This window comes from Aestuariibacter sp. A3R04 (genome assembly GCF_018860805.1).
Lineage (GTDB): Bacteria > Pseudomonadota > Gammaproteobacteria > Enterobacterales > Alteromonadaceae > Alteromonas.
This window is the reverse complement of sequence record NZ_JAHKQR010000001.1, coordinates 345,158-575,843: the sequence shown is the minus strand read 5'-3', so window position 1 is coordinate 575,843 and position 230,686 is coordinate 345,158. Positions and strand designations below refer to the sequence as shown.

202 protein-coding genes, 1 tRNA gene and 2 pseudogenes (1 of these 205 only partly in view) are annotated in these 230,686 nt (G+C 47.9%); 57 read left to right on the top strand and 148 right to left on the bottom strand.

Features of this window, described 5'->3' with window-relative positions; translation table 11 throughout:
* Both KO518_RS02465 and KO518_RS02460 read right to left on the bottom strand, forming a co-directional pair.
* Window positions 1-483, bottom strand: the 5' portion of a protein-coding gene (locus tag KO518_RS02465) for a phosphoesterase (protein ID WP_216024213.1). The gene continues 1,029 nt to the left of window position 1, outside the view; 483 of the gene's 1,512 nt are visible here — the first part of the coding sequence; the start codon lies at window positions 481-483; its stop codon lies beyond the left edge, outside the window.
* Between the two features lie 59 nt (window positions 484-542).
* Window positions 543-3,221 (bottom strand): TonB-dependent receptor, encoded by a 2,679-nt coding sequence (locus KO518_RS02460; protein ID WP_216024212.1) that lies wholly within the window; start codon window positions 3,219-3,221, stop codon window positions 543-545.
* A 302-nt stretch (window positions 3,222-3,523) separates the two neighbouring features.
* On the opposite strand from KO518_RS02460, the gene KO518_RS02455 reads away from it, so the two are divergent.
* Window positions 3,524-3,766 carry a hypothetical protein gene (locus tag KO518_RS02455; RefSeq protein ID WP_216024211.1) on the top strand — a complete coding sequence of 81 codons (243 nt, stop codon included), beginning with the start codon at window positions 3,524-3,526 and terminating at the stop codon, window positions 3,764-3,766.
* A gap of 58 nt (window positions 3,767-3,824) precedes the next feature.
* Here KO518_RS02455 and KO518_RS02450 read toward each other — a convergent pair.
* Together KO518_RS02450 and KO518_RS02445 are read right to left on the bottom strand one after the other, a co-directional pair.
* Window positions 3,825-4,806, bottom strand: a protein-coding gene (locus KO518_RS02450; protein WP_252735748.1) for an IS5 family transposase whose coding sequence is annotated in 2 segments (ribosomal slippage) — window positions 3,825-4,175 and window positions 4,177-4,806 — 981 coding nt in all. Because the reading frame shifts where the segments join, the coding sequence is not laid out codon by codon here.
* 66 nt (window positions 4,807-4,872) lie between these two features.
* Window positions 4,873-5,484, bottom strand: a complete 612-nt coding sequence (locus KO518_RS02445) for a hypothetical protein (RefSeq protein WP_216024210.1) — start codon at window positions 5,482-5,484, stop codon at window positions 4,873-4,875.
* A gap of 347 nt (window positions 5,485-5,831) precedes the next feature.
* Here KO518_RS02445 and KO518_RS02440 point away from each other — a divergent pair.
* Window positions 5,832-6,714, top strand: a pseudogene (locus KO518_RS02440) (IS110 family transposase); the annotation flags it as partial.
* 51 nt (window positions 6,715-6,765) lie between these two features.
* Here KO518_RS02440 and KO518_RS02435 read toward each other — a convergent pair.
* Window positions 6,766-7,221 (bottom strand): hypothetical protein, encoded by a 456-nt coding sequence (locus KO518_RS02435; protein WP_216024209.1) that lies wholly within the window; start codon window positions 7,219-7,221, stop codon window positions 6,766-6,768.
* A 159-nt stretch (window positions 7,222-7,380) separates the two neighbouring features.
* Between KO518_RS02435 and KO518_RS02430 the strand changes: the two genes are divergently transcribed.
* Window positions 7,381-8,586: an IS4 family transposase gene (locus KO518_RS02430; protein ID WP_216024208.1), complete on the top strand. Its 1,206-nt coding sequence runs from the start codon at window positions 7,381-7,383 to the stop codon at window positions 8,584-8,586.
* Window positions 8,587-8,676: 90 nt separating this feature from the next.
* Here the strand turns inward: KO518_RS02430 and KO518_RS02425 are convergent, their stop codons facing one another.
* The 6 genes from KO518_RS02425 to mutY all read right to left on the bottom strand — a co-directional run bounded on the left by KO518_RS02425 (window position 8,677) and on the right by mutY (window position 12,685).
* Window positions 8,677-9,315: a hypothetical protein gene (locus KO518_RS02425; protein ID WP_216024207.1), complete on the bottom strand. Its 639-nt coding sequence runs from the start codon at window positions 9,313-9,315 to the stop codon at window positions 8,677-8,679.
* An 82-nt stretch (window positions 9,316-9,397) separates the two neighbouring features.
* Complete coding sequence (locus KO518_RS02420) at window positions 9,398-10,114, bottom strand: hypothetical protein (RefSeq protein ID WP_216024206.1); 717 nt, start codon at window positions 10,112-10,114, stop codon at window positions 9,398-9,400.
* 139 nt (window positions 10,115-10,253) lie between these two features.
* On the bottom strand, window positions 10,254-10,655 hold the full coding sequence (locus tag KO518_RS02415; RefSeq protein ID WP_216024205.1) for a hypothetical protein: 402 nt from the start codon (window positions 10,653-10,655) through the stop codon (window positions 10,254-10,256).
* Between the two features lie 408 nt (window positions 10,656-11,063).
* Window positions 11,064-11,139 (bottom strand) — tRNA-Phe (locus KO518_RS02410).
* Between the two features lie 204 nt (window positions 11,140-11,343).
* Window positions 11,344-11,616 (bottom strand): oxidative damage protection protein, encoded by a 273-nt coding sequence (locus tag KO518_RS02405; protein ID WP_216024204.1) that lies wholly within the window; start codon window positions 11,614-11,616, stop codon window positions 11,344-11,346.
* A 28-nt stretch (window positions 11,617-11,644) separates the two neighbouring features.
* Window positions 11,645-12,685 carry an A/G-specific adenine glycosylase gene (gene mutY, locus KO518_RS02400; protein ID WP_216024203.1) on the bottom strand — a complete coding sequence of 347 codons (1,041 nt, stop codon included), beginning with the start codon at window positions 12,683-12,685 and terminating at the stop codon, window positions 11,645-11,647.
* A gap of 38 nt (window positions 12,686-12,723) precedes the next feature.
* On the opposite strand from mutY, the gene KO518_RS02395 reads away from it, so the two are divergent.
* From KO518_RS02395 to arcA, 6 genes are all read left to right on the top strand, one after another.
* Window positions 12,724-13,464 (top strand): alpha/beta fold hydrolase, encoded by a 741-nt coding sequence (locus KO518_RS02395; protein ID WP_216024202.1) that lies wholly within the window; start codon window positions 12,724-12,726, stop codon window positions 13,462-13,464.
* Window positions 13,465-13,594: 130 nt separating this feature from the next.
* The gene (gene trmB / locus KO518_RS02390) at window positions 13,595-14,314 is read left to right on the top strand and encodes a tRNA (guanosine(46)-N7)-methyltransferase TrmB (protein ID WP_216024201.1); all 720 of its coding nucleotides are present in this window, start codon (window positions 13,595-13,597) and stop codon (window positions 14,312-14,314) included.
* A gap of 17 nt (window positions 14,315-14,331) precedes the next feature.
* Entirely contained in the window at window positions 14,332-15,420 is a 1,089-nt protein-coding gene (locus tag KO518_RS02385; protein WP_216024200.1) for a methyltransferase, read from the top strand.
* Between the two features lie 74 nt (window positions 15,421-15,494).
* A complete protein-coding gene (gene glgA, locus KO518_RS02380; RefSeq protein WP_216024199.1) occupies window positions 15,495-16,922 on the top strand; it encodes a glycogen synthase GlgA in 1,428 nt (475 codons plus the stop codon).
* 84 nt (window positions 16,923-17,006) lie between these two features.
* Entirely contained in the window at window positions 17,007-18,668 is a 1,662-nt protein-coding gene (locus KO518_RS02375; RefSeq protein ID WP_216024198.1) for a sensor histidine kinase, read from the top strand.
* Between the two features lie 127 nt (window positions 18,669-18,795).
* Window positions 18,796-19,503, top strand: coding sequence for a two-component system response regulator ArcA (gene arcA, locus KO518_RS02370; protein WP_216024197.1), 708 nt, complete (start codon window positions 18,796-18,798; stop codon window positions 19,501-19,503).
* 74 nt (window positions 19,504-19,577) lie between these two features.
* On the opposite strand, the gene pmbA is transcribed toward arcA, so the two are convergent.
* On the bottom strand, window positions 19,578-20,909 hold the full coding sequence (pmbA, locus tag KO518_RS02365) for a metalloprotease PmbA (protein WP_216024196.1): 1,332 nt from the start codon (window positions 20,907-20,909) through the stop codon (window positions 19,578-19,580).
* A gap of 72 nt (window positions 20,910-20,981) precedes the next feature.
* On the opposite strand from pmbA, the gene yjgA reads away from it, so the two are divergent.
* Complete coding sequence (gene yjgA, locus KO518_RS02360) at window positions 20,982-21,533, top strand: ribosome biogenesis factor YjgA (RefSeq protein WP_216024195.1); 552 nt, start codon at window positions 20,982-20,984, stop codon at window positions 21,531-21,533.
* A gap of 82 nt (window positions 21,534-21,615) precedes the next feature.
* Here the strand turns inward: yjgA and tldD are convergent, their stop codons facing one another.
* The 25 genes and pseudogenes from tldD to KO518_RS02235 form a co-directional block, all read right to left on the bottom strand.
* Complete coding sequence (gene tldD / locus KO518_RS02355) at window positions 21,616-23,058, bottom strand: metalloprotease TldD (protein WP_216024194.1); 1,443 nt, start codon at window positions 23,056-23,058, stop codon at window positions 21,616-21,618.
* Entirely contained in the window at window positions 23,051-23,875 is an 825-nt protein-coding gene (locus KO518_RS02350; RefSeq protein ID WP_216024193.1) for a carbon-nitrogen hydrolase family protein, read from the bottom strand. The genes tldD and KO518_RS02350 overlap by 8 nt, the downstream gene beginning before the upstream one ends.
* On the bottom strand, window positions 23,868-27,725 hold the full coding sequence (locus tag KO518_RS02345; RefSeq protein ID WP_371742219.1) for a YhdP family protein: 3,858 nt from the start codon (window positions 27,723-27,725) through the stop codon (window positions 23,868-23,870). Before KO518_RS02345 ends, KO518_RS02350 begins: the two co-directional genes overlap by 8 nt.
* Window positions 27,726-27,740: 15 nt before the next feature.
* Window positions 27,741-29,207, bottom strand: coding sequence for a ribonuclease G (gene rng / locus KO518_RS02340; RefSeq protein WP_216024192.1), 1,467 nt, complete (start codon window positions 29,205-29,207; stop codon window positions 27,741-27,743).
* Window positions 29,204-29,785, bottom strand: coding sequence for a nucleoside triphosphate pyrophosphatase (locus KO518_RS02335; protein WP_216024191.1), 582 nt, complete (start codon window positions 29,783-29,785; stop codon window positions 29,204-29,206). Before KO518_RS02335 ends, rng begins: the two co-directional genes overlap by 4 nt.
* Window positions 29,786-29,793: 8 nt before the next feature.
* Complete coding sequence (mreD, locus tag KO518_RS02330) at window positions 29,794-30,273, bottom strand: rod shape-determining protein MreD (RefSeq protein WP_252735744.1); 480 nt, start codon at window positions 30,271-30,273, stop codon at window positions 29,794-29,796.
* Window positions 30,266-31,132, bottom strand: a complete 867-nt coding sequence (gene mreC / locus KO518_RS02325) for a rod shape-determining protein MreC (RefSeq protein ID WP_216024190.1) — start codon at window positions 31,130-31,132, stop codon at window positions 30,266-30,268. Before mreC ends, mreD begins: the two co-directional genes overlap by 8 nt.
* A gap of 40 nt (window positions 31,133-31,172) precedes the next feature.
* Window positions 31,173-32,216, bottom strand: coding sequence for a rod shape-determining protein (locus tag KO518_RS02320; protein ID WP_216024189.1), 1,044 nt, complete (start codon window positions 32,214-32,216; stop codon window positions 31,173-31,175).
* Window positions 32,217-32,539: 323 nt separating this feature from the next.
* Window positions 32,540-32,977 (bottom strand): type II secretory pathway component, encoded by a 438-nt coding sequence (locus KO518_RS02315; RefSeq protein WP_216024188.1) that lies wholly within the window; start codon window positions 32,975-32,977, stop codon window positions 32,540-32,542.
* Window positions 32,964-33,809 carry a PilW family protein gene (locus KO518_RS02310; protein ID WP_216024187.1) on the bottom strand — a complete coding sequence of 282 codons (846 nt, stop codon included), beginning with the start codon at window positions 33,807-33,809 and terminating at the stop codon, window positions 32,964-32,966. Before KO518_RS02310 ends, KO518_RS02315 begins: the two co-directional genes overlap by 14 nt.
* Complete coding sequence (locus KO518_RS02305; protein ID WP_216024186.1) at window positions 33,806-34,387, bottom strand: prepilin-type N-terminal cleavage/methylation domain-containing protein; 582 nt, start codon at window positions 34,385-34,387, stop codon at window positions 33,806-33,808. Before KO518_RS02305 ends, KO518_RS02310 begins: the two co-directional genes overlap by 4 nt.
* Complete coding sequence (locus KO518_RS02300; RefSeq protein WP_216024185.1) at window positions 34,377-34,946, bottom strand: type II secretion system protein; 570 nt, start codon at window positions 34,944-34,946, stop codon at window positions 34,377-34,379. Before KO518_RS02300 ends, KO518_RS02305 begins: the two co-directional genes overlap by 11 nt.
* Before the next feature lie 414 nt (window positions 34,947-35,360).
* Window positions 35,361-35,454 (bottom strand): annotated as a pseudogene (locus KO518_RS20155) (type IV pilin protein); the annotation flags it as partial.
* A 56-nt stretch (window positions 35,455-35,510) separates the two neighbouring features.
* Window positions 35,511-36,158, bottom strand: a complete 648-nt coding sequence (locus tag KO518_RS02290; protein WP_216024183.1) for a Tfp pilus assembly protein FimT/FimU — start codon at window positions 36,156-36,158, stop codon at window positions 35,511-35,513.
* Between the two features lie 19 nt (window positions 36,159-36,177).
* Window positions 36,178-36,687 carry a hypothetical protein gene (locus tag KO518_RS02285; protein ID WP_216024182.1) on the bottom strand — a complete coding sequence of 170 codons (510 nt, stop codon included), beginning with the start codon at window positions 36,685-36,687 and terminating at the stop codon, window positions 36,178-36,180.
* Window positions 36,687-37,922, bottom strand: coding sequence for a type II secretion system F family protein (locus KO518_RS02280; protein ID WP_216024181.1), 1,236 nt, complete (start codon window positions 37,920-37,922; stop codon window positions 36,687-36,689). Before KO518_RS02280 ends, KO518_RS02285 begins: the two co-directional genes overlap by 1 nt.
* Entirely contained in the window at window positions 37,915-39,657 is a 1,743-nt protein-coding gene (locus KO518_RS02275; RefSeq protein WP_216024180.1) for a GspE/PulE family protein, read from the bottom strand. The genes KO518_RS02280 and KO518_RS02275 overlap by 8 nt, the downstream gene beginning before the upstream one ends.
* A complete protein-coding gene (locus KO518_RS02270) occupies window positions 39,654-40,775 on the bottom strand; it encodes a lipopolysaccharide assembly protein LapB (protein WP_216024179.1) in 1,122 nt (373 codons plus the stop codon). The genes KO518_RS02275 and KO518_RS02270 overlap by 4 nt, the downstream gene beginning before the upstream one ends.
* Complete coding sequence (locus KO518_RS02265; protein ID WP_216024178.1) at window positions 40,772-41,686, bottom strand: ExeA family protein; 915 nt, start codon at window positions 41,684-41,686, stop codon at window positions 40,772-40,774. Before KO518_RS02265 ends, KO518_RS02270 begins: the two co-directional genes overlap by 4 nt.
* Window positions 41,687-41,688: 2 nt before the next feature.
* Entirely contained in the window at window positions 41,689-43,344 is a 1,656-nt protein-coding gene (gene mshL / locus KO518_RS02260) for a pilus (MSHA type) biogenesis protein MshL (protein WP_216024177.1), read from the bottom strand.
* A 10-nt stretch (window positions 43,345-43,354) separates the two neighbouring features.
* Complete coding sequence (locus KO518_RS20060; protein ID WP_216024176.1) at window positions 43,355-43,708, bottom strand: general secretion pathway protein GspB; 354 nt, start codon at window positions 43,706-43,708, stop codon at window positions 43,355-43,357.
* Window positions 43,698-44,357 (bottom strand): hypothetical protein, encoded by a 660-nt coding sequence (locus KO518_RS02250; RefSeq protein ID WP_216024175.1) that lies wholly within the window; start codon window positions 44,355-44,357, stop codon window positions 43,698-43,700. The genes KO518_RS20060 and KO518_RS02250 overlap by 11 nt, the downstream gene beginning before the upstream one ends.
* Window positions 44,354-44,962, bottom strand: coding sequence for a PilN domain-containing protein (locus KO518_RS02245; RefSeq protein ID WP_216024174.1), 609 nt, complete (start codon window positions 44,960-44,962; stop codon window positions 44,354-44,356). The genes KO518_RS02250 and KO518_RS02245 overlap by 4 nt, the downstream gene beginning before the upstream one ends.
* A complete protein-coding gene (locus tag KO518_RS02240; RefSeq protein ID WP_216024173.1) occupies window positions 44,959-45,834 on the bottom strand; it encodes an MSHA biogenesis protein MshI in 876 nt (291 codons plus the stop codon). The genes KO518_RS02245 and KO518_RS02240 overlap by 4 nt, the downstream gene beginning before the upstream one ends.
* Window positions 45,835-45,939: 105 nt before the next feature.
* Complete coding sequence (locus KO518_RS02235; protein WP_216024172.1) at window positions 45,940-46,488, bottom strand: histidine phosphatase family protein; 549 nt, start codon at window positions 46,486-46,488, stop codon at window positions 45,940-45,942.
* A 75-nt stretch (window positions 46,489-46,563) separates the two neighbouring features.
* Between KO518_RS02235 and KO518_RS02230 the strand changes: the two genes are divergently transcribed.
* The 4 genes from KO518_RS02230 (at window position 46,564) to KO518_RS02215 (ending at window position 48,193) form a co-directional block, all read left to right on the top strand.
* Window positions 46,564-47,097 carry a DapH/DapD/GlmU-related protein gene (locus tag KO518_RS02230; protein WP_216024171.1) on the top strand — a complete coding sequence of 178 codons (534 nt, stop codon included), beginning with the start codon at window positions 46,564-46,566 and terminating at the stop codon, window positions 47,095-47,097.
* Between the two features lie 89 nt (window positions 47,098-47,186).
* Window positions 47,187-47,441 (top strand): type II toxin-antitoxin system Phd/YefM family antitoxin, encoded by a 255-nt coding sequence (locus KO518_RS02225; protein WP_216024170.1) that lies wholly within the window; start codon window positions 47,187-47,189, stop codon window positions 47,439-47,441.
* Window positions 47,434-47,697 carry a Txe/YoeB family addiction module toxin gene (locus KO518_RS02220; protein WP_216024169.1) on the top strand — a complete coding sequence of 88 codons (264 nt, stop codon included), beginning with the start codon at window positions 47,434-47,436 and terminating at the stop codon, window positions 47,695-47,697. Before KO518_RS02225 ends, KO518_RS02220 begins: the two co-directional genes overlap by 8 nt.
* 127 nt (window positions 47,698-47,824) lie before the next feature.
* Entirely contained in the window at window positions 47,825-48,193 is a 369-nt protein-coding gene (locus KO518_RS02215; protein ID WP_216024168.1) for a hypothetical protein, read from the top strand.
* A 314-nt stretch (window positions 48,194-48,507) separates the two neighbouring features.
* Here KO518_RS02215 and KO518_RS02210 read toward each other — a convergent pair whose 3' ends face one another.
* From KO518_RS02210 to KO518_RS02195, 4 genes are all read right to left on the bottom strand, one after another.
* Window positions 48,508-49,059, bottom strand: a complete 552-nt coding sequence (locus KO518_RS02210) for a single-stranded DNA-binding protein (protein ID WP_216024167.1) — start codon at window positions 49,057-49,059, stop codon at window positions 48,508-48,510.
* 300 nt (window positions 49,060-49,359) lie between these two features.
* Window positions 49,360-50,499, bottom strand: coding sequence for a galactokinase (gene galK / locus KO518_RS02205; protein WP_216024166.1), 1,140 nt, complete (start codon window positions 50,497-50,499; stop codon window positions 49,360-49,362).
* Window positions 50,492-51,547: a UDP-glucose--hexose-1-phosphate uridylyltransferase gene (locus KO518_RS02200; RefSeq protein ID WP_216024402.1), complete on the bottom strand. Its 1,056-nt coding sequence runs from the start codon at window positions 51,545-51,547 to the stop codon at window positions 50,492-50,494. Before KO518_RS02200 ends, galK begins: the two co-directional genes overlap by 8 nt.
* A 137-nt stretch (window positions 51,548-51,684) precedes the next feature.
* A complete protein-coding gene (locus KO518_RS02195) occupies window positions 51,685-52,707 on the bottom strand; it encodes an aldose epimerase family protein (protein ID WP_216024165.1) in 1,023 nt (340 codons plus the stop codon).
* Window positions 52,708-52,953: 246 nt separating this feature from the next.
* Between KO518_RS02195 and KO518_RS02190 the strand changes: the two genes are divergently transcribed.
* Window positions 52,954-53,955 (top strand): LacI family DNA-binding transcriptional regulator, encoded by a 1,002-nt coding sequence (locus KO518_RS02190; RefSeq protein ID WP_216024164.1) that lies wholly within the window; start codon window positions 52,954-52,956, stop codon window positions 53,953-53,955.
* A 97-nt stretch (window positions 53,956-54,052) separates the two neighbouring features.
* Here KO518_RS02190 and KO518_RS02185 read toward each other — a convergent pair whose 3' ends face one another.
* A complete protein-coding gene (locus tag KO518_RS02185) occupies window positions 54,053-57,148 on the bottom strand; it encodes a beta-galactosidase (RefSeq protein WP_216024163.1) in 3,096 nt (1,031 codons plus the stop codon).
* A gap of 111 nt (window positions 57,149-57,259) precedes the next feature.
* Here KO518_RS02185 and KO518_RS02180 point away from each other — a divergent pair, with 111 nt between their 5' ends.
* Window positions 57,260-58,084, top strand: coding sequence for an AraC family transcriptional regulator (locus tag KO518_RS02180; RefSeq protein ID WP_216024162.1), 825 nt, complete (start codon window positions 57,260-57,262; stop codon window positions 58,082-58,084).
* Here KO518_RS02180 and glpD read toward each other — a convergent pair.
* Window positions 58,068-59,621 carry a glycerol-3-phosphate dehydrogenase gene (glpD, locus tag KO518_RS02175; RefSeq protein WP_216024161.1) on the bottom strand — a complete coding sequence of 518 codons (1,554 nt, stop codon included), beginning with the start codon at window positions 59,619-59,621 and terminating at the stop codon, window positions 58,068-58,070. The genes KO518_RS02180 and glpD overlap by 17 nt on opposite strands.
* Before the next feature lie 240 nt (window positions 59,622-59,861).
* Window positions 59,862-60,620, bottom strand: a complete 759-nt coding sequence (locus KO518_RS02170; RefSeq protein ID WP_216024160.1) for a DeoR/GlpR family transcriptional regulator — start codon at window positions 60,618-60,620, stop codon at window positions 59,862-59,864.
* A 161-nt stretch (window positions 60,621-60,781) separates the two neighbouring features.
* Between KO518_RS02170 and glpK the strand changes: the two genes are divergently transcribed.
* The 6 genes from glpK to KO518_RS02140 all read left to right on the top strand — a co-directional run bounded on the left by glpK (window position 60,782) and on the right by KO518_RS02140 (window position 71,478).
* Window positions 60,782-62,266 carry a glycerol kinase GlpK gene (gene glpK, locus KO518_RS02165; RefSeq protein WP_216024159.1) on the top strand — a complete coding sequence of 495 codons (1,485 nt, stop codon included), beginning with the start codon at window positions 60,782-60,784 and terminating at the stop codon, window positions 62,264-62,266.
* Window positions 62,267-62,570: 304 nt separating this feature from the next.
* Window positions 62,571-65,375: a TonB-dependent receptor gene (locus KO518_RS02160; RefSeq protein ID WP_371742216.1), complete on the top strand. Its 2,805-nt coding sequence runs from the start codon at window positions 62,571-62,573 to the stop codon at window positions 65,373-65,375.
* Window positions 65,376-65,482: 107 nt separating this feature from the next.
* Window positions 65,483-67,015, top strand: a complete 1,533-nt coding sequence (locus KO518_RS02155; protein WP_216024157.1) for a tryptophan halogenase family protein — start codon at window positions 65,483-65,485, stop codon at window positions 67,013-67,015.
* A gap of 9 nt (window positions 67,016-67,024) precedes the next feature.
* Window positions 67,025-67,774, top strand: coding sequence for a SapC family protein (locus tag KO518_RS02150; RefSeq protein WP_216024156.1), 750 nt, complete (start codon window positions 67,025-67,027; stop codon window positions 67,772-67,774).
* Window positions 67,775-67,795: 21 nt separating this feature from the next.
* Window positions 67,796-69,262 carry an SLC5 family protein gene (locus tag KO518_RS02145; protein WP_216024155.1) on the top strand — a complete coding sequence of 489 codons (1,467 nt, stop codon included), beginning with the start codon at window positions 67,796-67,798 and terminating at the stop codon, window positions 69,260-69,262.
* 86 nt (window positions 69,263-69,348) lie between these two features.
* The gene (locus tag KO518_RS02140; RefSeq protein WP_216024154.1) at window positions 69,349-71,478 is read left to right on the top strand and encodes an alpha-galactosidase; all 2,130 of its coding nucleotides are present in this window, start codon (window positions 69,349-69,351) and stop codon (window positions 71,476-71,478) included.
* 43 nt (window positions 71,479-71,521) lie between these two features.
* On the opposite strand, the gene KO518_RS02135 is transcribed toward KO518_RS02140, so the two are convergent.
* Window positions 71,522-72,805: an alpha/beta hydrolase family protein gene (locus KO518_RS02135; protein ID WP_371742232.1), complete on the bottom strand. Its 1,284-nt coding sequence runs from the start codon at window positions 72,803-72,805 to the stop codon at window positions 71,522-71,524.
* A 210-nt stretch (window positions 72,806-73,015) separates the two neighbouring features.
* Here KO518_RS02135 and KO518_RS02130 point away from each other — a divergent pair, with 210 nt between their 5' ends.
* A complete protein-coding gene (locus KO518_RS02130; RefSeq protein ID WP_216024152.1) occupies window positions 73,016-73,678 on the top strand; it encodes an RDD family protein in 663 nt (220 codons plus the stop codon).
* Between the two features lies 1 nt (window position 73,679).
* Here KO518_RS02130 and KO518_RS02125 read toward each other — a convergent pair whose 3' ends face one another.
* On the bottom strand, window positions 73,680-74,489 hold the full coding sequence (locus KO518_RS02125; RefSeq protein ID WP_216024151.1) for an alpha/beta hydrolase: 810 nt from the start codon (window positions 74,487-74,489) through the stop codon (window positions 73,680-73,682).
* A 176-nt stretch (window positions 74,490-74,665) separates the two neighbouring features.
* Here KO518_RS02125 and KO518_RS02120 point away from each other — a divergent pair, with 176 nt between their 5' ends.
* Window positions 74,666-75,277 carry a hypothetical protein gene (locus tag KO518_RS02120; RefSeq protein WP_216024150.1) on the top strand — a complete coding sequence of 204 codons (612 nt, stop codon included), beginning with the start codon at window positions 74,666-74,668 and terminating at the stop codon, window positions 75,275-75,277.
* Here KO518_RS02120 and KO518_RS02115 read toward each other — a convergent pair.
* On the bottom strand, window positions 75,271-75,855 hold the full coding sequence (locus KO518_RS02115; RefSeq protein ID WP_216024149.1) for a beta-phosphoglucomutase family hydrolase: 585 nt from the start codon (window positions 75,853-75,855) through the stop codon (window positions 75,271-75,273). The two genes, KO518_RS02120 and KO518_RS02115, sit on opposite strands and share 7 nt — an antisense overlap.
* Window positions 75,856-75,989: 134 nt before the next feature.
* Complete coding sequence (locus KO518_RS02110) at window positions 75,990-77,333, bottom strand: MFS transporter (RefSeq protein ID WP_216024401.1); 1,344 nt, start codon at window positions 77,331-77,333, stop codon at window positions 75,990-75,992.
* A gap of 166 nt (window positions 77,334-77,499) precedes the next feature.
* On the opposite strand from KO518_RS02110, the gene uvrA reads away from it, so the two are divergent.
* Window positions 77,500-80,322 carry an excinuclease ABC subunit UvrA gene (gene uvrA / locus KO518_RS02105; protein WP_216024148.1) on the top strand — a complete coding sequence of 941 codons (2,823 nt, stop codon included), beginning with the start codon at window positions 77,500-77,502 and terminating at the stop codon, window positions 80,320-80,322.
* A 120-nt stretch (window positions 80,323-80,442) separates the two neighbouring features.
* Window positions 80,443-80,898, top strand: coding sequence for a DUF3299 domain-containing protein (locus KO518_RS02100; RefSeq protein WP_371742231.1), 456 nt, complete (start codon window positions 80,443-80,445; stop codon window positions 80,896-80,898).
* A gap of 38 nt (window positions 80,899-80,936) precedes the next feature.
* Here KO518_RS02100 and KO518_RS02095 read toward each other — a convergent pair whose 3' ends face one another.
* The 7 genes from KO518_RS02095 to KO518_RS02065 all read right to left on the bottom strand — a co-directional run bounded on the left by KO518_RS02095 (window position 80,937) and on the right by KO518_RS02065 (window position 88,113).
* Window positions 80,937-81,647 carry a 2OG-Fe(II) oxygenase gene (locus KO518_RS02095; protein WP_216024146.1) on the bottom strand — a complete coding sequence of 237 codons (711 nt, stop codon included), beginning with the start codon at window positions 81,645-81,647 and terminating at the stop codon, window positions 80,937-80,939.
* Entirely contained in the window at window positions 81,647-82,057 is a 411-nt protein-coding gene (locus tag KO518_RS02090; protein ID WP_216024145.1) for a thioesterase family protein, read from the bottom strand. The genes KO518_RS02095 and KO518_RS02090 overlap by 1 nt, the downstream gene beginning before the upstream one ends.
* Before the next feature lie 105 nt (window positions 82,058-82,162).
* Window positions 82,163-83,668, bottom strand: coding sequence for an ATP-binding cassette domain-containing protein (locus KO518_RS02085; protein ID WP_216024144.1), 1,506 nt, complete (start codon window positions 83,666-83,668; stop codon window positions 82,163-82,165).
* Window positions 83,665-85,275, bottom strand: coding sequence for an ATP-binding cassette domain-containing protein (locus tag KO518_RS02080; RefSeq protein ID WP_216024143.1), 1,611 nt, complete (start codon window positions 85,273-85,275; stop codon window positions 83,665-83,667). The genes KO518_RS02085 and KO518_RS02080 overlap by 4 nt, the downstream gene beginning before the upstream one ends.
* Window positions 85,276-85,283: 8 nt before the next feature.
* A complete protein-coding gene (gene cydX, locus KO518_RS02075) occupies window positions 85,284-85,397 on the bottom strand; it encodes a cytochrome bd-I oxidase subunit CydX (protein WP_216024142.1) in 114 nt (37 codons plus the stop codon).
* Between the two features lie 8 nt (window positions 85,398-85,405).
* A complete protein-coding gene (gene cydB, locus KO518_RS02070) occupies window positions 85,406-86,542 on the bottom strand; it encodes a cytochrome d ubiquinol oxidase subunit II (RefSeq protein WP_216024141.1) in 1,137 nt (378 codons plus the stop codon).
* Window positions 86,539-88,113 carry a cytochrome ubiquinol oxidase subunit I gene (locus tag KO518_RS02065; protein WP_216024140.1) on the bottom strand — a complete coding sequence of 525 codons (1,575 nt, stop codon included), beginning with the start codon at window positions 88,111-88,113 and terminating at the stop codon, window positions 86,539-86,541. The genes cydB and KO518_RS02065 overlap by 4 nt, the downstream gene beginning before the upstream one ends.
* A gap of 255 nt (window positions 88,114-88,368) precedes the next feature.
* On the opposite strand from KO518_RS02065, the gene KO518_RS02060 reads away from it, so the two are divergent.
* Window positions 88,369-89,547 (top strand): cupin domain-containing protein, encoded by a 1,179-nt coding sequence (locus KO518_RS02060; RefSeq protein ID WP_216024139.1) that lies wholly within the window; start codon window positions 88,369-88,371, stop codon window positions 89,545-89,547.
* A gap of 23 nt (window positions 89,548-89,570) precedes the next feature.
* Here the strand turns inward: KO518_RS02060 and KO518_RS02055 are convergent, their stop codons facing one another.
* From KO518_RS02055 to KO518_RS02035, 5 genes are read right to left on the bottom strand one after another with little or no spacing between them, the layout of a single operon-like run.
* Window positions 89,571-90,704, bottom strand: a complete 1,134-nt coding sequence (locus tag KO518_RS02055) for a hypothetical protein (protein WP_216024138.1) — start codon at window positions 90,702-90,704, stop codon at window positions 89,571-89,573.
* 58 nt (window positions 90,705-90,762) lie between these two features.
* Window positions 90,763-90,981, bottom strand: a complete 219-nt coding sequence (locus tag KO518_RS02050) for a DUF2892 domain-containing protein (protein ID WP_216024137.1) — start codon at window positions 90,979-90,981, stop codon at window positions 90,763-90,765.
* 3 nt (window positions 90,982-90,984) lie between these two features.
* Entirely contained in the window at window positions 90,985-92,316 is a 1,332-nt protein-coding gene (locus KO518_RS02045; protein WP_216024136.1) for a hypothetical protein, read from the bottom strand.
* 1 nt (window position 92,317) lies between these two features.
* Entirely contained in the window at window positions 92,318-93,115 is a 798-nt protein-coding gene (locus KO518_RS02040) for an outer membrane lipoprotein-sorting protein (RefSeq protein ID WP_216024135.1), read from the bottom strand.
* Window positions 93,116-93,135: 20 nt separating this feature from the next.
* A complete protein-coding gene (locus KO518_RS02035; RefSeq protein ID WP_216024134.1) occupies window positions 93,136-95,688 on the bottom strand; it encodes an RND family transporter in 2,553 nt (850 codons plus the stop codon).
* A gap of 506 nt (window positions 95,689-96,194) precedes the next feature.
* On the opposite strand from KO518_RS02035, the gene KO518_RS02030 reads away from it, so the two are divergent.
* Both KO518_RS02030 and KO518_RS02025 read left to right on the top strand, forming a co-directional pair.
* A complete protein-coding gene (locus KO518_RS02030; protein WP_216024133.1) occupies window positions 96,195-96,533 on the top strand; it encodes a BON domain-containing protein in 339 nt (112 codons plus the stop codon).
* A 487-nt stretch (window positions 96,534-97,020) separates the two neighbouring features.
* Window positions 97,021-97,815 carry a siderophore-interacting protein gene (locus tag KO518_RS02025; RefSeq protein WP_216024132.1) on the top strand — a complete coding sequence of 265 codons (795 nt, stop codon included), beginning with the start codon at window positions 97,021-97,023 and terminating at the stop codon, window positions 97,813-97,815.
* A gap of 186 nt (window positions 97,816-98,001) precedes the next feature.
* On the opposite strand, the gene KO518_RS02020 is transcribed toward KO518_RS02025, so the two are convergent.
* Window positions 98,002-98,562 carry a CBS domain-containing protein gene (locus KO518_RS02020; RefSeq protein WP_216024131.1) on the bottom strand — a complete coding sequence of 187 codons (561 nt, stop codon included), beginning with the start codon at window positions 98,560-98,562 and terminating at the stop codon, window positions 98,002-98,004.
* Between the two features lie 51 nt (window positions 98,563-98,613).
* The gene (locus KO518_RS02015; protein WP_216024130.1) at window positions 98,614-98,913 is read right to left on the bottom strand and encodes a hypothetical protein; all 300 of its coding nucleotides are present in this window, start codon (window positions 98,911-98,913) and stop codon (window positions 98,614-98,616) included.
* A 450-nt stretch (window positions 98,914-99,363) separates the two neighbouring features.
* Between KO518_RS02015 and KO518_RS02010 the strand changes: the two genes are divergently transcribed.
* Both KO518_RS02010 and arfB read left to right on the top strand, forming a co-directional pair.
* The gene (locus tag KO518_RS02010; protein ID WP_216024129.1) at window positions 99,364-100,194 is read left to right on the top strand and encodes a DUF2608 domain-containing protein; all 831 of its coding nucleotides are present in this window, start codon (window positions 99,364-99,366) and stop codon (window positions 100,192-100,194) included.
* Between the two features lie 4 nt (window positions 100,195-100,198).
* Window positions 100,199-100,612 carry an alternative ribosome rescue aminoacyl-tRNA hydrolase ArfB gene (arfB, locus tag KO518_RS02005; RefSeq protein WP_216024128.1) on the top strand — a complete coding sequence of 138 codons (414 nt, stop codon included), beginning with the start codon at window positions 100,199-100,201 and terminating at the stop codon, window positions 100,610-100,612.
* Window positions 100,613-100,634: 22 nt separating this feature from the next.
* On the opposite strand, the gene KO518_RS02000 is transcribed toward arfB, so the two are convergent.
* The 4 genes from KO518_RS02000 to KO518_RS01985 all read right to left on the bottom strand — a co-directional run bounded on the left by KO518_RS02000 (window position 100,635) and on the right by KO518_RS01985 (window position 106,602).
* The gene (locus KO518_RS02000) at window positions 100,635-101,315 is read right to left on the bottom strand and encodes a hypothetical protein (protein ID WP_216024127.1); all 681 of its coding nucleotides are present in this window, start codon (window positions 101,313-101,315) and stop codon (window positions 100,635-100,637) included.
* A gap of 33 nt (window positions 101,316-101,348) precedes the next feature.
* Entirely contained in the window at window positions 101,349-102,641 is a 1,293-nt protein-coding gene (locus KO518_RS01995) for an NAD(P)/FAD-dependent oxidoreductase (protein WP_216024126.1), read from the bottom strand.
* Window positions 102,642-102,758: 117 nt separating this feature from the next.
* On the bottom strand, window positions 102,759-104,822 hold the full coding sequence (locus KO518_RS01990; protein WP_216024125.1) for a TonB-dependent receptor: 2,064 nt from the start codon (window positions 104,820-104,822) through the stop codon (window positions 102,759-102,761).
* A complete protein-coding gene (locus tag KO518_RS01985) occupies window positions 104,815-106,602 on the bottom strand; it encodes a metallophosphoesterase (protein WP_216024124.1) in 1,788 nt (595 codons plus the stop codon). Before KO518_RS01985 ends, KO518_RS01990 begins: the two co-directional genes overlap by 8 nt.
* A gap of 252 nt (window positions 106,603-106,854) precedes the next feature.
* On the opposite strand from KO518_RS01985, the gene KO518_RS01980 reads away from it, so the two are divergent.
* A complete protein-coding gene (locus KO518_RS01980) occupies window positions 106,855-107,910 on the top strand; it encodes a Ca2+-dependent phosphoinositide-specific phospholipase C (protein ID WP_216024123.1) in 1,056 nt (351 codons plus the stop codon).
* Between the two features lie 25 nt (window positions 107,911-107,935).
* Entirely contained in the window at window positions 107,936-110,698 is a 2,763-nt protein-coding gene (locus tag KO518_RS01975; protein ID WP_216024122.1) for a TonB-dependent receptor, read from the top strand.
* A gap of 42 nt (window positions 110,699-110,740) precedes the next feature.
* Here the strand turns inward: KO518_RS01975 and KO518_RS01970 are convergent, their stop codons facing one another.
* The 3 genes from KO518_RS01970 to KO518_RS01960 form a co-directional block, all read right to left on the bottom strand.
* Window positions 110,741-113,728 (bottom strand): TonB-dependent receptor, encoded by a 2,988-nt coding sequence (locus tag KO518_RS01970; RefSeq protein WP_252735826.1) that lies wholly within the window; start codon window positions 113,726-113,728, stop codon window positions 110,741-110,743.
* Between the two features lie 18 nt (window positions 113,729-113,746).
* On the bottom strand, window positions 113,747-114,718 hold the full coding sequence (locus tag KO518_RS01965; RefSeq protein ID WP_216024120.1) for a FecR domain-containing protein: 972 nt from the start codon (window positions 114,716-114,718) through the stop codon (window positions 113,747-113,749).
* A gap of 73 nt (window positions 114,719-114,791) precedes the next feature.
* Window positions 114,792-115,325 carry an RNA polymerase sigma factor gene (locus KO518_RS01960; RefSeq protein ID WP_216024119.1) on the bottom strand — a complete coding sequence of 178 codons (534 nt, stop codon included), beginning with the start codon at window positions 115,323-115,325 and terminating at the stop codon, window positions 114,792-114,794.
* A gap of 312 nt (window positions 115,326-115,637) precedes the next feature.
* On the opposite strand from KO518_RS01960, the gene KO518_RS01955 reads away from it, so the two are divergent.
* A complete protein-coding gene (locus KO518_RS01955) occupies window positions 115,638-116,369 on the top strand; it encodes a FadR/GntR family transcriptional regulator (RefSeq protein WP_216024118.1) in 732 nt (243 codons plus the stop codon).
* Window positions 116,370-116,463: 94 nt separating this feature from the next.
* Here the strand turns inward: KO518_RS01955 and eda are convergent, their stop codons facing one another.
* The 11 genes from eda to KO518_RS01900 form a co-directional block, all read right to left on the bottom strand.
* Complete coding sequence (gene eda / locus KO518_RS01950; protein ID WP_216024117.1) at window positions 116,464-117,081, bottom strand: bifunctional 4-hydroxy-2-oxoglutarate aldolase/2-dehydro-3-deoxy-phosphogluconate aldolase; 618 nt, start codon at window positions 117,079-117,081, stop codon at window positions 116,464-116,466.
* Window positions 117,082-117,132: 51 nt separating this feature from the next.
* Window positions 117,133-118,068, bottom strand: a complete 936-nt coding sequence (locus KO518_RS01945) for a sugar kinase (protein ID WP_216024116.1) — start codon at window positions 118,066-118,068, stop codon at window positions 117,133-117,135.
* Window positions 118,069-118,137: 69 nt separating this feature from the next.
* On the bottom strand, window positions 118,138-119,448 hold the full coding sequence (locus KO518_RS01940) for an MFS transporter (protein WP_216024115.1): 1,311 nt from the start codon (window positions 119,446-119,448) through the stop codon (window positions 118,138-118,140).
* Window positions 119,445-119,795: a cupin domain-containing protein gene (locus KO518_RS01935; RefSeq protein WP_216024114.1), complete on the bottom strand. Its 351-nt coding sequence runs from the start codon at window positions 119,793-119,795 to the stop codon at window positions 119,445-119,447. The genes KO518_RS01940 and KO518_RS01935 overlap by 4 nt, the downstream gene beginning before the upstream one ends.
* 5 nt (window positions 119,796-119,800) lie before the next feature.
* Window positions 119,801-122,014 carry a heparinase II/III family protein gene (locus tag KO518_RS01930; protein ID WP_216024113.1) on the bottom strand — a complete coding sequence of 738 codons (2,214 nt, stop codon included), beginning with the start codon at window positions 122,012-122,014 and terminating at the stop codon, window positions 119,801-119,803.
* Window positions 122,015-122,018: 4 nt separating this feature from the next.
* Entirely contained in the window at window positions 122,019-124,265 is a 2,247-nt protein-coding gene (locus KO518_RS01925; protein WP_252735738.1) for a polysaccharide lyase 6 family protein, read from the bottom strand.
* 154 nt (window positions 124,266-124,419) lie between these two features.
* A complete protein-coding gene (locus KO518_RS01920) occupies window positions 124,420-125,298 on the bottom strand; it encodes an NAD(P)-dependent oxidoreductase (RefSeq protein ID WP_216024111.1) in 879 nt (292 codons plus the stop codon).
* A gap of 562 nt (window positions 125,299-125,860) precedes the next feature.
* Window positions 125,861-127,093: a response regulator gene (locus KO518_RS01915; RefSeq protein WP_216024110.1), complete on the bottom strand. Its 1,233-nt coding sequence runs from the start codon at window positions 127,091-127,093 to the stop codon at window positions 125,861-125,863.
* Window positions 127,094-127,262: 169 nt separating this feature from the next.
* Window positions 127,263-128,693, bottom strand: a complete 1,431-nt coding sequence (locus KO518_RS01910; RefSeq protein WP_216024109.1) for a TolC family protein — start codon at window positions 128,691-128,693, stop codon at window positions 127,263-127,265.
* Window positions 128,683-129,720 (bottom strand): efflux RND transporter periplasmic adaptor subunit, encoded by a 1,038-nt coding sequence (locus KO518_RS01905; protein WP_216024108.1) that lies wholly within the window; start codon window positions 129,718-129,720, stop codon window positions 128,683-128,685. Before KO518_RS01905 ends, KO518_RS01910 begins: the two co-directional genes overlap by 11 nt.
* Window positions 129,710-131,398 carry an ABC transporter transmembrane domain-containing protein gene (locus KO518_RS01900; protein WP_216024107.1) on the bottom strand — a complete coding sequence of 563 codons (1,689 nt, stop codon included), beginning with the start codon at window positions 131,396-131,398 and terminating at the stop codon, window positions 129,710-129,712. The genes KO518_RS01905 and KO518_RS01900 overlap by 11 nt, the downstream gene beginning before the upstream one ends.
* Window positions 131,399-131,499: 101 nt before the next feature.
* Between KO518_RS01900 and KO518_RS01895 the strand changes: the two genes are divergently transcribed.
* A complete protein-coding gene (locus tag KO518_RS01895) occupies window positions 131,500-132,399 on the top strand; it encodes a LysR family transcriptional regulator (RefSeq protein ID WP_216024106.1) in 900 nt (299 codons plus the stop codon).
* 8 nt (window positions 132,400-132,407) lie between these two features.
* Here the strand turns inward: KO518_RS01895 and KO518_RS01890 are convergent, their stop codons facing one another.
* From KO518_RS01890 to KO518_RS01880, 3 genes are all read right to left on the bottom strand, one after another.
* Window positions 132,408-133,445 carry a 5'-methylthioadenosine/S-adenosylhomocysteine nucleosidase gene (locus KO518_RS01890; RefSeq protein ID WP_216024105.1) on the bottom strand — a complete coding sequence of 346 codons (1,038 nt, stop codon included), beginning with the start codon at window positions 133,443-133,445 and terminating at the stop codon, window positions 132,408-132,410.
* A gap of 144 nt (window positions 133,446-133,589) precedes the next feature.
* Window positions 133,590-134,417, bottom strand: coding sequence for a DUF4198 domain-containing protein (locus KO518_RS01885; protein ID WP_216024104.1), 828 nt, complete (start codon window positions 134,415-134,417; stop codon window positions 133,590-133,592).
* Window positions 134,417-134,950: a DUF2271 domain-containing protein gene (locus KO518_RS01880; protein WP_216024103.1), complete on the bottom strand. Its 534-nt coding sequence runs from the start codon at window positions 134,948-134,950 to the stop codon at window positions 134,417-134,419. The genes KO518_RS01885 and KO518_RS01880 overlap by 1 nt, the downstream gene beginning before the upstream one ends.
* Window positions 134,951-135,210: 260 nt before the next feature.
* Between KO518_RS01880 and KO518_RS01875 the strand changes: the two genes are divergently transcribed.
* The 3 genes from KO518_RS01875 (at window position 135,211) to gpmA (ending at window position 137,420) form a co-directional block, all read left to right on the top strand.
* On the top strand, window positions 135,211-136,092 hold the full coding sequence (locus KO518_RS01875; protein ID WP_216024102.1) for a LysR family transcriptional regulator: 882 nt from the start codon (window positions 135,211-135,213) through the stop codon (window positions 136,090-136,092).
* A 274-nt stretch (window positions 136,093-136,366) separates the two neighbouring features.
* The gene (locus KO518_RS01870) at window positions 136,367-136,570 is read left to right on the top strand and encodes a hypothetical protein (protein WP_216024101.1); all 204 of its coding nucleotides are present in this window, start codon (window positions 136,367-136,369) and stop codon (window positions 136,568-136,570) included.
* Window positions 136,571-136,673: 103 nt separating this feature from the next.
* Window positions 136,674-137,420 carry a 2,3-diphosphoglycerate-dependent phosphoglycerate mutase gene (gpmA, locus tag KO518_RS01865; protein WP_216024100.1) on the top strand — a complete coding sequence of 249 codons (747 nt, stop codon included), beginning with the start codon at window positions 136,674-136,676 and terminating at the stop codon, window positions 137,418-137,420.
* A gap of 20 nt (window positions 137,421-137,440) precedes the next feature.
* Here gpmA and KO518_RS01860 read toward each other — a convergent pair whose 3' ends face one another.
* The 3 genes from KO518_RS01860 to KO518_RS01850 form a co-directional block, all read right to left on the bottom strand.
* Window positions 137,441-139,024, bottom strand: a complete 1,584-nt coding sequence (locus tag KO518_RS01860; protein WP_216024099.1) for a serine hydrolase — start codon at window positions 139,022-139,024, stop codon at window positions 137,441-137,443.
* Window positions 139,014-140,894, bottom strand: coding sequence for a glycoside hydrolase family 3 protein (locus KO518_RS01855; protein ID WP_216024098.1), 1,881 nt, complete (start codon window positions 140,892-140,894; stop codon window positions 139,014-139,016). The genes KO518_RS01860 and KO518_RS01855 overlap by 11 nt, the downstream gene beginning before the upstream one ends.
* Before the next feature lie 194 nt (window positions 140,895-141,088).
* Window positions 141,089-143,800 carry a TonB-dependent receptor domain-containing protein gene (locus tag KO518_RS01850; RefSeq protein ID WP_216024097.1) on the bottom strand — a complete coding sequence of 904 codons (2,712 nt, stop codon included), beginning with the start codon at window positions 143,798-143,800 and terminating at the stop codon, window positions 141,089-141,091.
* 248 nt (window positions 143,801-144,048) lie between these two features.
* Here KO518_RS01850 and KO518_RS01845 point away from each other — a divergent pair, with 248 nt between their 5' ends.
* Both KO518_RS01845 and KO518_RS20115 read left to right on the top strand, forming a co-directional pair.
* The gene (locus tag KO518_RS01845; RefSeq protein WP_216024096.1) at window positions 144,049-145,248 is read left to right on the top strand and encodes an anhydro-N-acetylmuramic acid kinase; all 1,200 of its coding nucleotides are present in this window, start codon (window positions 144,049-144,051) and stop codon (window positions 145,246-145,248) included.
* Window positions 145,249-145,337: 89 nt separating this feature from the next.
* Window positions 145,338-146,645, top strand: coding sequence for a PAS domain-containing methyl-accepting chemotaxis protein (locus KO518_RS20115; RefSeq protein WP_216024095.1), 1,308 nt, complete (start codon window positions 145,338-145,340; stop codon window positions 146,643-146,645).
* Window positions 146,646-146,698: 53 nt separating this feature from the next.
* Here the strand turns inward: KO518_RS20115 and KO518_RS01835 are convergent, their stop codons facing one another.
* Window positions 146,699-147,823: an S-(hydroxymethyl)glutathione dehydrogenase/class III alcohol dehydrogenase gene (locus KO518_RS01835; protein ID WP_252735736.1), complete on the bottom strand. Its 1,125-nt coding sequence runs from the start codon at window positions 147,821-147,823 to the stop codon at window positions 146,699-146,701.
* Window positions 147,824-147,936: 113 nt separating this feature from the next.
* On the opposite strand from KO518_RS01835, the gene KO518_RS01830 reads away from it, so the two are divergent.
* Complete coding sequence (locus tag KO518_RS01830; RefSeq protein ID WP_216024094.1) at window positions 147,937-148,800, top strand: LysR substrate-binding domain-containing protein; 864 nt, start codon at window positions 147,937-147,939, stop codon at window positions 148,798-148,800.
* Window positions 148,801-149,055: 255 nt separating this feature from the next.
* Here the strand turns inward: KO518_RS01830 and KO518_RS01825 are convergent, their stop codons facing one another.
* Window positions 149,056-149,712 carry a DUF642 domain-containing protein gene (locus tag KO518_RS01825; RefSeq protein WP_216024093.1) on the bottom strand — a complete coding sequence of 219 codons (657 nt, stop codon included), beginning with the start codon at window positions 149,710-149,712 and terminating at the stop codon, window positions 149,056-149,058.
* A gap of 253 nt (window positions 149,713-149,965) precedes the next feature.
* Here KO518_RS01825 and KO518_RS01820 point away from each other — a divergent pair, with 253 nt between their 5' ends.
* The gene (locus KO518_RS01820; RefSeq protein ID WP_216024092.1) at window positions 149,966-150,805 is read left to right on the top strand and encodes a polyphosphate kinase 2 family protein; all 840 of its coding nucleotides are present in this window, start codon (window positions 149,966-149,968) and stop codon (window positions 150,803-150,805) included.
* A 32-nt stretch (window positions 150,806-150,837) separates the two neighbouring features.
* Here the strand turns inward: KO518_RS01820 and KO518_RS01815 are convergent, their stop codons facing one another.
* From KO518_RS01815 to KO518_RS01805, 3 genes are all read right to left on the bottom strand, one after another.
* A complete protein-coding gene (locus KO518_RS01815; protein WP_216024091.1) occupies window positions 150,838-151,554 on the bottom strand; it encodes a sulfotransferase in 717 nt (238 codons plus the stop codon).
* A gap of 11 nt (window positions 151,555-151,565) precedes the next feature.
* A complete protein-coding gene (locus tag KO518_RS01810; protein WP_216024090.1) occupies window positions 151,566-152,474 on the bottom strand; it encodes a D-amino acid aminotransferase in 909 nt (302 codons plus the stop codon).
* A gap of 80 nt (window positions 152,475-152,554) precedes the next feature.
* On the bottom strand, window positions 152,555-153,331 hold the full coding sequence (locus tag KO518_RS01805) for a hypothetical protein (protein ID WP_216024089.1): 777 nt from the start codon (window positions 153,329-153,331) through the stop codon (window positions 152,555-152,557).
* Between the two features lie 204 nt (window positions 153,332-153,535).
* On the opposite strand from KO518_RS01805, the gene KO518_RS01800 reads away from it, so the two are divergent.
* The 3 genes from KO518_RS01800 to KO518_RS01790 all read left to right on the top strand — a co-directional run bounded on the left by KO518_RS01800 (window position 153,536) and on the right by KO518_RS01790 (window position 156,905).
* Window positions 153,536-155,434: a M1 family metallopeptidase gene (locus KO518_RS01800; RefSeq protein ID WP_216024088.1), complete on the top strand. Its 1,899-nt coding sequence runs from the start codon at window positions 153,536-153,538 to the stop codon at window positions 155,432-155,434.
* 298 nt (window positions 155,435-155,732) lie between these two features.
* Window positions 155,733-156,194 (top strand): hypothetical protein, encoded by a 462-nt coding sequence (locus tag KO518_RS01795; protein ID WP_216024087.1) that lies wholly within the window; start codon window positions 155,733-155,735, stop codon window positions 156,192-156,194.
* A 99-nt stretch (window positions 156,195-156,293) separates the two neighbouring features.
* Window positions 156,294-156,905, top strand: coding sequence for a Yip1 family protein (locus tag KO518_RS01790; protein WP_216024086.1), 612 nt, complete (start codon window positions 156,294-156,296; stop codon window positions 156,903-156,905).
* 74 nt (window positions 156,906-156,979) lie between these two features.
* On the opposite strand, the gene KO518_RS01785 is transcribed toward KO518_RS01790, so the two are convergent.
* Genes KO518_RS01785 through KO518_RS01755 form a run of 7 tightly spaced genes read right to left on the bottom strand, consistent with a single transcriptional unit; the run spans window position 156,980 to window position 167,937 of the window.
* Window positions 156,980-159,220, bottom strand: a complete 2,241-nt coding sequence (locus tag KO518_RS01785) for a GH92 family glycosyl hydrolase (protein ID WP_216024085.1) — start codon at window positions 159,218-159,220, stop codon at window positions 156,980-156,982.
* 9 nt (window positions 159,221-159,229) lie between these two features.
* A complete protein-coding gene (locus KO518_RS01780; RefSeq protein ID WP_216024084.1) occupies window positions 159,230-161,020 on the bottom strand; it encodes a sodium:solute symporter family protein in 1,791 nt (596 codons plus the stop codon).
* Window positions 161,021-161,024: 4 nt separating this feature from the next.
* Window positions 161,025-163,571, bottom strand: coding sequence for a glycoside hydrolase family 2 protein (locus tag KO518_RS01775; protein WP_371742214.1), 2,547 nt, complete (start codon window positions 163,569-163,571; stop codon window positions 161,025-161,027).
* A gap of 4 nt (window positions 163,572-163,575) precedes the next feature.
* Window positions 163,576-164,337, bottom strand: coding sequence for a copper homeostasis protein CutC (locus KO518_RS01770; protein ID WP_216024083.1), 762 nt, complete (start codon window positions 164,335-164,337; stop codon window positions 163,576-163,578).
* The gene (locus tag KO518_RS01765; RefSeq protein ID WP_216024082.1) at window positions 164,334-166,088 is read right to left on the bottom strand and encodes an endo-beta-N-acetylglucosaminidase; all 1,755 of its coding nucleotides are present in this window, start codon (window positions 166,086-166,088) and stop codon (window positions 164,334-164,336) included. Before KO518_RS01765 ends, KO518_RS01770 begins: the two co-directional genes overlap by 4 nt.
* Window positions 166,089-166,091: 3 nt before the next feature.
* The gene (locus KO518_RS01760) at window positions 166,092-167,057 is read right to left on the bottom strand and encodes a N(4)-(beta-N-acetylglucosaminyl)-L-asparaginase (protein WP_216024081.1); all 966 of its coding nucleotides are present in this window, start codon (window positions 167,055-167,057) and stop codon (window positions 166,092-166,094) included.
* A 13-nt stretch (window positions 167,058-167,070) separates the two neighbouring features.
* Window positions 167,071-167,937: a BadF/BadG/BcrA/BcrD ATPase family protein gene (locus tag KO518_RS01755; protein ID WP_216024080.1), complete on the bottom strand. Its 867-nt coding sequence runs from the start codon at window positions 167,935-167,937 to the stop codon at window positions 167,071-167,073.
* Between the two features lie 770 nt (window positions 167,938-168,707).
* Between KO518_RS01755 and KO518_RS01750 the strand changes: the two genes are divergently transcribed.
* The 4 genes from KO518_RS01750 (at window position 168,708) to KO518_RS01735 (ending at window position 176,753) form a co-directional block, all read left to right on the top strand.
* Window positions 168,708-171,026, top strand: coding sequence for a GH92 family glycosyl hydrolase (locus KO518_RS01750; protein WP_216024079.1), 2,319 nt, complete (start codon window positions 168,708-168,710; stop codon window positions 171,024-171,026).
* A 62-nt stretch (window positions 171,027-171,088) separates the two neighbouring features.
* Complete coding sequence (locus tag KO518_RS01745; RefSeq protein WP_216024078.1) at window positions 171,089-172,333, top strand: sugar MFS transporter; 1,245 nt, start codon at window positions 171,089-171,091, stop codon at window positions 172,331-172,333.
* On the top strand, window positions 172,333-174,549 hold the full coding sequence (locus tag KO518_RS01740; protein WP_216024077.1) for a GH92 family glycosyl hydrolase: 2,217 nt from the start codon (window positions 172,333-172,335) through the stop codon (window positions 174,547-174,549). The genes KO518_RS01745 and KO518_RS01740 overlap by 1 nt, the downstream gene beginning before the upstream one ends.
* On the top strand, window positions 174,546-176,753 hold the full coding sequence (locus KO518_RS01735) for a GH92 family glycosyl hydrolase (RefSeq protein WP_216024076.1): 2,208 nt from the start codon (window positions 174,546-174,548) through the stop codon (window positions 176,751-176,753). The genes KO518_RS01740 and KO518_RS01735 overlap by 4 nt, the downstream gene beginning before the upstream one ends.
* A 151-nt stretch (window positions 176,754-176,904) precedes the next feature.
* On the opposite strand, the gene glf is transcribed toward KO518_RS01735, so the two are convergent.
* Complete coding sequence (gene glf, locus KO518_RS01730) at window positions 176,905-178,020, bottom strand: UDP-galactopyranose mutase (RefSeq protein WP_216024075.1); 1,116 nt, start codon at window positions 178,018-178,020, stop codon at window positions 176,905-176,907.
* A 136-nt stretch (window positions 178,021-178,156) separates the two neighbouring features.
* Entirely contained in the window at window positions 178,157-179,032 is an 876-nt protein-coding gene (locus tag KO518_RS01725) for a LysR family transcriptional regulator (RefSeq protein WP_216024074.1), read from the bottom strand.
* A gap of 153 nt (window positions 179,033-179,185) precedes the next feature.
* Between KO518_RS01725 and KO518_RS01720 the strand changes: the two genes are divergently transcribed.
* Complete coding sequence (locus KO518_RS01720; RefSeq protein WP_252735821.1) at window positions 179,186-179,911, top strand: haloacid dehalogenase type II; 726 nt, start codon at window positions 179,186-179,188, stop codon at window positions 179,909-179,911.
* 9 nt (window positions 179,912-179,920) lie between these two features.
* On the opposite strand, the gene KO518_RS01715 is transcribed toward KO518_RS01720, so the two are convergent.
* The 13 genes from KO518_RS01715 to KO518_RS01655 all read right to left on the bottom strand — a co-directional run bounded on the left by KO518_RS01715 (window position 179,921) and on the right by KO518_RS01655 (window position 191,501).
* Window positions 179,921-181,204 (bottom strand): hypothetical protein, encoded by a 1,284-nt coding sequence (locus KO518_RS01715; RefSeq protein ID WP_216024072.1) that lies wholly within the window; start codon window positions 181,202-181,204, stop codon window positions 179,921-179,923.
* 16 nt (window positions 181,205-181,220) lie between these two features.
* Window positions 181,221-181,763, bottom strand: coding sequence for a hypothetical protein (locus KO518_RS01710; protein ID WP_216024071.1), 543 nt, complete (start codon window positions 181,761-181,763; stop codon window positions 181,221-181,223).
* Entirely contained in the window at window positions 181,750-183,399 is a 1,650-nt protein-coding gene (locus KO518_RS01705; protein WP_216024070.1) for a hypothetical protein, read from the bottom strand. Before KO518_RS01705 ends, KO518_RS01710 begins: the two co-directional genes overlap by 14 nt.
* Before the next feature lie 40 nt (window positions 183,400-183,439).
* Window positions 183,440-184,219 (bottom strand): lytic transglycosylase domain-containing protein, encoded by a 780-nt coding sequence (locus KO518_RS01700; RefSeq protein ID WP_216024069.1) that lies wholly within the window; start codon window positions 184,217-184,219, stop codon window positions 183,440-183,442.
* Window positions 184,216-184,674 (bottom strand): hypothetical protein, encoded by a 459-nt coding sequence (locus KO518_RS01695; RefSeq protein WP_216024068.1) that lies wholly within the window; start codon window positions 184,672-184,674, stop codon window positions 184,216-184,218. Before KO518_RS01695 ends, KO518_RS01700 begins: the two co-directional genes overlap by 4 nt.
* A gap of 75 nt (window positions 184,675-184,749) precedes the next feature.
* Window positions 184,750-186,918, bottom strand: coding sequence for a bifunctional serine/threonine-protein kinase/formylglycine-generating enzyme family protein (locus KO518_RS01690; protein WP_216024067.1), 2,169 nt, complete (start codon window positions 186,916-186,918; stop codon window positions 184,750-184,752).
* Window positions 186,919-187,060: 142 nt separating this feature from the next.
* Window positions 187,061-188,029, bottom strand: a complete 969-nt coding sequence (locus tag KO518_RS01685) for a hypothetical protein (RefSeq protein ID WP_216024066.1) — start codon at window positions 188,027-188,029, stop codon at window positions 187,061-187,063.
* Window positions 188,029-188,499 (bottom strand): hypothetical protein, encoded by a 471-nt coding sequence (locus KO518_RS01680; RefSeq protein ID WP_216024065.1) that lies wholly within the window; start codon window positions 188,497-188,499, stop codon window positions 188,029-188,031. Before KO518_RS01680 ends, KO518_RS01685 begins: the two co-directional genes overlap by 1 nt.
* The gene (locus KO518_RS01675; protein ID WP_252735734.1) at window positions 188,496-189,002 is read right to left on the bottom strand and encodes a hypothetical protein; all 507 of its coding nucleotides are present in this window, start codon (window positions 189,000-189,002) and stop codon (window positions 188,496-188,498) included. Before KO518_RS01675 ends, KO518_RS01680 begins: the two co-directional genes overlap by 4 nt.
* Window positions 189,002-189,418, bottom strand: coding sequence for a hypothetical protein (locus KO518_RS01670; protein ID WP_252735733.1), 417 nt, complete (start codon window positions 189,416-189,418; stop codon window positions 189,002-189,004). Before KO518_RS01670 ends, KO518_RS01675 begins: the two co-directional genes overlap by 1 nt.
* A gap of 11 nt (window positions 189,419-189,429) precedes the next feature.
* Window positions 189,430-190,302 (bottom strand): hypothetical protein, encoded by an 873-nt coding sequence (locus KO518_RS01665; RefSeq protein ID WP_252735732.1) that lies wholly within the window; start codon window positions 190,300-190,302, stop codon window positions 189,430-189,432.
* A gap of 11 nt (window positions 190,303-190,313) precedes the next feature.
* Window positions 190,314-190,847: a hypothetical protein gene (locus tag KO518_RS01660; protein ID WP_216024064.1), complete on the bottom strand. Its 534-nt coding sequence runs from the start codon at window positions 190,845-190,847 to the stop codon at window positions 190,314-190,316.
* A 60-nt stretch (window positions 190,848-190,907) separates the two neighbouring features.
* Window positions 190,908-191,501 (bottom strand): hypothetical protein, encoded by a 594-nt coding sequence (locus KO518_RS01655; RefSeq protein WP_216024063.1) that lies wholly within the window; start codon window positions 191,499-191,501, stop codon window positions 190,908-190,910.
* Window positions 191,502-191,698: 197 nt separating this feature from the next.
* Between KO518_RS01655 and KO518_RS01650 the strand changes: the two genes are divergently transcribed.
* Window positions 191,699-192,250, top strand: coding sequence for a YaeQ family protein (locus KO518_RS01650; protein WP_216024062.1), 552 nt, complete (start codon window positions 191,699-191,701; stop codon window positions 192,248-192,250).
* A complete protein-coding gene (locus tag KO518_RS01645) occupies window positions 192,247-192,555 on the top strand; it encodes a hypothetical protein (RefSeq protein WP_216024061.1) in 309 nt (102 codons plus the stop codon). The genes KO518_RS01650 and KO518_RS01645 overlap by 4 nt, the downstream gene beginning before the upstream one ends.
* Window positions 192,556-192,704: 149 nt before the next feature.
* On the opposite strand, the gene KO518_RS01640 is transcribed toward KO518_RS01645, so the two are convergent.
* The 14 genes from KO518_RS01640 to KO518_RS01575 all read right to left on the bottom strand — a co-directional run bounded on the left by KO518_RS01640 (window position 192,705) and on the right by KO518_RS01575 (window position 206,397).
* Complete coding sequence (locus KO518_RS01640; protein WP_216024060.1) at window positions 192,705-193,601, bottom strand: hypothetical protein; 897 nt, start codon at window positions 193,599-193,601, stop codon at window positions 192,705-192,707.
* Window positions 193,602-193,654: 53 nt separating this feature from the next.
* Window positions 193,655-194,230, bottom strand: coding sequence for an OmpA family protein (locus tag KO518_RS01635; protein WP_216024059.1), 576 nt, complete (start codon window positions 194,228-194,230; stop codon window positions 193,655-193,657).
* 15 nt (window positions 194,231-194,245) lie between these two features.
* On the bottom strand, window positions 194,246-195,160 hold the full coding sequence (locus KO518_RS01630; protein WP_216024058.1) for a hypothetical protein: 915 nt from the start codon (window positions 195,158-195,160) through the stop codon (window positions 194,246-194,248).
* A gap of 165 nt (window positions 195,161-195,325) precedes the next feature.
* Entirely contained in the window at window positions 195,326-196,081 is a 756-nt protein-coding gene (locus KO518_RS01625; protein WP_216024057.1) for a protein phosphatase 2C domain-containing protein, read from the bottom strand.
* Between the two features lie 2 nt (window positions 196,082-196,083).
* Window positions 196,084-198,354: an FHA domain-containing protein gene (locus KO518_RS01620; protein ID WP_216024056.1), complete on the bottom strand. Its 2,271-nt coding sequence runs from the start codon at window positions 198,352-198,354 to the stop codon at window positions 196,084-196,086.
* Between the two features lie 118 nt (window positions 198,355-198,472).
* Complete coding sequence (locus KO518_RS01615) at window positions 198,473-199,546, bottom strand: serine protease (RefSeq protein ID WP_216024055.1); 1,074 nt, start codon at window positions 199,544-199,546, stop codon at window positions 198,473-198,475.
* 16 nt (window positions 199,547-199,562) lie between these two features.
* Window positions 199,563-200,039: a hypothetical protein gene (locus tag KO518_RS01610; RefSeq protein WP_216024054.1), complete on the bottom strand. Its 477-nt coding sequence runs from the start codon at window positions 200,037-200,039 to the stop codon at window positions 199,563-199,565.
* Window positions 200,040-200,052: 13 nt separating this feature from the next.
* The gene (locus KO518_RS01605) at window positions 200,053-200,382 is read right to left on the bottom strand and encodes a hypothetical protein (protein WP_216024053.1); all 330 of its coding nucleotides are present in this window, start codon (window positions 200,380-200,382) and stop codon (window positions 200,053-200,055) included.
* A complete protein-coding gene (locus KO518_RS01600) occupies window positions 200,376-201,821 on the bottom strand; it encodes a S8 family serine peptidase (RefSeq protein ID WP_216024052.1) in 1,446 nt (481 codons plus the stop codon). The genes KO518_RS01605 and KO518_RS01600 overlap by 7 nt, the downstream gene beginning before the upstream one ends.
* 72 nt (window positions 201,822-201,893) lie before the next feature.
* Window positions 201,894-202,760 carry a hypothetical protein gene (locus KO518_RS01595; RefSeq protein ID WP_216024051.1) on the bottom strand — a complete coding sequence of 289 codons (867 nt, stop codon included), beginning with the start codon at window positions 202,758-202,760 and terminating at the stop codon, window positions 201,894-201,896.
* A gap of 18 nt (window positions 202,761-202,778) precedes the next feature.
* The gene (locus KO518_RS01590) at window positions 202,779-203,495 is read right to left on the bottom strand and encodes a hypothetical protein (RefSeq protein ID WP_216024050.1); all 717 of its coding nucleotides are present in this window, start codon (window positions 203,493-203,495) and stop codon (window positions 202,779-202,781) included.
* Between the two features lie 16 nt (window positions 203,496-203,511).
* The gene (locus KO518_RS01585; RefSeq protein WP_216024049.1) at window positions 203,512-204,399 is read right to left on the bottom strand and encodes a hypothetical protein; all 888 of its coding nucleotides are present in this window, start codon (window positions 204,397-204,399) and stop codon (window positions 203,512-203,514) included.
* Window positions 204,387-205,673: a hypothetical protein gene (locus KO518_RS01580; RefSeq protein WP_216024048.1), complete on the bottom strand. Its 1,287-nt coding sequence runs from the start codon at window positions 205,671-205,673 to the stop codon at window positions 204,387-204,389. The genes KO518_RS01585 and KO518_RS01580 overlap by 13 nt, the downstream gene beginning before the upstream one ends.
* A gap of 259 nt (window positions 205,674-205,932) precedes the next feature.
* Window positions 205,933-206,397 carry a hypothetical protein gene (locus tag KO518_RS01575; protein ID WP_216024047.1) on the bottom strand — a complete coding sequence of 155 codons (465 nt, stop codon included), beginning with the start codon at window positions 206,395-206,397 and terminating at the stop codon, window positions 205,933-205,935.
* A gap of 222 nt (window positions 206,398-206,619) precedes the next feature.
* Here KO518_RS01575 and KO518_RS01570 point away from each other — a divergent pair, with 222 nt between their 5' ends.
* Window positions 206,620-206,829: a hypothetical protein gene (locus KO518_RS01570; protein ID WP_216024046.1), complete on the top strand. Its 210-nt coding sequence runs from the start codon at window positions 206,620-206,622 to the stop codon at window positions 206,827-206,829.
* Here KO518_RS01570 and KO518_RS01565 read toward each other — a convergent pair.
* The 9 genes from KO518_RS01565 to KO518_RS01525 all read right to left on the bottom strand — a co-directional run bounded on the left by KO518_RS01565 (window position 206,826) and on the right by KO518_RS01525 (window position 214,737).
* Window positions 206,826-207,497, bottom strand: a complete 672-nt coding sequence (locus KO518_RS01565) for an HAD-IA family hydrolase (protein WP_216024045.1) — start codon at window positions 207,495-207,497, stop codon at window positions 206,826-206,828. The genes KO518_RS01570 and KO518_RS01565 overlap by 4 nt on opposite strands.
* Window positions 207,498-207,687: 190 nt before the next feature.
* The gene (locus KO518_RS01560; protein ID WP_216024044.1) at window positions 207,688-208,500 is read right to left on the bottom strand and encodes a hypothetical protein; all 813 of its coding nucleotides are present in this window, start codon (window positions 208,498-208,500) and stop codon (window positions 207,688-207,690) included.
* A 40-nt stretch (window positions 208,501-208,540) separates the two neighbouring features.
* Window positions 208,541-209,272, bottom strand: coding sequence for a 3-oxoacyl-ACP reductase FabG (gene fabG / locus KO518_RS01555; protein WP_216024043.1), 732 nt, complete (start codon window positions 209,270-209,272; stop codon window positions 208,541-208,543).
* Complete coding sequence (locus tag KO518_RS01550) at window positions 209,265-211,571, bottom strand: MMPL family transporter (protein ID WP_216024042.1); 2,307 nt, start codon at window positions 211,569-211,571, stop codon at window positions 209,265-209,267. The genes fabG and KO518_RS01550 overlap by 8 nt, the downstream gene beginning before the upstream one ends.
* Before the next feature lie 6 nt (window positions 211,572-211,577).
* Window positions 211,578-212,276, bottom strand: a complete 699-nt coding sequence (locus tag KO518_RS01545; protein WP_216024041.1) for an outer membrane lipoprotein carrier protein LolA — start codon at window positions 212,274-212,276, stop codon at window positions 211,578-211,580.
* On the bottom strand, window positions 212,276-212,689 hold the full coding sequence (locus tag KO518_RS01540; protein ID WP_216024040.1) for a thioesterase family protein: 414 nt from the start codon (window positions 212,687-212,689) through the stop codon (window positions 212,276-212,278). The genes KO518_RS01545 and KO518_RS01540 overlap by 1 nt, the downstream gene beginning before the upstream one ends.
* Window positions 212,690-212,695: 6 nt before the next feature.
* Complete coding sequence (locus tag KO518_RS01535; protein WP_216024039.1) at window positions 212,696-212,950, bottom strand: acyl carrier protein; 255 nt, start codon at window positions 212,948-212,950, stop codon at window positions 212,696-212,698.
* 10 nt (window positions 212,951-212,960) lie between these two features.
* On the bottom strand, window positions 212,961-213,770 hold the full coding sequence (locus KO518_RS01530) for a 1-acyl-sn-glycerol-3-phosphate acyltransferase (protein WP_216024038.1): 810 nt from the start codon (window positions 213,768-213,770) through the stop codon (window positions 212,961-212,963).
* A 28-nt stretch (window positions 213,771-213,798) separates the two neighbouring features.
* Window positions 213,799-214,737 (bottom strand): hypothetical protein, encoded by a 939-nt coding sequence (locus KO518_RS01525; RefSeq protein ID WP_216024037.1) that lies wholly within the window; start codon window positions 214,735-214,737, stop codon window positions 213,799-213,801.
* 264 nt (window positions 214,738-215,001) lie between these two features.
* Here KO518_RS01525 and KO518_RS01520 point away from each other — a divergent pair, with 264 nt between their 5' ends.
* Window positions 215,002-216,372, top strand: coding sequence for an AMP-binding protein (locus KO518_RS01520; protein ID WP_216024036.1), 1,371 nt, complete (start codon window positions 215,002-215,004; stop codon window positions 216,370-216,372).
* Window positions 216,373-216,431: 59 nt separating this feature from the next.
* On the opposite strand, the gene KO518_RS01515 is transcribed toward KO518_RS01520, so the two are convergent.
* From KO518_RS01515 to KO518_RS01470, 10 genes are all read right to left on the bottom strand, one after another.
* A complete protein-coding gene (locus tag KO518_RS01515) occupies window positions 216,432-217,667 on the bottom strand; it encodes a beta-ketoacyl-ACP synthase (protein ID WP_216024035.1) in 1,236 nt (411 codons plus the stop codon).
* An 8-nt stretch (window positions 217,668-217,675) separates the two neighbouring features.
* Window positions 217,676-218,134, bottom strand: coding sequence for a hypothetical protein (locus KO518_RS01510; protein ID WP_216024034.1), 459 nt, complete (start codon window positions 218,132-218,134; stop codon window positions 217,676-217,678).
* A gap of 2 nt (window positions 218,135-218,136) precedes the next feature.
* Window positions 218,137-219,144 (bottom strand): acyltransferase, encoded by a 1,008-nt coding sequence (locus KO518_RS01505; protein WP_216024033.1) that lies wholly within the window; start codon window positions 219,142-219,144, stop codon window positions 218,137-218,139.
* Window positions 219,145-219,146: 2 nt separating this feature from the next.
* Window positions 219,147-219,890, bottom strand: coding sequence for a glycosyltransferase family 2 protein (locus tag KO518_RS01500; protein WP_216024032.1), 744 nt, complete (start codon window positions 219,888-219,890; stop codon window positions 219,147-219,149).
* Window positions 219,887-220,273, bottom strand: a complete 387-nt coding sequence (locus KO518_RS01495; protein ID WP_216024031.1) for a hypothetical protein — start codon at window positions 220,271-220,273, stop codon at window positions 219,887-219,889. The genes KO518_RS01500 and KO518_RS01495 overlap by 4 nt, the downstream gene beginning before the upstream one ends.
* Window positions 220,266-220,856 carry a hypothetical protein gene (locus KO518_RS01490; protein ID WP_216024030.1) on the bottom strand — a complete coding sequence of 197 codons (591 nt, stop codon included), beginning with the start codon at window positions 220,854-220,856 and terminating at the stop codon, window positions 220,266-220,268. Before KO518_RS01490 ends, KO518_RS01495 begins: the two co-directional genes overlap by 8 nt.
* Entirely contained in the window at window positions 220,856-222,427 is a 1,572-nt protein-coding gene (locus KO518_RS01485; RefSeq protein WP_216024029.1) for an NAD(P)/FAD-dependent oxidoreductase, read from the bottom strand. The genes KO518_RS01490 and KO518_RS01485 overlap by 1 nt, the downstream gene beginning before the upstream one ends.
* Window positions 222,428-222,434: 7 nt before the next feature.
* Window positions 222,435-223,250 (bottom strand): beta-ketoacyl synthase chain length factor, encoded by an 816-nt coding sequence (locus KO518_RS01480; RefSeq protein WP_216024028.1) that lies wholly within the window; start codon window positions 223,248-223,250, stop codon window positions 222,435-222,437.
* 1 nt (window position 223,251) lies between these two features.
* On the bottom strand, window positions 223,252-224,430 hold the full coding sequence (locus KO518_RS01475; RefSeq protein ID WP_216024027.1) for a beta-ketoacyl-ACP synthase: 1,179 nt from the start codon (window positions 224,428-224,430) through the stop codon (window positions 223,252-223,254).
* An 83-nt stretch (window positions 224,431-224,513) separates the two neighbouring features.
* Window positions 224,514-224,777: a phosphopantetheine-binding protein gene (locus KO518_RS01470; RefSeq protein ID WP_216024026.1), complete on the bottom strand. Its 264-nt coding sequence runs from the start codon at window positions 224,775-224,777 to the stop codon at window positions 224,514-224,516.
* A 258-nt stretch (window positions 224,778-225,035) separates the two neighbouring features.
* Here KO518_RS01470 and KO518_RS20150 point away from each other — a divergent pair, with 258 nt between their 5' ends.
* A complete protein-coding gene (locus KO518_RS20150) occupies window positions 225,036-225,932 on the top strand; it encodes a MaoC/PaaZ C-terminal domain-containing protein (protein WP_216024025.1) in 897 nt (298 codons plus the stop codon).
* 48 nt (window positions 225,933-225,980) lie between these two features.
* On the opposite strand, the gene KO518_RS01460 is transcribed toward KO518_RS20150, so the two are convergent.
* On the bottom strand, window positions 225,981-226,355 hold the full coding sequence (locus tag KO518_RS01460) for a VOC family protein (RefSeq protein WP_216024024.1): 375 nt from the start codon (window positions 226,353-226,355) through the stop codon (window positions 225,981-225,983).
* Between the two features lie 386 nt (window positions 226,356-226,741).
* Between KO518_RS01460 and KO518_RS01455 the strand changes: the two genes are divergently transcribed.
* A complete protein-coding gene (locus tag KO518_RS01455) occupies window positions 226,742-228,553 on the top strand; it encodes an arylsulfatase (RefSeq protein WP_216024023.1) in 1,812 nt (603 codons plus the stop codon).
* Window positions 228,554-228,828: 275 nt separating this feature from the next.
* The gene (locus KO518_RS01450; protein WP_216024022.1) at window positions 228,829-229,173 is read left to right on the top strand and encodes a hypothetical protein; all 345 of its coding nucleotides are present in this window, start codon (window positions 228,829-228,831) and stop codon (window positions 229,171-229,173) included.
* A 13-nt stretch (window positions 229,174-229,186) separates the two neighbouring features.
* Here KO518_RS01450 and KO518_RS01445 read toward each other — a convergent pair.
* A partial coding sequence (locus tag KO518_RS01445; RefSeq protein WP_216024021.1) for a hypothetical protein occupies window positions 229,187-230,686 on the bottom strand: 1,500 nt, incomplete at its 5' end.

The following is a 230,686-nucleotide window of genomic DNA, read 5'->3' as shown; positions in this document are numbered from 1 at the left end:
CTCTGATTCATGTTCAGAATGAGGCAAGATCAAGCTGCTGTGTCTTGCTCCTGGCGTGTCAAATTCCATGCCATAAAACTGCAATATGTTGGGGTAGGCAATACGTGTTTTAAGCAGATCTGGATACGCTTGTTCAAGATTTACTTTACTATGATTCGGCCCTCCATGATCGGTTATTACCATCCAATCCAAACCATACAATTCGGCTTTCTTGGCATTGAATTCTGCCGAATAGCGCGCATCGCCACCTAAAATTGGAGAAGGAGGGTTTGTTGAGTAGTCCCATTTTACGCTAAATCGACTATGAATATGATGGTCGCCAGCCAACCATTGTTTTGTTTGTGGTTCCGAGTTTCCTTTTACCTTGTCATTCAACGTCAACTCGTGAGCTATACCGCTTCCGTGGGATGCTGCAGTCACCGGAACTAACATGGACAGGTAAAGAAAAACGTCAATAAGTTTTTTCTTACGAAATTTAATCATATATGTACTGTTATCTGCGAGTCGCGCATCGCACAGCAATGCGCGACTCAATAGTGCTGCTAGAACTGTACCGTAGCACCTAACATGAAAGTGCGCCCACTGGTGGTCGTATTATAGGCTCTGTCGCTGGAGTCACTGTAAAGTTCCTCTCTGACATCGGTTAAGTTAATACCCTCAAAGTTCACCTTTACATTCTCACTCACCCAATAGTAGGCAGAGAGATCCACAAAAGTGGACGCGTGGAAACCGCGTTCGTCTTCATCCCCAAGACCAGCCTCTACTCTGGTGATATAATCACTGCGATAGGCGGCGGCAATCCTGCCTCCCCATTGTTCTGCCTCATAGTACAAGGTGAAGTTGTAACTGGTATCTGACAATCCAGGAAAGCTCTTAGATTGAGCCAAGCCTGTTCCCTGAACATTTCGATATAATGTTGAGCCATCAGCCCAGGTAACGTTTGCTATGACGCCCAGGTGATTAAAGGGGGCCGGCAGAAAGTCTAGGTCTCGCTGCACTGACAATTCTGCACCTTTTATCTCGGTTTCATCTGAATTCTGAGGAGAGGTGACATTAAAAATGTCGTCTACAGTTTTTCCTTCAGGCAATAGATTTGCAGGCAATCCCAGTTCACTGTAGGTGATTTGATCAGTTTCGGTCACAATGAAATTCTTAATGTCTTTGTAAAAAACAGCAACAGACACTACCCCAACTTCTCCAAAATACCATTCCAAAGAGGTGTCAAAGTTAGTGGATTCAAATGGGTTCAGATTTGGATTCCCAACACCAATAACACCAATATCCCCTTCATCTAAGGAAGTTTGGCTGACGTTTGCAGAGAAAGAAAGAGCGCTAAGTGACGGGCGGGTAACATTATTGCTTGCGCCAAATCGCCACAGTAAGTCATCGTTTAATTCCAGTACCATATTTACACTTGGCAGTACATCTGAGTACTCTTTAGTCAGACTTGTGGGGGTGCCTTGGGAGAGTCCTTCAGAGGTCAACTCTGTTTCATAGTATCGAAGCCCGAATTCAGCTCGTAATGGCATGTCACCAATATTCATTTCCAATGAGTATTTGGAGTAGGCGGCTATGGTTTCTTCTACAACTTTGTACTTGCTGTTTTCATTGATAAATTCATCACCCAATTGGAAGCCATCTAGGCCGTAGTGTCGCTGGGTAGCATCGAGGTTGGCTATGATCCAACTTCTATCCTCGTGCCCTGAAAATATTTCTACCATGCCCGGTGTTAAGGTAACGTCATCTTCTTTCAAAGGTGATAAGCCATTTTTTGGGAAGCCATTTTTCTCGAGATTAAACCCAGAATTAGTGAATTTTTTATAGTTGATACCAAAACTCACCGTATCATCATTGTCTAAGAAATAGTCAAAGTCGGCTTTAGCATTGTCAAAGTCAGAATAGATATAATTTTCCTCAAAACGCAGCTCTCTTACTTCAAAACCATCAATTGAATTCACGTCGAAATTTGGCGAATAACTGACCCCATAAAACCGATCGCCTCTAAAGTCAGTAATGATGTCAGCTTGTTTTCTGGCGTGAATGTAAGCTCTGTGAACTTTGGGTTGTTCGTAGTCTGATGAGCTGGAACCAATCAGTGCTTTCATAACCAAGCTTGGCGTCAATGTCCAATCTATAGACAGAGTCAATTGTTCCAAAAGGCTCTCGTTGTAATCGTTACGAGTTTCATTTCGCCAAGTTGCATCCTGATAGCTGGCATAAATGACTTCTTTGTCACCATTGTTGTCAATCCATTCCAACTCATTCACAATCTTGTTGTCTTTAACGGCGTTGTGATGCTCGGCAAGGTCATTTTCAAGGTGACCTCTTAGATAATCCAGAGACAAGCTAAAATCGTTTGATGGTTTATATTGAGCAGACAGCGTTATGCCTAATCGTTTTTGGTCATTTTCCCAGACGGAGTAACGATGCCCTCTGGGAAACCAAAGTTCATTTGAATCTAATGCAGCTTGTAATTCAATGTCATTGGGATCTGCGGCAGTTTTTCCACCTTCGCGGCGCCAGCGAGTGGTATTGGTTCCTTGTTCATTGGTTTCTCTACTACTGTAAGCAATTGAACCGAGTAATCCAAAATCAGACCAAGTGTTTGAAACCATAACTGCAAAGCGAGGATCTGTACTATCTGTTTGGGAATTTGTTCCAAGCTGTGCAGATGTTGCCGCTTTGAAGCCGTCATAGTCAAAAGGCCTGGCGGTTTGCAAGTTAATGGTTCCCGCGATTCCGCCTTCTTCCTGATCGGCTGAGTAGGATTTTCTTATGTCAATCTGATTAAACAATTCAGAGGCGAAAATATTGAAGTCAAAGGCTCTTGAACGACCCACGGCACCACGTGCGTCCATCGGTGATGAAGAGGTACCAAGAGCTTCCATATTGTTTACTTGCACTCGGGTAAAATCAGGACCCAGACCGCGTAATGACACTTGGCGTCCTTCACCACCTTCGCGAGTAATCGCAATTCCAGGAACTCGTTGCAAGGCATCAGCAAGGTTGAGGTCTGGAAAGTCAGCAATATCCTGAGCAACGATAGAATCTTGGGCGATCATGGCACTTTGTTTAATGTCTCTGGCGCGTATTACAGAGCTACGAAATCCTGATACTTCTATCTTTTCGATTTCATATGCATCTTCTTGGGCGTTAACCTCAGCAGCGAACGCTGGTGACAAAGCCGACGATACAAGCACTGCAATCAACGAGTGTTTCATTCCATTCTCCTGGTATATTTGTTGTAAATATTTTTGAATTTAGTCAAAGACTTTTCTGGCCATATAGAGAAGAGCAGCGGACATGACATTGAAGACAATTTAAAGTATTAAAGTTTTATTACACCTCTGATAAAGGGTTGTTTAAACAAGTCAAAAATAGATGGTAATGATAAATTTAAAGCAGAGAGTGCACTGAATTTAAAACGAAAAGTAGCGCCCAAGGCGCATAGACAAGTTTCAAAAAATGAGTTTTCAAGAAATGAAGTTTCAATATCTCTGTCCCTTTGATACTTTGATGTCTTATGAATAAAGCACATAGAAAAAATCTGTTCCTCTTTGGCTTCGTTGCGCTTATCGCCATTGGTGTTTGGACATCTTATGCCCCTCAAAAGTCGGCAACGGTAAACACGTCTAAATTTGTAAGCGACTGGTCTGAGTCATCATCAAAAGGCGGTTTAAATCAGGAACAGAGCTATTTTGCGGTATCCGCACGAACCCACCCCGTCCATCAATTAGGGAAACTGCGAACAGGTCCTACAATTTAGGTCAATATACTGGCGTTTTAGGCCGGATTTCGACCCTAGTCCGGGTTATTCCCGGATTTCAGACAGATCTCGGCTGTCGTCGTAACATTTGATCTACTTTAAACAGGTTCGCTAAGGTGAATAGCACGGCTAACTGTGAGTCATTTTTCATCAGCCCTTTGTACCGTGCTTTGATAAAACCAAACTGGCATTTAATGATGCGAAACGGATGCTCCACCTTAGCTGGAATGCTGGCTTTCAGATATTCAATTTTGATGGCCATTTTGTTTTTGCTGGGATGTTTTTTCAGGGCCCGGACTTTACCGGGGCGTTCGGCAATAAGCCATTCTGCATTCGTATCTTTAAGCTCTTCCCGCTTCTCTGCGCCCTGATAATCAGCATCGCCAGAGATGAATTCCTCGTCGCCGTTGCAACAGGTTTTTCAACTGATTCAGGTCATGTTCGTTGGCGGCAGTGGTTACAAGCGTATGCGTCAGGCCACTTTGGGCATCCACTCCGATATGGGCTTTCATACCAAAATGCCATTCATTGCCCTTCTTTGTCTGATGCATATCCGGGTCACGCTCATTCTTTTTATTTTTAGTAGAACTTGGCGCTTCAATAATCGTGGCATCCACCAGTGTTCCCTGCGTCATCATCACACCGCTGTCCGTCAGCCATTGGTTAACCGTTTTGAATATTTTGTGAGTAAGCTTGTGTTTTTCCAGCAAGTGCCGAAAGTTCATAATGGTGGTGCGGTCAGGAATGGCTTTATCCAGTGACAGTTGCGCAAACTGACGCATTGAAGCAATCTCGTACAGCGCGTCTTCCATGGCTTCATCACCAAGGCTATACCATTGCTGCATACAATGAATGCGGAACATGGTTTCCAGTGGATACGGGCGGCGACCATTGCCAACTTTAGGATAAAAGGGGTCAATCACTTCCAGCAGTTGAGGCCACGGCAGCAGGTTATCCATTCTGGATAAGAATATCTCTTTACGGGTCTGGCGGCGCTTGCTGGAAAACTCGCTGTCGGCAAAAGTTAACTGTTGGCTCATGGGCGGCAATGGCTGTGATTTACTATGCAGCTATGATCTCACATCGGGGACTTATTCGCATCTTCCCTAGGTATTCTCTTGCATAGGCTCAAAGCAAGTAAAAGATGGCGGTTCATTAATTGCCCCCATTTGAAACAAGTACAAATTTTTATCTCCAACGAAATGAACCTCGTGGGAATTTAAAAGATTTATTATTTTTTGACGCCAAATAGGTATGTTTTTTTTATAAAATTCTAAGCTTACCTTTGAGCCAAATGGGTTACGTGCATGAAGAATAGCTCCACATTTTTTATAAACTTTAACAAATTCCACTGGGTTTAAATAAGTGTCATCACTTTTTATATTAAATTGGGATTTTACACCTTTGACATCACTCTTATCTTGGGAAATTGGTATAGGAAAGTATTTTGGATTTACTTTAGCCATATCTTTTAGCAAATATTCAGCATTCCAAAATTTTTCGAATTTTGCATACTCTTGAGAATATAATTTAACATTTGAAACTAAAGATCCAAAAGCTATTTGCTCCAATATTTTTCTAAGCTGTAAACAAGCTGATTCTAAGACTGTGATTTCAAGGTTGACTCCCGATGCATCAGAAAATAAACGATCAATAACGGATGTTCTATATTTGATATCTTTAAGGATACCTAGGTAAAGCTCATGATTTTCTTTCATTTGTGCTCCGTGCGATGAATTATGATGAACACCTAACTTTAAGCTAACGGGCAGTGACGTAGCGCGAAAATGGCGAAGCCGCGCTGCGTTACTGTCCCAGTGAACGAGTTAAGCGCTTTGTATGGATAATTCTTCCCTAAATTCCCCACAACTTTTTCAAAGATGGGTAAAGTGAGGCCCAGACTTTGGCTGCAACCAAAGTTGGCTGCGTGGCAGTTCGATTATGCGATGGCTCCTCAGTTGAGAGACCGTTAACAAACATGAACACCACACAGTGCTCCAAGCAACATACTCGAATAGTCGACTGGGCCCCGAGCTCGCATTTAGCAAACCAGAGTTAGCTTATTATGAATAGATCAGCAGCGCAAAAAATTAACGTTGGCGTAGACACAGGCAAACAATTCTTGGACATCCATGTTCGTCCGTCACATGAATATTTTCAGGTCAGTAACGATACAAAAGGCATATCTGAGGTAATTAAACGGGCTGAAAAAATTAAGCCCTGAACGCATTGTGATTGAATCCACCGGCCGTTACGAAGCTGCATTTATTACAGCATGTGCGAAAGCCAATTTACCGTTCAATATGGTAAACCCGATACACGTAAAACGCTTCGCCGGCGCAATTGGCAGAAAAGCGAAAACAGATAAGCTGGATGCTGAGCTTATCGCACATTACAGCGAGGCCATTCAACCTGCCCTGTCGTCCCTGAAGCCCGAAACTATGAGGCTTATGGCAGATTTGGTGTCACGGCGGAACCAGTTGTTAGACATGCAGACAAGTGAAAAAAACAGACTTCAAATCATGCCCAAAGCTACGCAGGCAAGTATTAAATCTGTACTCCTGGCCATCAAAAAGCAAATAGAAAAAATGGATGATGAACTGGGCAAGCTGATAGAAAGCTGTCCGGAGTACAAAGCCAAAAGTGACCTTGTGCAAAGCATGCCGGGGATCGGAAAAGTATCGGCTGCTACGCTCATTAGTTACCTGCCGGAACTCGGCTTGCTGAACAGTAAAGAAATTGCTGCACTGGTTGGTGTAGCACCAATGAACAGAGAAAGTGGCAAGTACAAAGGCAAACAGGTTATCCAGGGTGGCCGCAGTCAGGTTCGCACACTACTGTTCATGGCGATGATGTCAGCGATGCAGTGTAATCCTGTTTTTAAACGCACTTATACTCGGCTAGTCGAAGCAGGCAAACCTAAGAAAGTTGCCATTATTGCCTGCGTCATGTGGGAAGAAAAAGCTGCTTAAATTCAGGGTTGACGCCATAGTCGTTTGTTATGTTTTTGCGTACTTCAATAAGCGATCTACATTTATTTTTAACTGTTTTTTAGGGTCGGTATATTCACCGTTTATTGTGAAACCCATATATTGATGGTATTCCTGAATTGTATCCTTATGTGTAGGGTTATCTCCAACACGGTATAATTTCCACGCCTTCCGAAACCCGATTCTTTTATACCAAGGTAACGCAACTTCAAAAGCAGCAACAGCTGATTGGATGCTAGCAAATTTGTTCTCTAGGTAAATGCTGGCATGTTCAGGCCAATTTGTGGGAATAGGATACACCTCTGATAGCTCACTCCTGATAACTGATTCAAAAGCCTTAGCTTTATCTGAAAAATTTGCTTTCTTCGCTCTTGAGCCAGCAAGCCTATGAACAGCTACGATCCCAAACAGTGATATAACGATAGTAATAGTTAAAGAAATGTTGTCAGAAAATATATTGTCCATATAAACTCCTTTTCATAACTTTTAACTCAAACCTAAGAAAAACATAACGCCACCTTCTAACGAATCCCCTCATAAATTAAAGCAGATTCAATAATATAGACACGCATGGTGCAATTTGATCTAATTCATTTCGCCAAAAACATACCAGAACAACACACCATGCGTGATATATCTATCTTACATGATTTACTTAAAAATCAATGCCCGAATTTACATCAAAAACGTCTATCGTCTTTAATGGTTGCTGTGCAGTCGTTGCTTGATGGACAGCAACTCTCGCTTACCGAATTGGGCCGCAATATCACCGGGACGGTTGCCGCTAAGCACAACATTAAACGGATTGACCGGCTGCTTGGTAATCACGCTTTGCACAACGAGAGATTCGATATTTATCGCTGGCATGCAAGGCTTCTCTGCGGGGCGAATCCAATGCCAATAATACTCATTGGCTGGTCTGATGTACGAGAGCAAATGCGCCATCAAACTCTGCGTGCATCTGTAAGTTTTGAGGGCCGCTCGGTCATTCTCTACGAACGGGTATTTCCATTTTCTCAATACAATTCTCCGGTCAGTCATAATCCCTTCTTACGAGAATTAGCAGCCATTCTGCCTCAGCGCTGTTGTCCGCTTATTGTCACTGATGCAGGCTACCGAAACACCTGGTTCCGTGAAGTTGAAAAGCTTGGTTGGTTCTGGCTTGGACGTGTCCGTGGTGAAGTTGGCTTTCGTGAACAGGGGCAATCTAAGTGGCGCAGCAACAAGTCTTTTTATCCTTCAGCTAATGCCAAGGCGCGTTACCCAGGGTTTGGTCAGTTAGGTCGTAAAAGCCCTCTTAATGCTTATTTGCATTTGTTTAAAGCCAACCCCAAAAGCCGTAAAGACAAGCGTTCATCGAAAGCGGGTCGTCATCACAATGCACAACAAAATTATCGCGATAGCAGTAAAGAACCTTGGCTACTTGCAACGAATATCCCCGCAGAATCACTGACCTCAAAAAAACTCGTTAACCTCTATGCCAAGCGAATGCAGATAGAAAAAAGCTTCCGGGATATTAAAAGTCCTCAGTACGGACTAGGACTGCGTCACAGCAAAACGCGCTGCCCTAAACGCTTCGATGTACTGTTGCTCATTGCGATGCTAGCCGAATGGCTGCTTAGGCTGATTGGAATCATAGCATATAAGCACAATTGGCAGCGTGCTTTCCAGGCCAATACCATCCGGAATCGTCCGGTACTCTCACTAATCAGGCTCGGACGGGAAGTTCGAAAACGCCGGCGGGATTACCCCGTTTCAATCTCTGAAATTCGGTGGGCTATCACTCAGTACATCCGAAGAGTTCACGTCACCGGAGTGCCTGAATTATGAGGGGATCCCCCAGCGCCGCAATAATGGGCCGACTGAAGCGAAGCGTAAGGAGGTCCAGCCGAAGGCGACATTGATTGATTTGTTAAGTTTTTAGCCATATTCCCTCTTCATGTGAGGCCGACAGCATTTCCGAAACTGTTTTCCAGAGCCACATGAACAATTAGCTTTAATCGGATGGTGAAGATAAATTATCCGATTCATTAATTTCTGTTGCTCGTTCTCCAATTCACGGACATTTTCTGCATCGTCTCCCACAAGAAGCAATTGCCCGCTTGTAACAGGATATTTAGATTTTATTTCAAAGAGCTTGCTTTGAACAGCTATAAGCTGGTGCACCACTTTCTGTTTTGAAATGGGCAGTGTTTTTGACGGCAATCTAGAACTTTCTGAATCATAGTTGAAAGTTATAGCGGGGTCTGGAATGAATAGAATTTTTGATTCTCCGTGTTTTGCTGGAGTAACGCAGTATTTTTTGCCATCCGCTTCAACTATGGCGTGACCTATAAACTGAACAAGTACCTTTTCCCAAACAAAAATTGACCAGCCAAAAATAACATTTCCATTCTTTTCTTGAGCTTCACCTTTTGCGTTGAGGGCGCACTTATTTCGTATAGCCCCAGGCTTGCTAAAAACATCCACAAAGTATGCTTCGCTGCAACCAGTCAGATCTTTGCAGAGTTTCTTGATATCAGGAGTTACTATCTTTGGTACAATTGTTGGTGAAAACACGAGAACTCTCCGTGAAACTTAACGCTCGCATTTGCGGCTGGTTTGGAGCGCAGCGGAAAACCAGTCCGACAACATGCGCTTGTTATGTTTTTGGTAGTTTAAGACCATGCTCAGCCTCTAGATACTTAAGAACTTTATGTAGTGCTCTATATATGTTTAATTCATTTGCACCAAATGGGTAGTATCCACTGATCAACTGTTCGGCAGGAATGTCTCGGGGTACGGTTCTCCGTTTGTATCCATTTTCACCATCGTAAAATTTGACAGGGTAACGAAATGAGCGACCTTCACTTTCCAGTTCACCCCAACTCCCGTAATTTTGAATATTCCCGTTGTAACACTCGTTACCTATGATGTTCTCTATATCAATCAAAATATTCTTCAGCGGATCGATTTCGGATCGAGTCCGTTGGATTGCGTCATAACTTGAGGCCTTGTTCTGTATATATTCAAGCTGCCCCCTAAAATAATTGTCATTCTCTGATTGAGCCTCAAGCACCCATTGGTTATATAAATCGTTTCCCTGATTGCGGCTTGAAAACTCTTTCAATTCTACAATTGCTTCTAGTTCGTCTTGAATTGAAGAAAAACGTTCTTCCCAGCTTTCGAAACTTTCCTTGGCCTCTTGGATTAAAGTTTCTTTTTCTTCATCAGAAATGCCTGAATAATCTAGAGCCTCGAAATTTCTATATGCATCAAGCTCTTCCTTGACTGTGTAAGTTTGCATTTCCTTGTCCTTAGGCCACGCTTCTTTTGCAGCACTTCTGATTTCTTCAATTACTGAGTCAGGAACGGGCATTTAACCTCCTTGAAAACATACGCCCGCATAACGGGCAAAAATACGTAGGCTATAATGACGAGCGAAGCGAGGGAGCCTACGTGTTTTTGTCCCTAGCGAGCGCAGCGAGTGTTAATGCGTTTGTATGGTACGTTCCTCACTAGCACTGAATTAACCTCAAAATTGCCATAATAGCAACGATAAACGACAGAACAGCAGATACAACAAATTTCCAATGGGCTTTGAAAAAGAACTTTACTGGATTGCAAGCATGCCGAGCTTTACGAAGCCCTTTATTGGTGAACAGGAAGTGTTGGTTATTTGATGATTCTACAAATCCCCGAGCCTCCGCTTCTTTGAACCAATAGAGCATAAACTTTTTAATTGAAATATTTTCTTTTTCAGCATTGAGTGTTGGAAAAAAAGGTAGCAAGCTTAGATCTGTACAGTCGAGTTTGTGGTTAAGTATAAAACGTTCCTCTTCGCCGAATTTATCGCTAAGGAGATCAATAGCTCCTCGAAGAAACTCTTTTTGATTAAATGGGACTGAATTAATTTCCATTTTATACAAGTACCTAACAATTTATTCTACGGAAAAAATCCTCGATGTTGTGCGGAGCGTTTCCATATATCACACTATTAACCCTCTAACTTTTGCATAAAAAATACGCAGCATCAATATCTTACTCGTTTACGCAGTCGTTATGTTATTAAGTGCCGCATGGTTGCGACTTATCTCACATTTAATAAATTTACAGGTAAGAAGGCGGCAAGTGATCTAGAGCTTGAGCATGCACAAGTACTCTTGGGCCATGAAAGTGTTACAACAACTATCCGAAACTATAGATTGCTACCCATTAAGGTAAAACCTTTTAACTAGTTTTTGGATAAACCGGATTTATTTGGCAACGCGGGGCTGGCTGGCAGATACAAAAAAGCCCCGCATTTTCATGCAGGGCTTCTTGAATAATGGTGCCCAGAGGCGGGATCGAACCACCGACACGCGGATTTTCAATCCGCTGCTCTACCAACTGAGCTATCTGGGCAAATCTGGTTAGCGTTGTAGGCGTTTAGTGCCTGTTGCGCTGTGGGTGCGTATTAAACGGATTTCCGCGTAACAAGTCAACCGTTTTTCTTGTAATTTTTTTCAATTGCGCACAGTTTGTGCAAATTAATGAAAAAACACTCACCTGCGTTCGTTATTTAACCACCTTATCGCTGATTATTCTCAATCGCTAGACGAAAATGCGTTATTTCGGCGGTGGCACGTAGCCTTCAATGGTGGGCTCTTTGCCCTCAAACAAAAAGGCTTCCATTTGTTCTTCCAAAAACTGCCTGTCAGTGGGCGCCATCATGTTGAGTTTTTTTTCGTTGATCAACATGGTTTGTTTTTTTTGCCACTCCGCGAAGGCTTCTTTTGAAATATTGTCATAAATGCGTTTTCCTAACTCTCCGGGGTAAAGCTGGAAATCCAGTCCGTCAGCCTCTTTCTTAAGATGCTGACAAAAAACTTGTCTGCTCATGTTTGCCTCCTTCATTAAGGCTATCAGTTTATATGATTTGTTTGATCTGTGAGATTATTTTTTGAGTAGGGGCGGCGGTGCCTACGCCCAAGGGTTCATGTAAATGAAACCAGCGAAAATTATCTTCCGCCACTGCGTTACTGTTGATGTCATTGGCAATAACCAAATACGGTGAAATGTCCAGATGAAAATGACTGAATGTATGGCGAAACGGCGTCAGTGTTTTAATTTCTGCCTGCGTGAGTGGCAATGTATCAACCATTGCCTGCACTTCGTCGTCGGTTTCAATAAAACCAAATAACCCGCCCCACAGCCCCGTGGGAGGGCGCTGAGCCATTAATATACTGCCTTGATACAACACGGCTACCATGTTGGTTTTCTTCACTGGCACTGTTTTTTTGGGCTTTTTACCCGGGAAGTCTGTCTGACGCCCCTGAGCATAGGCCAGGCAATCTGACTGCAATGGGCAATCATCACAACGGGGCTTACTGCGGGTACACACCATTGCGCCTAAATCCATCATCGCCTGGGTGTAATGATTACACCTTTTAGCAGGCGTATTGGTTTCAGCATAGGCCCACAACTGGTTCTCAACTGTTTTTTGCCCAGGCCAGCCTTCAACGGCGTAGTAGCGAGCCAGTACCCGTTTCACGTTACCATCTAAAATGGCATGGGTTTGACCACAAGCGATAGACAAAATAGCACCTGCGGTAGAACGCCCGATTCCTGGCAGTGCAACAACGTCCTCTATTTGTGTCGGGAATTCGCCGTTGTGTTGCTCACATATACTGATTGACGCTTTGTGTAAATTTCTCGCTCGAGCGTAGTATCCCAGCCCTGTCCAATGATCGAGCACCGCATCCTGAGGGGCTGCAGCAAGGGCCTGAACGTTAGGAAAACTGCTCATAAAGCGCTGGTAATATGGGATAACTGTGGTTACCTGGGTTTGCTGAAGCATAATTTCAGACACCCAAACACCATAGGGCGTAATCACCTCTTGCCAGGGCAATGTTTTACGCCCGTGTAAATCGAACCACGCTAATACGCGGTCACTAAAACCTGAAGTCATTTGTATATTTCATAAGCCTGCAACCCCAGTATGATACCATGCCCGCTTTGTTACTAAACCTTAAGGTCGTATTTGTGTCGCTGCCATGCTTATTTTTACCCGGAACCCTTTGTGATGAACGCGTCTGGTTACCGGTGTGGAAAAACCTCACTCTCTCGCAGCGTCGCTATGTCCCCCTTCAGTGGGCATCATCATTAAACGACATGCTGTCCTTGACTTCCGACCGCGTTTTGGAGGGAGAAAAGGTTCATGTGACTGGCTTTTCTATGGGCGGTTACGTTGCCGGGTGCTGGGCCGTGAAAAACCCTGCCAACGTAGCATCGTTAACGCTTATTGGATGCTCCCCTTATGGTCTGACCAAGGATGAAATCGCCAGACGTCAGCAATTGGTCACCATGTTGAAAAAGGGGCAGTTTCACCCGCAAAAAACTGCTTACCTGTCGCGCTTTGTTCACCCTGGTTATCTTCAAAGCGAGCACGTTGCCGGTGTGGTGTCGGAAATGGGCAGCGACCTTGGCGCCGCCACCCTCATTGCTCATACTCAAGCCACAACACCACGGGAATCGCTGGTCCCTCTGCTGAACAAAGCTCCTTTTCCTGTTCACTTTATTGGAGCCAGTGAAGACAACATTGTACCTCAAGACACCTTACAAAAGGCCCACAAAGCAATATCAGGGGCTACGCTCACTGTTATTCCCGACGCAGGGCATATGTGTCTGCTGGAGCGTCCGGATGAAGTCGCAATGAAATTAACTGATATTCTACAGCGACTACCCTAATCTTTAAGAATTGCAGTATTATTGCTCAAAGTATTTTGCAATCATAAGTACGACGGGCATAATGCCGCCCCAATCTATCAGGTCGCTGGTAAACAGTGGCCTATCTGTACAAGCAACATCAGGCACTAAAATGGGTCAATACAAGAATCAACAGGAAGCGGAAGCCGCTGGCGTATACATCAGTAAAGTACGCAGCTTTGTTAAACGCGAAGGCCGACTGACAAATGGTCAGGCGAAGGCGCTGGAAACCTACTGGCCGACCATGGGTGTAGAGTTTCAGGAATCCATGCTGGATATGACAGCACTGTTTGGTCGCGATGCTCCTGTAGTACTGGAAATTGGCTTTGGTATGGGTAAATCTCTGGTAGAGATGGCAGCACAAAGTCGAGAACTCAATTTTCTCGGCATTGAAGTACATCGTCCCGGCGTAGGCGCGTGTCTTGCTGACGCAGGTGAGCGCAATCTGAGTAATTTACGGGTAATGGAATACGATGCCGTAGAAGTGTTCAAAAAAATGATCCCCGATGGGGCGTTAACCAGAGTGCAACTGTACTTCCCCGACCCTTGGCACAAAAAGCGCCACCACAAACGCAGAATTGTGCAACCTGAGTTCGTCGAAATGGTGAGACAAAAACTCACTATTGGTGGTAAGTTTCACATGGCCACCGATTGGGAGCCATATGCAGAACACATGGCAGATGTGATGAATGCTGCGCCTGGATACACAAACACTGCTGACACCGGCAATTATGTTCCTCGTCCGGACTATCGCCCCACCACAAAATTTGAAGTGCGCGGGCAAAAATTAGGGCATGGCGTATGGGATTTAATTTATCAACGCACTGAATAATAAATGGAATTGCAGCTATGTTAAGCCCACAAAGTCAGTTGCTGGAACGCAACCTTGCACTTTTTGATGAAGGCAGTTGGTTGATTATCAACCCTGCAGACGCCTATTTTTCAGATCTTATTCCAGCTACTGATGCAACATTTATGTATCAGTATGCCGATATGTTTATCGAATCGGTGAAAGTTATTCCTTCCTGTGAGTTCGACAGCCGGGATGTCAGCACAAGAAACTACGGCTTCAATGTGACGCAAAAAATAGGCAGGCACCAGCATTACTTTGCCCCTTTTATCGATAGTAATAGCCAGTATACTGACGTTCTTATTTATTTGCCCAAGTCGAAAGCGCATATGCAGATGCTCATTGCGATGGCTCACAGTGCGCTCACCAGCGGGGGCAGAATACATATTGTGGGTGAAAACAAAGGCGGGATTAAAAGTGTTAGCAAGTTGCTCGCAAATATCGGTGCACATCAAAAAGTAGACTCAGCCCGGCACTGCAGCCTGATTACTGCGATCCCCTCTTCTGCCGCAACTGATTTTACCCCGGCGCACTGGCTCAACACACACACTTACCACGTAGCAGGCGTGGATTGGGATGTGGTTTCAATGCCTGGCGTGTTTAGCCATGGTGAGCTTGATGAAGGCACGCAGATGTTACTGGAAAAAGGGTCTGACAAGCTGCGTGGAGACGTACTTGATTTTGCTTGCGGTGCGGGCGTTATCGGCGCTTATTTATTAAAGCAATTTCCACACGTAACGATGACCATGCTGGACGTCAGTGCCCTGGCTATTTTTTGTTCAGCCAGAACCCTTTCATCCAATGGCCAGGCTGCCACATTGATTGCAGCAAACGGATTACACGGTGTGGAGCAGCGTTTTAATCACATTGCCACCAATCCGCCGTTCCATACCGGAGTTAAAACCGATTACACTGTCACCCGGCGATTTATTGAAGACAGCAAACAACATTTGAAACCTGGCGGCAGCTTACAGTTGGTAGCCAACCGTTTTTTGCCTTACCCGGGCTTACTCGGCGATGTGTTTCCACAAACACACACCGTAGCGCAAGACAATAAATATTCGCTTTACAGAAGTATTTGTAATTAAAGAAAGGGGCTGTCCCCTCTTTCGAAAACAACCAAACCGGCTACGTGGTATTTCAAACAACTGGAGACTGAACCTTGAACATTGTTTTCGCAATTTCTGAAGTAGAAGACCTGGTTAAAACCGGCGGACTGGCAGATGTAGGTAAAGCCCTCCCGCTAGCACTGCGTGAAGCTGGCGAAGATGTAGTACTGTTCATGCCTTACTACAAAGCCATTGCCGACGAATACAAGCTGGCTGACGCCTGTAGCCAACAAACCCTGTTCGCCGAAAGTAAGGTCTATCACTACAACATCAAGCAACTCAGTTGGAATGATCTGACAATATACTTTATCGACCACCCGGAATACTTTAATCGCGACGGACTATACAGCAGTCAGTACGAGGCCTACACCGATAACGCCGAGCGTTTCAGCTTTTTTTCCGGTGCGGTACTACACGCCATACAGGCTCTTGGGCTCCAACCGGACATTATTCACTGTCACGACTGGCACACCGCCATGCTCCCCTTTTTGTTGGTTCATGAACAAAGTGGTTATTTTGCCAGTACTAAAACCGTATTTACTATTCACAACGCCGCTTTTCAGGGTGTACACAAGCTGGCGGACATTCCGTATCTTCGACATCATCCGGCAATTTTACCTCACGTTCACGGCGGTTATATCAACATGTTGCAATCTGGCATTCAGTTCGCAACAAAAATCACTACAGTGAGTCCGAATTACGCTGAGGAACTTCTCACCGATTTGGGCTCTCACGGTTTGCACGACCGGCTAATGTTGCGCAAGGACGATTTAAGCGGCATTTTAAATGGCTGCGATTACGGTCAGTGGAACCCACAAGATGACGACTTTCTTCCAGAGAACTATTCGGCAGAGACTCTGCACTTGAAAAAAGAGAGCAAGGTCGCGCTGCAAAAAGCCAGTAACCTCCCCCAACAGCCCGATGTTCCAATTATTGGTATGGTTTGTCGTCTCACCGAACAAAAAGGCTTTAGCTATCTCGTGCCAATATTAGATGACCTGCTTCAGCACAACCTGCAAGTCATCATCGTCGGCACCGGCGATCCCGGTGTTTGCATGGATTTAGACGAATTTGCCCAGCAACACCCAACCCAGTTTTCATTTATTAATGGTTTTAGTATTCAACATGCACATCTGGTTGAAGCGGGTGCCGATTTCTTTTTGATGCCATCGCAATTTGAGCCTTGTGGGCTCAACCAGATGTACAGCTTAGCCTACGGTACCATTCCCATTGTGCGTTCAGTGGGCGGCTTAAAAGACACCGTTGTGGATTGTGCACAAAACCCTGAGACGTCCACGGGATTTGTATTTGATGCGCCTTCCCCGGAGGCGCTACTCAATTGTATTCGCAGGGCACTGTTGTTTTATCATGAACACCCCTCGCGCTTCCGTCAAATGCAGGTTCGCGGCATGAAAACCCGATTTACCTGGGGAGCAGCAGCCGCGAAATACGCCGCGTTGTACCGGTCAATGCTGCCATAGCAAACAATAAATGCCTGGATTGCTTTATTTTTATGCAAACATAAGCCACTATTTACGTAAAGGAATGGCGCAAAACGGAACACAATGAATTCAGCTCCCGTGCAGCTCTCAATACGCAGCTTGTTTTTGTGGGCAGTGATGACAGTCACTGCCGTGGCGCTGATTGTTCCTGCGTGCTATTCCGTTTTTTATCAGATTGCGTTTTACGAGAAGTCACTGCGCAACGAGATAATTACTACCGCTGAATTCATTGCCGCCTCTGTCAGCAAAGATCTCGACGCCCCGGATGCGCAAAACGCGAAGTACGCCATTAACCGCAAACTGAAAGCCCTTTCGGCTTCATCTTCCATTTTAAATGCTCATGTTTACCGGCAAATTAACGCCTTTGAAGTTGAGCAAATCAGCAACTATACCCGCGAAGGCGAAACCCAAACTGCATCCCACAGCCAGACTATTACAAACTATTTTCAGCCGATGCTAAGTGATAACACCATCGAGGTTTCCCGGGCAGTGGTAAGTGACCGGGGCACCACGGCAGGCTATGTATTTATTCAATCAACCTTAGCGCCTTTCAAAACGTCTATTCGCAAGTTAGTCATTCGGCATGTAATGATCACCGTGATCATGTTGCTAATTAGCTATCTGGTAGCCTGGAAACTTCAAAGTGTACTAACGACACCAATTAGAAATTTAGGAGAGTTCCTCAACAGAACCTCAAGACAACGGGATTATGCATCCCGCGCTCAGGCTACAAAATTCAGTGAACTGAACATATTGTCTGACGCCATTAATGTCATGCTCAGTCGAATTCAGGAATACATGCAAAGGCAAAAGCTAGCTGAGGAACAGCTGCGCAAGCTCAACTCGTCACTGGAAGATATCGTCAATCAGCGTACCCTGGCATTGAGAGACGCCAACCAGGAACTCATTCAGACACTGGAGAAACTACACCAATTTCAGCGACAAATGGTGCAAAATGAAAAAATGGCGTCTCTGGGCGATATGGTGGCGGGCGTTGCCCACGAAGTTAATACCCCCATCGGCCTCGGCGTCACCGCTTCAACGATGATGCTGGACAAACTGGCGATTATTCAAAAAGAGTTCGAGAGTAAAACCTTAAAAGCCAGTACAATGTCGAGGTTTATTAGGGAAAGCCAGGAAAACCTGAATATTATATACAGGAACCTGAACCGGGCAGCGGAGCTTATATCCAGCTTTAAGCAAGTCGCGGTAGATCAATCCAGTGAAAACAACCGTACTTTTTGCGTTGAACAGCTGGTTAATGAGATACTACTGTCATTGCGACCTAGGCTGAAAAAACTCAATCACGTCATTAATGTGAGCTGTGACCCTACGCTTGTAGTCGAAAGCAAGGCCGGGCCCATTAATCAGATCCTTATAAACCTGATAATGAATTCAGTGATTCACGGGTTTGAAGGAATAGACAGCGGAGAGATCGATATTGTTGCAGAATTGCTTCCTCCCGCTAAGCTAAAATTAATTTACAAAGACAACGGCAAAGGGATCCCCCGCGATATTCGCAAGCGGATTTTTGACCCGTTTGTTACGACAAAAAGAGGGCAAGGTGGTTCCGGGCTAGGTATGCACCTGGTGTATAATCTGGTGACCCAGGCACTAAACGGTACGATAACCATTACCAGTGAAGAGCAAAATGGTGTGGAATTTATTATTATTTTCCCTGTAGAAAGGGCTGAATCAGGTAAATTACCGTTAAAAAGTGAATAACCCCTTGTAATTTTTGTACTAATCCTTATACCGTAGACAAGTTATTCGAAACACCTTACAAAAAGCGTTCGGGTAGTGTAATTTGTCAGAAGCTAGCTTAATCGATTGTAGAAGAGTGTAAAACACCATGCAGACGCCAAATATTTTAATTGTTGAAGATGAAATGGTCACCAGGACCACACTGAAGAGTTTGTTTGAAGCTGAAGGCTACAATGTGTTTGAAGCCGAGGATGGCGCTCAGATGCATGATTTTTTCGAGAATCACTCTATCAATCTGGTGATAATGGACATTAACCTACCAGGCAAAAACGGGTTAATTCTGGCACGTGAAGTTCGTGACCGTAAAAACATCGGCTTAATCTTCCTAACAGGTCGAGACAATGACGTTGACCGTATTTTGGGTCTGGAAATTGGTGCAGATGACTATCTCACCAAGCCGTTTAACCCCCGCGAATTAACAATACGTGCCCGTAACCTGCTAGCGCGAACGACCAGTTCTGCAGAAGATGACGATTTACCAAGCCGCGTAAGCTTTAACGGTTGGACGTTAGATGGCGACAGCCGCTCACTTATTTCGCCAAGTAACACTGAATTCCGTTTACCCCGCTCTGAATTCCGCGCCTTGCATTTGTTCTTGAGCAATCCGGGTAAAATCCTTACGCGGGAACAGCTTATTATGGAAATGACTGGTCGCGAATTACGTCCGAACGACAGAACGGTAGACGTGACAATTCGTCGTATTCGCAAGCACTTTGAATCAGAGCCCAGCGATGAAGAATTGATTGTAACCATTCACGGCGAAGGCTACCGATTTTGCGGTTCTGTAGACAGCTAAGGTTGTCATAGCCGAACACTAAAAACGCAGCATATCGCTGCGTTTTTTTATGTCTGTTCACTTGCAGATGAAAATTAACTTCCAGCTATATGCATTTCACCAATGAGCACCGACCCGGTTTGTACACCGCCGCGAAGTTCGCGTTCAGCCCCTATGGCCTGAATATTCATAAACATGTCTTTCAGATTGCCGGCAATAGTCACTTCGTGAACAGGATACTGAATAACCCCGTTTTCTACCCAAAAACCAGCAGCACCACGCGAATAATCGCCTGTTACGGTATTGACCCCCTGCCCCATCAGTTCTGTGACCAACAGCCCGGTTCCCAATTCCTGAAGCATTTGCCCATCACTTTGCCCTGTGTCACCAATGATCCAGTTGTGAATCCCACCGGCGTGACCATTGGAGATCACCCCGAGCTTTCGCGCAGAGTAGGTCGTGTACAAGTAGTGAGACAGAATGCCGTTTTCCACAATGGTCATGTCTTTAGTAGCCACGCCTTCGGCATCAAAGACAGAGCTGGCCAGGCCCGCTTTCAGATGAGGTTTTTCTTCAATAGTTAACCAATGAGGGAAAACCTGTTCGCCGAGCTTATCGAGCAGAAACGAAGAACGACGATACAAACTACCACCGCTAATCGCGCTGACGTAGTGGCCAAACAGGGAGCTTGCAACGTCTTTGTGCAACATAACAGGCACTTTGCCAGTAGCAAGTTTACGCGCTCCGAGGCGGGCAACCGTCGCTTCTGCCGCTTCACGACCTATCTCTTCAGCGCCTTTCAGTAGTGATGGCACTCGGTTCACTGTATAAGCATAGTCCCGCTGCATATCACCGTTTTCCGCGCCAATCATCATGCAGCTTAAGCTGTAACGGCTGGAAGGATAACCGGCATTTATGCCATGTGTATTGCCGTAAACACGCATACCCATATTGGCGTTGTAGGATGCGCCATCAGAATTAGTAATGCGCTTGTCGTGTGCCATGGCCGCTTGTTCTGCGGCAACGGCCATTTCAATGCCCTTTTGGGGGTCAAGCTCAATGGGATGGTAAAGATCCAAATCGGGAAATTCTGTAGCGATAAGCGCTTCATCGGCTAAGCCGGTACAGTCGTCTTCGCTGGTGTAGCGGGCAATGTCCACCGCTTTTTCCACCGTAAGCGCCAACCCTTCTTTACTGAGATCAGCCGTTGATGCACTGCCCTTGTGCTTACCTACGTAAACGCTGATCCCCAAACCGCCATCGTTATTGAATTCCACGTTCTCAACGTCGCACATGCGAGAAGAAACAGCAATCCCCTGTACCTTTGACATGCTCGCTTCCGCTTGGGTGGCTCCCTTGCTCAGCGCCATTTTCAGCACGTCATCAACAATGTTCTGAATTTCCGCAATTTGCTTTTCTATTTGCATAGTCAGTTTCGCTATTTCTGTCTGTATGTCACAATAACCGGATTATTGCAGTGTAACATTTATGAGTGCCAAATGAGCGAGAACAACCATCATTCTGAAGAAGAAAACTTATTTGACGACATCGAACAGGATGATGATGTTGAATTTGTCAGTAAAACAGAACTAAAACGCCAGTCTGCCGAACTTCAAAAACTCGGCGAAGCTTTGGTCAACCTAACCCCTGCGCACCTGGCTACCATACCTTTAGACGATGACTTAAGGGACTCTGTGGAACTGGCGCAGCGGATCAACAGGAAAAAAGACGGCTATCGCCGCCAGCTACAGTTTATTGGTAAGCTGATGCGCGGTCGCGATGTTGCTGACATTGAGGCCGCTATGGCCAAACTGGCCCATCAACATCAACAAACTAATGCCGCCTTTCACGCTTTGGAGAAAGCCAGGGACGCGATAATCAATGAAGGCGACGATGCTATTCAGCGTCTTATTGAGGCCCACCCGGCACTAGACAGACAAAAATTGCGCCAGTACCACCGGCAAATTAAAAAGGAGAGGGAAAAGAGCGCTGCCCCAAAAGCGTTTCGGGAATTATTTCAGTATTTAAAAGAAGTGATACACGAAGAATAAAACTCAACCCGGTATAAGTCATCCCGGTTCAGTCAGCGCCATGCAATTTTGAGCTTACATGGCGCGCTGAGCAAAGGTGATATCAGGCTGTGCCGCCGACCGTTAGCTCATCCACCTTAAGGGTGGGCTGCCCCACGCCCACAGGAACAGACTGACCGTCTTTTCCACACACCCCTACTCCGCGATCCAGTGCCACATCGTTACCTATCATTGATATTTTTTGCATGACTTCCGGGCCGTTGCCAATTAACGTTGCGCCTTTCACTGGTGCGGTGATTTTTCCGTTTTCAATGAGGTAAGCTTCCGCGCTTGAGAACACAAACTTACCAGAGGTAATGTCTACCTGGCCACCGGCAAAATTAGGCGCATAAATACCCTTGTCGATAGACGCAATAATTTCCTGAGGGTCGTGTTGTCCACCCAGCATGTAGGTATTGGTCATTCGCGGCATAGGCAAGTGAGCAAACGACTCCCTGCGACCGTTACCGGTGGGGCTCACCCCCATCAGTCGCGCGTTCATCTTGTCCTGCATGTAACCCTTAAGGATGCCATCTTCAATAAGCACATTGTGTTGTGTAGGCGTACCCTCATCATCCACTGACAACGAACCACGGCGGTCCTGAAGTGTGCCATCGTCAACAACTGTTACCCCTTTGGCTGCGACTCTTTCGCCAATGCGGCCGCTAAAAGTAGATGCGCCTTTGCGATTAAAATCGCCTTCTAGTCCATGACCGACGGCTTCGTGAAGCAATACGCCTGGCCAGCCGGAGCCCAGTACAACTGGCATGGTTCCGGCAGGCGATGCCACCGCTTCCATGTTAATTCTGGCCATATGCAGCGCTTCATCAGCTAAAGTTTCATAGTACGGACGACCATCTTTGTCTGTGGTAAAGAAATCATAAGAGTGACGCCCGCCAGCACCAGCACTGCCGCGCTCTCTGCGATCACCTTGTTCCATTAACACAGAACAGTTAAGACGTACCAAGGGCCTGATATCACTGGCCAGTGTACCGTCTGTAGCAGCCACTAACACCTCTTCATAAACCCCGCTCAGGCTCACTACCACCTGATTAATACCAGGCTCTTTTTTACGGATGTAACTGTCTACGGCACGCAAAAGAGAAATTTTTTCGGCGTCTTCCATGGCGAGGAGAGGATTGTTGCTTTCGTAGCGCACGCGATACTCGCTATTGCTCAGGCTTTTTACTGCATGCTTGCCACCGGCAGGCGCAATACTTCTCGCCGCGCGACAGGCGCTGAGCAGCGCATCTTCAGTTATCTCATCGGAATAAGCAAAGCCAGTTTTTTCACCGCTAATGGCCCGAACGCCCACGCCGCGTTCGATGTTGTAGCTACCGTCTTTAATAATGCCATCTTCCAGTACCCAACTCTCGTGTTGGCTGGACTGAAAGTACAAATCAGCGTAATCATTATCGTGGTGGTAGATCTGACCAAGGGCTTTCTCTAAAGAGGACAGCTCCAACCCGGAGTCTGTCAGCAGATGCGATTTCACGTTATTAAACAAAATGACTCCTGAATCGATTGTGTTCGCTCACGGGCATATCCGTTTTCAGCGTCTTGCGAATGCTGAGGTCGATGTCTGCAATAACACTGCCTGTGTCGGTAGTTTTCTCTGCGATAACTTCTCCCCAGGGAGAAACAATCATGCTGTGACCATAAGTCTCGCGCTTGTTGTCGTGCACACCAGTTTGGTTTGCGCCAACCACAAAACACTGTTTTTCGATGGCCCGCGCCCTGACCAGTGTTGTCCAGTGGGCTTCACCCGTTCGTTGTGTAAAAGCCGCCGGCAGCACCAGTATGTCAACATCGCCCATCGCCGTGAACAATCCCGGAAAGCGCACATCATAGCATACCGCCATACCTATACGCCCTATTGGTGTGTCGATTACTATTACATTTTCGCCCGGACGGGTATATTTTGACTCGCGATAGGCTTTCGTCGCGTCGTTAACGGCGGCGTCAAACATATGTATTTTCTGATATTCGGCCAGTAACTGCCCATCCGGGCCATAGAACAAACTCGACGCAGTAAATTGCGATATATCATCGGTTTTAAGGGGAATTGTGCCCCCCACAAGATAGCAACCGAACTGTTTGGCAAACCGACTGAGTGCTGCTTGTATATCGCCATGGCCCCTTGCTTCAGCAATACTAAGCAGTGTGCCATCACGGGTACCAAAGCAAGCAAAACACTCGGGGAGCACAACTAAGTGCGGAACGTGTTTGTCGGCGGGTATAGATGCCAGCGCCTTTTCCACGAAAGCAAGATTTTCGTTGATATCCGGCGTTGATGTCATTTGCAGCGCCACCGTTTTAATCATCGTTTATCTCCAGTTTTATGCGTTCCATGTCCGGATCTGCAAGAGGTTCCAACGCCGGGTCAACCGGGTTCGTTTGTGCGGGTAAGCTAACTTCTTTACTGTCTCTCCCAACCTCGTCAAAAACCGGTTCACTCAGCGTGCCGGTAACGTGATAATTAACATTTGAAATAACTTTAGCCGAGGTCAGCACCTGATCCAGCGCCAGTGCCGCGAGAGCCGTGGGCGGCGTGGCCAAAAAATACACCAAAATTGGCAGATTGCCTGTTACATTGGGTGTAAACTCCACATTGTAGTTCAGCTCGCTGGTGACTAAGTCCGTATATCCGCGAATGTTAATGTCACCGGCGCCCCCATCAATTACCGTGTCGTCTGTGAACGCTTTACCATTGTCAATGCGCAACGTACCACTCATATCATCATAGAAAAAGCCAGTGGCAAATACATCGCGAAAATCCAGGCTCAGTTTTCGCACCAATGAGTTTAAACTGAATAATGTGAATATGCGCGAACCTTTGTCACTCACTTCACTGAGGTAGCCATCTGACAGTGACCAAGACACATCGCCGGACACCAGGGATGTATCAAAATCCATTGGGGACTTGTCCCAATTCAACGCAAACTCAACATTTGCGCCGGAGTCTTTTATGCCACTGTCAAGTCCCCACGCTTTAAGCATTAACCCCACATCGTCGCTTTTTACCGTGCCTTCCAATGATGTGTGATTGGTGTCTTTTCCAAAGATCCATTTGCCACTGGCAGTAATTAAACCGTGTTTGCTCTGCGACCGGAACTGACGAATATCAAGCCCACTGTCGGCTTTCACCACATCAAGAGTCACTTCGCCTAGGTCTCTTTCCAGTACTGAACATTGGGCACAATGAAAATACACAGGAGGCAAGGTATCGGCGTTCCACTGATGTTGAGCTTGGTCTTCCGTTTTTTCCTTCCACTTGTCAAACCGCAGGTAGTCAGCTTCAACAGACACCCCCCGAGCCAGCCAATCATCATAAAGATTCACCGTGGCCCGGGCCTGGGCGGCATTAATGTCCAGCATCCAGTTGTTGTTCTGCTGCTTGGCGGTCACCCGCGCGTTTGTAAGCTGCTGTCCGGCAATAACCAGGCTGTCTGTGGTAATAAATATTCGCTCGGGAACGGAAAACAAGGTCGCTTTGCTAGAATCACCCTGCTTAGCAGAGATACCCGATACCAGCATCTCGATGGTTTTGTACCAATCAGCAGAGTCGACATACGGCAGTTCAGCGGAAATACTAAAACCAATGCCCATCCCGACGAAATCGCTTTCCCCCATGGCTAAATGAGCCCGAGAAAACTGCATCTCCTCATGGGGAAGTACACCTTCGAAGCGCACCTCGTCACCTAAACTCGCTTTCACAGTAGACGCCTGTTGATTGCCTTCACTGATGATATTTAATAACAGGGTTTGCTCAGCCTCTTTTGCAAATGGTGCAGGTAAATCTGAATTTATCCCCGTTAACGGCGCAGTGAGGTTTGCGCCATAGCTAAAACCTTGGGGTTGAAGGGTTAAATCTACCACGGCCTGCCAGCCGCTGCTGCCAGAGAGATACTGCTTAAAATCGGGATTGTACTGACTGAGAAGCGGACCTACATTCCATTCGCCGGCAAGGCCTATATCCACCCGGTAATCGCTGTTTTCCTTGAAACCAGAAAAGGACAGCGTAACAGGCTGCGCCAATAAATCCGCGGTAATATTGTCTGCACTAATCGCGTCATTTACAAAAGATATCTCTCCGTGAGTACCGGAAAAACGCATGCCGGTACTGGTGACGGTGATATCATTGCCATTCAATTGCACACTGCCTGTCGCCACCACATGCGGGTCGTCAAAAGGAATAACCAGGTTCAAAGCAGCTTTCAAAGTACCAGACGCGATAATATCTTTGTCCAGCAATCGCCCCAACGAATCAGCCAGGCTACTTTGCAACATCAGCGCAGTAACTGCTTCAGCCTGACCTTCCCCCACTGCATCAATGGTTAGCTCTCCGCCTTTAGTTAAAGCGGGGATCCTTGCCTGCATATTACCTACGCGAATATCTCCGAGTCTCCCTCCCGGACTGGTAATGGACAGACCTCTATTCTCAAATATCAAGGTGGCGTCGGTGTGAGTCAGCGGCAGCCAATCCTTAGAAAATTGAAAAGTGGCATCTTTCAGGGCTACTTGAGCCAGAAATACGCCTTGGTTATCGGCGAAGGGAAAATCCGATAATCTACCCTGCCATAGTATTGTTCCACCGGCTATTTCACCTGACCCTGCCAATGCGCGATTGAGAAACGCCGACGTGTGCTTGCCCATAAGAGGCCCAGGTAACAACGCCTGAATATTTTCTAATGGACGAGGTGCAATGTCGGCTCTTGCCAGTAACGCCTTTGAGCCGGTGCGATAGTGAAAGGCGGGAGAAAACGATAATTTGTCAGAACGAACAGCAAGCTCGTAACTTTCTACAACCCACTCGTCCTGGTCAGAGTAAACGAATACTTTACCGCTAAGGGTATCGATATTGAGGTTATCTGGCAGCAAATTATCAATATCAAGGCTGGCGTCTTCTGCGGAGAGTAAAATCACACCTTGATTTTTATACCAGTAGATATCGGCATCAATGGCGTCTAAGCCCGGAATCTTTTTTTCCTGTTGCCAACTGATATCAATGAGTTTAGCGGCCAGTTGCACCCCCTTGCTGGTGAGGTACAACTGCATCGTAGCCAACTGGCCTGTAGGGTTCAAGTCGCGGACGTTGTCGTCTGCAGTGTCGTTGGTAAACAAGGGCAGTAGTACCAGGAAAGGATTCACCGGCGCGGGTTTTACTGTATTGACGAGCATTTCACCCTGACTGTCTACCGTGCCAACAAGGTCGGTTACCAGGCTTTGGTCATTCGATTCGAAGATCAGTTGATCGACGCGGAAATGCCAATTTTCTCCCACCGGTAGCGCCTGAATACTGCCACCGCGAATACCCGAGTTAAATACCAGTTCATCTTCTTCCCCCCAAGCCAGTTTACTCTCGTCAAACTGCGTGTAGAACGCACTGAATTCACTACTGCTAACTTCTGCCCATACTTCAAAATTGGCACGGCTTTCCTGTAGCGGTCGGTGGGTAGATAACAAGCCTTTCACCCAGGGAGAAATATCCAGATCCTTTGCCTTCGCATACAACACACCATTGAGATTGTCCGGAGAGCCGGTTAAATCAATGATAAACGATGCCGAGTTATTGGTGAGTTCCTGTACGCGAATGGCCCCGGTTCCCTGGTGATGCTCATCCCGGTTAAGCCAATTCAGGGCATCGATCTGCAGCACTTCGCGAGTGCCATTGCGCAGCAGTACTACCTCGCCATCTGAAAGCGTAAAGCGTTGGAGTTGTTCGAGAAAAAGGCTTTTCAGTGCATCCACTACGGGAAAGTCGCTTTCACCGGCATCGTGCAATCTGTCGGTATCGATTTCAACACTGAGGGTATCAAGGGTAAAGGCATTAGATGAAAGCATGCGTTGACGCAAACTTTCCCAGAAATCGATTTTCATATGTACCTGCTCGATTTCCAACGCCACGGGGGACGAATCGCTGTTCACCAGCACAACATCGTTCAGAATAACACTGGGCCCCTCTTTCACCCAGTCGGCCTGCACACTACCGATGTGTAATTCTACGCCGTATTTTTCGTTAACGTATTCTTCAAGCAGGTGTTTTTTATGGTCGAGATGAGGCAATGCGTAGCGCAAAACGCTAAGCATGACGGCAAAAAGAACCAGTACAACTGCCAATAACAACCACACTTTTTTAATAAAGTATGCTGCTACCTCGCCTGCTTTTCTCACAAAATAGCCACCACCTTACATCATTACAACGTCGTATTTGTCCTGGTTATAAAGTGGCTCAGTTTGTACCTTAATTTGCTTCGATACGAACACTTCCAGTTCCGCGAGCACGTGAGATTCATCTCCCAACAGTGCATCTGCCACTTTTGGTGACGCGTATATGACAAACATATCCGCGTCATAAGCCCGGTTAACCCTAACGACTTCGCGCATTATTTCAAAGCAAATGGTTTCGATAGTTTTCACCGAGCCCCGTCCCTTACACACCGGGCATTCGCCACACAATGTGTGCTCCAGACTTTCCCGTGTCCGTTTCCTTGTCATTTCAATGAGTCCAAGGGCAGTAAAGCCATGGATATTGATCTTGGCCCTGTCCTTACTCGTTGCCACCTCCAGACTATGTAAGACACGTCTTTTGTGATCTTGTTCCGACATATCGATAAAATCAATGAGGATCATTCCCCCGAGATTTCTCAATCTGAGCTGTCTGGCAATGGCCAGTGTGGCTTCGATATTCGTGTTGAAGATGGTTTCTTCCAGATTCCTGTGACCCACAAAGGCCCCGGTGTTGATGTCGATGGTGGTCATGGCTTCTGTCTGGTCGATAATCAGGTACCCGCCTGACTTTAAATCTACCCGCCGTTCAAGTGCCCGCTGAACCTCATTTTCAACATCGTACAAATCAAAAATCGGACGTTCACCTTTGTAATATTCGAGCTTGCTTTGCAGCTCGGGCACATATTCTCCGGTAAAATCCCGCAACTCCTGAAAAGACAAATTCGAATCAATACGTATCCGATCCAACTCAGTACCGACAAAATCTCGTAATACCCGTCTGGCCAGCGGCAAATCCTCGTAGAGTACATTGGATTTTTTTCGCTTCATTCGCTGCTGAATTTTATTCCACAGGCGTCGTAAAAACGCGGCATCGGAAGACAATTCATTTTTATTTACCCCTTCGGCGGCCGTACGCAGGATAAATCCACCTTCCTGGTCACAGTATTCCTGAACCAGGTTTTTCAGGCGTTCACGTTCACTTTCATCCTCAATGCGCTGACTTACGCCAACATGCGTCACACTGGGCATAAATACCAAATAGCGAGAGGGAATAGTGATGTCGGTGGTCAACCGGGCGCCTTTTGTGCCAATGGGATCTTTAACCACCTGAACCACAATATCTTGCCCGTCTTTTACCAGATCGCGAATATCCTGTTTTTGAATATGACTGCTGTTGACTTCATCTGCCACTTCATTGTGAATGACGATATCCGACGCATGCAAAAACGCGGCTTTATCCAAACCGATATCAACAAAAGCAGCCTGCATACCAGGCAGTACACGGCTTACCTTTCCACGATAGATATTGCCAACCAGGCCTTTTTTAGTATGTCGCTCAACGTGTACTTCTTGTAAAATACCGTTTTCAATAAGCGCAACCCGCGACTCCGATGGCGTAACATTAATTAATAGTTCGGCACTCACTGTTCTATTCCAAATTCTTTTAACAGACAACGGGTTTCGTACAGTGGCAATCCCACCACTGAACTTGCGCTTCCTGTCACTGATTTAACAAATTGGCCGCCAATTCCCTGAATAGCATAACTGCCTGCTTTATCGGCAGGCTCACCGGTTTGCCAATAAGCCTCTATCTCTTCTTCTGACAACGGAGCAAAATCCACGTAGGTGCAAACATGAATAGTTTTCTGCCGCTTGCTGTCTCTTACACTCACCGCGGTTAATACCTGATGGCGGTTGTCCGACAACGCGTTAAGCATGGCCTTGTAATCTGTTTTATCTGCCGGCTTCCCCAGAGGTTTCCCTTCAAAGGCAATGAGCGTGTCAGACGCGAGTATAACGGTCTGGGCCCGATTTCCCTGCCAGCGCTGCCAGGCCGTAGAAGCCTTCTCCGTTGCCAGCCGGTTAACTAAATCCAGAGGGGTTTCGCCATTTCGGGGGGACTCATCGATATCCACCGCAAACTGCTGGTGAGCAAAGCCCATTTGCGTCAGTAATGCTGTGCGGCGAGGTGACGCTGACGCAAGTATCAGTGCTTTGGCCATGTTCTCTCCTAACTAATGTTAAGTTGTCTGCGGGCTTTGCGAAGTATCCAGAAAATCCACGGCCACAACACCATGGAACTCACGACAGGCCACAAGTAATTCAACTGAAACGGGATCCCGGTTAACAGGTGTTGAAGCCAAAACAGCACTGCATGGTACAGAGCGCTGATTAAACCGATAATGATGGCCTGCTGCCACACCGAATAGTTGCGCAAACGTTGGTAGTTGGCGGCCAGAATATACACCGCCAAACTGAGCGCAAAGCAGTGAACGCCCAGAGCTGTACCCAAGAGGATATCGGTGGCAACACCACTGATAAATGCCACACCCACATTGGCGCGATGAGGCAAAGCCATAGTCCAGTAGGACAAAACTATAAGCACCCAGTCTGGGCGGTAAGTATCGACCTGAATGGGCAACGGCATAATTTGCAATACCAGCGCGATAAGAATAGTCAGGGGAATGGCGTAATGTCGGGTTCTAATCATTAGTTTCCCCCTCCACTGGCAACACTTCGCCCTGCTGCCCCTCGTCACTGCCCAACAACAGCAAATACTTCAACCTGTCGAGGCGAGCAAGAGGACGCGCTGTCACACTGGCGAAAGGACGACTTTCATCCCGTACCACTCGATTGACAATAGCCACAGGATAACCTTCGGGAAAAACATGGCCTAAACCTGAACTCACCAGTAAATCCCCCTCTTCAATGTCTACGCTATGGGGTACGTGTTCTAAGGTAAGTTCATCAATAGAGCCAGTGCCACTGGCAATAAAGCGAATGTCGTTTCGCGCGGAGCGCACGGGAATGGCGTGGGTTACATCGGTGATAAGAACCACTCGGCTGTTGGTGCTGCCCACTTCCATCACCTGCCCTACAATGCCTTTGTCATCCAACACTGACTGAGACAGATAGACGTCTTCAAGCGCCCCTTTGTTGATAACAATTTGCTGGCTAAAAGGACTGTTGTCCACCGCCATTAGTTCCGCCACCATTTTTTTTGCCGGTTTTTTCACCGGTGCCTGAAGCAACTTGCGAAGTTTATCGTTCTCGGACTGCAATACTTCAAAACGCTGCAGGCGTTCGCTCATCAACAGTACCTGATTGGTTAGTCGTTGGTTTTCTTCAACCAAATCTTCCCTTGAAGTTAAGCGCTGTGAGCTTACATCCAGCAATACGCTTGGAAGATTGGCAAAATATTGCAGCGGGCTCATCAATGAATTCATATAAACCCGGGAAGATTGAAACGCATCGAATTTGTGATCGGCAATAATCAATACCACAGACATCACCAGCGCCATAGCGAGACGAATATTAAGAGAAGGACCGCGGGTGAATATGGTATCCATAAAAACAGCAAGGCAACCTTGCGGTTGCCTGTTTACTTATTTATTCGTAGCTGAACAGGTCGCCGCCGTGCAAGTCAATCATATCGAATGCCTTGCCACCGCCTCGCGCTACGCAGGTTAATGGGTCATCGGCAATAACCACAGGAATTCCGGTTTCTTCCATCAGTAAGCGGTCAAGATCTTTAAGCAACGCGCCCCCCCCGGTTAACACCATGCCGCGCTCTGAAATATCAGAAGCCAGTTCCGGCGGGGATTGCTCCAGTGCCACCATGACAGCTGAGACAATACCGGTAAGCGGTTCCTGCAAGGCTTCGAGAATTTCATTCGAATTCAGGATAAAACCGCGGGGTACCCCTTCAGCCAAGTTACGGCCTCTCACCTCAATTTCGCGCACTTCGTCGCCCGGATAAGCAGCACCAATTTCATGCTTAATGCGCTCTGCCGTCGCTTCACCGATAAGCGAACCGAAATTGCGGCGGATGTAGTTAATGATAGCTTCGTCAAACTTATCTCCACCGATGCGAACCGATGATGAATACACTACGCCGTTTAACGAGATAATGGCAACTTCTGTTGTACCACCACCAATATCTACAACCATAGAGCCGGTGGCTTCAGACACAGGTAACCCCGCTCCTATTGCTGCCGCCATGGGTTCATCGATCAAGTAGACTTCCCGCGCGCCGGCACCGAGAGCCGATTCTTTAATCGCCCTTCGCTCTACCTGTGTTGAACCACATGGAACACATACCAACACCCGGGGGCTTGGTCTTAAAAAATTGTTGTCATGCACTTGCTTAATAAAGTGCTGAAGCATTTTTTCGGTTACGTAGAAATCAGCAATGACCCCATCTTTCATTGGGCGAATCGCGCGAATATTTCCCGGCGTTCTGCCCAGCATTCGCTTGGCTTCAGCCCCCACAGCGGCGACACTTTTAGGGCCGGAAGCGCGCTCCTGCCTAATAGCCACTACTGAAGGTTCGTTGAGGACAATGCCCTGATCTTTAACGTAAATGAGCGTATTTGCCGTTCCGAGGTCGATGGACAAGTCGTTGGAAAACATGCCTCGAAGCTTTTTAAACATGAAATGCCAGTTCCTGTAAATGCGCCTGCACACCTTTATTGGGTATGGTTTTTGGCGTGACTGCGATAAAGAAGATAGATATCCACACACTTTAACAACGGGTGTCAATTTCAGCAAGCAAATCGGCGGCTAACTCGCATATAAAGTGCGTTTCAGAGCAGTCTTTGCACTCAATGGCGAAAAACTGACGATTAATTCATCACCTGATAAAAACTACCGGGTGGCCCTGCTGCGTTTTTCTCGCTTGCCAGCGAATGGCAGTTAGACCCAAACTAACGTGATGGGTTCATTTATTTAAGCTTTGAAACGACAATATTTTGGAATTACTGCTGACGGGTGAATCGCAACGTTCGGGTTATTGAGGCAACGCCCTCAGCCAAGGCGCAAGTACCGGTACTTTTCAGTTCGTAATGATAGAAGTTTGTTGACGATTCGGTAAACGGAAGAGTTTGACATCGCGCGGTGTAGTTACACCCTTTAAACCCCTCAATAGCAGAAAATGCCGGCGCACTGTGAATTGTTCCCGCGCAAGGCTGTGCAGCACCGTTTAGTGGCGTGACCGACAATGCCAATTGCATCAACCCTGCTTCGGCGGCCTGTCCGGCGCGTACGCCCACGACATCATACACCACGGATTGACTGCCGGAAGCCAGTAAGCGGGTTAACGTCAGTCCCAGCAACGCCATGACGACCATCGCAAATACCGCCATAACCAGCATGCTGCCTTGTTGTTGCACTGCACAAGCGTTACGGCCTGCCATGGGGATAAACCTCTTTGAATTGAATTAACTGTTCTTCGTTTTTGCTGAACAGAAGGCGAATTTGTACGCCGTTGCTCGCCCCCATACTGCCCGGATACAAATGAAACGGATCCTGCGAACCAGGTGCAGTTCCCGGTGACGCAGACAAGGTATTAGTTAGCGCTGTAGCTACCACATGAGCGCGGTTTAAAGACAAAGACTGAGTTGAAGTTAGCGCGTCTTCTTTGCGGTACAGCACGCCCGCTGAAACGCAATAGCTAACGGTTCTACTGGCAAAATACACATGTCTGCCTGTAGAGGCCTCCGCAAAGGCATTGCTAAGCTGCACCTGTATCACGTCGTCACTGTCATCCCGGGTCGGACACCTGCCGTCACCATCGTCGCTGCAGTTGAGCACGCGGGCACGGCGGTTTTGATTGAGGTCATACACGTGGGACGGAACGAGAGGGTTAATCACTACGTATTGATTAAAGGCAACGAAATGAAAAAGGCCATCAGCGTCGATGGGAAAGACCATGTCCATAATTCGGTCAGAGGTGGGTAAAACCGGTATATGGGCGTACGCGGCAAGCCATTGCACCGGCACAAATTCCAGACAATGTACCCCACTGTTGCCAGAGATTCGCAGGCTGTTGGGTATAGCTTGCTGAATTTCTTTGGTCATTCGGGTCACCACAAACCGGCTTTCATTCATGAGTTGTTCGCGCTGTACAACACCATTGAACAATTGCACTGTATTTCCCATAAAAGCAGAAACACCGGCCCCCAGAATGCCAAGCACGAGAATTACCACTATCAACTCGAACAGAGTAAAACCGCGCATCACTTTCATTGCAGGTTCCCCCGATAACCCGACAACGCAATTCGCTCTCCACTTGGCGTGGTAACCACCACCAACACCCGCTTCATGTTGCCGTGATACGCCCCCGTATCATAGAGCCCGTCACCGTTGAGATCATCGTCATCCACCCCGTCCATGTTGTCGTCGTAATGCACCAGCACCTGCACCTGAAACCCTTGATAAACGGGGTGTCCGTCGATTATGAGCGGATTGCCAAGGCTGTCGGTAATACCGCCATTTACCTGCGAAAGCAGGTGATAATCATCTACATCATCAAAGGTGCCGCGACTTTCACCCGCATCGGGCCCCAACGAGCCACTGTAAGTGCAATCTGTCCCTTCGTTACAGCGTGGGCCCTGGCCCAATGTACCGGCATTTTCATCAAACGGTTGAGCCATTATTTCGGCCAACAGAGACTCACCAAGAGTTGCTCCCCGAGTTTGCCACAAGGGCTCAATGCTAATTCTGGATTGTTCTACGAACAATGCCACGGCAGCAAACATAACAATAGCAAATACAACCATGCCAACCACAACTTCAATTAATGTGAAACCGCGACTAACATTCATAGATATGCCCTTCAGCATTAATACAGACGCCCACAGTGTCCTCGCCGGTAAACCAAATTGCGCAGCCTTCCAACGATCGACAGCGGGCCCCATCGGTAAGGGGTTCACCAAAGGTATTAAACCCGATGTGAGCGGGCACAACAGCCCTGCCGTCATAGCCGTTCATGGTAACCTTCATGGCAGAGAGTTCACCGGGATCGGTGCGCAGCGCCGGGGTAGATGAGAAATTTGGGGTTGAATGACAAGAACTGGCTGCACTGGCAGTACTGAAGCGGCTCACCGTCGGAGCAAAGCCCTGGGCGCCGGGTGTGTAATCGAAAGCCATGCGGTAACACACATCGCGCTCGTCGTACATGGCTTGTAGCTGCATGTGCCGCAACGCACTGAGCAATCGTTTTTGCAGTACAATTTCTTTGTAACCGCTATCGCTCTGAAACCGGGCAATAGCCGTCACGGAAAGTGCCGAGACGATAACCAGCACAATTACAAGTTCAAGTAATGTGAAGCCGGAAGATGCAGGAAACAACGCTGGGCGAGAGAGCCCGGCTCTCAATGGCATAGGGCTATCCGGATTAACAACCGGTTGACTGCACTTCAATAACCGGGCGTTCGTTCTCACTGGCAGCTTCCGTATAAATAACCTGGCACTGATCGGCTGCTGTGGCAGTATAGGCCACGCCTTCAGGTGTAATTGCAAATGAGCCTGCTGACGGTGAATTAGCGGCAACGGTCCAGTCGTTGTCGTTTAGATCTGCCCATGCATTCAAACGCGTAATATTTGTGCGTTCTGCATCGGGATAACCAAAATCTGTATCTATCGCGATATTATTGATAGTTACTCGGGTGTTATTGTTACCTGCATAGGCTGTGTCCTGCTCGCCGGCAATGGCAGATTTTGCATAAACCAGTTGCATACCACTTTCCAACGCAGCTTTCACGCCTTGTAGTGTTGACGCACGGGCATCACCTTGTAAATCAATAAAACGGGGCGCGGCCGTCACCGCCAGTATACCGAGAATAACAATAACGATAACCAGCTCAATTAAGGTAAAACCACGTTGTTTCATAGTATGTGCCTCTTTAGACAAATTGTATTTGTAAGGATTATGATGCAAGTTAGCGCTTAATTGGTTATGGATTGATCACCGTTGTTAGTAAATACAATAACCTGACCAATTCTTGGATCGTATACAAAACCATTGCCTCGCCCTGTGCCCGTTGGCGCACTGGCAAAATTTTTCACTGTTTGACTGAGGTAGTAATAACACTGATCGTTACCGCCCACTCCGGTTCCATTACTCACCGCGGTGTAATAGCGAAACCGATCTGATGCCACATTTAGCCATGTGGCGGTAATGGTTGGCGCGCTTTGCATAATCAGGTTAAAAATACTTTGACAGTCATCGTCTGAGATACTGGTGTCTTCTGTGCTTTGATCGTTCGCCAGATGTCCGGTGGGATAGCCAGTGTCTTTATCCACTCCAACCTGCACACCGCTTAACGTAACATAGGTCTGATTGGCATTGTCATTATCCATAGGTCTGGCTTCCAATTCCCACTGGGCGCGCACCAGACCAACTCCCGTTGCAAAGCCACCAGCTACGCCTTCTACCGTAGCATCTTCTGCATCTTCAGTGACATCGAGAAAACGCGGAATTGCCACAGCCGCCAGAAGGCCCAGCAGAACAATCACAATTGTCAGCTCAATTAAAGTGAAACCCGACACATGGCCCGGATAGTCAGCGTGTACTTTTCCCATTGTTTTTGTCATTGCATTTTCCACGTGAGGGTTATTCCTTAAAAGTGACGTCGCCCGTACTAACAGCATAGTCGAAATAGTCACCGGCGCTCAGGCGATAACGGCAATAGGCGTTGTCAGTTTCATCGTCTTCGTGATCTGCCCGATAGTATTCGCCGTGTACACGGAACCCGTCTACTTCCATTGGCTGGTTTAGTAGCATTTGCCAGAGTTTCTTGCAGCCTTCTGAGGTTCGTTCTACCTTCGGCCAGCCGTTCAACCCCATTCGCACAGGCCGACGGTCGGTTTCTTTCCCCGCCAGGTTATAGTGTACGAGCATGATCATTTCCGGGTTGCCTTCTGCCCGCCACTGCCAGTGCGCCGAAATAGCGCTGTCTTCCAGCTTTTTACCAAACTGCCCTAATAGTTGCTTTTTCAAGTTTGGTTCTTCTTCATAAAGGTGCACAATTAGCATTCCCATCAGGAGGGCAAAGACGATAATCGACACAATACCAATGTACTGCTTACGCTGTTCTTCGTTTGCGCTGTTTTGCGTTTTCACTACCGGCCTCCTTTGATGGCGCCCATCATGTCCCACATGGGCGAGAATATGCCCAGTGCAAGTACCATCACCATACATGCCACCACCACAATAAGCACTGGCTCTATTCTGGCGGTTAACCGTTTTAAATCGTAATCCACTTCCCGCTCGTAAAAGCCAGCTACCTCAGCCAAAAGTTCATCCACTCTACCTGTTTCTTCACCTACGTTGATCATCTGCATAATCATAGCTGTGAACAAGCCACTGGACTGACTGACACGGGTGAGGTTTTCTCCCTTTTCGATGCGTTGACGCATTTGGACAATTTTCGACGCCATAAACGTGTTATCGACCGCATCAGCAACGAGGTTTAGCGCTGAGGTTAAAGGCACGCCTGCTCGCAACATCATGGAAAAGCTACGACTAAAACGAGCCAGTAATGAACGCCTTACAATGTCGCCAATCACAGGCATATGCAGTTTGAGTTTGTCCCAGCGAAGCCGCCCTTCGGCGGTGTTGAGATAGCGGTGTACTCCCAGCCACAGTAGTGCGATAAGCAATACCAGCCAGTAACTTCGATGAACCATAAAATCTGAAATAGCTAGCAGTGCTCTGGTCATTGCGGGCAATTCTGCGCCAAACTTGTCAAACATAGTGGCAAACTTGGGAATTACAAAAATATTCAGTACAACAAACGCGATAGCCAGTGCTATTAGTACAAAAACCGGGTAACGGGTAGCCGCCTTAATCTGTTTGCGCGTTTCCTGCTCGCGCTCCAAATAATCAGCCAGTTGCAGGAAGGCCTCGTCAAGACGACCGGTGTTTTCACCCACGTGAATGATACTTACAAACAGGTGATTGAATATTTGCGTGTGCTGGTTCATTGCTGTCGATAGTGTGCGCCCCCGTTCAAGTTGGGTAATCACATCCCGCAGGGCTTGCTGCATTCGCAAAGACTGACTGGTTTCTGCAAGCCCACTAACTGAGCGCAAAATAGGAAGGCCCGCTCGTGTAAGGGAGTACATTTGACGACAGAACATAGCCAGTTCATTTAGTGACACGTTTGGCGTAAACCAGTTCACCCGATTGTTAATACTGGTACGATTGGCTTCACCGCCGTTGTCAGGAGTAATAGAAAGCGGTATCACACTGCGTGCCATAAGCGTTTTAGCTGCCGATTGCTCGTCAGATGCCTCTACAGAGCCCGATAACAGCACGCCGTTTTTGTCCTTGGCTGTATAACTGAACTTAGCCACTGTGCTCGCTGCCCTCATTATCACTTGGGTCTGCCTCATCCCGCTCTGACACCATTTCCGTGAGTTTGAGGACTTCCTCGACTGTGGTCAGGCCCATCTTGGCGTACGTCAGCGCTGCATAGGCCAGAGGCCTGTAGTGTTTACTTTGCACGGCATGTTCGGCAAACGCAACCGTATCACTCGTTTTGAGCGCAGTCATCATTGATTCATTCATTTCCAGTAATTCGAACACACCAATACGCCCCCTATAACCGGTTTGATTACACTTTTGGCAACCAGCGCCCTGTTTAAACTGAACCTGGGATAATGCGCCGTCGACGTGCTTTAGCCACAATTGTTCATCGTGGTTAGGCGTGTAGTCTTCTTCACAATTATCGCAGATACGGCGAACAAGGCGCTGTGCAACCACTCCTTTCAGAGAACTGGCTACTAAATACCCCGGCGCTCCCATGTCCAGCAATCGAATGGCACTGGAAATCGCGTCGTTGGTATGCAAAGTAGATAAAACCAGGTGGCCGGTTAATGCGCCACGAAGGCCAATTTCCACAGTTTCCTGATCTCGCATTTCCCCTACCATGATAATGTCTGGATCCTGACGCAGCGTGGTTCTCAGTACGCTGGAGAAGGTGAGGTTAATTTTACTGTTCACCTGCACTTGATTTACTCTGGGCAAGCGATACTCCACCGGATCTTCCACCGTAATGATTTTGCGCTCAGGCTGATTCAACTCACTCAGTGCTCCATACAATGTTGTGGTTTTACCCGACCCAGTGGGACCGGTTACCAGCAACATACCGTGGGGTCTATGCAGCATATTGCGAAAACGTTTTAGCATCGCTGCGGGCATGCCTGTCTGAGTGAGGGTCAACAAACCGGCTGATTGGTCGAGCAACCGCATAACCACGGACTCTCCGGCTTGCACCGGCATGGTAGACAAGCGCACATCAATGCGATGCCCTTTCACCGTTATCTGCGTTCTGCCGTCCTGAGGTAAACGTTTTTCAGATATATCCAGGCCTGCCATCAGTTTCAGCCGAAGTACCAGTGCTGCGGCAATATTTGCCTGAGGGATGACATTTTCCTGTAGCACGCCATCCACTCTGTGCCGAATTCGCAAGGCATTCTCATCAGGTTCAATGTGTATGTCAGACGCTTTTGCAATAACTGCGTCATCAAATATAGATTGCAGTAAACGAGACACCGCCGTGTCCTGTTCACCATCGACATTGTCGGTGAGTGAAAAGTCATCGTTGTCTTCGTATTCTTCCGCCAATTCATGGGCAAAGGACGCAATTTCTTCGGTTTTACGGTAAAAACCATCGTACGCATCATACAATTGCCCCTCGCTGACAACAGCAACATCAAAGGGCTTTGGCAACAATTCTGCCAGGTTGTCCTGGGCGTTGAGATCAGCCGGGTCACTCATAACCACCAGCAATTTGTCGCCTTTGTCGTCGATAACCATAGCCCGGTTGCGACGGGCCTGCATTTCTGGGAGCAATTTCACCGCGTTGGCTTTCACCTGATAATCATCCAGATTGATAAGTGGCACGTTGAGGTGACGAGACAAAAGGGTAAGTAAAGACTGTTCAGTAACCATGCCCAGGGAAATCAGCGTTGCCCCCAGTTTGCGACCGGTTTTCTTCTGCTCTGCCAACGCTTGCATCAGGTTCGCTTCGGAAATAATACCGTCTTTTACCAGTAAATCCCCCAGACGAATTCGTGTTCGACTCATTGTACTCCCTCCGCCAGTACGACCATTCTATTGCGCACGAATGCCTCCACATTGCTATTAATACCGCCGTGTTGAAGTACGCGTCTGTACGCAACTAGCGCGTCGTGAGCATAGCTGAGTTTGTCATTGGCAACCCCTAGGCCGAGCCACCATCGCGCTTGTGCAGGCTCAATTTGCACTAGTTGACGATAATCGGTTCGCGCTGCCTCATAGCGCATCAATGATGACGCCAATGTAGCCCGGTAACTCAGGAGTTCGGTATTTGTGCCGTCGAATTCAGCAATGGTTTCCCATGCCAGGGTGTCTTTTCCCTGATGCTGGTACAACCGGGACAACATAAGTAATAGGCTTGGCGCGTTGTCAAAACGCCGTCTTGCCTGCTCTAATGTGCGCATTGCCTGACTGATTTGCCCGGCGGCAAACTGTTGCGACGCCAACTTTTTCATCGCCGCGATATCATCAGGCTCTTGCTCTACCAGTTGTTGTAACAAGGTAATACTTCGCATTGTTTCGCCTTGCTTCATGGCTTGTTCTATACGCTGTTGTAAACTGACAACTTCGCCATCATCAACAGATTTTGTTACTGTCATCTCAGACAGTTCCGCCTCTTCGGTTTGCGGCTTTTCCTCTTGATGTTTAGCGCTGCCAGACGGTTTACTGGCGTTCAACACCTCAGGCGAATTACTCGCAGGCTCATCAGGGTAATTTGCACTGTCCGAAGCAGAAACCAATGGCGTATTCCCACCGCCGTGAAGTGACGGCTCAGGCTTTGTTATGGTGTCTTGTTCATGGCGTGGAAGGGTTTTTTCTGACCACTCTTTTGTTCGAAGTTCGTTTTCTCGCGTTTCACTTCCGCCTTCTTCATCTTTAGGGCCTTCGGCACCCATCACCGTACTTTGCAGCGATGAATGATGAGCACTTGGGGTGGAAGGCGCATAAGAAGACCGCCCCATGCGCAGTAACGCCAACACGAGAATCGCAATAATAACGATGAGTCCAATGATCAGCCAGGCGTTGCGTCGGGACAGCGTTTTTTCCAATGGAACATAATGATTATTCACCGTATTGCTTGCGTCGCGATTTTCCAGGTCCTGCAACATCTTATTGATAACACTCATCGCGGCCCCCCGAGCAGCAGAAGTACTGCAGCGATAAGCCCACCACCTAGTAAACACAACAACGGCCACAACCAACGGGAAGTGCCTAAAACTGTTGGATGTATGGCAGATTCAGTATCTGCAGCAGCGTAAGCTACATGGGTCTTCGTAACCCTGGATTTGCCTTCTCCGTATGCCAGCATAAGGCTCTTGTGGGCAAGAATATTTACCAGTCGCGCCGTGCCGGTACTGGCTTTAGCCAATGCTACACAAACAGGAGCAGAGAAAATGGGCGTTCCCTTGTACCCTGCGACAGCAAGACGATGCCGCAGGTATTGTTCAATGTGGTGGGCTATCATCGGCTTCAACTGATAGCTGAAGCTAATACGTTGACGCAACTGACGAAGAGTATGTTTAGCGAGCTTTTCGTCAAGTTCAGGTTGCCCGAACAAAATCACCTGAAGCAGTTTTTTTGTTTCGGTTTCCAGATTAGTCATGAGTCGCAATGCTTCTAAGCTTTCCTCGGGTAACGCCTGCGCTTCATCAATAATTAGCACAACAGATTTGCCCCTTGACGACAGGGCGAGCAACTGCTGTTCTATTAATTGGGTAAATTGCTGTTGGTCAATACCACTGGTGAGGTCAACGCCGAGCTCTGCAGCCACTGCTCGTCGAAGGGCGTCTGGCGATAGCATAGGGTTGGGAATATAAGCCGCCTGGATATGCGCTGGCAGTTCTTTTAACAACTTTCGGCACAACAGGGTTTTTCCAGTCCCCACTTCGCCGGTGATCTTAATAAAGCCTTCCCCCACATTTAGTGCCGTCGTCAGTACCTCCATTGCCTGCTTGTGGGGTGGCAAAGCAAAATAATACTGCGTATTAGGAGTGAGGGAAAAAGGCAACTCTTTGAGACCAAAGTGTTTCTGGTACATGACTATTCCACATACAACCAGTCAGCCATTTGCGCCCGACTCATTTCAATTTGCTTGCTCCATGTTCCCGGCTCTACCACTGTGGGCTTCAACAAAATAACGAGCTCCTTTTTCACTTCTTCTTCACGGCGATTCTTAAACATATTTCCCAACACCGGGATATCGCCGAGAACCGGAGTTTTTGACTCTGTACTTGAGCGGGTTGTTTGCATAAGACCACCAATCACAACAATCTCTCCGGACGAGGCGCGAATGATTGTGTCTGATTCCCGAATAGTGCTCTGGGCCAGAGGCAGTACAATTTCTTCTTCGTTCAGCGTAACAACTTTGGTTTGTTCTTCCGTTTCAATCACTGAAGGATGAACGTGTAACAACACACTGCCTTTTTCATCAATCTGCGGTGTAACGTCAAGTGCTATACCGGAGAAAAACGGGGTCAGTTCTATATCGGGTACCACCGATGTGGTAGTAGCAGTGATAGTATTTTGGCTGGACACATCGGTGACGAAGTACTCGTCATCACCCACCTTAATTACAGCCTTCTGATTATTAGTAGCAGTTACCCGCGGACTGGACAGTACCTGCACGTCCCCCTGGGTTGATAGCAGCGACAACACGCCTGAAAAATCCCTGTTGAGAAAGGACAAACTAGTTACGCCTCCCATTTCCAGAGTGACATTGTTACCTACAGATCCAGCACTGGTAGAAAAAGACAGGTCGGTACTACCTACATTAGCAATAATTTCATTCCAGTTGATGCCCTGCTGATAGCCATCACTGAGCACCACTTCAAGAATCCGCGCCTCCAACACCACCTGGCGCTGAAGATGTTGTTCCGACACTTGCAAGAAATGCTTAATGGCGCGAATTTCCGAGGGCAGTGCACGCACAGTTACCAACCCAGCCTGTGGAGTGACAAACACCGCTCGTCCGTCATTGGTACCCAACATAGCTGCAAGACTGGCCTGTAGGTCTTCCCAAAAATTCGTTTCCGTTCTGGTATTGATGGTTGTACCGTTGCTGTTGCCAGCCAGACCGCTATTGCTACCAAGAGAACCGGCCCCTACGCTGTTAAAATCGCTGAATTGGCCGCTGCCGTTGAGGTTGTTGTTTCCGCCTTGAGACACACCACCAGAGATAATACTGGTTTGAGTAGCGCCATCGCGCTTCATCAGTAAATAATTAACGGCAAAGGTTTCGGTTCGCATGCCCGCAGGCAGAACTCTAAACACATTCCCCTGACGTTGGATATCGTAACCGTACAGGTCTGATATCAAAGACATCACCTCGTCCAAGGAAACCTGCTTAAGCGACAGGCTAACCGTTCCTGTCACTTCTGGATGAACAGCAACACTGTATGGCGTCCCTTCAACCATGCCAGCAAAGAAATCGTTAACATCCACATTTTTCGCGTTGATGTCGTATTTTTCTGGCCCGGACAGCAGCGTGCCAGCGAAAGCCGGAGGCGGTGCCAATGCCTGAGAGACATCATCAGGTACATGTTCAAGAGCCTGACGCTGTTTCGCCTGAGCCCGTTCTGCTGCCAGTTGCGCTTCCAATTCCGCTTTTAGTGAACGCGCTACCACAGATTCATTTTCTGTAGACTGACAACCCGTTAGCAAAAGTAGTGTGATCAATGACGTAATCGCTCGACGCATTGTCTGACCTCTAATTGTTATCCGCATGGCGGACTTTTATTTTTGTACCTGGTGCATTAACGTTAAGCGTAAGGCTTTGCCATGCATTTTTCTTTTTCACTTTCAATCGCACTGACGCCGGTGCAATAGACACTACAGTAACACTGTCAGACAGTTTGTCTCCTTCATACACCATCTGGTTGTTGATCATTGCCCATGCCCGTTGTGGCGAGTAAAAAATGGCCGAAACAACCAGGGCGGTCTGCGGGCTCTGCTGCTTACTGCCCTTGTATCCTTCACCGGGCCGGGTTGGGTCTTGCTGTGCCTGCACCGACGCAACAAGCGCGACAAAAGCGGCCATAATCAATAAACGTTTATTCCACACCAATAAAAGCCTCTTGTGCACTCAGGGTATATACCTGCATCGTCACCGACGCATTGGGGTATGCCGTTACCTGATAATCCAGCGACTGCCAGTAAAACTGGCTGGTTTGCGCTTCCAAACGGGCAATAAACTGCTGAACGTCAAAATACGTTCCTGTGAAAGTAAGACGAATGCTGTGCTGAAAAAGCGAGCGCGCTGCCGACGCTTCCTGTTCGCTACCTTTGGGGGCTACTACATTTTTAACAGGCAGGGTGGTCATTTCATCCAGCGTCAACGCCCCTGCATGTCGGAAAACCTGTCTGATAAGCGGCCCCATCGCGGCTGGCTCAACCAGTTTGGCAAATTCTGCATCGAACGCAGCATTGAGTTCATCAAGAGTATGACTAAGCATCTCCAGTTCTTGTTTTAACGCTGCGTCCTGATCTTCCCTGAGCGCCTCCTCATATACCTGCAGACGCTGTTGCAACGGTCGTTGACGCATTTTTTCTGCAACCGTATCAGCGCGGTATTTCTGCCAATCCTTCACAGCTGGCTCAATAAAGAACGCAAAACCTACTAACACAATGAGTACCACGCCAGCCGCCAGTGTCATTGCTTTCTCACGGGTCGACAACCCGGCAAATTTATCTGACAACAGTGGTTTACTCATGGTAGCTCCAGATTGTCTGCGGGCAGCGCGGGCTCGGTGGACAGGGTAAAACGCATGTTTCCTTCTTCGTTTAGTAAAGTGGTAGAAGAAAACTTCTGCTGGCTCAATGACTCAGTACCGCCTAAACGCTGGATCCATTGTGGCAACGCCTCTGGTGTCGAAACGCCGCCTTTGAACGTTATTGACGCTTCTGAAACAACAATGTGAGTTAGCCACAACGACGCTTGGGATGCGTCTGCCAAGTCAGATAACAGCAGGGAAAAACGTTTTTGCTTCAGCGGCATTTGCGTTTCAATGGCATGAAGCAGAAGAGTATGATCAGCAATGCGCTGTTTGGTATTTTCAATTTCCTGCAATAGCGCTGGGTCGTGAGTCCGGTTCATCACCTGAGCTTCGAGCTCAGATACAGACTGCTCGATCTGTTGTGTCGTCATTGCCGTTTGTACATATTGTGTTTCGGCGGTCCCAGCCATCCCCTGAACCACAACCGCAGCCAACACCACAACGCACAGCAGTAACGAGAGCACAAGTGAAATACTGGGTAATGAAAGCCAGTCTATTTGCGGTTGGTAGCTGTCGTTATAAAAATTCAGGCGATGTTTCATTGAGCCCCTTCTACTACAGATTGTCGGGCGTGTATTTGCGCGTATGCCATACCCATACTAGTGAGATTGCCATACCGGGCTTTGTGGGTTTGAAAGGGCAACTCCAACACCTCAACCCGAGCCTCTACCATCTCTGAAATGAGCATCGCAATAAGTGCTTCGTAGTTTGAGTTCACATTAATATAAACTTGTCGCACGGGAGCCTGGCGCAACTGGCTCTCGAAAAAGTCCATAGAACGCTGCAGTTGAATGCCAAGGGTATCAAGCACGCCCATTTTCAACTCTTGCTCTGAAAAGCTACCAAGGTTCTCAAACCCTTTTAAGCGCCTACTTATGTACAGATTACCCCTTACGATGACATTGAGAATAATTTCCTCTCCCACATCCTGAGTAAGGGAAATCACCGGTTCATCTGACACGGGTAATAGTTCACAGTGCGCCAGTTCTTCTATACTTATTTGCTTTAACCGAACACCGGCATTAACACAAGCAGTAACCACATTGGTTACCTCATCTTGCGGTAATGCAACCACGTGCAGTTTTTGTGAACCCGCCAAAGGAACCGGCACATCGAAGTAGTCAATTGCCACTGGGGTATCAACTCCCAGCATGTCTTTAACAGTCCAGCCCAAAGCTGCATTTATTTCGCTGTCATCCACTGCCGGTCTGTCGAGTTGCAAAAGCTGATAGGCATGCTGAGTGAAAGAGACGCAACACGTTATACCAGAGAGTTTTTGCTCACTGATCCAATTTTCTAATGCTGAGGGCCAGTGCTCGATTGTGGCACTTTGCTCAGACACAACCACATAGTTTTGTTTGTCCAACACCGTAAAAAAGGCGGCTTCGTGAGACAACGCCACCCCCAATTGCAAGTGAGGTTTCTGCGGTTGAAATTTTTGTTTTAAATAGGCTTTCCAACCAACATACATAACGTGTAATTCACTTTAGACGTTCAAATAATGACTGACAAAATATCGTCACTCGGGTAAGTATAGCCGGTTCACACCCCAATAATGATTATCTTTTTCTGCAACGTTCCAACCTTTCGCTGCCAACAGTTTTCGCACTGTCCGATTCATCATGCCATGGCCAAACACCACCACTTTGCTATGGGTTTTAACTCGGGTTTCCAACAGGTTAACGGCGGCGGCTGCCCTGGCTTTAGCATCGCAATAGCTTTCAAATGCCCCTGCACGCCCCATCATCCAATATGCCCTGCACAAATAAACCCAGGTCCAGGCGCGGCGCCTCCCGGGAATGCGGTAATACGGGATCTCCATTTCTCTGAACACACTGTGATATTCGTGAACCTGGCTGGCACTGTATTTCTGCGCACTCAATCGCGCCCGGAGCAAATCGCTGCACAAATGGTAGTGTTGAGATAAGTCCATCACTTTAAGAGGATTACTGTTAGGGTCAAGGCCGCTTCGGTTATACTTTCGTATCCAGTCTGCATAGCCAGCACAGTTCATCCTGTGATTCGAAGCAGACAGTGGCTTTCCATGACGTATTAAAACAATTTCCATCTTTTCGCAGCACAACCTGTTATTCTTTTATTTTCTCACTCAGTGTAAACAAGGATCTCCCAGAGAGAAAGTACCGTGACCTTGCTAACTTATTCACCGGGCAAAATTACCGAATTACGCAACCAGATTCCGCTTACTGATACCCAGCGGACAGCATTGACCCAATATAGCGATATCAAAGGTTCGCCAAAGCAAAAAAAGCAGGCATTAAAACAACTTGCCAACGTATCTATGCCCTGTTGGTTAGAACCCGGTTTGTTTATCGCAGGCGACGGACAGGTACGCATTCAAAAAGGTGTATTTGCTAACCACAATTTAACAATACTAGCAGACGCTGATATCACCATAGGCAGGGGTGTTTTCATAGGTCCTAACGCCGTACTGTGCAGCTATGAACTACAAACACAAGAGATAACGGCAGCACGGCGTGGTGGCATTACAATCGAAGAAAATGCGTGGATCGGCGCCAATGCGGTGATTTTGTCAGGGGTGACGATTGGAATGGGCGCCATAGTGGCTGCAGGAGCAGTGGTAAATCAACCTGTTCCATCGCACTCAGTATTCATGGGTGCGCCCGCGGAATTTAAACGATGGGTAGTGGCAAAATAAACAAATCGATTTCACCATGCACAACATTCTGTACATGTACATATTTTCAAGCTAGACTTGTACAATAAAATGTACAAGTGAGGTGCAAGATGAGAATAGTCTCTTTTACCGAGGCCCGAAATGGTTTAAAAGCCGTATTGGATAATGTAATTAACGATGCGGATACTACGGTCATCACTCGTCGTGACTCTGCAGATGCTGTTGTAATGTCATTGGATTACTACAACAGCCTTATGGAAACTGTTCATTTACTTCGTTCTCCAGCGAACGCTGAACACTTAAATCGTTCAATTGCACAGTATAAAGCGGGTAAAACGACCCAGCGAGAACTGATTGATGAGTAACAGGCTATTATCATGGACTGATGAAGCTTGGAATAGTTATGTCTATTGGCAGACTCAAGACAAGAAAACCTTGAAACGTATCAATATGCTAATTACCGATGTTAAGCGCTCCCCATTTGATGGGATCGGAAAACCGGAATCCCTTAAAGAAAACCTTTCAGGTTTCTGGTCTCGCAGAATAGATGATACCAATCGTTTAGTATATGCCGTGGATGATACAGCCATTACGGTGATTTCGTGTCGTTATCATTACTAGTAGGTGGCAGCTAACAAATTAAGTCACTCATTACGTTCGCTGGAACGCATACGCTAGGACTGCTTCGCATTGTCACCCTCGTGTCTGCGCCCTTATTTAGAAACTATATGCCAAACAAGGAAGTTAAATGAAGTACATTTTTTTAAGTTTGTTAACTCTGATGCTGTTCAATTTTTCGCCTGATGCAGTCGGTAAAGATAAATTCGACAGAGAAGTAGAGAGAGTTGCTTTTAAATCAAAAATTGCCGGTTCTACATGGTCTTACACTTGGAGAGAGCGAGAATATATTTTCTCCTTTTCCAAAGATGGCGGCATTTCCAAACTTCACAGTTGGTCGTCTGTCGTCTGGGTAGCCAAAGAAAAAGATTTAGTAGTCCTCGAATCAGGTAGCCAAAAAATGCACCTCCACTTCAATAAACAGGGTAACGCCTTTAAGACCGTTGACTGGGATGGGCAACTTGCAACTGGTAAATTACTATTTGTGGACGATTTTTAGATGAGGCAACAACACAACAACAATGGCCTAAACTTGCTATCAGCCGATAAATCCAATAGACACACGGCCCAGCTGACACCCAGCTTCGTAAATCACATGAATTGTCGCGCCTGGGTACTTTGACTCAAATGGGCGGATAAGCTTTTTGACACTGACTTTATACGAAGAAATACGACCATAATAAACAGGCGTTGCTCCTCGAAGCTCTTCACAATAAGCAAATTCCTTACATAGAATGAATACCTAAAAGCAAAAAAGCCCTTATGAATAAGGGCTTAATTAGAATTCTTTACAGAATATGTCTCAGGTGAACTCTAGAACGGAATATCATCATCAAAATCGAAATCTGGTTCTGCCATAGGCGGCTTGTTACCACCTTGAGTAGCAGGCTGATTTTGGTTGTTGTAGCCGCCGCCCTGATTGCCTTGTGGACGCTGCTGATAACCGCCACCACCTTGTTGGCCACCCTGATTTCCCTGCGGGCGTGGTTGATAACCACCGCTCTGAGCGCCTTGCTGGCCACCACCTTCACGGCCGCCCAACATTTGCATCTGGTCGACAATGATTTCAGTGGTATAGCGATCCTGACCTTGCTGATCCTGCCATTTGCGGGTTTGCAGTTTACCCTCAACATAAATTTGTGAACCCTTTTTCAAGTATTCACCGGCAATTTCTGCCAAACGCCGATACATGGTGAGTCGATGCCATTCTGTGCGTTCCTGTACCTGCCCTTGCTGATCTTTCCAGCTCTCACTCGTGGCCAGACTCAGGTTTGCTACGGCGTTTCCATTCGGCATGTAGCGAACTTCCGGGTCGTTGCCCAGATTACCTACCAAAATGACTTTGTTGACGCCTCTCGTTGCCATCGATGTCTCCTGTAATTCTTTACTTGTTGCGCCAGATCGCTACCGACAGCGTGTGCGCATAACTGATTAAGTCGGGATATAAGCAGGCTAGTATACCTGAAAATGCGAGCCGACTAACGACATTTTCACATTCATTGTAGAAACATTTTTGAGAGTACCTGATATCTATTGGCATGAAAAGCCGATCACTGGATCAGTGATGCGCGGTAAATCAAAAAAGGCGCTGTCAGCACACACTACCGACAGCGCCGGACATGCACGTCAAATGAGAGACATGCATGCAAGACACGTTAAAAGCAATTAGGCAAATGCGCCCTGGGTAGCAGTACACACGTAGATATCGGCGCTATACCCGGTAGCAGACTGGTATTTTTCATCTACCACTTGCTTAACCGCATCCACCGTGTCCGAGGGCACCAGCGCAACGACACAACCTCCAAAACCGCCTCCAGTCATGCGCACACCGCCGGTTTCGCCGAGAACCTCGCCGATAATTTCAACCAGATAATCGATAGGTTTAACGGTAATTTCAAAATCATCTCGCATGGAAACATGAGACTCTGCCATGGCGCGACTTACCGCAGCAATGTCACCTTTGCTCAGAGCTTCGCTGGCAGCCAAGGTACGAATATTTTCTGTCAATACGTGCAAACAACGCCGGTAAACGACCTCTGGCATGTCTGCTTTCTTTTCTTCCAGCATGTCGAGGGTCGCACCGCGCAATGAACTTACCCCCATCACCGCAGCGCCTTGCTCGCACTGCTCGCGACGCAAGTTGTATTCACTGTCTACCAACCCGCGTTTAACGTTGGAATTGATAATCACTATTTGATGGGAATCCGGCAGCGGAGCGTGTTTCACTGACAACGACTGACAATCGAGTAACATGGCGTGGCCAACATGGCCCATGGCAGAAATCAGCTGGTCCATAATACCGCATGAGCAACCAACAAATTCATTTTCGGCTTTCTGTCCCAGCAACGACGCTTTAATGCCGTCCAGCGGCAAATCATAAAGTGTTGCGAAGGCCTTCAAAATAGCAATTTCAAAAGACGCGGAAGAACTCAAACCTGCGCCTTGGGGAACATTACCCGTTACCACTAATTCTGCGCCACCAACCTGAGGAAAGTCAGCCAGAAGCACTTTTGCAACGCCGCGAATATAGTTAGCCCAGCCTTGCGTTTCGTCAAACTGAATATCGTTTAAGGGGAACTCATTAACCTGATTGTCATAGTCAAGCGCCCTAACCACAACAGTGCTATCGCTGCGTTTACTTGCCGCAATCCAGGTGCCAAAGTTAATGGCAGCGGGAAAAACAAACCCTTCGTTATAGTCTGTGTGTTCACCAATCAGGTTTACCCGACCAGGCGCATGAACAACACAGTCAGGTTCGCGCTGAAAAGCGTCTTTAAAATGAGAAACCAGCTTTGAATTATCCATTGTTGCTACCACTTTTTTTATAGTGAACCACTGGCAGTGCTTTTAGCCTGTCTGCTGCTTGCTCTGGCGTCAGGTCACGCTGGGTCTCAGCCATCAACTCGTAACCCACCATGAATTTTCTGACGCTGGCAGAACGCAACAAGGGTGGATAGAAGTGTGCGTGCAATTGCCACTCATCATGACTGTCATCGTCAAAAGGCGCACTGTGCCAGCCCATGGAGTAAGGGAAAGATGTTTCAAACAAGTTATCGTAACGGGTGGTAATGTCACCGACAATTTGTGCTAACGACAACGACTGTGCATCAGTCAGTTCCGCCAATGATTTAACCGCAAAACGAGGTAATAACAAGGTTTCAAACGGCCAGGCAGCCCAATACGGCACGACTACAACCCAATCGTCGTTGCTGCACACCACACGGGTTTGCTTTTCCACTTCGCGCTGAGCGTAATCCAACAACATGGTGCGATTGTGCTTCTCATAATACGCACTAAAGTGCGCCAGTTTTTTTGTTGGCTCTGTGGGCAAGTGTTTTTGTGCCCACACTTGTCCGTGAGGATGAGGGTTGGAACAGCCCATCATAGCGCCCTTGTTCTCAAATACCTGCACCCAACGATAAGTTTGCCCTAAATCTGCCGTTTGTTCTTTCCAACACTCAACGACAGCTAAGCGCTCTTCATCTGTGAGCTCCGGCAGCGTTTTACTGTGATCCGGAGAAAAGCAAATTACACGGCTACAGCCCTGCTCAGCTTCGAAATGGAAGAGTTCATCTTCTTCTTTAGCTTCAACTGTGTCTTTTTTCAGAGCCGCGAAATCATTTTCAAAGACAAATGTGCCAGTATACTGCGGATTAACTTCACCGTTTACACGAGTGTTACCTGCACACAAATAACACGATGGGTCGTAGGCGGGCTTCTGTTCTTCTGAGGGCGGCTCAGATTGCCCTTGCCAAGGACGTTTCGCGCGATGCGGCGAAACCAGCACCCATTCTCCAATCATCGGGTTATAGCGACGATGCGGATCGTTTGTCGGATCAAAAGGCGTACCCATAGTATTTCTCACGAGCTGATTCCGTGTTTACGGAATGTAGGTTAAACGTTTACCCTAATCTTATAGCAAGCTTTAGCGGGAATCAATTCCCGCAAAAAAGAAAATTATTTGTTAACAGCAAGAATACGCTGTGTTACTTACTTAGCAACCTCAAAATGATAGCGTATAACGGCCTTGTAAGGCTTGTGTGGCGTAATAATTGGACTGGGAAAATCCTCTTGATTTGGGGCGTCGGGAAAATGTTGTGGCTCAAGGCAAAACGCGCCTAATTGCTCTTCGCCCTGTAAATTTCCAGTATAGCACTGCAACCCGGGTAAATCTGTGTATAGCGACATGACAATGCCTGTGTCATCAGCAGAGGCCTGCGCTGCAGGTTTATCTGACGAGGAGGAGGCAGTTAGAATAAAATTGTGATCGTACCCGCCCACAGCATCAAATAAAGGATGTGTCCCAGTGCAACGGGAGGCAATCTTGCTCGGTGTCCGAAAATCAAATGGCGTGTTTGCAACGGCTATGGTTTTACCAGTAGGGCACAAGGAACTGTCGACTTCTGTGATGGCATCGGCATTGAGGTACAATGTCGTTGATTTAACCGATGGGTCCCGACTTAAGGTAAAGTATGCATGCTGTGTCATGCTGAAGGGCGTGGCCTTATCTGTTGTCGCATGCAGCGTGAGAGTAAGATCATTGTTTTCATCCAACCAGTATGTGGCCTCTACGTTCACATTACCCGGAAAACCGCTCTCACCATCGGCACTGGTATGGGTTAGTCTGATACCGGCCGCATTGCCGCTGGATACTTCCTCCGCCTGCCATACCTTTTTGTGAAAACCCTGTTCACCGCCGTGCAAGCAGTGCTCACCGCCATTTTGATCGAGGTGATAAGTGATGCCGTCCAATGAAAATTGCCCCTTGCCTATGCGATTGGCATACCGCCCCACTAATGCGCCTCGGTAGCTTGGGTCACTGATGTAGCCTTCAAGGCTACTGTATTGCTGAACGCACTGGTGCAGCGCACCGCTGCTATCAGGTACCTGTAGACTGTGGATAATACCGCCAAAAGTGAGTATTTCCACATCTATACCCTTGCCATTGCTCAAACGATACAAGTAAACCGCCTTGCCATCGGCTTCGCCAAAAAGCCTTTTTTGAATATTCATAGTTAACTGTTCCCGGCATTTTCAAAATTACAAGATAGGTACAATTTAATTACAACTGGTATAGTATAGTAGCGCAAGGGTATACGTTTTCCTGAATTTATTTTACCGCTTATCTTATTTTTTTATCCCTTGGGAATAGTCGTGGATTAGCGTCTCAATAATGGGTACAGTACACGCAAAACGTTGCCATGCGGCCCTAAGACCGCAGGAATTCGCTGTTACAATATAATCAGAAGTATCTCAGTCATGGCTACCATTAAAGATATCGCCGAGGCCGCAGGTGTCTCACTTGCCACCGTGTCCCGGGTCGTAAACGACGGCCCCAAAGTAGGTGAAAAAACTCGCCAGCGCGTGAAGCAAATCATGGCGGAAATGGGCTATCGTCCTAATGCGAATGCCCGTGCACTGGTAACGCAAAAAAACACAGCACTGGGGGTTGTACTTGCCGAATTGCACGACCCGTTTTTTGCTATGCTGGCCCATGGCGTAGAATCAGTCACGCGCCGCAAGAATATTCAAATCCTCCTAAGCGCGGGCTCTATCGAAAAAGAAACCGAGCGCAGAGCCATAGAAACCCTTATGGAATATCGGGTTGAGGCCATGGTCGTTCACAGTAAAGCCCTGGACGACGACACACTTATCGACTTCGCCAGCCAAATTCCCGGTTTTGTCTTAATTAACCGCTTTATTCCCGCCATTGCCAACCGCTGTGTATGGCTAGACAATGTCGCCGGCGGACGCTTGATGGCAGAATATGCCATATCGCAGGGCCATATCAATTTAGCCGTTATTAGCAGTCAATACCGCATTGATGATCCCAACCAACGTCTTGAAGGCATTCGAAACGCCATTTCCAATGCAGGTCTTTCACTGCCGGAAACCCAGGTTGAATACGCCACACCGGATCAGGAAGGCGGCGAACAAGCCATGCAAAACCTGTTGGCCACAGGGGCAAAATTTACCGCTGTACTGGCCTACAATGATGCCATGGCTTCGGGGGCCATGACCATGATGCAAGATCAGGGAATAGCCGTACCAGAGCAAGTGTCAGTGCTGGGCTACGACGATGTTCTCCTGGCTAAATATTGTCGCCCGAAACTCACGACGTTGCGCTACCCGATAGAAATGATGGCGGCAAAAGCAGCAGAGCTTGCGCTTCGCTACGCCAATGGCAAAAAGCCAGAGCCAGGCATCATGTTTAAGTACACCCCCACGTTAATAAAACGAAATTCTCTCGTTCGACGCTAATGTATACCTGGGCCCCGCTTTGACACTGGCGTAGTAATCAGTGACGATCATAGCGATTATACTGCCATGCGCATTTATAACCCGCATGACCTAGCCTTTATTTCGCTTGGAAGCAGATCTCGTAGCGGTACTGCTTTTGGGTTAACAAGAACGCGTCATGGGTACTTGGACTCCAGGAGTCATCACCGCCTACCCCCATGTGCGCATGGTCAACGAATACGTAGAGATATCCACTGTCTTGTAGTTCATTCGTATGTTTAGCGTTAGCCAGCTGATGCTGAGTAAAACGACTTACTGCAAAATGAAAATCACCACTCGCGATTAAGTTGCCGGCTTCCAGATAATGACAGTGGCTTCTAAGCCCGTTATCCGACGGAAAGATATACGGTGTATACAGCGCGTCAACGCTCCGTTGGTAGCGGCCATATATTGCGCCTTCACATCTATCAGGGTAGTTTTCAAAGGGCCCCAGCCCCTGCCAGTGGACGGTCTCATCTTCGCCAAGCGCTTCTAGTGCCAGTTGTATCCCAACTCGCGGCATTGGCGGTAACTGATCGTCAAATTCTACCGCTACATCAAGCTTAAGTTGCCCTGTGCTGTCGATGGTATAACACCAGCGGCTTTGTGCCTTCACCTGTTCTTTGTGAGTGTATTGGAAAAACGCTGTGATACGCACATCATCGTCAGTTGTTCGCTGCCCAACCTGAAGACACCTTTTGTGCCAGTGACCAACACCCGCACGCTGCCATCGCGACTCCCATGCATTGGGGTCGGGGTTATCGACTTCACTCACACCAATATCGTTGTCCAGTGGAGCGCGATAGAAGTTATCTTCCATAGGCAAGGCAATGACTGACTTGCCCATAAACGCCCAACAACTTAGTAACCCCGTTGTTTTACTTACTTCAAATACCGAGTTCTTTGCAGTCACGTGAATAGAATGCGCTGATTCAACCACATTGATTGGGTCCTCAACAGAGACATCAAGGGCAAGCGCTGCCAAACCACTTCGATTAGCGACACTAAATTGTTCGGCCATCATTTCGTGCTGAGCGTTAGCCCAAGCGCACGATTGCCTCAATACAATTTTCACATTGATATGGTACAAGGCTCCAGGTTGATGCACATGTATCGGTTGAATGATATAACGCCTGCTTTGCTGTGGCGCCAGCAGGACATCTTCACTGCCACTTTCCACTACCACACCGTTTTCCACCAGTTCCCAGATCATTTGCTCATTGTCAGTGTGCCTAAATAGATACTCACTGGTTAATTCGATACAAAACGCCTTGTCCGTTTCTTCCATAGACGCGGTGATTTGACGCTGGCAATACTTGGCTTCATACAGTGTAGGATGGGGTGTGCGATCGGGAAATAGCAAGCCGTTGATGCAAAATTGACGGTCGTTATACGTATCGCCAAAGTCGCCACCGTAAGCCCAGTAAGACTGGCCGCGCTCATCTGTTTTTTCAAGCCCTTGATCAACCCAATCCCAGATGAATCCCCCCTGAAGCCTCGGAAAACTGCGAAAAGCATCCCAATAGTCGGAGAAACTTCCCAAACTATTGCCCATGGCGTGGGCGTACTCGCATAAAATCAGAGGCCTGTTTTCGCCCGGTAGTGACAACCACTTCTTAATTGACCATTTCGGTACTGCTTCGTCCTCAATATCAGTATCAACCCTGGCGTACATGGGCGCGATAATATCCGTGGCACTGGTATCAGCACCGCCACCTTCATATTGCACCGGGCGGGACGGGTCGTACGCTTTTGACCAACCATACATGGCATCGTGATTGGGCCCGTGTCCACACTCGTTCCCCAACGACCACACAATCACCGAGGGATGATTTTTGTCTCTTTCTACCATTTGTGTGTAACGGGCCATAAAGGCTCCGGCCCATTGAGGGTCGCAAGCCAAACGGCCCATGGGAAACATGCCGTGAGTTTCAATATTCGCTTCGTCCACCACATAGAGCCCGTATTCGTCACACAGTGAATACCATCTTGGGTGGTTTGGATAGTGGGCAGTTCTCACAGCATTGAAGTTATTCTGTTTAAGCAATCGAATATCTTCAATCATGTCAGCTTCAGTGACTGCATGCCCTCGTGTGGGATGATGCTCATGACGATTCACGCCGCGAATAAGTATGGGTTTACCGTTAATACACAGCTGTCCATTTGTCATTTCTACATTGCGAAAACCTATATCATAAGCTTCAATATCAACGGCGCAATCCTGCTCATCCAGTAGTGACACCACCAACCGATAGCGGTACGGAGTTTCCGCTGTCCAATGTTTAGGGGCTTCGACTTTAACAGATTGAAAGACCACATCCTGCCAGCCTCCTTTTTCATCTATACGTCGATTATTGGTTGTCTGCGTACTGTGAGTCCCGACCGGCTGATCACCGTCGAACAACTCAACCCGTACCTTATAATTTGCCGGTGCGTGAATGGCCGTGCGCACAGCAACCTGGCCATCGCGGTAGCAGGCGTCCAAAGAGGGGGTTGCAAACACATCCTTAATGTAGTGATGAGGTTTAAACAGCAGCGTGACATCTCTGAATATGCCACTCATCCACCACATATCCTGATCTTCCAGGTAGCTGCCATCTGACCAGCGCATAACCATAACAAACAGCGTATTTTGGCCGTCCCGAAGCACCGCAGAAAGATCAAACTCGGCGGGTAGTCGACTGTCTTGAGAGTAACCAATGTATTGCTCATTACACCACAGATGAAATGCGCTGCTAACACCGTCGAAAATAATATGACTACGTCGTTTTCTCTGCTCAGCCGTAATATTAAAAACAGTGCGGTAGCAACCTGTCGGATTGTCATCAGGCACGTGAGGAGGATTTACGGCAAAGGGATACTTCACATTACAGTAAATAGGTTTATCTACTCCCTGCAACTGCCAGTTTGACGGCACGGGTATTGCCCGCCATTGAGATGCTAAATGTTCCGGTAAACTCGATTTAATAACTTCATCAGGCACCTCTTCAGGACGCGGATATAGGCGAAAATCCCATTCACCGTTAAGATTTTGTCGCTGTTGCCCAGTATTGTGTAACGCGTCTGTGAGGCTGGAAAAACCGTTTAACGGACTGTGGGCACGAACTTTGTTGCGCTGAATGACAGTGGGGTTTTGCCAATCTTGTCTGGCGACAATCGCACTTATACTGGTCATAAAATATTCCTGAAAGGGCGGTGAATTTCTGCCTTGCACTATAGCCAACTTAGACCAATTAATTTATGCTCAAAGCTCTCTTTTATTTATCCAAAAATATCATATTACATTTTGACAACAACATTTTTAGACATTGTAAATATTGGGCCTGACTGCATAGAGCGCTTTATTGATAGGGTAAATGCGCCTGAAATCAGGCATCTCGATATTGAATTGGCTGGTTGTTCAAATTTATCAGGAGAATACCGAGTAGGAAGAGTCTTCCCCGCCAACCATACCCTGTTTTATACGCTTAGTGGAGCGGGCGTAGTACGTACACCAGACGGCGACTTTACCTTGTCGCAAAATTCGTTGGCGGTGTTGAAAGCCAACGCGCCCTTTGAAGTGGAAATTGCGGCCCCAAGATGGGATATCATTTGGTTGAATCTGTCTGATACACCAAGGTGGTATGCGGTACATGACGCTGAGACCCCGGTTGTCGAACATTGTGACCTTCAGGTGGTTCATCACGCCATGGAGATCTTATATCAGGAACAGCAAGCGACAATGCGCGCTGCGGTGATGCCACTAATTGAAAAACACCTGAGCAACACCGTATTATCTTCAAACGCTCACCGTCAACCCAACAGATTAAGCCAACTCTTTGCTACCATAGACAACCAACTGCAATTGCCCTGGACGGTGAAAGCCATGTGCGACCGAGTCCATTACTCGGCGCCTCACCTGCACAGGCTATGTTTGGCACAGTTTGGAAGAAGTCCGGTTCAACAGCTCATCCATTTGAGAATGGAACGAGCGAAAAAGTTATTGCTAAACACAAACTGGCCAATTTCTCATATTGGCCAGTACGTGGGGTATCCGAATGTGTTCAATTTTTCTAAGCGCTTTAGTAAATCTGTGGGAAGATCACCTTCGGCTTTCAGGAAGCAACTTTGACACCTGAAATCCAATCGTCTGATTCACAGGCTAGTTTGGCCACTCTTTGCGTAATATATTGCTCAAGTTTAGCTTTTTCTGTGTCTGACAACCTCAGCCCGAGTTTTGTACGACGCCAAATCACATCTTCGAGGGTGCGCGCCCATTCATGCTCAATAAGGTAGTCCACCTCCGCCTGGTGCATACCACTGCCAAATTCCTGCCCTAAATCAGACAACGACCTTTTGCCCTGGAGGAACACATAGCACAACTTTCCGTACTGGCGTACGAAACGCTGGATCTGACTAGCGCTCAACCATGGAAATTGTGTAGTAAGTTCCTCGCCAAATTGCTTTTTATCGGCAAACTCGCCACCTGGTAGCGGTACGTCCTTGGTCCAGGCATCACCAGTATCAGAAAAGACATCACAGAGCTTATTCACTGCGTGTTCTGCCAATTTTCTATAGGTAGTTATCTTGCCGCCAAAAATATTCAACAACGCGGGCTCACCCGCTCTCCCCTTTAATTCCACTTTGTAGTCACGGGTAAGTTCCTGCGCAGACGCATTTTTCTCTTCGAGCAACGGCCTCACACCGCTGTATGTATGAACAATATCCTGAGCGGTGATTTTCGTTTTAAAATATTGATTTACAATATCCACCAGATAATCTGTCTCTTGCTTAGAAATACTCGCAGCACGGGGATCGCCAGTGTAATTTTCATCAGTAGTCCCCACCAACGAAAAGTCATCTTCGTACGGAATAACAAAGACTATCCGACCGTCTTCGTTTTGAAGGATATACGCTTCATCTGTGTCATAAAGCTTAGGTACAATGAAATGGCTGCCTTTTACCAAACGCATTGCATTTGGATTTTTAATTCCCGATACCCGATCCAGAAATGAAATCGCCCACGGGCCAGCAGCATTTACAATGGATTTAGCGTTAACGGTAAAGGTTTTTCCGTGTTCATCACGCAGTGCGACCGTCCAGTATTTATCGCCTTTTTCAGCACTGACAACTTCTGTGCGCACGTGAATTTGCGCGCCCTTGTCCTGAGCGGCCAACGCATTGAGTACAACCAGTCTGGCATCATCGACCCAGCCGTCTGAATATTCAAAACACGTAGTAATGTCTGCAGACAGGGGGCTATCAGCACCAACGGACAGTTTTTTAGAACGGGGGAGTACGTTTCGCTTAGCCAGGGAGTCGTATAAGAACATACCGATGCGAATCATCCAGGCAGGACGCAAATGTTTCTGATGGGGTAACCTGAAACGCAGGGGCCACATGATATGAGGCGCCTTTGCCAAAAGAACTTCCCGTTCTGCCAAAGCTTCTTTTACCAGGCGAAATTCATAGTGCTCAAGGTAGCGAAGTCCACCGTGAATAAGCTTGCTGCTTGACGAAGACGTTGCTCCCCCAAGATCGCCTTTTTCGCAAAGTGCTACAGATAAGCCTCGACCTACCGCATCAAGGGCAATACCAGCACCATTAATTCCACCGCCAACCACGAGGACATCGATGGGCGTTTGGCCTGATTCAGCGTTATTCACCATGAACTATTACTCATTTCACTTATCACAATGTTGGCTATTTGAACGCCAAAAGGAACACAAGTCAACATTAAACGAAAATAAACGAACATTATTAATGTTAAAAGTATGTTTACAGTGAAAATATTTTTTCAGTGCAATGGGTATTTTTTGCCAGGTTACGCGCAACACGAGCAAGGTGTGTGGCCACCTTGCGCAAGCTATTCAGGCAGAACAGAGGAAAATGACAACTGCGCGGCGACGTCAGGCTTTTACGAACTTAATTTTGTTTTCTTTAATGATGGGGGCTATAGAAGCCGGCGGTGATTTGTCACACACTAAGTAATCGACCTGTGATAAATGTCCCTGCTCTACCATCGCTTTGCGTTCAAACTTGGAATAGTCAGCAGCCAGGATCACCGTTTGAGTGTGCTCAATAATTGCCTGTGACACTTTCACTTCGCGGAAGTCAAAATCGAGTAGCGCGCCGTCCGCACTTATCCCACTAATACCTATGATACCGTAGTCCATGCGGAACTGACTGATAAAGTCGCAGGTCGCTTCACCAATAATACCGCCATCCCGGAACCTGACTTCGCCAGCGGCAATGATGACCGAAAAATCTTCTTTTGCAGACAAAATTGTCGCCACATGAATATTATTTGTAACAATGTGCAAATTTTTGTGATGCAGTAATTTGGTTGCGATAAGTTCGGTGGTGGTCCCAATGTTAATAAACAGTGACGCACCGTCGGGGATCATTGCAGCCACCGCTTCAGCAATGCGCTCCTTCACTTCCTGATTTTGGGTTTTTCGTTCCTGGTAGGGCGTATTTTCCCAGCTTTTCGTTAAACCCGCACCACCGTGATATCGACTAACTTTACCAGAATCAGCTAGTTGATTGAGATCCCGGCGGATTGTCTGAGGTGTCACACTACATTGCGATACCAGTTCGTCAATAGACATAAAGCCAGACTGTTTAAGCAAATTCAAAATTTTTTCGTGGCGCTGCGTTTGATTCATTCGATCTTTATTTCCTTTTACACCTCAATAAATTATACCTTGATAACCGAAAATTTAACATGTTCATATTGCAGCTTAAATGTTCGTTTTCGAAAATTTACTATTGTTAATCGGCTGTAAATAATGCAAACTGCCGTCAAATAGCGTAACGGAGTGTTTACTTGAACAAGTTTATTCTCGCCATTGACCAGGGCACAACAAGTTCTAGAAGCATCATTTTCTCTTCTGAAGGTAGTATAGAGGCGATTGCTCAAAAAGAATTCCCCCAGCACTATCCTAGTGATGGCTGGGTTGAGCACGATCCGGAGGAAATTTGGCAAAGCGTTCTCCTTACCCTGAAAGACGTATTTAACAAATGCCAGTTAACGCCGAAAGATATCGCCAGTATTGGTATCACGAATCAGCGCGAAACCACACTAGTATGGGATAAGCAAACCGGTAAACCCGTGTACCCGGCTATTGTGTGGCAAGATCGTCGCACCTCGCCGCTGTGCCGCGAATTGAGCGAAGACACAGCACTCGTTGAGTACATCACAAATACCACCGGGTTACTGCTGGACCCTTATTTTTCCGCAACTAAGATTGCCTGGATCCTCGACAATGTCGATGGTGCTCGGGAAAAAGCAGAAGCCGGTCAGTTGCTGTTTGGTACTGTAGATACCTTTCTTATCTGGCGTCTTAGCGGTGGAAAATCACACAAAACTGATGCCACCAATGCATCGCGTACCATGTTGTTTGACATTCACAACCAGAAGTGGGACAGCAAGCTACTCGATACGTTTCGGATTCCAGAAGTTATGCTGCCGGAAGTACTCGACTGTGCCGCTGATTTTGGCTGCCTAGACGAAAGTATTCTGGGCACTGCCCTGCCAATTGGCGGTGTAGCCGGCGACCAACAGGCGGCATTAGTCGGCCAGGCCTGCTTTGAAAAAGGCATGGCGAAAAGCACTTACGGCACCGGTTGCTTTATGATTCTGAATACCGGTGATACCCCACTTAAATCTGAAAACCGCCTGTTGACTACCGTAGGCTATCGTCTCAACGGAAAGACCACTTACGCACTGGAAGGTAGTATTTTCATGGCCGGTGCGACAGTTCAATGGCTGCGCGACGGACTAAAACTCATAGACGATGCTGCAGAATCAGAAGCTCTTGCCCAGCGCGCCCGCCGCGACAATGGCGTTTTTCTGGTACCCGCCTTTACCGGATTGGGTGCACCTTACTGGGACCCGGATGCACGGGGCGCCATTCTCGGTCTAACCCGGGATACAGGTATAAGCGAGATCGTTGCCGCAGGCCTTCAATCTGTTTGTTATCAAACGAAAGATCTGCAAAAAGCCATGGAAAGCGATGGCGCCAGGCCAACAACGATTCGCGTGGATGGCGGAATGTCGCGAAATGACTGGGTGATGGGTTTCCTTGCAGACATTCTTGGCGCAGATGTAGAGCGTCCCGAAGTAACAGAAACAACGGCGTTAGGCGCTGCGTTTCTCGCCGGTCTGCAAGTTGGTGTATTCAATTCAGTTAGTACACTCACCCAATGTTGGAAGAGCGACAGTATATATTCACCCCGACTTTCAAAATCTGAAAGAGATCATGCATACAAAGGGTGGAAAAATGCCGTTAATCGCATCAGATGCAGTTAATTTTTGGCACTTTAGCTACAAATCGTTCTGAATTTCGTAATCATTATCCTAAAGTAGATTGATAACATTATTGTTACATTTTAAAAGTGTGTTAGTATTTACAGATTCTTGGGGAAAACGTTTACATTAGTTTACCCCTGGATAACAAAGACCTTTTTTATCAGTTAGTTATACTAACGCAATGGTAACAAGGGCAAACTAAAAATGTGAAATGCATGTTTAACACTTTCACGTTCAATTACAAAATTTGTTAATTGCTACATAATTAAGTTGTTACATGTTGCCAAATCACGGAGAAAACACAGTGACACATAACACCAAAAAATCGAAGTTAGTCCCTATCGCTACACGCTCACTCTTAGGCGTAGCTATTGCCTCTGCCCTACACGCGCCGGTAGCACTATCTCAGGACGCCTCAGCCAACGATAACGTTGAAGTTATTGAAGTGCGCGGCATTGTGAGTAGCCTTAAACGCGCCATGTCTGATAAAAAGGAAAACATGGCAGTGTCGGACGGTATTGCCGCTGAAGATTTGGGTAAATTCCCCGATCTGAACGTAGCAGAATCGCTACAAAGAATCACCGGTGTATCAATCGACCGAAGTGGTGGTGAAGGTCAACAAGTAACGGTCCGTGGTTTTGGCCCGCAATTTAATACTGTATTGGTTAACGGTCGTCAGCTTGCCTCTGACGCCGATGGTCGTGCGTTCAACTTTGACGTACTGGCTGCTGACCAAATTACGGGGGCAAACATTTACAAAAGTGCAGTTGCGAACATGCAGTCCGGTGGTATCGGTTCCACCATCAACGTCAGTACTGCCCGTCCATTCGACTACGACGGCATGCAGATCGTTGGCTCGGTAAAAGGCATGTACGAAGATCTGTCAGAAGAAACGTCGCCTCAAGCGAGCTTCCTGGTCAGTAACACCTTTGCAGACGACAAATTTGGGGTATTACTGGCCGTCTCTCACCAGGAACGCCAGGTGCAAATCAACCGCATCCAAACCGGTGGCTGGCGTCCGGGTTTGACTTTGTCAAACCGCAACGACGGCATTTTGGCTGACAATGTCTACTTTCCAAGAAACTGGGATCAGATTGTAGATCAGCAAGACAGAACCAGAACGAACGCGTCATTAGTAGCGCAGTTCGCGCCGAGCGACGATATCACTATCACACTTGACGGTTTTGTGTCTAAATTCGAAGTAGATTCACAGGTCACAGATTTAGCTTCATGGTTTGAACCTGACCGCGTTGGATCTGCCACTGTCAATGCTGACACAGGCACTGCTATTCAGTTCACCCAGGAAATCGATCTGCACCAAGGTAGTGGTAACCCGGCTTCTGACTTTGTATCACACACCCGTAACCAGCGCGATGTGACCAACGACGGATTTGGTTTAAATGTAGAGTGGAATATCACAGACTACCTCATTGGTAACTTTGATGTATCGCACTCAACAGCTGAAAATGATATTGCCGGCGATGCCCGATTCAATGTTGTAGGTATTATCAACAACTATGAGTTCGACAGCACGGGTAGTATACCAACCGTTATTCACGATGGATTTGCCAACGGTGCTCTGCCGGATATCGGCCTTAATCGTCTGCATTACAACGAGTTAGGGAACCCACGGGCGTCAGAAGATGAAATCACTGAGTACAAAGCTGATTTTACTTACTATTCTGATTCTGAAGTATTCCAGAAAGCCGATTTTGGTGTGTTGTATTCCGAACGGGAAAAATACAGCTACCAGGAGTTTGCATCCCAGTGTGCCTTCTGTGGCTACAACGTCGAAGCTCCCGTTGATGCGCTTAACATTCGCCCTTTCACAGCAAACAACTACTTTAGCGGTCTTATTGATACCTGGTATACCTACGACGGCGATGCTTACATCGACTATCTGGCATCTCAAGGTGCACCAATTAATCCGACGCTCGCCCCTAACCACTATACAGTGGAAGAAGAAGTACTGGCATTGTATGCCCAGTTTGAGTTTGGTTACGACCTGGGGGATATGCCTTTAAACATCAACATTGGCGCCCGCTATGAAGAAACCGATGTGAGTGTGTCAGCGGTACAAGCATTTTTAGTTGATATTGTTCCCACAACCGATTTGACCTTGTTCCAGAATGTGGCAGGCCCGGAAGAGAACATTACAGGCACCTCATCCTATTCAAATCTTCTGCCCAGCATCAACGTAAAACTTGAACTGGAAGAAGACATGATTCTGCGTTTGTCGCGCTACGACTCTTTGAGCCGTCCAACTATGTCACAAATGTCTCCGGCAACCACCTTTGGTGAGCCCCGTCGTCAGAATCTGACTGCGTCCGGTGGTAACCCTGCTTTGAAACCGTTTGAAGCAGAAAACTGGGATCTGTCATTCGAGTGGTACTACAGTGACGACAGTATTTTCAGCTTTGCAGTATTTAGTAAAGAAGTTGAGAACTTTATCGTTACGCTCTCGGGTGACGAAACTTACTCCCTTAGTGCTCGAACTGCGGCTGACGGATTCCGCTGTACCGCTGCAGATTGTGCTGTGGGCGTCTCCCTCGACCCAGCGAACCCTGACGTAGACGTTGTTGCTACCACGGAAGAACTCAATGGCGCCGGCGAAGTGTTTACCGTTACCCGTCCACAAAACGGTGAAACCGCTACCGTTACAGGTTATGAAGTCGCCGTGACTCACGTATGGGACAACGGCTTCGGTATTACGGCTAACGCGACAGTGGTAAACAGCGATGCGGAAGTCAGTGGCGACACTACGCAAACCTTTGCGTTGGAAGGCCTGGGCGATTCTCAGAACCTTATCATGTTCTATGAAAAAGACGCTTTCCAGGCTCGTGTGGCCTTTAACAACCGCGAGTCATTCCTGTTCGCGCTAGACAATACATCCGTTGGCGGTGCGACCGGTGAGCCGGTTACCACTAAGACATACGGACAGTGGGACGTAAGCGCAAGTTATGACATCAATGAAAACTTCACTGTATTCGTTGAAGGCATTAACGTCACTGGCGAAGAGTTAACCCAGATAGGCCGTTTCAACGACCAAATCTACTCAATCGAAGACAACGGTTCTCGTTTTGCTGTAGGTGTACGCGCCACTTTCTAAGTATAAACTGGCAGGGACTTATCCCTGCCATTTATCCATAGGTTGCCTGGATTTTTATCAGTGCCTATGGATAAATGGCACAACCCCAACAAACCTGACGAGTGACCATGAAACAACCCGGAACAGCTTCTGAGAAACAACGTATAGTGATAGTAGGCGGCGGCACTGCCGGCTGGCTCACTGCGGCGATCGTTGCGGCCAAACACAACATTGACAAAGGCAGGTGTGCGCTGGATATCACTTTGGTAGAAGCTTCCGATATTCCCACCGTTGGCGTGGGAGAAGGTACCTGGCCGACGATGAGAAACACGTTAAAAGACATTGGTTTGTCTGAAAAAGAAGTGTTTCGTCAGTGCAGTGCCGCATTTAAACAAGGTGGCAAATTCATCAATTGGGTTCATGGCAATGGTGACTTTTACTATCATCCGTTTACAGTGCCTTTGGGCTATGGGCGCATTGAACTAGCGCCATACCTGGATAACATCTCTTCATTTGCCACCGCGGTTAATTTTCAACAACACGTGTGTGAGAAAAATCTGGCTCCGAGAACGCTGTCTGATAGTGAGTACAGTAGTGCGCAATCTAACTATGCGTACCATCTAGACGCCGGTGCCTTCGCTGATATGCTGAGAACGTTCTGCAAGGAAAAATTAGGGGTCAAACACCTGGTGGCCACCGTAGAACACATCCACCGAACAGGCGAAGATGCCATCGACTGTATAACGCTGAATAGCGGTGAATCCCTCAGTGCCGATCTTTTCGTGGATTGTTCAGGCTTTCGTTCACTGTTGTTAGGTGAAACACTGGGAGAGAAAATGACCTCAACCAGTGATGTGTTGTTTAACGACACGGCGCTAGCCCTTCACGTACCCTACGAAGATGACTACGAAATTAAACCCTACACTCAGGCCACAGCTCAGCAAGCCGGGTGGATCTGGGATATCGGGCTAACCAGCAGACGAGGCGTTGGTCACGTATTCTCATCTGAGTTTATGCAAGAAGACCGCGCATGCGACACCCTCATGCGTTATGTGGGTGAAGCGCATAAGTCACTAACGCCACGGGTTATTAAATTTGAATCGGGTTACCGCAAAACCCTGTGGAAGGGCAATTGCGTTGCCGTTGGGCTGGCGGCAGGATTTGTCGAACCCCTGGAAGCCACAGCGCTTATGTTGATTGAAATCTCCGCCCGCTACATCGCCGAACAAATGCCCATGCCAGTGTCGGCCAGACCGGTCGTGAGCAAGCGTTTCAATGAACAAATGAATTATCGCTGGCAGCGTATTATCGATTTTCTCAAGCTGCATTATGTACTGACAGAGCGACAAGAGCCTTATTGGCAGGCCAACAAAGATCCGCTAACCATTCCAGATTCATTAAAAGAAGACATGGAAATATGGCGCTATCGCGGCCCACAAATTGCCGACTTCTCAGCGGCTATTGAATTATTTCCAGCGGCCAGTTATCAGTACGTTTTATACGGAATGGGGTTTGCTCCTGATTTTTCTATCCACTCACACCTCAACAAGATGGATGCAACGGCACAATCGCTGATAAATCAAAATCAACTGATCACCGAACAAAAAATGCAGGCACTGCCTAACCATCGTGATTACATCGAACAATGGCTGAGTGCCTAGGATACACACATGCAAAATTTTGAACCTGTTAATCCACAAGCCCATGGCGATGTTCGCATTGACGAACATCAGTTACCTGCGCTGTACAGCCGTTTCCACATGCTCAATGTGGAATTAAAAGAAGCGGTGCAGGCATCGAGTGAATTTCCCCTGTTTTTTAGCAAAGTTGCCAACAGCCAGCGCTGGACCATTTCAGCTCTGTGTGGATTGGGACTCAACGAAAATGTTTTTGTTCAACTCGACGAATGGGTGGCACATTACACGCCACTCAGTTTGCAAACCCTGCCTTTTTCACTGCAAATAGAAGAAAACAACGGTAAGCACACTCTGCTTATAGACTTGGCGTCTGCAGCAGTAAATACGAAAAATGGCAGCGCGCTGTTTCTCTCTAGCAAACGACCATCTGCCTTTTTAGACAACAAGCGAAAATTGCTTGAAGAACGGTCAATGGCCATGGCTCAAACCAGCGCTCTGCTGGAGGAGATGGCATCAATGGGTCTGATCCGCGCCGTCGATCTCATCATAGAATATGCCGACAATACGCAGCAGCGCGTAGGCGGGCTGGCAACTGTCAACGAACAACAATTACAGACGCTGGACGCAGAGCAACTGGCGTTACTGAACGGCAAACAGTGTTTGTCTGTACTGGCCAATATACTGGGGTCAGTGTTTCAAATGAACCGGCTTATCCGATTACACAACAAGAAATACCCCGGCAAAGCCATTTCCAATATAAAACTAGAAACAAGCAAAGCATAATCATCGCCTAAGGAGCTTTCGATGTATTCAAGCACTATTCAGGTGTCCGTATTTGTGTTCGTTACAGCCCTTATCGGGTTGTTAACGTACTTAAGTTGCCGGGGGCAAAATCGCAACGGACAACAAAACCAAAACCGCGAGTTCTTCCTTGCCGGAGGCGGTCTCGCCTGGTACTTTGTCGCTGGCAGTATCACACTGACAAACCTCAGTACCGACCAACTGGTAGGTATGAACGGCAATCAAATGGCTCTGCTCGCCCTGTGGGAGCTGTCTGCTGTAGTAGGCCTGTTTATTCTGGCAAAAGTCTTTCTGCCCGTGTATTACAAATTCAAATGTACCACTACCACAGAATTGCTTGAACAACGTTACCACAATAAACATATCCGCGCGGTTATCAGCGCCCTGTTCTTTCTCGGTAGTGCATTGATTTTCTGCCCGGCGGTAATTTACTCCGGCTCTCTATTCATGCAATCCATGTTCAACGTGGAATTACCGCTCATGTACATCGCTGTGGTATTTGTCATTGTCGGAGCCCTGTACGCGATTTTCGGCGGACTTCGCGCCGTTGCCGTATCCGACACATACTCTGGCGTACTCTTGTTAACCATGGCAGTCGTCGTAACTATTCTCGCGTTGCAGGCCATTGACTATAACTTCGACGGTATTCCCGAAGAACGCCTTACCCTTATCGGTGGCAGTGACTCTCCCGTTCCCTGGCACACACTGCTTACCGGTATGATTTTCATTCAAATGTTCTACTGGGGTACCAACCAGGTCATTACGCAACGGGCCATGGCTGCACCGTCGTTAAAAGAAGCGCAAAAAGGGGTATTCGCCGCAGCGGGTATTCGCCTGATTATTGTACCGGCCATCATTGTGGTGCCTGGAATAGTTTCCTACAAACTCTTTGGCGACATTGGTGACAGCGCATACGGACGTATTGTGGCTACTGTATTACCTGACTGGCTATCAGGCATTTTTGCCGCGGCTATGGCCGCAGCTGTACTCACTACTTTTAACAGTAATCTCAACTCTGCCACAGCACTTTATGTTTGTGACATTCACGAGGCCTACGTCGATAAGTCGCCTAATGTCCCAAAACTGAGTGGATTTGTAACTGTTCTTCTGTGTTTTGTGTCTTTGGCATTAATTCCCGTTTACCAACAGGCAGAGAGTATTATAAACCTGGTGCAGCAGTTATACGGGTTACTTAGCATGCCCATTTTGTCTGTATTCATTGTCGGCTTGCTGTTTAAAAACGTTCACGCCAATGCAGCCATCGGCTCAGTCGTTTTCGGCGTGGCTCTTTACGCCTTGCTGAGCTTTGAATTTTCTCCGATTTACGCTCCGTTTGGCCTGCATTATATTCACCTGATGTTTATTACTTTGCTCTCATGTGTGAGTTTTGCGCTGCTGGTGAACAAAGTTATTTTTGGACAAAAGGCACAGTTTTCCATGGCTATTTCCAGCAAGGAAACGGCGGCCTGAACTAGCGAAAAAACCTGGTTCAAACGAGTCACCCAATGGAAGCCCTGCGCGGGGCTTCCTTTTTTAACACTATTTATGAGGTTTTTATGTCTTCTCTTCCTCAATTTGTCAGACTGGACAACGCATACACGACAATCATTTTCGATTGTCAGGGTCGTAGCCCATCGCTTTTATATATGGGTGAACCACTGAGTACCGCCACAGATGGCGCGATGCTTAGCCTGCTAAGTACACGTCAGGAAGCGAAATGCGCACCTGTTGTCGAACCCCCGGTATCACTCGTACCCACCCACGGCGAAGGTATTACCAGTGCACCGGGACTGGAAGTATTCGGCCAACAGGACGAATGGTCTGCGGGTTTCCAAACCACTGCCATCGAACAACAAGGGCTAAAAGTAACCTTTATCGGGGAAGACGAACACCGTAATATGCTACTGGTGACGCAGGTAGTCCTCGATGAAAACAGCAGTGTAGCAACGTACAAATCTACGCTCACCAACACAGGCTCTCAAGCTGTAAATCTGGCGTACCTCAACGCCGCCAGTCTTACCCTGCCTATGAATGTGACAAAGATAAAAACCTTCGAAGGGCGCTGGTCAAACGAATTCCAAACCGCTGATCACGATCTCTTCTTTGGTAGCTATGTGAGAGAAAACCGCCGAGGCAAAACCTCCCACGACACCTTCCCAGGCCTGATTGCATTTCCACAGGGTACCAGCGAACTAGCTGGCGAGTGTTTCGGCTTCCACTTAGGCGCATCGGCCAACCACAAGCTGCGTGCTGAGGTAATGGCAGATGGCCGCAGCTATGTACAGTTTGGCGAGCTTCTATTTCCCGGAGAAGTTCAATTGGCTGCAGGTGAATCCTATTCATCTCCTGTGCTTTACAGCGGTTTCGGTTGCGAAGGCTTCTCGTCGCTGTCACAACAATTCCATAACTACATACGCAGCAATGTGCTAAAGCACAATGCAGACAGCAAACCCCGCCCCGTACATTACAACACCTGGGAAGGCATCTATTTTGACCACGACGTAGATACACTTAAAGCATTGGCCGACAAAGTGGCCCCCTTGGGTGTGGAGCGATTTGTGCTCGACGATGGCTGGTTTAAAGGCCGCCGTTCAGACAAAGCCGGTTTAGGTGACTGGACCGTGGATGAATCTATCTACCCCGAAGGCCTCGGCCCACTGATCGATCACGTAACCGGACTGGGAATGGAATTTGGTATTTGGTTTGAACCTGAAATGGTAAACCCAGACAGTGACCTGTACCGCGCTCATCCCCAGTGGGCGTTGCAAACCAAGAATAACCCCCACGTCCCTTTCCGCAACCAGTTAGTGCTCGATTTAACTAACCCGGATGTGGTTGAGTATCTATATAAGGTCATTACTGACGTCTTAAGTACTTATCCAAAGATCAGCTACATCAAGTGGGACATGAACCGCGATGTGAACCATCCGGGTAACCTTAAGGGCAAGCCTGCAATGCACGGCCAAATACCGGCGTTATATCAACTCATTCAGCGGGTGAAAGACGCGCATCCGGGCATTGAAATTGAAAGTTGCTGCTCCGGTGGTGGGCGTGTTGACCTAGGTATACTTCAGCATACTGACCGCTTCTGGACGTCTGATTCCAACGATGCCCTGGATCGCCTGCGCATTCAACGCGGATTCTCTTATTTCTTCCCCTCAGAAGTGATGGGTGCCCATGTTGGCCCCAGAGATTGTCACATTACCGGGCGTAATATTCCTATCGAAATGCGCGCAGCCGTGGCCATGTTCGGCCACATGGGCATTGAAATGGATCCAAGAGAGCTCACCGAACAGGAAACCGGAGCTCTGAAAGATGCCATCACACTGTATAAATCGTTCAGACATCTAACCCATTCTGGCGATCTGTTCCGCATGGATGACGACAAACTGAACGTGAAATTTGGCTATGTATCGAAAGACAAGTCTGAAGCGGTGTTTGCCTATAACAGTGTGGTAGAAACACCAAAAACCACGCCGTTGCGTTTCCTCTTCGCAGGGTTAGACAGCGCGAAGTCATACCGTATTACCCGTGTGTGGCCAGAAAAACTCAAGGAGTACTCGCCCTCTATTTTGCAAACAGCAGATGGCAAGGTATTTACCGGAGAAGCCCTAATGAAGTTCGGTTTGCAAATGCCAGTACTGTTCCCACAGACGGCGCTTATCTATAAGTTAGACGCCGTATAAAGGCTCATTCTACTAACACAAATACAAAGCGGTGAGGAAATCCTCACCGCTTTTTTTTACCCTTGTGTGTCATTTCAAGTCCCAGGGCGTAACGATGATCAAAGCCTTTCCATACCTCGGGTTGTACGCCGTTTGTCACTTCTTGAGCGCTGCTCCCTGATACAGTGAGATAATCGCAGTACGCGGGGATGTTTTTTACGTAGCAATGCATCAGCGCCAGAGCAAAGTGCGCGTTAATGGCGTTTAGCGACTCTGACCGCCATGCGGGCTCAAGGTAATGTCCAATATCAAATTCGCTACCGTACGCTTGTGCCGGCGCCGGATGGGGAGCGATGTTGTGCCGCGCGTTTTTAATAGTCAACAATTGGGACTCTTTACTCCCTGTATGTTCAAACAACCATTTAATACCGTCGTAGCCGGATATATCATCGTATTCCCCCCCAACATACAACACTGGCACTGCAATAGTAGCCAGAGCTTTCTCGTCAAACAACTTGTGTTGGCCCCCCCAGGGAGCCAGAGCCATCATCGCTTTCCACCTGGGGTCCACGCTGTTGCTGTCTTGTTTTCCGCCAGCGCAGGTATTCAACAATTTTTGCGCCTTTTTTGCCGTGTCTTGTGACGCTGCCCCCGTAAACTGTGCGGCTAACTCTTCGCTAAACGAATAACACCCTCCCACGGTATTCACTGCACCAAAGCCCCCCATTGAATACCCAATTAACCCCGCTCTTTCCTGATCGGCTAGCTCTTTAAACAGAGCATGGTCTAGCAAGGCATTTAAGGTAAACACCTGATCCCGTGAACGGTTCATCAACGTACTTGGAAAGCCGGCGAAGGGCCCGTTCGCGAAGTCTACATCTTCATTGGTTGAATCAGTGTGGTCGATGCCCGCAACAATATAGCCATAGGAAGCCAGATGCTCACCCAAATAGTACATAATGGTGCGATAACCTGTGTAACCATGAGACAGCACAATAACTGGATATGCGAAGTCATTGGTGAGAACTTCCACATCCCTTGATGCATTCGTCACTATACTGAAGGGTTTACCGCTGCGAGTTTCGTTGTCATAAGTGGTATTAGCGCCCGCACGCTCTGCAGGGTACCAGACTTCCACCTTAAGACTGCGGCGCTGTTTTTCACCTTGTATGTTTTCTACCTGCTGGGAATACTGCAAGTTCAGCGTTGTCACACCTACGGCGTAAGGTCCGCCGACACTGAGTTCGGGGGTCACATCATCGGGCAACGCCGGCCCTGCAAGGGTCTGCGCAGTTAACAATCCACTTAGTGAAAGGAATAGCGCTGTCGAAAAAAGTAAAGTAGAAATTTTCACGTTGATTAATTCAGCGTTAAGTGAATGAATAACGCGTAGTTTACCACCATGTAATATAAAAAGCGGCAGAGATCGCAACTACCACAAACGCGACAATATTGAACCTGAAGGTAGCGAAACGTACCACAGGCAGTGCAACAGAGTACTTTTTTTTCTCTCAAAAAAAGGCATTATGTAATGCAAACCAAATAGGAGTATTTTTTCATGGCCGAACCCGGTATTTATGATGGACTTAGTCTGGATGAGTTGCGTGCGCTGTCAGCAGCGATGAACAGAGAAGCTGACCCGGAACGGGCGGCGGAAATAGACGCCGCCATTGCGCGAAAAGAAGCCGCAGTGGACGATGGCGATACCGTTTCTGAAATTAATACCGATGGCTCAGGGCTGCCGAGCGAAGCGATGCGAGCTGCTTCCGTAGTTGAGGATCGTCTGGCATCAAGAGGCGAACGTTTTGCTGCCGCCCTTATTGACGCGGTGGTATCTATACTTATTACCATTCCGCTGTTTTTTGTCGTCGGCCTAGAAAACCTGCAAGAGCCATCCATCGGTTTAACGGCCATGATCTTTGTTTATGGGTTTGCTAGCTTTCTTCTTGTTCACGGCTTTATATTATTTAATTACGGCCAGACAGTGGGAAAGCGATTTTTAAAAATCCGAATTGAAGATCTTGAAGACAACCAAGCCACTTTTTCTACCATTATGCTCAAACGTTATCTGCCTATCAGTATCGTGGCTTATATTCCAGTAGTTGGCAGTATACTGTCTCTGATCGATGTGTTGTTTATCTTCCGCGCAGACAAACGATGTGTACACGATTTGATTGCCGACACTCGTGTTTGTAGAGTGCCAGAGGGATTTAACGTTTAAGCTAAGGTGTATTACTGGCCGCTTTTACCGCTTTGATAAACAAACGGTACTGGCCTTTTACATCTGGATAACTCATCGATTTATTGTGTTTGCCTCCGGGCACAACGTATATCATTTTATCTTCGCTGGGAGAAGCTTCATACAATTCCCGACTAAAGGTGATAGGGGTGATCCTGTCCTTATCACCTACCACCAAAAACAGAGGTTTGTCGAACTGGCGTACAAAGTCATCATTCTCGATAATCGCCAACTCGGGGGATACTTTTAGAAAGGTAAAGAGCCGTGTCCAGTCGGGCACCATGTTTTGCACTACATCGTTCACCCGGTTAATCGCACTATCTAAAACCAGGCCATCAATATCTCGTTTCACCGCAACGTAAGACGCCAAAATAGACCCCATTGAAATGCCGTGCACTACAGTGGGTAAATCATTAGTAAAGACTTCTTCCGCATAGTCGTAAACAACCAGTGCGTCGCGTTTAAGATTATACATTCTTGCTCTGGACGCCTTTTGGCTTGCACCAGTACCTTGGTAGTCTACCCACAATATGTTTGCCGGGAGTTTTCCAAATTCGTGTATTAACCGAGCGTTCTTGCTTATGTTCATACCGTTGTCTGCATACAACACAATATTCACGATAGGGTCCGGATATGCCACAGCAACCCCTTTTAGGGTCAGTTCCTGTCCGTTTTTAATTTCGACGGTGGTGATGGTCATGGCGGCCTCGTCTTCGTTTACCGCCTGGGTCAACGCTGTGATATCCAGCCCTTTCGGTTTCGGATCCTGATGTAAATAACTGGACGAACTCACATCGATGGCACATCCATGTAAAAACGACAAACAGAAAAACAAGGTAATTTTTCGACTAAGAATGAACACAGTGGTTTACGCTCTGTAACAAATAAAAGTTAAAAACCAGACAACTCAGACCGGACATTAAGGTAACATCAGTACCGATTGCGCAGTGTAATGAGGATACGACCGGCATGCAAAAAAAGATGATCGAAAGGCACGCAAAAACCGTTGCAGCCATGGTGTTAACCTTCAGTATTTTAGGAGGCTGTGTAACCACCGATGACGACAAACCGCCGCAAACACGCCTGTCAGAAGCCGAAGAAAAAGCCATTCGCGATTCACTGAAATCCTATTGTCCAGCAAGTTTACTGGCCTACGACGATCAACGCGCATCGCCAATTGTTCCTGCGGCAGGAGATACAATCGGGCCCGAAAAAATGAAGCAATGGATCTTCTCTGCTCTCAACGAGGCCAACTTCTCACTTACCCCAATACCCCAGCACGGTCATTTGTTTGTCACTCTGAATAAGAGCTTCTTGCAAAGCTACGGTGACAGTATCATTGCGAATGTTGTTATATCAGCCCAATATCAGGCTCCTAATAGCGAAGAAAAAACTGCGATCAGGGAATTTAAGGGTATGGCAATTCAACCGGCGTCTGCTCCCTTAGCCGCAGATGCATTATTTCAACAAGCTATTACCCGCTCCGTAGTTCGCATGAACCGCACCTATCGCTACGGCTGTGCGCTGGAGAAACAACACACTGCCGGGATCCACGGCGCTAAGGCACCCCGCGTTCAGTAACGTACTTTTCCCTCAACAACCATAATGCAGTGCATACCTGCTCGGGTCGCTGCTTGCTTGCCTATTTCTGTATCCTCAAACACAACACAGTCTTCGGGTTTTAACCCCATTTGTGAGGCAGCTGAGAGAAACGTATCCGGTGCTGGTTTTCCATTTTCCACGTCTGAGGCCGTTACCAGCGCATCCAGTGAAGATAATAAACCATGATGCGCCAACAGGAATTCCGCGTGGGAGCGTTCGGCCCCCGTCCCTACAGCTATTTTCTTAAAGGGCCGGTAGTGAGTGAAAATGGCGTGAGTATCCTGGATAAGCTCCGGTGTATCTTGCATGGCAGCTCTCACCGAATTCTTAAAATTTGCCACCGTTTCTCGATCATGATTTCTGACATACTTTTCGTTGAGTAAATCCACCGTTTCAAGTGTGGGAACACCGCCAAGGTTGTGCATGTATTCCGCATCAAACGGGTAACCAAACTGCTCACAGGTTTTCTGCCAGGCAACACTATGTCCGCCCATAGAATCAATTAACGTGCCGTCCATGTCGAAAATAATGCCTTTGAAACCGTTTAAATCAAGCATGTAACATCACTCTCCTTACTGTCCTATTGCGCTGTTTTTTTTACTGGATAACCTACTCAAATTGAGCCCATAATATGTCACCATTAATGACAAACCGATGAATAAGCGGCCCTCTCAACAGATCCAGGCTAGCATCAGATAAACTGGGCGATAACCTTTCTGGCTTCGTCGATATCGAAATTCTTTTCTATTTTCAGGTACACCGCGCGCTCTTTTGCTGATGTTACCGCATCATCCACACCCGGCAGCGCCATAAGTGCGTTATTCAACGCTACCTGGCGCGATACTGACACGTCGGCTTGTAATACCAGACGTTTTAGTTTGCTCACCTCACGCATTCCAGACAACACCATGATCCAAATCGCAGCACCAATCGCGCCAGCGAGATAAGCCAGTTTCGGCGACCATATATCTGTCACCAAACCCGACATAAGTCCACCGAGAAACGCGCCGAAGAACTGGAAACTGGCATAAATGCCCATGGCCGTACCTTTTTTACCCACCGGGGCCAAAGTAGATACCAATGCCGGCAAACTGGCCTCAAGATAGTTGAAACCCGTGAAGAACATCACTACGGCTGCCATGACGATCCACCAGTGATGATCTTGCATATGTAGCATAAAGAATGCGGCCATCATTAACCCGGCAGCAGTCAGCATTACTGATTTTGGTGTTCTTCCACGGCTTATACCCATGAGCACAACAAGTCCAATAATGGATACACCCAGTACTGGCAGGTAAATCATCCAGTGACTTTCCAGAGTAACGTTAAAATTCAGCAACGTGAGGGGAAGTTGCACGAATAGCAGGGTAATGAGCATATGTAACACCATTACGCTGAGATTCAGCCGCCACAAGCGAGGTGATAAAAACAGGCTTTTTACCTCTGAAAGATGGGGCAAGGTGTCACCACTGGCACTGCTTGGCGCATTGGGAACCCCCCACTTCACTAAGGGCATGCAGCAAACGGCAAGAATACCGGTAATGCCAAATACACCTGACAACCCCCAATGCTGTGCAATAAGCGGCCCGATAAGCACCGCGAGATAGAATGAAAAACCAATGGCGATACCAATCACTGCCATGACCTTCGCCCGCTGCGTCTCTCGGCTAACGTCCGTTGCCAAGGCCATTATAGCGCCCGCAATAGCGCCCGCTCCCTGCAGTACGCGACCGGCAATCAATAACGCCATCGACTCTGCCGACGCAGCAATAAGCGAACCGGCCGCAAACACTGCGAGACCGAGCAAGATGACGGGTTTGCGCCCCCAACGGTCTGACATCATGCCCATGGGGATTTGCAACGCCGCCTGAGTAAGACCATAGCCCCCCACAGCCAGTCCTACCAGCATGGGCGAATAATCAGGGTAATCCATAGCAGCCACGGCAAGCACCGGCATCACCATAAAAAGACCCATCATTCTTAATACGTAAACTAGCGCCAGTGCAAGAGCAGCGCGAATTTCAGTAGCGTTCAACAGCATCGTCCCCGTTCTTCTTTGAGGGCGAAGTGTAACACAGATAATAAATCCGCCCAGTGTACCGGCCTTGTCAACTGATCTCTGTGACTGATAACACGTAAGTAATGATTAATTTTCGCGCCTAGTGTGGCATAATTTCTCTTTTGGCAATTCTCAGGTTTCAATGGACAAAATCGAAATACGGGGTGCCCGCACCCACAATCTAAAAAACGTCGATTTAACCCTTCCCAGAGACAAACTCGTGGTAATTACGGGCCTGTCGGGTTCCGGTAAATCATCTCTCGCCTTCGATACCCTTTATGCTGAAGGTCAACGGCGCTACGTAGAGTCACTTTCAGCCTACGCCCGCCAATTTCTGTCCATGATGGAGAAACCAGATGTCGATCACATCGAAGGCTTGTCTCCTGCTATTTCCATCGAGCAAAAATCAACATCGCACAATCCTCGCTCCACCGTTGGAACTATTACCGAAATTTATGATTACCTGCGTTTAATGTTTGCTCGCGTGGGCACACCACGCTGTCCTGAGCACGATGTCCCCCTGGACGCACAAACTGTCAGTCAGATGGTGGACAAAGTGTTAGATATGCCGGAAGGCACAAAGCTAATGCTGCTGGCACCAGTGATACAAGAACGCAAAGGCGAACACGTAAAAACGCTGCAGAACCTGGCTGCACAGGGCTTTATCAGAGCGCGAATTGATGGTGAAGTGTGTGATTTATCGGATCCTCCAGAGCTGGATTTGCGAAAAAAACACACCATTGAAGTGGTTGTAGACCGTTTCAAAGTGAGGGACGATTTACAACTTCGCCTTGCTGAATCTTTCGAAACCGCCCTCGAGCTCGCTGGCGGAAACGCAAAAGTGGCCTACATGGACGATCCGGGCGCGGAAGAAATCATGTTTTCCGCCAACTTCGCCTGCCCACACTGTGGCTACAGCCTGAGCGAACTAGAGCCGCGACTGTTTTCATTTAACAACCCGGCCGGTGCCTGCCCGACGTGTGACGGCCTTGGTACCCGTCAGTTTTTCGATCCAGCGCTGGTTGTCACAAATGACGAGCTTAGTTTGTCCGGAGGTGCCATACGCGGTTGGGACAAACGGAGCTACTATTATTTTCAAATGCTTCAGGCTGTTGCCGACGAATACAAATTCAGCTTGACTACACCATTTGGCGAACTGCCTGAAGAGGCAAAAAACGCGGTGTTGTATGGCTCTAAGGGAAAGTCGCTTAAATTTAAATATATAAACGAACGCGGCGATGTAATGGAGCGCAAGCATCCCTTTGAAGGGATCATTCCAAACATGGAGCGTCGATACCGGGAAACGGAATCCAATGCCGTGCGTGAAGAGCTGGCCAAACACCTGTCGCAGCAACCCTGTAACAGTTGTGGTGGTGCCCGTCTTCGGGAAGAAGCGCGTCACGTTTACATAGAAAGTACCAATTTGCCCACTATTACTGAAATGTCGATTTCAGAGGCTTACGACTTCTTCGAAACACTGAATTTACAGGGGCAAAAAGCGCAAATAGCTGAAAAAATCCTCAAGGAAATTCTCGACCGACTTGGTTTTTTGGTCAATGTGGGCCTCAACTACCTGTCCATGTCCCGCAGTGCTGACACGCTCTCAGGAGGGGAAGCTCAGCGGATCCGCTTAGCCAGTCAAATTGGCGCTGGCTTGGTAGGCGTCATGTACGTACTCGACGAACCCTCTATTGGATTACACCAACGGGACAATGAGCGTTTGCTAAAAACCCTCACGCGTCTTCGCGATTTGGGTAACACCGTGCTGGTAGTAGAGCACGATGAAGACGCTATCCGTGAAGCTGACTTCGTGGTGGATATCGGCCCAGGCGCAGGCGTTCACGGCGGTGAAATTATCGCGGCAGGCTCGCTGGAAGACATCTTAAATAGTGAAGACTCACTCACTGGGAAATATCTGTCTGGTAGAGAGAAGATTGACGTTCCCGCCAAGCGCACAGCCCATCAGAAAGACAAATGGCTCAAGTTGGAAGGCGCGTCGGGAAACAATCTCAAAGACGTCACGCTGAATATCCCCGTCGGCTTGATGACCTGTGTGACCGGGGTGTCCGGTTCAGGAAAATCTACACTGGTTAATGATACGTTTTACCGTATTGCACACCGGGAGCTAAACAAAGCCACCACGTCAGAACCCGCCCCTTATAAAACAATGGCGGGCCTTGAGCAGCTTGACAAAGTAGTAGACATAGATCAAAGCCCAATTGGTCGCACTCCACGCTCTAACCCCGCAACCTACGCCGGTATTTTCACACCTATTCGGGAAATGTTCGCTGGCACGCAGGAAGCCCGTTCCCGGGGTTACAAACCCGGACGATTTAGCTTTAACGTAAAAGGAGGGCGCTGTGAAGCCTGCCAGGGCGACGGCGTAATTAAAGTGGAAATGCACTTTTTGCCTGATGTCTACGTGCCCTGCGACGTGTGCAAGGGTAAGCGATATAACCGCGAAACGTTAGAGGTGCAGTACAAGGGTAAAAATATTCACGAAGTACTGGAAATGACCGTTGAAGACGCCCGTAGCTTTTTCGATGCCATTCCATCCATTGCCCGTAAACTGCAAACACTCATGGACGTAGGTCTGGGTTATATTCGCCTTGGTCAGGCTGCTACCACTTTATCAGGAGGTGAAGCACAGCGGGTAAAACTGGCCAAAGAACTGTCAAAACGGGATACCGGACAAACCCTTTATATACTTGACGAGCCCACCACAGGACTCCACTTCCACGACATCAAACAGCTTCTGGTGGTATTGCATCGTCTGCGGGATCACGGAAACACCGTGGTGGTTATCGAACACAACCTCGACGTAATAAAAACCGCAGACTGGATTGTCGATCTGGGTCCTGAAGGCGGCTCCGGCGGCGGTCAGATTATCGCACAAGGCACCCCGGAAGAGGTAGCAAACGCCAAGCAGTCCCATACAGGGCGTTTCCTTGGCCCCATGTTGTAATTATCGACTAGCACAGGGATGTGTTCGCCGAACGACCCCTTTACTGTCGTCGATACATGGCATAATAGCGACATAAAAATATTAACCGGTTTGGAAAACATGCATTACATCAAAACCTTTATGCTGACTGTTACACTGTGTTGCGTTGCTCTCACCGCGTCGGCTAAAACACCCAAAGAAGTTTTTTGGGAAGATTTAGTTCCGCCCGGCTTTAACGAGCTTGCACCACCACCTGTCAGCAGCCACGAAAGTACCATGGCTCAATTGCAACCCAACGCACCTGTAGTGGATGAGCTAAACGGGGAGTTTGTGAAGATCCCTGGTTTTGTTGTCCCATTAGAAGGTACCGAAGAACTCACCACTGAATTTCTATTGGTTCCTTTTTTTGGCGCATGTATACACGTACCACCACCAGCTTCCAACCAGATTGTTTATGTAACGTTTAAAGAAGGCGTGGCCATTGATGATTTATATGACGCCATTTGGGTTACAGGAACTCTTTCCACCAAAGGCTGGGTTGGCGATATCGCCTCTGTTGGATACTCAATGACAGGCACAGCCGTAGAAAAATACTAGGTGTGTCTGTAACAACACAACTAGTAAGTACTAACAAACTACCTCTGTGTATAAATACGCTCTGCAGGATTAAATAGCAGCCAGGACGTAAGAATATATTTGTCGTTACTCTTCGGGATCTGTCCACGGTGGGTATGGGTAAAGCCGGCGGGAGCAATGACCATTCTACCCACCTTCGGTGTCACACTGCGCTGCTGATAGTAAAAATCCGTTTCTCCCCCGTCTTCCACATCGTTTAAATAGAACATGAACAACAGTACCCGATGCAATGCGTCATTATGTGGAAGTTGCGGATAGATCTCTGAGTGCCAATAAGGGTATCCGCCTTTGTTTGCCGCATACCGCTGCGTGTTTATGTCACCGATACGGAACAGATAATTAACCAAATTTGCCAGATTGGGCCTTCCCACTTCTTCATAATTATCGCCGGTGAGTTTTACTGGTTCGCCAGTGGAAGGATGGCGCACAGTTAATCCAATGGGCCCAACAAGAGAGTAGAAGTGGTTGTCGATGTAACGAAGCAACGCATTTCCGGTTCTCGTCATGACGTCCTGCAAAAAGGGTTTAAATACCGGGTCCTGAGTGAAAGAAACATCCATACTGCGCTTCTTTTCTACGTCGACGCCTCCACCGGTTTGGCCTTGTTTCAAGTTACTGCAATTCTCAAAAGCAGTGATAATGTTCTTGCATAGTTCCGGTGGCAATACATCGTCCACCACAGTGATGAAATCGGTTTGACTCGGGTGCATTACGCCTCTCTCAGGTGGTCGAGCATTCTCTCCCGAATATTATCGGGGATCGCTTCTGCCTTTTGGCTTTGATAATTAAAATGTACCATAGTCGTGTTACCAGTGGCACAGTGAACACCACTTTGCCAGATTTCCTGATATACGTCGAAGGAACTGCCCCCCAAACGCCCCACCCAAGTTTTTACCACTACCGGCTTGCCGTAATAAATTTGGGCGAGGAAATCGACCTTATAACTGGCCAGAATTAGCGGCCACGTCGATAAATCCAACGTTGGAGAGAACAACCGGAATAACGGTTCCCTCGCAGCTTCAAACCACCCCACGTGAACCGTGTTCCCTACGTGTCCCAGCCCGTCGGTTTCATAAAATCGAACATCAAACTCTATTTCAAACGGTTGTGATGTTGCCATGGCTTTCTCCTTATCAGGCGTTTTTTTGTCAGTGCGAAAACCAGTATTAGTGCCTATTTGCTTGAAGGAATCAAACTGCTCAAGACATAAACACAATGATTCCGTTTACAAAACAATACACTGAGGATGCTGAGCCTTTATCGTACCAGGTATAACATGAGTGGCGATGATCACAAGGGCATGTTCACTTTGCGCGACAAGCGCCCGGGCGATGACTTCCTGATTGTCCACATCCAGACCTTCAAAAGGTTCGTCCACCAGCCACACCTTAGGCTCCGCAATATATGCCCTTGCCAGCGACAATCTCTTTGCTTCACCCCCAGATAATCTTCTTCCTCCCTTCCCTAACCATTCTTTCATATTACTCAAATGGTCAAGCCCAAATATGTGTATGGCCCGATGACACAACTGTGGATCAGGTGACACCTCCGCAGGGCACAGATTCATTATCACACTGGCTTCAAGGATCACAGGTGACTGCTCAATGTAAATCCAACCGTCTCGCCGCCCTATTTGCACGTTTCTATGGTCGAAGTGCAACTTGCCTTTGGCAGTTGTCAGCCCGGCAAGGGCTTTAAGAAGTGACGATTTGCCGCTGCCTGACGGCCCCGACAATATCACCAGGCCTCGTGCGGGTATGGTTGCAGAAACGCCCTCTTTGATGGTAGCAGCCTGAAAGCGATCGAGGGTAATCTGATTGGTCGCCTGGTCGCCTGCGCGGGCAGGCAAGGATACAGCCTCGTTGTCGGCTACTGCTACTTTTGCCTGGTGAAACTTGCCGTAGTGCGCAGCGGTAGTCAGTGGTCGCCCTAACCAATCACTGATACTCAGCAAAAGCATAGGAACAATCAATACGGTTGGCTCACCAAAACCTATGAGGGTTTGCTTAGCAAACAGCACTAAAATACCAACGATGGCCAGCCCCTGAATAAGCCACAATCCCCACTGTCCTGCCGACTCAATGATTTGATGCTGCTTCCACACCCCGCGAAGCTCAGGTGGCGATGTAAAGGTACCGTTATTTTCTTGCAACTGCAGATGCCACAAACTACTGCTATTAAAAAAATGTTCAGACTCAAACCGAAAGCGATTCTCCATTTTTGTCTGTTCTACGGCTTTTCTGAAGCCAAATTGAATGAGCCATACTGTAAGCACCAACCACGCGCTGGCGATCACCCACATGACAGTATATCCGGGCAGTGCAAGATAACTGCAAATCGACACCGACAGTAAAATCAGCACCACTGCGCTGGCCTGATGTGAAACCCAGCCAACCCAAATGGATGACAGGGTTTCTGTTTGTGCCGCCAATCGCTCTACGTCTCCCGTTTTACTCGGTAGATGTTGATCTTTCAGCCGATGAAATAAATTACTTCTCAACCAGGCAGTACGCCCCAGTAGATCGTGATGAGCCAACCACATATGGCCATACCCAGCCCCAATGCGAATAAGTGCAAGAGCGCGAATAATTACCGCAGGCAACATGTAATTGAAATTGACGGGCACAAGTGCACAGGCGGCAATAAACCAGCTGGAAAATATAAGAATAAGTAGTCCTGCACTGCTGTGAACCACAGCCAAAAACAAACTCACAAAAGGAATTTTACTCATGCTGACAATACGCCTTGTGCTATTTGCCACTGCTGAGTAAACCAACTTTCGGGCAAGGGTTTGTGGGAGGCCCAAATTACCGTACTGTTAGCACATGTTTTACGAATCAAACAGCTGATAGCATCGTGTTGTTCTGTGGGCAAATGGGCAGTTGGCTCGTCCAACAACCAAATTTTAGGGTTCCTGAGCAACATTCTTGCAAGTGCCAGGCGTTGCGCCTGCCCACCTGAAATTGGGGGGTACTCGCCCATTGGTGTATCCATTCGGACGGGCAAAGCACTTACCCAGTCTGTCAGGCCAACACTTTCTATCACCCGGTGTAGTTCGCAGTCACTAAATGCCCTACCCAGGGTCAGATTATCTCTCACACTTCCCGGTAAGATCACCGGTGTTTGGGTAAGCAAAGCATACTCACTAAGGGGAGTGGCCAAACCCGGCCGTTGCCCACTCAAATACTCCATCAAAACGGTTTTACCCGCACCTGATGGGCCTTTTAACTTTATCCAGTCTCCATTTTTTAGTGTTAAGCCTTCGATTCTTAACATAGGTGCCTGGGTCAGTTCTCCTTGGATATGCACAGATGTGAATGTGCAGTCTGCTCTGCTGGTTACCGGTGCAGCTGCTATCAATAAATCGCCCAGCGCTTCACGGGCGGCTTCAGCCTGGGCTTTTTGATGGTAAAACTGACCCAGTTTTTTCATTTCCGCCAACAGCAAGGGAGCCGTTAACAATAACCAGAGCCCCTGATGCAAATTAATGTCTTCGCCGAGGTTAAATTCACCTAACAGAGTAAAACCAATGTAGACGGCAATGAGTGCCACCGCTAGGGTAGAAAAGAAATCGAGCACTGTTGTGGATAAAAAAGCGACGGATACCACTTTCATTGCTCTTTCTTTGAGACGCTGCCCCGCGTCATCCAGCAGCTTTCCCTGCCTGTCGTGAGCGGTAAATTGAGATAGCAGTGGCAGAGCCGACAAACGGTCTACAAAGAGCGTTCCCAGTCTCTCCAACGCAACAAAATGCTTGCGATGTAATATTGCCGCACCTTTGCCGACGAGGATCATAAACACCGGAACGACTGGCAGCGTCAGCAGTAAGCTCGCGCCAACCACTAGGTTGACAGCAAAGATAGCCACTAGTGCAAACACGGGAACGATCACTGCTACCATTTGCTGTACGCGGTAGTCGAAGTGCCAGTTGACGATGGCGGGCAAATGCAATTGCCACATAGTTTGCCAGTAGAAAGATGAGTGCTGACGCGCCAACGCGTGTTGCTGGCGGGCAAAGGTAGAAAGTAACCGGTTTTGCAGTTGTGAAAGTAGCGAAAGGCGCCAGCGATGATTGAGAAACAAAGTAACGCCCTGACTTAGCCACATTGCGAACAGCGCCGCAGCAACTAGCCACCACATGTGCTCCGTCCCCGGTTTAGTATTGACTACCCAATCGGTTACGATGGCCGCAAAACCCCAGTAACCCGCCAGCAGCGTGAGGTCTCTGAATACGTGTAACAAAACGAGTGCCACCAGAGCACCGCGCGGGGCGACATCACCGGTGGCAACCACGCGCTGAAACCAGCGCGACAACGTTGGGGGTTGGGGTTGACTCAAATTGCCTCTTATTCTTCTGTATCAGGGCGGTCCAGGTTTTCAGTGGATTCCAGCCACATGGCGTTAATAATACCGAAAGAACACGCCAACAGTACACCCAAAATCCAAGTAAAGTACCACATAATGCCTCCTAGTAAATGGCGTGTGATTTGTTTAAATCAGATTGTTTCACCCGACCGCGCATGACATAAAACGCATAAGCGGTATAGGCCAGAACAATGGGTACGAAGATACAGGCGACAACAAACATCACCTTAAGTGTAAACTCGCTGGAAGTTGCATCCCACATAGTCAGGCTGTTTCCAGGAACGGTACTGCTTGGCATTAGAAACGGGAACATGGAGAAGCCCGCCGTTAAAATCACGCCAGCTATCATGGCAGAGCTGGAAACAAAAGCCCAACCTGCACGGCCTAGTTTTGAGAAAAAGGCGCATGCGAGTCCCCCTGCGATACCCAATACCGGCGCTGCGATCATCCACGGATACAAGCTGTAGTTATTCATCCACGCGCCGCTTTCTGTGACTACGGTTTTAGCAGTAGGGTTTGACACTGCCATGGTATCCACGACAGACGTAATCACGTAGCCATCAATACCAAAGGCAACCCAAATACCCGCTAAAATAAAGAGTAAGACCGTTGCTAAGGACAACACCATAGATGTAGCCCGTGCACGCATTTCAATAAAACCATCGGTTTTCATCTGCAGAAAGGTGGCACCGTGGTTGAGCAGCAGGGAAACAGACACCAACCCAGTTAAGATCGCAAACGGATTAAGCAAGCCAAAAAATGACCCCGTGTATGTCGACTTTAACGTACTATCGAATTCATAAGGCACACCTAACAAGAGGTTTCCGAAGGCCACGCCAAATATTAGGGAGGGGACAAAACCACCTGCGAACAGTGCCCAGTCCCAGCCCTTGCGCCATTTATCGCTGGGTAGTTTACTGCGATAGTCAAATCCAATAGGTCGCATCCACAGTGCCGCAAGTGTAAGAAACAGCGCAATGTAAAAACCTGAAAACGCAGTAGCGTAAATCATTGGCCAGGCAGCAAAAATAGCACCGCCTGCAGTGATAAACCACACCTGGTTCCCATCCCAGTGAGGACCGATCGTATTTATCATCACCCTGCGTTCGTCATCCGTTCTGCCGATAATAGTGAGCAGCGATCCCACGCCGAGATCAAATCCATCTGTAATAGCGAAACCAATCAGCAACACACCAACCAGTATCCACCAAATTACCCGAAGCACCTCGTAATCAATCATGCGTTTGCTCCTTTTGTAGTAAGGCCAATAACATCTTCTTCAGCCCCGTGATCTTGCGGTGGTACAGGGCCCTTGGTGGCAAATTTCTTCATTAAGTAAAAGCCAATGATGAACATGACTGTGTAAAAGAGGGTATAGCCCACCATGGTAAAGACAACGTCAGAAACCGACAGGTTTGACACAGATACATGCACAGGCAATACCTCGGCGATTGACCAAGGCTGACGGCCAAACTCGGCGACAAACCAACCGGCTTCACAGGCAATCCACGGCAACGGCAAGCTAAACAATGCCGCTTTAAGCAACCACCGTGGTTGGGTAATTTTGTGTTTTGTGCTGTACCAGAAAGACGCGGCGAACAATGCCAACATAAGGAAACCCGCTAATACCATTATGCGGAACGAGTAAAAAAGAGGTGCTACGGGAGGAATACTGTAGTCTACCGCTTTGTCCAGCGCAGTTTCTGATGGTTGGGTAACATCGTCAGTATAAGGTTGCAGCAGCATGGCGTAGCCCAAATTCCCCTTGTTTTCTTCAAACAATTCAATTTGCGCTGGGGTAGCAGTGCCATCGCGCACCGCATCCATGTTTTTGTAAGCCTGTATACCGGAAAGAATACGCTCCCGATTGTGGGCTTTCAGATCTTTAATGCCTGTCACTTCTTCATCGAAACTGCGGGTAGCAATCAGGCCCATCGCCCAAGGGATCTGCAGCGCGTAATCAGTGCGTTCTTCTTCGTCATTGGGTATGCCAAATATCGTAAATGCCGCGGGAGCCGGGTGCGTTTCATACTCCGCTTCCACTGCAGCAAGCTTCACTTTCTGTACATCACCCAGCTCATAACCACTTTCGTCACCCAGAATAATAACGGAAAGCACCGACGCCAAACCAAAACTCGCTGCAATTGCGAAAGAGCGACGGGCAAACGCAACGTGTCGATGCTTGAGTAAGTAATAGCTTGAAATGGCCAAAACGAACATCGCACCTGTGGTATAGCCAGCAGACACTGTGTGCACAAATTTCACCTGGGCCACCGGATTAAAGACGACATCTGCAAAGCTGGTCATTTCCATTCGCATGGATTCAATATTGAATTCAGCGCCCACGGGATATTGCATCCAGCCATTGGCGATGAGGATCCACAACGCTGAGAAATTTGATCCAATTGCGACAAGCCAGGTCGCCATAAGGTGTTTGACTTTCGACATTCTGTCCCAGCCAAAGAAAAACAAGCCGACGAAGGTAGACTCAAGAAAAAACGCCATCAAACCTTCAATGGCCAAAGGCGCGCCAAAAATGTCACCTACATAATGGGAGTAATAAGACCAGTTCATGCCGAACTGAAATTCCATGGTGAGGCCTGTTGCGACACCAATGGCGAAGTTAATTCCGAACAACTTACCCCAAAACTTGGTCATTTCTTTGTAGATTTCTTTCCCTGTCATCACGTAAACAGATTCCATGATGGCAAGCATAAAACTAAGACCAAGGGTAAGTGGAACGAAGATAAAGTGGTACATGGCAGTTAATGCAAACTGCCATCGCGATAGCTCGACCAATGTATCGCTCATAGCGGTTATCTCCAAATCATTGTTAAAACAAAATCGTATCCGCTGTGCCGCGGTGATTAGGGTTCTACCAGCGTTGCAGGTCCGTTGAATAACGACTGAGTCTGGATCCCAAAATATAGCGATAGACTACACCCGTGAAGTATTGTGTAATTTGATCTGGCACAACATTTCGAACTTGTCAGAAAAAAGAAACAAGGCCACTTCACTGCTTTCATCATGGTATTATGTTGTCATGTGAATATTGAGGGAATTTTTATGCTTTCCGATGCTAAGGACATCATCCAACAGGTGCTTTCTCCACTGTCTTACGACGTATTCTTCGACGATTTTGTTGGCCGTCGGCCTGCGCTTGTGAACGCCCCAAACTCGCATCGGAACGTCCTCGGTGGTCATTCGGTCAAACAACAGCTGCTCAAAGATTTCGACCGCTATGCCCCCACCTTAACCTGCCACGCAAATGCGCCGAAAGTACCACCGCCCAAAGCAAGAGCGGTATCAGACGCCGATGCCTTTTACGCACTAATTAAAGAATATTTTGCCTTGGGGTATACGGTGAGGATCCCTGACGTAATAGCGCTGAGTGAGCCGCTTAGCCTGTTCACACGTGCGCTGGAAAAAGTACTGCAAACCCCGGTGAACGTGGTTGCCTTTTGGAGTGCTCCGGGGGCGTCTGCACCCGTGCATCACGATGAAGTAGACGTAATTGTTATTCAACTTGAAGGCACCAAGCGCTGGTTTATTTCAGATACGCCTACAACCTTTCCCAATCGCTGGAAAAAAGCAGGTGAACTACCACCCGCTATGCCTAAGTACAAAACCGTCGACGTAAAACCCGGAGATTTTATTTATCTGCCTCGTGGCACAGCACATACTGTGGAGTCCACATCAGAATCGATCCATCTCTCCATAGGGTTTGTCCCCCTCACAACCAGAGACGTGCTCAACGCCGCACTGGACCATTTATCTGATTTACAGCTTCCCCTGCGCAAAGATTTTGGCCCTCGTGCAGATAACCTGGCCGGAACCGAAACCGCTGATTCAACAGCAGAGGAGGTATGCGAACAGCTTCAGACTTTGTTAACTGCCTGCCAGGACAAGGCATTTATCGATATGGCGCTACAGCGACGCCGGGCTAAAATGATACTCGATCTCCCTAAACTGTCTGTGTCCCAGCCTGTCCCTGTCGTTAGTTTACACAGTAAGGTAAAACACAACCCAATGGCCATGTCTGAATGTATTAGCACGGAAAACATTGTCGATTTCACCCAACCCGGCGAACAAATACTGGTGCACCTCGGCGCCAAAGAGAGCCTGGATTTCATTCGAAACACCCGAGCGTTTTGCATTGCCGACGTTCCAGGAGCCATTGACAACCAGGTTAGGGTTGCCCTGGTGCAACGCCTCGTCAACAGCGGTTTTTTACAGGTTGAATAAGGCTTATCTGCGCAGTCTGAGTGTCACAGGTCCGAATGCTTCGATGGAGCTTTGATTTGAAATTGACGCACTTTACTGACTACCGATGCCACAGCCAATTGTACATACCCGACTATTTTTAAAGCCGGGCTGGCAGTAAACAGAGCTTTAGAGGCTCTGGGTACATCAGCAGACGCCGTTTTCGTGACAATAGCAGCCAAAGCAAGGTACAACAGAGGTTTCTCTTTTTTGAGCCTGTTTACCATGTCGCAGAACACCTCGCAGTTCTCTTGCTGTTTTCTTTCGGGCAGCGCTTCTATATGTCCGAGGGTATCAAACACCCGTTGCCATTCATCGGCATCCAGCAAAGCATCGAACTTAGTTTGGCGTTTTTGCAATTCAGCTTTGTACGTTTCAAGTGTTCTGTCGTCTATCAGGCGATACCCCGCTTCATCATCACTGACTGATTGCAAATATGCATCCAGTTCCGATTGCACATTGTCAATGGGAAAACCATTCAGCCAACGCTTTAACTCAAGAGCGGCAAACGCATAAGATTTATTCACCGCCTGATTGTTGGGCAAAAGCTTGCCTGTCAACGCCAGAACACTGAGCACATCGTCAATGATACTTGTGCTGTCACCGGGAAGTTTATAGGCAAACCCGTGGAACTTTTCTGCGCCCACCTGCTGCTTTATCGCCAACAACCGCTTCCATTGCATCAGGTTTAGTGTTGAGCTCAGTTTAAATTGGTCTGTGTTGCCGTGACGTTTCACCGACTGATTATAAATAGACAGCTGAAATTCAATAGGATTTCGAACAAAGCACAGTATTTCCACATCTGGCACATATTTGGGAATATCGTCAGCGATACGAAAAAAAGACTCCGAGCTGAACAACAGGATGTGTTTGTCGGTGGCAGCGGCAAAATTTGCCAGTACGTGTTGAAGCTTGTCGGCACAGAGTACAAGCCGCCCTTCACGGTCTTCTTCGCAAATAGTTCGCGCATTACCTGAACTGATGCCATTTTCATCCACGTTGTGGCGCGGATAAACCACGCCGTGTTCAGCCAGTGATTCCCGATGTAAGTGAAGAAAATGCTGTATTGCTGAACTGCCGGTTTTTGGCGGGCCAATGTGAAAAATAATGCGTTTATTCAATACCACTGCTCTATCCATCTTGAACCGCGGTATGTTACCACATCAGCCTGACGGGTCGACAACTTCCCTGTTGATGCTAGTGCTTTTGCCGGGCCAGTTCTTTTTCGGTTTTAAGACCAAATAGTTTTCTCATTACCAAAGTGGCAGGACAGAACCCGGTAAAACTCTGCTGAAAGAGATTGGCGCCAATAAATGCCGTGAACAAAATAAAATACTCGTTAACATAAATCGTGAGAAAAACGCTAAGCAGAACCATAAAACCAGCAAAGGCTGTCAACGCGCGTTCAACAGACATACATTACTCCTCAAAAAAATAGCGAAATGAAAGGGCCATGTTGGTCCCATTATTAAACTGGCCGTAAAACGTGTGATCGCGTTCTCCATAGAAGCCGTTGACACTGCCACTCAGTTGCCAGTTGTCTACCGGTGAATAGGTAGCGCGAATTCGCACGTAGCCATCTTTGTCCGTAGGGGAATAAAAATTAAACAACTGCAGAGACAACGTTTGCCGCATGGCTAAATAGCGCAATTGTGTGGTCAACACATGGCGGCGATTTTCAACTTCAAACACAGGCCACAAACTGGCGTTTATTCGCGAAGCGGTATCGTGATTAAATTCGGTATACCACTGAACACCGCCAGTGAGATTTGCCACCAACTCCTGCTCATAGCCCGCCAGCAAACGAGTCTGATGATTGGGTGACAACGGATTATTACCCTTATCATCGCCGCCGTGATAATAGGCATACTCCAGTTTAGCCAAACCTCTACCCAGTGGGCGAACAGCGCTAAACCCGGTCACAGTAAGGTTGCTGTATCGCGCCTCGCCCTGACTATCTGACGCTTCTGGCAACTTGGTAAACCCTTTGTAACCGTATAACGCCAGTTCCGTTCCCAGTAATGCTCGGTACAGCCTTACGGCGTATTCCGCACTTGCAGGTGTATTCGTATCAAGAACGTGAAACTCGTCTGCGATGTTCTTACGTTCAAGAGGTGAAAAATAAGAGAAATACTCACCATTGATGCCATTGTCTGGCTCAAATTGCGGTGTTACCACCACATCCACGTTGAACAAATCAAAATATCCGCTTAGCTTTATCGCTAGTGAAGGGGCTTTGAGGTAGTCATCGTCCCGGCCCGCGAAGAACGATTGGTAATCCTTGGGGAACAGATCATTGAGAAATACGTAGTCGCCCGTTCCCCAAGTTAGAATTTGCTGTCCAATTTTCAGATCGAACTGGCCGCCGTTTGCTCCTAAGAAACCCAGATTACCCTGCCAGTACAACTCTCTAATCTGACTGTTCAGGTTGTTTTTTACCCCGTCGTAATAAACATCGGTACGCATACCTACCCTAGCGTTATCAAAAGCGTAATCAGCCTGAATTTGCAGACGCAAATCTTCCAGTGTCGTTTTACGATTTATTGCATCATCGGTTTGTAACCTGCGCCCGGTCGCAATATCCAAAAAGCCCGCCCAGTGGAACGGGCCTTGATCTTCTTCTCCCCATTCAGCCATGTCTGCCCAAACATCATCGACGGGCATATCCTGGGCCGACACTTGTTGTGCGTGTCCAAATGCACACAGTACAAGTGCGACCGCAGCGATCACTGGTATTAATCTGGTTTTCATCTTACTTTAGCCACTCAACAGGCGGTGTACGCAAACTGCGTTCGGAGAAAATCTCATCACTTAAACCCAGATCGTAGTCCATGTTTCTGAATTCCATAAGGGTATAACCCCCCCCGCGCAAATCTGATACTTTAGAGCGAGTCACAGTGGGATACCCCTCCACCGTTTCCACTGACACGGCTTCCACCCTGCGGTAATTTTCATCTCCGTTGAAAAAATTTATCAGCACGGGCAAAAAATGTGTTTTATCTATTGTCACTGTGTAATGGGTGAACTCTACGGAATCCTTTTGTTTCGGCGTGGCTTTGAGTACGTATTCCTTGTCAGTAACTGACATTAGTGTAAACAAATCCTCATTCACTGCGCGGCCGGATACATCTTCATAGAAGAAGTGCGAACCCACAAAAGAGGTGCGTTTATCTCCAGCAGAGATGCGTTTGACTAAATCCAGCGCGGGTAAATAAAGCCAGCGGTCATCATCCTCGCCCAGAGTCGTGTGTTTTTCCACCCTGAAAACCGTGTCTCGTACATCTGCGGGGCGACTGAAGAACACCAACATTTTTTGATCGCCATTGTCCGCTACATCTTTTCTAAGCAGAGTAAACTGACGCATTTGTTTGCGCCCTTGAGCATCGACAATCATCATTCTGGCATCAGACCTGCCGTCGTTTCCCGCGTAGTAAGCCGCCTTTTCCGACGCCTGGATGATGGCATCTACATCTACATCTTGAGCCACAGACAGTTGAGTACTTAGAGCCAGCACAAGAGCGGGAATGAGTAAATGCGTGATCATTTTCATTGTGGTCTCCTTAGGTTGATTTAATGTGAGGCCGAAGGAAAAACCCAACGGCGCAGCAAACTCAGTGCAGCGGGCAATACCAACAACGTTACCAGCGCAGACACCGCCATAATGCTGGCAAGGAAGACACCAACAGTAATGTAAGGCACCAGCGGGGCAAACAGTAAGGGCGTGAAACCAAGTGCAATCACTAACGCGTTGCGGGTAATCGCACTTGCTGGCTCCCCAAACATACTACTGAGGGTTTCATCCACATCGCCGGTTTCCTTATAGATGGCTTTCGCCCGCTCGAGAAAATGGATAGCGAAATCCACCGATAGGCCCAGGGTCAGGGCAGAAAGAACAGCAATGGGCATGTCGTAATCTTTGCCAACCATGCCTATAAGCCCGTAAATAAACGCGATGGTAATACTTAGCGGTAGCATAGCCAGAAGGCCAAAAACAAAGGAGCGAAACAGCAGCACCATCATGATAAACACCATCACAAATGCCCCCAGCAAACTGTCTAACATACCTGCCACCATGTTTTCCTGCCAAACCACGTTGAGATAAGCTTTTCCAGCCCATTGGTGGGTAATATCAGCCGGCAGGGGGTGCAGCGCCATATACTCTGCCACTTTCCGTATGACGGCACTCATATCCTGATTGTCGCCACTGGACAACTGAAGCCACAGTAGTGTTTGCCGATAGTCCGGGGTAACAAAATGCCAAAGATCATTGGGCCGATGAGAGGACTGATATTGCAGTAGGCTTTGCGCCACTGCCTGAGGACTATTAGGTAGCGCGTAATCCCGTGCTTCACCGCTGTGCAGCTCACGATTGACGACTTTAACCACATCAGCCAACGTGTTCGACTTCCCCACTAACCCGGTACTGCTTAGATATGCTTGTAAATTTGCAATGTAATTTAGCTGCGCGGGCGACAAGAAAGTTTTACTCTTCGAAACCGCATCCTCAGCGACCGCGATAACGGCGTCAAAATAATCCAACTCGTCATTGTTTTGCGTCGCAAATGCGGCGTCATCGACGGCAATGATCAGACTTTCTAACGCTTCCTCCCCTTGTAGCCCGATTGCGCTGGCTTCAAACGCTTCCCGCCACTGCCCCAATGATGCAGGTGTGGGGGCTGAATTCAGAACATCTGCGACACCGGGCACAGCTGCGTTGGATTGCAACACAAGGTAAGCATTGTAAGTACCGGCAAAATTATCATTGAGAATGCTGTCGGCAACCCGTATTTCATGATCCTGCTTAAACCAACGCACCGGGTTGTCATTAATTTGAATATGCGAAATGCCCCACACTGAAACGGCAAACAGAACGCTAAACACAACTAGCCATCCTCTGCGCCATGACAATGCCAACTTGCCCATACCGCGGGCAAATACAGCAACCCGACTGTTGCTCTCATGCCCGTTGTGCATGGCTTGCTGAAGGCGTGTAAGGGAATTGTCACTTATCCGCGACACATAAGCCGGAATAAAAACGATTGTGACAAGAAAAGCAAACAGAATACCAAAGCCCACAAAAGCACCAAATATTTGCACCGGTGGGATGGGGGTTAACATCAAGGAGAAAAAACCCACAGACGAGGTTACAGAAGTAAACAACATGGGCGTAAACAGATGCTTTACGACCCGGCTGATGACGCTGCGGGCCTGTTCACCTGGTTTATAGCGGTCAGAGAACTCAGACAGAATATGAACCGAGTCGACTACGGCAATAGGCATGAGAAAAATGGCTATCATTGATGACATAATATGCACCGTATACCCCAAGCCAATCATCAGCCCCATAGTGACAATAACCGTCACCATGGCCACGATCATGGGTGCAGTGATAAGTGCAAAATTGCGGAAAAACAAGTACAACAACACAAATATAGTCAGGCCTGCCAGGGGCGCGGAGATCCCCATTTGCACGAACATTTCTACCCCGAACTGATCTTCTGCTACGGGTAACCCTGTGATGTACCACTGGTTTTGCGATTCCATTTGTTCAATTCTCGCGCGGATATCTTCGGCTATACGATAACTTTGATTTTTATCAGCAATAGGCACATAAATGGCGGCGGCCCGCCCTGTTTGCGCTACCAGGGTATCGAAAAGCAAAGGTAATCGAGCGACACTCGCCTTTATCGCAGATGCTTCCTCCTGAGTGGCCGGTGCGCGATCCATCATCCACTCAAAACGCAATGTGCCAGCCCCGGCTTGAGTAATATTATCAACCGTAGACAACGACATGAGGTCGGCGCGTATCACGCCATCCATAGAGAGAATTACATCAGTTAATTGCTTAATTTCAGCCAGGGTTTCCGGTGAATATATCCCCTCTTCGCTTTGCTCCTGCACGACGCCAACTACGATTGCATCGTGCATCGCAAAGGTCTGTTTAGTCTGATTGTGAAAAACCCGCGCCGGATGATTGTCTGGCAGCATATTTTCAGGGTCTGTATCTATCGTGAGACGAGGAATTAACGCACCGGTGGCCAGGGTAAGAAGCACCAAGGCAATAAACACTATACCCGAGCGGCGTGTGCTAAAAGAAACTAACAAGTCAGTGATATTATGCATTTGAACAGTATCCCACGTCCCAACATATTAGATTTCCATTATATAACGAATTTCTAATATATCAAGCCTAAGGACGTTATTCGTCCGGGTATAAATCGCAATAGACGCTTATTCGCGATAATAAAGGTATTTGTGCTGGATTTTCACATTGGAAGAAAAGGCACGGGTTCATCGTTGGTTTTCGGCGAAAAAGGCTTAGCAGATGCTCGTATCATTCGCGCCATTTTCAACGGTGGCAGAAACCGGTAAAGAAATTAATCTTTGAACACATCGCTGGGTCGCAGATCTTGCAGAACAAGCCAGCAAAATCCTCCCAGTGTATGAAAAAATAGACAGATGATAAGTAAATTTTTCCCACTGATATCATCCAGGGGCGAACGTTAGATCAAAGAAATCCAAAAAAACACGGAAAATCAAAATATTAAAAAAATTAAATGGGATATAAGAAAACTGGTACACATATCGCATATGTCAATATACGAAACAGAGTTATCAGGAGGCATAGTATGAAAGCAGTTAATGTGTTTATCGCCACACTGTGCTTGGCATTTTTGTCACAACCGGTGTTCGCTGAAACGTCCGATACTGATGCTCTTATCGACCAGAAAGCCGAAGCTGCCCTGTTGTTTAATGGAAAATTAAATACTCGTGATATTCACGCACATGTTTCGAATGGTCATGTACATTTAGTTGGAGAAGTAGATTCGTACGCCGATCGCTTGCTCGCTCAGGATGTTATCGCTCGCTTAGATGGCGTGCGATCCATCGACAATCAACTGTCTGTCAGAAAAAAACGTCAGGACAAATTTCCATTATTGTCAGTGCGGTCTACACTTAAATTCTGACAGTACAAATTTTGGTCTACCGGGTGACCTGTGGAGAACGCCCTACTGATCAAATACGAACACTGATGACGTCTGTGACGTTGATGTGAACTGTCGGTTTAGGCAGTTAATCTCCCCTCCGGGCCTCATAGGCCTATTTTATACCTCTGATTTTCTCCCGTCTTATGGCGGGAGCTTTTTTTCCACCTCTTGATGTGTATTGCCTTTTCACAAAGGTATAGATTAGAAAACCCTGATATAAAGCGTCATGTCGAACAACGAAGTAAACCCCACTAAAATTGCAAATACTGAGTCATTGAGTGATGTCTTTGTCTCTGTTTCTATGTGTATTCCTAAATGTCTTTTAACCGGAACCCTGTGTTCCGGTTTTTTTTATTCGCTTTTCACGGTTCAATGCGGGCCCAATGTCCTATTTACTTAAATTTTATTGATAACCATTCTCATTTACTATATAAGCCATTCAGTTATCAAGAGGAAATCTTTCAGTATGGAAAAGAAATCGCCCAAAAAACCCGCGTGTCTTACCGTTGTGGCTAACGAAGAAGTGACACCGAATATGCGCAGAATTACGCTCTCTGGGAAGGCGCTGGCAAATTACCCCAATATTGATAGCGCTGCTTACGTGAAGCTGTTTTTTGACTTTGCGGGTAACCCGCTTTCAGTCCCCCCTGAATCAATGAACGAGGCGCAATTGCGAACTTACACCGTTCGCTCGTTAGACCGTCAGGCCCAATCCATTTCGCTTGACATGGCTTTGCACGGTGAAGGAAAACAAAGCGGACCGGCGTCGCATTGGGCAAAGCGCGCGAGTAAAGGTGACAAAATCATCGTTGGTGGTCCAGGCAGCTCTAAAGGACTGGCTGAACATTACGACTGGGTCTTATTTGCCGGTGACATGACATCATTGCCCGCCATATCGGTATACCTTGAGAAACTGCCAGGCAGTACCCAAGGCTACGCGGTGATTCAAATCACCAGTGAGGAAGACAAACAAGTTCTGGTAAAACCAGACGGGGTAGAAATCAAATGGGTGATTGGCAATGCGCCAAGCCTTGCCGATGTCGTTGATGGATTAAACTGGTTGCCGGGCACACCGGGCATTTGGGCGGCATGTGAATTTTCATCTATGCGAGCACTGCGTTCGTTGTTTGTAAAAGACAGAAATATTGCCCATGAACAAATCTATATAAGTAGTTACTGGCGGGAAGGCCGATCTGAAGACCAGCACAAGGCAGACAAACGCAAAGATGCCGAAGTCTTTGCTGCAAAGCTAATACAATAGCGACCACCCTTCGGCAGAAAACGTCAACGCACTGATCCAATCGTTGGCGTTTCAGCTTTGGGAAACAGGTTTTTGTTTACCTGACGGGTATAGAAAATACAAGGATGCTACGCGAAATATGCGCCAGAACGCATACCGGTAAAATGTGTGAGATACCCCTGGCACATAAGGCCAGGGGTAGACTGGCTACGCGGCAATGACACTCGACAGCGCAGCAAATGAAGGCTGGGCTTGTATGTCCAGTGGCAACCGCAGATCCCGGGCTATGTCGCTGACACTGATGATACCGCGAATGACGTGGGCATCCCGGTCAATCACAAGACAGTGCTGTTGCCCGTTGTCTTTCAATGTTTCAACAATATCCCCCACGGTTGAACGTTGAATTTGCGAATAATCGAAAGATTGCAAACTCGCTTTTGCCTGCATGAAATCTGCGGCGGTGAGTTCATCCCTTGATTGACCTTCAGCCACCTTCTGTACAATGCGCTGTTCGGTTAGATCACTCAGGGTTACGATACCCGCAAATTGCTTGTGCTTATCCAGCACTATTTTCATTTTCACATGTGACTGTTTCATTAAGTGCTCGAGCTCAACGGCCTTGGCATTGTAGTCAATCACCATAGGTTCGTGAATGGTGAAATCAGTAAAAATAGTCTCAGCTGGAGATTGCAGGTTTAATCTCGCAGGGTTTTCAGGCCACGCAAGCTGGTCAATGCTTTCTGTTTTGTACAGGGGTAATGAATGCATAATACTTTCCTCAAATAGACATGGGGGCGTTCAAACGCCATAAATGTTTAACTAAGAGAGAAAAGAAGTAGGTGGTGCCCTTATGCCATTGGCGCACGAGAGAACTTCCCGTGGCAGGTATGCGTAGTCAGGATACGGCGAAACCGTATACCCGGTAGCAAGGTGTTGAGAGGTAACAACGCAGTCGCCACTGTCTTTTTCGTCATCGAGCTCATCTGCCAGTTCAACAATGGCGGTTGCTTCAACCGCATCGGTGCCAACCAGGGTTTTCGCTTCAGACGCAGCATAATCACTGTCGACCCCAACGGGTAACAGCAACAACAACCACAGTCCTAACAAGCCAAAACGCATGAGAAATCTCCGTAATGAGCGCAAAAACAAGCGCTACACAATTAGAATACGCCTGAAATTGATTAAAAGAATAACACTTTGTCGCAAATATCTACTGCTCATCGCGAATCCTTTGTTGTTTGAGACTCTATGAGCGCCTCTCAGCGGGTGAAGAGGCGCGTAAGGTTTCACGAGTGCGTAATTCAGCATGGTCTTAAGTGTTCTGAATAAGCGTTTTGTCCCGCATACCAAGGTTCAGTTACTAAAATCATCCAACAAAACTAATTGAGGAAGATCACCGGCTGTCGCACCATCATGTGATTTGGTTTCTTACTCTGCCGTGTAAGCACAATGGAATTTCTGGTAGGCTGTATAGCAGTAAAAATTCAACGTACTTATTGCATGCTATTTCCATCTCGTATTTCGCTTTTCACTGCTGTCATTGCCATTGTTTTATCCGGGTGCACATCTGTGCATGAGCGGACAGTTACGCCACCTCATTCACTGGTCATTGCGACCACCACAACCTTTACCGACGTGGATAAAGAAGTGAAAACACTCAACGCGCGGTATTCTGCCGACAGGGTTTTAATCGTATCCGACATCGACAATACCCTGCTTACTAGTACCGCAGACTTAGGGGGCGACATTTGGTATCAATGGCAGACGGGAAAACTTGCGGTTAAACCCAGAGACAGTGAGCAGGTGTCCTGCCTTTTTGAAGATACTATCGGTTTACTCTATGAGCTAAACCCAATGACACCAACGGAACCCGGGCTGGCAAACACCATTTCGACATGGCAATCCCAGGGCAATACGATTTTCGCGCTCACCTCCAGAGCACCGAAATACCGGGCAGCCACAGAAAGAGAACTGCTTCGCAACGGTTTCGACATGTCTGTATCTGCACTGACACCTGAAAATCAACAAAACCCGAATTATCGGGAACACACAGAACGGGAACTGAGTTACAGCCGGGGTGTAATGATGACAACCGGAATGAACAAAGGTCACATGTTGAAGTGGATATTAGACAAAACACAGCGACAATTTGACGCTATTGTATTTATTGACGATTCCAGAAAAAATATTGATAACCTCGCCGCAGCCTGGCGAAAAAGTGATATTGATGTGCGCCTTTTTTACTACACTCGCGTTGAAGAAGACCGAGCCCACAAATTTGGCGCAGTGCTGACCGAAGATCAAGCCAGTGCAATGGCAGAAGATTACCAACAACTAATCACAACACTGGAGGCTGTTTTCCCGGCCAGAAAATCCCAAACCTGCCTGAGTGTAAATTAACGCAATGATCGCGATAACCCCCTCAATCAAGTTGGATGAAACAGAAATAGAGATGACGGCCATTCGCGCTCAGGGTGCGGGCGGGCAGAACGTAAACAAGGTATCCAGCGCTATTCACCTGCGCTTTGATATTGGCAGGTCGTCTTTACCTGATGCTGTAAAGAGCCGACTATTGCAGCAATCAGACGCCCGGGTTACCGCAGAAGGTGTCTTTGTACTAAAAGCACAGAGTTTTCGCACTCAGGAACAAAACCGCCAGGATGCCATAAACAGGTTGGTACAATGGGTGGCAGCAGCTACAAAGGTACAAAAGAAGCGCCGGCCAACCCGCATCAGTAAAGGCGTCAAGAAACGTCGAGAAGCATCAAAAAAACAGCTTAGCGAACGTAAAAACATGCGCAGAAGAGTCGATTTTTAGATTGTTTAAGCCCTTTACAAACTCAATGGGTCAGACCGTTGAATTCCAATGCCACGAACATCATGCGGTATATTTTATTACCGGAACCGTCGGACTCGGAGCTTACGTAAAAAGCGTTTTGCCCAAACGCTTTTAAACCGCTGAAAGTACTGGCACTGGTGCTGCCTGAGGTAAAGCTCAACAGGCAGTATTTTCCCGCACAAGCCATTTGTTCAGCAAACACATCGTACGTACTGTTGTCGTATATCAGGTGAGAAAGCTGCTCTAATCGGTTGGCGCTATCGAGATCATCTGCGTGAGATTCCAGAAGTGCAAATACCACGGGAAAGCCTTCCACACTTACAAACGACGACGCATTAATGTTATTAATAATACCCTGCGAAGAAAACAACAAGTAATCCATTGTCCCCAGACTGGGGCGATTCTTCAGCAACGCGAGAACATCTTTCAGGTTCTGCGTTTCACCGGGCCCCTTTTGTACCACGGGTCGCACTTTTTCTGCTGAGTCCCGTGTTTGAGGGTGATTTGGAATGATAGGAATTTGCGGCGTAACATCAGGCTGCATTTTTGTATCTGCAGCTGATGTTACCCCTGTCTCCAAGGGCGCTGCGTTGTCAACTTTCACCTGAAAGCCAGGCAGATAGAGCCAGCCGACAAAGCCAGCTATAACAAACGCGGAGCACAATCCTATCGCCAGCTTCACCCTTGTCCCTTTAAGCCTATGTGTTGTAAATGATTAGTGTAACTTTAGCTTAGGACCGACAAAGTTGCTGACTTTTCTACCGAGTAAGGTCATGGTACCTTTAAACCATCCGTGGATAGCGTACTGATGCATGTTATACAGGGATATATACACCAGCCGCGCCAAACGGCCTTCAATAAACATACTGCTGTTTACCAGTGCCCCCATTAAACTACCCACCGTGCTGTATTTACTCAAATGCACCAGTGAACCGTAGTCGCGATACTCGTAGGCTTTTAAAGGCTTTCCTTTAAACAAATTGATGATATTTCCTGCTGCCACGCTGGCCATTTGGTGAGCTGACTGCGCACGCGGCGGCACCCAGGTGCCGTCTTTTTGCTGGAACCCACAGCAATCGCCAATGGCAAAAATGTCAGTAGATACTGTGGTTTGCAAATGGCTGTTCACCAAGATCTGATTTGCTCGGTTAGTCTCAAAAATGCCCATATTTACCAAAAACTCTGGTGCTTTTACACCCGCCGACCACACCAGGAGGTCGGCTTCCACCTTGTCTCCGGTTTTCGTGATAAAGCCGTCTTCAGTGGCCTCAGATACCATGGCACTTTCCATAACGTTAACGCCCAAATCTGTCAGCGCTTTTTTCGCCGATGCTGCAATTCTCTCCGGTAATGCCGGTAATATTCTCGGCCCCGCCTCTATAATCGAGACACGCAATCGCTCCGAAGACATTTCGGGCATTCCGTAGGCGCGGGCTAAATTCGCTACATGGTGCAGCTGTGCGGCTAACTCCGTGCCCGTTGCGCCACCACCGACAATAGCAACGTGCAAAGATGATTGTTCGGTACTGGACTGATTAATTCTTAGCAACTGATTCAAAAGCGCTTTATGGAAGCGTTCAGCTTGTTTCAGCGAATCGAGAAAATAGCAGTGCTCAGCCACGCCAGGCGTGCCAAAATCATTGCACACGCTCCCCATGGATAGTACAAGGTAATCGTAATCGATAGTGCGTTCGGGTAGGATTTCCTGCCCTTCATCATCAAAGAGCGGGTCGAGTACAATAAACTTCTTTTCGCTGTCGAGATGCTGCATATTCCCGAGTTGAAACTGATACTTGTTGCGTACAGCATGCATGCGGTAATCCACGCCATCTGAGTTTTTATCGATAACCCCTGCTGCTACCTCGTGCAGCAGGGGCTTCCACACATGGGTTTTGCTTCGATCAACTAAAATGACTTCCGCCAATCCTTTGCGGCCTAATTTTTTACTCAGTCGGGTAACCAGTTCAAGTCCACCTGCACCACCTCCAACAACGACAATTTTTTTCATGACGTATCCTATAAAACAATTTTTCCAGCTATGTAAACTCGCAAGACATTACATAGCTCGAAAAACTGATGGATAAAGCGGGAGGAAGTTTCCTGCTCGACTGTATGGTTGGGCGCGCTACGCGTCCCAACGATAAATCAGACTGAACATATAGTTTCTGGGTCGACCGGGAAAATACCGCTCCGCGGTAAACGATGTGAAATCTGCTCGCTCGGCATAGGCGGTATCGAATACATTGTTTACCCTGCCATAGACCGTCAGCGCCCGCGAGATCTGCCAACTGGCGCGCACGTTTACAATGTCATGCCCGCTGTACTCGTGCTGATTTTCCGGATCAGTATAATATCTGCCCGAATGATACCACTGTGTCTCTACTTTTGCAGAATGCGAGAAAGCATAAGCAAGACGCATATCGAATACTGAGCGCGGAGCAGAGTCAATGAGATTGCCGTTAATGTTAATATCATTGAGTGTCTGGTCGTGACGATAGGTGTGTTCTGCCAGCGAAAAGGCTGATGTCAGCTTCCATGCCGGAGAAATTACCCATTCGGTTTCCAATTCAATGCCGACATGACGACTTCTACCGTCGTTTACATAAAAGAAATCACTGTCTCGGAAAATAAAATTGTCTTTATCCATTCGATATACAGCACCGGTGAAACGGAGGTTTTCAAGGATACCGCGCACCCCAAATTCAATGTTGTTTGCTTTTTCCGAAGACAGAGACGCAACAGTTTGAGCCCGTTGTAACCGGTAAAGTTCTGTGGCCTGCGGAGCTCGAAACCCAACCGACGCATTGGCGTAAAGCTGAATGACATCAGACCATTGATACACAGTACCGAGTTTGGGCGAAATATTGCTAAAACGGTTACTTCCACTCGGTGGCCGGGTATAGCGGCAGCCACCAAAACCACAGGACGAGCCATCTTCACGAAGACGACCTGTATTCATGTTGTTGGTGTATTGGTATGCCATGTATTCATAACGCAAACCTGCAGTGATGCGCCAGTTGTTTACCTGCCACTCAGCGGCAATAAACGGCGCGACAATACTGGCATCAACGTCATAGTCGTAGTGCTTGCCCGTAGGAATAGTTTCCACGAGAAACGCCGAGCCAACGGTTTCCCCTTCTTGTAATTGCAGCAGCGTTCCCTGTGTCAATTCCCCATCCAATCCACTGGACACCGTAATATGGTCAGATACCTGATGCACCCACAATGATTGCACTCCCACCCCTTGCTGAGCATTTTTCTCCACCGGCTGCCCGGGTAAGAAGTGCATGAGAAAATCCATGTCCTGATTGCGGTAATAAGGAGTTATGGTCACACTGTCGCCATTTTTTAACGCCATTGAAAACTTGCTCCACAGGCGAATTGAAGTGGCATTGCGATACGCTTCTGGATTTTCATTTGCCTGCGCCAACGCGCTATTTTTGTAGCTTTCAAACCCTGTGATGTAACCTGCGGTTTCCTGATCCAAGTGGGTATAAGTTAAGCCACTGGTAATGTTAAGCACATCACCACTAAACTGATAACGCAGGTTTACTTTTTCCTGATCGAGCCCCTCAGCGGTGCGATAGCCACTGTCATGGGTAGCACTTAAATTCACGCCAAAACCATGGGCACCTCGGGTAGTACCAGCGCGAAATTTGCCGCGCTGGTAACCAAACGACCCCACATCCAAAGCGAGTAAACCTTTCCCTGTCGTTGTATCAGGTGTAATAACGTTGACAACACCGTGAACCGCGTTTGAACCATAGAGTACCGACCCTGGCCCCTTTAGGATCTCTATGCGCTCGGCCAGTTCGGTGTGCGCTTCAAACAACTCATTGATATTACAAAAGCCCGCTGCGCGAAGCGAAATACCATCTTCGGCGGTTAACAGTCCGCCGCATGCACCAGCTCCGCTAAGCACCTGTGATCGCAACGCGGGGAGGTATTCCTGGCCATTTCCTCGCTGCAATTGTACACCCGCCACCAACTTAAGGGCTTCCTCTACATGAGAAGCCGACAACCACTGCAAAGTGTCGTTATCCACTACCTGCAATGTCAATGGCAAACTGTGCAGCCCCCTGGCCACGCGACTCGCTGTCGTTGTTATTCGCTCTATATCCTCCGGGGTTTGCGCATCAGCAAAAAGCGGCACACAAAGGAGTAAACTAAACGCTCCAAATCTATACACCTGGTACCACCCAGGTCGTTTTGTCAACGCGCTGAGCAGACACCGCTACAATTTTCAAAAAAGCGTAGGCCTGTGCAGCCGCTTTGTCTTCAGGTACAGGGCAAGCAGAAAGCACAGGTAATAAGCCGCTGTAAATCTCCTCGCGGTTCCCAATATCAGCAAATTGGCCAGCATTGCGAATTCTGTAATAGTCGTTTGCCAGGGCAATGGCCGGACGGGCGAGAAAGTGGTCTGAGAATCCGCTGGCCGGGGCGTTACAAAGTGTGTCACCAAGTACTTCCCCTACCGTATGCGCTTTAAAGTATTGCGCCATTTCGCTGGGCCACTCCCGCCCCACATACCGTTGCCTAACCACCTCCCTGAGGTGGCTGTCGGTGAACCTGAGGTAATTGGACGCAGACAAGATCCCCTCGTCCCACTTTGATAAACCGGCTTGCCGACGATATTGCCATTCTTTGGCATACAGAGGGAACAAGGCGTCAAAGCCCGGCACATCTTTTTTAATTACCGTCTCTACTCGCGCAGTATGTTCGGCGGTTAATGTAACCACAGTGTACCCAGGTTGATACGCTGCTAACGAGGGCACCTGGACGTTAACTAAGCCTGGCGACGCTTGCGACGAAGATGAAGCAGGCCCGTGAACATCATATAAATGCATATGACCTGCCATGTGCAACTTAAGCCCGGTTTGTGCCAGTGCAGCAGTAGTTTCTTTCGTTGGCATACGCCTTAACTGCATAGCCGTAGCCCCAAATAAATCTGCAAGCTCCATTTCAGTGTCATCGTAAAAGTCAGCCATGGGAAAATGACTGAACGCCACTAATCGTTTGCCCTGCTTTTCTGCCCTTTTAACCACGCTGGTTATCCACCTTATCAATGCGGGTTTGTACGTAAGTAAGGCGTTGTAACCGGCATTCCCGGAACCGTTAAACTGTCGGTCTGCATAATCCCCTTTTGGTACGTACACGTTAGCGTCAATAGCCAGCAGCCACACACCGTCCACAGGTTCCACCAAATAGCTGCTGTCGGGCATAAAAATGCAAGTGCCTTTTTCGTCACACCAATCCCAACCGCGCCTGGCCAGTTCATTTGTGCCGAAGGGTGTTTCATACAGCACATCCTGCGGCTGAGGCAAAAAACCGTGAGCATTCAGCGTCTGCGTAATATCAGCATACCCCCATTCCCTTACCGCATGGCTACATTGCCAGGCCTCTCCTGACTGACAGCGCGGATGGTCGGGGCTGTAAACTGCCACTTCTTTGCCAGATTGATGCAGAAAGTCCCCTTTGCCACCGGCCCGGGTAAACGGGCGTACTGGGTCGTGATTCCCAGTGATAGCAAAAAATCGCATGCCGTGGCGCTCGTGATAGGTGTCCAGAATACGCCTTAGCGCTTCCACATTTGCCGGCTGCCCGTCATCGGAAAAATCTCCTGGCAGCGCAACCAGTTTTATGCCCCGTTGTGCCAGATCATCCAGTGCTGCAAGAAAAACAAAATAGTTTTCATTAAATAAACGGGTAGAGTTCAATTGTGCCTGCATGCTTCGTATTAGCACGGGATTGTTAGTCCCAGGAAAGGTTGGCAACCCAGAGGATGACAAGTTCTCCGCAGCCACGAAAAAGTCATGTAGATGGATATCGGCCAGAAAAGCGATAGATATGTCCACCGGTTCATCGACGGATGACTCAACGGGCGCGTCTTGCCTTTGATGATCAGTGTTTTTTTGACAGCCAGTGATAGTTAGCACAAGCGCGCACAACATCCAAATACAGTACTTCATGTTCAGCCTTATCTCGCAAATACCGCGTTCACATCACGTGTCGTGATATTACGGCAAAAAAACATTAATTACATTTACACCCTAAATCATGGACGTAAATGATCCTAAAACGGGGACAGGCAATCTATCACTGTAATAAAAACTTAACCAGCTGTGTTACATTTTTATGAATATTAATGGGTTAGCAATTTTTTACGTCCCCATTATTTTACTCCGTCACTCTACCTCCACAGAACATACAGAGAGCAAATTATGTTTTACCGATTAATTCTTTTATTTTCAGTATTTATGAACAATGTAGCCGCAGCTCCGTTGAATCACTATCAATGGATTGGCTCGCACAACAGCTACAAACAGGCATTGCCCGCGTCGGCATTTCGTTTTCTCGCGGAAAAAGACAGCCACCGCGCAGCACAAATCGACTATGCTCATCCCAGTTTAGCTACCCAGTTAGATCTCGGTATCAGGCAACTGGAAATAGACGTTGTTAATGACCCAAATGGCAACCAGTATCACATTCCAGAGCTGGCTGCACGGCTAAACGAGCAATGGTTAACAGAAAACGCCAGGCATCGATTGGCGAAACCAGGCTTTAAAGTACTACACATACCTCATGTAGACGTTCGCTCACACTGTATTGAGTTTACAAGCTGCCTGTCACAACTGGTAGCTTGGTCTGACGCCAACCCGAGTCACTTTCCCATCGTGATTATGATGAACGTGAAAGAAAACCAGCCGGCTTTTCTTTCCAGCCCACCCCCTGCGTTATTTGACGAGAAGGCATTTGCGGCACTCGATACGGCTATTAAGGATACATTGCAACAACGCTTAGTCACACCTGCCAGTATTCAAGGAAAGTTCGACTCATTGCGCGAAGCAATTGTTCAGCAAGGGTGGCCTGACGTAAATGAACTCAAGGGAAAATTCCTATTTCTCTTTGACGGCAATGCAGAGCAGCGCCGGCGCTACTTACGGGGGCAGCCAAGCTTAACGCAACAGGCCATGTTCGCGTCGTTTGATCCAGACCATCCATCGGCAGCCATCATGATCAAAAACAATCCCGTTGATCAACAGGCAGACATTCGCGCACTGGTGGCCAGGGGGTTTATGGTACGCACCCGCTCCGATGCCAATTTTTCTGCACCTGATTCAGTCAAAGCCGCGCAGCGGGAAGCGGCATTTCGCAGCGGTGCACAAATGATCTCCACCGATTTTTACCCCCAATCGCCACAGGCAAAACGTCACGGTTACCAGGTGAGCTTTGTCGACGGCGCATTGCGACGACCACACCCTTTTATCCCTAAATAACGACGTTCAATTAAAGGAACACACTATGCAATCATCGTTTAACAAACATATCCTTGCCCTGTCAGTGGCAGGTATTCTGAGCGCAACATCAGGACATGCTGTTGCCCAACAGGCTAACACGCCGTCAGCAGACGACGCCGACATGGAACAAATTGTCGTCAGCGGTTATCGCAGCTCACTGATTAAAGCAAGAGACTTAAAACGCGACGCGCTGGGTTCCCAGGATTCTATCGTCGCTGAAGATATTGCAGATTTCCCTGATCTTAACCTTGCGGAATCGCTACAGCGCATTCCCGGTGTCACCATTAATCGCGAGGCGGGCGAAGGGCGACAAATTTCTCTACGCGGGTTAAACGCCGACTTTACTCAGGTACAGCTCAACGGCATGGAAGCACTTGGCACGTCTTCATCGGCCATGGACAGTCGTGGCACCCTCAACACTTCACGCTCTTTTGACTTTAACATTTTCGCATCTGAACTGTTTAACCAAATCGATGTAAGAAAGTCTTACTCTGCGGATATGGACGAAGGCGGCATTGGCGGGACGGTGCAGCTTCACACGGCCAAACCCTTTGACTACGATGGCTTCAACAGTGTGATCAGCGCCCAAGCCGGACAAAACTCCCTTACCGATGATACCAGCCCTCGTGTTGCAGCATTGATTTCCAATACTTGGGATAATTTCGGGGCGCTCTTCTCCATTGCATATAGTAATCGCGATACCAGTGAACAGGGCTACAACACCTACCGCTGGCGACCAAGAACAGCCCAAGGTTCAGACATTTCAGCGTTGTCAGCAGCCAATCAGGCGGCAGTAGATAGTGGTGAACTGCGTTTTTCCCGCGGCAGCCGCTATTCACAGTTTAACAGCGACCAAACCCGCGTAGGAGCAACTGTCGCCCTGCAGTATCGTCCTAACAACGACTTATCACTGGGTTTAGATGCGCTATACGGAAAACTGGACAGCGATCGCAAGGAATACCATTTGCAAAGCCGGGGCTCTAGTTCTACGGCACTGGGTTGTACCGGACCCGACTATGACGGCGGTGCCAGGTACTTCTGTTCTGAGCTGGTGGATTTGTCGTATAACGCCAACAACGAAGTCATTTTTTCCGAGTGGCGCAATACCGCAATCCACTCAGAAAGTCGCAGTCAGACTGCTGAGACAGAGATCGTTCAAATTGTCCTGAACGGCGACTGGATCGTATCGTCAGATCTTGTTATCAGCGGTCTTGCAGGTCATATGGAAAGTGATTACACCAGCAATAGCGCCAAGGTTTACATGGAATCCTTTGCCGATATGACCATTGACTATCGCGACGACCGTTTTTACGGGACAAACACATACGTCAACGACTACGACCCCACTAATATTGATGAATTTCGCTACCATGAAATTGACCTGGCGGAAGACGAAGTCAGCAACAGTTTCGATGTTGTAAAGCTGGATGCCGACTATGTATTGACTGATTCAAGCAGCCTGAAATTCGGCGTGTCCTCCAAAAAATTTGAACACGTCAGCGGCAGAGTACAAGAAGACAACATACTGCGTGGCGACTGGCAAAGTGGTGATGTGTCAGATGTGGTCGATAGCAGTCTGACATTCATTAACGATAATCACAAAAAACAAAACTGGCTCAGCGTAGACGTTGATGGCGTTTTAAACAGTTTCACCGTAAACCGTGATATAGCAATGACGGATACCCCTAACCAGGTAACTGAGAAAACTCAGGCAGCCTACGCCCTCTATGAACTTGATCTGTTGATAGGCGACACCGAACTACGGGGTAATCTAGGCCTTCGTTACTACGATACCGAAATCGACTCGACTGGCCTGGTCAACGGTTCTGAATATGTTACGGTTACACGGGAATACGACGGTGTCCTCCCAGCGATGAACTTGGCGTGGTTCGCCACGGACAACCTGGTACTGCGGGCAAGCGCTGGCAAGAACCTTACCCGACCTACCCTTGGAAACCTCACTGTCACAGGCTCTGTGAACACCGACCCTCTTTCAGGTTCAAGCGGACTGCACATCAATGCTGGTAACCCAGCACTGGAGCCTTTTGAAACCGTCAACATGGAAATTGGTGTTGAATATTACTTTGAGGACGTGGGTTATGTTTCCATGTCCCACTTTAGAAAAGACATAGATAATTTTATTGCCACTAAAACCATTAGCGTTCCCTACGGCGATACAGGTTACCCACTGGCCCTGCTGGAAGGTGCAACAGATGAAGAAGGCAATGCCCAGACTGGTGCAACCCTGTATAACTTTTCACAACCGCAAAACCTCGACGACAGCGACTTTTCCGGATGGGAATTTGCCGTACAACGGGATTTCGACTTCCTGCCAGCTCCCTTTGACAATTTCGGTGGTATAGCAAACTACACCTATGCCGATGGCGACTCTCTGCACAACATCCTTGTGGACGGTGAAACCGTTGAAGTGTCCCGCCCCTTCTTTGGACTATCTAAAAACACCGTTAACGTGACGCTCTACTACGAAACGGAAACCTGGGGAGCCAGGGTATCAGCGGCTCACCGCGATGAGTATCTGACAGTAGTAGAAACCTCGAGCTCTGACCAGGATGAAGCCGGTTTCCACGGCACCACATACTGGGATTTCTCTGCGTTTTACAACGTCACCGAAGATATCAAAGTATCGTTGGAAGGTGTTAACCTTAGTGATGAGAGGGAAGAACAGTACTCTGACTCAGACGACCGCCTGTATAACACGACGGTAAGCGGACGCACTTTCTACGTTGGTGTTACCTACGCCATGTAATTGTAAGGAGCGGTTACTCCTGTGGGTAATCGCTCGTTTTTTTTAATGACGGTATGTCACTCCCAGGTAAAAGTTGCGTCCACTCAAGGTCGTGTTATAGGGTCGGTGTGATGAATCAGAATACTGCCGCTCCCTTTCGTTAGTCAGATTGACAGCCTCTGCACGCAGCTCCCAATGCTCGTCAATTTGATAGGCCGCAACAGCATCAACGTAAATACTCGATTCAAACCCGGTTTCATCCTCATCAATAAGCGTATTTCCATCCACCCGTGCAAGATAGGCATCGCGATATGTAGCACTCATGCGCAGGCTCATTGCATAGCCTTCCCAGTACGCGGTGACATTGGCCAGCCAGGGAGATAGATAAGGCAGTGACTTTTTCGTCAGGGCCTGACCGTTATTGCTGTTGTAATATCTTACTTCACCCTGGGTATAACTGGCGTTGGCTGCCACCCCTACGTGATAGCCGGGCAATCCGGTCAACGGCAGTTCAAATTGCGTACTCAGTTCTACGCCATACAGAGCTGCCCCCTCGGCATTTTCCGGCACAACCCGCAACAGCGACGCCCTATCGCCTGCAACAGCCTCCACAATGTCCTGCTCAGGAATGTGTGCCAGGGGAAGCTGTTCTGAGGACATCACGATGTAGTCATCAAGGTATTTATAAAACACAGACAAAGAGATGCGGTTCATCTCTGTGAGATAGCTTTCCCAGGCAATATCCAGATTGGTTGCGGTATAAGGGCCCAGCGACGGATTAAACCCGAACAACACTCCTTTCTCCTCATCATATTCAACGGTTCGAGCCAAATCGGATAGTAATGGCCTGCCAATAGTACGACTAAGGGCAACGCGGTACACATTGGTGTGACTGGTGTCATACCTGAGGTTAAGAGCGGGTAAGAAAGACGTATACTCCAGTTCTTGAGCTCGTTGGATGCCAAAATCATTTGCCCATACATCAATGCGCTCTTGCTCAATGCGCACGCCTCCATTTATACGCAACGGCCCGTGTCGAAAATCAACTTCACTGAAAAGTGCGTACCTTTGTTCTCCAATGCGGTCTTGTGACAGGGTCCATGGCTTTCGCATTGCCGCACTGGTGTAACGAATACCGTCAGGGTGGGAAGGCAAGCCATAATAGTGAAACACGTCTGTGGGGTTTAACCTCATCCACTCCAGCCTTGGGTGAGCTGTTAACGTATTCCCCACAGAATCCGGCACCTTGTCGTTTAGGCTCATAACCCCGCGTTCATCAGTGCTTTGAGCCGGCATACCCTGGCGGAACAATGCCCATTCGTCAGCCAACATATCCTGAACGTTAAACAAATGGGTTTCACTGTTGAAATGGACAAGGTCGAAGCCTGCACGCCACTGCCATTGGGTGTTCAGTATGAGTTTGACATCATAGTTTGCATTGGCAAACCCCGTGCTGGCAAAGTATTGCTCTGCATCGAGCTCTTTCATATACCAGAAATTGCGCTCGGTAAGGTCATCGGCATAGCTGATGCGGGCAAAGCCGTCTTCGTCCCGGTAGTCAATAGTGACATCCGTTGCGCTTTCCATGTAAGCCTTGATCCCCACAGGAATAGCATAGTCGGATTTTTCCCAGCCCAGTCTCAGATGCCCCTCGATCTTGGGGGTCCATTGATGTTCGGCGTTTAGCACCCACTGCCGGTAAAGCGTCGATACTCGCTGAAAACGACTTTCTGTTCCTACCTGTGCCCGTTGATACACCCCGAAGACCAACTCGTTATTTTCATTCACCTGCGCGTCAGCTATGGTGGTTTTCCCCTCGATTACCGGTGTTGACCGATATCCTCTGGGATACAGATGGTATTCGTGTCGCTCACCACTAAATTCGCCAAATAACCAGTCCAGCGTGATGTGATGCCGGTCGCTCAGGTACTCCAATGATGCACTCACACCTGCCCTGGTCATATCGCTCTGCCAAACCGAGTATCGGTTCCCACGGGGAACGTACAATTCACCGGCTTGCCAAGCAGAAGCTAAAGGTTCTGGTAGCGGGGAGATATCAGCGCCCTCAGGGGTAATTTGTCGCCAGCGGAAAGTATTCGCCCCGACTTCCTGGGAACGTCGCTCACCATAAGACATTGAAACCAGTGCGCCCCAGTGGTCTTTGGTTGACGACACCATCGTAGAAAAACGGGCGGAGGGTTCATCGATATACGTATTTTTTCCCGTCTGGGTGTTGACATGCCAATTCAGGCCAGGATGGTCAAAGGGATGGGCAGTTTCTAAAGCGGCAATGCCAGCCAGCCCACCCGTAGGCTGGCTGGCCTGATAGCTTTTCAACACCTGAATATTGCTGAATAGCTCGGTGGCAAACAGGTTTAAATCGAAAGAGCGATCCCGATGCCTCTGCTGCCGGCTGTCCATTGGTGAATCATTGTTAGCCAACACTGGCATGCCGTTCAGCGTCACCAGGGTAAAATCCGGGTTCAGTCCGCGCAACATAATTTGACGGCCTTCCCCTGCCTCTCGAGCAATAGACATACCGGGAATGCGCTGCATGGATTCCGCCAGATTGCGGTCGGGGTAGGTAGCAATGTCTCTGGCCGCAATAACATCTGAAATAACCTGACTTTCACGCTTCCTCTGCCGTGATATGTCCAGCGAAGCCCGAATGCCCGTTACCGCCACTTCTTCAATGATACTTTGTTCGCTTTTATTTATCGCCACAGGCTTGAGGAGTATACCTTCCGGAGTAAGATGGTACACAAGCGAGGTGTTAGCCAATAGTATGTCTAAGGCCTCTTCCAGCGTGTATTTCCCGGACAATTCCGGCACTCTGATGCCCCCGGTCAAAGCCTGATTTACCACGAAGGGCTGATTGTATTTCACCGACAGAAATCGCAGACTATCCGTTAACGACTGACCGTCAATATGTAAGACAACGGATTCATGGGTTGTGGCAGCTACCCGAGGTGATAGAACCAAACCCAGCGCCGCGATAACCAACGCCACCAGCCGCAAACACATTAAATACTGGTGAGGAGCAAAAACCATCACGTAGGAAAGTTCGTTTTACTGCAAAGCCGTACTGATGACAAACTGCCCGCCGTTGTCCTGCAACACTAATCCATTGGCAGATGTCAGTAGCTTCAGGCTCTGCTCGGGTTCATTGAGATTAAATCGCCCAGACAGCAACACCTGTTCGATGCCAACCATTTTTACCGGTTTTTCCAGGTAACGTCCCAAACGCTCTAAGACCACAGCCAACGGCTCATTCTCCACGTCAAGCCAACCGCTGCGCCATGCAGGCAACTGCGAGTGGGAAAGTCGAAATGTGCGATGCCATTTGCCATTTTTAAGTACGACACCTTCACCTTTCACCAGCATCAGTGTTTTATCCGCCATTACCTTAACAACGCCATCGTATACGCTGATAACCGTTTTATTTGTCAACCGATCTATATCAAACGCAGTCCCCACTACCTGCACCCTGGTATCATCCACGTGTACCACGAAGGGACGGGAAGGTTCGTGAGACACGTCAAAATACGCCTGGCCTTTTTCGAGCCGAACATCACGCCATTGGGCATTGTGATTAACCGCAACGACACTGTCTCCGTTGAGGTAAACCACAGAACCATCCAGCAGTACCGTAGACGCCGTTTGTGCGGTTTTTGAAGACAGCGCAAGTTGTTGCGACATCGCCACAGTCACTGTTTGGCTGGGTTGTGAACTGCCATCTTCAGTGGGACTCCAAACAAACGCCAATAAAGACACCAATACCAGACTGGCGGCCGTAGCCATCCAAAAATAAACGTTACCTCGTATTGCTTTGTTTTCTTCCACTCGCCGGGGTTTTGCCGTTAATTGTACACTGGCACTGACCAACTCCGGATGCCCCATGGCGGTGGCAATTCGTTGAAAAGCACGCTGGTGCTCAGGCACGCTCAGCCACCTGGAAAGCGCCTCTTTTTCCTGCTCGTTTAGTTCATTTAAGCGGTCAAACCATTCAGCAGCTTGCTCGAGATGTGCTGATTCCGTCATACGTGCCTCAGTATTTCTACCCTTATATAAAATGAGTGTAAATTGTGCTCGGTGGGGACAATAAGCGATGAATTTACACCGACGCGTCTGTCCAGCCAGCTTGTTCCAGTTTAAGGGTGATTTCCACCATTGCCCGTGTCAGGTGCTTTTTCACCCCTTCCACTGACAAGCCCAATTTCCTGGCAATAGCGTCTCGGCTCAATCCGTCTACCCGCCGCAACAGAAAAACTTCTCGGCGCAGTGGCGACATGTCGGCTAAAACCATCTCGATAAATGCAAGCTTTCTCTGATCATGGTATCGCTGCTCGGGGCAATCGTTAGCGGCATCTAAAGCCACAGATTGGTAATCAACCGGGTTTGGCAATTTCTTTCGCTGAAAATCATACAGCACAGATTTTGCTACCGTAATCATGTAAGCGAGAGGATTTTCCAGCTCGGAAAAACGCACACTTTTACTCGTGCGCATGATCGTTTCCTGCACTACGTCATCAGTGACTGAACTGTCATTGGTCAGGCCAAGTATGAAGGAGCGCAGTGCAATGCGCGCCTGTCGCCCTTCACTATCCGTCAGTCCCTGCCATTGATTTTGTTGGGGAGGTAAAGTCACAATCATTCACTACATAAAAATTCAGTAATTAAAATACGACAAAATTATGACAGTGGAATGACCAAATTTAATCGCCAGCACTTTGACGAGAAAGGACCGGATTGTGACCTAAAAAGTACAATTTACTCTGTGGGTATACTCAAATGATATCCATTACCACTTTTAGCGAAAAAAAATTACCAATTTAGTATTTAATGCTTACCAGAGAGGCGTTTTTGATGTCTAATAGCAACATAGGTTAAATGGGTATTGTGCGCGTGGCATACAAGGTGAATCGCGTCATGTATCCTGTATTGAAGAGAGGAATCCTGTATGAAGAAGCGCAGACGTTTTTGGGCTGTAGTAGAAAAACTCGAATCACTCATAGATCAGGGCGTGTATTCCGTTGGCAGCAGGTTGCCGGCAGAGCGAGAACTGGCAGATGCCTATGACGTTAGCCGCCCCACCATTCGCGAAGCTATTATTGCGCTGGAAGTACGCGAGCGAGTAGAAGTGAAAACCGGTTCCGGGGTGTACGTTACCAGCAACGGCAACAGTAATAAGCCAACTAAACCCATTAGTGCTTTTGAACTGACACAAGCAAGAGCGCTGGTAGAAGCGGAAGCCGCAGCGCTAGCCGCCGCCACAATAAAAGAAAGCGAGTTGTCGGAACTGAAACAAACTCTGGACGATATGGCCAATCCCGAACAAGCTGATGAAGCCGATCAGCGCTTTCACGAGATAATTTCTCAAGCCACCCGCAACAATGCTATCGTCATGTCGATACACAACTTGTGGAGTTTAAGACGAAACGAACCACAAATCATTGCGGCCTATGCCGATGTGTGTTCTCAGGGTTCGGAACAACGTCTTAAAGAGCATCGCGCGATTTACGACGCCATCGCCGAAAGAGATTCAGCCGCTGCCAGAAAAGCCATGCACAACCACTTTAACCGTCTGATAAATGCCTTGTTTGAAGCCAGTGAAGCGAAAGCGCTAGAAGAAATAAAACGCAAGACCGATGAAACCCGGGGGTTGTACTCAATTTCCCACCTTACGCAATAATTGCGCGAACTCGTGCTGATAAAACAAAAAAAGCGGCCATTTCCCAGGCCGCTTTTTTTACTTGTGCCAACTGGCACTTGGTTAGCTAGTCAGATTATTGTTGTGCAGCAATACACGCCTCAGTAATAGCCTGCCAATTGCCCTCAGCAACCCACTCTTTCTTTGCCACCCAGGTACCGCCCACAGCAAAGACATTAGGCAGCGACAAATAGTCTTTTTTGTTGTCGGCATTGACGCCGCCAGTGGGGCAAAAAGAGACTGACTGAAATACCGACGAAACGGCTGACAAGAAAGGCGCACCACCAGAAAGCGAAGCAGGGAATAACTTTTGTTCTTCAAACCCATACTCCGACGCCAGCAGAATATCCGCGGTGTTTGAGACACCGGGAAGCACTGGCACTTCCACCCTGCCTAACGCGCCAAGGAGAGAGGGCGATACGGCAGGTGTAACAATGAAGTCTGCACCCGCGTCCAGCGCCTGCTCGAGAATTTTTGTATTGATGACTGTACCCGCTCCCACGATCAACGCCGGCACTTCTTGTTTGATGGCTTGTAGCGCCTGTAGCGACACTTCCGTGCGCAATACCACTTCTACCAGCTTCAAACCCGCATCAGCCATAGCACGCGCTATCTGAACTCCCTCTTGTATTGAATTTGCCTGAATAATTGGCAATAGTGTCTGCGACGACATTAATTCAGAAAAACGTGTCATGGTGTGTTCTCTCACTATCTGTAACGTTGGCCCTCGCCAACAAAATAAGCACTAGGCCGATACAAAATCGACCATGGCGTGATTAAATGCCTCTGCCGGTGCAATCGCCCCCGGATACTGTATTACGGTGCCCGCCGCTTTTGCCGCACATGCCACGGCTTTTTTGACGTCAAACCCGGACAACCTCGCGCCGAGATAAGCGCCGTTGAATGCGTCGCCGGCAGAAGTCGTATCCACTACATGGTCAACCGGTTTGACAGGGTGTACTTCCATCTGTCCGTTGACACTGGTGACAACCGATGATGGGCCGTCTTTCACTACAATTTCCTGACAACCGGCTTCACGGCAAAATTGAATGACTTTGTCGGCACGCTTAAGACCGTAAAGCACCGCCAGGTCTTCTACGCCTGGCAACGTTGTATTAGCCAATGCAAATGCCCGATCAAAAGCAGATTTTGCCTCTTGTTGCGAGTGCCACAAACGGGCGCGATAATTAGGGTCAAAGACAATATTCACCCCGTTGCCGCGCAATGTCTCCAACACTCCCCACAGCTTATTTAACTCAGTGTTGTCGAGAATAGCCAAAGAGATACCCGACACAAAAACCATGTCGGCTTCTGCGAGTTTGTCTATCACATCGTCATCGAGAAAGGTCATTATTTGTCTTGCGGCGGAATCGTTGCGCCAATATGTGAAGGAGCGCTCACCATTTTCATCGGTTTGAATATAGTAAACACCCGGCGCCTTTGTAGAATGAACAAAGGCAAAATCCACATTGATTTGCTCCTGTTCAAACTGTTCGACCATACGCTTACTAAGAGCATCATCACCAACGGCTGTGAGTATGCCGCTGTTCAGTGACGGAAAACACCGTTTTAGATATACAGCGGAATTATACACATCGCCCGCAAAGGACTGTCGCATAGTAGTGTCATCGATGGATTTTAGTTCCACCATGCACTCGCCGAGGAAATAGATACTTTTCATGATAGTAAATTCTTAACAAGACGTGAAAATACCGGGCGCACGTTGAATAGTCACCCGGCAATACTGAGACTATTGCTTTCTCTTCAATGGTTCAATTTTGGGGATCAATGCCCAAACCGCCAGCATGGCAATAATCGCCAGAGACGCACCAATCACAAATGCAGGCGTGTAGTTTCCATCAGCGGTGAGCATAGGCACAAGGGAAGTCAGTCCAACCGCACCTAGCTTCGCCGCCATTCCGGAGAACCCCGACAAAGAGCCCACTGCTTTTTTACCTAACAAATCGCTGGGTAACGTTTGCACGTTGCCAATGGCTGTTTGGAATCCGAACAATATAACCGCCATAATCAACACCGCTGTGACTGGCGCTCCAGGGTCTGCCAGCGCAATGAGGGCGGGCAGCATGATAAGACATCCAAGAGTAATTACCAACTTACGAGTTTTATCTGTGCTCCATCCTGCTTTCAAACGGTTCTGCGCTAACAAGCCACCGAACCAGGCACCAAACATTGCCCCTACATAAGGTACCCAGCCATAAATACCAATCGACTTTACATCCATGCCGTAGACTTCGTTCAAATAGATGGGGATCCAGAAAACAAACAGCCACCAAATAGGGTCAATAGCCGCCGAAGCAATAATAACGCCCCAACTTTGTTTTCTCGACAACATCTCCGCCGTAGAGGGGTTGTATTCTTCCTGTTCTGCCTGTTCTAAAGGCGTTGCATCTTTGCCTGATGTCCGTTGCCCAGTGAGAATGTATTCACGCTCTTCATCGGAAATCCAGGGATGCGAGCCCGGAGGTGCTTTAACGAGAACAAGCCATGGAATTAACCAAAGTAGACCTACTCCACCGACAATGACGAAAATCATTTTCCAATTAAAATACAAAGTGAGATACGCAATAAGCGGAATGGCAATAATACCGCCGATTGCAGCCCCGGAATTGAAGATCCCTTGAGCAAGGGCACGTTCTTTTGTCGGAAACCATTCTGCATTACCTTTGGCTGCGCCCGGCCAGTTGCCGGCTTCTGCAATTCCCAAGATCGCACGAAAGAAACTAAAACTCAGCACGCCTTGTGCAAAAGCATGTGCAACGGTGGCCAAAGACCAAACACCTATAGAAAGCACAAAGCCAAGTCGGGTCCCGACCCAGTCAAACACTTTTCCAAAGATTGCCTGACCAAATGCATAGGCAAAAACAAACACAATTGAGATGTTGGCGTATATCTGCTTTCTTTCCAGTGCGCTTTTATCCGGAAACAGATCTTCGACAATATCAGGCCACAGAACACTCAGCGCCTGACGGTCGATGTAATTAATGATGGTTGCCAAAGCGATTAACGCAATGACCCACCAACGCAAACCTGGCAATTTCATAACTCGTCCTTGATGAAGTCTTCACGGGCCGGACTAAAGGTATCTATAAGAATGCCACCGGTGGGACATATAGCACCGTGCTCTGCATGAGGGGGAATGTAGCAACTGTCACCGGGCTTCATAACTTTAGTCTCACCGTTAATAGTAAAGTGAAACTCACCTTCTATCACATATGATACCTGTGAATGTCGGTGCGCATGTGTGTAACCTTCAGCGCCTTTATCAAACCATATTTTTACTGCCATCAGCTCATGGTTGTAACCTAGCATTTGTCGCTTCAAGCCACCGCCAATATCTTCGATTTTTGTGGTGTCGCCTGATAAAAATATTTCGCTGTGCTTTGACATGATAATTACTCCTGATGACCATTTAACCCGAAAACACTCAACCTGTCGTGCGAAGTGAATCCTTGGTCCTGATATGAAAAGGTAACGGAATTAACGTGTTGTGCCCCGTTAATTGCAATTAGATAAGCCTTGCCGGCGATGTGCAGTTCCACCAGCGTGAGTTCATTTTGCCGACTGATTTTCAGGGCAGAAACGCGACTTTGCGCATTCAACGTATATTCCTTACCCGGGTTGTACTCACCATGTGGTTCCAGTACTGACACAAAGCGATGAGAAGACACGCCGGAAACACGACGGATAAAACCGTTTTCATTCCGTAAATTGAAATTTGGGTCGTTCGCTCCCACTTGGGTGAAGAGAAATGCCTCATCGCCATCCACCACACTGGTTTGCGTATAGAAACGGCCATTTAGCTCGTTTAACCATGTAACTTTAGCCAGCCCTGCTTGCGGCGTACTTTTGCCTTTGAGCCACAAATGCTGATATCCGTTTTGTGTACCAACAGCAGCTAGCTGAGAGGTATTGGCGTTTATCGCGAAATTAGTTTCAATAATTTGCCCTAAATAGTGCAGCGGCAAGTCTATTTGATGGTGACTTTTGCCTTCTACATCAAAAATGTCCAACGCAATAGATTGCCCCACTTCTGCTAAGTTGACTAACGCCACCGTGCGCTGTAATGACACCTTATTATAGGCTGTGTTGATATGCGCCTGTGCCACAGAACCTGTCTCACTGGTTGCAAAGAAATCAAGGGATGGTGCATTTGCGTTACCGGTTTCCACATTGCCGTTAAAGTGGCTGGTTTCATCAATAACTACAGTGTTGTGAGCAACGGTTTGCTTGGCGTAACTGGTGTTCTCAGGCAAGTAGCGTCCACCAAATTTGGCTTCCACGTTGAGGAAACGTGCTGCTCCATAATCTGACACAATTTCCTGGCCATGATCATAATATTGCCAAGTGAGCTTGTCGAAGTGTCCGTGACCGAGACCTTGTGATGCTGGCTTAAACAACAAGGCTTGCTCTCCACCAAGTTCTCCGCGCATGATAACCAAAGCACCCTCATCACCTTCTGCCCCGTCACCCAGCGCCATCGACTTATACTGATATGCCGTAGCCAGCCCTGCATCGAGGGCTTCTGCGACCTTAAGTCCATCGCCGGTAAGCAAAATATTGTCTTGCTTGTCAGCTATCTCCAACAACCCAGTTTCGCCTGTTCGCGCGTAGGCTACGGCAACGCCGTGAACCAATTCTATGGTATCGGTACCCTTGCTTTTTATGGCATCGTTAATCGGGAAGAACTTGCCGTTGTAACTCAGTTGAATAGTGGTGTCGATTGCTTTCATCAACACGCCATCGCGATAACCGAACACGTCCCTTTCTGGTTGATTATTTTCTATCGCTTTGGCAAATGTCACAAAAGGCAGAAGCGCAAAACGCTGATAATACGGCCCTTCATTGTAATAGCCATCCGGGGAAAACAACTTTTCCAACTGTTTTAGAAATCCACCCTGACCGGACTTTTCCAAGTCGTAAAGTGCAAATTCAACCCATTCGGGTTCGTTCATCACATACCCGGCCATGCCAACACCAGCAGTAGCCCATGTGCCGTGGTTATGCACTTTGTTGAAGGTGGAAGGCTGCCCCACAGAGAGGAATTGTGCTACAGGTTTTAGCAAGTCGCTTTCAATGGTTGCTTTTTCGTCCTCAGTCAAACCATTCATCACCATGTCATATGCTTGAATGGTATACACAAGCCACATGGCCTCATTCAGACTTTGCCAGAAAAACTTACCTGGATTTTGCGATTTAACTTTTCTTTTAGGATGAACGTCAAGACTAGGGTAAAGCTCGGCATAATCAAGCAGCATGTCGCGCACGAAATTCCGGTATTTTTGTTCGCCGCTGATTTGATAGAGCACTCCGGCCTGGTACATGTTTTGATAATTGCGCTTGTGCTGTTCGTGGGTATATCCCCCAGCACCATCTTTGGGAACAGGTACATCCATAGGTGCAGACAGCACTGCTTCGAAGCGCGCCTTGGCACTCTGATAGGCAGTTTGAAACCGGCCGGGTTTCGCCGTTGCCATCTGCATGGCTTTGACGTCTGTTTTCGTGATCACCAAATTCGGATGCTGTGCCGATGCACTCGTGGAAACCAGCACAACAGCGGTAACAAAAAACAGTTTTTTTAACGTTCTAACATTGAATAAACCGCCCATGGTACTACTCCTTCATCGCCGTCGTGAATTGGTTGCCATTAAGAGTAGCAGTATGGGGGCCATCTACCCGCAACTCTTCAATAGATGGTGCCGCAGTATCGATAAACTCGTTGTGACTAATCATGGTTTTTGGCTCACCCACTGTATGCTCCACAACCACTGGCGCTGAATATTCAAACGTATTTGAGGTTATATCCGTGACTTGAACACCGTGCAGATAGACCGCGGCTTTGCGTTTATTGCGCTTGCCTGTGCCGGTTTGCTTAACGGTATTTCCTTTGGCGATAAAGTGAGGTCCAAAAGTGCTCTCGTCAGTACCGCCGCGATAAAGGCTGACCACCGAACCTGCCACATCGCTAAATACGTTGTCGTCGAGGATTACATACTCGGCGTTGTACACGCCAAGATCTTCAATTTCCTTGTCGAGCACTAAAATATGGCCGGTTATATTGTTGAACTGATTGTCGGCCAAACGAATGACATCAGCGAATGCGCCTTTGCCCGTGACAAAGAAATCAAATGAATGATTAATATCGAGATCCGTAATCACCGAATTAGTCATTTCAAACCGATAATTTTCTATCATTCCCCATTTGCGGGTTCGCACTACACTGTTACCGGCGGCATCGGGACTGTCTTTTCCGGATATAACAAGCCCCGCGAGTTTTAAACTGCCGCCATTATCTATTTCAAACAGCGCCGTACGTTCAAAAGACAATGTGGTTGCCTGGGGCTCTCGGGCGCGAATGGTAAGTATTTTGTCGACGTTAAGGAGACGCGGGACGACGATTTCGCCTTTCTCCAACACGAGAATATCACCATTTTCTGCGTTGCTAATGGCGTCCACCAACGCTTGTGGTTCGGCGGCAACACTGTGTTGCTTACCAGAATCGAAAGCTATTATCGCAGGTACTTTGGGGTACCAAGGCACGCCAACTTCTGACTTATCTACAATTTTCAAGTCATCACTCACCCCGGCTTGAACCGTCGACGAAACAGGAAACAACAAGCCGTTGTCCCTGCGCGCCACATCGCTTTTTAGAGGGGCAAAGCCCGCTGCCAACTCGGGCAGTACCTGTTGATTTGCTATGTTACCTTCAAACCGAATTCCGCTTACATCATCGAATACAGTGAAGGGTTGTTGTTCGTCGTTTACGATCAGGTTGTTGTTCATGATACTGTTAATGGGCACGGCACTTCGCTCTGCATCGCTGCCGGCGGCAAGCTGAATGTGATGTACATTAACCAGTGTATTGTGTTCAATAACAGCATTGTCTACCTGGTGGTACCGATTAATGGACGAATTCGGTACACCATTCATCACAGTAAAGCCACTGCCAAATCGATACCCCGTCAACCCTTCCAGGTAGTTGTTGCGGATCACCTGATCTTTATTGATAACCCGGATGCCCCCGGTGTGATCGACGTTATTACCTAAAAAGACGTTGTTCTCAACAACATTGCCGTTCCCGTGCCTAAGTGTAAGCGTACCCCGAGCCTCCAAAAACAGGTTGTTAGCCAAGGTGTTCTTGCCGGATTTTACAGAAATGATTTCCACTTCACCGTTGGTGTTGTCGAATACGTTATGATCGACCCTGGTAAAGGAATTTGTCAGTGAATAATGACTGGTTCCGATGCGTAGCGTTTCACCGCCGTTAGAACCAAAAACAGGGCGATAACCGAAATAGTTGTGGTCGATGCGATGGTAATTTTCCTGACTGTCTTCGCTGTTCAGACGCACCGCAACAGTGACCCCTTTATTTCGCTTTCCTACCAGGTGATTGTGATCGAAGCGATTGTGCTTACCATACATCGCCACCCAGTAATCTGATTCTTGCTTATCCGGGTTGTTGTAATTGTCGATAACCACTTGAGAAACTCTGGAGTGATAAGCCAGTTCATCTTTGTTACGTCTAAATTCGATGACTGCGCTACTTGGCGTATAACCGTTTTTAAAGACTAAGCCGGAAACGTGTAAATACTTCCCCGCCAGTCTCAGATTTGACTCACCGGAAAGGATAACGCGACCTTTGGTCTCGGCGGTGAGAGTAATAGGGTTTTGCTGATTGCCAGAGCCGGTAAACAGTATTTCAAAATCGTTCCAGACACCGTTTTTTAACACCAGGGTGTCACCTGGCTGGAGTTGTACTACAGCGTCGTTGTATTCTGCTGGAGTCTTAACCAGATAAGTCTCTGCCATTACCGAAAATGACATGAAAAAACAGATAATAGTCAGGCAAGGTTTTATCATTGTAAATTCCATCGCTCACACATTTGGTGTGGGCTGAATCACTGTGTACCGCCTCAATCACAGTGATTCAGCAAGTTCGTAGGGTACTACGAGATAGCCTCTGCTATTGTTATTGTTCAGAGACAAGTGAAATCAACGCGTTACGCGTTGACCATTACTTTTCAAGCTTCAGAAAATAATCGTAAATTTCAGGTACGTTTCCACGTCCCATTCCCGCATCAAAAGCAGCCTGCAAATTAGCTGAAGAACCTTCTGCAATTTTCGACTCTGTACCGAGGTCATTTACCATCTGTAAGAAATAGCCTAAATCTTTGTTGGCATTGGCAATAGAGAAACCCAAATCACTTACGTTATCTACTGCGTAGTTTTTACAGAATTGCATAAATGGCGAGCTCGACGGACCTGTGGACATGATGTCAAACAACTGTTGTCTGTCTACACCGGCTTTCTCTGCCACGGCGAAAGCCTGAGACATGGCGCATACCGTTGTCATACCCATGAAGTTGTTAATGAGCTTGGTAGTATGGCCGGCTCCCAACGCGCCAAGATAAAACACATTCTCACCCTGATCTTCCAATACAGGCTTCACTTTGTTGAATGTGGCTTCGTCGCCAGAGGCCATGATGTTTAACAGGCCATCTTTGGCGTGGGCAGGTGTGCGACCGAGAGGCGCGTCAATCATACCGGCACCTTTGGCTGCCAAGTCAGCACCAATTTTACGGGTGGATGCAGGAATAGACGTACCGAAATCAATGAGTACAGCCCCTTCCTTAATACCCGCTAAAATACCGTCTTCAGCGTATACGACCTTTTCTACAATATCAGAGGTGGTCAAACAGAGCATGACGATATCCACTGACGCCGCGAGGGATTTCGCAGAATCAGCTGTTTTTGCTCCGCGATCTACACAGGCTGCCACTGCGTCCGGATTTAAATCCATAACGTAAAGTTCGTAGCCCTTTTTCTGCAGGTTTTCCACCATATTGCCACCCATCAGCCCCAGGCCGATGAATCCAATGACGGGTTTAGCCATGACGTTCTCCTAAATAATTGCTTTGAGCGTGTGTGAATTTGTAACCTCACCTCAAAAAATAGAAGTGGTATACCTACGGGTTCTTCGACACACACTACGTGATTAACTATGACAGCCCAACAGGGGCAACCACAAAACTTACCAAAACAATATTTTAGACCAACCAATTTGTCAACCAATTAATGTTAAATAATTTAACATCGCGCGCCAATTATTGGTCACCACATGCTTAAAAAAAGTCAGCAAGGAAGCTTAAAACATTGATAAATATATTAATGAGAGCGATATTTAACTCCTATCGTTGGAGAGAATATAGCCGTAATATCGAAACCATAGACTCGTCGAACTAAAAAGCAACCAACCAAATTGGTTACCCAATTAGCCAACCAGACTACCTGCATTTTTGATAAAAAAAGTGAGAATGAGGGTGTTTCAGAGGAATGCGATATTGTGTTACAGGCTAGCGCAACGCTTCAGGCCGTTAGCCTGTAAATGGGTAACGCTAGCAGTAATCGATGTCGCCGCATCACTCGCTTTACGACGGCGTTGAGCTTGTAGTTTGTTATTCCTGCTCGATAATTTGATCTTTACCTGTGTGCTTTGCCCGATACAAGCGGGCATCTGCTTTTTCGACCATCTGTTCCAAATTGTCCATGTCATCCGCACACACACCTATGCTGCAGGTAATGGGTAGTCGGTATTCAGTAAATTCAAATTCGCGGACTTGATTTAAAAAGCAATTCAGACTGTCGATCACGTCTTCGTAATTGCGTTCTGAGACTACCGTAAACTCTTCACCGCCGTACCGCGCAGTAAGATCAGCACCGAAAAAGTCTTGCATGAGACTGGCAAACTCCTGTAACAAATGGTCGCCAATCCTGTGGCCGTAAGTATCATTAACCGGTTTAAAATTGTCGATGTCTATCATGGCCACCGTAATACTGTTTTGCCGACTCAGGCATTTACACATTTGTGTGCCTCGTTCAAACAGATAACGACGGTTATACATTTTGGTCAGTGAATCGAGGTTAGCAGCATCGCGAATAGTCATAAGCATTTCTTGCGCTTCAAGGTTCTGCAATACCCGACAGAAAAACTCTTCGTGATAGAAGGGCTTGCTCAAAAAGTCGTTGGCGCCGCTCTTAATAAATTTGGCAGATAGTACGCTGTTTCCATTGGCTGACAAACCGATGAACACCAGATCCTGAAACCCTTTCTCCTGCCGAATGGCCTTGACCAATTCGAAACCATCCATGTTGGGCATCATGTAGTCGGAAATAACCATCTTAATATCGGGATGTTGACTTAATACGCTCAGTGCCTGAACGCCGTCATAGGCAGACAGCACCTGAAATCGAAACCGTTTTAGAAAACTGACCAGATACGCATGACTTGTTTGTGAGTCATCCACCACCAGCACTTTAGTCGTGAGGTTTTTTCTCAGGCGGTCAATGAGCTTAATAACCTGCATATAAGAATAGCGGGATTCTTTGGTGATGTAATCCAGTACCCCTTTATCGATAAGTGCAGAGCGCAAATTTTCATCGAAATTTCCCGTCAGAACCGCGGTGGGAATATCATGAGCCAAGGTTAAATCAACAATTTCACCCCGTGGCGCGTCAGGTAAGTTTAAATCGACAATGGCTGCTAGGTAGGTCTCTCCACTTTGCAGTTTTTGTTTTGCTTCAGCGTAATCCGAACACAATACGCTGTGAAAATGCGGGTTGTCTTCAACCAGCTTGTTGATAATCTTCCTGACAATCTGGCTGTCTTCAACCACAAGAATGTTAAACATAACCGTTAGCTTTTTTTCTGGTTTACTCTATTGTCTGATCATATCGAAAAAGCACAGACAGTGCTTGCTAAAACGGTAAAAAGTAACCTGTTATGCAAATCAGTGTGTCAATAGCAACCAGAAGTATACACAACCTCATAGGTCTATATTTTACACCCCAAACGGAAAATCAACCTTTAAAGTAAGTACTTACTTCACCAGCGGAAAATACCACTTCCAAAGACGCTCGCAATACATCGATATGCGCCTTCACTGCACTTAGCCGGCTGTTAATGGCACTCGCTTCTCTGCTGTTGAGCATAAACAGATCACTGGCACCTATATTAAACCGCTTTTTCTCCTGCTCAAACAACGACTCGGCCAGCTGCGCTTGTTTGTCTTGCATACTCGCTATCTGCTTGTTGTAATGCCAGTTGCGCGATGCTATTGCCAGGTCGCGCTCCAAAGCCTCTTCTACAGCTTGATATCTATACCTGAGAGCATTTACTTTCTGCGCGGCGCTTCCCAGCTCTGCTTTGGCTTGCCGCCGTCCCAGAGGCATAGAAAACTGCAAGCCAATTTGTGTTTCCGTTTGCTGAAGACTTTTCGGCCCACGGCCCAAATCCCGGGCTAGTTTAGCTTCAATATTCAGAGCAGGTAGTAGCGTATTTTCCGCCAACACCACTTTATTTTCCGCCAGCCGCTGCTTAAAACGCATTTCCTTGAGAAGGGGGTGAGCTTGCAGTGTTCTGTGAAAATCCTGTATGGCTCCCTCGTCGATCCCCCAAGGCCATTGGATATCACTGGGCACCGACGCCAACGTCTCAATTTCTACAGGCTCAAATTGCCTGTTTCTCAGATAAAAACTCAGTTTTAAACGCGACTGTTCAGCTTTTTGTTTGGCAGCCTGCAGGGCTAGCTCACGCCCCATAACCGTGGCGTCAAATTCGGTTAGCGCAATGGCTGCCAGATCACCGGCATCCACCCGTGTGGCAATGGCTTTTCGACGATTGCGAGTAGTGGTGACTAAAGACTCATACACACTCAGCGCCAGATGCGCTTCATACCAGGCTAAATACGTCATCATACCGTTGTAGTAAAGCTGATTTCGAATTGCTTCCTGCGTAGCCTGCCATTCGTTCAGACTTATTTCGGCGTCGGAAATGGCCATGCGCTTTTTATCGATGTTTCGGTCTCGCAGCAGTGACATGCCTATACCCAAACTGGCTTCCCCCCCGGAAAGTGAGTCATATTCCGCTTCATACACGGGAAAGCGCCCGTCTGCATAGCGGTATTCAGCTTTTAGCTTCGCGTTGCCAAAAGGCAAGGGTTTCACAACCCGTTGTGTCAGCATGAAGCCATCGTAGTACCCACTTGCCCTTACCATGCTGTCTTGTTCTAGCTGTACGTCAAATGCAGCAGAGGCTGCATCTCGGGCAAACTGGCGCTGAAAACCCTCTGCTTCCAGTTCCATAATTTTTGGATGGTGAGCAGATAGCGATGCCATTAGTTCATTTATCGTCGGGGCACTTGCCAACGCACAGCCCCCGATGCACCAATTCAGCAAACACACGAGGCGCAAGACGCCCATGGCCCACTCCATTTTTCGGCTATTTTCCATTATTCCCCCACTGCGCGGCCGCGTTTGGGTTCTCTGGGGGGAAATTATTCAATTGACGCCACAGCTCATATCCAAGTTTAACTTCTTCCAGTAAAATCCAGGCTTTTACCCGACTGTCCAGCCTTACCACAGAATCATCCGGCCAGGGTTTATCTTCAGAGTCGGGTTTTATCCACGCGCTAAACTGCCCAGTATGAGTTGCTACCGGGTCAACCGCGACAACTTCACCACCAAATGTTCCTACCGATGATCCCGGCCAACCGCTGAACTGAAAAATAGGCCACCCTTCAAATTGCAATCGCACCTTTCTCCCTGGTGTCACAAGAGGAGCATCCAACCCACCAACGGAAACGCGAACCATACGCTCGACGCCATCGGGTACAAACCAGGCAAGAACATCCCCTGATTTCACCAGGGTAGATGTTCCACCGGATTGCAACCGTGTTACCGTACCGTTTTGCGGGGCAAATTTAGTTTGCGTGGATTGGCGCGCCAACGACATGCTTACGGTGTTCTTGTCTTCTTCAGTTTTAGCCACTGTGGCAAGACGCTCCTGCAGGCTAATTTGTGCAGCTTCGATATCCCGTGGCGAAACCAACCCTTCTGCCAGTAGTATTTTCTGACGTGCGAGGTTGTTCCTGGCATTCTCCACCGCCAGTCTATTCGCTTGCAACCTGGCATCAGCAGCATTGAGCTGTGCGTTAAGTTTTTCCACCAGACCGGCATCAGTGTCTATTAGTGTAACTAAAGGGTCGCCTTTCTTTACGCTTTGCCCCTCGTTTACATGCCATCGCTTGATCTGTCCAGGAACCAGTGCGGAGATAGGCTGCGCCCTGTCAGCGGGGTTCAGTGTACTCACCACACCTGACGCCTGGGCAGTTTGCTGCCATGGAACGAAATACAACATCAAACTGGCAACCACCATAAACGCCACCAGCATAAGCGCTAGCACCCGGTACCATTTGGGAATCCCAATTGAGGCAAGGGTGACCATTCGGTTCATAAATACGTTCTGATCAAAGGTCATGACCATCTCCCTGGCTCGCTGTGAATGCGTCGTGTTGATGCACCACCGCGTGGTCGTGCAGGGCAATAGTGGCTTGGAAATAGTCGGGCTGAACCGCGCTGGTAAAGTAAAGCACAGTGAATTCTGCCTGCTCCAGATAGCGCAATAGCTGCTGTCGCAAGGGCAGCGGGATAGCATCAAAATGCTGATTTAGCACTACCACACAAGGCGAAGACAAGACCGCAGCGGCCAACTTAAGCAATAAGAACGCCATAGGCTGCAGAGGATTCCCCAGTGAGCTTAACCGAGTATCCATACCCTCGTCCAATTGCTTTATAATGGCGGACAACTGAAGATCACTGAGTACCTTCCACATCTCTCCTTCGGTGGCAGATGGCGCAGCCATACGCAAATACTCGCGAACGGAACACTCCACAATTAACGAACGGTCAACCACGGCAATCGCTTGTCGCAAAGCATAGGTATGGTAGTCTGCCAGTGACAGTGCTCCCAGTTGTATCCAGCCGTGTTTGGGCTTTTCATAACACTTTAATAAGTGAATAACGTCACGCTGTAACCAGCTTCGGTCGGTGGTGACAAAATATTTACCGGCACACTGCAGCGCCACGTGAAGCGTGCTGTGTTCCTTTCGGAAATGCAATTCCACATCGTGAAAGTGCAATTGACTGTTTTGCGGAATAGGTTTGTCAGCAGATACCACCTCTTCCTGCGGCATATACAAGGCAGACCCCATTTTTTCAGCAGCACCATACAATTCGTAATAGAGCTTTAAATATTGGCTAAAACGGGAGATGCCAAAGAAAACCACTGACATAATAAGTTCCGCCGCCACTAGTTGTCCCACTGACAGTTGCCCCTGAACCACTAACCAGCCGCCCAACCCCAATAATGCAGCACTTGCCAGTGCATACAACATAAGGTACGACACGGTTTGACTAAATGTGTACCGGAAATGCCCCGCGTGTTGTTTTGTGTAGTTGCCGATGAGGGCTTCTGTTTGCCCAGCCGCATAACGCAAGTGCTGGCTGGATTTAAAAAATGTATGGGCAGAGGAAATGTCCTGCAACCATTTCGCAGTGTCGTATTTCGCATGGGATAACAAAATAGCTGTACGTTTGGCTTGGTTTGCCCACAGCCGCCAGACCAGGTAAACCAGAGCCAATACAATAGCATTAAAGGCAAACAGCAAAGGGTGATAAAACGACACTAGGGTGAACCCCACTAGCATCTGTAATATCAAGGCGAAACCATCAATCATTATAGAAGGAATATTCTTCTGCAATGTCATGATTTCAAAATATCTTTGAGTAATCGCTGCGTTCTGCCGTCCTTCGAAAAATGCGTGGGGCGCTTGAATGGTCCGCAGACTGAGGCTCGCGGTAAGTCGCGCGTAAATGCGACGCTCGTAGTACTCCATAACCCGGGTCCGCAGGGCCGCAAATATGCCTGAAAACACCAGAGTGGCCAAAAGAATACCGGCCAATAGCAATACGGATCGCGTGGATGCAATATTCACTACCGTGTTGATAAGGGTTTGAACGGCTATCGGTACCGCCAGTGTAAGCAGACCAATGCCCATGCTGTACACGATCACTACCGTAAAAAAACCGGTTTCGGGCCTGAGAATATCGAACAGCAGTTTTTTGGTCTTTCTGAGATTGATCGGTTTAGCAGCCATGATTAAAACAAGTCCATAAGTCTTTCAGATAGAGTACTCTATCCGTAAATAAGAAAATATCTGTTATATTCTTAAAATATCTTCGGAAAATCCTGATTAGTATGCAACAACTCAACTACCATCAATTGTATTATTTTTATATGACAGCCAAAGAGGGCACCGTAGCTCGTGCGGCAGAGCGACTTCACGTCACTTCTCAAACGGTAAGCGGTCAAATAGCAACTCTAGAAGATACGCTGGGTTTTCGCCTCTTTATACGGCAAAAAAAGCGTTTAGTACTCACTGGCAAAGGCAGAATGGTACTGGAATACGCAGAAAAAATTTTTGACGCTGGCCATCATCTGATGTCCGCGCTACAAAACAATTTTTCAGGCCGCATCGATAAAATCACGTTGGGTATTACTGACGCTATACCAAAAGTACTGGCCTACGATTTTGTGGCACCGGTGATGAAGCGAGCTGCTGAAACCCGTTTTGTGTTTGTTGAAGGGGGCTTTGACGAATTGCTGGGGGAGTTAGCAGTCAATCATATCGATGTCATTTTGGCTGATCATGGCCTGCCGCCGGGAAGCCAGATAAAAGCCAATGAAACTGTTCTGGGTACCTCGGCAGTGAGCTTTTTCTCCGCTGCAGACAACCATGCATACCTTGCCGAGCACTTTCCACAAAGTCTCAACGGTGAGCGCTTTCTCATGCCTGGTGTGCACTCAGGGTTGAACATTGGCTTGTCGTCCTGGTTCCAGAGTGAGCACATTCACCCTACCCTGATCGCTGAGTTTGACGACAGTGCATTACTCAAACTTTTTGGCAGCGAAGGGCATGGTATTTTTTGTGCCCCCAGCTGTATTGCCCGCCATGTAGAAACCCAATATCAAGTTAGGCAGATTGGCGCCGCCGACGTCATTCGCGAGCAATTTTACGCAATCACTCCGCGGGCTTTATCCGGGCACGCTTTGATCACTGCCATTTGCGACAATGCCCAAAGGCTGCTGACAGGGTAGCCTGACGACTACCTGTCAGCTTTTGCCAGTGCATCAAGCACAGCAAAGAGTACATTTGCACCTACTCTGGACACTTCCTGATCATAAATGTGCTCAACGTTAATACCTTCCTGCCCTCCCGCAAGGTCGCTAATAGCCCGAATAATGATCCAGTCAACGTCATTGATGGTGCACACTTGTCCCACAGCGGCCGATTCCATTTCCGTCACCTCTGCATTAAAAACATCGCGAGTCCACTTGCGATATTCCCGGTTATCGAGAAATACAGAACCTGTAACGCCATTTCCCCCCACTGTCAGTCGGGCCTTTCGTTTCGACAGTATCATCTGCTCGGGCATGGCTATGATGGCGTCTCGGGCAGCATCAAGGAGCCGGGGCGTGGCTGAAAAATATGCCGTATCCTGGGGTTTATCCATACCGTCTTTGATAATGAGTACTTCGTCCGGGTGAATAAACGAGAAGTTTTTGTACTTGGGTACGTGGGGATCTACCTTACGTCTCTCTGCTTGCTCACTGAGAAAACGGGCATAGTACTCAGGCAGGATAAATTCACCCTCACTGTTTGGGTCAGGGTTGGTGTAAACACTTTCATCGTGATAATACCAACGCTCGGGTATGATCACGTCGCCAGGTTCCCAGATGGGGTTTACAGCACCGGCAATGCCCATATAGACTACCTGCTTCACCGGAAAGTAATCGAAAGCCATCTGCATGGTCAGTGCGGCATTAGCGATACTCATCCCCGTAGCAAAAATCAATACGGGTTCGTCGTGATAAGTGCCCAATCGATAAGTTACCCCTTTAAACTGCACAACACTATCAATTCGCGCAGCAGGGTCGGCGTTTATGCGCCCGAGAATGCCTTTCATCTCCGGTTCATAAGCCACCACAACAGCAGTATACCCAGGTTGGGTAAATGTTTTTGGCCCAAACGGCTCAGCAGTAACCTCACTTTGTATGTCATTATTCACGGCGCAGGCTGTTACGCCCACAACAATTAGACAAAGCACAATTCCCCGTGCCCAGGTTGCAAAATGGTTTTTCATTGTTGGAATACAGAAATAGTTGAATAAAAACACTTTACCAGCTTTTTTTTAGCTGATGTAGACAATGCGTGTATTGAGGAGAGAATGTTATAAAAGTAGGCACAGACGACAGGTACCGACCTACCGTCTGTTCCCCATAGGTATTTAGTTGGGAAGGACTTCCATCACCAAAACGAAAGAGCCGCGACGTTTCTGCGCCGGTGCTTTAGCTTTGTCATCTTCGTATTCCGCTTCCAGCCAATACATGCCTGGCTCGTCGAAAGTAACGGCAATTTTCCCGTCTGCGTTGGTGGTGAGCGTCATTGAATCATCAACGTCACGGTACTTTTCACCCTCGCGCACAATGGTAACACTGGCGTTAGCCGCCTTTTCACCGTGTATGAGAAAACCGAAAGTTACCTCTTCGCCCGTGTATAAATCGTTAGGGTGTGTCTCGCCGTCCAGTTCAAGCCCTTTCCCACTTGGTTTAATACTTTCTTCAGACGGCGCCCCTGAAGTCACAAACACATCAACCCTGCGTGAAGAATCAATAACCTGTAAGCCGTCAGCTTTTTTGGGAACTTCTGCGTGAAATTCTTCAACGGTGCCAGTTCTTCCGCGGCCCGGCCACATTTTGCGCTTGCCGTTTTCATCTTTCCAAACAGCCATCAGCGTTTGCGACGCCAATTCAACTCGATACGTCCCTTCTTCCTTTAAGTTGATGTCGAACACGCTTCTGTACCGCAATTTCTGTGCGTGTTGTTTTTCTACCTCGTTTCCAGAAGGAGAGGTAACCCGGATAGCGTCTGTGGACAAAGCAAAATGATCGGGGAAGAAAATGCCGTTTGCAACTGCGGCATCAAAACTGATCCATTCGTCGTCGCCGGATACAATCGTCGTAGTGGGTTTAACCCAGATCCTGTGTGCCATAGCAGGGGCGGCGGCCAGAGAAAGGGCTAGTACACCCGTTGTGAAAAGACGCGATAACTTCATTATTTTGGCTCCAGTGATAATTTGATAGACGCAAGTTCTTGATTTCCCTTAACCTGCTGCGTTTGAGAAGATGAAATGGGTAACGTAACCGGTACGCTGAGAACTTCCCGGCCGCCAAGTTCTCGGGCGGCTTCTACGTACAGGGTATAGCTGCCTGCCGCAATCCCCTCGAATTGGCCTTCAAGGTTAATTTTGTGCTCTCCGGGACGACGAGTAGCGCCACTGACCCCATCGATGGGCATTTCAGCACTGCGACCGCTGCGACGCCACCACAGGCGCATATCTTTGAGCCACTTTTCTCCTTTGCCGTTTTCCATATTGATGTCATACCATACGGCGAGATCTTTCACCCTCTTCTCTTTGCTGTCAGCCAACCACACAGCCACATAGGGTGCGTGATATTCGGCCACAGACAAGCGGGGCAAGGTTACAGTGACTTCATCAGCACTGGTTACCGAGGGCAATATAGAAAGCATGCCTGCGCACAAAGCCGCACAAACCGCCCTGGTTTTGAAGGAGAAAACAGACTCCATTACTAACACTCCTTTATGGATAGATGTCGATACGTCATATTGGCGAAGCTATACACAACGAACCAATCTCATACTTGTCTGTTGTGTAACGTTAACCTGTTTTCCATCCACCTTTATCGAAGAAACCTCGACAAGGTAATGGATCATTTGTAAGTTAATTAACTGCGCCCGCACAAATGAGAATAATTTTTATTTATGTTAATCTGAGTAGGCGATATTCTCAACTATTTTATGGACCGTAAAGGAAAATACTGCGATCAATGAATATTAAACTGCTTCGATCTTTGCAGGTTTTTGTGGAAGTTGCCAATACCAACAATATGAGCACAGCAGCTAAAAATCTTCATATGACGGTATCTGCGATCAGTCAGCAATTGCGCAAGCTGGAGCAGGAAATGGGAATGAGCTTGTTCAACCGGAATACGCGACATATCAGTCTTACCGAGGCAGGACAAATTTACTACCAGAGCAGTATTGAGCTCATTAGTGTCGCTGAACGGGCTCATCAGAGAATAGAGCAGCTACAGGAAACGCCGTCGGGAAAATTAAAAATCATTGCCCCTGAAGGCTTCGGTGGCGGGTTGTTGAGCAATCCAATTGACGAACTTCTCAGTGCCTTTCCTAAAATTTCTGTGTCACTCATACTGACTGACGAACCCTATGATGTCATCGCTTCCGGTGCAGATTTAGCAATAACGTTAGAAGCACTATCCGACGTAAACTTAAATTGTCAGAAATTGGCCTCGTGGCAGTTGCTCTTGTGTGCGGCAGGCACTCATCCACTGGCCCGCATACTACCGGATTCACCTGAAGCCCTGCGTGCCCACTGTCATATTGGGCACAGTGAACTCGACACCTTCGCTCTCAGGCACGAAAGTCACACCCACCTTTTGGATTACCCACGTCTGCAGGTAAACTCAATGCAGGCACTCATTCAATTAACCCGAGACGGACTCGGTTTTGCGGTATTGCCTGAGCCGGAAATTCGGCAGCAATTAGCTCGCGGAGAACTCGTCCACATATTGCCTCATTGGCGAGTTCCTGACTATCAGGTTTATGCAGTATCGCCTAAACACGATGCAGTACCCGTTAAAACACAAGCAGCAGTAGACTGCCTAAAGGCTGCATTTAGCCGTATTTAAATACCAGTTAACTGCCAGCGACACTGGCTTATACTTTTGCGGATGCTAAAATAGCTTTCTTCACCAATGCAGAGGTCCTTGTTCCCCTAACTCTATAGTGATAGTGTTTACTCACTTCAAGAGATGTTTCATCACTGTGAGATAGCGTCTTTCTAGATTTTTTCGGTTTTCTCGATATTTTAATAGTATCTAAACACATAGTTAACTCCACATCGTTACTCATCGCTACCACCAGATTCTGATACGTCATTTATCACGCTAACTAGTGAGCGGTATGCCATCCGTAACTGCCGCTCTGCCTGCCAGTCATATTTTTGACGAATACCGGGAATTGTCTATATTCACCCGCAATCTGTCATTGTTTAGCAGAATACGGGCCAAGTTCGATCCCATGCTCTCAAATCGTCAACGACGCAATAAAACCCCCTACAGTTCAATAAGATCTGGTATTAGCTGTTGTGACAAACTGGATTTTTGATAGCGAATAAAGGATGATAGCGGCAATTTCTGATGTAAAAATGGCATAGCACTGTGTATGCCTTTCCTTTTTCATTTCAACACCAAGTCTTAGGGAACCTATAATGTATAAATTGGTACTTATCCGACACGGCGAAAGTCAGTGGAACCTGGAAAATCGCTTCACCGGCTGGCACGATGTGGATTTGACGGACACTGGCGTAGCCCAGGCGCAAAATGCCGGTAAGCTGATGAAAGACGCAGGCTTTGAGTTTGATATAGCGTACACCTCCGTGCTATTGAGGGCCATTAAAACACTTAATATCGCCTTGGAAGAAATGGGTCAACACTACTTGCCTGTTGAACGCCACTGGCGATTAAATGAGCGTCATTACGGTGCACTAACCGGCTTGGACAAGGCCGAAACAGCGGCGAAGCACGGTGAAGATCAAGTAAAAATCTGGCGCCGTAGTTTTGATGTACCACCGCCGCTAGTTGACGAAAGCAGTGAACATTTCCCTGGTCACGATCGTCGTTACAACCATGTAGATCCATCTATCCTGCCTCGCGCTGAAAGTTTGGCGTTGACGATCGAACGTGTTTTACCTTACTGGCATGACGTCATTCGTCCGTCGATCCAAAACGGGCAACGGGTGGTTATCGCAGCCCACGGTAACAGCTTACGCGCCTTGGTTAAGTACTTAGATGGCATGTCTGAAGAAGAAGTACTTGAGCTGAACATTCCCACCGGCGTTCCATTGGTTTATGAACTGGACAAGAACCTCAGACCCATTTCAAAAGAGTACCTTGGCGACCCGGAAGCCATAAAAGCTATGATGGATGCCGTTGCAAAGCAAGGCAAGGCTAAGTAATCCCCCAAAGAGGTGCCGCTCTAGGGCGCCTCTTTTGTATCATTAAGGGTGTCTACCACAGTGAGAATACTGTTCCAGGCAGCATTTAATGAAGGATAGCGACCAGATTCAGGTAAGCCGTTGTGCTGACGATTCGTCAGGAGTATTACGATAAGCTGATCATCAGGTCGAAACATTATTTGTGTGCCGGTAAAACCCGCGTGTCCAAAACTAACGCGACCGTCTCCGCTTTCATATCGCCAAAAACCGTGTGCCTGATTGGTGTCATAAGGCGTAGACAAGAATGTCGCGACTGTTTCCGGGGTGGCGATCATCGCATTACCATACCCTCCTTCGTTGAGCATCATCTGGCAAAAACGCGCTAAATCAACAACGTTGGAAAATAGGCCAGCATGCCCCGCCACGCCGTCCAAAGCGTACCAGGCATTGCCATCGTTAACTTCCCCCAATAAGGTGTAATCCCGATAACCAGCAAAGGTGTCGGTAAAAGCTGGCGTGGACAATATGGGATAAGGACTGGATGTGGCCACCATATTTTGCTCATATCGGTTACCTTGTGAGGTGGCTGCTATATGCTGGCGCCAAGATACTGGAGGTTTGTATGTAGTTGACATCATACCCAATGGCTGATGGATGTGCTTCTTCACGTATTCATCAATGGATTCACCCGTTACGCGGGTAACGACTTGTCCGAGCAACATAAAGCCAATATCAGAATATGCTCGCTTTTCGCCTATCGCATAGCGGCGGTCAAGGGCTGCAAGGTATGCAAATACCGACGCACTACTGTACCTGCGATGCAACCAAGTAGGTTGCCATTCCCACAATCCGCTTCGGTGCGTCAACAATTGCTGTACAGTAACAGCCGCTTTATCTGTTTCGGCAAAACCGGGTAACAACTCGCCCAGTGTATCAAATAGAGACAACTGATTCTCACTCACCAAGTGCATTATTGCCGCTGTGGTACTTACCACTTTAGTCACAGAGGCAAGGTCAAAAACAGTATCAACACTTACTTTTCGCGGTGAATCAAGGAGCTCCAATCGCCCCTCGGTTAAACGCTGATACTGTGCCATCCCCTGACCTTCAGCAAATAAAATTTCACCCTGTCGCGCAACCAACACCGCCGCACCTGGAAATGCGTGTTGCTCAGGATCTGCACCAATATATGGTTGTAAGACTTTTCGAAACGTGCGTTTTTGCGCAGTGGTGAGGGCGTGTTCAGGGCTTACTTCTCGCAGTACGGGATAGTCTACTGCGACTGCCACATCGCCCTTTACCAAGTGCATCTTTAAAATATTGCTACCCGCTCTTACGGCTTTGGAATCACTTAACATGAGTACTGTATTGTGAGCGGGTTGTACCTGGCCATCAAAAATTACCTCGCTATTGACGGATATTCGTACTTCACTGGGTGTAGCGGGATAGACACGCAATTGCACAAATTTACCTAGCGCCTGGAAATTGCCGACCAGAGTGTCATCAGGGGTTTCTGACTGCAACACCAATTGCCCCTGATAAGCTACCGACCACGCGGGGGCACTAATGATGACAGACGCCATCATCAGTGACACAAACGAAAAAATAACGCGTTTAATGCCCACGTAACGCCTTATCCTGTTCATCGAGAAACACGGGGACTGAACCACTGGGTGTAAGCATACCTGTTAGCACCCGGCTCAAGCTGTCAATGGTTGCGCCTGTGTAGGGGCTGTCTTCATCGTCGGAAAGCCTGTAAACATTGGCGTTGTAGGTTGCCAGAACCGCATCACTCAATTTATCTAAGCGCCCTTCGTCATAAGGCATACGCAAATAAACCAGTACGCTGCGTTTACCTGAAGCGTTGATGGCTTTCAGCAAGTCCGGCAACCGTGCTTGCGCCTTTGCATAACCCAGTATTTGTTGTGTGTTCTCTTTCATATCTTCCATGCCGCCCAGTTCTACCAAACTCGGAGACGGCGTCATACTTCCCAAAATCACCGTATCCGCTTGTGCAATACCACTTTGAAGAGCCGACTCAGTAAGGGTTTGTAAGCTCATGCAATTTACCGTTTGACCCGCGCGGTAAAGACTAAAGTGATAAGTCAGCGCCTTACATACCGGCTCCGCAGGCATTAGTACAAGTACATTCTCTTGCGCACCTATCTGATAATCTGCCGGATTGCCTTTTAACAGGGTAATAGCTTCGTCTGCCATGCGCTGCGCCTGGCGTTTGTTATCTTCCAGATTCTCAGACAGCGCTGCAATATCTGGCTTGTCCCACTGCGCCAAGGCAAAGCGTTTCTTCACTCGGCGTATGCGCTCTGCTGAGGCGGTAATCTCGCCGCGATCCAGCTCGCCTGATTGCACTTTAGCCACGAGTTCATCCAACATATCATTGTACTTGGCAATATCTTCAGTGGTATGCACTGGTAGTGGCATGACAGCCATATCAGTGCCCGCAGCGAAGGTAGCTGCTACGGCCTCTGTTTGATCAAAAAATTTAGCAATACCAGCCATGTTCAGAGCGTCTGTTACAATTAGTCCGTCATAACCCCACTCGTCGCGCAAAATACCGGTGAGAATTTTCCTCGACAAGGTTGCCGGCTTTATTTGTTCATTGCCGTTTTTATCTGTCAGGGTACTACTGTCGAGCTGGGGATACTGAATGTGCGCAGTCATTACTGCTGCGGGGTTCGCCTTTTCGATGATCGCTTTGAACGGATACAAATCAATGGCATCGACTGTAGCCCTGTCGTGATTAACCACAGGCAAACCAAGATGGCTGTCGGTGTGTGTATCGCCATGCCCGGGGAAGTGTTTTACCGTTGCTAGCACGCCTTCGCGTTGCATGGCAATGACTTGCGCTTCGCCAAGCTCTGCCACTCGCTGTGGCGACTGACCGAAGGACCGAATATTGATAACGGGATTGGCGAGATTGGCGTTTACATCCACATCGGGTGCAAAATTAGTATTCACGCCCAGCGCTTTAAGCTCCTGCGCCATAATTTTGCCACTCGCGCTCGCGTAGTAAGTCCCTGATTTTTCCCACGTTGCACCTAAAGCCATATTCCCCGCGAAATCGGTGGTAAACACCCTTGGGGTGCGAAACACTCTGCCACCTTCTTGATCTATACCAATGAGCAGGGGCTGAGGGTTTTCCGCCTGTTGTGCTGCCTTTTGCAAATCTTGAGTCAGTTTGGCTATCTGTTGCGGATAAGCCAGATTTTCACTGAACAAAATGACGCCCCCAAGACCTGACTCCGAGACCAATTCAGACAATTGTGGGGGCAGTACTGTCATAGGCTCGCGGCAACGGCTTTGGGCCTCTTCGCAAAAATAGCGAAAATCGAGCATGAACTTTTGCGCCAGATCCCGGCGGATTTGCTGGGTATCGCTGTCGGCAGGCATGGCACACCCGTGAAGAACAGTAAAACCACAAACACAAACCGCAGTTTGAAAGAAGCGCTTGCTTCGCGTGAGAAAGTTGTACATACAACCCCTTTGTTAAAAATTTTTTATTGCTGTCGGGTCATCAAACATAAAATTAAATATACATTGATTCGAAGTCAATGCACCACCAACTGCACAGAATACAGCTGAATACTTGTTATGCTGACACTAAGAACGCCTGACAGCCAATGCATTGCGACTGTCAGACGGTTTATTGAGGCGACGACGCTGCCAGGTTACAAGGCCGGGGTATAGCGCAACGATACACCAATAGAACGGCCCACTACATCATAGCCATCAACTGTGTTGTATCGCGTCGCTCCCGCAGCTGGGACAGGAGGTGCCTTGTCGAACAAATTGTCGACCCCAGCGCCGACAGACACTTCATCACTTACCTGCCAGGATGCAGCCACATCGAAATAGTTCTGCGAACCAATTGAAACAGACGGATCACTGGCGTAATCCACATCACCGATTCTGCGCCAGCTCAGCTGCACAGTGTATTCGTCTAAAGACCAGCCAACGCTAAGTCTGTGTTTGTAATCAGCCTGCAGAGAGCTTGCGTAGTCGCCTGTACACGCAGAACCATAAGTCCCCTTACAATCTTCCACCGGTAAGGTTGGATCGAGCCGCTTTTCTGCTTTTGTCACCAAATTGGCAGCGTAGTTAAGCGTGAGGTCTCCTCCCATAAACTCAGGTGCAGCAAAGCGGTACTGAGCGGTGACATCGACTCCTTCCTGTAAAAACGTGGACACGTTGAAATCGTTAACCAGGGCGGTGGTTATAAAACCTGTGTTGGGATCGCGCAATACTGCATCGCATAGCGGATTACCAGCAACAGGGTTGTCGATATAACAGTTTTGCAGCGCTGCCGCTGGTTGTATTACCCAAATCGCATCATCAATTTCGATTTTGTACCAGTCAACCGTGAGGTCAAATCCGTCCAGGTAGGTAGGGGTATAGACAAAGCCCACGGTAGTGGAATCGGCTTTTTCAGGGCGAATATCAGGGTTGCCTCCGTAGGTGTACCGGGCTGATGATGAATCCCACTCAGTCCCTACTGCCGGCGCGCCGTAACGGCTGCACTGCTCAGCATCACCTGTACCTAACAAACACGGATCACCTTCAAAGCGGCCCGCCAGACGGCTAATGAAACGCTCGTTATACGGGTCAAAAATAGCCAATGACAATCCGGAAACCGGGCCAGCAAACTCACCGAGGTTGGGCGCTCTGAAAGCCGACTGCCTTGTCCAGCGTACACGCCAGTCGTCATTTACTGTCCAATTCAAGCCTAATTTGTGGGTGTCGTCAGCATCAGTATTGGAGTAACTTGACACGCGATAGGCGCCTTCAAAATCCAGCGATTGCATGAAAGGCTTGTCGTATACAAGTGGAACCAATACTTCTGCGTAACTTTCTCTGCTGTAAAAACTGGCATCAATTTCAACAGAGCTACTCGACGAGAACGTGGTGCCGCGTCTAAATGCATCGCCCGGCATTTGTACCCCTGCTTCGCGGCGATATTCATATCCGATGGCGAAGCTAACCGGCCCTGCCGGTAATTCAAACAAAGGCGTTGATTCACCGGAGAAGGTAATGGAAGCTACGTTCTGCGTGCGCTCACGGTCGTGATAAACAAGGGTAGTTTCAAGTTCATTCAACGCCACATTGGGGTTAAACAAATCAACACTATTGGCAATTGCCGCAAAGCTGCTTCCCCCCGACGCTGTAGTCGAATAGCCAGAATTTAACACTTTGTCGGTTTCGTCGGTTTTACCGTGCTGAAAGTAGGCGTCATAGCGCAGAAAATCAGTAATATCGCCCCGTAATCCCACCTGAAACTGCAAGCGATCTCGCTCCGTTATTGTTTTCTGTAAACCCAGGCCCAGGTTGCGTTCAACCCGTACCTGTGCAACACCGTTTTCGTCAAACGTCAACTGATCAGCAATGGCAGACGTGATGAACGGGTTATCGCGAGACAATAGCACCTCTTCGTTCACTGATACTGGTGTTTGCCCAGCGCCACCGGCCGTATACACTTCCATTTGGGAATACAGTGCACGGCCGTACAGCGTGGCGTTGTCGTGCAAATCCACGTCCCAGAACAATCCGGTCGATTTACGGGTCATTGGTGAAACCAGATAGCGGCCAGCGGTGGAGTCTACTGTGTTGCGCCCCTCAGTAACGGCACCATTGTCGTCTATACCAAAGGTATTTCCACTGACGATATCCTCATAATAACCGCCGGTATTGACCACTTGCGTACCGTTTTCCATCGCAAAATCTCGGTCGCCCGCAAACAATGCTTTGCGATCAGCAAAGCTGACGAAGCCGGTTAAGTGCCCTTTACCATCGAGAATATCACCGCCAAAAATTGCTTCTGCACTGAACATTTCAGCGCCGTTTTGTGGCATCTCATAACTCGTGGAAAACTCCACCCCGTCGAAAGTATCATCCATGATGAAATTGACTACGCCCGATACCGCATCAGCGCCATATACTGCAGCAGCGCCACCAGTGAGCACGTCAACGCGCTTTATCAGTCCAGCCGGTATAGCATTTACGTCCACCGCATTGCGAAATCCGAAGGGCACGTCGCGGGTGCCGTCGAGTAGCACAAGCGTTCGGTTTTGCCCGAGTGCTCGCAAGTCAATAGTAGTCGCTGAGCCACCACTGGCACCGCTACTTGGCGCCTGGGGAAGCTTAAAAATGATATCTTCGACATTCACCGCCCGGTCTAACTGTAGTTGGAACTCCTCTACCGATGTCACCGGGCTGGTTGACACCACTTCTGTACGCGCAATGCGTGAACCGGTGACACTCACCACCTCAATGTCTTGTTCTGTAATGGATTGCGCCATAGCAGCGCCTGATAGTAAGGCCAGATGGATGGCCGCGGTTAACTTTCCCACACCGTAAAAAGTGGATGAAGTAAATAAGCGTTGCATAAAATCTCCGAGAATGATGAGAACTAAGATAACCGTCACTGATTCATCAATATTTCCAGTAACAGTTTGGCGTGTGCGATACTGAGATATAGATTGATATCGTCCTTTTACAATTTTTTATAACAATTATCATTTTAATTCAAGAATATTTTATTTTACGCACTACTACTTTGTTTGCTAGATTGTGATTTTAATCGCTGATAGCACTATAGAAGCGGCGGCCCTGCGAAAAAGTAAGAAATAATGTCATGAAAAGTTATATTCAAAAGCTGTATCACAGTAGCGAGAAGCAAAGTCGACGCATCATTGGCTTAATGAGCGGAACATCCTTAGACGGGTTGGATATTGCCCTTTGCCACATTTCCGGACACGGGTTGAAAACGTCGGTGGAACTGGAAAAATTCGTCACCGTTCCATACGAAACCCCGTTTCGTCATGCTGTACAACGCATTTTTGCAAAACGCGATGTCGATCTGCAGGAAGTGACCCTTTTAAATGGCTGGATTGCAGAGCAACATGCAGAAATGATCAATAAAACTTTGAAAACGTGGCAAGTATCGGCTTGTGATATTGACTGTATTGCCAGCCATGGCCAAACGGTATTTCATTGCCCCAAAGAACAACACGGCTTGGGGGAATATGGTCATGGCACGTTACAAATTGGCGATGGCGACAGGCTCGCAGTACTGACTGGTATCATCACTTTATCTGACTTCCGACAGAAACACATTGCTGCGGGCGGAGAAGGTGCCCCCCTCGCCGTTTATGGCGACTACCTCATGTTTAGCGACCCCATAGAAAACCGGCTTCTGCTGAATATGGGCGGCATCGCCAACTTCACCTGGCTACCAGCCGGCAACAACGCCTCTTCGGTATTCAGTACCGATGTTGGGCCGGGCAATACCATCATCGACGCTTTCGTCGCTCAGCATTTTAGCCATCTTCGTTATGACAAGGATGGCAAGCTTGCTGCAGCAGGAAAGGTTAATGAAGACTTACTTCACTCGCTGCTCAGCCATGAGTTTTTTAGCTATTCCATGCCAAAAACCACAGGTCCGGAAGTGTTCAATCTCGACTACCTGAAACAGGCCCGCATCACCAGCCAGACGTTGGCAATTTCCGACTGCGATGTAATCGCTACGCTCACTGCATTTTCTGCCAGAGCAATTTGTAACGGCATCGTGGAAATGGCAGGTCTCGCTGACAACAATGTTGTCTATGCCAGTGGTGGTGGTGTTCACAACCCCGTGCTAATGGAGATGATCACGACATTACTCCCCAACAATATTCGGGTGTGCAATTTATCTGAAATTGGCATTAGCCCTGATGCTAAAGAGGCGGTATTGTTCGCCATTTTAGCCAATGAAACTATTGCTGGGACGCCTTGTTTTGAAGGCAATAGATACGACATTCCCAATACCACCATGGGAAAAGTCAGTCTGCCGTAAACGGCAAAAATTGGACTTTTGACTAACTCCAATTTATGTAAAAAAAAAGTAGTATTGTGTACTATTAATACTAAATTTGGGCTCGCAGTATGTTCACTCGAAAGTCAACACACACCACCAAAGTAGACAGTCTCACTAAAGAGCTTCGGCATTATCACTCTCTGATCGACGCGGTAAAACGCAGTAGCCCATTTGTCTGTTTCAGTCCAAATGGGCGCGTCAAAGAAGCCAATACACTCTTTGCCGACCTGTTGGGTTTTAGCCCTGAGGAGCTTGTCGAAGAAAATCATCGGGCATTATGTGCGCCGGCATTTGCCAACAACCAGGCCTATTTATCATTCTGGAAAAACCTCTCTGACGGGCAAGCACAACACTGTGAACAGGAATTCAAACACAAAAGCGGTGGCTCTGTGTTTCTTGAATGTAATTACGAACTTGTAAAAGACACAAGCAACTGTGTTACCGACATTATCTGCCTGGCAATGGATATATCCAGACAGCGTCAAGAAAGCAATGATGCCAAAGCCATTGCGTCGGCGCTTGACAAGTCCATGGCAGTCATTGAATTTAATCCAGATGGCACAATTCTCCGCGCGAATAAGAATTTTACCGACACCGTCGGTTACTCGCTGGAGCAGATCCTTGGCCAGCATCACCGCATGTTTTGTTTCGACGACTTTTACATCGATAATCCCAATTTTTGGGACAAGCTGGCCACCGGCCAGTTTGAATCCGGCCAGTACAAGCGGAAAGGTGCTTCAGGCAACGTACTGTGGCTGGAAGCTACCTACAACCCCATTTTTTCAGCCGAAGGGAAAGTGGTAAAAGTAATAAAGTTCGCCGCCGATATCACTGAAAAAGTAACGTTGCAGCAAAACATTGCCAGTGCTTCCGAGCATGCGGTTTCCATTTCTGAGGAAACGTCGCAAATTGCTTTGCGAGGAACAGAGTCCTTAAACAGTTCGGTGGACGTATTTAGTGCCACGCTGGCGGAAGTAGACCACGCCAATGTGTTGATCGCACAGCTGACGGAACAATCTGCCAATATCGAGTCTATCGTTTCTACCATTCGCAGCATTGCTGATCAAACGAATCTGCTTGCCCTCAATGCCGCTATAGAAGCTGCAAGGGCTGGCGATCAGGGCAGAGGTTTTGCAGTCGTGGCAGACGAAGTCAGACAACTGGCAAAACGCACCAGTGACTCCACCATCGAAATAGAATGTGTGGTTAATGAAAACCGCGGATTGGCGGAGCAAGCGAGTAATAAAATGGGTGAAGTGAAAGTGAAGGTTGATGAGAACGCTAGCCAAATTAGCAGCGTCCAGGCTGTGATGGGTGAGATATATCAGGGCGCTGTAAGCGTCACTGAAAATGTTTCACGCATCATGCAATCATAACTCGTTCAACCGACCGGCGCTGCAATGCGCCAACGCCAGTCGGCTAACCGCTATTATGCCATGTGGATAACTGTACGAATGCTTTTACCTGCGTGCATTAATTCAAAGGCTTCGTTTACCTTTTCCAGCGGCATGGTATGGGTGATAAAGTCATTCAGTTTAAACTCGCCCTGCATGTAGCGCTCAACGTAATCGGGCAATTCTGAACGCCCTTTTACCCCCCCAAACGCAGAGCCGCGCCACACGCGTCCTGTGACCAGTTGGAACGGTCGGGTTGAGATTTCTTGACCCGCGCCCGCTACGCCAATAATGACCGACTCACCCCACCCCTTGTGGCAACACTCCAGGGCTGAACGCATAACATTTACATTGCCAATACATTCAAAAGAGAAATCGACTCCACCGTCGGTCATGTCCACAACCACTTCCTGAATGGGCTTGTCGTAAGACGATGGATTAATACAGTCAGTTGCCCCCAACTTTTCCGCCAGATCGAATTTACTTTCGTTAATGTCAATAGCAATGATGCGACCGGCCTTGGCCATTGTTGCGCCTATAATTGCTGACAAGCCGATGCCACCCAGACCAAATATGGCAACGGTGTCGCCTTCCTGTACTTTCGCCGTATTCATTACGGCTCCCATACCAGTGGTTACGCCACATCCCAGCAAACACACTTCTTCCAGTGGGGCTTCAGGGTTTATTTTGGCCAGTGAAATTTCTGGTAAAACGGTATATTCAGAAAACGTCGACGTTCCCATGTAATGGTAAATGGGCTGACCATTTATACTGAAACGGGTTGTACCGTCGGGCATCAGTCCCTGACCCTGAGTATGTCTAATGGCCTGGCACAAATTAGTTTTGCCTGACAAACAAAATTTACACTTACCACATTCCGGTGTGTAAAGAGGAATCACGTGATCTCCCACCTCAACGCTGGTCACACCTTCTCCGACAGATTCGACGATACCGCCACCTTCATGACCAAGGATCGCAGGGAATACACCTTCTGGATCATCTCCTGACAAGGTAAAGGCGTCTGTATGACACACGCCCGTGGCGAGAATTTTAATTCTGACCTCGCCGGCTTTTGGCGGTGCAACCTGAACATCTTCAATGGATAAAGGTGCGCCGGCTTTCCAAGCTACTGCCGCTTTACATGTAATCGTCTCTGTCATCGTTCAAACCCTTAAGAAAAACAATGACACCATTGTAACTCCCCCGCATAATGAAACAATAAGCACTTTCAGAAAATAACTTTTGCAAATTTGCAATAATTACCGGTGAATCTATGAATTGGGATGGTATTTTCGAATTTGTTGCGGTTATCGAGCAACGAAGCTTCACCCGCGCTGCCGAAAAACTGCAAATTTCTACAGCGAAAGTCAGTCGTCAGGTGACCGCGCTGGAAAAACGCCTCGACAGCAAGCTATTAAATCGCACCACCCGAATTGTGACTCCCACAGATATTGGATTGCAATTTTACCATCAGTGCAGGCAGATAACGGAGTTACTGGACGACGCCCAACGGCTAGTCAGTGAACAACAACACACCCCTAAAGGCCATCTTAAACTCACGGCGCCAGTGACATACGGAGAACGGTTTATTGCCCCCCTCCTCAACGATTTCGCTCTGCTTTATCCCGGTTTGCGAATACAACTCGAATTGACAAACAAGGTACTCGACCTAGTGGAAGAAAGCTATGATATGGGCATTCGTCTGGGTCATTTGGAAGACTCAACGCTTCGCGCGCGAAAACTCGGTTCGCGAAAACTGCACACCTGTGCATCTTCTGCTTACCTTGACAGTGCGGGTGTGCCTCAGCGTATCGATGAACTAAAAAAACATCATTGTGTTGCCGGCACGTCCTCTCATTGGCAGTTCACCGTGGACAACAACCACAAGACATTTCGTCCCTCGCCTCGAATGCGATGTAACAGCGGATTTGCAGTACGGGATGCAGCCCTCAAAGGCCTCGGTATCATTCAATTGCCAGATTACTATGTAGCGAAGGATATTGCTGAAAAGCGTCTTCTTCCGGTTTTAACTGAATACGACACCGAAAACGACGGTATATGGGCTGTTTATCCCCAATCCCGACACGTACCAAATAAAGTCAGATTGTTGGTAGATTACCTGGTCAAAAATCTGTAGAGGCAATAAGATTGTGCCAGTATAGAGGTATACAGTGATTAATCGCTTTACAGTTTTTTGGCTGAGCCACGGATAGAAATAAGAAAATTGGAAATCAAAGAGTCACTGGAAACGGAATTTCATCATCGTGTGATAGCTGCCGTTGTTCTCAGCCTGCATTCAGTGACATGGACGTATTTGAACTTGAATGGGCTGACAACCCGGCTGTTTCACCGGATGGCAAGTTCATCGCTTTGCCGCACATAAAAAAGGCGTCTAAGACGCCTTTTTTATGTCATTGGAAAGAAAAGCAGACTCGCTATTTCGGCGCATTAGCCGAGCACCGATGAACATAAGTGCCACGGCAAAAGGCAGTAGCGTTGCGGGCTCCGGTACAGATGTAACCTTCACTGCGTCAATGAGGTTACCGGTTGTGCCACCACTTATCGACGTGAAACTGATAGTGGTAAAAAGATCCGGAGCCACAAAATCCGTATCAAATACTCGCCAGACATTTTTACTGTGGTCGGTTATTAATTCAGAGAATATAGCACTACCTGCGTCGTTGAGTATTTCGAATAAAAAGGCTTCGCTGGCGCTTGTACGCGCCTGGTAGGCAAAACTCACACTGTAGTGAGCGTTCACATCGGTCGCAAAGGTCTGGCTGATTTGGTAGGCGTTGTTCGCCGCATTTCGCTTGCCAAAGGCATTCAGTTCAAGTAATTGGTCCCCCTCAAAGGCCGCACGGCGGTCCAAATGATCCCATATTTCAATGTTCAGACCATCCCAGCCATTGACAGTACTGGCATCAAACTTAGCCCAGCTTCCTTTTTTCACATCATTATCTTCGAAACTACCATTAACAATTAAACTTGCGCTGGCATTTGCGCTGATAGCCATCAACAAGCCCGCTATTACATATTTGAGTTTCATATCTCTACTGCCCGGTAACACAAAAGGAAACACGCCGTACATATCTGAGAAATGACAACGCCTTAATTATATTGTTCAAGTGTACGGACAACTCGATAAGAAAAATAGGACAGTTGGATATCGTTTTCGGTACAGATATATATAGCGGTATATGTATCCTTCACTACTTTTCGAAATGCCGCCTCCCCGGACGTTTACCTGGCATTGGACACCGCGTTAAATTGGGCATATGCTGATTCGAGGGAGTACAGATATGCCGAATTACGTTTCTAAAATTAGCTTGGCGCAGCGACACATCACACTAAAAAATATCGACACCACGCGAAAGTTAGACAGTAAGGCTGACTACAAAAAACAGCTAAAGAAGTGGCAAAACGCACTGCTTCACACGCAGCAAGCTTATTTTCATCAGCAAAAACGCGCCATTATTGTGTTTGAGGGATGGGATGCTTCAGGTAAAGGCGGTGCAATACGGCGCGTAACAGAGCCTCTCGATCCCCGCGGCTTTTTAGTTCACCCCATCGCTGCACCTCGCAAAGAAGAGCAAGGGCGACATTATTTGTATCGCTTTCAGCGTCGACTGCCTAAGCAGGGTACTATTGCCATTTTCGATCGCTCGTGGTACGGACGGGTTCTGGTAGAACGGGTAGAGGCATTAGCCACGGAGAATGAGTGGCAACGAGCTTATCAGGAAATTAATGAATTCGAACGCTTACTCATTGACGACGGTGTGCGCATCGTCAAATTGTTCATGCATATTACACCTGAAGAACAGCTGGCTCGCTTTGAAGAGCGCCTGCACAACCCTTATAAACGGTGGAAACTCACCGAGGAAGACATTCGCAACCGAGAAAAATGGTCGCAGTACGAAGAAGCTACCGAAGCCATGTTCGACAATACAGATACCGAAGCGGCGCCATGGCATGTGATTGCTGCCGAGCACAAATGGTACGCGAGGGTTGCGGTACTCCGTACACTGGTTGAAGAACTCGGTAAAGAGGTGGATATTTCACCGCCCCCTATTGATGATAGTGTGGTGAACCTGGCTCGAAAAAAACTCGGCATCACAGGTAGTATTGACAAAAAAAGCTGACAATCAGAACCCACATTGACTTCTGTTCGGTATCAGCCGACGGTTAATTTATGTTTAGCAAGTAATTCGTAGTAAGGAAGAGATTGCGCCAGTACGCTTTGCAGAGACGCAGGTAACTGGGGAATTGGCTTTCGTTGGGTTTTCGTTAGTCCGTTGCTCTGCCAAACGGCATTGTACCAGTGTTCTGCCCACACGCCATCAGCGGGGTTACCGCCAGGTTGCCATGACAGCATGGCGCTGTCAAAGGGGATACCAATGGCATCGCACAGTACTTCTAACCCCAGGGCCGGATCAGTGAGCAAATCATCACTGTCGATAACCACAGGAACCCGCCCACTGCGCTGGTGCTGGCGGTTAAAAATAGCAACCTGCTGTTCCACGCCAACATCTTGCAGGCTCGGTTGTGCACGCTTTTTATGGTAGCTGGCAATAACACGTGCCGGATGGCGGATCAGGAACACATTAGTCAACTTGTCGGTAAACTCTATGGAAAAGCGCGGCAGCACATGGTGAGACATGTGTTTTTGATAGCTGAGTTTTTTCCCCTCTGGCAGCGGGCTCAGGCATGCCTGTACCACTTCTTCAGGGTCAGTGGGCTGCGACGCCAGAATGGCTTCTTGCATGGGGTGCACTTCGCCACTTGCTTTCAAATAAGCGGCGTAGAAAGGCTCATCCATAACGACACAATCTTGTCTGGAAGCAAATGCGTACATCATGGCTGTAGACAGGTTGCGCGGTCCTGACCACATGGCAATCCGCATCAATGTTGTTCCTTAATAAGTTGGTAGTACCCGTGGCGGATTTTTTGCGTTACTGGCCCGGGGTGAGCAATGCCAATTTCCCGGCCATCGATGTGACTAACCGGTGTTTGTGCCCCAAAAGTACCGGTTAGAAAAGCTTCATCGGCACCATAGGTTTCCACCAGGGAGTAATTGCGCTGATGTACCGGAATGCCCAGTTTTTCGCATACGTCAATTACCTTTTGTCGGGTAATGCCGTTCATGCAGTAATCTCCGGTGGATGTCCATACTTCGCCTTTGCGAACTATAAAAAAATTACAAGCATTGGTAGTATTCACAAAGCCATTCACATCCAGCATTAGCGCTTCGTCTGCACCAGCTTTTTCCGCCGCTATACAAGCTAATATGCAATTGAGTTTTGAATGCGAGTTGAGTTTTGGATCTTGTGTCATGGGTAAACCGCGTACATGGGGAACGGTTGCCAGTTTTATAGGTCGGCCGATAGCCGGTATAGAGTGCTCACAAATAATGACCAGTGTGGGACCTTGAGTAGACAGTGCCGGATGTTGAAACGGCTTGTTTTTTTTACCTCTGGTAAACATTAAACGGGCGTGGACATCAGTGTGCATATTATTGGCCAGGCGGGTTTTCTCTAACGCGTTGATCACCTCATCCCTTGCCATGCCTAGATCTATATCAACGGTTTTGGCTGCTTCAAACAATCGATCCATGTGTTCGTCTAAAAAAGCCCATTTTCCGTTGTAAAGACGCAATCCTTCCCATATGCCATCACCCAACATAAAGCCACTATCATAAACCGACACTTTGGCTTCATCGCGATGCACGATGTCACCATTCACATAAATCAGTATGTCTTCATTGCGCTGATCTTCCGCTGCAGTGTGAGTCGATACATCGCTGATATTCATAACGCGTCCTTCCAAGTCGCTTGAAATAGCCAACAGGTTCGGCGCAGCCTCATGCCCGGAACCTGTTGCAGTGGCTCGGATTAGTTAAAGATATCTTTAAGTTTGTCCTTGCCTTTTTCCATTAGCTTTTCTTTTTCTTCATCAATTTTTTCTTTTACCTTTTCCTTTGCTTTGTCGGCCAGGATTTTCTTCGCTTCGTCTTTCGCTTGTGCGATAGCGTTATCGAGCATTTTGCTCACAATAGCAGCGCCAACCTGGTCTGCTGGCAGGCCATCGGGTTGACCAATTGCTCCAGCACTGAACGTTGGCAATGTTACTTCATAAGCTTTTTTGTCAATTTTAAAATCACCGGTTTCCAGCTTTTCGAAATTCAAAGTAAGCTTGACGTTGCTGACCGTCACATTGTCCACAATCAACTTCGGATTGGCGCCTTTTGAGGTTGAAGGCTCGCTCTCACCTTTTGGCAAATTGGCCATAAGGTTATCTTTAATCACCAACAGGTTGCCATTTCCGTTGGCATCCACTTCATACAGGATCTCCGGGGCATTAATGGACACTTCCTGTATGCGATAAGGCTCTTCTGTGCTACCGGCTAAATCAAGGGTGACACCATCCAGACTAAATGCATCTTCATCGCTGAAACCTTCCGGATTCTCCACGTCTATATCAGAGATGGTGATTTTGCCTTCAGCAAAGGACAGATCCACAGTGGCAACAGTGACAGGCGTACCTAAAAAAGTTGAGCCCTGTGTCTCAATTTGTTCGCGAATAAATTCATTAGCGCCACTGGCGAGATAGATAACCCCACCAACCACCACCGCAACAATTAAGAGTAAGACAACCAGTACTTTTTTCATGCTTTTGTTCCTTCTGAAAATATAATGAATAGATAACTACGATAACCTGTTCAACGCCGACTTGCTATTAACCATTGGACGACCCTTTGGCCCCGTTTATGGTGTTGGGCTTTTTGAAACACCGATCAACTGGTATGGTTGCCTGACGCTGCCAGCAACCATATCTGACAGCCATCAGACTAAATTGAAGAGTAAAGGAAAGCAATGAATAAACTCTCATTGGTGCTGGTTTCGGCACCCCTTCTGTTCGCCTGCTCACAGCCGGCACAGCAGAATGTATCGACAGAAACAAAGCAAGAGGCAGAGTTCACTCAGCCCGCCATAATAGCGGGAACTGACTACCACTCGTTTTCTAATCCCAGCGAAATACAAGTGACCCATTTGGATTTGGATCTCACCGCCGATTTTGAAAAAAAGCAACTCATCGGCTCGGTGAAACTGGAATTCGAAAGGAAAGATCCGAAAGCTGACACTCTTATTGTAGATACCAGGGCATTGACAATACACAGCGTTACCGCAGAAGGGAAACCTGCCACTTTTGAATTGGGCCCCGAAGATGTGAACCTAGGCTCAGCCCTCAGTATTACCGTCCCGCCAGACAATACCCATGTAACGATCAATTACAGCACCTCCCCTTATGCGTCTGGCGTGCAATGGTTAACTCCCGCACAAACCCAGGGTAAAGAACACCCGTTCTTATTTACTCAAGCACAAGCGGTGCACGCCCGCAGTTTTATTCCACTACAGGACTCGCCTCAGGTTCGGGTGACCTACAACGCCCGTATTCGCACGCCTAAGGAGCTGCTGGCCGTCATGAGTGCCGCCAACGACCCAAACACACCAAGAGACGGCGACTATCAGTTCACTATGCCCCAACCGATCCCGTCATATCTCATTGCCCTCGCTATTGGCCATTTGGACTTCAAACCCATGGGGCAGCGTACAGGGGTTTATGCCGAGCCTGAAATTCTGTCCGCAGCGGCGGCTGAATTTGAAGACACCGAAAGTATGCTTGAACTTACAGAAAGAACTTACGGGCCTTACAGTTGGGATCGCTACGACTTATTAATCCTCCCCCCGTCATTCCCCTTTGGTGGCATGGAAAACCCCAGACTCTCCTTCATTACACCGACAGTTATTGCCGGGGATAAAAGTCTGGTATCACTTATTGCCCATGAACTGGCACACAGTTGGTCGGGAAATACAGTAACGAACGCCACATGGCGGGATTTGTGGCTCAATGAAGGCTTTACCACATACCTGACGTACCGAATTATGGAAATGTTGTATGGCAACGACAGATATAACATGGAAGCCGTACTGGGCTATCAAAGCCTCGAGCACGATTTGGCGGCCTTGCCCGACAACGACGAGATTCTGGCTATCGACTTGCGTGGGCGAAACCCAGACGATGTATTTTCAGATGTGGCCTACGAAAAAGGCGCATTGTTTTTGCGAGAATTAGAACAGCGCGTAGGCCGAAAGAACTTTGACGCCTTTCTAATGCAGTATTTTAATCACTTTGCGTTTCAAAGTATCACCACTGACACCTTCCTGACATACCTAGATAACACACTGTTGAAGGATTACCCTGAAAAGCTTGACAAAGCGCGGATCCACCAATGGGTGTTTGAACCAGGAATTCCCGACGGCGCGCCTGTTCCTCAGTCCGATGCGTTTACGAAAATAGATAACGTCCGTTCAGCCTGGCTCAACGGAGACATTGCAGCTAAAGCTATCAATACTGAAAACTGGACAACTCACGAATGGCTGTATTTCCTCAACAATATGCCCGATGGACTGTCTGAAGCCCAGTTAGCCAACTTAGATAGTGCTTTTTCACTTACCCAGAGTCAGAACAATGAGATCGCACATAGTTGGCTGTTGATAGCAGTAAACCACCAATACAAACCGGCCTATGAGCGTCTCTATGACTACCTTGTGCATATTGGCCGCAATAAACTGGTGAAGCCTCTTTATCGTGCGTTGTCACAAACGCCTGAAGGGAAAGCCTTCGCGCAAAAGGCCTTCGAAGAAGCTAAACCCGGCTACCACCCATTGACCATTCACGCCAATGAGGGGTTTGTCACCGACGGCGATTAATATCCTGATACAATTACACCCCAACAGCCGCAACTGCGGCTGTTGACTTTTTAACCTCGCTATTTATACTGCAGACGTGGTTCGCAGAGACGCCACTCCGCTGAAGATGACATCACTCTGTATTATCCTTCTCATTTTGTTTTGGTTCACATGAACCTAAGTTTGGTATTGCGGAAAGCCATCGTTACTTAGGAACTGTTGAACATGAAACATTCTTGTCCTGGTCACCTTTGGCCGATTCAATCAATCCTTTTGTCAGTGATACCCCTTGCGCCGAATTGTTTTGCGGAGGTGCACTGTGGTTAAAGCTATCAATGAGCTCCGCTATCACGCCAAAAAACGCCACCTCTCATTAAAAGAAGAAGGCGCAACAACCACGCTGACCCAAGCCAAACACCTTATTGCCCGACAAGTGGGTTTTGCCAGTTGGCAGGACGCCTCGCAGATTTTAAAAGGCAGCAGCATGAGCCCAAACTGCACTTTGTGGCACCATCACGCCTGTGACGCTCACATGAACCATTGGTTTGCCGAATATGTCGAAGCAAAAAGGTTTATTCGCTCTGACCCGGCCTTAGTGTTATTTCCTTACAAACATCAGTTTGTGGTAGGAGACGAACACTATATTTACAGTCTGGGCTTGTCGAACTATAGCGAACTTATCTACCAGCAATGCCAACGGGATTTGGTTTGCAGCTACCGAAGCACATCGTGGGATGAATTAGCGGCATACTGTATTCGACAAAAAATAACAAACCACTGACTTTTTACTAAGCACAAAATGTTACTGAAGTGTGGATTAATGTTATTTTTATGTTAATAATAGAGATGTGCATTTTTTCCACAGTCAGGAGCGTTACTTATGAGTAATCATATTTGGGGTCTTATCCATCATCCGGACAAAGAATGGCGTTCTATTAACGAGGAGCACGAAACGGTAAGCCACCTCTACACTCATCACGTTCTTTGGTACGCATTAATCCCCGTGGTCTGTTCGTTCATTGGTACAACCCGGTTTGGCTGGACGTTTGGCGGCGAAGAAGTGTTTCAAATTTCCGTTACAAGCGGGTTGGCCTTGGGCGTTGTATTTTATGCGCTCATTCTGGCAGCCGTTGCTGTAGTTGGAAGCGTGATACACTGGATGGCAAAGAAATACCCCGAGCGACCATCTAAAGCGGAATGTATCGTTTTCGCCGGCTATACTGCTACACCGCTTTTCCTCAGCGGCGTATTTGCGCTATATCCCGTGTTTTGGTTATGTGTACTGGCCTGCGTTATCGGCCTTTGCTATACCGCATATTTGCTGTATGCAGGTACCCCCAGCTTTCTGGGAATAAGCCGTAAACAAGGGTTCATCCTGTCTACTTCTACCCTGTGCATAGGTGTACTGGTTCTCGAAGTACTGATGATTGCAGTGGTATTGTTGTGGAGCATGGGGTCAGAGCACAGTATTGTCTGGCATTTTTTTAGCTAGCTCGCCCAAAATTAATGTATAAAATAAAAGGCCGCAATTGCGGCCTTTTATTTTCTTATAACCTGCGGGCTACCCTATTCTGCGTCTTCCATAAAGAATATTAGCTCTCCCCCTTGCATAAGCTGCTCGTAGGTGACTACCGGTGACGTCAGTACTTGCCCATTCAGGGTTACAGATTTTACGTATTGCGACCCACTCTCCGTATTGCGCTTCACCGCGAACGGCGCCTGGCCAAAGTTCAACACCACTTCCTCAAATTGAGGTGTGCCCAGAATAAACTCACCGCCAACCGGGTTCATAGGATAAAAACCAATGGCACTAAACGCATACCACGCTGACATTTGACCCAGATCGTCGTTCCCTGCCAAACCGTCGGGTTGAGCCAGGTACATGGTATCGCGAATTTCTTTTATGCGAGCTTCACCATGACGCTTGTTTTCGGTAAACGCATACAGGTACGCAACGTGATGCACAGGCTCATTGCCGTGAGCATACTGACCGATCAAGCCTGAGATATCCGGTGAGACATCACCCTGCAACTCAGAACTGGTAGAAAAAAGCTCATCCAGTTTCGCCAAAAATGGCTCTTCACCGCCAAACAACTCAATCATCCCCGGCACATCGTGGGGAACGAAGAAGGTGTATTGCCAGGCGTTCGCTTCTGTGTAATCGGTCTTGCGATGCTCCACATATGTGGGGTTAAACGGCGTCACCCATTCACCCTTAGCATTTTTACCACGCATGAAGCCGGTAGAAGCATCAAATAAAGTGCGATAACTGTTGGCCCGTCGTGAAAATTCCCTGTAATCGTCATCTTTGCCCAACGCCTTGGCCATTTGCGCAATCGCCCAGTCGTCGTAAGCGTATTCTAAAGTTTTAGATACGGCCTCCAATTCCATTTCAGATGGAATATAGCCATACTCGCGGTATAAATCGATACCAAACTTGTCCTGCATTGCAGAGGTTTTAATGGCCTCATAAATGTGCTCCGGATCAGCAGTTGTCAACCCTTTGAGATAGGCGTCCACCAACACGGGCACTGCGTGATAGCCAATCATTACGTCGGTTTCGTTCGACATTAAATCCCAGGTAGGCAGTAAGCCGGTCTCATCGTAAAAGGCCAGTAGAGATTTGACGATATCGTCGACTCGCTTTGGGTTACTCAAGGTCATCAATGGCTGTTGAGCACGAAAAGTATCCCACAGTGAAAACAGCGAATTGCGTTCAAAAGCAGTACTGTTATGCGTGGCTCCGTCTGCGCCGAAATAGTCGCCATTGACATCGTTGAATGTCTGCGGTGCCACAAAAGCGTGATACAGGGCAGTGTAAAACTTTGTTTTATTCGTGACGTTACCATCTGTCACACTAAATTTATTTAGCTGTGCCGCCCAAGCAGCTTCTGCGGCATCTTTCACACTACTAAAAGACTGTGCAGCCAATTCAGCGTCAAAGTTGGCCTCTGCCCCTTTTATACTGACGTAAGATAAAGCAACCCTGGCTTCCACTGGCGTCTCTGACTCACCTGAAAAATTGAGTACCAGTTGGCTTTTTTCAGCCTGCAGGTTGTGTCCATCTACCGCTTTCTGATCGTTGTAAAACTGATAGGTAAAGGGCTGATTAAACTCAGCCTTGAAGTAAATCGGCTGATTGCGTGCCCACCCGGTAGACAACCTATAGCCAACTACAGTTTTATCGTCTACCACACGCATAAAGCTCACCACGGGTTTGTCGTAGTTTTGTGCGTATGCCAAATCAATCAAGAGCTTGCGGTCAGCGGTACCATGGAAGTCATACCTGTGCATACCGCCACGCCGACTTGCCGTGAGTTCTACATTCACGTTTTCTTCCGGCAGGTACAACTGATAGTAACCCGCTGAGGCAGTTTCGTTTTCATGGTCATAGTGAGTAAAGATGCGCCCTTTCTCATCCCGTTTTCGTTGTGTGTACTCTCCGCGAAATGGCATGAACAGTACATCCAGCAGATCACCAACCCCCGTTCCAGACAAATGCGTATGACTAAACCCTACCAGTACGTTATCGGAATAGTGGTAACCCGATGTCCAGTCCCAACCCTTGGAAGGATTGTCGGGGCTAATTTGAACCATGCCAAAAGGCACTAATGCACCAGGGAATGTATGACCGTGGCCACCAGTGCCGATAAAGGGATCGACATAGTCGAGCAAGGCTTTGTCAACACCCGAGGGGGATTGCGTTGCCGATATATCTGCAGTTTGCGTTGCCGTCGACGCACAGCCGGCAACGATAAGCGTCGCGGTAACCCCGGCTACAAGGCGGGTTCTAATTAATTGTTTCATGTGTATATCTCAGTCTTTTAATTTGTCTAACCAGTTCCTTTTCAGGAACCACATGGTAACGATAGTGACAACGAGAGCTGCAGCCACGCCATCCCAGTCGCGGATAACCAGGTAAATAGGCAATACAACCAGGCTGATTTGCCAGGCCATACCCACTGCAATATTAATGGCATCACGCAGTATGTGGTCGTCGCGCACGAAGTTAGGATCATCAGCCATCACTTTATCGCGAATTGGCCCCCACACTCCCCACGGCCGTACCTGACGATAGAAAGCACACAACACGGCATCGTCTTCCGGCGGAGTTAGTAATGTACCGGCGACACAACCCAATAAACTCAGGGCTAGTAAAACTGGAAATGCCATCAACGGATGCACGTCTGGCATTAATAAAGGTAAGAACAACGAGCACAACAAGCCCGCTATCATGCCCCAAAAATAGCCAAACGCATTAAAGCGCCACCAATGCCACTTGAGCAGGTTTGCAGCCGCATAGCCGCCAAATAATGCACCAAATATCCATTGCATAATATCGTTGATAGAGCCGAGCACCAGGCCCAACCCAATACCAATGGCCACCATAGTAAAACTCACCAGATAACTCACCCGCACATAGGTCTTCTTATCAGCATCGGGGCGGAAGTAGCGCTTGTAAATATCGTTGACGAAATACACTGGCGCTGCGTTTACAGAAGCGGCAAAAGTAGACATAAAGGCTGCAAGTAAACCGGCAATCAACAGCCCTGTCAGGCCAACGGGAACAAAGTTATTGATGGCGTAAGGAAGAATTTGCTCGAAATCGAATTGTTCGCCCTGGGCCTGGATGTCTGGGCCCATGTAGACCAGGGCCAACACAGTGAGCCCTGCCACCATCATATAGCGGGGCAAAAACATAACCAGGGAGACCAACCCGCTCATCCTGGCTGCATCTTTGGGAGATTTGGTAGCCAAAATCCGCTGCATGTCGTAATTCGGCACGGGACCGGCCATGGAAAACAGAGTGCCTTTGAACAGCATCATCATAATCATCAGACCGAAGAGTTCGAAGCCATCACTGTGAATTTTGCTATTCACACTGTCAATTAGGCCCTGCCAGTTTAAGTCCAGTTGCCAACCGAAGGTGATACTCGCCCATCCTTCGGGTGTTGCCGCGTCGATTTGCTCAGGTGATACCAGGTTCATGGCAATCACGCCAACCGCCACAGCAGCAATGGTCATGATGATAAACTGTAGTACTTCGGTAAATACCACCGAGTACATACCGCCTTTAATGACATACAAGGTAGTTATGGAGAAAATTACCAGTGCGTAGATATCCGGAGACACTTCCCAAGGGAAGAATATGGCAGCGAATTTACCGATCCCTTTGAACGCGTAAGCGATAAAACCGACGGCACTGATTAGCGCAAATATCACGACCACCAACTGACATAACTCTGCACTTTTTCCTGTGCCAAAACGGGTTTCCAGCCACTGCGCCCCTGTCATCACGTTAGAGCGGCGCAACCAAACCGACAAGTACACCATCAGGAAAATCTGATTAAAAATAGGCCAGATCCAGGGGAGCCATGCGCTTTTAAGGCCATAGACAAAGCACATCGACACCAACCACATGGTGCCGGTAATATCGAACATGCCTGACGCATTTGACACGCCAAGTGCCCACCAGGGAATTTTCTTCCCCGCCAGAAAATAGGCGTTCATATCTTTGCTGGCTTTTTTGGAAATATAAAACCCAAGCAATAAGGTGCCCAGCAGGTACCCGGCAATAACCACTAAGTCGATGGCACTTAAGTTCATACTATTATCCCGTAAAACTGTCGATCAACGACTGACACACAATGCCTTGCTGGCATTGTTCCCGTTCGTCTTGAGTCATGCCTGTAAGCGGCAAACTGATAACTTTTTGCTCACCCGCAAGTAAGTCAAAAAAATTATCAGAGAAATTCGCCACTGTATGCGGTACATCGACAAAAACATGGCGATGCAGAACCGGCGCTTGTAAAACAACCTGCAACTCATCTCCAGCAATAGTAGTACTAAGACTAATTTCGCTCTTCGCTAGTCGCAGGACCTTGTGGGGTTCAAAATAGAAATACGTGATAGAAAGGCGGTTTGTATTTTCTGTCAGCGAGGCAACCAACACGCATTCGTCGGTTTGAATGTCCCCTAGCTCAGCCAGATCCTGCGTGTGCAGTAGCACGCTTGACGCAGGTTGTAGTATTACTTCACGGGTGTAAGTCCATCTGACATTCCCATTGAAATCTTGCAGCGACAGTTCAAGCGCTGCCTGCACCGGGACCAATGCATCATTTACAGCCTGCACTTTCACAGTATTTCCATCACCCGTTAGCACCAGTACCTGTTCGGCAAAACTTCTTTTTGCCTGATAGTGCAGTGCTTTCCACTTGCCGTAGTAATCAATGCCCGACCAAGACGCAGCTGGCCAGGTGTCGTTTAATTGCCAGTACAAACTACCCATACAAAAAGGCATAGCTGCGCGATGCGCCTCAAAAGCCAGTTTCAGGCCTTCAGCTTGTTGAACCTGACTGAGATACAAAAGTTGGGAAAAATCTTTCGGAGGCCGGAACTCCGCATCCATATAACTGTGAATTAACTGATTACCACGGGGGTGCTTTTGGTGTACGCGCAGTACATCCGATTGCAAATCGCGATCTGCCTCTTCAGTAAACCGATTTAATGAACGGGCCATAGGGAACGATTGAAAACCGTACTCACTCATAAACCGAGGGATACGTTTCTGGTATTCACTAAACGGTTGCTCGCCGTGCCACACTCCCCAGAAATGGTGATTCGCAATGTGATCCGCGTCTTCTTCCCAAAATCCGATGGGTGAAGAACGCATGTAAAATCTGTTGCTGTCGAGTTCTGCCACCACAGAAGGCAATAAAGTGTCGAACAGGGCTTTATAATCCTGTTTCAACCCTTCATAAACAGCCTCAGAATAGCCAAATTTTTCCGGCCACTCCCAGTGTTTAATGGCCATGTCTACTTCGTTATTTCCACACCACAAAGCGATACAAGGGTGATTGCGCAAGCGTTTAATGTTGTACTCTGCTTCGGCTTTCACATTTGCGATAAAACCCTCATCACCAGGGTACAAGGTACAAGCGAACATAAAGTCCTGCCAAATCAGCAAACCTTTTTCGTCTGCCATGCGATAAAAGGTATCGTCCTGGTAAATACCGCCGCCCCATACTCTGAGCATGTTCATGTTGGCGCTTACTGCTGCATCCATTAACGCATTGTGCCGTTCGGCGTCTACGCGGTTTAAAAAGCTGTCAGCGGGAATATAATTAGCGCCTTTCATGAAAACGGAGTGACCATTTACTTTTACGAAAAAGCTCACCCCTAAATCATCGGGCTGATTGATGACTTCAATTGTTCGCAACCCTACAGGGGTTTGCCACTTGTCGATTTCAAGACCGTCGCAGATCAAAGCAAAATCGACATAGTACAAAAAGGCCTCACCCAGGCCATTTGGCCACCAACGCCGAGGGTTGTCGATAGTAAAGGTCACACACACCTGATTGTCTACAAACGCGGTTGCTTCAACTGTGGTCGCGATTTGCTCGCTTTGCTCACACCATATTGACAGACTGCTTTTTGCGGGCAATGCACCTTCAAGCGCAATGACAAACTGTACTTCCGCTTTTTCATCACTTAACGACAGCAACTGATAATGCACGTCCTCAATACGGGCGTGGCTATACGCGCACAATTGGATATCGCGCCAGATACCGCTGGTGACAAAGCGCGGGCCCCAGTCCCATCCGAAGTGACAAGGCGCTTTGCGGCAATATACACTAAGCTTTTCTTCTGATTTGTCGTTTTCGGCAGGATAGGCGTAGCCAGCGCGTTCATAGCGAGGCATGGTTTCGCAGATGGGAGATCTGAAAACCACTTCGATGAGGTTGTCACCTGCCACCAGGACGTCTTTGCAGGCTATGCGATAACCCACAAACATGTTCTCGGTACTGACTACGGGATGACCATTAATTGAAATATCGCAAAATGTGTCAAGACCATCTGCGACTAAGTCAATATATTGCGCCGACAACATCTCCTCATCAACGACAAAGATTTTCCGGTATTCCCAGTTTTCCTTCTCTATCCACTGCAACTTGCTTTCATTGTCGCGATAGAAAGGGTCGTCAATTAGTCCTGCGGCCATCAGATCAGTAAAATTGCATCCGGGCACAGTAGCCGGAAACCAACGTTCGGTACCCGCCTGCCTAAATTCCCATGCACCGTTGAGTAACAGGTTGCCGGTATGTTGGATTGATGCCTTGTTAACCATAGTATTGATATCATCTTGATTAAATGTCACTGCACTACCGGTTTTCTTCGAAAGTGCTGCGACAGGAATTGAAAATGCGGGATAATTTATCTTTATTTATCATCCCATTACTAAGCACCGACGAGTAACAATGGAGAGAGAAGTCGGTGTGTGTGCCGTGATTTTCACAGCGGGTATTATTGTTAAGTGATGTGATAATGGTGCGTGCATTCTCAGCAGTCACGCCACCGCCAACGACCAACTCGGCATAGCCATTGGTAATGGCGAGCAGTTTTCCAAGCAAATTTAGGCCATCAACGGCCCCTAGACGGCTTTCCCACGGCGTACCGGATGTCAGTACCCTGGATACACCCATGTCGACAAGCGTGCGCATTGACTCAAGCGGGTTGTTAATTGCATCGAATGCCCGGTGAAAGGTAACTGAAAGGCGTTGCTTTCTGGCTCGATTAATTAGCCTGGCACTCGCTCTGCGTTGCAGGGCCAGTGTATGGTCGAGCACGCCAAGAACAACGCCATCAGCTCCCAAATCAGCAGCCATATCAATACTCGACGCCATCGTTTGACACTCGGTTGCAGAATAACAAAAGTGGCCGCCTCGCGGCCGGATCATCACCAACAGCTCGCCGTTTTTAAAAATGCTTCTTGCCTGAGTAATGGCCTGTGCAGAAGGCGTTAACCCCTCTTCTGCCATGTTGGCACACAACTCAACCCGGGCAACGCCGCATCTGTGCACTTGCTCCAGGTTGTATTCCAAATGGCTGGTGTCAGCTTCCAGGCATATCTCCAGGGGAATCATGGTGCTACCGTCAATGCGCCGAGCAGTCCGTCAATGGCTTCCCCAGTTGTGCTTGCCACAACACCAATCTGCGCCACATGAGCACCATTTAGTGCAGACAGTGAATGCGATTGAGTCTGCCAGCCAGAGTTATCTAGCAAGGGAAACAGCCATCGCTTGCCTTTGCTGTCCTGTAGATATATGGACAAACCTGAAAGTTTCCCTTTTGTGACAAACGACAAGGTGCTTCCTTCAGATAACGCAAACCGGGTGGCAAATAGGGGAAGTCTTTCTCCCGATGCATCCCCGGCAAGGTGCAGGGCACTGCCTCCCTGGTAAGCATCTTTAAAGGTGTAGGACACTGAAAAGGGATCTTTTTCATCAGTACCATATAAAGCAAACTGCCAGGTCGGTAACGGCGTTTGTTCGCTGATATCCGCCCATTCACCAGAGACTTTTTCACCTTCACTAAACCAAAACTGACCGTGCCCTGTGTTGAACGTGGTGGTAAATGGCAAACTTAAGTGGGTGGTAGAAGCCGCTAATTTACTTGCCAACCCGGGCCAGCCGTGACTGTCTTCTGTGGCCAGGTTGTAATCGTCTCCACTGAACAAGCGCTGCTCAGTGCGATAAAAACGCCAGGCGTCTGCCCCATCTTGTTGAAATACACTAAATGGTTGCCGTTTGTCATCTCCGACAAAGTTGTAGTTAAAATTCGGTGCAAATACGGCCAGTGATGTTTTCGCCCGATTACCGTCAAATAGCCAGTGATACCATTGGTATTCACTGAACGCTGCTTGTGCATCCCGCTGTGGCCACAGATCTGCACCGGTATATACATCGTAAGCAGAACGTCCAAGCTGTTTGGCTTTTTCCACTGAACCGTCAACCATTGCGGCATTCCACCAATAGTTCAGGAACATGGCATCACTGGTACGAATAGCGCCATCTTGCAAGTAGCTGCCATTTGCGTCATTCAGTGTGTTTTGCCACTTCACTTCTCCCGTATCAATCATGGCGTCGTACCAGTGAATTTCCATTCCTGCAGGCGCATTTGCAGTGAGATACTGCATAAATGCCTTCACTCGCGGCGCCAGTTCAAGCCCCTGTTCTCGGTCCTTCTCACCTTTAAGAAGGTTGTTTTCGGCATCTTTTACTGCAGTTAGGTCGGTTTCCTGATTCATCAACCAACCGTCAAAGCCGTAATAACGTGCAATGTGGATCAGCTTATCTGCCATGACAAAGCGCCCTTGCTCATCCTGTTTGAGTAACGCTTCAACAGTATCTGCGTTCCCCCCCCAACGCGCCACACCGAGGAACACCGAGCCTATTACCTTTACGCCATTTTTATGTGCAGCTTCCACCCATGGTCTGGCAGGGATTTGAATGGTGTATTGTGCCGTGCCGGCAAACCAATTAAGCACATCGATATCAGCCCAATGCGTAAAGTTGTACACATTAAATTTCGGCTGACGAGTGAGATAATTAGCAAAGTTATTCATGCCGTCTGGTGCGTAAAGTACCTTTGCCTGACTATCCGGCTGGTTATGTAAAGGAAGCCCTGGCTCCAGAAAGGCCGGTTGACGTCTGGCAAGTCCAACCCGCGCCACATTGGCCTCGTTCGCCAAAGGGGAGTCTGGCGACCACTGGCTGAGTTGTTCCAGCGTAAGCGCAAAGGGAGGAGAATTTGGTGATATTGTATCAGATTGACCGGCCGCAAAAGCATTAAAAGCAGCAACGAAAGTACCCAAAGTCAGTAGTAATTTCACCATTACTTATGCTCCTCTCAACAAGCTGTTGCCGTCTATCAGGCGGCTTCCAGCACTATCCTGAACCGCATAATTAAAGCCGGGTTGAATACAGTGAGCACCGTACTGCCCCTGCTTATTTAAAGCTAAAAAGCCAACCTGAAAGGCTTTGTAATCACCCAGTTTTCTTGCAATCCTTTCCACCGCACCTTCACACGCTTCTGCCGGAGATGCCCCTTGGCGCATAAGCTCAACCACCAAATGGCAACCCACGGTTTTCATCATTAACTCACCCATGCCCGTGGCGGTGGCCGCGCCAACTTCGTTGTCTACATATAATCCACTGCCAATAATGGGAGAATCACCAACTCTACCCGGCATTTTGTACGCAGCCCCCGAGGTAGTACAGGCACCTGAAAGATTTCCCTTATTGTCCAGTGCCAGCATGCCAATGGTATCGTGGTTCTCAATGTTAATTTGCTGCACTTCTCGTGTTTTCAGCCATTGTTGCCAATCGTTTTTTGCCTCGTCCGTAAGTAGATTTTCTTCAACAAACCCCTGTTCAAGAGCAAACTTTTTCGCACCTTCACCCACCAACATCACGTGGGGCGTATTGTCCATTACCAACCTTGCCACCGAAACAGGATGCTTAATGCCCTGCAAGTACGCCACCGCTCCGCAGTTCATGTTTTCATCCATAATGCAGGCATCCAGTGTCACATTACCTTCGGCGTCGGGGTATCCGCCAATACCAACGGTCCGTACTGAGGGGTCACCTTCAGGTACCCGCACGCCCTGCTCGACAGCATCAATAGCCCTACCGCCTTGACTCAGCACACGCCAGGCCGCCGCGTTGGCTGGCATACCGTGTTCCCAGGTAGACACGACAACAGGCTTATTTTGTGTAGTACTTTGCTTACCAAACGCGGGTAACGCTGCGCTGATTGCCCCGGTAAATGCAGATAGCTGTAAAAAGCGACGCCGTGTAGTCATACCGATTCCTCGTCTAAATTGAATGATTAGATACTTGTTTGGCAAACAAAATTGCGCCTGCTTGCGGTGAGGCTTCCCCCTCAGTAATGAGCTCTTGAATTTGGGGGGCCAATCGGGACCTTAGAGCGTGAGCCACACTGCCAATTAGTACAGTTTCAGGCGCCCCAAAAGTTGTCATCTTACGTATTACTCGTTCGGCAAATGCCGCAGCCTGATTTAGCAACCCTTCTGCCACAGCATCGCCTTTTGCTGCAGCTTCAAACACCAGAGGGGCAAAACGCCCAAAAATAGTGGCGTCGCCATTTACCGTTTTTTGTGCCAGTTCTACCGAAGAGGTATTGGCCAGCAGTAACTCCTGTAACAAAGTCTCGGGCCCCAGTTCATCAGCTGCTAACAACACGGCTTTTACTGCCTCTAAACCAAGCCAGGAACCGCTACCAAGAGCATTCACAGGAAACCCCATGCCACCGAGAGCCAATTCGCGATTCTTGCTAATAGCAAGGGCACTGAACCCGGTACCCAGTATTAACACAGCGCCATCCCTTCCCTGATGCGCCCCTAGTATGGCCGCATGAAGATCGGTAGTAACACACATAGACTGAAAAGGATGAACCCAGTTTTCCATTGCTTTAGCCATAGCGGGTAAATGCAAACCAGCAAGGCCTGCGCCCACGCAACACGACGACAGAGCAGACTGTGGCAGACCGGCCTGACCTATGGCCTGCGCACATGCATCGAGGATGGCACTTTGAGCTAACTGTACACCGTTCACCGGGTTCGCTGGTCCGCCTTGACCCTCGCCAAGGTACGTGCCGTTAGCGTCTTGCAACAATGCCCGGCAGTGAGAACCGCCACCGTCTATACCTATGAAAAATGTCATTTTATACTCTATAGCTCCAAACGAGCGGAATTTACTGATCAGTGGTGCTACGGACTTGGCCAATTGTTCAGCAAGGTATAACCAAAAGCGGAGTCAATCCTTTGCCGTCCTTTGTACCCGTTATGTAAACATAAACATAAAATTGCAGGTTCCAAATAAAACCCCACAAAAACAACAATTTATATGTTAATCACATATTACTCCCAAAAAGCAGCAACAACACAACATGTAAACGATTACAGTAAAAGTATGTTATGTTGCCCCAATGTTCATGTCAACCAAATGTTAACGCTTTAAATTGTGTTTTTGCCATTCCAGTACATAAATAAGCCGTCTAACGACATTAAAATTAAATAAATATCAATGAAATAATGGAAAAAAACACTGTTTTAAAAACGTTATAGACTCGCTGTACCAATCCAGGAGATCACATTCTTTTCTGTACCTTACAAGCAGAACAGACAGATTTACGGAATATCTCGTACCCATTTTTTCCCTTGTTTTGAATGATACTAGCATCAACCTTCTTGCGACTACTCGTCTTAGCAACCCAACATATCGAAAAATAGTGTTTACTGTTCATGTAACCGATATCAGCCGTCAGTTTTTCATCGCCCCATGAATGATAAATTGAAAATTATCACTTTTTTTTATCTTTCATCTGGCCTGCCCGTTTGTAATCGATTACACTGGTTACAATTTGTTAACGAATCATCCTTCGATGTCTCCCTAAATGTGCATTTGAAGGCCAGACAGGACGGTTTAATTAAATGATAAAACAATCACTTACAAGCATATCCTTGTTATTTACCCTCGTTGGTTGTGGCACTCAACAGATCGACGAGCCCGCCCGAATTAACCTGGTGGAGGAAGATCTCGTACAGTACGTAAACCCACTAATGGGTTCAGATTCGACCTTTGCGTTGTCTAATGGCAACACCTATCCCGCGGTTGCCACCCCTTGGGCGATGAACTTTTGGACGCCGATGACCGCACCGATGGGTGACGGCTGGGCATACAAATACGATGACAATAAAATTCGCGGCATTAAGCAAACCCATCAGCCCAGCCCCTGGTTGAACGACTATGGTGCGTTTTCGTTTATGCCGGTAACCGGTGAACTGGTTTTCGAGGAAGAGGCACGAGCATCGTGGTTTTCCCACAAAGCGGAAGAAGCGAAACCCAATTACTACAGCGTGTACCTGGCAGACTACGACGTAACGGCGGAAGTGACGCCCACTGAACGCGCTGCCCAGTTTCGCTTTACTTTCCCCGACACGGATAACGCTTACATTTTACTCGATGCCTTTGAAAAAGGCTCCATGGTAAAAATACTGCCAGAGCAAAGAAAGATTATCGGCTACGCGAGAAACAACCACGGCGGTGTACCTGATAACTTTCACAACTACTTTGTTGCAGAATTCGATAAAGATTTTGCCGTTGCACAAACCTGGCATGACAACTGGACTTTACAGCCGGACGCCTTGCAATCTGAAGGTGATCACGTGGGCGCAGTGATTGGATTTAAAACCAAGCGGGGAGAACAAGTTACCGTAAAGGTAGCCTCTTCATTTATTAGCCACGAACAGGCGCAGCGCAATCTGGCGAGAGAAATTGGCGCAGACAGCTTTGACGAGACGCGAAGCAAAGCGCACGCATCCTGGCAAAACGAGTTGTCACGCATACTCGTTGAAGATACCAACATAGAACAGGTACGTACCTTTTACTCAGCGTTATACCGGGTGTTGCTGTTCCCGCGTAAGTTCTATGAATATGATGAAAACAACAATATAGTTCACTACAGCCCCTACAACGGTGAGGTTTTGCCCGGCTATATGTTCACCGACAACGGTTTTTGGGATACCTTCCGCGCTGTTTTCCCTTTCTTCACGCTAATGTACCCCGAGCTCGATGCGCAAATTATGGAAGGGCTGGCTAACACCTACAAGGAATCCGGCTGGTTACCCGAGTGGGCAAGCCCAGGTCACCGCAATGTCATGGTGGGTTCAAACTCTGCAATCAACATTGCCGATGCGTACTTAAAAGGTATTCGCGGCTTTGATATTGATACCCTTTACGAAGCTGTGCTTAAAAACGCCAACGTTAATGAAGGTCGTCCCATGACGTCAGTAGGTCGTGAGGGCGTAGACTACTACAATGAACTGGGTTACGTTCCCTACGATGTCGGTATTCATGAAAATGCAGCACGTACACTGGAATACGCATTTGCTGATTTCAATTTGTACAAGCTCGCCACTGCTCTGGGCAAAACAGAAGACGCTAAGCGCTTCTATCAACAAGCATTTAATTACAAACATTTGTTTGACAATGAAACAGGCTGGATGCGCGGAAAGAACGCTGATGGCACGTTCGACGCAAGTTTCAACCCACTTAAATGGGGCGACGCATTTACAGAGGGCAATGCCCTGCACTACACGTGGTCTGTATTCCAGGACATCGAAGGGCTTAAAAACCTCATGGGTGGCAATCAGGCATTTGTAGACAAACTCGACCAGGTTTTCGAAATGCCGCCGGAATTCGACGACTCCTACTACGGCTTCACTATTCACGAAATTCGTGAAATGCAAATTGTAAATATGGGGAACTACGCCCATGGCAACCAACCCATTCAACACATGATTTATTTGTACAATTATGCCGGCGCACCGTGGAAAACTCAGTTCCATGTACGCAATGTAATGGACAAACTGTACAAACCCACGCCAGATGGTTACTGCGGTGACGAAGATAACGGACAAACTTCAGCGTGGTACGTGTTTAGCGCAATGGGGTTCTATCCGGTAGCGCCAGGCACTAACCAGTATGTAATGGGTAGCCCTTTGTTTGACAAGGTAACCATGACATTAAGCAATGGCGAAACATTTACAATCACAGCCGAAGACAATGTCAGTGATGCCCCTTACGTGCAATCAGTAACTCTGAACGGCAAAGCGTATGACAAAACCTGGCTCAGCCATGAGACGCTGATCAAAGGTGGTGAACTGCACCTGCAAATGAGCGACACGCCGAATAAAATCCGAGCAACCGAGAGCAGTGCGTACCCGTACTCACTGTCCCTTGAAAAGTAAACCAACCCATTAAGTAATGCGCGATCTAACAATCAGATCGCGCCACAGCAAGTGAGATTATTATGGCCGCTATTCCAGGAAGTACTCCGGTAACCAGTAAGGGCAATGCAAGTCACTTTGCATTTGCCGCCATGACCACCCTCTTTTTTATCTGGGGCTTTATTACAGCCCTGAACGATATTCTCATTCCACACCTGAAAGCATCATTTTCGTTAAATTACACTCAGGCGATGTTGGTGCAATTTTGCTTTTTTGGCGCGTATTTTGTGGTATCTCCCTTCGCCGGAAAACTGTTAGAAAAAATTGGCTATTTACGCGGTATTATCACCGGCCTGTGTACCATTGCCGCAGGCTGTGCCATGTTCTATCCAGCGGCAGAGCTGGGAATATACGCCATCTTTCTTTTGGGACTATTTGTTCTTGCTGCTGGTGTCGCCACTCTGCAGGTTTCGGCTAACCCCTATGTTGCCATATTAGGGCCTGAAAAAACGGCAGCGAGCCGTCTGAATCTGGCGCAGGCAATTAATTCACTGGGGCACACCGTTGGTCCTTTGTTTGGCGCGGCATTAATTTTTTCCAGTGTGGCGGAAACCGAGGTCGATGCAAAATCGGTGCAGCTACCTTACTTGCTTCTGGCAGGAGTGATGCTCATCACTGCGTTCACGTTTAAGTTTCTAAAACTGCCAGAAATTACTCATGAAGAAACCAATACCGTGAACACCAAGCAAAGCGTCTGGCAACACAAGGGCCTTGTACTCGGCGCCCTGGCCATCTTTTTGTACGTGGGAGCAGAAGTGTCCATTGGCAGTTTTCTGGTAAATTACTTTGCAGACCCCCGCATTGCCGGTTTGAGCCAGCAAGATGCCAGTACCATGGTGTCATATTACTGGGGAGGTGCAATGGTTGGTCGCTTTGTAGGTGCAGCACTTACCCGTTATATAAAACCGGCTTACGTGCTTGCCGGTAACGCTGTAATGGCTATTCTACTACTTATTACCACAACTCAAACCACCGGAGCGGTGGCGATGTGGTCTGTAATAGCAGTTGGATTTTTCAACTCCATCATGTTCCCCACTATTTTTTCATTGGCTATCCGCGGTTTAGGTGAACTGACCAGCCGCGGTTCCGGTCTGCTGTGCCAGGCCATTGTTGGCGGTGCAATTTTACCCATGATCCAAGGGGTTGTGGCTGATATTTCAACAGTACAATTAAGCTACTTTGTACCCGTACTGGCCTATGTTTACATCGGCTGGTACGCCCTCAATAGTAGCCGTTTTGCCAGACAAGAACAGGGAGACAATAAATAATGAAGCAAATTTGGGCCGGCGCACTGCTTCTTGTTGTTCTATCGGGCTGTGAACACACACCAGAAGATGCGTCACATCCTCTCGCAAAGGAAGAGGATGTAATCTCGTATGTTGACCCCTTCATTGGCACCGATGGCAAAGGGAAAACCTTTCCCGGTGCCACTGTGCCTTATGGAATGGTACAACTGAGTCCGGACAATGGTCGGACTGGCTGGGATTGGATAGCAGGCTATTTTTACCCTGACAATATTATTGCCGGGTTTAGCCATACACACCTTTCCGGAACAGGTGCAGGTGACCTGTATGACATTTCATTTATGCCATTGACCAAACCTTACATCAGGGTTGAAACCGAAGGCGGCCCCGACAACGGCACCATTGTTTCTCATTTTAGCCATGAACAGGAAAGTGCTTCTCCAGGTTACTATCGGGTAACACTTCAGGACTACAATATCGATGTTGCACTCACAGCAGGGTTGCGCTCTGGCTTCCAGCGCTACCGTTTCCCTGAAACGGCGAATGAGGGCTACGTACGTGTAAACCTCGGCTATAGTCGAAACTGGGACAGCACCCTCGACACCCAACTGACCGTGGAAGACGATTACACTATTTCCGGCTACCGCAAATCCACCGGCTGGGCAACCGACCAGCGTGTATACTTTTACACTCGCTTTTCTCAACCTATTGCCAGCTACATACTGGAAAACGGCAGCCAATCAATAAACGGGCCCACGGCAACGGGCAAACAGGTTTTATTGGAAGCGGCGTTTAACCTGTCCAAATCGCGAGTCATTACGGCCCGAACGGCCATTAGTTCAGTGAGCGTGGAAAATGCGAAAGCCAACCTGAAAAGCGAAGGCAATGACAAAACCTTCGATATGGTTCGCGCCGAAGCAGAATCGGCATGGCGAGAGGAGCTGTCACGGGTTCATGTAGAAGCGTCAGAAGAAACCAAGACCCAGTTCTACACGGCGATGTATCACGCCGCCTTGGCACCCAGAGTATATTCAGATGCCAACAAGCAATACAAGGGGCCGGATGGCAATATCCATACCACGGCAGCTGAGTATCGCTACGATTTCTTTTCGCTGTGGGATACTTTCCGCGCGCTGCACCCGTGGAAGACCCTGGTTTCCCCGTCTCAAAATGAAGAGATGATGAAGACGCTACTGGAACACTACGACGTTTTTGGTCGTTTACCTGTTTGGATTTTTCAGGGTAACGAAACAGACATGATGATGGGCTATCACTCCGTTCCCGTATTAGTGGATGCGTACCTTAAAAACCGCGACGGTTTGCCTGGCGACATCATTTTAAATGCAGCAATAGAAAGTGCCACCCAAACCGCGTTTGGCTTGGATGACTATCAACGCTTAGGCTACGTACCCTACGAGTACGGCGGTTGGAACGTGTCGCTTACCATGGAATACGCCTATGATGACTGGGCGATTGCTCAATTGGCAAAATCTCTTGGCAAACAGGATATCTATGAGACTTATTTGCTGCGCTCACAAAATTACCGCCATCATTTCGATGCTCAAACGGGGTTCATGCGCGCAAAAAGTCACCAGGGAGATTTCAGAGAGCCCTTTAACCCAGATGCTTATCACCCTGAAGACTACTGTGAAGCAAACGCCTGGCAATACACTTTTTTTGTTCCTCACGATGTGCACGGGCTTATTCGTCTGATGGGGGGAGAAACCTCTTTTGCAGAAAAACTCGATGCTATGTTTAATGCACAGCAAGATGAGTCTGACTTTCCGGAATGGATATCCGGTACCATTGGCCAATACGTGCACGGCAATGAGCCTAGCCATCACGTTCCGTATTTATATCAGTTCGTGGGGCAAAGCCACAAAACCCAGCAAATCGTCAGGCAGGTGATGAGAGATTTGTATCACACTAATCCAGACGGATTAGCGGGCAATGAAGACGCGGGGCAGATGTCAGCTTGGTATTTGTTCAGTGCACTGGGCTTTTACCCGGTAGATCCTGTCGCCGGCGAGTACGTGTTGGGCAGCCCGGCGGTTGTATCGGCAGATATGCAGCTTGAAAACGGTAAAGTATTCTCTATCAGAACCAAAAATCAGTCTGACGAAAACGTATACGTGTCAAACGTAACCCTCAATGGTCAGCCGCTCAATGGCTTTATCCTTACTCATGACGACGTCATGGCGGGGGGTGTACTTGAATTTACTATGAGTGATCAACCATGAAGTACGTAGTGATGGCGCTTGCTGCGCTGATAACAACATCTGCTATAGCCGGAAACAGCGACTACGTCGACCCGTTTATCGGCACCTCGAACTTCGGTGCGACCCATCCAGGTGCACAATACCCCAACGCCCTGGCCTCGGTGTCCCCGTTCAATGTTGCCCATGGCGGTGAACACAACCCGACCAAAAAAGACGATGCCTGGAATTCTCGTGGATACATCAGCGAGAATGGTTTTTTAACAGGTTTTAGTCACTTAAATTTAAGCGGTGTGGGTTGTCCGGAAGCTGGGGTGATGCTGCTTATGCCCACCACCGGGGAATTGTCCCTTGAAGCCAGTGAATACGGCACAACGTATTCAAACGAAACTGCCAAGCCGGGCTACTACCGTACAACGTTGGACAAATACGGTATTACCGCAGAAGTGACCAGTACATTAAGAACCGGATTAAGCCGTTATACCTTCCCAGAAGGACAATCTCATATTCTGATGAATTTAGGACTCGGGTTAACCAATGAAACCGGTGGTATGGTTAAGGTTGTATCCAATACGGAAATTGAGGGTATGCGCAACATAGGCACCTTTTGTTATCACCCGGAAGATGTGCGGCCAGTATACTTCGTGGCCCGTTTCAGCAAGCCTGCTGAAAGCTACGGCGTATGGAAGCGTATGCCAGCCTATAAAAATGTGGAGGCAGACTGGATTAGCTACAACGACACCATCAAGCCGTATCACAATTATCTCGCTCCGATGGCAGGCGATGACGTTGGCACTTGGTTCAGCTTCAACACCCGGCAAGGAGAGCAAATTCAGGTTAAAGTGGGTATTTCATTTGTCAGTATTGAGAATGCCAGGGCAAACCTTGATACCGAGCAACCCGCGTTTGATTTCAATACCGTCCAGGTCAATGCCCAAAAGGCGTGGGACAGCTATTTAAACAGAGTAAACGTTAAGGGGGAACACGCCGACAAAGTTAAATTTTACACCGCCCTGTATCACACGCTTATCCATCCAAACATTTTTCAGGATGCAAACGGCGACTATCCCTTAAACGGGGCGCATGGGGTTGGCAACAGCGGAGGCAAAAACCGCTATACCGTTTATTCTCTGTGGGATACAAACCGAAACGTTCACCCTCTTTTGAGCTTGTTGTACCCCGAGCTTCAAGAAGAAATGGTAAACAGTGCCATTGCGATGGCAAAAGAAAGCGGCTGGCTGCCCAAGTGGGAGCTGTACGGCATGGAAACAGAAGTGATGGTAGGAGACCCTGCCACTGCTATGATTGCCGATACCTATTTACGGGGCATACAAGACTTTGATGTAGACGCCGCTTACATCGCCATGCAAAGGGCCGCAGACCAAAAGAACGACAACCTGCTGCGTCCGGAGAACGCCGACTATCTCGCTTTAGGTTATGTACCTTTTGACGACGAAGGTCCTTATGACGGCAGTGTGTCTACCAGCCTGGAGTACTATGTTGCGGATTTCAGCCTGGCGCAGTTGGCCCGGGTTTTGGGTAAGCAAGAAGATCATCAGCGTTATCTAAACAGAGCCATGAAATACAAAACCCTGTTTGACAGCAAAACCGGTATGCTACGCCCTAAAAATCGCAAGGGTGAATGGTTGACACCTTATGATCCTGAGCTTGGTCGCAACTTTGAACCCGCCCCTGGTTATATTGAGGGCAACGCGTGGAATTACCGGTTTTACGTGCCATTCGATACTCCGGGGTTAATAGGTTTACTCGGTGGTGAAGAGGCCTTTATCGAGGCGCTGGACGCCACTTTCGACACAGGTAATTTCGACATGGCCAACGAGCCCGATATCACCTACCCCTTCTTGTATAACTTTGTACAAGGCAAAGAATACCGGACTGGCGAGCGTGTGCACGAGCTAATTAACGAGCACTTTCTGACTACTCCAGGCGGTATTCCAGGCAACGATGATACAGGCACATTGTCTGCTTGGCTGGTTTTCAGCATGATGGGGATTTACCCAGTTAGTCCTGGTGTAATGGACTACGCCGTTTTTACCCCGTCTTTTTCTGAAATCACTATTTCCCTGAACGACAACATTTATGAAGGAAAAAAACTGGTGATAAAGAAAGGTAGTAATGGCGCGCATACTTTCAACGGCAAGCCCCTTCGCACGCCGTTTATTTCACACAATGAACTCACCGGTGGCGGTGAATTAACGCTTCACTAGTATGGCTATTGACCCAAGACACAGACAATCACTGTGTTTTGGGCGCAAGGGCTTAACCGACACTGTTTTACCCCAATTATGAGTATATCACCGGGCAGAAAAGGCCGAGCAATAGTGACCTTGCGATATAAGCTGGCGCTGTCGTTGTATTTTACAACTCTCGCTTGGTGAGTGCCAATGCCGCCTCTATCGTATCATCCATATCATAGTATTTATAGTCTGCTAGCCGACCACCAAAAAGGTACTTCTGCTGGTATACCGGCTCGTTGGCAAGCGCTTTATATTGTTCCAGCAACCTGTTATTAACATTGTCGTTAATGGGGTAGTAAGGTTCGTTGTCTTTACTAAATTCGTGGGGGTATTCCCTGGTTACTACGGTTTTCTCCTGCGTGCCAAACTCGAAATGCTTGTGCTCAAGAATACGTGTGTAAGGTACTGATTTTTCAGTGTAGTTTACCACCGCATTACCCTGAAAGTTCTCGCGTTCTAACACTTCCGTTTCAAAATGCAGACTGCGATACTCCAGCTGACCTAGTTTACAATCGAAAAATTCGTCTATTTTTCCCGTATAAAGCACACGTTCAGCCAGGCCATCTAATTCTGCTTTGTTTTCAAAATAATTGACGCCAGTACGCACCTCTACACCCTCAAATAAAGCATTGGTAAGGGCATTGTAGCCACCGTTAGGGATACCTTGATACAAGTCGTTGAAGTAGTTGTTATCAAAGGTGAAACGGAATGGCAGGCGCTTAATGATGAATGCTGGGATCTGTGTTGCTGGTCGTCCCCATTGCTTTTCGGTATAGCCTTTTATCAGAGTTTCGTATAGATCTTTGCCGCCTAGGAATAACGCTTGTTCTTCTAAATTTTGTGGGTCGAGATGTTTGAACGGTGCGCGCTGCTCTTCAATTTTAGCTTTGGCCTCATCGGGTGTCGTCACGCCCCACAATTGGTAGAAGGTGTTCATGTTGAACGGCAGGTTATACAGCTTGCCGCGATAGTTTGCTATCGGTGAGTTGACATAACGATTAAAGCTGACAAATTGATTGACGTAATCCCACACCTCTTGGTTACTGGTATGGAAGATATGTGCGCCATACTTGTGGACGTTAATGCCTGCAATCTGTTCGCAATAGATATTGCCACCGGTATGGCAACGCTTGTCAATAACCAGAACCCGCTTACCTGTTTGCGTGGCTTCACGGGCAAAAACAGCACCAAACAGCCCCGCCCCAACAACTAGATAATCGTATTGAAATGTCGCCATGAATTTGCCTGCTTTTACATTAAACTAGAATGTAACAGACGCCATTCAGTTTTGGTAGATGACAGTGCCACTATGACTGCAATTCGCTCACACTATGTCAAGTGTCGCCCCCGCGCAAATAGCACACGTCAGCATCCTACTGAAAAACACTTTTCATAAACTCGAAAAACACATCTGTTTTCCGGGTGGCTAAGCTGTTTTGCGGTTTTAAAAACCAAACTGGGGCGTCGTTGTCTGCCAGTAAACCGGGCAGAATCTCAACCAGTGCTTCCCTCTCAAGTTCATCTTTAACCGCTATAAGCGATTTAATGCCTATTCCGTGGCCAGCCAATACCGCCTGTGTCATGTTATCCGAATTCGACACCGTGAAACGGGTGCGCACATTTAGCGTAGACGTGCGCCCACCCTCCGTCACCTTTAACTGTCGTTGCCAAGGTAAACACACCCAGTAATGATGGTGTAAGTCTGCTAACGAACGAGGCAAACCAAAGCGGTCAATATATTCTGGTGACGCACATAACAACCGATGGTTGCTAACAAGCTTTCGCGCCACTAAGGCAGAATCAGCCAATTTTCCCACCCGAATGGCAACATCCTGTTTATCTTCGACAACATTGACAAAATGATCGTTGATTAAGAAATCTAAAGTTAAATCAGGATAAGCCTGCTCAAAGCGCGCCAGATTAGGCATAACAAATCGGGAAAACACCCACGGCGGCATAGTGGCCCTCAAGTTACCTCGAACATCGCTGCCTTTTGCGCCTATCTGATGCTCGGCTTCACTCAGTGCATCAAGAATGTGCCCTACCCGCTGGTAAAACACGTCTCCCGCAGGAGACAATTGCAACTTTCTGCTATCGCGAAATACCAACACGGTTTTTAGTGCCTTTTCAAGCTTACTCAAACGCAAACTCACTGTAGCTGGCGATAGCCTGAGCGCCGACGCTGCTGACACAATGCCGCCATTTTCAACTACTGCCACAAAGGTTTCTAATTCTCGAAGGCTATACATGAACACTTTAATAAAATTAAATACAGGTTTTAATTATCAGGCCTTCATTTAACTATTTCAAAGAAATACACTGTATTTTGTCTATCGTGTATTTCTACAACAGGAAATTTTATGCCTTTATTTCGCAAACCTTTAGTGGCGATAGCGCTATTAATGGCCGTTTTCACAGTACCACAGACGCTGGCAAATACTTCTCTTCCAATACCCAAAGTAATCATTTTTGATGTCAATGAAACGCTGCTCGATTTGACCTCTATGCGAACGTCTGTAGGCGACGCATTAGGCGGCAGGCAAGACTTACTACCATTGTGGTTTTCAACCATGCTGCATTATTCACTGGTTGCCACTACCACAGGTGAGTACCACGATTTTGGAAAAATTGGTGTGGCTGCATTGATGATGGTGGCCGATATTAACGACATTGCGCTTACACCAGAGCAAGCGAAAACCGCCATTGTTACTCCATTGCTGCAATTGCCTCCTCACGGCGATGTAAAAGAGGGCTTAACCGCACTCAAGGCCCAGGGCTTTAAGCTGGTGAGCTTAACCAACTCGTCGAATTTTGGCGTTAAAACTCAGTTTGAAAATGCAGGTTTAATGTCGTTTTTCGAGGCGCGTTACAGTGTGGAAGACATTGAAATTTACAAGCCAGACCTGCGATCCTATGCATGGGCGCTTGAAAAACTCGGTGTAAAACCAGAAGAGGCACTCATGGTGGCAGCCCATGGCTGGGATATTGCGGGCGCGAAAGCCGCGGGCTTACAAACCGCGTTTATCACTCGCCCCGGTAAAGCGCTCTACCCACTGGCACAACAGCCCGATTATATCGTCAGCGATGTCAATGAACTGGCTGCGCTACTTAACAGTAAGACACAGTAAAGTACAGTCTTACCGCCCTTCGCTTTGCAGCGTGTGTTGATACACCGCGAAGGGCACGTCAAAGCCATTGAGTCTATCTTGCAAGCTGGACAGGGTTAGCGTGTCGGGCCTTGCCATTTCAAACAAAAAGCCTTTTAGCGCATTAGTGGCTTTCTGACTTAAAGGCGATGCCAGTGCCACCAGAAAATACCGCCGCTCGCCGCTAAATTGGGTGGGATGGGGAAGCGACATCACGTTGTCATTGACTTGTCTCACCGCCGCACGGCGCTCTCCCAAGCCGATAAACACAATACTGCTCACATCTTTGCTTCCCATTGCTTGCAACACACAAAGTTCACCGGCTATCGATAGGGTATCGAAAGTGTGATGAGTGTGATTTACCTCGGCAGGCATGGCCGTATTGTCATCACATTTTAGCGCCGTGGCGGCTTTTAACGTAAGAGACAACGTTGGAGTTGCAGGCGCCCCCTTGTCTGTGTCACTAACGGGTTCGTGCCTCACGGGGCGGGCAGCGCTCCCTATCGATGCATTCACCGTATGTGAGTCTTCAGACGATACAGGCTGAAAGCCAACATAATACGCCGCAGCAGCGCCTGCACATAACAAGAGTGCTGCAGCAACCATCACTTTACCGCTGCGCTTTTTCACTTTTCCAGTACCGTCTTGTTCTGCGGATGAAGAAACGGTAACGGATGTTCCCATCTCGTCCTCCGTGACGGTGGGGTTATTCCGCGACCTCAAAACGTCAGGGTCTGGAAAATACGTGGCCAAATAGTCAAGTTCATCAGCTGTATTGCAAGTGATATCCTCAAGTTCAACGAGTTCGTGTTTGTTGGCTTCAGGCACTAACATCACGATGTCACACTTACCTTTGTAGTGTATCAGCGCTTCGTCTGCTAAAGCCAGCTTACGGGGGACCTCGTCCACCGGACCTACTCGCCGTTCAGCCGTATTAATACACCCTGTAGCCACAATAATCATTTCACCGTCGTTGGGTTTGCCATCACCCAATGCGTCGATTTCCTTCGCCATGTGGGCCAGATAAAACCCTAACTGCCAGCTGTTGCCCTGGGTAATTTTATCGCTGAGATCGATGCGAAATGGGCCAGTTGAGAAATCAGCTTCAATAATTCCAGACCCCAGTTTGACAAAGCTGTGATAGCTGTTTGTGATGGGTAAGGGGTCGGCAAAGCCTCCTGCAGTAACCGTAGAGCTTGCCACTGCCGGCAGTGAGTATAAATTATTGACCGCCACCAGGCCTTGAGTTGTCGCGATAAAAATATGAATACTCACTAAACTTCCTTTTTTACTAGTCTGTGATCACAATACTGGCGTCGTGATGAAGCAATGCTTGCAATGCCGCCGACGATTCCTCAAATAGCCCTTGGGTTTTGTTGTCGATAAGCGGTGGCAACTTTAGTTGCTGCAGTACGTCGCCAAGCTCAATATGCACTGTGACCCCATTTTTCATTTGCTTTTCTGTGGGAAAATGTACCGCAAGAATAACGTAAATTTGCGACGGTGAAACCGGATCACGGCTAAACGACAATGAAAATTTGTCGGTGGTTCGGCCTTCTAGCGTTTCAGTGCTGCTGGCAGCGGCTTGCGCTGGACTCACCTCGTAAGCAAATTGTTTTACCAACGACATATACTGACGACGCAATGGCAAAGACTGGTTCACCTTTTCCATTAATTGTGATGTACGCCCACCAGCACAACCGGTAGCTAGCAGTACGAGGTCGTTAAATACTAAGGTCTGCTGATTGTCGTCGCCCATGCCGTTTTGCAGGGTATCGTAGTAACGCTTGGCCGTGAAGATGGCTTCTGCCTGCTCATGATTAGATGGCAACATGAACTTCTCCGTATAATTGATTAAACCTGTCGGTGAATATAGAAACATCAGAGGCAAAAAGGGTATCCAATGGCGCAATATCGCTGATGTTGTCCATTTGAGCGACATGAGCTGCCAAGATTTGTTTTGTCCCATTGACGCAAGCCAGCGCTTCAAGGTATGGATCAATGTCAACGCTGTCTGGCATGATTTTGAACCCGGCCTTATTGTTAGTCTTAAACGCTTTTTCCAAGTCAGCGAGTAACGCGGCAAAATCAGGCCAGCGCGCGCGAAGCTCTGCAATAGCACATTGCATGTCTTCTGGACTCGTCGCAGGTCGCATTTGCTCGCTCAAAAAGCGCTGAAGTTCAGCCGGCATGGTGGGCAATTTCATAATAAGCTCAGCGAGAATAGACTTTGGCTCGTGTGGCAGCAACACATGATGTAAACAGTACGTGCTGTAAGTGAGTGCATTCTGACAAGCTTTCACATCCTCGTGATATAGCGGGTAGGTGTACTCAGGTGGCGATGCCAGCTTCGTTTTTAGAGCAGCAGCCGATGTGCGTTTAGCCTGCGACAGTACCGCCTGCCATTGCCCAAAAACCTGTACCCGAATAAGGGTTAGCGCAAAGCGTGCTAGTTGGGTCTTGTGGCGGTGAAGTGGCTCACAAAGGGCTGCCTGCGCTTTCGTGAGGCACTTGGGCGCAGCGGTTAACTGTACTGGCGAGGGCGTTTCGTTGTTCTGGCTAAACAAAGCTGATTGCACCCACTGCTCAGATGCGGTGTCGTCTTTACCATTGACGTCATCAAAAGCCACCCGGTCTAAATCAACTTCGCCCTGCTCACTGTCACTGCCGACACTATCGCCGTGCTTTATCGCCTTTTGCGCTTGCACAACTGAAATCGCAAACAAGGTATCAAGTATGTCATCTACTGCGGTATCAAAGCGCACATGACTGGGTTTATTCGGGCTGACATCATCGTTTGCATCCTGCCAAAAGCGCAAAATATCGTCATCGCCTAAGGTACTGTAGCTTGTCTGTGTTTGGCTTAACCAGTCGGTGACATAGCGATAACGATTTTGCTCCTGAACTTCAGGCATATTCAGCTTCAAATAATCATAAACCGCTTTTTGCATCTGTTTCGACAACGTATCGATAACCTGTGCACCTGGCGCACTGAGCACAGCTTTCATATTATTCACTAGTGATGGGGCAATGGAGGCCATAAATTCCATCATCACCGCCAGCACACCAGCCCGTGTAGGTGAAATGTCAAACCGGGTACCAGAAACGCAAAGATGCAGCACATCTGGCTGCATCTCGACACTGTTGTCATTTTCTTGCCAGGGCGTGGAAAAAGCCTTGCGAAAGGCGCTGGCGCGGGTAATGCCGTCCAACCAAAAATAGCTAAACAAGGGCTCCTGATAGGTCTCATCAGGGTAAGCCCGCACAATAGCCCAGCTTAAAAAGCACAACTCTCGACATAGAAAGCCGTAGTTGCGGCAACAAATATACTGGGCTACCCTGTCAATATCGTCGCAGCGATATTTTCTGGGGGCATCGTCACAGCCATCTGCCATAGTAGTGGTTTGCCGCAGCCCGTCAAAAATGCTTAGTAGCGTTTCACTTACGCCATAGCCAATTGTTGATGTCATCGTTCCCCCTATCCCTTTTCTGTTTATACTGACTACCGTGTTACTTTTTGTAAATTGACTCCCACTGAGCCACTTTGGCGCGTTTGCTCACCGTTGCAGGCTGGGGGCGAACGGCGGTATCGTCACTTTGGTAAGTGTGCGCTGTTCCCCCTGCTCTGGTCAAGTTGTGAACACGGAGTTGTTGCAACATAGCGATACGAGGATCGCTAATATCCCCTGAAGACACGCTGTTATTTCGTGTATAAGAAACAGCGGCTGTAACCCTATCTGTTGCCGGCGCTTCGGCGCCGCGGTTGGTAGCCAATTGCCCGCGATACGCGGCTGAATCGACCCCGTCATTGATGTACTCGCGCTGATACGCAAGCACTTTGTTCACATAGCCGCGAGTGGCAGGGATAATGCGGTAATTATTGTAGCGGTCGCGCACCGCTGACCCACCGTTATAATGAGAAAGCGCAATGTCTACCCGGCCATCATAAGTGGCAATTAACTGCTTTATAAAAGTGACGCCCAGTTTGATATTGGTTTTTGGGTCGTAAAGGCGCGACGCCTGTACATTGTATTCGCCCAATGCCGTAGCAGGCATCATTTGCATCACACCCCGTGCACCGGCATGGCTTAACGCATACGGGTCGAAGTTCGATTCTACCCTTGCGATGGCTAAAGCCAGTGATGGCGGCAACCCCTGAGCCAGCGCTTCTGTTACCACCATTTGCTCAATATCCGCTTTTTTGTAGGGACTATATGCCCAGCCCGCCGCACTCACCGCGAGTAAAAAGCCACACAATATCGCTTTCGTCATAACAGTTGTGGGTTTCATGGTAATTGCTCCAATCGTGTTTTCCATGCTTGGTTGAGTAGGGTTATAGAAAGGTTTGGATGATTTATTTGCGCTTTGATCTGCATGACCTCGTCCATGGCCGCATTAGCAGGCACAGCAAGGTACACCGGCTGACTTTTTTCCAACATTGCTGCTTCAAAAGGTTTGAGTGCGCTGTTGTACAATTTGCCCTCGTACAAAAACACAAACTGGGGTTGCTCTTCTGATGAAGCAGCTACGCTATCCTCTGTTTCTGCATTGTCTCGACTTTCAACCAGGGAAAACCCTTGATCTGTATCAGGGGTAGCTTTTGAATCGGTTTTAGCATGTTTTGAGGGCGGCACGCCCATGGATAATAGCGCCACAATAAGTATGGCAAAAAACGCCATGGAAAGGCCCAGCGCCACCTCGGTCATGGCCTGGGTCGTGGTATCCTGATTGATTGTGTTTTGCATAGTCACCTCCGAAAAGGGCTATGCAACGATTAGGGCGTTTTTTTGCTTTGTTGTTAGAAAAGGGGGGCCAGCGTACTAGTCTTGCGCTAAACGGAAGCCGATATTATTGCCAAAGCGTGTGACATCCGCAGAAGTGCGACTCGAGACGCGCAAATAGCTTGCTGGCACATTCCACGACCCACCACGAAGCACACGGGTGTTAGTATTTCCCAGCAACCATGGCGCAGCTGTATTCGTTGCATCGCTGTAATTCGGACTATAGTGGTCAGCTGTCCATTCAAACACATTTCCTTCCATATCAAACAAGCCCAAAGCATTCGGAGAGAACGACTTCACTGGCGCTGGACGTTTGTTGTCCCATCGTGAGCCGCAATCCTCGCAATTCGCATTATTACTACCAGCAGCGTTGCCCCAACTGTATTTTGTCTGACTGCCGGCTCTGGCGGCATATTCCCATTCCGCTTCGCTCGGCAAGCGAAACGTTTGTCCGGTGACATTATTTAGCCAAGGTATAAACTGTTTAGTAAAGAATTTGTGAGTCACATTGATAAGTGGCTGATCTCCTCGCCCCCAGCCTTCATCATCAGGGTTATACCAACATCCGCCGGATGACAAACAAGCATCCCACATTGCAAACGTCACTTCATGGGACATTAATTTAAACCCGGGCACCGCGACATTGTGAACTGGGCGCTCCCAAGGAAAACATTGATCATCCTGAAGGCTGCAACCCATTTGAAAATTCCCAGAAGGAATCTCCACCATGGCATTCAATATACTTTTTATCGCTTTATCTCTTTCTAATGATGTTGCGTAAAGGGTGTATCCATACAATACCGCACCGATGCACACGCAAATCATAAAAGAACGAACCATCCATCGTTTCTTGCGCTTCGGCTTTTCCTTACCACTTGCTTCGATGTTCACTTGAGCAGTCTGTTTAGAAGCGTCAGGGGTCGTTGCTATTTCCTTATTTGTAAGCTCCGAAGGCAGCTTTTCGTTGATAAAGTACTCCAGAGTGGATGCTTGCATCCCCGTACTGGCTTCGCCCGCTTCTATCAATACAGCTTTCTGCTGTGCACTTAACGACTCACCTTTAACTTGCAGGCTGTTGAGATGGGCCACCCATTGTTGGAAAGCCTTTTGCTTAGGATGCTGACTGGCTTGCTGATCGGTGACTTGCTTTATCAATGCACTGAGCGCGTCGTTATCTAACCCGCCTAACTCTGCCAGCGCTTGTAATACTGGAAAGTCGTTATTTCTTACCTCGCCCTGACGCTTGAGTAGCTGAATGATTTTTTGTTCCAGCGGTTGTAGCTCAGTTTTAACACTGGCGTTACCACCAACCCAGGTGGTTGTTGCTTCATCGTGTATGACACCCTGATCATCCACCTCGGCCAGCGCTTGCTGGAACTGGGTCAAAAAATCACCAGCGTCTTGTGGTCGCTGATGTTCATTTTGCGAAATCGCCTTGTCTATTAAGTCGTTTAGTGGCTTACCAATTTCGGGGACAAAGTGGCTGACATCATCAAATTTACCCAGCGGGAGCTGGCCGGTTAGCATGCGATACGCCAAGATCCCTAAGCTGCACACATCTGAGGCGGGGGTAACGTATTTGGCACTTTCTCGTTGCTCCGGACTCATATAGTTACGACTGCCCATACCCACACCGCTTTGGCTGTATTGTGCATCAGGGAGTTTGGCGATACCAAAGTCACACACCTGCACATTGCCTTGCTCGTCAAACAGGATATTAGCGGGTTTCAAATCGCGGTGAATAAGTCCGGCGTCATGCACCTGGGCCATGGCTTGTAGCAATTGCTCTAAAATTGTGAGCGCTCGATGCAGAGGCAACTTTCGGGGGTGTTGGCTTGCTGGTATTTCTTCTAACCGACCACGGCTAAACGCGTCTTTGCCAATTTCTCCTTCCAGCGACTGGGGCAGATAAGGCATGACATAGTACGGCGTGCCGTCTTCTAGTTCGTCGTAGTCTTTTATATTGACAATGTAAGGGCTGTGCGAAAGTTGATGGAGGGTTTTCGCCTCGGCCAAAAAGCGCTCTCGCAGTACTTGTCCGGCATCCTGCGACGCACTTGTGATCTGGCCGACGAGGTTGTCATCTCTTACCTGAAATACTTTAATCGCAACTTCCACGCCCAAGCGGGGGTCTTTACACAGGTAAACCGCACCGAAGCCGCCGGCCCCCAGCTTCCTGATTATTTGATACTTGCCGATGCTTTCCATACGCTTAACTACTGCTCATCCATTTTTTGCGTTAGCGCCGTTAACCCGAAAGGCCAGTATGGCACCGCTACTGTCAGTTTTATGGTTATTATTCAATCAGGTTAACTGTAACCTATACCCGTTATTTTTCAATTATTAATCGCTAACAGCGTGCGCCCGGATTATACAAAAGCCAGTCGCCCGCGACGGGGGCGTTATTAACAGTAATATTAACCAGATACAGTTTATTCTGGCGAAGCGCGTAGCGCCCGCGCAAGGCGTGTAACGTTGTTTTTGTGCGGGTAAGTGTGCTGGCAATATGCGATGATAAATTAATATCCACCTGCTCAGGTACAATACGCACCAATGTACCAGGCTGGGTGTTGTGGTTTCGCCATTGCTGCTCTTGTTGACTTAACTCACCTTGTGCCACCCGCAACCAGCTACTGGTGGCCTTGTACTGCTCTGGCGACAGGTAAGTAAGCGCTTGCCCGTCAAAAATGGCAAATTCTGCGCCTACGCATTGATACAAATAATTTAATACGGTTTCTCTTTCCTTGCGATCACCAGGCCAGGCTAATTGAATATTAAGCGCTTCGTCTTCACTGAGTTGTTTGTACACATCACGGGTTGTCACCACCGGCTGTGGTCGCACTGGAGGCATGTTATCGGGTTTAGAAGCAGCTTCGAAGCTGGTTTCGATATCCTGCTTTGCCAAAATCTGCTCATTCAGCACCGCTTCCCCCTTCGGTTCGCCAGGCACTACGCTTCGCTGTTGCTTGACAATGTTTGTGTCCGAGGCAGCGACTTGCTGTGGTGTCGGTGTTATTCGATCCAGCTGTTCTGGTACTGGCGGCGAGGGTACAGGGGGCAGTTCAACCTGTTGAATAGCCACTTGTGCTTGTGGTTGAGTGACATCAGGCATATCGCCTTCTTCCATGTCTTCGAGTGCCCTTTCTCCAGGTTGCTTGTCATCAAGTGTTTCAGGCACAGCTTGCAGGCTTTGAAAATGTGCCAGTACCTGTTGAAGAATTGCTGTCGATTGGTGTTTCGACCATACTACCAGCGCCATCCACACCAGCCCGGTCAACACTAATAGTCCGAGAAATCGACGTGCCGCCCTGCTCATCATTACCCCCCGTTACCCAAACTTGAAAAAGACAGGTTTTGCATTCGTTCAGCAATGTCCTGTAAGTTGGCGCGCTGCCGCTCAGTACTGGTCTGGCGGTCCGGTACGATTGGAGCAACGTAAGTGGATACGTTCTGTGAATCTAATGTCACGCCCTTTACTGGTTTTAACGGCTGATAGGCCAGTGGGGTCGTATCGCTTACCTGGTGAGAAGACCCTTCCAAAGCCGCTACCTGCTGTTCCAGTTCCACTATGCGTTTTTGCAATGCGTCTATGTGAGTCTGATGTACGGCATGTTGCTCTTCTCTCACCACGGCAATACGCTTTTCCACTTCATCGATTAGCGCATCCGTGGTTTGCTGAATATTGGTGTTAGCCACCGTGTCGTCTACCCATTCAATTCCCGTGTGATTCTGGCTGAGCAGATACACGCCTGCACCTACAACGGCAGCTATAAATATCATTTTTTTCATTCGATAGTCTCCTTGCGGCTCAATACAGCCTGATAACGTACACTGCTCCAGGCGCGCAACAGCGCTGCGGTGGGTAAACCCAACACCGTGGTCATAAAAGCAGTAGAAAACTGCTTCGTTAATTCGCCTATGATGTCTTGAATGGTATCTGGGGTCAGTGGCTGTTCAGACAGCGCCCCAATGCCCAGGCTTATTCCCAACAGGGTAAATGTCAGGGCTAGTGTGGCGACACCGTTACCGGCTTGCTGGGCAATTTCCCAATAATAGGCAGCTTGTCTGTTTGCCCGGATGGCCTGACAGGCAAACACACCTGTCGCCAACAGGGCGATGTAAAAACCGGCAAATCCCCAACCAAACACTCGTTGTGCCCAGCTGATGAGATCAGGCAGCGACATGTTGGTAAAGTAGGTTGCGGTAGCAAGTAACACGATAATCGTGCCCCCGCCGGTTAGCATCCATTTACCGAACAGCGTCAGTGGTTTAGGTTGGGACAAGGCCATCATTAGCGTACACCCTGCTCACTGCGCTCAATGGTTTCAGCCGTGATATTCAATGTACTCAGCCAGTGGCTGTATACATCACGGTTTGCTTCTGTACTGGCGTGAGCCAAAAACGTGAGGTCGTAGTTATCGAAGGCCTTTTTCACAATGAGCTTATCGCTTTGGGCGATTCGCTCATCGCGCAGCACCATGCGTTCGATATCCACCATGCGCTTAAAACTCATTGCCACCTTGCTTTGGCGATCATTTATATCAAGGGAGGTGTCTGTCATGGCACTTAACATGGCTGCTCGCTCGCGCTCGAGGTTCTCCAGACTAAATAACGCGTTCGCGTGGCTGGCGCCTGATACAAAAGACGCGGCAAAGACTAACCCTGTGATTAGTTTTATTGTAGAAAGTGTTTTTGCTTTCATATTCATAATGGTGTTCCTTATAAAGTAAACAAATCAACGGCTTTGCCAGCCTTATTGACGGTGCGCGTACGGGTAAAATCAGCATCTTCGCCGTAAGCAATCTGGTATTCCAATTCCTGGGCATCCAGCGCTACGATCCTGGCCATGTATTCCAGCATCACGCCTTCCTGGTGCAGTAAGGACTGCTCCATAGAGATGTTAAGCAGTAACTGGCGGAGGTATTCTTCCGAACTCACCTCTGCCCCATTCAACATGGGCGATGCGTTTGCTTTGTGCGTGGCAATTTTCTCTCGAAGCCGGTCAATGTTAGCCACATTCTGCGCGTATTCGTCGGCGTAAGGACTACTTTCATTGAAGCCAGCATGCATCAGGTTCTGATCGACCTGCGCCATCACCTGTTCCATTCTGGCCAGTGCCGATTGTTGTTTTTGCTGAAGCTGCAAACGGTCGGGGTGCTGCGCTTTACCATGCTGATTGCGATACTGCTGTAACACATCCTGATAGACACCTTGTTTCTGTGTCGCCGCTTGCTTGCGCAGCGCGTGACTTTCCTGCAGCAGGTCGAGAAAATCCGATTTTTGCTGAACCAGTTCATACTTGATGTTCACTCTGGCGTCACCACTGGTTTGCTGCAATGCTTCTTGCAATTGGGCGATGCGGGTCGTTTTATCTGACATCTGACCGTCAATATCTGCCAGCCTCTGAGCCATAGGCGAAACGCTAAAATCTTTTTCCACACGTTTTTCTATGATGTTGGCAGGTAGCTTTATTAACCTGTCGCTCGCCTCTGGCTTCCATTCACTGGCCGAAGCCAGGTTAGACATCACCACCAAAGCAACCATGGCTACTGTGGCTTTTACGCCGCCTGTTTTTACAATGCGCTGTTTCATAGTGTTGCTCCTTAGTGGGTTAACCAGTACTGCTGACGTTCAATTTCCCGCCGTAGCTCTCGGCTGATGTTCAGCGACGCCAGCTCCTGGGTGCTCAAGTGGCTGCCGCCAATCAGGGCTGTTACCGTGTCGCGGAACGAGGTGTAATCAGGCAAATACAAGTCCTGCCCGGGAAAGTGAGTTTCAAAGCGCTGCATTTGTGCCGCCGCGGCGTCCAACTCGCCGGCTTTCATGTAGGTAAGTGCCGAAATCGCCATTACCTGCATCACCGCTTGTGTATCTTCGTCGTTTAATGAGGGCGGTAGCGGGTTGGCTATGCAATGCTGTATTGCATTAGCAGACGAACGCATTTGTGCAGCAGAACGACTCGTTTCGGCGTGTGCTGCCATGTTACTCGCGCGGTCCACACAGGCTGTGTCTATAACCTGGCCGGTATGCGTGCTTTCTGTGCTGGAGCAAGCTGACAAAGCCAGCGCCATTGCCACACCCGCCACGAGTTTTACATGCTGGGATTTCGATTTTACGAGAGCTATCTTTTTCATCATCTTGTCCTTTTGGTTGGTACACTTAGCGTTATGAAATGCTTTGAGGTTTTTTTGTTCTGCTCAGGAAGGAAGTAACGAAATAATCTCTTTTGCCCACTGAAAGCCCATGGCGTTGCAGGCAATAACAATGATTGCCCCAACAAAAGCAACCTGGATAACAAACGCCACAACCTTGATGGCGTAATAAAGGAGAAAAAGCCCCACGTAAGATGCGATAAAGAAAACGCCTCCGGCCAACGCTATTTGCACTATGTTCAGGTTGTTGTTGTCATTCCACAGGATCACTGCACCAATAATGGCAAACAGTACTGCAAGGCCACCAATTTCTTCAGAAACCTTATTTGGGTTTTGCTGTGTTGATGTTTGTGCTGAGGTGCGCGGCTTTCTGATTTCTTCTTTGGGTTTTACTGTTGTACGGGGGCCTGTTTTTACCGGAGGCATGGGAGCGTCCGGCACATCAACGCTGCCAGCGCCATGACAGTGCCAGCAGGTTTCCCGAGCAGGCATGGTTGACTTACCGCTGCCGTGACAGCTCATACAAGACACATTAGTGTAGCTGCCGTGCCCAGAGCCGCCGCAACTTGCACAATGCTCGTAACTTCCGCTTTCGATAGTGCCGACGCCGAAACAATGATCGCAGGTTTTCTTAGCCATGGTGCTTCCCCTTAGTGATAAAAAACGTATTCTTTCACGCTTAGGCGTTATCTATTCACTTCAGGTACTTCAGCCTGAAGTCGTCAAATGCAAATATGAAAGGGTTTGAGGAAATTTATGGCGTGCAGGAGAGAAAACAGACGTTAACTGATACTATACGCCGCAAAGCGCGATACCTCTTACGAATCGGAACCACCATGGCACTTAAAGCAACTATTTTTAAAGCTGACCTATCGATAACTGATATGGATCGCAACTACTACAATGACCACAACCTCACCATTGCACGCCACCCTTCAGAGAACGACGAGCGCATGATGCTGCGGATCATCGCCTTTATAGCTAACGCCCATGAAAGACTGCAATTTACCAAAGGATTGTCAGACGACGACGTGCCCGATTTATGGCTAAAAAGTTACAGCGACGACATTGAGCTGTGGATAGAACTCGGCCAACCGTCTGATCAGCGCATCAAAAAAGGCTGCAACCAAAGTCAGCACATGATGGTTTACGCTTATGCTGATAACAGCTTTGACGTGTGGTGGAAAAAAGAGGCCAACAAGCTGCAAACCAGAAAGAACCTGTCTGTATTTACTTTACCCGAGCATCTGGCGGCATCCCTGGCCGGCGCAGTACAGCGGTCGATGCAAATTCAGGTAACCATACAAGACGGGCAAATGTGGCTTACCATTGAAGGCCCTGAGACTACCGAAAGCGTGGAAATCTCTATAGAGAAACGTCTGCAATGAAGCCATTATCTGCGGTACAGCGCAAACAACAGGCGGTGGTATTTAGCGTTGCGGATACCCTCGAAGCGCAAGGCAGAGAAGAACTCCAGGGGATGGTACAGTGCTGGTTTGACTTGCAATATCATCACTTCCCCGATTCATTGCTGTTGCGTTTCCAATTTGACGATGAGGCAGCACTGGCAGCCGCCGAGCCTGAACTTAAGAAATGGCAAAGGCGCTTAAGCGCTGCCCTGTTGAAAAAAGGTGTGGTACTTAAAGATGTGCGCAGGCATCTTATCTTTACCCTGGATGGCCCGGAAGACTAGCCTTCTTTGCGTGAAGTCTGTCGCGGCGAGCTATCCATGTTTACTACAGTGTGCGTCCATCAATACCTTTTTGCTCAGGGAATACGCTCGTTGTTCGCTGCTAGGCCGCCAGGCTTCTATATCATCTTCTTGTGCCAGCGGCTCAGCCACTACTCTTCCCAGCTATGTAGATCGTCGAGTTTGGCGTTGTGCGTGGATTTCATAACGTTTGCCGTATTGCCCGTCAACCGCACGCGACCGTTAAGATCTAGCTCAGACAACACGCGATTCAGATTTTGCGTCAGCTTGTTTCGGCTAATAGCGGCAACATAGTGAATTTCTGCGTAATTCTGACTGGAATCGACGTAGCGCATGTGGCTGTAGCCGGAAAAAACAGGCAGGTAACGTTCAATATCTTCCATTTCCTGAAAGTTAAAGCCAGAGAATACCAGGGTAAATTCCACGGCTTCAGGGCCATCTGATTTCACCGGCGCGGGGCTTTTTCTCCGGGGCGTTTTTGACACATAGCTCGTAGGCAATGTAGAAAGTATGTGCTCACTAACTTCATCGGAAACAAGCGTTAGTGAACCGACTAAAAGGCTATTCACACAACGGGCAGGACAATTGTCGCTGCCGTTTTGTGTGGCGCCTTCGGCAGTAAACGACCCGTGTACCCTGCCAGAGCCCACCTCAATAGTTTGTCCAAACACATCAGCACTGACACGGGTAGTGTAATTACTGCGGGTAACTTTTGCGTCTGTGGAAAGGATAACGACGAAGTCAATTGCCGCTCGCCGATAACTGCGGGCCATATCCAGAAGCATAGCTTTGTCATGGGTGCCATTGTAGTTAAATTCAGACCGATTATCGTATACATTCACACCATGGTGAGCTAAATCACCAGACACGTCGCTAATGAGTCGTTTTACAGCCTGATGAGAATGAGGTAAAGCGTCGGCACTATCGTCCTGTACCAAAATCATAACGTTAACCGGCTGTACCCGGGTGTCTTTGCTGGCGCATGCGCTGAGGCATGTGATAAACAGTAAGGTAAGTAGCTTTTTCATATCTGTTCCTGATAAATGTCGTGTACCCGCGGCTATAAAAAGCTTTGGACGTTTTACCACTCGATATCAACGTTGCCGCGTTCGTCGTTGTGTTCCTGATCGGCAGACTTTACCGCCAATTTACAGGCTTCAGGGTGTGACAACGCCACCTGAACACGGCGATGACGAGCATCGTTCTTCGCTAAGCCTTCCAGCAAAGCCGTTTCACCTTTTCCAATTGCGGTTAGCTTGTTTTCACTTACCCCGTAACTGTCTACGAGAGTTTGCTTGACTGCTGTTGCCCTTGCAGCCGATAAAGACAAATTGTTTTCTGCACTACCTGACGCATCCGTATGCCCGATGAGGGTTATCTCGCACTTAGCAAGCGCAGAACCTGCCAGCGCTTTTCCCAGCGCTGCCACCTGTTCCTTAGCGCTGTCGGTTAATGTGGCTGAATTAAGAGCGAAGCGAATATCAAGATCGATACTCATGCGCACGCCATCGTAATTTGCAATTGTTTCTAACGGGTTAAGCGCTGCTTCTATATCAGCGATAGATTTAAAGCCATCGTCTTGTGCTGCGCTCAATGAGCAGAAAAGGCTGGCACCGCTAATTAGCAGTGCCGAAGTGAGGTAACCAATGTACTTCATTTTGTTGATGCCGCCTTACCAGCCACCATCTTCTGAGGGCTTGCGATTTTCACCGCGACGGGTAATGCGTTTCAGGGTATACGTGTTACCTTCAAACGTTACCGTTGCACGCATATCCAGCTCGCCCAGCATTTTTTTCAAGTTTCGGCTTAATTTCGCCGTGCCAATACTAGAGCGATACATGACTTCCGTTCGCGTGTGGCGCTGCTCAGTAGGGCGATGGGAGTCATAGCCACTGAAGATAACCAGGTATTCTTCAATGTCCATGAAGTCTTCAGCACTGAACCCGTCGAACACCAGGTAGTAGTCGGTCACCATACCGTTGGTTGCACTGCGATCTTTATCGCTATCAGAACCATTATCCTCCACTAACCAGTCGAGTTTTTCAGCCAATACAGAGCCCAGTTCATCTCCCAGAATCTTGGCCTTATCACCCACAGTTTCAAGGATACATTCGCGGTTGCAATCATTCGGCGCATTCCAGAATTTGCCGCTATCCACTTCGAAATTGTCGACAAACTTACCGGTTTTCGCGTTAATCATTCGCCCTTCAATGCGCGCTTTAACTTTGGTGGTATAATCCTTCTTTTGCGCACTGGCATACATGGTGAACACCACAACGACATCAATGGGCGGACGCTTCACAGAACGAGCGATATCATACAACTCAGCGTCAGTGCGTCTTACCCGGCCTTGTTTGAAGTTGTCCATAGTCACAAAAGTTTCATCGTACACATCAAAGCTGTAATAGTTCATTTGGCTTTGCAGTGCATTGACTACCCGCTTAAAGACGCGGCTGTTTCTGGGTACTGAGTCTTCATCGGCGTCTTCGCCCATCACTAGCAAATTTGGGTTATCTGCGGCTGTGGCAGGCACTGCACATAGGCCGAGCGTAAGGGTTAAAGCCAGTGTTTTGAATAAGTGACGCATAATAGTTCCTTAAATTTTCTATTCGTTACTACCATTGCTTATGAAAACACTTGGCAGTTTTTTCCATTTAGCTTGAATAGCTTTGATAAGCCGCTATACCAAGCAGTGAATTTAATCGCGTGTTCATTTACAAAATGAAAGAACCGCCTTAAATAACTATACAACTCAGCCCGTATTTTCTAATACCGACACGGTAATGTTGTCTTTACCACCTGCCGCCAGAGCAGCACCAATTAACGCATCCAGCGCTTGTGTGGGAGAATACGCTAAAATTGACGCAATAGTACTGTTGTCTACCATGTCGGTAAGACCATCGCTGCAAAGCAATATTTTGTCACCCGCTTGCCAGTAAAATACCCCACTATCCGGGGCGATAGGATTATTTACGCCTTCTACCCCGAGACAGTACATCAGCGTATTTTTATCAGGATGCGTGGCGATATCAGCCTGTTGAATGCGACCTTCTTTATACAAGGCCATGGCAACCGTTTGATCTTCAGATATTTGGCTTAGCTCCCCGCTCCGCCAATGGTAAATACGGCTGTCACCCACGCACACCCAGCCCACTTTGTCTTCGTCAGCCAACACACACACCAGCGTGCATGCCATTCCCGCGTAGTCTTTATTTTCCTGTCCCATGGCCGCAATTTCCTGGTGTGCTCGGCGCGCGCTCATATCAAGCATGGGGCCACGCATGTCAGGGTCTGCAGCCATTTTTAGTTTATTCGTATTCACCAGCTCCTCGAAGACGTCGCACGTCTTGGCGCTGGCAATTTCGCCGAATTCTTTTCCTCCCACGCCGTCACTTACCAGTGAGAGTACTAACGACGGAGGCTCAGGTAAGGGCGCAAACCAAAATGCATCTTCGTTATTCTTTCTAACTTTCCCGACATCACTTCGACTCACCACAGTCACAGGCACGATTACTGGCACTCCCCGAATTGCAATGTTTCGCCGCCAATGTGTATAACACCCCCTGGCGGTACAGGCACCTTGCCATGTACAGATTGCCCATTTATGAACACCTCTGACTGCTCTGCGTGACACGTTGCCGGTTCAATGAAATAGCGCCCGTTGAAACTTAGTAACGCCAATGGCTTAGATGTTGACTCAAGCGCAATGCTAAGCTGCCCGTCTTTATTCAGTCCCAGCGGTAGTTCACTGTCGAACAACACCCAGCGCTTGCTCATATCTTCATCCATTGACGGCCACATCTGCCCCATACTGGTATCATCAATGAAGCGCACCACCGAAGAAGCTAATTTCAGTACCATACATCCGTTAATGTGCTCTGGCAGTATTGTATCGATTTGGCAAGCGCCAGTGGTGGCATTTTGCACACCGCTTCCCAGTAATAAACTACCACCTGGGTTGCACTTAACCCGACTAAAAGGCGCCAGGGTTTGGCCGTTGTAATGGGTGCCGTTTGTACTGGCTAAATCTTCAATAAAATACTGTCTGTCCTGACGAACAATGCGGGTTTGCTTACCGGTTCTTGAAATGCGCTTAAAACCAATCATCAGGGTGGTATCAGCACTACCTGCCGTGCGGCCTATTTGCACTTCACCATTGGTGTAAAAATAATGGCCTGCAAGTGCACCGCCACCTTGCAACGCACCGTTCAGCACGGGCACCTGTGCAGACAGTTCTTCACGCAAGACAACCAATTCCGCCTGCTCCTTAAGAAAAGAGTTCAAACCGGCTATTTTCAATAACGAGCTGTCAATAATGCCATATGCCTGATAAATATTTCCGTGCTCAAGTGCCGATTTTGCTTCTTTAATGGCATTGCGCCCTAAGCCTTCATGCATCAATTGAATGCAGCGATTCTCCAGTGGAACAATTTTGTTCTCAAGGCGGGGATTGAGCTTTTTCGCCTCATCCAAAATAGGTAGTGCGGAAGCAGGATGGGTTTCTATTTCAGATTCTGCGAGTTGCAAGCGCTCGAAGCCCCGCTTGTAATCCACAATGTGTTTTTTTAGTACTAAGGCTTCTTTGTCGTCTCGATTTAACGCCAATGCGGCCTCGATTTTTTTCTGAGCGTCATCATATTTGTGTTGTTCTGCCAGCAACCACGCTTGCTCACTAAGCTGTTTGGCTTCGCTAATTTTCCCCAGCCACAACTTTTCTTCTTCGAACCACTGCTTTTGCTGCGGAACCAGAGGTGATTTTGCCTGCTTGAAGTAATTCAACCACTGCTGCGCTTGCCCCTCACTTGCGTACTTGCCCAATACCCGACCGTGTTTTTGCCGTTGCAATAAAAAGTACGTCCCGTAGAAAGCAGCGACAATAAGCACAATTGCGGTAGTGTACCCCCACAAAAACGGTAAAGAAGAGCGGTTAAGATCAAACCGTCGGGCTGATTGTGAGTAACTTACATCAATGGGAATGCCCTTATCTGAAATAAACCCTTCTATTTCGTTGCGCAAGTCAGACCCAGATTGCAGCGACACGTAACGAATGTGGCGGTCCATCACCTGATGTAAAAGTTGAGGGCGAGCGTTAAAGTCTTTTTGCAAACTGTCGGCAATATAGCCTGGCAGTTCCTTAAGGTATTGGTCAATTTGTACCACTTCAGTGGGAGTGAAAGAGGAAATATGCAAGTTGTAGCGGAAGCGCCTGGGGATAGCATCGAGCTTCTCAGACAACACAGCCCCCAAATCTTGGGCGAGATAACCTGCATTTTTCGTCAACCAATCAGAAAAACAAACGCCCTCACAATCTGTAGCTGTTTCAGTAAAGCGCCCTTCCGTTTCAAACCCATCTAAATGAGCGCCGCTCTCCAAATCAAGAAGTCGGCCGCTTAAATAAAACTGCCATTTATTAACAGCCCTTCCTGGTTGTTCACTGGCGCGTATTTGATATAGCAGCGCCAGATTGACCTCTTTGCCGGAAGTGCGGGCTATTTGCTGAATCTTTTGATCAGTGAGGCTGGCACAATCTTCATGAATACAGTTGGGTAAACGCAGGCTCTCTTTTGAAATAACATCAAAATCGGCTGACGTCATGGCATTCACCAGGCGGCTGCTAAGGGTGTGATGTACAGATAGCAACTCTGAAGAAGAGGTGTATGTCGTGTCGGGAAGCACAACTATCTGCCAGCGCTCCGCCGCATATGCTTCACTCCTGGCCATCATCAATAAAATAAAAAGAAGAAGCCCGCCTGGAACCTTAATTTTTATACGCTTGTTCATTCGTTATTTTTACTGCCTTGCGTAACACCGTGTAGATAAACAAGCAAATCGCTCCTAATGCTTATTTATTCACCATTTTTTATGATCGTCATTGGAAAAGCAATGACTAGTTCTGTATTTACCACTCAACACAGGTCACATTGCCATTTTCATCGGTAACAGCCATGCCTTGCCCCTTACAATCCACTACCTTAGGCTGGGCGCGCTGAGGCGAAGGTTTTGCTGGCTGAGCTGGCGCAGGCTGTGTTTGCCTGGGAGCGGGTGGCCGTGGCGAAACTGGTGCTGTTCGTCTTGAACGCGCATTTCCGTCTGCGGGTTGGGCGGGCGGATGTACTGGCTGCTGTGTCCGCGGATTTGCTCTTCTGTCGCGTTTTGAAGCAGGTAAAAACCGATTAATTTCAGCATATATTCGCGCGGCTGAAATCCCTTCGTTGATCATGGCTTTGCCTTCGTTATCCGTGTAGCCTGAATGGTGTAGTGCGATGATGCTATCGCCCGTGGCAGTGAAAACGGGCGAACCGCTGGAACCAGGCTCTGTATCAGCAAAGTAATGCACTAATCCACGATTCAAAAATTCTTTGTATAAACCCGTATTTTTTAATACCACCTCTTTTGAACGGCCTTTGGGATGCTGAATAATTCTCACGCCATTGGCACGCATGGTGGCCTTATCGTTCGTTTCTAAGGTTAGCCAACCCAGTTTATCACCAACGGGCTGATCAAGGCGAAACAGCGCGTAGTCGAGCTTCGCGTTATAAGCCACCAGTTCGGTGGCTTTAAAAAGGGGCATCCCAGACACTTTTCTTAAATCATCCACATAATAGTTAAAACTAAATAGATACTTAGATAATGGAATTTGCTTACCACCAGAAAAAGCACAATGTTCATTTGTAAGGAAAAGATCGGGCCCTACCAGGCTGCCGCTGCACATGGGCCGACCATCCATGAATACAGCACCAATACGTTCACTGAGCTTGTACAAATCACTTGTTTGAGGGAAGTCACGCATTTTCTCGAAATCAGCGGGGCCTATTACAACTTTGGCGCTGTAGCCAAAATCCAGTTCACTTTGCTTCACCGGTTCAAAGAAACCACTTGAGGGGAAGTCGGAAGCAGGTTTAAGATCGGCCGCTTGTAATTGCCCTGCCAAGCTTGTCAGCCCCAGCAGAAAGAGTTTTAGACAAAGATGCATGATAAATCCTTTTCCTTTATCGTTTTGTAAAGCGAACAGATTGTGGCGATACGGGCTGCCAAACATCGCTGTTATCAGTTTTATATTCGAAATCAAGTTGGTTTAGCCGAAAGGTTTCTACCGGCATCCACTGGCTATTTATGTAAACATCAGCCCGATAATTTTTCCCAGAAACGCGAGTCGGTGAATAAATCTGATCAACAAAAAAAGTCATCGCCTGCTTATTGTGATGCAGTGTCACGTGCATTTGTGGTGGGAAACTTTCCAGCAATGCCTTTTCCACCGTGTATGCAGGCCACAAAACGCCGTCTTGTTCCACCAGCAATAACCTACCCTGCGCCAACAGTGCAAGCTGAAATTCAGTGTATTCGGGCGTCGCCGGGCGCAGCATGACATTCGGCTCAGAGCCTTCCTGTTCTGTCATGCTACAGCCACCAACGGCAGTTAAACCCGCAACTAACCATATCGGTGCACTTTTACCTAGTATACTCATTGCCTTGCCCTCCCTAGCGAGGATAAAATTTATCTTTTTGGATTTTTTCAATGTCATGGTGTTGGCTCAGGGCATCAAACTCAGCTCTGTTTACCTCCAGCAACATTTGTCCGGTGGCATCAAACGAAGCTAGTATTGCAATATTCTCGTCTTCCAGCCATTGAACAAAGCCTTCCTCATCTGCGCCCAATGCAAGGGTCACAATAACATTTACCGGAGCATGGTTTTCCAACTCGGCACACACCTCGGGGTATTGCTCACATGAAGAGGATGAATCTTCCGAGCACGCCCCAAGACACAGTGCAGTAATTAAGGCCGCGCCTTTACACCACTTCGCTACCATTGGATGTTTCCTCCTGCAGACTGACAATGTTCAGTCATATCTTCGACAATAATGCCGTCAACATTTGCCCGGCATGCGGGTTGTTTGCCCGGCGGCTCAGATCTGTTTCCGCCTGGTGCCGGCGCTACCATTATCTGCTCCAGGTATTCAAGTGCATAGGGCACATACAATGCAACAGTTTGCAGACCATTACGGGGATCAGTGACGGCTTTTCCTTGTTTAACAGCCAGCATCAATTGCTTGGCACTCGCGTCGGGAAAGGCCGATCGCAACAGGGCAATAGCGCCCGCTACCTGAGGCGCAGCCATGGATGTTCCAGACGATGTAATGTAGCGTCCTTGCAGACCTGAGGACGTAATTTCTCCCCCAGGAGCTACCACATCGAGCTCTGCATAGCTGTTTGAAAAAGAAGAGATATTGCCGTCAGGATCAGTGGATCCAACAGTAAGGGCTGTGGAAATACACGCTGGGCTGGCCACCGCGTTGGTATAGCGTTCATTGCCAGAAGCGATGACCGTGACAACGTTTTTTTGTGCCAGCAAATCGATAAAACGCTTAATAGGCGCATCATCGCATGTATGAGAAAACTGCCCTCCACCTAAACTCATGTTCACCGCGGCTACATTGTGTTTTTCGGCGTGCTCATAGACCCATTCCAAGGCTTGCATAATGTCGGAATCTCGTGAGCCCATTCGCTGCCCTGCAATGGAAAATACGTTCAGGGTCAGTAAATTAGCTTGCGGCGCAACACCGGATAACTGGGCCTGGAAGCCGGCGACAATGCCAGCGACATGAGTGCCATGAAAACAGCCTGCATTGCCTGTACATGGTTGCCCGGCACTTACCCCAAAAGCGCGTTTTTGCTTGCCAGGACAAGAGCCATTGAAGGAGAAGCACGCCCCGTCGATAACGCGCTGCTGAAAAAAAGGATGGCTGCTCTCAACCCCTGAATCAATAATTGCTACCGCATATCCCTCACCCTGGTGCGAGTAGTCGGGGATACCATTCAGACCAATAGTACGGTGGCTGTTAACCAGTGCGGGCGTGTTGAATCTGTCCGCGTACACCCCCTGTACCAGTTGGGATTGCTGCAACCGTTGCAGCTCTTTCTCAGAGACGCTTTTGGCCACGGCAGGTACGTGCTTGAATTTCACCAGTTCATTGAAATTAACCCAACCCTGCTCCTTGGTAAATTCCTCTTGAACCTGGCTGATATAATCCTGCAAGTTGAGCCACCCGCCTTGAGCTTGGCGCTCTTGGGACGCTTTCGGGCTGCTTTTCAGCACCACGATTACCGGTATCTCACCATTGTCTGGCAAGGTCTGAACGTCACTATGATGAATCTGCTGGGCGCAGGCACTAGTGATAATAAAAGCACTACACAGAAAAACCCCCAGTGCATGCCACAATAATTGCTTAACGAGATTACTCGCCACCATGTTGTTACCCCTTTCACTGAGGGTTTCGGGTTATAAAATGTGGTATATAGAAACCCTAGAGACAAAAACCGTCTATTGAAAAATACTTTCAATATCCAATGCCTTGGGTTCAGTTTCTTTCTTGTTAGCCGGTACACTTACCGTAAGTACGTTACCGGTTTGTTCAACAATTAACCCCTGTGACCAGTTCGTCGCTATGTCCCTTAGGGTGTCGGCAATTATATCCCTGCCAAAACGGGAACTGAGAATGAAGCCTAACGCTTTGTAGTTCCGCAGACCTACCACGTTCTTGTGGTTTACCAGTTGCTCTGCAAATTGCTGCTTTTCAGTTTCGCTAAAGTGCACCAAATTGACCTGGTGCTTAAAAGTAAAATTAGGACGGCTCACCTCGTCGTCGAGGATCTCCGCCAGTACCGCGCCAAGTTCATCTGCCAGCCAGCGGGAATACTCCCCTACTGACTCAGACAAACACACATCGACGCAATCGAGTGGCACCATCCAGTATTCTGAAGCCTGGGTTTCGAAGGCTCCCAGTGACTCACCGGTATTAATATATATTAACCGCCCGGCAATCCTTGCCCGCACAGCATTCGCTGTCTTTGAGCGGTTTTCTTCCAGGTAAAGATGAATGGCAAACTCCACCATAATGTCTACTGGCTGATGTTGAATGGTGCGCACCAACGCGGTGAGATCACTATCGCGATAGCCCTGACGGCTCGCTTCACTGCTTCCCAGCAATTCAGATGCAGCATAAGAGGAAAAACCACGCCCTCGCATTTGATCAACAATCGCCGTGGTCACCCGCCGGTAGATTGGCGCGCTGGAAGCGATGGACCCCTCTTCGCCACCGGCGCCAATCACCACCAAACTCGGCATAGGCGCAGCGCGGCTACCCTGTGACAACACAAATAGCAGGACTATCCCTATTACACGCCACATTCCCATTCTCATGCCCGCTTATAGACTCATTTCTGCCGCATCGTTCAGTGCTTCCATCTCCGATGGTACTTTTATCCCCTGATCTTGCGAGTATTCGAATACCAAAGACGTGGTTTCATACAAGGTATTTATGTAGTCCGGACTGGTGCGAATAATTTCCTTCACAGCATTAAATTGCACGATATTTCGTTCCATTAGCCTCACATTCGTGGCATTGTTAGCCAGCGTTTTGGAGTAAGCCGGTGCCACTTCACTGACGTCTTTGGCCTGCTTAACCCCGACGTAATAAGGCACAAAGCCTGTGGCAAACAAAATCCGATTTTCTCGACTCAGCTTGTCTTCTTCCGCTTTTTCGTCAGCCAGCACGTCTTTAGCTTCCTGGCTCAACGCGTTAATGCTGTCTAATACGTCGCTGTCAAGGGTATCGCCATTTTCTAACGACGTGCGCTTTTCTTCCATTTGAGCTGCCAATTCTGCTTTGCCAATGGCCCTGAGCCAAATTTCCTGCGCCGTCATAATTGACATCAACGAGGTAACATATGCCCCGAGTAACGGGTCGGACACTGCCAATCCTGGCGAGATCGTAAAACGCTCCTGCAAACTGGCTTCATCCACCCTTGTATCATTCTCTCCGGTTATCACCTCCAGAGTTTCCTTAATCATAGTTTCGGTGGATTGACACCCCAGTAAACAGGACGCGCCCATCGCTATTGCAACTATCTTCACCTTCCACATACTTCTATCCTCTGATCTATAATTTTTGTAAAAAATGGCTTTTTATTTTTCCGGCGAGTTTTCTTGATGCTATATTAATTCCGCTTTGAGTCGCCAACGCTTCGGATTCGCCTTCTCCCAGCGTATTGGCCACTTCTAGTGTGGTCCTCTCATTGGTATGTGCATTAATGATGGTCGCTGTACTGTGCAGCTTAACCTGATGAATTTCCTGTCGGAGGTTGTCAACCCCGACAAACGTCAGCGTGTGAGTAACAATCGCGCTGTAGGCTTTGGCACCACCGGCTTTGGCTTTCGCGGCGGCGTTCAGAGGCGCTATCGCAACGTTTCCGCTGTTAACAAACTCCTTTTCCATAAGCCCAAAATTGAACATGCCACCCGTGCGATCTGACAGTTCATCATATTGCGTGGACACCACTAAGTTTCCACCAGATAAGGATTCCGAGAGTGGAAGAGAAAACGTGCTCCTGGCCGCTGACAGGCGTTGCTCTGTGGATTGCAAAAACTCCACGACCACCAATGTGATTTCTTCCCGGGATGATGCCAACTTTTGCAATCGCTGTTCAAAATCTGACTTTTTGAAGCTCGCTACCACGTCAGTAACCAATCGGCCGCGCTCGTCAAAGGCCTGGTCTACCCGATACTCGTTAATCAGTTTCGAGATGTTTTTCTGCATTAGCGCTTTGGGAATTTTCGTCTCGATAAAGTGCAACATATTGGGGTCAGTGTCGCTGTAGTAATCCAGTACCCCCTGATAAAGGGCTTCTGATACTTGCTGCTCTTTGTCACTGTCGCTGACCTGTGTAACTGCCAGAATTGAATAGCCTTCTATTCGCACATCTCTGGCAAAACCGGTGCTAGCCCACATAGCAAACACGACTAACGCACTTATCCTTATAAACGACATGACGCGTAAGCCTCCTTAAGTTTCTCGAACTGCTTAAAAAACGCCCGTTGTTGGGTGCGATCAAACCCTTGTGCTTTCATAAACTCAGTGCGATCGTCGTAAGTTTCAGTGTTGGCTTTGTAGATCAACGCCAGCAAATTAGTATCAAAGAAGTACCACTCCTCATGGGAAAAAAAGCCGCTGGGAATCTTCTCGTTGGTAACATATTTAAGCTGTTGACGAAATACGTCCTGATCACCGCGTTTAAGATTTTTCACCACCGCCAGTTCGCTAAACACGCCATAATAGTTCGACTCACCGGCTCTGTTTTTACTGTACGGCACTTTTTTAAAGCCTCGCAACGTAAAAATCACCTTGTAATAAGGCCTGGGTAATGTGAGCTTGTAGGTTTGCTCTCCCCCAAAAAAGCGCCCTTGCATCTGCAGCACAGACTGGTCGGCAGTGTAGGGCTGTACTGCAATATTTTGTGTTTCAGACATGGCTTTCGTCAGTTGATTTGCTACATAGCGCCTGTATACGTCCAAGCCACTTTCCTTTAGTCGCTGTGGTAGATAAGGCAGCGCTTTGTCACCAACGATAACATCAGCAACGGCAAACTGTACGAGGCTGGCTTTGGCAGGCGCAGGAGCCTGATATAAGGCATCGACGAAATACTGAATCAGCCCCTGGTGATCACCGCAGACGTTATTCGTCAGCATGTCTTCCACACGCTGTACAATGGCCTCACGGGATACTGCAGTACTGTTAATATCCGTACAACGCAAGATGGGTAACGTTTTGGTGTATACGAGTTGAGAAGCTTCAACGTCGAAAATGACCAACTGTGCTGACAATTGTACCCACCACGGATAAACGGTACTTTTCGACAAGGTCACCTGTTCCTCTGACACAGCCTCGCTGTCAATCAGCATGCTCATGGCATATTTATGCCCGTCGTCTTTGTCGAGGCTGCTGGCCGACACGGTCATATTGCGGGGAGGCTTCTTCAGGATAGCCTGATAAAGTATTGCATTGAGATTGTTGTTTTTTACTACCGACGACGTCAACGGATATTGAATGGCGAGATCTTGTTTACCACCTAAAAAAGTGATACCGGCAAAAGCGACCGTGTCAGTAAAACCTCGCTTTGAGGGCTGCTGTCCGCCCATTTGTTCAGAAAAGCCAGGGAAAGCACAAGTCAACATAAGAATAAAAAGCGCAAAAAACCCTGCGATTCGCGGTAAGTCAGCTTGGTTCCTCACCGCTTTGTACTGAATTGAATACATTACACCCATGCCTCACTCATCCTTTTGTAACTGGCTATAAGAGTATTTGCTGACTTTTTATACCAAAGTAGAGTATAGGAACTTCATATTACGCGCAAATATTGATCTGTGCAGAAAAGACAAGCCCGGGTGCGCTCGAGGCAACCGTCATTGCGGACTTTCAGCACAAAGAACGGAAGAGAAAAAGATGTAAGAGGTTGAAGTTAAATAAAAGCCGCCCTCCATCTGCATGGCATATATTAAGAGCGGCGGTTACTTGGTTCGATTTCTACGGCAAATAAGGAAGTGATGACTGGTGCAAGATAATTCTTACGTTCCCGTCGTCACACTGTTTAAAAACGAAGCTCTTATTTACAAAAATATGGCTGTCATCTGCACCGATAAAATGCACGTTACACTGCACAATGGCCAAGTTGCCATTGATAATGAAATCTTCTTTGCTATACCACACTTTCACCCATGGCTTTAGTTTAAAGCCATTGTCGTTCGGATAACCGCTGTTCCCACCAACAAAATACGACAGCGCTCCTTCTTTTGTCGGACGGAATGTGTGCTCTCCAAACGTCAGTGTTGGCTTAAATAACACCTTGCCGTTGTCGTAGTCATAATGGTCTGAAAGGACCTGATCTGCTGCCGCTTTGGCGTCTCCACCTTCAGCATGCACTTTTCCCACTTTGACAACATTGTCACACCACGTTTGAAGCGCGGAATAAACCATTTCTTCAGTAAACATCACTCATCCCCTTCTCTTTAGTTGCGTCTGCGTTGAACACAGAAATTTATTAAAACATATAGTGAAAAATATTACATTTACGCAAAGCAATCAACAAATGAGATAACATCACAATATTAACTAAATAGCCAGATGTTGCGTGACTAATTTCACTAAGAGAAGTAACCGCCCAGGCACTTTGGAATTTTTTAGTAAAAAAACATTTACTCAAAGGAATTTAAAATGAGATGTCAATACAGACAACTATCAGTAAGCTATCGCTCTGCCAAAAACAGTTGGCCAATATTTCGCGTTAACCCTGAACAGCTTGACGATTTTAGTGATGGCACCGCACAACGCCCAACCGGAATTCCCGGTGAATTCCAACCAAGCTTTAACAACGCTGAAGCCTTGGTTAATGTCCCAAACTTACACTTTGTACAAAGGCTTTAGCTGGCAGCTTGAAACCGTTGTGGTTTGCTTATCAAAGCGGCAACGTCACTGAGTTTTTCAACCGGGATAATCATATCTATCAGCCCTTCAAAGTGTTCAATTGAGGGGTTGATTACTAGCGTTTTGATACCGGCGGCCACAGAAGCCGTTGCGCCGGTCAATGAGTCTTCCACAACCACTGTAGTATCCCGACTACTGTTGAGTTGTTGCATGCCTTGCAGATAGATATCAGGAGCGGGCTTAGGCTCCGACACGTCATCGGCGGTAAGAATACAGTCAAATTTAGTGTGCCAGGAAAACCTCTCCAGCACTTTGTCGACAATAGAGTGGGGAGAATTGGTAGCCAACCCTACTTTCATACCGCAATTCCGACACAAGTCTAATAGTGAATCAGCGCCTTCAATCATCGCTCCCTGCTTAGCAATGCGTTCACCGACTTCATCAATCACTCTGCGCTCAATTTCTTTAAGAGAAATCCCCTGCCATGGAGTGATCTGGTACCAATAATCAGTGACGTCAGCAGTAGACATTCCCGCTGTTAATGCAGTACTTCCTTTGCTCATATCTACCCCCAGTCCGGAAAAAACCGAATATTCTGCGGCGGTCCAAAAACCTTCCGAGTCAATGAGGGTACCATCCATATCGAAAATAATCGTGTCCGGTTTCACGGGTGTTATATCCTGCATTCAGCGGTAATCAATGCTTAACCTAACAAAAAAACGCGAACAAAAATACCGAGATACCAACCTCAGGGAGAGCAAATGAGATGGCGACCACTGTTTCGTTGCCGAAGAAAAGAGCACCTTTGTGCTCTTCAACATTTTTCCATCTGAGGTTCAGGTAGTGACAACGATGTCCCTAGTACAAATAATCAGGAAGTGGCTCGTCGAACATGCCCCGCTTATACTGTTCCACAGTTTCTTCTGCCAGCTTTTCACGATTTTTTTCAGCGTAACCTCTCAACTTTCTGAAATCGCTGTTTTCTTCGATTTCACGCAGCGTTTCAATATAACGGGCAGAACCTGTGCTACCAATGGCGTTGGCAAGCCAGGCAAAGGTATCAATTTGATGCTTTTCGGCCTTAGCATAGTGTGTTAATAGAATTTCGGCAGCGATATCCGACAGCACTTGATCTTTCGAGCGGGTACTCACCATTTCTCGCGCCCCCTGCTTAAGGCTTTTCAAATCGCCGGCTAACATGAGCGACTTCAAACGAACCACCAAGGTAGAAACAGCTTCTTTCTCGTAGATACCCTCGGGCAGCTGGTAAATGCCTGCCACGTATTGTTCTCCTTCTTTGCCAGGCAGCATATCGAGCGCTTTCTCGGCGTGGCGCTCTAACTTATCAAATTGGGTTTTGCTTACCACCTCCGCCAACACGCTGTAGTAACGACCATTCTCAGAGGCACCTATAGCTCTCGACAACCAAGCAAGAGTATCCACCTCAGACGCGTACACGTCCGGGTATTTTTTTAACAGCACTTCCGCTGCAATATCCAGTAACGCCGGGTCCGAAACTCTATTTTCGTATATGCGCTGTGAAGCGATTTTTAGTTGTTTTATATCTCCTGACAAGATCATGTCAGCCAATGGCTGATATTTACTGTCAACTGCCGCTACTGTGGTAAAAGACAGCACAATTGCCGCCATCGCTATCAAAAAGTGCTTCATAAGAAACTCCGTTTCCAAAAAATGGTCGATTAAGGGTTAATTAGTACATTCCGCCATTTACACTAATGACCTGGCGGGTGATGTATTTCGCGCTGTCAGACACCAAAAAACCAATGGTATTTGCCACGTCATCCACGTGTCCAAAGGTACCTAACGGAATCATTTTTTTCGCTTCATCAGCAATGGCACCTTCAATCATGCCGGTTTCTATCACACCAGGAGCCACGCAATTCACCGTTATTTTTCGTTTTCCAAGTTCCATTGCCAGTGCTTTTGTCGCGCCGATAATTCCGGCCTTAGAGGCACTATAGTTAGTTTGCCCGCGATTCCCCATCTGCCCTGAAACCGAAGACAAGGTGACAATTCGGCCGCCTTTACGCAAGCGGATCATCGGCATAATAGTAGGGTGCAATACGTTGTAAAAACCGTCTAGGTTTGTGTGAACAACGCCGTCCCACTCTTCACTGGTCATTGCGGGGAATGCCGTGTCTTTGGTAACACCTGCATTACACACCACGCCGTAGTATGCGCCAAACTGCTCGATGTCAGATTCAATAGCCGTTCGCGTGCCATCTCTGTCCGCAATGTCAAATTGTAAGGTACTGGCTTCACCACCGGACTCAACAATGTCATTCGCTACTTTCTCGGCAGCGTTTTTTCCACTGCGATAATGAACGGCAACAGCAAAACCCTGTTCAGCGAGCTTGTATGCTGTTGCCATTCCAATTCCACTGCTGGCGCCGGTAACCAGTACCCTCTTTTTATCAGACATAATTGTCGCCCTCCCGTTTTACTTCATCACCATTAAACAGGCTAATTGCCGCAATAAAATTAATGGTATTTCCAATAAGTATAATACTTCCGAATGCCTGGACGATGGGCATAGAACTAAATGCCAACAGACCAAATGACAACAGGCTGGTTACCGCCGACAACAAAATGGCCTGCTGAGTGGTTTGCCGCTTTGCGGTCATTTCTTTGGCGAAAACAATATAGTCCATACCCAACCCAAGGACCAAAAACAGCGCCATCACGTGGAACACCGTAAGTGCTTGCCCCATAACCGACACCATCGCCACCGCAATCAGGCTTGCTACCGCGGGTACAAGTAACAGCAATACAGCTGATATCTTGCGGTAGTAGAACACCAGTAAAAGGCCGATGAGTGTGTAAGCCAGCACCAATAGCCTTGTTCCCGCTTCCCGTTGAAGTTTTAATGCGTGAGAGGCATTGCCCAGTGTATTGACGTACGTGACGCCAGGCACGTTCTCACTGGCTTTTTCAATACTGACAAGGTTGCTGTTTTTCTTAACAAGCGCAAAGCTGTACAGACCGCCACCGTTGGCTATCCACAGCGGGGGTAACGACGGCAGTTGCTCCATGAGATCGGTGAACCTTATGATATTGCCTTCCGACGCCAGGTACTGGGCTTTCACCCCATCGAGTGAACTCGCGGGAAGGCCGAGCTTTTGCGAGAATGCATCAAGCGCACCGCCGCTCGTATAAAGGGACGCCTGTAACGCGTAATTGGCTTGTTGCTCTTCGGGTGAGGGCAGCCAATCGAGAATACTCGATAACCCCTGTTTATCTTCACCTAATACAGAGTACAAAGAAGTAAGGGCATCAAAAATATCTTGCGGTGTCTGACCACGAACAAGCAGGTAACGGCCAGGTTCATATACTTGGGTAAGGGAAGCGACATTCTTTTCCTGTTCCAACAGTGTTGCTGACACATGGAAGAACCGACGCGGATCATCATTCACCGCTGTATTGCCCATAAAGACAAACGTCCCGCAACCCACTGCTAACAATATACCACCAACGGCCAGCCAGGATGGTCGACGTGCAAAGAATTGCTGCAATACGCCGATAATTCCAGACAGCAAGGTTTGTCTGGCCTGAATAGGCCGTCGCACCACAAGTGGCCCGAGAATGATGACACTTAACCATGCCATAACCAGCCCGGAGCACGAAAACAGTGCAATTTTTTTGAGAATCGTGAGATCGGACAAACTGAGCGCGCCGTAACCCACCAAAGACGTTAGCACACTGAGTAACATCGCCCGAAACAAGGTACCCGCTTTTTCATCACCGCGCTGCTGTTCGTTGTTTTGCGACAGAAAGTGATAAAAATAGTGCAGCGAATAATCCACCACGATGCCAATTAAACTTGCACCAAACACAATGGTGAGTATGTGCACTGAGCCAAATACGGCAATGCTGGCTAGAACACCAAAGCCCACCCCAATGGCGATAGAAGTAAGAGATAACAAAAGGGGCAGCAATGATCGAAAGACCAGTAACATGAGAATCAGCACGCCTGCAGCAGAGCCCACAGCAATTAGCTGAATATCTGATTTTGCGGACTGTGCCGAATCCACAGCAAAAAAGAACATACCCGAATGCATTACTCGCACTTCGTATTGTGCTTCAATCTGTTCTTCCGCCTGCCGGATTTGTTGATATAAGAATTCTTGTTCTGACAAGCTAACAGGGTAAGTAGTAAACTGCACAGTAAAGGTTGCGACAGAAGCGGGGGTCTCGTCGCCCACCGGACTGGCTATATTATCCAGTCCGGACAAAAGGTAATCTGAATACCAGCCGAGCGGATCATCGTTAAATGGCAATAGCCTCACACCATTGCCCAACTGATAAAGCTTGCGCTGCGCTTCTTCTGCTATTTGCTGAACATTCCCCGACGCTAGCGCTTCTCGCTGCGCAGAGCTAAGGAGGTTAAAGCGATAGGGCGTGAGCGCCGAAAAATAGCCGCTTTGCACTTCACCTTCCAGCACTACCCTCAATTCAGGTAATGCGCCTATGCTATCTTGTAGTGCTTTCGCTGCTTCCTTAGTCCGCTTTTCTGCAGCACTGGTAATGGCAACGACAAACCGCTGGCTTACGTTTTCAGTTAATGAATCCAATGCAAACTGCAGACTTGGGTCACTGACTTTGTCCGGATTGAGATCATTTAAGTTAGTATCTATCTGAATTTGATGAGCGTTAAAGGCAAAAAACGCTGCCCCCGGAACCACCACAAGGACAAAAATCACTCTAACTAGTAAGGCCATCATAAGCGACTATCGCGATTTATATCGGGCGGGGGAGCGCAACACCTGGCACCATGTGGCAGTATCGGAATACAAGGTTTGGCATTGCTCATAAGCACTGCGTTTTCCTTCAAAGGCGTACTCGTTAATATCAGCGATACTCACACTGGTGAGCTGGCCGGTAGCATCCGTGATGGCGATATCCAACGACACCCCTGCTTCCGCTGTGTCCTTTTTTTGGATGTGAATGCTATCCAGTCCTCTGCGCATCATATCGCTATGAGGCCGCATTACTATAGCGTTGTCATCGGCCGGAGAAATCGCAAACTCTTCAGTAAAATATTGGGTATCACCCTTTAGTAAACGCACGAAAATATTTGACATGATATACCGGGTAGTGCCCGTAAGCGGGGTGAGCGCACCGGTTTCATCAGCTCTGAAGTTATTGCTGCCATTTACGTACAAGATAGCGTCTTTAAACGGTTCACTGGTGTGCCAAACGAGTCCGAGATCACAGGAATAATAAAAATCTCCCGTTGACATTAAGGGCACAGGCAAACCTTCGATAGCTTTCTTCTGCGTAAACTGACCTGAAAAATGACACCCGGATGGAAACACAGAGGCCAGCAGCGCTTCGTCTTCAGGCTGAGTATCTTTTGCTGCTAACGCGCCGCTTAGCCCTCCTAAAAACAACATGCTAGCAAACCACTTTGGGTAGATTTTTGTCATTATTTGCTTATCCATGTGTCCACGGCATCAACCAGAAAAGCGGGAGAGACATATTGGGTCACCATATCAGGCATTGCCACTGCAAACTGAGTGGTTTTTGCCTTAGTGTGTATCTCGCCCGTGTCTATATCTTTAATAAGATAACTAATTTTAAGGCGGTTTTCCCATTCCGTTAGCCAGGTTTCCACTACTACTTTCTGTTCAAAAAGAAGTGGCTTCACGTATTTCACCTGAATATCTACAATGGGAAAGAAGAACCCTTGTTCTTCCATTACACTGTAGGGACATCCAATTTCAGACAGCAAAGCGCAACGCGCCATTTCTATGTATTTGGGATAATTTCCATGCCACACAACGCGATAAGCGTCGACATCGAAAAAAGGGATATCGATATTCAGGCAAACCTTCTTCATAGGGCGTTACGCTTTGGCAGAAAGTTCTGCAAATACGTCAACCACGTCCTGAATGGTTCTCACTTGCTTAAATTGTGCAGGTGACACTTCAACGCTGGTGGTTTTTTTGAGGTCAACCAGTAAGTCAACGGCGTCGATACTGTCGATGTCCAAATCTTCATACAGCCTGGCTTCTGGAACGATCTCCGCGGGATCCAGTTCGAAAAGGTCAACGAGGATTTCTCTGACCTTAGTCAGAATCTGTTCTTTTTCTGTATTCATAGGTATATCACTACTTTTGCGTTCCACTTATCACCGGCGCTACTGACTGAACATCGGCAATCCGGTTTTTATAATACTCTTCTAAATATTTTGTCAGCTGCCGGTATTGTTTTGGTCTTGGCTGCGTCTTGTCGATACAGTTGCCTAACACTAACAACTCACCAGAGGTCAGGGTAAATTCAGGCCCGCCCTCGGGGATATCATACCACTTATCCCCTTTTTTTAATGCCCTGGGATAACATTCTATAGTGACCGGCATAATGGCGGCATCCACGGCCACAGCCATATTGGCAGCACCGCGTTTAAAGCGGATCACATTATCTTCTTTGGTTCGCGTACCTTCTGGAAAAATGAGAATATTTTCACCCGCTTCCAATTTCGCTGCTGCCATGGGCAGCACTTGCTCAGCATCGTTAGGAATAAAGCCAGCTTGGCGCACCACTGCACCTGTGAAAAAATTATTCCACACAGCGCTTTTAACAAAACAACACATCTGCTCATTTACCGCCAAAAGCAACACAACGTCAATTAAAGAAGGGTGATTGGCAATGATAATGTGCCCCGGTCGGGCTTTTTTCATCGACTCCACGTGAAAGCGATAGCGAATGAGGCCAAAAAAACGCATTATGCGAATAAAAAGCAAGCAACCTTTGTGAATACTCCAGCGGATCATACGTTGTTTTTTGTCTGCAGGAATAAAGGTTACGGGGCTCATCAGACGAAAGAAGATGCCAACCACCAGCGCGCCCAAACCAAAAAGACCGTAGCTGATCCCAGCGCTAACTATTTGCCATACTTTACGCATGCGGGAGGCTGTCATGAACGGCATTCGCTTTTAGTAACGCAAGTTACGCGCAGAAGCATTCAATTTCTACCAACAGTTCTTTGCGGCAGACATCGGCGAGCGTGTACACGGCATTCACATCCGGATAGCGCTCAGATAGCCATTGCCGGGTAAACGCCACATGTTCCGGGTGTCGAACATACACTTTGAATGCAGCCAGCTTGCACCCTTTGGGATTTGCTGATTCGAGTAAATGACCAATATTGCTCATAGTAACGTCTAACTGGCGTTCAATGTCGCCCTCACCCAAGGTCTGATGGCCGATGATACTGGCGGTACCAGATATAAACAACAAATCTGCACCATTGATGGTTAACGCTGTTGCACGCGCAAACGACGGACTGCTGACACCATACTGACGAGGATATTCGTAGGCATTCACCTGATGATTATTTTTATAATGCTCGGGCTTAACCTTACTGGCAAATACGTAAATCACCGCGCCTTCACTGTGATGTCCAAGCGCTGAAGCGGCGGGAAACCCATCGGGTGTTATTCCTGCGGATTCAAAGGCGTTTAAACGACCAGTACAAAACTTTTTATACAGTTCATTGTCGCCTTCTCCCACATTAATATCCGGTAAGTAGTTCCAGAACCTAAAGGGGTATGCATAGCCATGCTCAGCTAACAGCGATAGTACAGCCGTATATGCACCCTGCGTATGCGGCTCTATAGCTTCACATTCATCTTTGCTCAGCCAATGTGCAACACACATCACATCATCCGTCTTCGACCAGAAACAGCGTCCCGTCAGCCCTCGGCTTACAGGCTCAGAGACAGTCCACACCTCGCTCATTGTGCTACCATTCGCTTCTTCCAGACCCGTGGCTATCATACCTGGGCCAAAGGGCTCACATTGCGCCACAAAAGGCATTACAGCAAAGGTATTTGCTTGTGACAATAACTCGTGTGCGGGTGTGGAACTAAATTGCTGTTTTAACATGATACAACTGGGTGTGGCGTTATTTTAATATGAATGAAGCAGGCAACTCTCTAATGAGCTTGGCAAAACCTTCCCTTGCTCTATCGCTGGGTTATGTTTTTTGCGTGCTGTCATGCGGACTAATTTGTGGGACGTCATTCCGTGACACAAAATTAGTGTTTAATTTGGCAGTAGTTTAAACTAGCGGTACTTGAAAATAAAGCGAATGGACGGCCAGCTTACAACTGCCGCTCAAATCCAAAGACACCAGTAGTACAACCTCCCATGCCAAACACATTCCCGCTGATCCAACGCCAACCCAGAGACCCAATTGCCTTTTTAACGCGACCTGTTGAAGAAATTGGATTTCCCGCCGGTACAATCAATGCCGCACAATTTGTGTCTCATGTCCAGCAGGTTGCAGCAGCACTAGCGGACGATGGTTACGCCATAAATCTGTGTGGCAATCGCTACCTGTTTCTTGTCGGCTTATGCGCTGCTGTGTTAAGGGGGCACACAACACTGCTACCGCCAAACCACAATGTCGCTACACAGTACAAACTCAGTGAAGAATATTCTCGCTGCTACGTTATACACGATGGGGGCGACACTCATGCAGAATTGCCGTCTGTGAATCTGCTGTCCATCCCGTTTCAGATGACATCTGAAACTGACTACATACACATCCCACGCATTAACAATGATTTTCTCGCCTGTATAAGCTTTACCTCTGGTTCAACGGGCCACTCTAAGCCAAATTTAAAATACTGGCGCACGTTGCACCGCAGCAGTAGTATCAATTACGCCTTTATGATCCCTGACTGTGACACCACTTTATATCAGCTCGCCACCATGCCCGCACAGCACATGTGGGGACTTGAGACCTCAGCCCTGCTGCCTCTATTTAGCCCGGTGTGTATGAGTGATGCCAAGCCATTGTTCCCTCAGGACATCATTGATACGTTTTCCTCGCTGCCTGAACCCAGGCAACTGGTGTCAACACCGGTTCACTTACGGGCACTTTGTGCCAGTATGCAAGCCCCCCTTAGTGCACACTCAGTGCTTTGCGCCACCTCGCCTCTTACAGTGGAGTTAGCTAAAACTGTTGAAGAGAAATTTTCAGCGCCGCTCAGAGAGGTTTATGGTTGTAGCGAAGTGGGCTCAATGGCCGTCAGACGCACCGCAACAGAGAAAGCATGGCTTAAGTTCACCGGCATTGACTTTCACCAAAACGGTGAAGTAACTACCGCTGAAGCCGCGCATTTACCTGGCCCTACAGAATTACAGGATGTCATCGAACTACAGGGTGACAATCGGTTTGTATTGGCAGGGCGAGCGTCGGATTTGGTGAAAATTGCGGGTAAGCGAGGCTCTCTGTTCGATATAAACCAAACACTCCTGACCTTTGATGGTCTGGAGGACGGCATTGTGATCCATCCAGCTGCCGCAGGCCAGACAACAAGGCTGGTGGCCATTGTGGCGCTGAAAACTGGCGTAGAAAAATCCGATCTTTTGACATTTTTAAAACGACGTCTTGACAGCGCGTTCGTGCCAAGACCCATTTATGTAGTCGACGCGCTGCCGAGAGAACCCAATGGCAAATTACTCAGAATGCACATCGATGCATTACACGCTTCGTTAAAGAAGCAACGGTGACGTTCACCACCGCGATTAAAACACAGCAGGCGACCGCCCTAAAACGAAGACTGTTACAGTCATAACCGTTTGATAATCAACGATGTGTTTATACCGCCAAAAGCTAAATTGTTACTAATAAAGTACTCAGTGGTGATATCCCGACAATCGTGCTGAATATAATCCAATGGCGCGCACTCAGGATCAATATTGTCCAGGTTCAAGGTAGGTGCGAACCAATTTTCTTTCATCATGTTCAGCGTTGCCCATACTTCGAAGGAGCCACAAGCACCCAACGTGTGCCCGGTGTAGCTTTTCAATGAGCTTACTGGCTTGGCACCCAGCACCTGAAAAGTTGCCTGACTTTCTACGATGTCGCCGTGCTGTGTGGCTGTGCCGTGGGCAGACACGTAACCAATCTCATCAGCGGTGACACCTGCGTCCTTCATTGCATCCTGCATTACACGCTGTACTGTTTCCAGGTTTGGTTTAACCAAGTAAGTACCGTCGGTATTAGTTGCATAACCCACCACTTCCGCCAGAATATTTGCCCCCCTGGCTTTCGCATGGTCGTAGGATTCTAGTACCAGGGTACAGGCACCTTCACCAAGTACCAGTCCGTCGCGACCCTTATCGTATGGCCGCGGGGTTGCTTCCGGTGTCGTATTTTTTGTACTGGCAGCAAAAAGTGTGTCGAAGACGGCTGCCTGTGAAGGGCACAACTCCTCGGCACCACCGGCAATCATCACATCCTGCTGACCGTAGCGAATGGACTCAAAGGCATAGCCGATAGCCTGGCTGCCAGCTGTACAGGCACTGGAAGTGGTATACATGCGCCCTTGTGTACCAAAGTACACACTGATGTTCACTGCCGCTGTGTGGCTCATCATACGCAAATACGTGCTGCTGTTAATTCGTGAAGTAGACAAATTTTCCAGCATGGGAGCGAACTCAAGCGCTGCCTGGCTACTACCTGTTGCCGAGCCATAGGCAACACCGGTAGCGTGAGAACGAATAACCGGATGATCAGTGAGATTAGCGTCAGCTAGCGCCCGCTCTGTCGCCAACACGCCCATTTGGGCAACCCGTCCCATGCTGCGCTTTTTCTTTTTGGTGAAATGGGCTGGCATCTCGAAATTGTGAACGGGCGCAGCGAGGTGCGTGCCCAGCCCTTCGTACTTTTGCCAATCTTCCATAAAGCAAACAGCCGACTTTTTTGACTGGAAGCTGGCTTTTACTTGTGTCCAATCATCACCCAGCGCAGATACTACGCCTGCGCCGGTAATCACTACACGTCTGTAATTATTATTATTCAAATTTTATCCTATTCGTTTATCGGGCGACGAAACACCGACAGGCTCGCTGTTGCCAGACAGTTTATTTCTTGCGCGTCCTGAGCGTAATTTTCAATGAAGCAACTAAAGGTTGCAAGCCCGTCACCTACCAATGCCGTTTCTTCACAACGCACTTTATAGGTACCAGGGGAAAAATAATCACATTCAGATTTAAACGCGCGAGTTCCGAGTAAAAAGCCTAAGTGAGGGCCAACTAACCCTTGCTCTAACTGGTGTCCGGCAATAAGTGCAGCCGTCTGCCCCATATATTCAAGACCAATCCAGGCTGGCACACCTTTATCAGCCTCATAAAATGACGCTTGTTCATCAACTAAAACCAGTGATGAAGAGGATCGGGCATCAACATCCAGAACTTTATTAATAAGTAACATGGGTGGACGATGGGGGATCAATGCAAATAACCGCTGGTCGAATCGAGTTTCAGGCACCACTACACTCCCTCCGGTTTAACACGTGTCAACGCGATATAATCTGTGCCAGGTTGCCAAAAATCGTAAAAATTAAACCACTGATACGGCGAGTTAAGGCAATGGCTTTGCAGTGCATCAGCGAACTGTTGCGCGTAACCCTGCAAATCCTGCTCACGGCTTTTTCTGCTAATAATTAATTTTTCACACAGTGGTACCACATCAAACAGCACTTTGTTATCACAAGCACAGCTTCGGTATGCAAACATCAGCTTCACCGGGCACGCCAGGGCTTTTGCCAGCATGTAAGGCCCGATAGGCAATGGAGCCTTATTCCCTAAAAAATCAACATTAACGGTGCGCTGCAAACCACTTAAAGGAATGCGATCACCTGCAATAAACACCCACTCACCGGCATCAATTTTTTCTTTCAGCATCATGATGGTGGTAACGTCAAACTCGTCCACCTGAAACACATTGAGCCGCGATGCGCCGTTTTGCTTTTGCATCATCTTGACGAAATTACCGGCGTGCTTGTCGTACAGGAGAATGTTGATGACCTTACTGCGATATCGGTGCATGAAGCCACGGCAAAACTCTAAATTACCGAAGTGAGAACCGATAATAAGCTGACCGCGCTCGTCGTTCATCAATGCCTCTACCCGTTTGGGAGATACTAATGAAAAATCACTTTCTTTAATGTCATTTAGCCAACCCAACATCTTGTCCAGAATCACGTCGGCAAAAGATTTGAAGTGCTGCAAGACATGCCAGTAACCCGGTTTACCGCGCCAGGCCTCGGGCTTATACCTATAGTGCTTGCGAAGATACTGCAGCGACGCACGGCGCTGTGCAGGTCGAGCCAACATGAAATACAGCGCCACCGGATACATGACCAGTGAAAACACCCAACGCCCGAACACTCGATAAATGAAAAAGACCAGTTGCATGGCTGCCATGGTGCCGGCCTCCTGGGTTTGCGACCAATGGGTCTGCTCGCCTTCGGCTTTGTTATTCTCTGCCACCGACATAATTAACTAATCAACCCTTTTAAACGCGCGAATAGCAAACGCGGTAAGCGCACGACCATGCCAAACATCAGCCGCACATGAAGTCTGATAAGCATCAAATTGTCTTTTAAATAATGGAAATGGGATACGGTGTCGTCGTGATAAATAACTTTTGTGGGAATGAAGTGCAAATCAATACCCGCCCATACGGCCTTTACTAAAAGCTCAGGATCAAAATCCATACGCGGGCCGAGATAATAGTTATCGAACACATGCTCGATTTGCTTTATGGGGTACACCCTAAACCCGCACAACCCGTCTTTGATCTTTAATGACAGGGTTTCCAGCGCCACCCAGAAATCTGTGATTTTGCGGCCATACTTTCGGGCAAACGGTGCGGTTTCATCGAAATAAGGCTGCCCGGAAATAAACGCAGTCGGATGGGCTTTGCTGTAATCAAGAAGCTTTTGCGCATCGTTAATATTGTGTTGGCCATCGGCATCAAGTTGCAACACGTGGCTAAAACCCATGGCACTGGCATGATAGCAACCTGTGATCACAGACGCGCCTTTGCCACGATTAGACTGATGTAAAACCAAATGAAAATTCGGATAAGGTGCCAACAACGCTTTCAGCTTGTCTACGCTGGCATCGCCGCTACCGTCATCAACCACAATACAGGGAAGCTGTAACGAGGCCAGTGACGGTAAAAATTTTTCAAACAACACTTCGTGCTTGTAATGAGGAACAATGATGCAATGTTTCATGATGCGATAAACTTAAAGCTTCCCTGAGAAAATGAGTCAGTGTCATTGAAAAAGTGAAAAGCGACGATACCCTTTGCCGCCTTGTGCGTTAGAGTGAGCTGCATTGCTGTATCCGGCAACACCATGGTTTTAAATTTAATGTTTGTCAGCTGTGTAAAAGACTCTCCCCCGACAAACAAGGCTTTTGCCAGCTTTCCAGCCCAATCGATCTGGACTACGCCAGGCAGCACTTTTTGCTGGGGAAAGTGGCCATCGAACCAACGCAAATCAGACGCGACGGTTAGGCTCAATACAGCGTCATCCTGCTTTGTTTTCAATTGGGAAATCTGCGGCCCTTCCAAAGGCTTAAACAGCCCGTTTAATGCACTTGTTGTATTAGTCATCGATAATATTGTGTTTCTTTTTATAAAAGTGTCGATAAACCAGTTCCAGCGCGATGAACACACCGAAAATCACATATGACAACAACCCGTTGTACCAGGTCCATGTGGCCAGACTGCCGTACCATGCCGTCCAAGCAGCTACCACACCATTGCTTAGTAACAACACGCCCCAAATTAGGGTTAAGTTGCGTAGATACCCCTTTGCTTGTTCAGGAGGCGTTTTACCTCCAGCGCGGGCAAACCGCTCTATCAACGTATGCTCATCGAGCAGGGATGACAAAAACAAGACGCCCATCCCCACACTCATTATAACGGGGTAACTGCGCAACAATATCGCACTTTCAAGGAGTATGATACCGAAGCAAAACAGTACGATGACAGTGGTCATTACCCAGTCGCTTTTACGCCTCTCGTGCCAGGTAACACCGAGCCGTATGAGCGCAACTGTTAACAAAACCACACCAAACCAGCGCGGATTTACTCTATCAATGTGAAAGTAAACAACAAAAGGATAAGCCAGGGTTAACAACACGAGCACCAAGGGAAATAAATCCTTTAGTCCTCGCGGTTTGCTCGTGTTCATCAGGCCAAAACACTTAGCCTGTAATCGCCAAGAATTGCGCGTTCTTCATCGTCGATATTTGCAGAAGCGTTGTCCTGCAACATCTCTTCAAAGTAAGGCACAATTTTCTGCATGATGGCGATGTTCTTTTCCAGCGCTTGCTCCACATCGATGTCAGGGTTCTTAAGCACATCGTTTAATTCACCCAAGCACGGCACCAGGAATTGATCCATGAAACCGCCTTTTGCAGGCAACACCTGACGCTTCTGAGCACGTTCACTCAGCAACATTTGCATCTTCTTATTGAGCTTTTGAGTTTTGAGCAAATTAGGCGTGATTTTGCGCATGATGTCGAGATCGCCAATGGCATCGGAAAAGAACAAGAGCGCAAAAACACCCCAGTAGTAGGTGTAATCCCATACCAACTTTACTGACATCATTTTGCGATCGCCGAAACCGCCGTACTGGTCTTTGTAAATCGATAGCGTATTTTCGAAGAACGAGTCGTAAAATTTGTGAAACAGCGCCGCTTCAAAGCGGATGTCCTGCCCTTTCATATCCCGCTCAATTAAGTGGGTGATAAAGGTGTTGTTGAGCGCGATGAAATCACTACCCGGTGAATAGAAGGGGTCAGCAAAAGCCCCTGCCTCGCCAGTCATAGCCCAGCCGCTTTCCGAAAACATCTGCTTACAGCCATAGGAGTAATCTCGCATCACTTTAAAATCGAGTAGCTCGGCTTTTTCAATGGCTTTGGCACAAAGCGGGTGCTCTTTTGCCAACCATGCCATGGTGTCTTCGAATGTTTCAATATTACTGTCAGCAAGGGCTTTGTCATCCATAACAATACCGAAACTTGTCGCGCCGGAGGCCAACGGAATTATCCACACCCAGTAACCCGGGCCCATCAGGTGATTGGTGCTTAACCAGCGTTTCCCCGGCTCTTTTACCCGGTTCTGCCACGCAGGGTTATCAGACCACTCATCGATGATAACCCGCTTTTTCACCCGGAAAAAAACAGCATTACCTTTGTGACCCGTTTCTGTTTGCAAGTTGAGTTTGTTGCGCAATAGCGCTTGTCGACCCGCGGCATCCACTAACCAGCGCCCTGTGATTTGGGTTTCACCGTCTTTGTGGTGACAAAGTACGGTTTGTTTTTTGTCGCCCAAATCAATACCGGCTGGTACTGCACCATCGAAGAAGGTAACGCCTTTTTCAGTCAGCAAAGTATAAAGGTAGTTCTCCAGTGTACCGCGTTCAATTTGGTAAGCTGGAATGCCAAACAGTTCGCTCACACCTAACTCGTCGTACTCGCTGTAGTCGCCGTCCACTTTGCCAAAAAACAATCGCAGACCGTATTTGCGCAGGTGCTTTTCTTTAAAATGCGCATCGAGCCCCAGCACGTCGGTAAAGTAATGAGCACCAATTTCCACCGTGGATTCACCCACTTTCGCTGTGGTGTCATGAACCGGAAAGGTGTTCTTCTCAATGATAGTAATGCTGAGGTCGTCGTTTCTGTTCAACAGTTGCAAAGCCAGGCTCATACCTGCCAATCCGCCACCAGCAATAATGATATCCGTATTGATCTGATTCATAACATTCCTACGCAAGAGAAAAGGTCATTGATGTACCTGCACTCAACGGTACAGTAATACTCTTGGCCTGTGAGTCGGATGAAGCAATCATCTCTGCCAAACACAGCACTTTAGCGCTGGGGTTTTCCGCATACAGTTTCCCCATGTAATCGTGTTGACTGTGTAACGCAGGCCACGCATTAACCGGTGCGCTGTTGACGTTAGCCTTGAGCACAGGGCCTGCCAGTGGCGCAGAGTCTGGGTAGATAACCAACGAAAAAGCAAAGGTTTCCTGGTTTTGCAAAATAGGCGATAACACGTCCGCAACGGGCGCATCGTAAAAGGTCAACAGCATCGGCGTGTTTTCAGCCTCGCACTGGATCATGGCTTCAAGCAGCGTGAGCGATACCGATTGCTCATAACCCGCCACGGAGTTTGCTGCACTCATGGTGCCGGTGCTAATTGTCCAATACCCCGCGGGCGCATTGTGTACCGAATTGTGAAATTTGGTAGGCGATAAGGCTTTGTTATCAGATGCCAGGGTTTTACACATGTAATCCGTAAGGTCGGTATCACCTAAACCTGACACAAATACACACGTAAGGGTATTGGCTTCTACACCCGCATCCTGCGTGGCTTGCCAGGAGCTCTCCACAGCTAAACGCACGGGAAGCGGCGCTCGACGGCGTTCGTTAGCGGGAATGATCGTTGGTTTAGGGCCTTTGTTTTTTATTTCAGGTATAGCGTTACCCGCCAACAATGCTTGCAACGCTTGCCAATTGTCGAAGTAACTTCCCCAGGCACCGATACCTGCAATTTTACATTTTAGTTCTTTTGCTTGCATATTACCCTGCCCTGCTAAACAACAGCGTGCAGTTATTACCACCAAAACCAAACGAGTTGGTCATCACATGCTGACATGTTCTGTGTTCATCCTCGGCCTGAATCGTCAGTGTTAACGCTTCGTCCAGCGTTTCTAAGTTCTTTGACCCAGGAATAACGTGAGTATTTAATGTATCCATCGCGATAATGGCTTCGGTGATCCCTGCGGCGCCCAATGTATGACCCATCCATGCTTTGGTAGACGAGCAACGGGTGGTAGATGGGAAAAGTTCGGAAATCAACAGTCCTTCAATGAGATCATTGGCGCGACTAGATGTGCCGTGCAAATTGACGTAATCGATGTCTTTTGCACTCAGGTCAGCACGCTGTAACGCCTGTGTCATTGACAACCTTGCCCCTAGACCATCAGGATGAGGGTGCGACATGTGATGGGCATCAGAGCTTTCACCGTATCCGGCCAGGCGAATACCACTGCCATTTGTGTTTTCACCTGCGCGCTGCAGTACTGCAAAGCCCGACGCTTCACCTAAATTGATACCATCGCGGTGCTGATCGAAAGGTTTACAGGGGTTTGCAGACAAAAGCTGCAAGGAATTAAAACCGTGCAACACGCTTAAACACAGTGTATCAACGCCACCTACCAGTACTGCATCAACAATGCCGGCTTCGAGCCAGCGTGCACCAGTAGCGAAGACTTTGGCAGAAGACGAACAGGCGGTGTTTATTGTCAGCGACGGGCCTTCGATACCCGTAAGATGCGCAGCGAACAAGCTGGGTGCATGAGGGTTATGTACAAAGGGCTGTTTAAACGCATCAGTGAGACCGTTGTCGCTGTTAAGCTTAGTATACGCTTCTTCTGTGCGATCGATACTTGACGTGCTCGACCCCATAACCAAGCCAATGCGTGCCGCACCGTATTTTTTTATCAACCCTGACACTGTGTTTCTAATGGTACCCTGTTCATATCCCAGAGCGGCTAATGCATTGTTGCGGCTTTGCCATTTGCCAAGATCACTGACTGATGCAATTTCGCCGACCACGCCTATCCAGGTGTCTAAATCTGAACCGGGTAGGTTGTTTTTGATCAAGCCGCTTTTGTGCTGTTTGAGTGATTCCCGCAAGGTTTTAAGATTTATACCTGCAGCCGAGCAAGAGTCGTAATCGATGATGTCTATATTCATTTTTTCAAATCGGCCCGTGAAGCGCGCAATTTAGAGGGTTAACCGATACCGACGCGCTCTGAAGAGGAAGGGCAAGTAAGTGCTTATTTATTCTGTTCAACAAATGCAGTTAAACTACGTAACGTTTCGAACGCCTCACGGGTACCCTCGTCTTCAGCTTTGATCTGCACGCCGTACTCTTTCGATATAGCTAACGAAATTTCTAATGCATCAATGGAATCGAGTCCCAAACCATCGCCGAACAATTGTTCTTCCGGGTCAATCTCTTCTGCTTCCATGTCTTCCAGATTGAGTGCTTCAACCATCAGCTGCGCCATTTTTAATTCTGATTCTGTTTGTGTAGCCATAGCTAGTTATGTCCTTACTGCGAACGCTTTTTTGTAAGTTCGCTAGTGTAAACTAATGTCACAATAAAAACTATTTCTGCGATTTTAATGGCCGAATATTTAATTTTTACCGCTTTTAACACCCGCATAAAGCACAAACTCTAACCAGCACGGCATAAATATGCCCGGACCTTCGCCCTAACCACAAAATCATGTGCGAAGAGAACGAAAATCAGATAGCGTAGCAGAGGAAAATTTTTTGCAGGAAGGGATATTCACGTGAAGCACTTTGTCAGGCTAATAAAGGCGGCAACCAAGAAAGCCGATGCTGTGAAGCTTGATCACTGGTTTGCACATCAATGCAATGAAATATTTCCCCCTGTTGGCAGCACAAAAATCTATACGGCTAATGCTTTTCAGACTGCATTGCGTCTCTTCAACCACCAGCACCAATGGCATCACGACCATCTGCACCCCTGTTTTCCACTTTTTCTCGGTATTGTGCAACATATTGATGCACTATCTTCGAAAAGCTCCCCCTTTCCCCTTATGGGATTGGTACATACGAAAAACGAAATTACCCAACCAGCTCCCCTCGCCAATCAGGACATCACATCCCAATGCTACTTCGATGCAATACGGCCCCATGCCCGCGGCGTAATGGTGGATCTTGTCATTGAATTTCGACAACAAAACCGGTTGTGTCAAACCACCCGTAGTACCTACTTGTACCGACGGACGCCCGATCGAACTCAAGGGCTCGCCGACGGCGATTCCCCCGCCGCAGATACACTTTCAAACAAAACATATAACAAAAGTGAGCACTTACATTTTCAAGAGAATGCCGGACGTAAGTACGCCCGGATAAGTGGCGACTACAACCCTATCCATCTCTACGACTGGAGCGCCAGATTGTTTGGCTTTAAATCAGTGATGGCCCATGGCACCCATGTCCTGGCTCGCACACTATCGGTTGTTGACAAAAACCAGGCGTTACCCGGTGCAGGATTTACCGTGAGCAACCAATTTCACCGCCCGGTTTCTTTGCCATCTGATTTGACTGTGACTTTCAATGTGGTCACCAATTCTGATGCTGCTCGCCGGGGGTTTGCACTATACAACCCCGCAACGGCAAAAAGAAAACAACAAGTCATGTCGGGCTGTGTGATTAGCTGAAACCAGCTCAGCCACGAAGGCTATTGAGAGGTCAATCAAGGCTTTCTCTTAGCTATTCGGATTAAAATGAAAATTCAATTTATTATTGTCTAAATCTCTTATGTAAGCGCAATAAAATCCACCGGAGCGTATTCCTGGCGCGCCTTCATCAGACGCACCTATATCGAGAGATCTTCTATAAAGCGCCTGAACATGTTCTGTAGAGTTGGCTCGAAATGCAATCATCGTCCCGTTGCCCGCTGTTGCTTGCCGCCCGTTAACCGGCAATATTGTAGTGAAGATAATCTCACCACCGTCTCTTGCCCATGCGATACTGCTTTCATCTGTATGGATCCTCTTGGCACCTAACAGTTCGAAAATTTGATCGTAGAACTCACCGGATCTGATAATGTCATTCGTACCACATGTAATATACCCAATCATCCCAAACTTCCTTCATTTTATTTTTAGTGACTGTAAACCAAGTTTACTGTACAGATATACTGGTTAAAAAATAATGTTAATTTATTTAATAGCATTTGTTGCAACATTGCGTTTATTATAAATGAGCAAAATTTTCTCGAGACGATTATGCATATGACGCCTACAAACTGCTTTCGACCACACCTGAGAATGCGTTCAGTTACTGCAGGCGTTGATGTTATTTTTTCTGGAAAAAATGAAACCGGTTACAACAAGAGGTTAATGATACTTTTGGCACCAAGCCGGAAGATCAGGTCATCGCGATACAACTTATTCGTGCTTCCGAAGACAAAGGCACGTGACAATGAACTTATCTCCATTTCTTTCGACAACTACGGTCACTCATTATGTTAAAAAGACTGCTATTACTCTGTGCACTGTGCACTGGATGCGCTGACAAAGAAGCGCCTACTATCGATGCAGCGGCGTCTGAATCGCGCCCCAATGTTATTTTGTTCCTCACGGACGATCAGGGGTGGGGAGATGTTGCCTTCAACGGCAATGAGATCGTGTCTACGCCCCATATCGACAGCATTGCCAAAAGCGGTGTCAGCATAGACCGCTTTTACGTCAACCCGGTTTGCTCTCCTACGCGCGCTGCGTTACTGACTGGGCGTCAGCCACTGAAAACAGGCGTTTTCAGTGTTACCCGGGGTGGGGAAAAAATGCGCGCTGAAGAAGTAACACTTGCTGAAGCACTGAAAGCAGAAAATTATGCCACCGGCCTGTTTGGCAAATGGCACAATGGTGCCCAGTACCCCCACGATCCTAACGGCCAGGGTTTTGACGACTATCTGGGCTTTGTGGATGGCCACCAAACCTTGTATTTCGATGCAGAACTATTGCGCAATGGCGAGCCAGTGCAAACCGAAGGCTACATAGCCGATGTGACCACTGACGCTGCCATTGACTTTATTCGGCGCAACAAGCAAAAGCCCTTTTTCGCCTATGTGCCGTTCAATACCCCCCACGGCCCGTTTGAGGTGCCACAGCAGTATTTCTCCAAGTACAAAGCCAAAGGGCTGAACAATTTAGATGCCGCCATTTACGGTATGGTTGAAAACATCGATGACAATATCGGCCGGGTCATGGATACCCTGGATGAACTCGCGCTGACAGATAACACTATCGTTATCTTTTTATCTGACAATGGGCCAGCCTTCCCCCATGGCCACCGTCGCTACAACGGTGGCATGAAGGGCAGCAAAGGTCGGGTTGACGAAGGCGGTGTGCGGGTGCCGTTGTTTATTCATTGGCCAGGGCATATCGAAGGCGGCCGAACCGTTCGGTCGATTGCCCAGCACATGGACATCTTTCCCACACTGATGAGCCTGCTTAATATAGACACGCCGCCGGTAAACCCGCTGGATGGTGATGATATTTCCCCTTTGTTGCTGGATGAAAATGCGGATAAAACCTGGCCCGACCGAACGATCTATACCAACCATTTCCGCAATACTCAGCGTGAAGATCAGCAGGCAGTAGCGCCAAATCCGGGCTCCATTCGCACTCAGCAATGGCTGGGCGTATATGATTACGACGGACAATGGTATTTGTATGATCTCATTGCCGACCCTGAACAAAAGCAAGACCTTGCAGCCACACATGCTGACACATTAGCAAAACTGCAAGACGACTATATGCAATGGCACGCTTCACTGCTCACCGAACCGGTACAGCCTATTGCCATTGAAATTGGCCACCGGGAGCGTCCAAATGTTACCTTGTCGGCCCATGAAGCATATATTGCAGGTGACGCCGTTGACTATGCGTTTAAAGCTGGCTGGGCACACGATTGGGTGGTAGTGAAAGGAAAGGGACAAGCCGAGCTGAAGTGGCCGGTAAAAAACGTGTCTGAAGGAAATTACAAAATTATTATGGAATATGCCACGCCCTCCGGTGACATCGAACTCAAAGGCAGCGTTACCCTTGGCGATCACGCCCTCACTCTCGACCAGCATTTAGCAGCGTATTCTGCCACAGAAATACCGGGCAACCGCCTGTACTATACTGATGAGGCGCCTGAATTGGTGTGGCAAACCGTCACTTTAGGCACCATGCGGCTAGATGCATTGGACGACGCGCTTCGCATTCTCCCAGAGCTATCTGGTACCAACCCTGAACTGCACATCAAGTCAGTACGATTTGAGCGACTCTAAGTTGACGACCCAAAAAAGCTGGGATGACTTTCGTCCCCCAGCTTTCTCTATTTTTGCATACCGTCTTCACTGCCATGTGAACCAGTTCCCCCTTCAAGAATGAATTGTCTGGGTTTGCGAAACGATCCGATACATCAAATTGCGCAAACTCTTTTATATCCGAAATTGAATAAGCGTTAACAGTTGTAACTATTCTAACCCGCGTTGGAACCGATAATGGCTCAGCGCGATAGTCTTCGACATTACTGGTAAATAACGATCTACAGGATAAGAAAATGGCAGGCAGACAGAGAGTACGCGGTGTAAAAGCGTCCCGACAAAAACTGGAACGAGCAATGGCTGAAAAAGGATTTGAGACCCAGATTCAGCTGGCCCGATATATGGCAAAAATAGAAAAACGCACGTCGCCCCCAAAAGACCTGGTAAATAAGGTGTTTCGGGAACAACCTGTGGCCTTTCACAATATCTCGCGTATAGCTATCGCACTGGATGTTGAGGCACATACATTGTTTTTTTCCGCAAGTGATACGCCCATGTGCGATCTGTTATCTCAACAAGCGCCAGCGAAACATCAAAGTTCATTCGCCGCGCAGTTGATAAGTAAACTAAGAGGCTGCTAGCGCAGCCTTCTCGCTAAAACGCGGGGTAGAGCACTGCTTTTACCGCAGTCCCTCCTCCTAAAGCCAGAATGGCAATTTCCGCTGAATCATCCAGCAACTGAATCTGAGTGCCATCATTGATGACATAGTCACTGTTTACCAAGTCATATTCTTCCACCCCGAGTTGCTTGTGCAAATACACGTAGCTTTTGACAATAGGATAGCCTTGGTCATTGTAAAACCAGACTTCTTGTGCCGAATCGTCCAGCACTAACTGAGCACCACTGGTATTGGTAAACGCCAGGCGAATGCCTGGTGAACCGTCAACGTATAACCATTCCATAAAATCGGGCGTGAGTGTTGTGTATGTCACGTTATTGGCAACAGCGTTGTACTCGGCCTCGATGAATACCGCTATTTCTGTTACCGTTGAAAACAGTATTTCTTCTTCTGCCCGCACCATAAATTGGTCAAGCGAGAGATGCACTGTTGCAGAGGCACTGGGTGGCAAGCACTTTACACCTGGAACATCGAAGTCATGAAGTGCGCTAAATTCCATCGTGTACGGAGTATCGTTGAACTGATACGACACATTAAGAGACTTCGTTAGCGCTGTGCCATCGGCTTGCAGCAATTGCCAATCGTCATAGTCAGATAAACAAAGTTCATGGCTGCTGGTATTGGTAATATCAAAGGCACCTTCAACAATGGCTTCGAATACAGGCTGACCACCGTCATCAGTATAATCAACGCCTCTGTCGATAAGCCGCGTATATATCTTCACTGCACTATCAATAGCTAAACTGCCGGTAGAAGCGCTGTCGCCCTCGTTGACGATAACCGCGGTGAGGGGCTTGGTAAATGTATTATGTTCTACGCTGGCTAAACCGATACAATTTCCTGCGTTAGTCGTATAAGCGAGGCCACCATTTGCCATAGCCACCACTGACGTACTCAAGTTTGTATCGCAAAACGTACTGTCGGAGGGCAACTCAGAACCTACCCAATCGCTGGTATCAACATATTCGTCACTGGCAATCCAGGGGACAGTACCGTTTATTTCAATGGAGTCATTGCCGTCGTCCCAAATAAATTCAGCCCCAATAAAGCTAATTTCCTTGTTATCGATATCAACATTTACTTCGCAATTAATTGTACATTCAAAGGTAAACTCTTCGCCGTCGACAGTAGCAAGGAGTGAGGCACCGGTAAATTGCGTTCCGTCAGCAAAGGCCGCAACCAGCGCAAACGCATTCTGCGGCTCTTCGTCCAAACTACTCAAGGTTTCTACTGAATCGAGATCTGATCCCCCCACCAGCAACACAGACTCTTCAACCCCAGTGAATGCCGTATAGCCAATGGCGATATCCCGAACTTCGAGTTCAGATTCAATTTTACTCAACGCGCCATCGTTACCAGACACCTGCAGGATGTAGGATACTGAGCCGCCGTTGTCTCCACCGTCTGAACCGCCATCACTGCCGCCGTTGTCTCCACCGTCTGAACCGCCATCACTGCCGCCGTTGTCTCCGCC

Excerpts from the sequence above, each read along its gene's own strand:
- KO518_RS02460 (WP_216024212.1), bottom strand. The coding sequence starts at position 3,221 with ATGAAACACTCGTTGATTGCAGTGCTTGTATCGTCGGCTTTGTCACCA.
- KO518_RS02245 (WP_216024174.1), bottom strand. The coding sequence starts at position 44,962 with ATGAAACATCGCCTGAATTTTTATAACGACAGCTACCAACCGCAAATA.
- KO518_RS02420 (WP_216024206.1), bottom strand. The coding sequence starts at position 10,114 with ATGCCCGTTCCTGACTCAGTAATTGAAGAAATCAGAAGTGCTGCAAAA.
- KO518_RS01780 (WP_216024084.1), bottom strand. The coding sequence starts at position 161,020 with ATGAACTTAAGTGCCATCGACTTAGTGGTTATTGCCGGGTACCTGCTG.
- KO518_RS01735 (WP_216024076.1), top strand. The coding sequence starts at position 174,546 with ATGAAGTACGTAGTGATGGCGCTTGCTGCGCTGATAACAACATCTGCT.
- KO518_RS01710 (WP_216024071.1), bottom strand. The coding sequence starts at position 181,763 with ATGTTGCCATCTAATCATGAGCAGGCAGAAGCCATCTTCACGGCCAAG.
- KO518_RS01645 (WP_216024061.1), top strand. The coding sequence starts at position 192,247 with ATGAAGCCATTATCTGCGGTACAGCGCAAACAACAGGCGGTGGTATTT.
- KO518_RS01820 (WP_216024092.1), top strand. The coding sequence starts at position 149,966 with ATGCCGAATTACGTTTCTAAAATTAGCTTGGCGCAGCGACACATCACA.
- KO518_RS01785 (WP_216024085.1), bottom strand. The coding sequence starts at position 159,220 with ATGAAACAATTAATTAGAACCCGCCTTGTAGCCGGGGTTACCGCGACG.
- KO518_RS01720 (WP_252735821.1), top strand. The coding sequence starts at position 179,186 with ATGGCCGTTTTCACAGTACCACAGACGCTGGCAAATACTTCTCTTCCA.
- KO518_RS02060 (WP_216024139.1), top strand. The coding sequence starts at position 88,369 with ATGCTTTCCGATGCTAAGGACATCATCCAACAGGTGCTTTCTCCACTG.
- KO518_RS02395 (WP_216024202.1), top strand. The coding sequence starts at position 12,724 with ATGCCCGCTTTGTTACTAAACCTTAAGGTCGTATTTGTGTCGCTGCCA.
- KO518_RS02415 (WP_216024205.1), bottom strand. The coding sequence starts at position 10,655 with ATGGAAATTAATTCAGTCCCATTTAATCAAAAAGAGTTTCTTCGAGGA.
- KO518_RS01885 (WP_216024104.1), bottom strand. The coding sequence starts at position 134,417 with ATGAAGTTATCGCGTCTTTTCACAACGGGTGTACTAGCCCTTTCTCTG.
- KO518_RS01640 (WP_216024060.1), bottom strand. The coding sequence starts at position 193,601 with ATGAAAAAGCTACTTACCTTACTGTTTATCACATGCCTCAGCGCATGC.
- KO518_RS01985 (WP_216024124.1), bottom strand. The coding sequence starts at position 106,602 with ATGAAGTACTGTATTTGGATGTTGTGCGCGCTTGTGCTAACTATCACT.
- KO518_RS02430 (WP_216024208.1), top strand. The coding sequence starts at position 7,381 with ATGCGTGATATATCTATCTTACATGATTTACTTAAAAATCAATGCCCG.
- KO518_RS02305 (WP_216024186.1), bottom strand. The coding sequence starts at position 34,387 with ATGAATGTTAGTCGCGGTTTCACATTAATTGAAGTTGTGGTTGGCATG.
- KO518_RS01455 (WP_216024023.1), top strand. The coding sequence starts at position 226,742 with ATGTTAAAAAGACTGCTATTACTCTGTGCACTGTGCACTGGATGCGCT.
- KO518_RS01635 (WP_216024059.1), bottom strand. The coding sequence starts at position 194,230 with ATGAAGTACATTGGTTACCTCACTTCGGCACTGCTAATTAGCGGTGCC.
- KO518_RS02115 (WP_216024149.1), bottom strand. The coding sequence starts at position 75,855 with ATGCTTGATTTAAACGGTTTCAAAGGCATTATTTTCGACATGGACGGC.
- KO518_RS02065 (WP_216024140.1), bottom strand. The coding sequence starts at position 88,113 with ATGAGCGATACATTGGTCGAGCTATCGCGATGGCAGTTTGCATTAACT.
- cydB (WP_216024141.1), bottom strand. The coding sequence starts at position 86,542 with ATGATTGATTACGAGGTGCTTCGGGTAATTTGGTGGATACTGGTTGGT.
- KO518_RS02045 (WP_216024136.1), bottom strand. The coding sequence starts at position 92,316 with ATGAAAACCAGATTAATACCAGTGATCGCTGCGGTCGCACTTGTACTG.
- KO518_RS01700 (WP_216024069.1), bottom strand. The coding sequence starts at position 184,219 with ATGAAACCCACAACTGTTATGACGAAAGCGATATTGTGTGGCTTTTTA.
- KO518_RS01495 (WP_216024031.1), bottom strand. The coding sequence starts at position 220,273 with ATGACTAATACAACAAGTGCATTAAACGGGCTGTTTAAGCCTTTGGAA.
- KO518_RS01695 (WP_216024068.1), bottom strand. The coding sequence starts at position 184,674 with ATGCAAAACACAATCAATCAGGATACCACGACCCAGGCCATGACCGAG.
- KO518_RS01630 (WP_216024058.1), bottom strand. The coding sequence starts at position 195,160 with ATGCGTCACTTATTCAAAACACTGGCTTTAACCCTTACGCTCGGCCTA.
- KO518_RS02405 (WP_216024204.1), bottom strand. The coding sequence starts at position 11,616 with ATGAGCAGACAAGTTTTTTGTCAGCATCTTAAGAAAGAGGCTGACGGA.
- KO518_RS02190 (WP_216024164.1), top strand. The coding sequence starts at position 52,954 with ATGGCTACCATTAAAGATATCGCCGAGGCCGCAGGTGTCTCACTTGCC.
- KO518_RS01535 (WP_216024039.1), bottom strand. The coding sequence starts at position 212,950 with ATGAATACAGAAAAAGAACAGATTCTGACTAAGGTCAGAGAAATCCTC.
- KO518_RS01940 (WP_216024115.1), bottom strand. The coding sequence starts at position 119,448 with ATGAAATTGCCAGGTTTGCGTTGGTGGGTCATTGCGTTAATCGCTTTG.
- KO518_RS01600 (WP_216024052.1), bottom strand. The coding sequence starts at position 201,821 with ATGGTGGCGAGTAATCTCGTTAAGCAATTATTGTGGCATGCACTGGGG.
- KO518_RS01595 (WP_216024051.1), bottom strand. The coding sequence starts at position 202,760 with ATGTGGCGTGTAATAGGGATAGTCCTGCTATTTGTGTTGTCACAGGGT.
- KO518_RS02210 (WP_216024167.1), bottom strand. The coding sequence starts at position 49,059 with ATGGCAACGAGAGGCGTCAACAAAGTCATTTTGGTAGGTAATCTGGGC.
- KO518_RS01620 (WP_216024056.1), bottom strand. The coding sequence starts at position 198,354 with ATGAACAAGCGTATAAAAATTAAGGTTCCAGGCGGGCTTCTTCTTTTT.
- KO518_RS01835 (WP_252735736.1), bottom strand. The coding sequence starts at position 147,823 with ATGACAGAGACGATTACATGTAAAGCGGCAGTAGCTTGGAAAGCCGGC.
- KO518_RS02140 (WP_216024154.1), top strand. The coding sequence starts at position 69,349 with ATGTCTTCTCTTCCTCAATTTGTCAGACTGGACAACGCATACACGACA.
- yjgA (WP_216024195.1), top strand. The coding sequence starts at position 20,982 with ATGAGCGAGAACAACCATCATTCTGAAGAAGAAAACTTATTTGACGAC.
- KO518_RS01750 (WP_216024079.1), top strand. The coding sequence starts at position 168,708 with ATGATAAAACAATCACTTACAAGCATATCCTTGTTATTTACCCTCGTT.
- fabG (WP_216024043.1), bottom strand. The coding sequence starts at position 209,272 with ATGTCTGATAAAAAGAGGGTACTGGTTACCGGCGCCAGCAGTGGAATT.
- KO518_RS01755 (WP_216024080.1), bottom strand. The coding sequence starts at position 167,937 with ATGACATTTTTCATAGGTATAGACGGTGGCGGTTCTCACTGCCGGGCA.
- mreD (WP_252735744.1), bottom strand. The coding sequence starts at position 30,273 with ATGATTAGAACCCGACATTACGCCATTCCCCTGACTATTCTTATCGCG.
- KO518_RS01655 (WP_216024063.1), bottom strand. The coding sequence starts at position 191,501 with ATGGCTAAGAAAACCTGCGATCATTGTTTCGGCGTCGGCACTATCGAA.
- KO518_RS01525 (WP_216024037.1), bottom strand. The coding sequence starts at position 214,737 with ATGTTAAAACAGCAATTTAGTTCCACACCCGCACACGAGTTATTGTCA.
- eda (WP_216024117.1), bottom strand. The coding sequence starts at position 117,081 with ATGACACGTTTTTCTGAATTAATGTCGTCGCAGACACTATTGCCAATT.
- KO518_RS02220 (WP_216024169.1), top strand. The coding sequence starts at position 47,434 with ATGAGTAACAGGCTATTATCATGGACTGATGAAGCTTGGAATAGTTAT.
- glpD (WP_216024161.1), bottom strand. The coding sequence starts at position 59,621 with ATGGTGAATAACGCTGAATCAGGCCAAACGCCCATCGATGTCCTCGTG.
- KO518_RS02275 (WP_216024180.1), bottom strand. The coding sequence starts at position 39,657 with ATGAGTCGAACACGAATTCGTCTGGGGGATTTACTGGTAAAAGACGGT.
- KO518_RS01615 (WP_216024055.1), bottom strand. The coding sequence starts at position 199,546 with ATGCATCTTTGTCTAAAACTCTTTCTGCTGGGGCTGACAAGCTTGGCA.
- KO518_RS02300 (WP_216024185.1), bottom strand. The coding sequence starts at position 34,946 with ATGCCATTGAGAGCCGGGCTCTCTCGCCCAGCGTTGTTTCCTGCATCT.
- KO518_RS01955 (WP_216024118.1), top strand. The coding sequence starts at position 115,638 with ATGAAGAAGCGCAGACGTTTTTGGGCTGTAGTAGAAAAACTCGAATCA.
- KO518_RS01855 (WP_216024098.1), bottom strand. The coding sequence starts at position 140,894 with ATGTACAACTTTCTCACGCGAAGCAAGCGCTTCTTTCAAACTGCGGTT.
- KO518_RS01845 (WP_216024096.1), top strand. The coding sequence starts at position 144,049 with ATGAAAAGTTATATTCAAAAGCTGTATCACAGTAGCGAGAAGCAAAGT.
- KO518_RS01970 (WP_252735826.1), bottom strand. The coding sequence starts at position 113,728 with ATGGTTTTTGCTCCTCACCAGTATTTAATGTGTTTGCGGCTGGTGGCG.
- KO518_RS01980 (WP_216024123.1), top strand. The coding sequence starts at position 106,855 with ATGTTTTACCGATTAATTCTTTTATTTTCAGTATTTATGAACAATGTA.
- KO518_RS01575 (WP_216024047.1), bottom strand. The coding sequence starts at position 206,397 with ATGTTTACTGAAGAAATGGTTTATTCCGCGCTTCAAACGTGGTGTGAC.
- KO518_RS02270 (WP_216024179.1), bottom strand. The coding sequence starts at position 40,775 with ATGAGTGTTATCAATAAGATGTTGCAGGACCTGGAAAATCGCGACGCA.
- KO518_RS01470 (WP_216024026.1), bottom strand. The coding sequence starts at position 224,777 with ATGGCTACACAAACAGAATCAGAATTAAAAATGGCGCAGCTGATGGTT.
- KO518_RS01580 (WP_216024048.1), bottom strand. The coding sequence starts at position 205,673 with ATGGGTGTAATGTATTCAATTCAGTACAAAGCGGTGAGGAACCAAGCT.
- KO518_RS02130 (WP_216024152.1), top strand. The coding sequence starts at position 73,016 with ATGGCCGAACCCGGTATTTATGATGGACTTAGTCTGGATGAGTTGCGT.
- KO518_RS01475 (WP_216024027.1), bottom strand. The coding sequence starts at position 224,430 with ATGAATATAGACATCATCGATTACGACTCTTGCTCGGCTGCAGGTATA.
- KO518_RS01905 (WP_216024108.1), bottom strand. The coding sequence starts at position 129,720 with ATGACCTTTGATCAGAACGTATTTATGAACCGAATGGTCACCCTTGCC.
- KO518_RS01545 (WP_216024041.1), bottom strand. The coding sequence starts at position 212,276 with ATGACAAAAATCTACCCAAAGTGGTTTGCTAGCATGTTGTTTTTAGGA.
- KO518_RS01995 (WP_216024126.1), bottom strand. The coding sequence starts at position 102,641 with ATGAAAAAAATTGTCGTTGTTGGAGGTGGTGCAGGTGGACTTGAACTG.
- KO518_RS02265 (WP_216024178.1), bottom strand. The coding sequence starts at position 41,686 with ATGTACCAGAAACACTTTGGTCTCAAAGAGTTGCCTTTTTCCCTCACT.
- KO518_RS02090 (WP_216024145.1), bottom strand. The coding sequence starts at position 82,057 with ATGGCAACATCACAACCGTTTGAAATAGAGTTTGATGTTCGATTTTAT.
- KO518_RS01815 (WP_216024091.1), bottom strand. The coding sequence starts at position 151,554 with ATGTGGTCAGGACCGCGCAACCTGTCTACAGCCATGATGTACGCATTT.
- KO518_RS01900 (WP_216024107.1), bottom strand. The coding sequence starts at position 131,398 with ATGGCTGCTAAACCGATCAATCTCAGAAAGACCAAAAAACTGCTGTTC.
- KO518_RS01660 (WP_216024064.1), bottom strand. The coding sequence starts at position 190,847 with ATGATGAAAAAGATAGCTCTCGTAAAATCGAAATCCCAGCATGTAAAA.
- KO518_RS01665 (WP_252735732.1), bottom strand. The coding sequence starts at position 190,302 with ATGAAACAGCGCATTGTAAAAACAGGCGGCGTAAAAGCCACAGTAGCC.
- KO518_RS01520 (WP_216024036.1), top strand. The coding sequence starts at position 215,002 with ATGCCAAACACATTCCCGCTGATCCAACGCCAACCCAGAGACCCAATT.
- KO518_RS02455 (WP_216024211.1), top strand. The coding sequence starts at position 3,524 with ATGAATAAAGCACATAGAAAAAATCTGTTCCTCTTTGGCTTCGTTGCG.
- KO518_RS01945 (WP_216024116.1), bottom strand. The coding sequence starts at position 118,068 with ATGAAAAGTATCTATTTCCTCGGCGAGTGCATGGTGGAACTAAAATCC.
- pmbA (WP_216024196.1), bottom strand. The coding sequence starts at position 20,909 with ATGCAAATAGAAAAGCAAATTGCGGAAATTCAGAACATTGTTGATGAC.
- KO518_RS02100 (WP_371742231.1), top strand. The coding sequence starts at position 80,443 with ATGCTGACTGTTACACTGTGTTGCGTTGCTCTCACCGCGTCGGCTAAA.
- KO518_RS02250 (WP_216024175.1), bottom strand. The coding sequence starts at position 44,357 with ATGAGTAAACCACTGTTGTCAGATAAATTTGCCGGGTTGTCGACCCGT.
- mshL (WP_216024177.1), bottom strand. The coding sequence starts at position 43,344 with ATGCGTCGAGCGATTACGTCATTGATCACACTACTTTTGCTAACGGGT.
- KO518_RS01460 (WP_216024024.1), bottom strand. The coding sequence starts at position 226,355 with ATGATTGGGTATATTACATGTGGTACGAATGACATTATCAGATCCGGT.
- KO518_RS02290 (WP_216024183.1), bottom strand. The coding sequence starts at position 36,158 with ATGACAAAAACAATGGGAAAAGTACACGCTGACTATCCGGGCCATGTG.
- KO518_RS01850 (WP_216024097.1), bottom strand. The coding sequence starts at position 143,800 with ATGCAACGCTTATTTACTTCATCCACTTTTTACGGTGTGGGAAAGTTA.
- glf (WP_216024075.1), bottom strand. The coding sequence starts at position 178,020 with ATGGCGACATTTCAATACGATTATCTAGTTGTTGGGGCGGGGCTGTTT.
- KO518_RS02320 (WP_216024189.1), bottom strand. The coding sequence starts at position 32,216 with ATGTTTAAAAAGCTTCGAGGCATGTTTTCCAACGACTTGTCCATCGAC.
- KO518_RS02020 (WP_216024131.1), bottom strand. The coding sequence starts at position 98,562 with ATGCATTCATTACCCCTGTACAAAACAGAAAGCATTGACCAGCTTGCG.
- KO518_RS02040 (WP_216024135.1), bottom strand. The coding sequence starts at position 93,115 with ATGAAAATGATCACGCATTTACTCATTCCCGCTCTTGTGCTGGCTCTA.
- KO518_RS01910 (WP_216024109.1), bottom strand. The coding sequence starts at position 128,693 with ATGGAAAATAGCCGAAAAATGGAGTGGGCCATGGGCGTCTTGCGCCTC.
- galK (WP_216024166.1), bottom strand. The coding sequence starts at position 50,499 with ATGGATAATTCAAAGCTGGTTTCTCATTTTAAAGACGCTTTTCAGCGC.
- KO518_RS01685 (WP_216024066.1), bottom strand. The coding sequence starts at position 188,029 with ATGATGAGCAGGGCGGCACGTCGATTTCTCGGACTATTAGTGTTGACC.
- KO518_RS02030 (WP_216024133.1), top strand. The coding sequence starts at position 96,195 with ATGAAAGCAGTTAATGTGTTTATCGCCACACTGTGCTTGGCATTTTTG.
- cydX (WP_216024142.1), bottom strand. The coding sequence starts at position 85,397 with ATGTGGTACTTTACTTGGATTTTGGGTGTACTGTTGGCGTGTTCTTTC.
- KO518_RS01650 (WP_216024062.1), top strand. The coding sequence starts at position 191,699 with ATGGCACTTAAAGCAACTATTTTTAAAGCTGACCTATCGATAACTGAT.
- KO518_RS02085 (WP_216024144.1), bottom strand. The coding sequence starts at position 83,668 with ATGAGTAAAATTCCTTTTGTGAGTTTGTTTTTGGCTGTGGTTCACAGC.
- KO518_RS01550 (WP_216024042.1), bottom strand. The coding sequence starts at position 211,571 with ATGATGGCCTTACTAGTTAGAGTGATTTTTGTCCTTGTGGTGGTTCCG.
- KO518_RS02350 (WP_216024193.1), bottom strand. The coding sequence starts at position 23,875 with ATGATTAAAACGGTGGCGCTGCAAATGACATCAACGCCGGATATCAAC.
- KO518_RS01500 (WP_216024032.1), bottom strand. The coding sequence starts at position 219,890 with ATGAAACATTGCATCATTGTTCCTCATTACAAGCACGAAGTGTTGTTT.
- KO518_RS01610 (WP_216024054.1), bottom strand. The coding sequence starts at position 200,039 with ATGAGTATACTAGGTAAAAGTGCACCGATATGGTTAGTTGCGGGTTTA.
- trmB (WP_216024201.1), top strand. The coding sequence starts at position 13,595 with ATGGGTCAATACAAGAATCAACAGGAAGCGGAAGCCGCTGGCGTATAC.
- KO518_RS02310 (WP_216024187.1), bottom strand. The coding sequence starts at position 33,809 with ATGAAAGTGATGCGCGGTTTTACTCTGTTCGAGTTGATAGTGGTAATT.
- KO518_RS01530 (WP_216024038.1), bottom strand. The coding sequence starts at position 213,770 with ATGACAGCCTCCCGCATGCGTAAAGTATGGCAAATAGTTAGCGCTGGG.
- KO518_RS01585 (WP_216024049.1), bottom strand. The coding sequence starts at position 204,399 with ATGTCGTTTATAAGGATAAGTGCGTTAGTCGTGTTTGCTATGTGGGCT.
- KO518_RS02445 (WP_216024210.1), bottom strand. The coding sequence starts at position 5,484 with ATGAAAGAAAATCATGAGCTTTACCTAGGTATCCTTAAAGATATCAAA.
- KO518_RS02335 (WP_216024191.1), bottom strand. The coding sequence starts at position 29,785 with ATGGCCAAAGCACTGATACTTGCGTCAGCGTCACCTCGCCGCACAGCA.
- KO518_RS02155 (WP_216024157.1), top strand. The coding sequence starts at position 65,483 with ATGAAACAACCCGGAACAGCTTCTGAGAAACAACGTATAGTGATAGTA.
- KO518_RS02215 (WP_216024168.1), top strand. The coding sequence starts at position 47,825 with ATGAAGTACATTTTTTTAAGTTTGTTAACTCTGATGCTGTTCAATTTT.
- KO518_RS02120 (WP_216024150.1), top strand. The coding sequence starts at position 74,666 with ATGCAAAAAAAGATGATCGAAAGGCACGCAAAAACCGTTGCAGCCATG.
- KO518_RS01540 (WP_216024040.1), bottom strand. The coding sequence starts at position 212,689 with ATGAAGAAGGTTTGCCTGAATATCGATATCCCTTTTTTCGATGTCGAC.
- KO518_RS01490 (WP_216024030.1), bottom strand. The coding sequence starts at position 220,856 with ATGAACACGAGCAAACCGCGAGGACTAAAGGATTTATTTCCCTTGGTG.
- KO518_RS02095 (WP_216024146.1), bottom strand. The coding sequence starts at position 81,647 with ATGCACCCGAGTCAAACCGATTTCATCACTGTGGTGGACGATGTATTG.
- KO518_RS01765 (WP_216024082.1), bottom strand. The coding sequence starts at position 166,088 with ATGGTGAAATTACTACTGACTTTGGGTACTTTCGTTGCTGCTTTTAAT.
- KO518_RS01915 (WP_216024110.1), bottom strand. The coding sequence starts at position 127,093 with ATGTTTAACATTCTTGTGGTTGAAGACAGCCAGATTGTCAGGAAGATT.
- KO518_RS01790 (WP_216024086.1), top strand. The coding sequence starts at position 156,294 with ATGAGTAATCATATTTGGGGTCTTATCCATCATCCGGACAAAGAATGG.
- uvrA (WP_216024148.1), top strand. The coding sequence starts at position 77,500 with ATGGACAAAATCGAAATACGGGGTGCCCGCACCCACAATCTAAAAAAC.
- KO518_RS01930 (WP_216024113.1), bottom strand. The coding sequence starts at position 122,014 with ATGGGCGGTTTATTCAATGTTAGAACGTTAAAAAAACTGTTTTTTGTT.
- KO518_RS01480 (WP_216024028.1), bottom strand. The coding sequence starts at position 223,250 with ATGCAAGCAAAAGAACTAAAATGTAAAATTGCAGGTATCGGTGCCTGG.
- KO518_RS01760 (WP_216024081.1), bottom strand. The coding sequence starts at position 167,057 with ATGACTACACGGCGTCGCTTTTTACAGCTATCTGCATTTACCGGGGCA.
- KO518_RS02435 (WP_216024209.1), bottom strand. The coding sequence starts at position 7,221 with ATGGACAATATATTTTCTGACAACATTTCTTTAACTATTACTATCGTT.
- KO518_RS01870 (WP_216024101.1), top strand. The coding sequence starts at position 136,367 with ATGCCATCCGTAACTGCCGCTCTGCCTGCCAGTCATATTTTTGACGAA.
- KO518_RS01505 (WP_216024033.1), bottom strand. The coding sequence starts at position 219,144 with ATGTCGGTGGCAGAGAATAACAAAGCCGAAGGCGAGCAGACCCATTGG.
- mreC (WP_216024190.1), bottom strand. The coding sequence starts at position 31,132 with ATGGATACCATATTCACCCGCGGTCCTTCTCTTAATATTCGTCTCGCT.
- KO518_RS02315 (WP_216024188.1), bottom strand. The coding sequence starts at position 32,977 with ATGGCAGGCCGTAACGCTTGTGCAGTGCAACAACAAGGCAGCATGCTG.
- KO518_RS01935 (WP_216024114.1), bottom strand. The coding sequence starts at position 119,795 with ATGTCAAAGCACAGCGAAATATTTTTATCAGGCGACACCACAAAAATC.
- KO518_RS01965 (WP_216024120.1), bottom strand. The coding sequence starts at position 114,718 with ATGACGGAATCAGCACATCTCGAGCAAGCTGCTGAATGGTTTGACCGC.
- KO518_RS02195 (WP_216024165.1), bottom strand. The coding sequence starts at position 52,707 with ATGAATATTCAAAAAAGGCTTTTTGGCGAAGCCGATGGCAAGGCGGTT.
- KO518_RS02200 (WP_216024402.1), bottom strand. The coding sequence starts at position 51,547 with ATGGGTACGCCTTTTGATCCGACAAACGATCCGCATCGTCGCTATAAC.
- KO518_RS02235 (WP_216024172.1), bottom strand. The coding sequence starts at position 46,488 with ATGGAAATTGTTTTAATACGTCATGGAAAGCCACTGTCTGCTTCGAAT.
- KO518_RS01895 (WP_216024106.1), top strand. The coding sequence starts at position 131,500 with ATGCAACAACTCAACTACCATCAATTGTATTATTTTTATATGACAGCC.
- KO518_RS01570 (WP_216024046.1), top strand. The coding sequence starts at position 206,620 with ATGAGATGTCAATACAGACAACTATCAGTAAGCTATCGCTCTGCCAAA.
- KO518_RS01485 (WP_216024029.1), bottom strand. The coding sequence starts at position 222,427 with ATGAATCAGATCAATACGGATATCATTATTGCTGGTGGCGGATTGGCA.
- KO518_RS01560 (WP_216024044.1), bottom strand. The coding sequence starts at position 208,500 with ATGAAGCACTTTTTGATAGCGATGGCGGCAATTGTGCTGTCTTTTACC.
- KO518_RS01920 (WP_216024111.1), bottom strand. The coding sequence starts at position 125,298 with ATGGCTAAACCCGTCATTGGATTCATCGGCCTGGGGCTGATGGGTGGC.
- KO518_RS01590 (WP_216024050.1), bottom strand. The coding sequence starts at position 203,495 with ATGTGGAAGGTGAAGATAGTTGCAATAGCGATGGGCGCGTCCTGTTTA.
- KO518_RS02015 (WP_216024130.1), bottom strand. The coding sequence starts at position 98,913 with ATGCGTTTTGGCTTGTTAGGACTGTGGTTGTTGTTGCTGTTACCCGTT.
- gpmA (WP_216024100.1), top strand. The coding sequence starts at position 136,674 with ATGTATAAATTGGTACTTATCCGACACGGCGAAAGTCAGTGGAACCTG.
- KO518_RS02185 (WP_216024163.1), bottom strand. The coding sequence starts at position 57,148 with ATGACCAGTATAAGTGCGATTGTCGCCAGACAAGATTGGCAAAACCCC.
- KO518_RS01880 (WP_216024103.1), bottom strand. The coding sequence starts at position 134,950 with ATGGAGTCTGTTTTCTCCTTCAAAACCAGGGCGGTTTGTGCGGCTTTG.
- KO518_RS01725 (WP_216024074.1), bottom strand. The coding sequence starts at position 179,032 with ATGTATAGCCTTCGAGAATTAGAAACCTTTGTGGCAGTAGTTGAAAAT.
- mutY (WP_216024203.1), bottom strand. The coding sequence starts at position 12,685 with ATGACTTCAGGTTTTAGTGACCGCGTATTAGCGTGGTTCGATTTACAC.
- KO518_RS01675 (WP_252735734.1), bottom strand. The coding sequence starts at position 189,002 with ATGATGGCCTTGTCCCAACCTAAACCACTGACGCTGTTCGGTAAATGG.
- KO518_RS01825 (WP_216024093.1), bottom strand. The coding sequence starts at position 149,712 with ATGAAACTCAAATATGTAATAGCGGGCTTGTTGATGGCTATCAGCGCA.
- KO518_RS02145 (WP_216024155.1), top strand. The coding sequence starts at position 67,796 with ATGTATTCAAGCACTATTCAGGTGTCCGTATTTGTGTTCGTTACAGCC.
- KO518_RS01890 (WP_216024105.1), bottom strand. The coding sequence starts at position 133,445 with ATGAAAAACCATTTTGCAACCTGGGCACGGGGAATTGTGCTTTGTCTA.
- KO518_RS01770 (WP_216024083.1), bottom strand. The coding sequence starts at position 164,337 with ATGATTCCCCTGGAGATATGCCTGGAAGCTGACACCAGCCATTTGGAA.
- KO518_RS01680 (WP_216024065.1), bottom strand. The coding sequence starts at position 188,499 with ATGAAAAAAATGATATTTATAGCTGCCGTTGTAGGTGCAGGCGTGTAT.
- KO518_RS01800 (WP_216024088.1), top strand. The coding sequence starts at position 153,536 with ATGAATAAACTCTCATTGGTGCTGGTTTCGGCACCCCTTCTGTTCGCC.
- KO518_RS02035 (WP_216024134.1), bottom strand. The coding sequence starts at position 95,688 with ATGCATAATATCACTGACTTGTTAGTTTCTTTTAGCACACGCCGCTCG.
- KO518_RS01745 (WP_216024078.1), top strand. The coding sequence starts at position 171,089 with ATGGCCGCTATTCCAGGAAGTACTCCGGTAACCAGTAAGGGCAATGCA.
- KO518_RS02025 (WP_216024132.1), top strand. The coding sequence starts at position 97,021 with ATGGAAAAGAAATCGCCCAAAAAACCCGCGTGTCTTACCGTTGTGGCT.
- KO518_RS01975 (WP_216024122.1), top strand. The coding sequence starts at position 107,936 with ATGCAATCATCGTTTAACAAACATATCCTTGCCCTGTCAGTGGCAGGT.
- KO518_RS02170 (WP_216024160.1), bottom strand. The coding sequence starts at position 60,620 with ATGAATCAAACGCAGCGCCACGAAAAAATTTTGAATTTGCTTAAACAG.
- KO518_RS01805 (WP_216024089.1), bottom strand. The coding sequence starts at position 153,331 with ATGAAAAAAGTACTGGTTGTCTTACTCTTAATTGTTGCGGTGGTGGTT.
- KO518_RS01605 (WP_216024053.1), bottom strand. The coding sequence starts at position 200,382 with ATGGTAGCGAAGTGGTGTAAAGGCGCGGCCTTAATTACTGCACTGTGT.
- KO518_RS01740 (WP_216024077.1), top strand. The coding sequence starts at position 172,333 with ATGAAGCAAATTTGGGCCGGCGCACTGCTTCTTGTTGTTCTATCGGGC.
- KO518_RS02050 (WP_216024137.1), bottom strand. The coding sequence starts at position 90,981 with ATGTCTGTTGAACGCGCGTTGACAGCCTTTGCTGGTTTTATGGTTCTG.
- KO518_RS01690 (WP_216024067.1), bottom strand. The coding sequence starts at position 186,918 with ATGGAAAGCATCGGCAAGTATCAAATAATCAGGAAGCTGGGGGCCGGC.
- KO518_RS01810 (WP_216024090.1), bottom strand. The coding sequence starts at position 152,474 with ATGAATATCAGCGATGTATCGACTCACACTGCAGCGGAAGATCAGCGC.
- KO518_RS20115 (WP_216024095.1), top strand. The coding sequence starts at position 145,338 with ATGTTCACTCGAAAGTCAACACACACCACCAAAGTAGACAGTCTCACT.
- KO518_RS02225 (WP_216024170.1), top strand. The coding sequence starts at position 47,187 with ATGAGAATAGTCTCTTTTACCGAGGCCCGAAATGGTTTAAAAGCCGTA.
- KO518_RS02150 (WP_216024156.1), top strand. The coding sequence starts at position 67,025 with ATGCAAAATTTTGAACCTGTTAATCCACAAGCCCATGGCGATGTTCGC.
- KO518_RS01450 (WP_216024022.1), top strand. The coding sequence starts at position 228,829 with ATGGCAGGCAGACAGAGAGTACGCGGTGTAAAAGCGTCCCGACAAAAA.
- KO518_RS01830 (WP_216024094.1), top strand. The coding sequence starts at position 147,937 with ATGAATTGGGATGGTATTTTCGAATTTGTTGCGGTTATCGAGCAACGA.
- KO518_RS02375 (WP_216024198.1), top strand. The coding sequence starts at position 17,007 with ATGAATTCAGCTCCCGTGCAGCTCTCAATACGCAGCTTGTTTTTGTGG.
- KO518_RS02385 (WP_216024200.1), top strand. The coding sequence starts at position 14,332 with ATGTTAAGCCCACAAAGTCAGTTGCTGGAACGCAACCTTGCACTTTTT.
- arcA (WP_216024197.1), top strand. The coding sequence starts at position 18,796 with ATGCAGACGCCAAATATTTTAATTGTTGAAGATGAAATGGTCACCAGG.
- KO518_RS01705 (WP_216024070.1), bottom strand. The coding sequence starts at position 183,399 with ATGACATCAACAATTGGCTATGGCGTAAGTGAAACGCTACTAAGCATT.
- KO518_RS01925 (WP_252735738.1), bottom strand. The coding sequence starts at position 124,265 with ATGATAAAACCTTGCCTGACTATTATCTGTTTTTTCATGTCATTTTCG.
- KO518_RS02055 (WP_216024138.1), bottom strand. The coding sequence starts at position 90,704 with ATGGATAGAGCAGTGGTATTGAATAAACGCATTATTTTTCACATTGGC.
- KO518_RS01670 (WP_252735733.1), bottom strand. The coding sequence starts at position 189,418 with ATGAATATGAAAGCAAAAACACTTTCTACAATAAAACTAATCACAGGG.
- arfB (WP_216024128.1), top strand. The coding sequence starts at position 100,199 with ATGATCGCGATAACCCCCTCAATCAAGTTGGATGAAACAGAAATAGAG.
- KO518_RS01875 (WP_216024102.1), top strand. The coding sequence starts at position 135,211 with ATGAATATTAAACTGCTTCGATCTTTGCAGGTTTTTGTGGAAGTTGCC.